This window comes from Sulfitobacter pontiacus, assembly GCF_040790665.1.
In the GTDB taxonomy this organism is placed as follows: domain Bacteria; phylum Pseudomonadota; class Alphaproteobacteria; order Rhodobacterales; family Rhodobacteraceae; genus Sulfitobacter; species Sulfitobacter pontiacus.
Window position 1 is genome coordinate 1441368 of record NZ_CP160849.1, and the last position, 224000, is coordinate 1665367.

The window sequence follows — 224000 nt, forward strand, 5'->3', positions numbered from 1 at the left end:
CATATGGCCCCGCCTGCTGAAAAGTTCATGTCGCGGATGCGCGCTATGGGTGTGGGCGACGGGCATCAGGTGGTGGTCTATGACGGGGCCGGCCTGCTGTCGGCTGCACGTGTGTGGTGGCTGTTCCGTCTGATGGGGCAGGAAAATGTCGCCGTGCTGGATGGGGGCCTGCCCAAATGGGTCGCCGAAGGTCGCCCCACCGAAGACATGCCCCCGATCCCCCGCGACCGCCACATGACCGTGCGGTTCCAGAACCAACTGGTGCGTGATGTGACGCAGGTCGCTCAGGCGTCCAAGCTCAAGGCACCGCAGATCGTGGATGCCCGCGCAGCAGCCCGCTTTCGCGGCGACGCGCCCGAACCCCGCGAAGGCCTGCGCGCTGGCCACATCCCCGGGTCGCGCAACCTGCCCTACACAGAGCTGTTGAACGACGACAAAACACTGAAATCCGTAGCCGAGACCAAAGCGGCTTTTGAAGCGGCGGGCATTGACTTGTCGCACCCTGTGATCACGACCTGCGGGTCCGGCATCACCGCGGCGATACTCGCGCTGGCACTGGAACGGATGGGCCATACCGATTGGTCCCTTTACGATGGATCTTGGGCAGAATGGGGGATGTTCCCCACCGTGCCCGTTGCGACCGGAGACGCATAATGTTCGAAACCCTACAGGCGCAGCCCGCCGATAAAATCCTTGCCTTGATGCAGATGTACAAGGATGATCCCCGCGAGACCAAGATCGACCTTGGCGTGGGCGTGTACAAGGATGCCACGGGGCTGACGCCCGTCATGCGCGCGGTCAAGGCGGCTGAACACCAACTGTGGGAAGCTCAGACCAGCAAAGCCTATACCGGTCTGGCGGGCGATCCTGCCTTTGGCGATGCGATGGTGCAGATGGTGCTTGGTGATGCGGTCCCCCGCGCACAGGTCGCCGCGGCGGCAACCCCGGGCGGGACCGGCGCGATTCGTCAAGCGTTCGAGCTGATCCAGATGGCCCGTCCTCAGGCGCGGGTGTTTGTGTCGAACCCGACATGGCCGAACCATCTGTCGATCCTGAAATATCTGGGGATGGAGATGGTCCCCTACCGCTATTTCGACGATGAAACCCGTGGCGTTGATTTTGACGGCATGATCGCCGACCTCAAGACCGCGCAAAAAGGCGATGTGGTCCTGCTGCACGGCTGCTGCCACAACCCGACAGGGGCCAACCTGAACGCCGCCGAATGGGACGCGGTGATCAAAGTGTTGCAAGACACCGGTGCCACCCCGATGATCGATATCGCCTACCAGGGCTTTGGCGACGGGCTTGACGCGGATGCGGCGGCCACGCGCAAGGTCGCGGCGGCGGTGCCTGAATGTCTGATCGCGGCAAGCTGCTCCAAGAACTTCGGGATTTACCGCGAACGCACCGGTATCCTGATGGCGCTATCGGCAGACACCTCGGCGCAAAAGCTGAACCAGGGCACGCTGGCCTTTCTCAACCGCCAGAACTTCAGCTTCCCGCCCGATCACGGGGCCCGCATCGTCACCACCATCCTGAACGATGACGCCTTGCGCAGCGACTGGATGGCCGAACTCGAAGACATCCGCAACACCATGCTGGGCCTGCGCAGCCAGCTCGCGGGCGAACTTCAGCGTCTCTCCGGCTCTGACCGCTTCGGTTTCCTTGCCGAACACCGCGGCATGTTCTCGCGCCTCGGAACCTCGTCTGACATGGTCGACAAGCTGCGCGAAGACCACGGCATCTATATGGTGGGTGACAGCCGCATGAACATCGCGGGGCTGAACGCCGAAACCGTGCCGATCCTCGCCAAGGCGATCATCGAGGTCGGCATCTAACCCGCCGCTTCACCCTTTCAAAAATACTCAAACCGCCGCGCTGGCATCTGGCGCGGCGGTTTTTGTTTGGGCGCATTGTCAGCCCTGCCCAGCATAACACGCGCGCAGCAAAAAGCCCGGGCGCGAACGCCCGGGCCTCTGCCTGCCTGCAGGAGTTTAGACCTTAGCTCTTGGAGAACTCAGGGTAGGCTTCCATGCCCAGTTCGGACACGTCCAGACCAGCGATCTCGGCTTCTTCGCTGACGCGGATGCCGGTGGTGGCTTTCAGGATCATCCACACGATTAGCGACACGATGAAGACAAAGGCACCAATAGAGGCAAAACCGATGATCTGTGTCACAAAGGATGTGCCGTCGGTGTAGACGGGAACAACCAGTGTGCCCCAGAAGCCTGCGATCAGGTGAACCGGGATCGCACCGACCACGTCATCGATCTTGAGCTTGTCGAGGAAGGGCACCGCGAAGACCACGATCGCACCGCCCACAGCACCGATCCAAAGCGCACCGAAGAGCGTCGGGTCAAGCGGGCCAGCTGTGATAGAGACCAGACCGGCCAGCGCGCCGTTCAGCACCATTGTCAGGTCGGGCTTTTTGTACAGCATCTGGGTCAGGACCAGCGCGGCGATGGCACCGGCAGCAGCAGCCATGTTGGTGTTGGCAAAGATCTGCGCAACAGCATCAGCGTCGATCATCGACCCCATGGCCAATTGCGAGCCGCCGTTGAAGCCGAACCAACCCAGCCACAGGATGAACGTGCCCAAAGTGGCGAGCGGCAGGTTCGAGCCCTGCATCGGGATCACACGACCGTCTTTGTATTTGCCGATACGGGGGCCAAGCACCAGCGCACCTGCCAGAGCCGCAAAGCCGCCCGCGGCGTGGACCAGAGTGGAGCCCGCGAAGTCGCTGAAGCCCGCGTCAGACAACCAGCCTGCGCCCCACTGCCAGCTTGCTTCGATCGGATAGATAAAGCCGGTCAGCACGATGGTGAAGATCAGGAAGGGCCACAGTTTGATACGCTCGGCCAATGTGCCCGAAACGATGGATGCGGTGGTCGCGCAGAACATCAGCTGGAAGAAGAAATCCGACGCGTTGGAATAGCCGCCCGCGTCAATCGCCGTCTTGATGTCCTTGGTTGCAAAAGTGCCGAACACGCCGGGGATGATCCACGCGTCGCCGGGGTACATGATGTTATAGCCGACCAGCCAGTAGAGGATGGCGGCCAGTGCGAAAAGCGCGATGTTCTTGGTCAGCTGGGTGGTCACGTTCTTGGACCGCACCAGGCCGGCTTCGAGCATGGCAAAACCCGCCGCCATCCAGAACACCAGAAAGCCGCCGATCAGGAACAGGATCGTGTTGAAAATGAAAGCAGTGTCAGCCGCGGTTGCATACTCGGCCTCCTGCGCGAAACCCAAGGACGGCAGCAGCGTCGCTGCGGCGGCAAGGGGAATAAGAAGTCGTGATGTCATGTCGTCAATTCCTCGGACGTGGGGGTCAGATGGCGTCTTCGCCGGTTTCGCCGGTGCGCACGCGCACGGCTTGTTCAACGTCGAGGACAAAGATTTTGCCGTCGCCGATCTTGCCGGTATGTGCGGTGCGGGTGATCGTCTCGACCATCTGGTCGGCCAGCGCATCTGCGACCACCAGTTCAAGCTTCACCTTGGGTACGAAGTTCACGACATATTCAGCGCCGCGGTAGATTTCGGTATGGCCGGATTGGGCACCGAAGCCCTTGATCTCGGTCACCATCAGGCCACGCACGCCCGCTTCGGTCAGTGCTTCGCGCACCTCCTCGAGCTTGAATGGCTTGATTGTTGCGATAATGAGTTTCACCTATAATCCCTCTTCCAGATGGCAGGTACTTCCTGCGTTATGCCTTGGATAAAAGAGCGGCCGGTGCCCCTTGAAGGAAGGGCGCATCGCGCTTAGTGCCTCTCTGGGCGAGCGTGTTTGCCTTATTATTGGGCGCTGTGGGGAATGTGCCTAATTATTGGGCGTTAATTAGACGGCGCAGCGGGGCGTCTGCGCTAAACAAACCGCGCTGTGCAGGATAGAGTGCGAAAAAAAAGAATGGTTCAGCGAGCAGCATATGAGTGATTCATCCAAACGGAAGCGGCCCTTGGTTGCCGATAAACGCACCGCGGGCAAAGGCGGCAAACCGCCCCGCAAGCCGGTCGCGAAAAAGGCTCCGGCCAAGCGCAAGCCTGCACGTCGTGCGCCTGCGCGCCCCAAGGGGCCTATTGGCTGGCTGGCCGCGCTGGTGCGGTGGGTCTTCCGTTTGATCTGGACGATCGTCTGGCGGGTGACTGCCGTGGCGGTGCTGATGGTTGCCTTGGCCGTCGGCTATTTCTACACCACGCTGCCGCCGCTCGAGGCGCTGCTGGATGGGCGTGCGCGAGGGTCTGTCACGCTCAAGGATCGCTATGGTGATGTCTTTGCATGGCGCGGGGATCAGTTCGGCGGCGTCGTCACCGCAGACAGCGTATCCCCCGCCCTGAAGAACGCGGTGATCGCGACAGAGGATAAACGCTTTTATCGTCACTTTGGTGTCAGCCCGCGCGGCATCGCTTCGGCGGTCAAGATCAACCTGAGCGAGGGCCGCGGACCCTTGTCCGGTCACGGGGGGTCGACGATCACGCAGCAGGTGGCCAAGCTGCTGTGTCTGGGTGAACCCTATGATGCGTCGTCGGGGCAGACGGAAAAGGAATACGAAGCCGAATGTCGCCGGTCCTCGCTGTCGCGCAAGGGCAAGGAAGCGCTGTTCTCCATGGCGATGGAAGCCAAGTATTCCAAGGATGATATCCTGTCGATCTACCTCAACCGCGCCTATATGGGCGGCGGTGCCTTTGGGGCCGAAGCCGCGGCGCAGCGCTTTTTTGGCAAACCGGCCGCCGCGTTGAAGCCTGCGGAGGGCGCGATGCTGGCGGGTCTGTTGACCGCACCGACCACCCTGTCACCGACCAATAATCTTGATCGGTCGCAAAGCCGTGCGGCAACCGTGATCCGCCTGATGGAGGATCAGGGCTATCTGTCAAAGGCAGAAGCGGATAACGCCATTGCCAATCCCGCAGAGCTGTCAGAAGCCGCAGAGGCCGAGGCGGGTGGCTATTTCGCGGATTGGGTGATGTCGTCGGGGCCGGAGTTCTTTACCCGCAACACGACCGAGGATGTGGTGATCAAGACCACCCTTGACCAAAAGATCCAGCGCGCCGCCGAGGAAGGTCTGAGTTGGGTGTTCGAAAACAAGGTCCGCGAAGGTTCCAAAGCGCAGGCGGCTGTGGTGATCATGTCTGCTGACGGGGCCGTGCGTGGCATGGTCGGTGGGCGCAAGACCAAGGTCGCGGGGGCCTTTAACCGCGCGACACAAGCGATGCGCCAGACTGGCTCTGCCTTCAAACCGTTTATCTATGCAGCGGCGCTGGATCTGGGGTATTCGCCCAACGACCTGATCGAAGACGCGCCCTATTGTCTGAACGTGCCGGGGTCGGGCCAATGGTGCCCGAAGAACTATACCAACAGCTTCAAGGGCAACGTGACGCTTACGACCGCGCTCAAGGATTCGCTGAACATTCCGGCGGTCAAAGTCTCGGAGAGTGTCGGCCGCGATGTGGTCAGCCAAGTGGCCGAACAGTTCGGTATCAAAAGCGATCTGGCCGCTGGTCCGGCGCTGGCGCTTGGGGCGTCCGAAAGCACGTTGCTTGAAATGACAGGCGCCTATGCCGGCATCCTGAACGGCGGGTCATCCGTTAAACCCTATGGGCTGATTGATCTGACGTTGCAGGGCGACACTGATCCGGTGATGGGCACCGGCGGCGGTATCGGCGAGCGGGTCATTCAGGAAGATGCCGCGCTGCAACTGGTCTATATGATGGAAAAGGTCGTGTCCGAAGGCACGGGGCAGCGGGCGCAATTTGGTGGTCGTGAACTGGCCGGTAAAACGGGCACGACACAGGCCAACCGCGACGCGTGGTTCATCGGTTTCTCTGCCGACTACGTGGCCGGTGTCTGGATGGGCTATGACGACAACACGCCGTTGACCGGTGTATCGGGGGGCGGGTTGCCCACCGAGATCTGGCAGCAGGTCATGATGCGCGTTCACGAAGGGCTGCCGAATACGCCGCTGCCGATGATCGTGCCGGAACCGCCAGTGGTGCAAGCCCCGCCGCAGCCTCAGCAACCGGCGCAGCCGCAGCGGGTGCCGCGTCAGGACAACCCGCTGGGCGTCATCGACAGGGTGCTGCGCGATATCTTTGGCGGGTAAAGACCCTGTCTCTGCCGCAGCACATTGCTTTGGAAACGAAAGAAGGGAGGCCGGGATATTCCGGCCTCCCTTCCTTTTGTCGCGTCCCCGAAGGCGGTACGAGGAGACCCGCCCCCGGGGGTTTGACGGTCTGGCTTAGAAGCCCAGAACCAGCGACACACCCAGGGTGTTGTCAGTGGATTTCAGGCCCGCAACCGGATCGGTGTTGTAGTCGGTACGGTAGCTTACGCGTGTCGACAGGTTGTCGGACATCTTGTAGTTGATGCCAGCGTCGTTCGACACGATGGTGTTCACGTCAGAGCCGACAATGTCGGTGTCCATGGTGAAGGATACGATGTCGTTGAACGCGTAGAAGTAGCGCGACGAGGCGATGAAGCCGACTTCGGTTTCGGAGGTGCCGGTTGCGTCTTTAAAGTAGCGTACACCGGGGCCCGCTTGAACGCGCCATGTGTTGTCTTCTTTATTGATCGCGCGGTAACCCGGACCAAAGCCCAAGAATGCGTCTGTTTCGGAACCGTCAACGGCTGCACCGGATGTATCGGTCAGGTAACCGTCATATTGGTAACGGGCCAGGCCGAACGCATAGAACTCGGGTGTGAAGTAGCGGCTACCTTCATAGGTACCAAAGAACTTCTCTTCGCTCTTGGTGCCGTTTGCTTCGCCGTATTCTACCGCAAAACCAACCAGGTGGTTCCAGTCGCCGACACCGTATGTCAGGCGGCCAGCGCCCGATACTTCGCCGTTGTCTGTGTTGCCGCTGGTGCCCGATGCGGACAGGGCGAAAGACCCGCGCCAGCCTTGGGCAACGCCATTGGCGCCATAACGTTCTGCGTCGGTGCCGCGGGCCAGGTCGGTGTTCACGTCATCGGTGATGTCTTCGATCTGGTCGTTCAGCGTTTCAATGCCAAGCGCACGTTGCTGCGCGAAAACTGGAGCAGCAGCCAAGAGTGCGATTACGGAAACCGCGGACGCTTTAAGTACTGTATTCATTGGGGAATCCTTTCCCTTAGAAGTGACCCGCCTCGTTGATTGAGGCGAGAGCATCTCTGCTGAGAATGGATTTAAGATAGGGGGTCAGATAAGTGAAATTCGAATAAATCGTGCATGAAGCAAGTATTACTTGTTTTAACTGCCCTTGAAGCGGAATTAAGGCGTCTTTTGCCCGTTGTCCAAGCTCTCGATCAGGATATTCTGTTGATTTTCAGCCGCTTGAGCGAGGTCCATCAAACTACGCCGTGCGATCGACAGCATCTCGGGGTCCAGATCTTCGCGCCAGACCACCCATGCGGGGTACGCAAAGCGTGGGGAATTTGCCACAACATGCAGTTTTCCAACGTCGAGATACCGTTGCACTGCCCGTGCGGGCAGGTAGGCAGCGGCGCGACGGTTGACGATATAGTCGGCCGCAAGCCCGCCAAGGGCCAATGATCGCCCCGAATTGGTCAGATGGGGCAGGGCGCTGGCGTGCATATGCGTAAACTCCGGCCCCCAGTCGACCGCGACATATTCTTTGCCAAGGTCTTTGACGTCCGTTTCAAAGGACGCGACGAGAATCAGTTCTTCTTCCAGCACGGGTTCGACGCGCAAACCGGGGCGCAGCTGCGGGGTGTAAAGCAAGGCGGCCTGAATAACCCCTTCGACCAGAAACCGCGTCAGCCGGTCGGACATGCCCATTTCGGCGTGAATACTAAGTTCGGGCATCATCGCTTGCATCGCGTCGATCCAGCGAAAGCCAAGCTTGTGCCAAAGGGCGTGCTGCGCGCCGAAGGAAAAGCTGCGGCTGTATCCTTCGGGGATCGCGATCTGCTGCCGGGCTTCTTCCCATATCTTAAGAAGGCTCAGCGCATATGAGGTGAATTGTTCGCCTTCCGAGGTCAGCACCGCCCCCGCTTTTGATCGTTTGAACAGCGGGTGGCCTAGGCTGTCCTCAAGCCGTTGCACGCGCAGGCTGACAGCGGATTGGGTGACAAACAGCCGTTCGGAAGCAGCGACAAAAGAGCCGGTGTTGGCGACTTCGATAAAGGTTTTGATCAGGGTGATATCCATGCCCTGATAATGATCCTCCGCAGGTCCGTTGCCAAGCTGCCCTGACCTGAATCGCGCGCCCCTATCCGAAAGAGACCGGAAGGGAGGCGCGAGTTATTTAATGCTTAGTCAACCATGCGCGGGCCGGTGGTGGCGGCGATGCTGGTGGGGCGCGCCAGATCGGCACGGCGCTTTTGCAGATAGTCCTGACGTGCCTGGGCATAGCTGTCGCCCGATGCGGACATCGGCACTTGCTTGCCATTCACAATGCGGCGGTTTTTCTCGAATGCGCTATCGGCATAACCGGTGACGGTGCCGACATAGCTTTCGGGGCTATCAAGCGTATAGGACAGCGGGTTGGTGAACAGGTCCACGACGCGGCCGGTGGTGTCGCGACGGGTGGACGGGCCGATCAGGGGAAGTTCGATATACGGGCCTTCGCCCACACCCCAGACATACAGCGTTTCGCCAAAGTCGGTATCATGCTCGGGCACTTTGAATTCGCTCGCGACGTCGAACAGGCCGCCCATCCCAAGCGTGCTGTTTACCAAGAAGCGGTAGGTCGACAGGCCAAAGCCCGCAAGATCCGCCTGCAAGGCGCTGTTAACGGCAGCTTGCGGCATCGACAGGTTCTCGGAGACGTTATGCACGACCGTCTGGAATTCGATCGGCACCGCCCCCAGCACGCGGTTGGGTTTGCCCGATCCGCCGATCTTCTGATTGAAGGCGTGGACCTTGCGGTTACCGGCCTCGTGCGGGTCATTGACCCCTGCGGGCTGGGGGCGCGATGCACCGCTACAGGCGGCAAGACCTGCAACCAAAGTGACACCCACAAGGGCGCGCAGCGATGTGGAGAGGGTCGTGGCCTTGAACATGGTATAAATCCCGAAAACGCGTGAAAAACATGGTTTGTTATGCGCAGCGTCCCCGAAATACGCAACATGAGTTTCCTTGGGCATCTCGCGTTGGTGGCAGGTGTTGCAGTTCCTCCCTCTTGGGTCTTTTCGTTTCGGCATCGCATCGCTATCGTCCCGCCAAAGCCATTCATTCCAAGGAAGTCCCCCATGAGCATCACCAGCCGTCTGAACGATCTTGGCGTCACCCTGCCTGACGCACCTGCCCCTGCGGCGAACTATGTGCCCTTCGTGAAAACCGGCAACACGATCTATGTTTCGGGCCAGATCTCGAACGGGCCGGACGGGTTCATCACCGGAAAACTGGGCGCGGATATGGATGTCGCCGCGGGTGCCGAAGCCGCCAAGACCTGCGCGATCAGCTTGCTGGCGCAGGTCAAAGCCGCATGTGACGGCGATATCGAACGGCTCAAGCGGGTGGTGAAGCTGACGGCCTTTGTGAACTCCACCGCCGACTTCACCGACCAGCCCAAAGTGGTTAACGGAGCCTCTGACTTCCTTGTCGAAGCTTTGGGGGATGCGGGGCGTCACGCGCGCTCGGCCGTTTCTGCCGCCTCCTTGCCGCTGGGTGTCGCGGTCGAGATCGAAGGCATCTTCGAAATCGAATGACCCTACCACAGGCGTTTTATACGACCCCTATTGCGCATCGCGGTTTTCATCACCGCGATGCCGGTCGGCCCGAAAACAGCTTTGCCGCCTTTCAGGCCGCGATTGATCGGGGCTATGGCATCGAGCTTGATGTGCAGCTGTCACGCGATTGTGTGGCGCTGGTGTTCCACGACTATGCGCTGGATCGGCTGACGGGGCAGACCGGTGCCATCCGGCAACGCGATGCGGATGACCTGTGCCAGATTACGCTCACCGGCGGCAGCGACACTATTCCAACCCTGCCGCAGGTGCTGGAACTGATCGCAGGACGCGTGCCGCTGCTGGTCGAGATCAAGGATCAGGACGGTGCAATGGGTACGGATATCGGACCGCTGGAAGATGCGGTGGCAGAAGCCCTGCGCGACTATGTGGGCGATGTGGCTATCATGTCGTTCAACCCCAACAGCGTCGCGCGGATGGCAGAGCTGTCGCCGGATGTGCCGCGTGGATTGGTGACCAGCGCCTATCGCTATGTCGAATGGCCGCTGCCCAAAGCCACCTGCGACCGCCTGCGCGAGATCCCCGATTACGACCGCACCGGCGCATGCTTCATCAGCCACGAGGTCGACGATCTGCCCCGCCCCCGCGTGGCAGAGCTGCGCGAGGCAGGCGCGATGATCTGCTGCTGGACCGTGCGCAGTCTTTCAGTTGAAAACGGCGCACGCGAATTTGCGCATAATATCACCTTCGAAGGCTATGACGCGCCGCTGCAAGGTTGAACCGTCCGGCTTCGGCCACAGATAAGGCCTATGACAACGGGACATCCAGTATGAACGCGCGCGACGTCGAAATCAGAATTGCCTCGCGCATCGCGCACATCGGTCAGGCGGAATGGGATGCCTGTGCCTGTCCCGAAGCCGCCGGGGGCGCGCGCCCCGCGGACCCTTTCACCACCTTTCGTTTCCTTTCAGCACTAGAGGAAAGCGGCAGCGTCGGCCCCGGTACGGGGTGGCAGCCGCAATACCTCAGCGCTGCCATTGACGGTCAGATCATCGCGGTTGCGCCGATGTACGCCAAGTCACACAGTCAGGGTGAATACATCTTTGACCACAGCTGGGCCCATGCGTTTGAACGGGCGGGCGGGCGCTATTACCCCAAGCTGCAGATCGCCGTGCCCCATACCCCTGCCACGGGCCGCCGTTTCCTGACCCGTCCGAGGTTTGAAGAGACAGGCACCGCGGCCCTCATCCAGGGGGCGGTACAGCTGACCGATTCAAACGGGCTGTCGTCCTTGCACATTACCTTTTGTACCCAGGACGAGGCCGCCGCCGCAGAGCAACTGGGCATGCTTTCCCGCAAAAGCCAGCAGTTCCACTGGCACAACGCGGGCTTTAAGGACTTCGACGGGTTTCTTGCCACGCTCAGCTCGCGCAAGCGCAAGAACATCCGCAAGGAACGCCAGCAGGCACAGGCCTTTGGCGGAGAGATAGAGGTGTTCACCGGCGACGATCTGCAGCCCGAACATTGGAATGCGTTCTGGCAATTCTATCAGGACACAGGTGCGCGCAAATGGGGCACGCCCTATCTGACACGCGCATTCTTCGACATCGCCCAGGACCAGCTACGCGACGACATGGCACTGGTGCTGGCCAAGCGGGATGGTGCATGGGTGGCGGGGGCGCTGAACTTTATCGGCGCAGATGCGCTTTATGGGCGCTATTGGGGCTGCACTGAACATCATCCGTTCTTGCACTTTGAATTGTGCTATTATCAGGCCATCGATATCGCGATCAAACTGGGCCTCTCTACCGTCGAGGCAGGTGCGCAGGGGGAACACAAGCTCGCGCGCGGTTACCTGCCACAGGCGACGTGGTCGCTGCATTGGATGCGGGACGAGGGTTTTATGCGCGCTGTTGAAGACTATCTTGTACAGGAACGGGCAGCCGTTGACGAAGAGATAGACATTTTGACAGATTACGGCCCATTCAAAAGGGTCGAGGTTGAGGAACAGGAATGAGCGAAAAATTAAGCGAAGAGACGCGCAAAACCGTATTGGCCCCCTTGTTCAGCACAGGCTGGGCTATGGTGGAGGACCGGGATGCGATCGTCAAAACCTTCAAGTTCAATGATTTCGCGGATGCTTTCGGCTGGATGACCCGCGCGGCGATCTGGGCCGAGAAATGGAACCACCATCCAGAGTGGGAGAACGTCTATAACAAGGTGATCGTCACCCTGACGACCCATGACGTGGATGGCCTAAGCTCGCTTGATGCCAAGCTGGCGCGCAAGATGGATGGATTGATGGGCGAGGTCAAAGCGGGCTAAGGCACCATTAACCGTTGCATTATCCAAGAAAAACGCAGCCCCGGTGCCACCGCGGCTGCGTTTTTCTTCTTCAGGGTCGTGCAGGATTACATGTTGTCCAGCAGTGCTTCACCGCCCGACATATCGCAGACGCCGGGTTGGACCTCGGCCTGGAATAGCGTGACCTTGCCGTCATCCACCAGCATCGCATAGCGTTTGGAGCGCGAGATCAGCCCCGCGGGCTCGGCCGAGAATTCCATGCCGATGGCTTTGGTAAAGGCGCTGTTGGCATCGGCGAGCATGGTGATGCCAGCCGCCGTCGCGCCTGTCGATTCACCCCAAGCGGCCATAACAAAGGGGTCATTGCAGGACACGCAGATGATCTCGTCCACGCCTTTGGCGTCGAACTGGTCCTTGGTGCGCACGAAGCTGGGCACATGGGCGGAATCGCAGGTGGGCGTATAGGCACCGGGCACGGCAAAGACGACGACCTTGCGGCCCTTTAGCTTGTCAGCCATCTGCACAGGCTGCGGGCCGTCCGGCCCCATTTGCACCAGCGTCGCATCGGGCAGCGTGTCGCCTTGGGAAATCGTCATATGCGTGACCTTTCGTGTCATTGCGTTTGTCTTCACGGAAGATATAGGCTTTGCACGCAGGCAGGAACACGGTTTTTTCGAAAGGGGCAAGGATGGGTCATGTGGTGGTGATCGGGGCAGGGCAGGCGGGGTCATCCTGTGTGGCCAAGCTGCGCAACTCCGGCTTTGAGGGTAAGATCACGTTGATCGGGGCCGAAACCGTGCCCCCCTACCAGCGCCCGCCCTTGTCCAAGGCCTATCTGCTGGGCGACATGGCGCTTGAGCGGCTCTATCTGCGGCCCGAGAGTTTTTACGCCGACCACGGGATTGACCTGATGCTGGGCACCGCGGTCGACAGCATCGATCCGGCGGCGCAGACCGTGCGGGTGAATGGCGGGGATATGGCCTATGACGATCTGGTGCTGACCACCGGATCTTTCCCGCGCCGTCTGCCCGCGCATATCGGTGGCGATCTGGCGGGCGTGCATGTGGTGCGCGACCTAAGGGACGTCGATACGATGGGCCCGCGCTTTACAGAAGGCGCGCGGGTGCTGATCGTGGGCGGTGGCTATATCGGGCTGGAGGCGGCCTCGGTCGCGGCCAAGCTGGGGTTGCAAGTGACGCTGGTAGAGATGGGCGACCGCATCCTGCAACGGGTCGCAGCGCCGCAAACATCAGATTTTTTCCGCGCGCTGCACGAGGCGCATGGCGTCACCATCCGCGAAGGCGTCGGGCTTGAGCGTTTGACAGGCGACACGCATGTCACCGGCGCTGAACTGTCGGACGGCACGACGCTGGACGTGGATTTCGTGATCGTCGGCGTTGGCATCGGGGCGGCGACGGCGCTGGCCGATGCGGCGGGGATCGTGAATGACAACGGCATTATGACCGACAGCCACGGGCGCACTTCTGCACCGCATGTCTGGGCTGCAGGCGATTGCGCGTCCTTCCCTTATCGCGGCGGGCGCATCCGGTTGGAATCTGTGCCAAACGCCATTGATCAGGCCGAGCTGGTCGCGGAAAACATCATGGGTGCAAATAAGGAATATGTCGCCAAGCCGTGGTTCTGGTCGGACCAGTATGACGTGAAACTGCAGATCGCGGGGCTGAACATGGGCTATGATCGCGTGATCACCCGACGCAGCGATGCCGATAGCGTGGCCTTCTGGTACTATCGCGGGGACGAACTGCTGGCGGTGGATGCGATGAACGATCCGCGCGGCTTCATGATCGGGCGCCGGTTGATCGAGGCGGGTAAATCCCCCGCGCCTGCGCTGATCGAAGACCCGAACACAGACCTGAAGGCACTGCTGAAGTCATGAGGATCATCGCTGGCAAACACCGTGGCACCCAACTGGCCGACGTGGGTAAGGGCGATGCGGATGCGCATTTGCGCCCCACCTCTGACCGCGTGCGCGAGAGTCTGTTTTCGATGCTGACCCATCATAATGTGATCAACGGCGCGCGGGTGCTTGACCTGTTCGCGGGCACCGGTGCCCTTGGGCTAGAGGCGCTGTCGCGCGGTGCGCGCGAGGTGGTGTTCATCGAGAACGGGCGCGTCGGGCAAAAGCTGATCACCGAGAACATCAAGAAGCTGCGGGCCGAGGGCGCGACCACGCTGATGCGCTCCGACGCGACGGCACTTGGGGGTTGGATCGCGGCACCGTTCGATCTGGTCTTTCTTGACCCGCCTTATGGCAAGGGGATGGGCCAGACCGCCTTGGTCAAGGCGCGGGCGGGCGGCTGGCTGACACCCGATGCCATGATCGTCTGCGAGGAAAACGCCCCGCTTGATCCGCCCCAAGGGTTCACGCGCGAGGACAAGCGCAAGTATGGCGACACCTGGATCACCCTGCTGCGCCAAGACTAGCCCAGTGGCCATCAACAGTTGCCGCTTTGCATTCGCTGCGCTGCGGCCTATGTGCTAACAAAGACGTAAAGGAAAGTAGACCGCCATGAGCCTGAGCATGACCAGCACCTTCATCAAGCCGATGCACCCCGAGGGGCGCAAGTTCGTGGCGATCTTTGCCGCGATCACGCTGGTGCTCTTTATCATCGCTGAACCACTGGGATGGCTGGGGGTGGGCGCAACCGTCTGGTGCTACTACTTTTTCCGTGACCCTGAACGGGTGACACCCAAGGGCGATAACCTTGTTATCAGCCCTGCCGATGGCATCGTATCACTGATCGAACCTGCCGTACCCCCCGCAGAGTTGGGGATGCCCGACACGCCGCTGACACGGGTCAGCGTGTTCATGAACGTATTTAACTGCCACGTGAATCGCGCCCCCGTCGCAGGCGAGATCACCGAAATCGCTTACCGCCCCGGCAAGTTTTTCAACGCCTCGCTGGACAAGGCGAGCGAGGATAACGAACGCAACAGCCTGCGCATCAAGATGGCCGACGGCCGCGAGGTCGCCGCCGTCCAGATCGCCGGTCTGGTTGCGCGTCGTATCGTGTGTTTCACCAAGAAGGGCGCGCATACGCAGGCGGGTCAACGCTTTGGTCTGATCCGCTTTGGATCGCGCGTCGATGTCTACCTGCCCGAGGGGGTCACCCCGCGCGTCAGCATCGGTCAGACGATGGTCGCAGGCGAAACCGTGCTGGCAGAGCTTTCCTGAGATGACCGATCAGCCCCCCGTCGCGCCGGATAAGACGAAAACCGAATTCTCGTTGCTACAGCTGTTGCCCAACATGCTGACCATTGCCGCGATCTGTGCCGGTATTTCCGCGATCCGTTTCGCCGCCGAGGGGAATATCGCGCTGGCTGTGGCGCTGATCACTCTGGCGAGTATCCTTGACGGGATGGACGGGCGCACCGCGCGCTATCTGGGCTTCAACAGCAAGATCGGGGCCGAGCTCGACAGTCTTGCGGATTTTGTGAACTTCGGCGTTGCCCCGCCTTTGGTGGTGTATTTCTGGGGGCTACAGGATTCCTACCGTGCGGGCTGGCTGGCGGTGCTGGTCTTTGCGATCTGTTGCGTCATGCGGCTGGCGCGGTTCAACGTTGATTCCCGGACCAAAGACCCGCTGGACGATGGCGGCTATTTCACCGGTGTGCCGTCGCCTGCAGGTGCGATGCTGGTGATGCTGCCGATCTATCTGCCCTATGCCTTCGGCCCCGGTGCGGCGCTGCCCGACGTGGTATCCAGCCTGTATATCGTGCTGGTCGGCTGGGTCATGGTCAGCCGCATCCCCACGTGGTCGTTCAAATCGGTCAGCTTTTCGCGCGCCAACGTGACCTATTTCCTGATCTTCTTTACCGGCTTTATCGCCTGCCTGGTCAGCTTCCCCTGGGCCACATTGGTGATCTGCTGCTTTGCCTATGCAGGCAGCGTGCTGTGGGCCGTGATCGAGCTGAAGCTGGCCAAGCGCCGGGGCTGAGGATCAGCCCTGGCTATAGGTCGGGTGGAACATACCGGCGGGGGATTCGGTAAAGATCTCGTATCCGGTTTCGGTCACGCCGATAGAGTGTTCAAACTGCGCTGACAGGGATTTGTCGCGGGTGACCGCTGTCCAGTCATCGGCCAGTACCTTGGTCTCTGCGCGGCCCAGATTGACCATCGGTTCAATAGTAAAGAACATGCCGGGTTCCAGCATGGCACCGGTGCCGGGGCGGCCATAATGCAGCACGTTTGGCGGTGCGTGGAACACGCGGCCCAACCCGTGACCGCAGAAATCTGTCACGACGCTCATCCGGTGGGATTCCGCGAAGGTCTGGATCGCGTGGCCGATGTCACCAAAGGTATTGCCGGGCTTCACGACCTCGATCCCGCGCATCAGCGCGTCATGGGTCACGTTGATCAACCGCTCTGCCTTGCGCGACAGCTTGCCCGCGACATACATGCGCGAGTTATCTCCGTACCAGCCATCGACAATCACGGTGACGTCGATGTTCAGGATATCGCCATCCTTCAGCTTTTTGTCACCGGGGATGCCGTGGCAGACGACATGGTTCAACGAGATACAGCTGGCGTGTTGATAGCCCTTATACCCGATGGTGGCAGACTTCGCGCCGGCGTCTTCGATCATCTGCGTGATCACACCGTCAATGGCACCGGTGGTCTGTCCGACAAACACATGTTCGGCGATGTCATCAAGGATTTGCGCCGCCAGCTTGCCCGCCGCGTGCATCCCCGCGAAATCCGAGGGGTCGTAAATGCGAATGCCATCTTTGGTCTGGCGTCCTCGGTGTTCGTTCATCACCGCTGTCTCCGTCATATGAATTTGGTGCTGTCTAACCCGCTTGGCCCCCAAGAGCCAGTGCAGGCGGGTCGATTAGGGGGATTGCGCCCGCAACGCTGACCCCAAGGGGGCTGATATGGGTGCCGATGACATGGGTTTCCAGCCCTGCGGCGCGGGCGTCGGCAAAAGCGGCGGCATAGGCAGGATCGATATCGGCCGCCACGCTAAAGGCGCTGCAATCGGTCCGCTGCACCAGATAAAGCAGCACGGCGCGGTGCCCGTCCCGTGCCATCTGCGCCAGCTCTCCCAGATGCTTAGCGCCGCGTTTGGTCACGCTGTCGGGGAATTCGACCAGCCCCTCGCGCCGCGACAGGGTGGCGGATTTCACCTCGACATAGGCGTCGGGCAGGCCGGGCTCGGCCAGCAGAAAGTCGATGCGCGAGTTTTCACCATATTTCACTTCGGGCCGCACGGTCGTGTAGCCCGCGAGCGGGGCGATCTGCCGGCCCATTAACGCGGCCTTGATCGCACGGTTCGGCAGCGCGGTGTCGACGCCGGTGAAATGCCCGTTCTCGTGGTCAACCAGTCGCCAGCCGTAATTCAGCTTGCGCTTGGGGTCATCATTGGGCTCGAGCCATATTTTCATGCCCGCTGTGGCCAGCCCCATCATAGACCCGGGGTTGGCGCAATGCGCCGTCACCTCGGTGCCGTCCTCAAGCTGGCAATCGGCCAGAAACCGTTTGTAGCGGCGGATCAGGCGGGCGGGGACAAGTTCGGTTTGAAAGCGCATGGGGGGTGACCTATACCTCAATTAACGGCCCCTCAAGGAGACAGCCATGCCCAACCCCACTGCTGCGATGATCGTCATCGGCGATGAGATCCTGTCGGGGCGCACCCGCGATTCAAACATGCACCATTTGGCGGGGCAGTTGACCAGCGTCGGGATCGACCTAAAAGAAGTCCGTGTGGTGGGGGATGAAAACGGCACGATCATTGCCGCGGTGCAGGAACTGTCGCGCGTCTATGACAGCGTGTTCACCAGTGGCGGTATCGGGCCGACCCATGATGACATCACCGCCGATTGCATCGCCGCTGCGTTCAACAAGCATATCGACGTGCGCGAGGATGCCCGCGGCATTCTAGCCGACCACTACGCCAAAAGCGCGACAGAGCTGAACACCGCCCGTCTGCGCATGGCGCGTATCCCCGATGATGCCACGCTGATCGACAATCCCGTGTCGGCGGCACCGGGGTTCAAGCTGGAAAACGTCTATGTCATGGCCGGTGTCCCCGCCGTGTTCGAGGCAATGGTCGCCAGCGTTCTGCCAACCCTGACCGGTGGGGCCCCCCTGATCAGCGCCACCCATCGCATCGAACGCGGAGAGGGCGACATCGCCGGACCGTTGGGAGAGTTGGCGCATAGCTATCCCAACCTCTCTATCGGGTCCTACCCCTTCCAGAAAGACGGCAAATACGGCGCGCATATCGTGATCCGGGGCAATGATCAGGCCGAGGTCGACGCGGCGATGGCAAAGCTCGCGCAGGTGTTCCCGTGACCGATCTGGCGCAGCTTTATCAGGTCATCGACCACACATGGCCCGCCGCGAAAATCTGGACCGAAACCGGCTGGACTCTGCGGGACGGGCAGGGCGGGGGCAAACGCGTCTCTGCCGCGACGATGGCCGAACCCAATGCGGATATCGGTCAGGCCGAGGCCGCGATGCACGCCATGGACCAGCGCCCAATCTTCATGATCCGCGACGGCGACGACACGCTGGATACAGAACTGGCCGCGCGCGGGTATGACATCGTCGATCCGGTGAATGTCTATATCGCACCGGTCGGCAAGCTGACCGATGTGCCGATGCCGCGGGTGACCGCTTTCCAGATATGGGAGCCGCTGGCCATCATGACAGAGATTTGGGCCAAGGGCGGCGTGGGCCCTGAACGGATCAACGTGATGCACCGCGCCGCGACCAAAACCGCGATCCTGACCCGCTCGCTGGAACGAGATGCCCGGTGGCGTCGCCTTTGCCGCGCTGCATGATGGCGTATGCATGGTCCATGCGGTCGAGGTGCTGGAACACCAGCGCGGGCAGGGTGTGGCGAAATGGCTGATGCGAAGCGCCGGTTTCTGGGCGCAGGCGCAGGGGGCGACGCAGGTGGCGGTTCTTTGCACAAAGGCGAACGCGGCCGCGAACCGCCTGTATCAGGGTCTGGGCTTTGATCTGGTAGGGCACTATCATTACCGTCAATCCCCTGACTAAAGGAGCCGCCCCATGGCGCATGATGCCCCCACTGCCCTGAACCTGCCGATGGTCGATCCGCTGCCCGAGGACACGCAGAAATACTTTGATGTCTGTCAGGAGAAGCTGGGGATGGTGCCGAATGTGCTACAGGCCTATGCCTTTGACATCGACAAGCTGAACGCCTTTACCGCGATGTACAACGACCTGATGCTGGACGCGTCGAACCTTTCAAAGCTGGAACGCGAGATGATCGCGGTCGTCGTGTCCTCCGTGAACAAATGCTACTATTGTCTGACGGCCCATGGCGCGGCTGTGCGGCAACTGTCGGGCAATCCGATCCTTGGGGAACAGATGGTGATGAACTGGCGCGTCGCCGATCTGGACGCGCGGCAAACCGCGATGCTGGCCTTTGCCGAACACCTGACCGTCGCCAGCGCCAAAACCACCGAGGCGGACCGTCAGGCGCTGCGCGATGTGGGCTTTTCCGACCGCGATATCTTTGACATCGCATCGGTCACAGGGTTCTTCAACATGACCAACCGCGTCGCCAGTGCGACCGAAATGAAACCGAACGACGCTTACCACGCGCAGTTCAGATGATCATCTGGCGTGCCGGGCTGATCTGGCTTTTACTGGCGGGCACGGCCCATGCGCTGGATCTGTCGTTGCCCGCTGCGGCGCGGCAGACCGTGACGCGCGATACCGACCCTGACAGCTATCTTGCCCCGACCTCTGCCTTTGAGGACGGCGGCTTTGCCAGCGTCAAGATCGAAGGGTCCATCGCGCGCTCTGCGTGGCGGCTTGATGCGCCGGGACTGTCTCCTTTGCAGATCATGCGGCCCCTGCGCACGCAGCTAGAGGACGCGGGCTACAGGATCGTGCTGGATTGCAGCGCCGAGGTCTGCGGCGGTTTCGATTTCCGCTTTGCGATCGAAACATTGCCCGCGCCGAACATGTATGTCGATCTGCGTCAGTACCAGTTTGTCACCGCCGTCAAAGGGTCGCTGCAATCGCCGAATGCAGTTGTGACCCTTCTGGTTAGCACAACCGATACCTCTGCCTATCTGCAGATCGTCGAGGCGGATGCGCAGGGCCAAGCGTCCAGCCCATCGGTGCCGGAGGTGGCGGAAGACACCCAGACCTTGGCCCCCGATGCCCCCGCACAAAGCCAGTCCGAGATGGCTGCGGCGTTGCAGAATACCGGCCATGTGGTGCTGGCTGCGCTTGATTTCGGCTCCGGCACCGCGGCCTTGGGGCAGGGGGAGTTTGATGCGCTGGTCAATCTGGCGGCGGTGCTGAAAGACCAGCCTGATCTGCGGATTGTTCTGGTGGGCCACACCGATAGCGTCGGCGGGCTGCAAAACAATATTGCCCTGTCGCGAAGCCGCGCGGCGGCGGTGCGGCGGCGGCTGATTACGGCGCATGGCATCGCAGGCGACAGGATCGAGGCGCAGGGCATGGGCTATCTGTCGCCAATCGCGTCCAACCAGACCAAAGCGGGGCGCGACGCCAATCGACGGGTCGAGGCCGTGCTTTTACCCGCGCCCTGACCCCGAACAGAAAAATCCCCGCATCCCTGAAAAGGGAGCGGGGGCAGCCACATGTGGGCTCAGTTCACCGAGGGCAGTTGGTGATCTCGTGTTACCAGTCCGTTGGACCTTTTTCGGCAAAGGTATGGGCTAGAAAATCAATGAAGGCGCGCACCTTGGGCTGGGTGAACCGGCCCGGAGGATAGACGGCGTAGATGCCTTGGGTCTCAAGCGGGAGATCGGGGATTGCGTCTTCGACCAGCCCTTTCTCCATCGCGTCGGCATACAGAAAGCTCGGCAGGTAGGCGATGCCAAGGCCAGAAATGGCGGCGTTCAGCAGCGATTGCCCGTCATTCACCGACAGCCAACCAGCGGTGCGCACCTGACGCTTTTCGCCCGACGGCGAGGTCAGCTTCCACATATTGCCGCTGGACTGGTTGGAATAATGCAGCAGCTTGTGATCGTTCAGATCGTCGATCTTTTCGGGGCGGCCGTATTTCTCGAAATAGGCGGGGGAGGCGATCATGCGTTTGGTCGTCTCGGTCAGCTTGCGGGCCCGCAGTGTGCTGTCTTCCAGCTCTCCGATACGGACGGCCATGTCGAAACCTTCGCTGATCAGTTCGACGTAGCGGTTGTTCAGCACCATATTGACGGTGATGTCGGGGAAATCGGCGAGGAATTCGGATAGTGCGGGTGACAGATGGTTCACCCCAAAGTCCGTCGCGACCGAGATCCGCAAAAGGCCAGAGGGCGCGGATTGCATAGAGGTCACAAGCGCATCGGCTTCGCCCGCGTCATTCAGCACGCGGCGGGCACGGTCGTAATAGGCAAGCCCGATCTCTGTCGGGCTGACACGGCGGGTCGTGCGGTTCAGCAACCGCGCCCCAAGCCGCGCTTCAAGCGAGGATACGTGTTTGGATACGGCGGATTTGGAGATACCCATCTTCTTGGCCGCATCGGTAAAGCCACCCTGGTCCACGACCGTGGCGAATGCTTCCATCTCTGTCAGGCGGTCCATACCCGTCCCCTTTCATCATCTGCGTCTGGAAAGGGTATGGGGGCCAAATCAGGCAGGATCACGGCAGCGGTGAGACAGTGGAGAGGTATTTATAGGGATCGTTCGCGGCGGGGAAACAGGGCGCGCCGTGCTGTGGCTAAATCCAGCGGACCAGTTTCAGGACCAGAAACATAAGCAGCGCCAGCCCCGCCATGCCGAGACAGAGGATGGTAAACGCCCAAGGATGGTCCACCCCCGGCATCCCGGCGACGTTGACGCCGAACAGACCGGTCAGAAACCCCAGCGGCAGAAAGATCGCCGCGGCGACCGACAGCACATAGCCGTGGCGCGCTTGGCGCTGCGCGATATTGGCGTCGTGCTCTTCCTGAACCGACACCAGCCGGTCGCGCAGCTCGTCCAGTTCTTCTACCGCGATCAGCGCGCTGTTGGCCTGCTCGCGCAGCTCAAGCTGGCTTTCGTCGGGGATCAGTGGAATATCAAAGGCGGCCAGCTTGGCCAGTGCCTCGCGTTGGGGGTCAAGATAGCGCCGCAGCCGGATCACGCTGCGCCGGATTTCGGGCAGCTCATGGGGCATCGGGGTGTTCTTGTCCTCTAGATCATCCTCGAAGAACTCCGCCTGTTCATCCAGCGTTGCAACGTGTTCCTGCACCCGCAGGGTCAGGCGACCCACGAGCGCTTCGAGGAACTCGGCAGGGCTGGGAGGGGCCTTTTGCGCTTCGGCCTCGCGGCGGATGGCGTCTATGGCAAAGACCTTCTTGCGGCGCACGGTGATCAGCAGGTCGGAATCCACATACATCCGTACCGATACCATTTCATCGGCATCCTGCCCCTCGTTCATATTGATGCCGCGCAGGTTCAGGATCAGCCCGCCTTCAAAGCGGTCACAGCGCGGGCGGGTCTGTTTCTGGATCAGCGATCCGGCGGGGATTTCATGCAGGTGTTCGCGGACCCAGGGTTCAAGCATCGGGTCGGCCAGATCAAAGTGCCACCAGCGGTAGATGCCCGGCCCCGTAAGATGCGTGTCGGTGGGCACTTGGGTCGTGCCATCGGCAAAGATATCGAAAACGCAAATCGGCATGGCCACACCCTGAAACATCTATTGATCCGGGTATTTTGACAGACCGGCGCGGAGGCGCAAGATGTGCTGCCCTTGTGGCGCGGGCGAAAGACGGGGCAGGCCACGACAGCCTGCCCCGTTTTGGTCGACATACCTTACAGCGCAGCGGCCAGACGGGTGCCTTGGTCAATCGCGCGTTTCGCATCCAGTTCAGCCGCGACATCCGCGCCGCCGATAACATGGCACGGGATGCCCTTGACCTCTAGCGCGTCGGCTAGCGACCGGTCCGACAGTTGACCGGCACAAAGCACGATCGTATCCGCCGCGATCACCTGCGGCTTTTCACGCGCTTCGCCAAAGCTGATGTGCAGGCCCTCTGCGTCGATCTTCTCGTAGTTGACGCTCGCGATCATCTGCACGTTCTTCATGGTCAGGGACGCGCGGTGGATCCAGCCGGTCGTCTTGCCCAAGCCCTTGCCGACCTTGGTGGTCTTGCGCTGCAGCATGGTCACTTCGCGCGCGGGGGCGTGCGGCTGCGGACCTTCGGGCGCGAGGCCAGAGCGGTGATCGGCGGGGTCGGTGACGCCCCATTCCTTCATCCATTCGGGCAGGTTGGTGGTGGTGCTGTCCCCGTCATGCACCAGATGTTCAGACACATCGAAACCGATGCCGCCCGCGCCGATGACAGCGACGCGCTGACCAGCGGTGACGGTGCCGTTCAGGATGTCGATATAGCTGACCACATTGCCCGCGTCCTGACCGGGGATTTGCGGGTCGCGGGGAATAACGCCGGTGGCGATAATCACCTTGTCATACGCGCCCAGGTCATTGGCCGAGACTTCGGTGTTCAGCTTCACGGTGACGTCGTATTTCTTGACCATCGCCCGATACCAATCGACGAGGCCCCAGAACTCCTCTTTGCCGGCGACCTGCTTGGCAAGGTTCAACTGGCCGCCGATCTCGGCTGCGCGGTCAAAGACGGTGACCTTATGGCCGCGCTCTGCCGCGGTGATGGCGGCAGAGAGCCCCGCAGGGCCCGCGCCCACCACGGCGATTGTCTTGGCCGCGTCAACAGGATCGACGCGCAGTTCAGTCTCGTAGCAGGCGCGCGGGTTGACCAGACAGCTCGAGATTTTGCCACCAAAAGTATGGTCCAGACAGGCTTGGTTGCAGGCGATACAGGGCGCGATCTCGGCCGATTTTCCGGCGGCGGCCTTGGCGACAAAATCGGCATCGGCCAGCATGGGACGCGCCATCGACACCATGTCGGCGCAGCCGTCCACCAGCACCTCTTCGGCGACCTCGGGCGTGTTGATCCGGTTGGAGGTGATCAGCGGGATGTTCACCTGACCCATCAGCTTTTTCGTGACCCATGCAAAGGCCGCGCGCGGCACCGAGGTCTGGATCGTCGGGATGCGCGCCTCGTGCCAGCCGATGCCGGTATTGATGATCGTGGCCCCTGCGGCCTCTACCGCCTTGGCAAGCTGCACGACCTCTTCAAAGGTAGAGCCGTTGGGGATCAGGTCGATCATCGACAAACGGTAGATGAGGATGAAATCGGGGCCGACGGCCTCGCGCACGCGGCGCACGACCTCGACTGGCAGCCTCATGCGGTTCTCGTACGACCCGCCCCATTCGTCGGTCCGTTTGTTGGTGTGGGTGACGAGGAACTGGTTCAAGAAGTACCCTTCGGAGCCCATCACCTCTACCCCGTCATAGCCTGCTTGTTTGGCACGCAGGGCGCAGGCGGCGATATCGCTGATCTGCTTTTCGATGCCTTCCGCGTCCAGTTCTTTCGGGGCGAACATCGAGATGGGGGATTTGATCGCCGAGGGGGCGACGCAATCGGGGCTGAAGGCATAGCGCCCCGCGTGCAGGATCTGCATCGCGATCTTGCCGCCTGCCTCGTGCACGCGGTCGGTGACGATGCTGTGGTTGTCCACGTCCTTTTGCGATAGCATCATCGCGGCACCATGGGCGACCGACCCTTCGGGGTTCGGCCCGATGCCACCTGTCACCATCAGACCCACGTCGCCACGCGCGCGGGTGGCGTAGAATTCGGCGACGCGGTTCCAGTCCTGTGTTTCCTCGAGCCCGGTGTGCATAGACCCCATCAACACGCGGTTCTTCAACGTCGTGAACCCCAGATCAAGCGGGGCAAGCAGGTGCGGATAGTCGGACATTTGGCAAACCTTTCGAGGGCTGAATGTAGGGTACTGGACCGTTCTGTGCGGCAGTTCACCCCAAGCCTGCGGTTCTGTCACGCACAACGCTGCGTAAGCCAATATACATGGACGCGGGATTCGTGCTAACGCCGGTATGACTTCTCTTGCCGCGAAAGGCCCCCGATATGACGCCAGAAGAAATCGCCCGACTGCCCTATCGCCCCTGTGTCGGGGTCATGCTGGTCAACGCCGACGGGCATGTGTTTGTCGGGCAACGTCGGGACCGGGATCAGGACGCATGGCAGATGCCGCAAGGCGGCGTCGAAAAGGGCGAACACGCCGAAGTCGCCGCCCTGCGCGAGCTGGAGGAAGAGACAGGCATCCCCCCAAGCTCTGTCACCGTGGTGGCACAGACCGAGGGCTGGTTGCCCTATGATCTACCGATCGAACTGGTGCCCAACATCTGGAAAGGCCGGTTCCGCGGGCAAGAGCAGAAGTGGTTCCTGCTGCGCTTTCACGGGTCGGATGACGAGATCAACCTGGACACCGAACACCCCGAATTCTCGGACTGGCGCTGGTTGCCGGTGCGCGAACTGGTCGACAACATCGTCCCGTTCAAGCGCGAGGTCTATACCGCTGTGGTCAACGCCTTTGTCGAGCATTTCGCCGACGCCTGACAAAGGGGCGGCCCGCGTTCACCGTCTGCCCGATTGCGTAGCGGATATGGGCCAATGTGCATGATCGGAAACCGATAGTGCTGATTTGACCGGCCGCGCGGGCGTCGTGTGTCTTTTTCGGCCGTCGCGAACTTGACGGGGCGGGGGCGGATAGGAAACAGGTGGCTATCGGCGCGCGACGTCGGACCGCTTTGCCACAGGAAAAATCCCGATGAAGACATATGCCCTGACCGTGACCTGCCCCTCTGCGCGCGGGGTTGTTGCGGCAATTGCGAATTACCTGGCCGATCAAGGCTGCAACATCTCGGACAGTGCCCAGTTCGACGATAAGGAAACCGGCGGTTTCTTCATGCGCGTCAGCTTTGAAAGTGAAGCCGAGGTTGATCTGGCGACCCTGTCAGACGGTTTTGCCGATGCGGCGCGGCCCTTTGACATGGCCTATGAGTTCCACGACGAAGCGGTGAAGATGAAGGTCGTCATCATGGTTTCGCGCTTCGGGCATTGTCTGAACGATTTGCTGTACCGCTGGCGTATCGGCGCGTTGCCGATCGATATTGTCGCGGTGGTGTCCAACCATATGGACTATCAAAAGGTCGTCGTGAACAACGACATTCCGTTCCACTGCATCAAGGTCACGCCGGAAAACAAAGCCGACGCCGAGGCGCGGATCATGGCTGTGGTCGAAGACGCGGGGGCCGAGTTGATTGTGCTGGCGCGCTACATGCAGATCCTGTCGGACGAGATGTGCCAGACGATGTCGGGACGGATCATCAATATCCACCATTCGTTCCTGCCCAGCTTCAAGGGGGCGAACCCGTATAAGCAAGCGTTCCAGCGCGGGGTCAAGCTGATCGGGGCGACATCGCATTATGTGACCGCCGATCTGGATGAAGGGCCAATCATCGAACAGGACATCGTGCGCGTCACCCATGCGCAATCCGCCGAAGACTATGTCTCGCTCGGGCGGGATGTCGAAAGTCAGGTATTGGCGCGGGCCATTCACGCGCATATCCACCGGCGCGTGTTTGTGAATGGCAACAAGACGGTGGTCTTCCCCGCCTCGCCGGGGTCTTACGCCTCTGAACGGATGGGGTGAGCCACGGGGGCGCTAGCCGATGGTCGGCACATGCGCCCCTGCGTCCTTGTCCAACAGATCGATCAGCCGCGGATCATCCGCGACCTCGACCTGCCGCTTGAACGGGGTAAACCCGCTGCGGATGTAAAAGGACAGCGCCTGCGGACTGTCGAGCGTGCAGGTATGTAGATGAAACCGCGAGATCGGCCGCGCCCAAGCCGTGCGGATCGCGTGGTTCATCAGGTAGCGCCCGGCACCCGACCCGATCAGCGCGGGCGTCAGTCCGAAATAGGCCAGCTCGCACGTGCCATCAGCCGTGAACTTAAGCTCGAGCAGCGCCTCGTCGCGACCGTCTTTGGTCAGCGTGAAAAACTGCGTGTCCGCATCCGACAACAGCGCCTGCAATTCGGCGTCGGTTTTTGTGAGCCGTCCGAACCACAGCCAATCCTGTCCGACCCGCCGAAAGATATCACGGTACCAGTCCAGTGTTGGGGTCAACGCGCGCAGGGTCACGCCCTCGGGGGCGGGGACATCCCGCAGGGGGGCGGCCTCGCGCATCTCAAGATGTGTGACAACCATCGCCAGTTTGCCAAGCGGTACGTCGTGATATCCGTCGGTCAGCATCAGACCAGCCCTTTTTCCTTGAACAGCTCCATCATCGAGGTCTGCGGGCGCGGGCCAATGTGGCTGATCACCTCGGCCGCACAGATGTTGCCCATCTTGCCGCATGTCTCGAGGTCGCGACCCGTGGCCATGCCATAGAGGAACCCCGCCGCGAATTGATCGCCGGCACCTGTGGCATCCACGGGGGTCACCTTGGTCACGGGCACGTCGACGCGTTCGCCCTTGCGGATCAGCGTCACGCCGTCGCCGGAACGGGTGCAGACGACCGTGTCACAGATCGCCGCGGTGCGGGTCAGCGCGTCTTCCAGATCGTCGGTTTCCCACAGGGCGCGGATCTCGGCTTCGTTGCCGATGACATAGCCCAGATCGTTTTCGATCAGCGCGAGGAAGTCATCCCGGTGGCGTTCCACGCAGAAGGGGTCGGAAATCGCGATCCCCGCCATGCCGCCGCCCGCCGTCGCCGCGCGCGCCGCTTCGCGGAAGGCGGTTTTGCCGGCGTCGTGGTCAAAAAGGTAGCCTTCGAGGAACATCAGCTTGGCCCCGGAGGCCACCGCCTGCGGAACGTCGTCCGAGGTAAGCCCAGTAGAGATCCCAAGATAGGTGTTCAAAGAGCGTTCCCCATCCGGGGTCACAAAGATCATGCAGCGCGAGGTCGGGTTCTCGCCCCCGGTCACAGGCGCGTTGACAAAATCTATGCCGATGTCGGTCATTGCTTTGGCATAGAATTGACCCAGATCATCGTCATTCACCCGCCCGATAAAGGCCGTGGGCAAGCCAAGCGCGCCGATGCCCGCAATGGTATTGGCGACCGACCCGCCGGGGGTCTGCAGACGGTCTTGCATTGTCGCATACAGGTTTTCCGCGCGGTCCCGCTCGATCAGCTGCATAATGCCTTTTTCGATGCCGTTATCTTGCAGAAACGCGTCATCCGCATGCGAGATCACATCGACAACAGCGTTGCCGATGCCAACCACTTCGTATTGGGTCATTCGGTTTTTTCCTCATAGGGGCAAAGGTCACGGATGATGCAGGTTCTGCATAGGGGTTTGCGTGCTTTGCAATGGTATCGCCCGTGCAGGATCATCCAGTGGTGGGCATGGTGTTGGAAATCAACTGGGATATTATCCTCGATCGCGCGTTCTACTGCATCGACGGTTTTGCCGGGGGCGATGCGTGTGCGATTGCCGACGCGAAAGATATGCGTGTCCACCGCCTGCGCCGGATAATGCCACCACATGTTCAGCACAACATTCGCCGTCTTGCGGCCCACGCCGGGCAACGATTGCAGCGCCGCGCGGCTGTTGGGCACGACCCCGTCATAGTCATCCACCAGAATCTGGCTCAGCTTCATCACGTTCTTGGCCTTCTGGCGGAACAGGCCGATCGTCTTGATATGTTCGGTCAGCCCTTCCAGCCCGAGGTCCAGCATCTGCTGCGGGTGCTCGACGATCTCGAACAGGGATTTGGTGGCCTTGTTTACCCCCGCATCCGTGGCCTGCGCGCTCAGCGCGACAGCGACCAGCAACGTATAGACGTTGGTGTGATCCAGCTCGCCTTTCGGTTCCGCCTCGGCGTCCTGAAAGCGGGTGAAAATCTCGCGGATCGTGTGATAATCAAGGGTTTTGGCCATGCGCCAAGGGTATGCGTGGTTTCGCCTCTCAGGGCAAGCCGCGCGCGGCGGATTTTACGGGCGTCGCTGCGGCAGGGGGCTGCGTCATTTGGCGCATGTTTCGGGTCGCGCGGGGGCGGGGCCTGCCGTAGTCTGGCCCTATGACACATGTACCACAGCACACGCCCCAAACCACCGCCCCCGAAGATGCCGCCACCGCAGACGGCAGCGCCTATCACTACGGTGTGATGCGGCGGGCGATTGATCTGATCGATGCCGCCGCCGACCCGCTGGCGCTGGATCAGATCGCGGGCGAAATGGGGATGAGCCCGGCGCATTTCCAGCGGCTCTTCTCGCAGTGGGTGGGGGTGTCGCCGAAACGCTATCAGCAATATCTGATGCTGGATCACGCCAAATCACTGCTGCGCGACCGCTTTACCACGCTCGACACGGCGCACGAGCTGGGGTTGTCCGGCTCTGGCCGGCTGCACGACATGTTCCTGCGGTGGGAAGCCATGAGCCCCGGCGATTTCGCCCGCAAGGGGGACGGGCTTGTGATCTCGTGGGGGTGGTTCGACAGCCCCTTTGGCCCGGCACTGGTTATGGGCACGCCACGGGGGATCTGCGGATTGGCGTTCTCGGCCGAGATGGGCACCGATGCGGCGATGGAGGATCTGTGCCGCCGCTGGCCGGGGGCGACATTCCGCGAGGATCCGGCGGTACTGCGCGACTGGGTGCAGATTGCCTTTGGCCTACAGGGAGACGGGACGGACAAGGCCCCGATGTATCTGATCGGCGCGCCCTTCCAGATCAAGGTGTGGCAGGCTTTGCTGGCGATCCCGTCGGGCCATGTGACCACCTATTCCGAAATCGCCCAGACCATCGGCACGCCCAAAGCGGTCCGCGCCGTGGGCACGGCGGTGGGGCGTAACCCGATCAGCTGGCTGATCCCCTGCCATCGCGCCCTGCGCAAATCCGGGGGGTTAGGAGGCTATCACTGGGGGCTGCCGGTCAAACGCGCCATGCTGGCGTTTGAATCCGCCCGCGTCGACGCGTGAGCGTATCGGCGGGTTGCTGCCTATGGGTTTGAAGCTGCCGGTTCAACGGGAACAAAGGCTGGTGTAAAGCGTTATGTGACGATTGCCTCGCCCGAACGGGGCCACAACTTAAAGGCAGAATAAGATATGACACTTTCGAAAACCTCCATTGCTGTAGCTCTGACAAGCGTTCTGGCGCTGGCTGCTTGTGAACCCGGTCCGATTGGTGGCAACCCCAACGACCCGAACGCCAACACTCGTAACGGTGCGCTGATCGGTGCAGGCACCGGTGCCGTGATCGGTGCGCTGTCCAAAGGTGACGGCAACCGTGCACAAGGTGCCTTGGCGGGTGCGGTCGCTGGCGGTGCATTGGGTGCTGGCTATGGCTATTCGCTGGACAAGCAAGAGGCCGATCTGCGCCGTCAGCTGGATTCCGACGTGATCATCACCAACACAGGTGACCGTCTGATCGTGACCCTGCCGCAAGACATTCTGTTCGCGACAGACAGCACGCAGGTTCAGTCCGGTATGCAAAACGATCTGGCCGCACTGGCGCGGAACGTGAACGTCTACAGCAACTCCACGCTGCAAATCGTCGGTCACACCGACAGCGATGGCGAAGCGTCCTATAACCAGCAGCTATCCGAAGGCCGTGCGCGCGCCGTTGCGAATGTGCTGGTGTCGAACGGCGTTCCCGGCAGCCGCATCCAATCCGTGGGTCGTGGCGAAAGCCAGCCGGTTGCAAGCAACCTGAACGCAGCGGGCAAAGCGCAAAACCGCCGCGTTGAAATCGTGATCCTGCCAAACGCTGCCTAAGCCTTGGCGACATGAACGTGAAAGGGCCTCGGCATCTGCCGGGGCCCTTTTGTGTTTGAGGGGTGCCTTACGGGGGCTGACCGGCCGCCGCGGCGCTAGAGGTTGTCTTCGACGCGGAACCCCTCGGGGATGGTATCGCGCCCGTCCAGCATCAGATCGGCCATGACCTCGGCCACTTTGGGGGCCATGCCGAACCCGATCTTGAACCCGCCATTGGCCACGAACTGCCCCGGAGCGTCGGGCAAGGGCCCCAGCATCGGGGCACGGCTGCGGCTGCGCGGGCGCACGCCGGCCCAGCGGGTGATCACCGGCGCATCACGCAACACGGGCACCGCGGCACGTGCGGCGGCGATCACATCATCAAGCTGCGCGTCCGTCTCGGTGGGCGAGGTATACGCGCGCTCTGTCGTTGATCCGATGGCGGTGGTGCCGTCGCTATGCGGGATGATATGCACACCGCCCGCGAAAAGCTGTGGCAAGCCGCGCGCGTCATAGTCCAGCAGCGCGGCCTGACCCTTGACGCCTGCGCCGACCAGACGGCTGTGATTGGCAGTCATATGCGCCAGCCCCGCGACGCCCGTCGCCCACAGCACCTGTCCTCGATCTTCGCCCTCCGCCTGCACCGTCACGCCTTTGGCCGCCAGTGCCCGCACCAGCGCGTCGCAGGCGTGGCGAGGGTGGATCAGACCGCTTAGCGTGTCGTGGATCAGCCAGCCGGTGGGGCTGTCGGGCTGCCACGGGGTGTCACTCGCGCGGATCACGGACCATGTGGCCTGACCCTGCCACAGCGCCTTGGCGGTTTCGGCCCGCTGCTGTGCCAGTGCCAATGCCGCGTCATCGGCCACGGGTTGCAGGCGCCCCTTGCGGGCATAGCCCGCGTTGCCACCGCCTGCCTGTTCAACCGCTTGCCAGAACCCTTCGGCCATCAGCAGGCTGTCGCGTTGAAAGGCTTTCTTGGCGTTCCAGTTTTCAGGCACATGTGGGGCCAGCGCGCCGACGATACCGCCGCTGCTGCCTGCGGCGGGCCCATTCGGATCGATCACCTGCACAACCGCGCCGCGTTGCACGCAAGCCCATGCCACCGATAGCCCGAATATCCCCGCGCCGCGTATCGTGATTTCGGCCATTGCCAATCCTTGCCCTTTTTGCGCAGTGTTCGGCAACGCCCATAGCACAAGGCCATCCCATGGAGAACCAGACAGCTGATATCGAATGGAAAGACAGCGGTGTGCCTGTGTCCTCCAAGTTCGACGACCCGTACTTCAGCCTCGATAACGGGGTAGAGGAAACGCAGCATGTCTTTATTGACGGGAATGACCTGACCAACCGCTTCCGCGACGGGTTCCGCATCGGAGAGTTGGGGTTCGGCACGGGGCTGAATTTTCTCGTGGCCTGGGACGCGTGGGAGCGGCACGGCGCGAAAGGCACGCTGCATTTCACCTCGTTCGAAGCCTTCCCGATGTCGTCCGAGGATATGGCCCAAGCGCATCGGTCCTTTCCTGACTTCGATGGCAAGCGCGACGCGCTGCTGGACGCCTGGTCGCCAGAGGGTGGAGAGATGCGCTTTGGCGATGTGGTGCTGACCGTGGTGATCGGCGATGCGCGACGTGCGGTGCCCGCGTGGGACGGGCTGGCGGATGCGTGGTTTCTTGACGGGTTTTCCCCCGCCAAAAACCCAGAGCTGTGGGAGCCGGAGCTGCTGCACGATGTAGCACGGCACACGGCACCGTTTGGCACGGCCGCGACCTATACCGCCGCTGGCGCGGTCCGTCGCGCGCTGGAAAGCGCGGGCTTCGCGGTTGAGCGCACGACCGGTTATGGACGCAAGCGGCACATGACGCGGGCTGTGCGCGTATGAGCATGGCCACCAACCGCGCGGCGGCTGCGGCGCAGTCGAACAACATCCCGCTTGGCATCACCTTGATGGTGATCACGACTTTTGTGTTTGCGGTGCAGGATGGGCTGTCGCGGCATCTGGCCTCAGAATACAACGTGATGATGGTGGTGATGATCCGCTACTGGTTCTTTGCGGCCTTTGTGATCGCGCTGGCCAAGCGCCATGCGGGCGGGTTGCGGGCGGCGGCGCGGACGAGCCAGCCGGTGCTCCAGATGTTCCGCGGGCTGCTGCTGGCGGCCGAGATCTGCGTGATGATCGTCGCCTTTACGATCCTTGGCCTTGTGGAAAGCCACGCGGTCTTTACCTGTTATCCGCTGCTGGTTGCCGCCCTGTCCGGCCCCGTCCTGGGGGAAAGTGTCGGCTGGCGCAGATGGGCGGCGATCGGGGTCGGCTTTATCGGTGTGTTGATCATTCTGCAGCCGGGGATGAGCGTCTTTGACCCCGCCGCCGTGATCCCGCTGGTGGCGGCCGCGATGTTCGCGGTCTACGGGCTGCTGACCCGCTATGTCGGGCGCAAGGACAAGACCGCCACCAGCTTTTTCTGGACCGGCGTCACCGGGTCAGTGGCGATGACAGCCACGGGGCTGTGGTATTGGGAGCCGATGATCGCCAGCGACTGGCTGATCATGGGGTGCCTGTGCATCACCGGTGTCACGGGCCACTGGCTGTTGATCCGCTGCTACGAAGTGGCCGAGGCGAGCGCGGTGCAGCCCTTTGCCTATTTGCAACTGGTCTTTGCCGCGATCATCGGCATCAGCGCCTTTGGCGAAACCGTGCGCCCCAATGTCGCCATCGGGGCGGCGCTGATCGTCGCGGCGGGGCTATTCACCTTTTGGCGCGAACGGCAAAAGGGTCGTGCCCGTTAGTTCCTCTGTAAAGGGTTGGGGCAGGGGGTCTTTGCCCATGCGCGCGCGGTAAACGGGCAGGCTTTCGGTCACCCGCATCACATAGTTCTGCGTCTCGCGGAACGGGATCATCTCTATCCAGTCGACGATATCGATGTCGCCCTCGCGCGGGTCGCCGTAGGTGTCCATCCAGCGCGTCGGACGCGAGGGGCCCGCGTTATAGGCGGCCGAGACCATGACCACATTCCCGTTAAACCGGCCCGCCATCTGCGACAGGTATTCGGACCCCAGCAAAGCATTGTATTCGGGGTCGGCGGTCAGTCGGTCGGTGGTGTGCAGGGCGCTGATCTCCAGATCGCGCGCGACATCCTTGGCCGTGGCGGGCATCAGCTGCATCAGACCGCGTGCGCCCACATGGCTCTGGACCACGGGATCGAATTCGCTTTCGCGGCGGGCGATGGCCAAAACCATCTCGGGGGCCATGTTCAGGTCCAGCTTAATCGCATCATGCAGCGCGTAATAGGGGCCGGCGATGGTGATGCCCCGTTGTGCCACACGTTTGCCGATCATCACGGCCAGATGCGGCTGGCCCACATCAATCGCGGCCTGTCCAAGAAGGGCAGCGTCTTCGGTGATCAGCTGCTCTGCCAGATGGGTCCAGAACCGTTCGGCGGTCGACAGCTCGCCCGAGGCTTGCAGCAACAGCCCCGCCTGAAATAGCGGTGCCTGTGCCAGCGCCGATGTGCGCCAGTCCTGTTCAGGGGGCGCGCCTGCAAGGCTTGTATCGAACGGCAGATTGCCCCGCTCTGCCGCAAGCAGACCGTAGAAAGAGGATTGGAACTTCGCGCCTTGGGCATAGGCTTTGGCCGCGCCCTCGGCGTCGCCCATGGCCTGATACGCGCGGCCCTGCCAATAGCCCGCGCGCCCTTGGCTGATGGGGGATTCTACCGCGCCGTCATGGGCCTGAAAGTGACCAAGCGCCAGCTTGGGGTCTTTGAGGAACCGCAGGGCGATATAGCCCGACAGCCATTCAAGGTCCGCGAAATGTGACCCTTCGGACAGGAAGTGTTTCGACGCCATCTGATAGGCCCGCGCCGGATCGCCATTGCGCATTTCATCCCGCGCCAGCGCGCGGCGGCGGTTGGCCCATGCGGCGGGCTGACCAAGGGCCGCAGCGCTGACCGATTGCGACAGCATCAGATCCTTGGCGCTGTCGCCGTAGCCTTTGCGGATGCGCCATTCAAAGCGGTCAGCCTGTAGCCCCGGATCACCGGCCTTGCTGGCGGGCAGCGCGTCGATCAGGGCGTTTACGTCGCCGTCCAGATTTTGCAAGGCGATGCGGGTTTCGGCCAGCGCCTTGTCGGCATCACTGACCAGATCGAACATCTGGCGGGCTTCGGCGTGTTCCCGTTGCCATAGCATCTCGTCCAGACGGGCGGCGTGGTGCGGTTTCAGCAAGGGCCCATGCGCGTCAATGAACTTTGCCTGATCGTTTCCGCTCATAGGCAGGGTACGCCACGCCAGCACCAGCCGCGCCTGTGCCTCGCCCAGACGATCCGCACGCAGCAGCGCTGCGGCATGGGCCAGCACACCCTCGGGCGTCTGCGGGCCCTGACCGGTAAAGAAATCCAGTATCGCCTTGTCACCCTCGCGGATCACGGCCTCTTCGGACTGTCTGCGCAGATAGGCCTCGCCCGGCCAATCAGGGCGGCGGCGAAGGAAATCTGTCACCTCGGCATAGGTGCCCCATCCGGCGCGCAGGCGGTGCCATTCAATCACATCTACCGCAACGGCCCCGTCACGGCGCGCGATCAGGGCGGCATTATCCCAGCTGCCCGCGCGCATGGCGTCCATCGCCCATCCCAGCGGACGCGGCCTTTCGGCATGGGCCGGAAGGGCGAGGGCAAAAACCATCGTCAGCGTCGCCAAGGCGCGTCTCATCACTTGCATTTCCTACTGGTCAAAGGCTACAGCCTTGCAACATACGGCGCGGCGCGGGGGTTTCAACTCAACTTGCCGCTATCAGCAATTGGGCGCTTGCCCAGCAACGCAAGAATAGGAGCGTGCATATGCTACAAGGTTCACTACCTGCACTCGTCACGCCGTTCACGGACGGCGCGCTGGATTTGGCCACGCTCAAGAAGCTGGTGGAATGGCACATCGCGGAAGGATCGAACGGGCTGGTGCCCGTCGGGACCACCGGTGAATCGCCCACCCTGACCCATGCCGAGCATGAAACCGTTGTCGCCGAAGTCGTCAAAGCCGCCGCGGGTCGTATCCCCGTCGTTGCAGGTGCCGGTTCGAACAACACGACCGAAAGCATCCGTCTGGCCAAACACGCCGAAAGCGTCGGTGCCGATGCGGTTCTCGTGGTCACGCCCTATTACAACAAGCCGACCCAAGCCGGTCTGATCGCGCATTTCACCGCGATCCACGAGGCCTGCGGCCTGCCGATCATCATCTACAATATCCCCGGCCGTTCGGTCGTTGATATGCTGCCCGAAACCATGGCGGAGCTGGCCAAGCTGCCGCGCATCATCGGTGTCAAGGATGCCACCGGCGATCTGGCGCGGGTCTGTGACCAGCGGATGCTGTGCGGGCCGGATTTTGTCCAGCTCTCGGGCGAGGACGCCACAGCGCACGGGTTCAACGCCCAAGGCGGCGTGGGCTGTATCTCTGTCACCGCGAATGTCGCGCCCAAGCTGCTAAGCCAGATGCAGGCGTTCTGCCTTGCGGGGGACTATGCCGCGGCGCTGGAAATCCAGGACAAGCTGATGCCGCTGCACAACGCAATCTTCACCGAGCCGGGCCTGGTGGGTGTGAAATACGCGATGGCGCGTCTGGGGTTGTGTTCAGACGAGGTGCGCCTGCCGCTGGTGCCGCTGACCGATGCCACCAAAGCGCTGGTGGATCACGGATTGAAGCACGCGGGTTTGCTCGACTGATGTCGCGGTAAAATCACGGTTAAGACGGGGCGGCATCTAGCCGCCCTTTTTTATGGGCAGACCCAGCCAATCGGTCAGCGCATAAAAAAGGCCCCGGCGAAACGCCGAGGCCTAATGTGAATATCTGCCTTCGGGAGCAGAAAACGCTTATGGGCAAGCAGCCGTGTAACGCTGACCTGCGGAGTTCTGGTAGACGCACTGGCCGTTTTTGCCGCGGCCCAGGTATGCACCTGCAGCAGCGCCAGCCAAGCCACCCAGAACGGCGCCTTTGGTTTTGTCATCGTCGCCCGACACGACAGCACCCAGAGCCGCACCAGCAGCAGCGCCGGTTACAGAAGATTGAGTCTGCGTTTCGCAAGCGGCGAGTGCGCCAACCATAGGCAGGACCAAAAGTAGCTTTTTCATGATATACTCCATACTAGCTTCAGTACTTAACGCTATGTGACGGGTTTGGTTCCAGTAAGATTATTTTGATCGGCAACAAAGTGCCGGAGCGGCAGCCTATTTGCTGCCGAACACCCGACCCATTGCCCCATCCACAGCCGCGATGATCTGATCAATATCGTCCTTCTTCGCGATCAATGCAGGGCTGAAGCAGAGCGTGTTGTTCTTGCCCGGCACCGACCGGTTGGTCGCCCCGATGATCACCCCCTGTGCCATGCAGTCTGCGACGACCGCCTGAATCTGCGCTTCGACGACGGGAACGCGGGTGCTGCGGTCTTGGACCAGCTCTGCGCCAAGGAACAGACCCTTGCCGCGCACCTGACCGATCACGTCATATTTGTCCGACAGCTCTTCAAGCTCTTCGAGCATGTATTGCCCCATGTCGCGGGTGTTTTGCAGCAGGTTTTCGCGTTCGATAATCGCCATGTTTTCAATCGCGGCGGTGGGGCCCGCGGTGCAGCCCCCGAAGGTAGAGATATCGCGGAAGTAGTTCAGCGGGTCGCTGGCGTCGTCCTTGAACAGGTTAAAGACCTCTTCCGTCGTCACCAGACAGGCAATCGCCGCATAGCCCGAGGCCACACCCTTGGCCATCGTAACCATATCGGGCTGGACGCCGAAATGCTGGTAGCCGAACCATTCGCCGGTACGCCCGATGCCGCAGACGACTTCGTCAATGTGCAGCAGCACGTCATACTTGCGGCAAATCTCTTGCACCCGTTCCCAGTAGCCGTCCGGAGGCGTGATAACACCACCGCCGGCCGTGACGGGTTCAAGACACAGCCCGCCCACGGTGTCGGGCCCTTCGGCGAGGATGATCTTCTCGATCTGATCCGCGGCCCAAACGCCGTAGTTATCCTCCGGCGCGCCGTCTTGCTCGAACTTGCGATACTCCAGACAGTGGGGCACGCGGACGAACCCGTCGGTGAAGGGGCCGTATTGCGCATTGCGTTCTTCCTGACCGCCCGCAGACAGACAAGCGATGGTCGTGCCGTGGTAGTCGCGGTCGCGATACAGGATTTTGTGCTTCTTGCCGCCATAGCGTTTGTGGGCGATCTGGCGGATCATCTTGAAGGCTTTCTCGTTCGCCTCGGAGCCGGAGTTGCAATAGTATAGGCGGCTCATGCCCGGCATCTTGTCGATCAGCTTTTCCGCAAAATGCGACCCCGGAATAGACCCGGCAGACCCCGCAAAATAGTTCAGCTTGATCAGCTGGTCGCGCACGGCGTTGGCAATGCTTTCACGGCCATAGCCGACGTTGACGGTCCAGACACCACCGGACACCGCGTCCAGATGCTCTTTGCCCTTCTGGTCCCAGACACGCATGCCTTTGCCTTCGACAATGATCCGTGGGTCCGTGGTTTCATAGGCTTTGTGCTGGCTGAGGTGGTGCCAGATGTGCGCGCGATCTGCCTCGACCACACGGGAGATATCGTTTTCGCTAAATGTACCATCCATGTGCGTGACCTTTCCGAGGTTGGGATTGGGGGCGGGTGGCAAAGCACCCTGTTTTCAAGGCCCCATCGCAAACGCGCCACGCGTCTGTTTCGGCCCATGTGCAGTGATTGTTAGGAGCAACTTCCCCCTCTGAAAAGGAAAAACCTGCCACATAGGGGGGCGGGACGGGGAAGATAGACGCAAAAAGGGCCGGAATTGATTAAAATTCCGGCCCCTAAGCGATTGATTGATCTGTATTTCCCCGTTTTCAGACCGGGGGTAGGTCTTGCGGCTTATTTCGGGCGAAAGCTCGACTTGCCGCGTTTGGGGGCGGCATCGCCGCCACCGGCTTTGCCCGAGGGTTTGCCGCCCTTGGGTTTCGCGCCCAGTTTGCCCGGTGGGACAAAGCGTTTCGACGGGTCAGCGGCGCGGGCCTTGAACGGTTTATCCGCTGGTTTGCCGTCGCCACGGGGGCGGTCCGCCCCACGATCCGCTGGCTTTTCCTTTTTCCAGACGGCTTTGGCTTTGGGCTTGCCGCCGGGTTTGTCAAAGCTGTCGGGCTTGCCCGCAGATTTGGGTTTAGGCGTGGCACCGGGCTTCATCGGAGACCGTTCGGTCTTGTGCGACTTGGGCGGGCGTTCGCCTTTGGGGGCTTTGGGCTTGTCAAACTTCGGCTTGTCGCCGCGCGGTTTGTCGAACCCTTTGTCGGGGCGCGGGCCGCGTGGCTTGTCGTAGGAAACCGATGCTTCTTCGGTGCTGGCCGCACGTGGTTTGCGCGGTGCACGTGGTGCGTCGGGGTCATAGGGTGCGCGGTCGGGGCGTGGGCCACGATCGGGGCGCGGGCCGTTGTCAGAACGGGGGCCGCCACGGTTCGGTTTAGGGCCACGGCCGCCGGGCTTGGGCCCGCGCGACAGATCGGGGGCCTTGTCCAGCTTGGTCACAACCGCGCCGTCTTCGACCTTCATGTCGGGGCCAAGCGCGTTGGTGAACTTATCTGCCGAGGTCGCGAGAATCTCGACAAAGGTATGGCTGGGCTGCACGCGGATCGCGCCCACGTCATCCTTGGTCAGATCGCCCATGCGACAGATCATCGGCAGGATGGTGCGGGGTTCGGCGTCATCATTGCGCCCGATCGAGATCGAGAACCAGACCGACGGGCCAAAGTCGCCACGGGGGCGTTCGTCGGCAGGGGTGCCGGGCTCTGCCAGCTGCTCGGGCGCGGACTGGCGTGCACGGTACAGGTTCACAAAGGCCGTCGCCAGTTGCTCGGCGCTGAACTGTTCGACCAGATTGGCAACAAAGCCCGCTGCATCATCGGGGATCGGGTCAGACCATGCGGAATCGGCCAGCAAGCGCTTTTCGTCTTCGGCGTTCACTTCTTCAGCAGAGGGCGGGTTGGCCCATTCGACCTTCAGCTTGGCGCCGCCCAGCAGACGGTTTGCCTTGCTCCGCATCTTGGCGGGGACGATCAGCGCGGACACACCCTTGCGACCGGCACGACCGGTACGGCCCGAGCGGTGCAGCAATGTGTCAGAGTTCGACGGCAGATCGGCATGCACCACCAGTTCGAGGTTGGGCAGGTCGATCCCGCGTGCGGCAACATCTGTTGCGATACAGACGCGCGCGCGCCCGTCGCGCAGCGCTTGCAGCGCGTTGGTGCGTTCGGATTGCGTCAGCTCGCCCGACAGCGCCACGACCGAAAAGCCGCGGTTGGTAAAGCGGGTGGTCAGGCGTGCGACGGCGGCGCGGGTGTTGCAGAAGACGATGGCGTTTTTCGCCTCGTAAAAGCGCAGCACGTTGATGATCGCGTTTTCAGTGTCGCGCGGGTGCACGTTCAGCGCACGGTATTCGATGTCGGCGTGTTGTTTCTTTTCGCCCACGGTTTCGACGCGCTGCGCATCACGCTGGTAGGATTTGGCCAGCTTGGCGATCGCGGCAGGCACGGTGGCCGAGAACAACAGTGTGCGGCGCTCTTCCGGCGCTTCGGAGAGGATGAATTCCAGCTCTTCGCGGAAACCCAGATCAAGCATCTCGTCCGCTTCATCCAGCACCACGGCACGAATGTCGGACAGGTTGATGTTGTTGCGTTTGATGTGGTCGCACAGGCGGCCTGGTGTCGCGACGACGATATGCGCGCCACGGTCCAGCGCACGACGTTCGGTGCGTGTGTCCATGCCGCCAACGCAGGTGGTCACGACCGCACCGGCCTTGCCATAAAGCCACGTCAGCTCGCGGCTGACCTGCATGGCCAATTCGCGGGTCGGTGCGATGATCAGCGCCAGGGGCGCACCGGCGTGTCCGAATTTTTCATCATCGCCCAAAAGGGTCGGTGCGATGGCCAGACCAAAGGCCACTGTCTTGCCGGACCCCGTTTGGGCTGACACCAGAAGGTCGGCTTCGACCAGATCTGGGTTGGTAACCGCCTCTTGGACGGGGGTAAGCGAATCATAGCCTTGGGTGGCAAGCGCGTCTGCGATGGTTTGGATCAAGGGATTGTCCTGTCTGAGAAAATGTCGCGCTACAAATACGCGCGTCGCGGCAAAAGCGGATACGCCAGCCACGTGTTGCGCCCGTCCCTAGTCGGTTGTGACGCAAATGTACATCTCTTTGTCAGATGCGCAGGGCAAGGCAGCTATGCTTGCCCGTGGCTCTTTCAGGCGCTGACGGCATCCCCCCAAGCGGACATCACCTCTGTCACGCCGGTATTTTCGTCGCCTGCGCGCCCGACAGCAGAGGGGCAAGCGAAGTGATAGGGGAAGATCGTGCGCGGCGCGGTCACCACATTGTCCAGCGTGTCCTGCAGCGTCGCGATCACCTGCGGCGGCAGCGCCTGATCCACGATGGTCACATCGGCAAGGCTCATATCCGTGCGCGGCGCATGAAAGGCGGCTTCCAGATCCATTCCGTAGTCCAGCAGCAGTGAGGTCAGTTCGACCACAGCGGGCATGATCTTGCGCCCGCCAGACGCCCCAAGCGCGAATTGCGCTCCGTCGGCACGCTCCAGCAGCGTGGGGCACATATTCGCAAGGCAGCGTTTATCCGGCCCAAGCGAGTTCGGCTTGCCCTGTTCAGGGTCGAACCACATGATGCCATTGTTCATCAGGATGCCCGATTGCGGCAGCATCATCCGCGAACCAAAGATCGACAGCAGCGTTTGGGTGACGGCGACCATATTGCCCGCCGCGTCAACGACGCTGAAATGTGTGGTGCAGGACGGGTCGGGTTCATGTTCGATATCGCCCATCGTGTCATAGCGTTCCTGGTTGGCCTGCCGGATGGCACGGTCATAAGCGATGAACGCTTCGGCGTCGGGGGCGTCTGTGCCAGGCTGCCACGCGGTCATCAGATCAAGGGCGCGGCGCATGGTCGGGCCAGCGGTCAGGGTCGGTGTGGCGATGACCTCGTGCCCGCGGTAGGCATAGTGCATCGCGTCGACCAATGTCGCCTGATACTGGGCCAGATCCTCGGCCGTATGGTGCCCGCCCGCGGCTTGCAGATCGGCGACGATGGATTGCGCCAAAGGCCCCTCGTAAAACGCGCGCGGTCCGTCCTTGGCCACGGTGCGCAGCGACGCGGCAAGACGGCCAAGGTCGCATTTTGTCTCGCCCAAGGCGGTCCAGCCAGAGGATTTGGGAAAGCCGTCTGCGTCCAGAAACGTCTCGGCCGAGGCGGGGAAGGGGGCGAGGTCTTTGGCCGAACCACCAAGGATCAGCTGCGTGTACCAGTCCACAGGCAGACCATCATCGGCAAGCTTGATCGCAGGGGCCAGCAGATCGGCCCACGGTTTCGTGGCAAAGCTTTCATGCGCCAGACCCATGCCCGCGACCTGACCGGGAATGGCAATCGCCTTGGCCCCAAAGACATTGCGGTCTTCCAGCACCGAAGGCCAGGGGAACAGATCGCCCGCCTTGCCGCCCACGATGGGATAGTCCGCGATATCCAGCCCCTTGGGGGATTTCATCCCGAATTCGATGACCTTGGCCGTCTTTTCGCCCGCCATGCGCATGACCATAAAGCCGCCGCCGCCCATACCGCTCATCCAGGGTTCAGCCGCGCCAAGCGCAAAGGAGGTGGCAATCGCCGCATCCACCGCATTGCCGCCCTGCGCCATGACATCCGCCCCGACCTGCGCCGCGACACGGCTTTGCGAGGCGACGATCCCCTTGCGGCTGCGGGTCGCGGGTTTGGTGATTTGCCAAGAGGCATTCTGCTGCTGGGTCATTGGGGGCATCCTGATGTTTAGATGTGCCTACCCAACGCCAGTGTCAGCAGATTTGCAACCTTGAGGGGCACCGCGGCCCCATTGGTCAGTTGCTTTGTGTCGGTGCCGCTGAAAATGCGAACACGGGGGGCTGTGTCATCTCGTTCGACGGCGCGGATTTCGCATCGGGATAGATGAAGCCGTTGATCGGATAGACGCTGCCGTAAGACCCGGCCTGGCTTTCAAGGCGCACATCGGACCAGTCGTTCAGCGGAGATACGTCTTGCACGCTCATTCCAAGCGAGATCTTGTTGCGCTTCCAATTGGCGTGATCGACCTTGATCTCGCGCGGGGAAACGACTTCGGAGACGACGGCAACATGGCCCATAGGGTTCCGGCTGGTGCCTTTGAACGCCATGACCGACCCGACGACGGGTTCTTTGCCGCGCTCGTACAGGCCGTTGGCTTGCGCCCACCACGTATTGGCATTGCCGCGGATTTGAACGCCGCTGGCATTGCGTGCGAAGGGCACGCACCAGACGCGCTGACCTTTGGATTGCAAAACGCGCACCTCGCGGATTGCCATGGCGTGCAGGTCAGGGTTGATACCCGCCTGACCAATGGTCTGAATTTCAGACGGGCCGCGGGCGCAGGCTGCTGTCATCAGCAGGGCCACACACAAAAAAGGAATTCCGACTTTCGATGACCACTGGCGTTTCACGCTCATTTATCTGTCCTGCTGCCCGTTTCACTCACCTTACTGTCCCAGTAAAGTCCGGCAGACATTCCGCGATTCTCGGCCAAAAACAAAGCGTCAGGATTTTCGTGGGCAAAATTCCGCCGCTATTATTGCAAATTGTTAATTTTCGGGAACCGGGCGGAGGCCGCCGATTTTGACAATCAGGTCCAGCAGCTCTGCCACACCCTTATCGTGTTTCATCTCAGCAAAGAGATAGGGCAGATCGCCGCGCATCCGTTTGGCGTCACGGTCCATCACCTCTAGCGACGCACCCACATGCGGGGCGAGGTCGGTTTTGTTGATGATCAGGATATCCGACTTGGTGATCGCCGGCCCGCCCTTGCGCGGGATCTCTTCGCCCGCAGCCACGTCGATCACATAAAGCGTCACATCCGCCAGTTCGGGGCTGAAGGTCGCCGACAGGTTATCGCCACCGGATTCGATCAGCACGCAGTCCAGATCGGGGTGGCGGTCGCGCATCCGGGCGACGGCGGCAAGGTTGATCGAGGCATCCTCGCGGATGGCGGTATGGGGGCAGCCGCCGGTTTCGACCCCGATGATCCGGTCCTGCGGCAAGACCTGAAGCCGCATGAGCGCTTCGGCGTCCTCTTGGGTGTAGATATCATTGGTGATCACGCCGATCGACCAGCGGTCGCGCATGGCACGGCACAGGGCGGCGGTCGTTGTCGTCTTGCCCGCGCCAACGGGGCCACCAATGCCAATACGAAGCGGTCCATGGGGGGAGGTCATGTCTGGAACATCCTTGAGTAAAGCGTTTCATGTCGCATCGACGCGATATCGGCCAGAAAGCAGACGCTGCCGATGTCGTCGATGGTTTGGGTCAGGGCCAGCGTCACCGTGTCGTGGCACAGCGGGGCAAGGGCGGTGATCACCCGCTGCCCGTCCGTTTGCCCCAAGGGCACCGCGCGGATCGCGGCAGACACCAGTGCGCTGACGAAGGCGTGCAGGAACAGCTGCGCGCCTTGTTCCACGGGCAGCCCCTGCGCTGCGCAGGCCGCGCCAAAGGCGACGGGCAGCGTCAGGTCGGGGAGGTCATGCCCCCAGACGTCATTGACCACCCGCACAAAGGCCGCGCCCTGTTGGGTCATCTCGGTCAGCCGCTCTGACGAGGGGGCCAGCGCGCGCGCCAGCGCATCCACCGCGTCCATCCCCTTACCCGCAAAGCCAGCGTTCAGCAGGATCGCATCGGTCCGGCCTGCACCGTGGGTGATGATATCCGAAAGCCACGCCTGAAGGCTGGCCGCATCGTGAATGGTGCCGTCCTGCACGGCCATTTCCAGCCCGTGGCTATAGCTGAACGCGCCGATGGGAAAGCTGGGCGACAGCCATTGCGCGAGCGTGATCAGGGCTTGGGTTTGCATCGTCCGGCGGGCCTAATGTGCGTGGCTGTGGGTGCGCCCGTGGCCATAGGCACCGCCTTCGGGAATGAACGGTTCGGACACATCCCGCAACGTCGCGCCGAGCTTTGTGAGCATGTCGCGGATCACGTGGTCGTTCTGGATCAGCAGGCGGGCGGGTTCAAGCTGGCAGGGGCAGTGCCGGTTGCCGATATGCCATGCCAGCCGCACCAGATCGTCGCCGGTGATTTCCAGCAAGGCTTCCTTGGCTGCGATGACCTCGATGATCTGCCCGCCTTCAAGCTCGAACGCATCGCCGTGGTTCAGCGATTCCGTATGGGCGAGGTCCACGAGGAACCCGCGGTTATGGCTGGTCAGCAGGCGTTTGCGGCGCAGGAAGCGGTCGTCATAGGTCAGCACGCAGCTGTCGTCCGCATGGTCCCACTGGCCGTGGCGCTTGATCGTATGGGCGGGGGGAAGGTCGGTCATCTAGGGCCTCAGAACATGAAATAGCGTTGCGCCATGGGCACGGTTTCAGCGGGCGCGCAGGTCAGCAGCTCGCCGTCCGCGCGGACTTCGTAGGTTTCGGGGTTCACCTCTACCTTGGGGGTGGCCGCGTTGTGGATCAGATCGGATTTGCCGATATTGCGGGTGTTTTGCACGGCGATGGTCTGTTTGCGCAGGCCAAGGCTGTCGCGCAGCCCGCTCGACTGCGCGGCTTCCGAAATAAAGGTCACCGCGCAATGTTGAAGCGCGCTGCCATAGGCCCCGAACATCGGGCGGGTATAGACCGGCTGCGGCGTGGGGATCGACGCATTCGGATCGCCCATCTGCGCCACGACGATCATGCCGGACATCAATACCATTTCGGGCTTCACGCCAAAGAAGGCAGGGTTCCACAGCACCAGATCGGCTTTTTTGCCCACTTCGATCGACCCGACCTCGCGGCTGACGCCATGGGCGATGGCGGGGTTGATCGTGTATTTCGCGATATAGCGTTTGACGCGGAAGTTGTCGTTGTCGCCGGTTTCTTCCGGCAAACGCCCGCGCTGCTTGCGCATCTTGTCAGCGGTTTGCCATGTGCGGATCAGCACCTCGCCCACGCGCCCCATGGCCTGACTGTCAGAGGCGATGATAGAGAAAGCACCGATGTCATGCAGGATATCCTCGGCGGCAATCGTTTCGCGTCTGATCCGGCTTTCGGCAAAGGCAACGTCTTCGGGGATGGATTTATCAAGGTGGTGACAGACCATGAGCATGTCCAGATGCTCTTCGAGCGTGTTCACCGTGAAGGGGCGCGTCGGGTTGGTCGAGGACGGCAGCACGTGCTCCTCGCCGCAAATCTTGATGATGTCGGGGGCGTGGCCGCCGCCTGCGCCCTCGGTGTGGAAGGCGTGGATGGTCCGACCTTTCATTGCGCCAAGCGTATGTTCGACAAAGCCGGATTCGTTCAGCGTGTCGGTGTGGATCATCACCTGCACGTCCATGTCGTCGGCGACCGACAGGCAGCAGTCGATGGCGGCAGGGGTGGTGCCCCAATCCTCGTGCAGCTTCAGCGCACAGGCCCCGCCGTTTACCATTTCAACCAGCGCGCCGGGTTGGCTGGCGTTGCCCTTGCCCGAGAGACCGATGTTCATCACCACACCATCCATCGCCTGCAACATGCGCCCTATATGCCAAGGGCCGGGGGTGCAGGTGGTGGCAAGCGTGCCATGCGCAGGGCCGGTGCCGCCGCCAAAGCAGGTGGTCACGCCGGAATGCAGCGCGTCCTCCATCTGCTGGGGGGCGATAAAGTGGATGTGGCTGTCGAAACCGCCCGCGGTGAGGATGCGTCCCTCGCCTGCGATCACCTCTGTCCCCGGTCCGATGATGATATCGACATTGGGTTGGGTGTCGGGGTTGCCCGCCTTGCCAATCGCCGCGATGCGCCCGTCCTTCAGCGCGACATCCGCCTTGTAGATGCCCGAATGATCCACGATCAGCGCGTTGGTGATCACGGTATCCACCGCACCGTTTGCCCGCGTGACCTGCGACTGGCCCATCCCGTCGCGGATCACCTTACCGCCGCCGAACTTCACCTCTTCGCCATACGTGGTCAGATCGCGTTCCACCTCGATGATCAGATCGGTGTCAGCCAGTCGCAGCCGGTCACCCGTGGTGGGGCCATACATCGCTGCATATTCAGAGCGGGGGAGTGTGGTGGTCATAGGTCTCTCTTTCCTCGAAGCGCCTTAGAGCGCGCCCATCACTTCAGCGTTGAACCCGTACACCTTGCGGTCGCCTGCGAGCGGGATCAGTTGCACCTCGCGGCGTTGACCGGGTTCAAAGCGCACGGCGGTGCCGGCGGCGATGTCCAGCCGGTGACCACGCGCGGCGGCGCGGTCAAAGTCGAGCGCGGGGTTGGTTTCGGCAAAGTGGTAGTGGCTGCCGACCTGCACGGGCCGGTCACCGGTATTGGCAACCATCAGGGTGATGGCTGTGCGATCGGCGTTCAGGGTGATGTCCCCCGCGGCGCACAGCACCTCTCCGGGGATCATTTGCGCGCCTTGCGGGGGGCCTTGACCCGCCCGCGCAGGGCGATGGCCGCGGCGGTTGCGATGACGGCAAGCCCCATGAAGACAGGCATCCATTCGGCCCCGTGGGGGGCGATATGCACACCGGGGTGGGCAAGGGCAGGGCCAGCCATCAGGGCGGCGGGCAGGATCATCAGATGTTTCATAGCAGAGGCCTTTCTTGCGAATGGGGGCTAGCGGATAGGGTTGTGCACGGTGACCAGCTTGGTCCCGTCGGGGAAGGTGGCTTCGACCTGCACGTCGTGGATCATCTCGGCGATGCCCTCCATACAGTCGTCGCGGGTGATGACCTGGGCACCAGCCTGCATCATCTCGGCCACGCTGCGGCCATCGCGCGCGCCTTCGACGACGGTGTCGGTGATCAGGGCAATCGCCTCGGGGTGGTTCAGCTTGACGCCACGGGCCAGACGCTTGCGCGCGACTTCGGCCGCCATGGCGATCAGCAGTTTGTCTTTTTCACGGGGGGTCAGCTGCATGTCAAAGCATCCATGTTTTAGGAGGGGCCGCGCCGTGCAGGCGGGCGATGATCGGCACCAGAGACTGGCGCAGGATGTAACTGTCGGGCGCGAGCAGCCGCGCATAAAGCACGCCGTCGCGGATCAGGCTGGCACCGGCGCTGGCAGGCAGCAGCGCGCGCAGGGGGGCAAGCAGCGCTTCGGCATCGGGGGCGGCGTAGATCACGCTGGCCATGGCGCAGTTGCCGCGCGCCGTGGCGGTGCCTGCAAGCTGTGCGTGGATATCGCCGGACAGACGCACGGCATCGGCAAAGATAGGGTGCCCGTCGCGGCGGATCGTGATGTTATCGGCAAAGCGCGCGTCGCGCAGCGTTTCGCCCATGGAGACGCGGCCAAAGACCAGCGGCTCTACGCCGAAGAAACAGGCGTCGCCCGTCAGGTCCACCTCCAGCTTGCGGCGCAGGGCGGAGCCGTTGAACAGGATCGTTTCCTGCGGCAGCCAATCGACCCGTGCCCCCGCTTTTGCATCCAGCCGCGTGGTCATCTGCGCCATCGGGCCGGGTTGCGCCAGATAGACGCGCTCGGCCGCTTGACTGGTCAGGGTCAGCCGGCTGCCCGCACCCGCCGTGGCGGTGATCGACAGTTCATCGCCGCCCGTCATCCCGCCCGAGGTATTGAGGAAAACCCCCGTCAGCCCGCCCGCCGCCGCGCGCGGAAACAGCGCTTTGAAGCAGCCTTGCTGGTAGAGATCGCCAATCACCGACGCGCCGCCATAGGTCTTGCTACTGATGCGCAACGCCCCGCGGGCGCGGGGTTGCATCGGCACGGCAAGAGCCTGATCGGTATGGGCGGCGATGTTGATGGGGGGCCTCGTCCAGCTGAAAATAACTCCCATCTGGATAGCGTGATTCCCGTCGGGTGCGATCCGAAACGGGCATTTTTGGCGCAATTTCAGGCTGTATCTCGACGGCTGCCTAATATTTGAGCATATCCCGTCAGGGGCTTTGACCCGCAGCTGTGCCGCGGGTCAAGGCAGGTGTTTACAGGTCTACCCGTAGAAATACTTGGGCAGATAGGTCGCGATCTCGGGGATTAGAATGATCAGCAAGACCCCGATCAGCGTCACGATCACGTAAGGCGTCACAGAGGCATAGATATCGCCCATCGTGACGTCCGGCGGGGCCACCCCTTTGAGGTAAAAGAGGTTAAAGCCGAAGGGCGGGGTCATATACCCGACCTCCATCATGATGATGAAAAGGATGCCGAACCAGATCGGATCAAAGCCATAACTCTGCACAACGGGCAGGAATACAGGCAGGGTGATCAGCATGATCCCCACCGGATCCAGCACCATCCCAAGGATGAAGAGCACCGCCAGCATAAACACCAGCGACCCCCAACGCCCACCGGGCACAAGGTTCATCATGTCCTGGATCAGGCTTTGGGCCCCAAGCGCGGTATAGGCCGTGCTGAAGGCGTGGGCCGCGAAAAGGATCCACATGATCAGCGCGGTCAGTTTCAGCGTCGCGACAGAGGCTTCGCGGATCACGGCCCATGACAGCTGCCGGTTCACGCCCGTGGCGACCATTGCGCCAAAGACGCCGATGGCGGCGGCTTCGGTCGGCGTCGCGTAGCCGCCGAAGATGGCCCCCAGCACGATCACCACGATCAGGATCGGCAGGATCACCGCCTTGAGAGACCGCAGCTTCTGCCCCCAGTTCGCGCGTTCCTCTTTCGGGAGGGCGGGGCCCAGTTCCGGCTGCATCCAGCACCGCCCGCCGATATAGACGGAGACGAGGAAGAACAGCAGCAGCCCCGGTCCGATACCGGCCGCGAACAGACGCCCGACCGACACTTCGGTCAGCAGCGAATACAGCACCATCAGGATTGACGGCGGGATCAGGATGCCCCAGCCTCCGCCCGCGTTGATCGCCCCAAGCGCGAGCTTCTTGTCATAGCCGCGTTCCAGCATCTTGGGCAGCGCGATGGTCCCCATCGTAACAACCGCCGCACCCGAGATGCCCGACATGGCAGCAAAGATCACGCAGATCAGCACCGTGCCGATGGCCAGACCGCCGCGCAGCCCGCCCCACCATTCGTGCATCATATCGTAAAGGTCATTCGCGACCCCCGATTTTTCAAGCAGGATCGCCATGAAGACAAACAGCGGAATTGCCATCAGCGTGGGGGATTGCATCGTCTCCCACATTTTGGAGGCAAGCAGATAGAACCCCAGATCGCCCATTTCCGCATAGAGGAAGATCACCGATATCCCTCCAAGGGCAAAGGCCAGCGGGGTGCCGAGCATCACAAACAACAGCAGCGCGCCAAAGAAAAGCATGGTCAGGATTTCAACGCTCATGACTGGCCTCCTGCGGCTTGGGCGGCTTGGGTGTCGCCGGTGGCCGGTTGTCCAAAGATCGCGGGGTCATTGGGCAGCCCCATCAGGGTGCGCACATCGGCCCAAAGGCGTACGAAGCCCTGCAACAGCAGCAGCAAGGCGGCGACGGGGATCAGCGATTTTGTCGGCCACAGCGGGGCCTTCCAGACAGAGTTCGACCGCTCCATATCCGCGATGGCCTCGGACGCGATGTCGTAGCCTTGCCACAGCAGCACGCCGACAAAGATCAGGAACAGCGGCCATGTCACGATGTCCACCAAGGCTTTGCGTTTGGGGGAAAACTGGCCGTAGATGATATCGACGTTCACGTGACCGCGTTCGGTCAGCAGATAGCCGCCCCCGATGATCGCATAGACACCAAAGATCAGCGTCGCCAGCTCGGCAGTCCAGATCGCGGGCTGCCCGATCAGATAGCGCATGACCACATCGGCCAGCAGCAGGGCAAAGATGATCAGCACGCAAAAGCTGATCCAATAGCCGATAATGCGGTTCAATTGCGTGATGAAGCGCGCAAGCTTAAACAAAACGTTTCTCCCTCAAGACATAAAAGAAGCCGCCCGAAATGCAGGGACATGTCAGGCGGCTACATTGATTTTCACTGTGGCATCACCGGGGTCGAGCCCCCGGATCAGGCCCCTAGAGGTAGCCGAGGTCGGTCATCAAGGTTTTGTAGATATCCGCCGCCTTTGCCGCGCGTTCGCCTTTCTGCGCCTCTGTGTCGAGGATCTTGGCCGAGGCATCGGCAAGGATCGCCAGAACGTCGTCGGGCAGTTCGGACACCTCGATATCGTTCTCGGCGATGCCCGAAGAAATCGCGATGGCTTCGGCGTGCTGGTATTCGGCCGACCGCTGGAAGAAGCGCGTTTCCATCGTGTCGAGCAGGGCAGTGCGCAGATCGTCCTCCAGCCCGTCGACGGCCTCCATATTCAGGATAAAGGCGTCGGTGGTCTGACCAAGCGCGGGTTTGTAGTGGTATTTGCAGACCTCCCAGAGGGACATGGATTTCGCCCCCACGGCAGCGCCCCAATGCGCGCCATCCACAACGCCCGAGCTGAGCGATTGATAGAGTTCGGACCCGGGGATGTATTGCGGGGCGGCACCAGCGGATTGCAGGTAATCCAGCATCGTACCCGACGACCGCAGCTTGAGCCCTTTGAAGTCTTCGGCGGATTCGATCTTTTTCGACACGACGATTTCGACGGGCAAAACCTTTTCTGTCTTCATCATCACGCCATCGGCGTTCAGGTCTTCGTTCACCAGCGCCTCAAGGCCAAGGTTCTTGACGGCGTGTTCCATTTCCCAAGCCTGACGGAAGGTGCCGGGGATGCCGAACAGGAAGGACGCGGCCTGCGCCTGATCTTGCACATAGGACGGGCTGACCGTCCCCATGGGCACCACGCCCTTGCGCACGATATTGTAGATGTCGGGGCCTTTGGCGAACTCACCAGCACCCAGCAGATCCATTTTGAACGCGCCTTCGGTGCGCGTTTCTAGCACTTCGGCCAGTTTGCCAAGGCTGTCGGTGAAAGAGCTGGACGCTTTGGGCCAATGCGCTTGCACGCGCCAGTTGACCTTGCCCTGCGCGATCCCTTTGCCGACCAGCGCCGGTGTCGCCAGCGCGCCAAGAGCAGCGCCGCGCAGCATGGTGCGACGGTTCATATTGCCTTTTGTCATTCTATTTCCTCCCAGAAACTTCGGTTTCTCTTATCTGCGCGGCACGGGTTGCGCAGGCTCCCTAACGTCACCTTCACGTATCATTTGGGGCAGGTCAAACGGCTGTTAGCGATAACGGGTAATAATTCTGACATTTGTCAGTTTTGTGAGCACGGATTTGCCGAGACTTCAACCTGTGGTCCTTTGGCCTCGATCTCAGGTTACGAATTGCTGGCGGTATTGCGATGGGGTCACCCCCTGCACGGTGCGGAAACGGCGCGAGAAATAGGACGGATCGGCGAAGCCCAGACGGTAGCCAACCTCGGCCACCGACAGGCGGGTGAAGGCCAGCATGCGGCAGGCTTCCTCGACATGGCGGGCTTCGATGTAGGCGGTGGCGGACAGCCCCTTTGCCGCGCGACACAGGCGCGACAGATGTCCGGTGCTGATCCCGAGGGTGCTGGCAAAGTCCTTGGCCGTCCAGCCGGCGCTGTCCGGATCGGCGATAAGCTGGTCGAGCCGCGACAGGCGATCATCCCGCGGTGCGTCGTTGCTGCGGTTTCGCGTGGCCCCCCATGCCGCGATGCTGGCCAGAACCGCATGCCCCAGCCCCACGGCAATCTGCGCCCGAAACGGCGCCCCCGTCTGGGCCGCCACGGTTTCCAGCTGGGTCATCAGCGCGATCAGCGGGCCCGCGGCGCGACCAACCGTCGGCTTGGTCAGCGCCTGTGCGACCTCGGCATTGACGGGCCCGATGCTGTGCAGGATCGCAATGGGAAAGGATTGCACCATGCCTTGGGTATTCGGGGCAAAGTCGAAACTATGCACCATGCGGGGCGGGATAAAGACGACCGATCCCTGCGTTAGGGCAAATCGGTCGCCATCTATATTCGCCGTGCCGCCCCCCGAAAGGATGTAAAGCACCTGCGCCAGCTGCGCGTGCCGATGTGGCGCGATGTGCCACGCGTGATCCGGTGCGCGGTCCTTGATCCGTTCGCAATGGAGGACATCGGGAAAGCCTGTGGTTTCGCCAAAAAGCGCATAGCTGGGGATGGGGGAAAGCTCTGTCATGCACGGATTGTACCAGCAATTGCGCTAACGATCCATTCATCATGCACGTTCCGTACAATAGGTTAACCCGAAAATCGGGCAGGGAGCAGCTCTATGAAAACGGAAGTCGTCATTATTGGCGGCGGGCCATCGGGCTTGCTGCTGTCGCAATTGCTGAACGACGCAGGCGTCAGCACTGTCGTGCTTGAAAGGACCACCCGTGAACACGTGCTGTCCCGCATCCGCGCGGGCGTGCTTGAGGACGGCACAATGAACCTGCTGCGTCACGCCGGTGTCGGTGCACGGATGGACCAGCAGGGCTTGCCGCACAAAGGCTGCTACCTGACCGACAACGATCTGATGGTGCATATCGATTTCCACAAGCTGATCGGCAAGAAGGTCATGGTCTATGGCCAGACAGAGGTCACCCGCGATCTGTACGATGCACAGGACCAGATGGGCACCACAATCATTCACGAGGTCGAGGATGTGGTGATCGACGGTGCGGACAGCAATGCGCCCACGGTATCCTTCACCAAAGACGGCCAGCGGCAAGAGATCAGCTGCACTTACGTCGCGGGCTGTGATGGGTTCCATGGCGTCAGCCGCGCGACGATCCCCGCCGCCAAACGTCGGGAGTTTGAACGGGTCTACCCTTTTGGCTGGCTGGGGATTCTGTCGCGCACGAAACCGGTGAACGATGAATTGATCTATGCCAGTTCGGCGCAGGGCTTCGCTCTGGCCTCCATGCGTAGCGCAAGCCTGAGCCGCTATTACATTCAGGTGTCGTCGACCGAAAAGGTCGAGGATTGGAGCGATGACCGCTTCTGGGAGGCGCTGAAGCAACGTTTGCCGCGACCTGTGTCAGAGGCGCTCGTGACCGGCCCGTCGATCGAGAAATCCATCGCGCCGCTGCGCTCCTTCGTGAGCGAGCCTTTGCGGTGGGGAAACCTGTTTCTGGTGGGGGATGCCGCGCATATCGTACCGCCCACCGGTGCCAAGGGGCTGAACCTCGCGGTGTCCGATGTCTTCTATCTGCATGACGCGCTGATTGCCGCGCTGAAGCGAGGGGATCACAGCGGGGTTGACGGTTATTCCGCCCATGCGCTGTCGCGGATCTGGAAGGCGATGCGGTTCAGCTGGCAGATGACAACAATGCTGCATCAGTTCGAGGGCGAGGACAGTTTCGCCCCGCAGATGCGGCGGGCGTCGCTGGCGCATCTGGCGCAAAGCGAAACAGCGCGGCGCGATCTGGCAGAGAATTATACGGGGCTGCCGTTCTAAAGGCCGCGGCCGCCCAAACTAGGGTGCCGAAATGAAAGCAGGGCGGCCCTTGATCCCGGATCAAGGGCCGCCCTGTTTGGTGCTGTGGTATTCGGCTGCGTTTAGCCGCGGATCATCACCTTGCCGGGGCGGCCCGGTGTCAGCGAGGCTTTGAGCGCACCGGAGAGATCATCCAGCCCGAACTGCCCACCGTCTTCCAACACCAATTCGCCTTTGGCGACCAGCGTGACCAGTTCAGTGATCAGGCGCTTGCGCTCTTCGGGGTCCATGTCGCCGCTCACGCGGGAGCCCCAGAAGCCTTTGACGGTGATGTGCTTCATGATCAGCGCGCCAGAGTTCAGCGGCATCGGCGCACCGGTCGCGGTCCCGAACACGACAAGCTCTCCGTCCAGTCCCAGCAGATCGACCAGATCAGCCGAGATATCGCCCCCCACGGAATCGATCGCGGATGCGGCCCCTTTTTCGCCAATGATTTCGCGCGCTTTATCCTGCCAGCCCGCTTCCGAGGTCGATAGCACGTTGTCGATGCCCAGATCCGTCAGCTCTTTCACAGCATCTTCGCGCCGCACGAGGTTCAGCAGGTTGATGCCACGGCTTTTGGCGAGCGTGGTCATGATCTTGCCGACGGCCCCGTTTGCAGCGGTCTGGACGATCCAGTCGCCTTTCTGCGCCTTGAGCGTTTCCAGCAGAGAGATGGCGCTGAAGGGCATCGCGATCAACTGTGCGCCAGCAACATCCGAGATCACGTCGGGCAGGGGCAGAACACCAGTGGCGGGGGCGACGAAGTATTCGGCCCATGTGCCATGCACGCCCGCAATCGACACACGCTGGCCGATCATCGCTTCGTCCACGCCTTCACCGACAGCCTCGACGGTGCCAAGCGCTTCGCTGCCGGCAATCGCGCCGGGAAGCTCGGGCTTGTAGCCGTAGTTCCCGCGGATGGTCCAAAGGTCGTGGTTGTGGATTGGCGACAGGGTCATCTTGACCAGAACCTCGCCCGCCCCTGCGGTGGGGGTGTCGACATCGGTCGCTTCGATGACGTCGATCGGTTCGCCAAAGCTGTTGTGCACTGCTGCTTTCATGGGGGTCTCGCTTTCTTGTGGTTATCGTATGGTTAGGAAATTGGTGGTTTCTGACAAAGCCTGCTGCAACGGGAGCTGATCCTGCGACAGTTTCGACAGGATCGCGGCCCCCAGAAACTTGGCATAGAGCATCTGCGCTGCTGCCCGCGGATCATCGACCGGCGGGACAGAGCCTTCTTCGGCCCCGACAACCAGCAGCTGCGCAATGCGGCTGACCAACTGTGCCACGCCATCATCCAAGATGCGCCGCATGTCGTCGGACAGATCGGCAACCTCGGCCCCAAGCTTCACAACGAGGCACTGGTTGGCGATGCCTTCGGAATGAGCATGGGCCAGCCACGCCGACCAGAAGGACAGCAGCTTGTCACGGGCAGAACCCGACCCGCTGCACAGCGCATCCATGCGCGCCAGATAATCGTCGACATAGTCGTGCAGCAAAGCCTGACCAAAGGCATCCTTGGACGGAAAGTAATAATAGAACGACCCCTTGGGGACATCGCTTTCCCTCAGGATGCGCGCCAGCCCGACAGCGCCAAACCCGTGCTTGCTGATCAGCGCACGTCCGGCGGTCAGTATCTTTTGCCGCGTTTGATCTGATTTCTTTTGCTCTGTCATACGGGGGAGGTAAGAAGTAATAGACCGGTCGTCTAGTAGCGCGGCCAATTTAATTTTGTGCGCGGCTGTTCCTTGCCGTACAGCTTGGGATGGGGCGGTGTTCAAAGGGGCGAGGTACGCAATGGGAAAGGTGTCGGACCGAGCGATCATATGGGTGTTTTGCGTCTCAGGCGTGCTTTGCCTTGGAATCGTCGCATTCCTTGAAGTGCAGTACTGGGTCGAAAGCATCCCCTTCGCAGACACATGGGCCTATTTCCGCAACTACCACCCGATCCGGCACAAGCTGCTCGTGGCGTTCGGATGGGTCTTCGCCGCCGTCAGCGTGACCGCGGGCTTTGTATACGTAGGTAGGTTTGCGCTGCGTCGAAAACGCTGACGCGCGTCAGTCAGCCCCGGGTGGTGGGTGGCGTGTGTGCTGGAATGTAGGGGGAAGTTTGGTGGAGCCTAGCGGGATCGAACCGCTGACTCAGAGTGCCCGCCTCGCGGGCGCGCGTCAGTCAGCCTCGCGTGGTGCGTGACGTGTATGCTGGAATGTAGGGGGAAGTTTGGTGGAGCCTAGCGGGATCGAACCGCTGACTCAGAGTGTCCGCCTCGCGGGCGCGCGTCAGTCAGCCTCGCGTGGTGCGTGACGTGTATGCTGGAATGTAGGGGGAAGTTTGGTGGAGCCTAGCGGGATCGAACCGCTGACTCAGAGTGTCCGCCTCGCGGGCGCGCGTCAGTCAGCCTCGCGTGGTGCGTGACGTGTATGCTGGAATGTAGGGGGGGATTTGGTGGAGCCTAGCGGGATCGAACCGCTGACTCAGAGTGTCCGCCTCGCGGACGCGCGTCAGTCAGCCTCGCGTGGTGCGTGACGTGTATGCTGGAATGTAGGGGGGAAGTTTGGTGGAGCCTAGCGGGATCGAACCGCTGACTCAGAGTGTCCGCCTCGCGGACGCGCGTCAGTCAGCCTCGCGTGGTGCGTGACGTGTATGCTGGAATGTAGGGGGGAAGTTTGGTGGAGCCTAGCGGGATCGAACCGCTGACCTCCTGCATGCCATGCAGGCGCTCTCCCAGCTGAGCTAAGGCCCCATCGTGGATCAGAGATCCGGGAAGTGTATCAACCGTTCAAGGCCGATGCGCCGCTGAATAGGCGGTCGCGAAGGCGGGATCAAGAGGAAAATCTATCCCGCCCTCGCAAAATTCAATCAATCTTCGTCGTCGGATGCAACGTCGGCGATTTCTTCGAGTGGAACGGTATCATCATCGTCGTCGTCATCGTCCAGGATGTCGTCGTCCAGATCCACATCTACATCGTCGTCATCTACCAATGTCTCGTCATCATCCACATCGCCCTTCTTGGCTTTGGCGGTGACGGCATCTTCGGCGTCTGCTGCGATCATGCGTGATTTGGAGTTATCCACCTCGACCACTTCACCGGAGTAAGGGCTGATGATCGGATCTTTGTTCAGGTCGTAGAACCGCTTGCCCGTTGTGGGGCACAGGCGCTTGGTTCCCCATTCTTCATTGGGCATCGAAGTCCCCTTTTTGAAAGTGTTGTTGCGTATAGATGATTCAGGCCAAGTGCCATATGAGATAGGCACTGTCAAAGGCAATCGCCACCCCATCGCGACCCGGAACCCTGAAATGCCTGATCCTGTCCTGCCCGGAAACCCGCCTATCCCGCTGATCCTGCGCCGCTCTGCGCGGGCGCGGCGGATATCATTGCGGATATCGCAGCTGGATGGGCGGGTGACGCTTACCATGCCGAAACGCTTGAAAGAGGCAGAGGGAATCGCCTTTGCCCGCGAGAAAGAGGCGTGGATTCGGCAACATCTGGACGCGCGTGGCGCTGATGTTCTGGTGGGCATCGGGGCAGAGTTTCCCTTGGGCGGTCGGATGCTGCGGGTGGAGGCCGGGCAGGGCAAGCGGGTGGTGCTGGGGACCGATACGATTTCCGTGCCCGGTCCGGCGGCGCGTGTGCCGACCCGGCTCGCCGCGCATTTGAAAGAGCTCGCGCGGGACCGGCTGACTGGGGCCTGCGACGATTATAGTGCGCTGCTGGGGCGGCCGTACAACAAGCTAACCTTGCGGGATACGCGGTCGCGGTGGGGGTCTTGCACCTCGGACGGGGGGCTGATGTTTTCGTGGCGCTTGATCCTGACGCCGCCCGACGTGCTTGATTACGTCGCCGCCCACGAGGTCGCGCATCTGGCGCAAATGAACCATTCGCCCGCCTTCTGGGCCGAGGTCGAACGGATTTACGGACCCTATCAAGAGGCGCGTGGCTGGCTGCGCACCCACGGCAGCGACCTGCACCGGTTCAAGTTTACCGCGCAGGCCTAGGGCGCGCCCGCGTTTGCGACATTGACGCAGCGGCGATTCGTGATCACAACGGCGATATGAACCTGAACCCTCGCCCCCTTGATGCGCATCCTTTGGCCCATGACCGTGTCTATCGGCAGTTGCGGACCCGCATCATGCACGGCGATCTGGCCCCGGGACAGGCGCTGACCCTGCGGGGAATCGGCAAGGAATACGAGGTGTCGATGACTCCCGCCCGCGAGGCCGTGCGACGGCTGGCGGCGGAAGGGGCGCTGACCATGTCGGCCTCTGGCCGGATATCGACGCCGGAGCTGAGCAACGAACGGATCGAGGAACTGGCCGCCCTGCGTGCCCTGATCGAGGTGGAGCTTGCGAGCCGCGCCCTGCCGCGGGCCCACCTTGCGCTGATCGACCGGATGCAGGCGATCAACAATGCCATCTCGGATGCGGTGATCCACCGTGACGCGGTGAGCTATATTCGCACCAATCTGGAATTTCATCGCACGCTATACCTGCGGGCGCAGGCCCCTGCGATGCTGGCGATGGCGGAAACGGTCTGGCTGCAGATGGGTCCGACGATGCGGGCGCTTTACGGGCGGCTCAGACGGACAGAGCCGCCGCATTTTCACAAGCTGATTATCGCGGCGCTGCGCGCGGGCGACGAACCCGGTCTGCGGCTGGCAGTGCGCACCGACGTGACCCAAGGTCTGCGGATGCTGGCGACGTGATGCGCCAGCGGGCGGCGTAGATTACGCCGCCAGCCCCTTGGCCCCGAGGTCGAGGAATTTCTTGCGACGATCTGCCACCAGCGCCTTTGGGTCTTTGCCCGACAGGTCATCCAGCATCGCGGCAATCGCCTTGCGCACCGATGCAATCGCCTCTTTCCGATCCCGATGCGCGCCGCCACGGGGTTCGGGGATGATGCGGTCGTTGACGCCCAGTTGTTTCAGATCTTGCGCGGTCAGGCGAAGCGCTTCGGCGGCCTCGCGCATTTTCTCGGCATCTTTCCACAGGATCGATGCGCAGCCCTCGGGCGAGATCACGGAATAGACGGAATGTTCCAGCATGGCGACGCGGTTCGCCGTGGCAAAGGCAACCGCCCCGCCTGACCCACCTTCACCGATGATGACAGACACCAGCGGCACGCCGATCTGCAAGCATTTCTCGGTCGCGCGGGCGATGGCTTCGGATTGGCCACGCTCTTCCGCGCCTTTTCCGGGGTAGGCACCGGGGGTGTCCACCAGCGTGATCACGGGTAGCCCGAACTTGTCGGCCAGTTCCATCAGGCGCACGGCTTTGCGGTAGCCTTCGGGGCGGGCCATGCCGAAATTGCGTTCGATACGGGATTTGGTGTCGTTGCCTTTTTCGTGGCCGATCACGACGACAGGCGTGTCGTTGAACCGTGCCAGACCGCCCATGACCGCAAGATCATCGGCAAAGTTCCGATCCCCCGCCAGCGGGGTGTATTCGGTAAACAGGGCCTCGATATAGTCTTTGCAATGGGGCCGGTCGGGGTGACGTGCCACCTGACATTTGCGCCACGGCGTCAACGACTTGTACAGATCGTCAAGCATTTGGTGGGCTTTTTCGTCCAGCGTTTTGGCTTCGGCGCTCACGTCCATCCCTTCGGAGGACCGCGCCAGAGCGCGCAGCTCTTCCGCTTTGCCTTCCACTTCGGCCAGTGGTTTTTCGAAATCCAGATACTGTGTCATCACCTGCTCCGCGCTTTGTTCAGGGCTATATGGCGTTGATTTGCGGTCTTTGCAACGGAACCTGTCAGCTGGCCGGCCAAAGGGCAGGCAGCAACGACGCCGCGAGCAGCGCGGCCATGGTCACGTTAAACACCCGCAAACGCCGGGGATTGGTTAGAAAACGGGCCATCTGCCCGCCAAGAAGGGTCCAGAGGGTGATCGACGGCAGCGCCATCACCGCCACGACAAGCGCCGTGATCACCAGCGGCAATATGCCGGCAGAGGGCACGTAGATCGTGATGATGCTGAGCCCGAAGGCCCAGGCCTTGGGGTTGACCCATTGAAACCCCGCCGCTTGCAGAAAGCTCAGCGGTTTGGCGTTCGGGTCTGCGCTTTGCACCGGGGCGGCGGTGGCGATCTTATAGGCAAGGTAGATCAGATAAATCAGGCTCAGGATCTTGAGCACCGAATAGATGACGGGAAAGGCGTCAAACACCCGGATCAGGCCAAAGCCCACCAGCAGCAACATGACCATAAAACCAAGGGTGATGCCCATCATATGCGGGACCGTGCGCGCAAAGCCGAAGTTCGCGCCCGATGCCATCAGCATCAGGTTGTTCGGCCCCGGCGTGATAGAGGTGATCAGCGCGAAAAGCGCGAGCGCAGAGAGGACATCGATGGTCATGCTGCCTTGATGCCCCAAGCCGCGGGGCATGCCAAGCCCGCTTTGCTGCGGGGGAGGTGGCGCGGCGCGAGGGTCGCCTCGCGCCGCTGTTCAGTATCGCGGGGCTAGCGCGAGGCGATCATCTCGGACTGGCGCACGATGACTTCGGCCTGTTTGATGCTGGCGATATCGACCAAACGGCCCTTGTAGACGGTCGCGCCTTCGCCGTTGGCCTTGGCTGTTTCCATCGCGGCCAGAATCTCGCGCGCTTCGGCGACGGCTTCGTCGGAGGGGGTGAACACCTCGTTCGCGACGGCGATCTGCTTGGGGTGGATGGCCCATTTGCCGACCATGCCCAGGGTCGCCGACCGGCGCGCCTGCGCGCGGTAGCCTTCGTCGTCCGAGAAATCACCGAACGGACCGTCGACCGGCAGCACGCCGTGGGTCCGGCAGGCGGCGACAATGGCGGTCTGCGCCCAATGCCACGGATCGGACCAATGCTTTGCCCCGTCGCGCAGCATGTAATAGTTTTCTTGCGTGCCACCGATGCCGGTCGTCTGCATCCCCATCGAGGCGGCAAAGTCGGCGGCACCAAGGCTCATCGCTTGCAGGCGCGGGCTGGCGGCGGCGATCTCTTCGACGTGGGCGATGCCTGCGGCCGATTCGATAATCACCTCGAACGAGATTTTCTTGGTGCGGCCCTTGGCGGTTTCGATCGCCGTAACCAGCGCGTCGACAGTATATACGTCAGCGGCGCAGCCGACCTTGGGGATCATGATCTGGTCCAGACGCTCGCCCGCTTGCTCCAGCAGGTCGACGACATCGCGGTACCAGTAAGGAGTATCCAGCCCGTTGATCCGCACGGACAACGTCTTGTCGCCCCAGTCGACATCGCTGATCGCCTTGATGATATTGGCGCGGGCGCTGTCCTTATCCGTGGGGGCCACGCTGTCTTCCAGATCAAGGTTGATCACATCGGCGTCGGAACTTGCCATTTTTTCGAAGATTGCCGGGCGCGAACCGGGGCCAAACAATTGGCAGCGGTTGGGACGTGCAGGTGCTGTAGGCTGGATGCGAAAGCTCATATGCGGAATCCTTGAGTAATAAAGTTACGAGTTGCCTGCCTTGGGTGGTATTAAATTGCGCTGCGCCCTGCAAGGGTGATCTCGCACCTGCAGCATCGGCGGCTGAATTTCTGTGCACAGTTCTTGCTTGGATCGTCGAATACCCGCAAAATTCCCGCGCCATCTCTTGCGCCTACCATTCATTTGCAACCTTATCGCGCCGAAAGGCTGCGAAACTGAGCCAAAGCCAAATTGCAGGAGCATGTGATCATGATCAAAACACCTTATCTTCTTTTTCTGGGCGACGCGCCGGATCACCTTGCGGTTAAAGTGGCGCAGGGCATCAAGGACTGGCGTCCTGAAAATGCCGTCGGTCAGCTGCGGCTGGACGGGTGCAAGGCGGATCTGGGTCTGACCGATATGACGCTTGCGCAAGCGAAAGAGGCAGGCGCGCAGACCTTGGTGATTGGCGTCGCCAACCGCGGGGGCACCATCAGCGCCACATGGCGCGCCGTGCTGGTCGACGCGCTGGAGGCCGGTTTCGATCTGGCATCCGGCTTGCATAACCTGCTGCGCAACGAGCCAGAGCTCGTGGCCGCCGCCGAGAAACACGGGCGCAGCTTGCATGATGTGCGTATCCCGTCGGTGCAGTACCCGATTGCGAATGGCGTCAAACGCAGCGGCAAGCGCGTGCTGGCGGTCGGCACCGATTGTTCGGTCGGCAAGATGTATACCGCGCTGGCGCTGGACGCGGCGATGAAAGAGAAGGGGCTGAAAAGCAGCTTCCGCGCGACGGGCCAGACCGGTATTCTGATCACCGGCGAAGGTGTGCCTTTGGATGCCGTGATCGCGGATTTCATGGCCGGCTCGATCGAGTATCTGACCCCCGACAATGACGATGATCACTGGGATATCATCGAAGGGCAGGGCAGCCTGTTCCACGTGTCCTATTCCGGTGTCACCATGGCGCTGATCCACGGCGGCCAACCCGATGCGTTGATCCTGTGTCACGAGCCGACCCGCAAGACCATGCGCGGTCTGCCCGACTACACGCTGCCGACGTTGGAAGAAGTGCGCGACGTGGCGCTGACGCTGGCAAAGGTTGCCAACGCAGGCTGTCAGGTGGTCGGTATCTCGATCAACACCCAGCATCTGTCGGAGGCAGAGGCAGACGCCTATCTGGTCGAGGTTGAACAACGCTTGGGCTTGCCAGCCGTGGACCCGTTCCGCCAAGGTGCCGCGAGATTGGCGGAGGCTTTGGCAGCCCTCTGATCGGCCCTTCGGGGAGAGTTTAAGTGGCAAAATGAAGGAGCGGATATGCGTATTGAGGTAAGCCGGGATGTCTTTCGGCTGGCGCAGGTCTTTACCATTTCGCGTGGATCGCGGACCGAGGCGCAGGTGCTCACGGTGCGGATCACCGATGGCGGCGTGACAGGGTGGGGCGAATGTGTGCCCTATGCCCGGTATGGCGAGACGCTGGAGACGGTGACGGCAGAGATTGAAGCGCTGCGCGGGCCGTTGACGCGTGATGCGCTGTATGACCTGCTGCCGGCTGGTGCCGCGCGCAATGCAGTGGATTGTGCCCTGTGGGATCTGCACGCCAAGCAGGCGGGCAAACCTGTGTGGGAACTGGCGGGGCTGGCGCGACCGGGGCCCGAGATCACGGCCTATACCCTGTCGTTGGATAGCCCCGAAAAGATGCGCGAACAGGCGGCCTTGCACGCGCATCGCCCGCTGTTAAAGATCAAGCTGGGCACGCCGGATGATATGCCCCGGCTTGAGGCTGTGCGCGCCGGTGCGCCTGATGCGCAGATCATCATCGATGCGAATGAGGGCTGGTCGGCCGCGGTATACGCCGATCTTGCGCCGCATCTGGTGCGGCTGGGTGTGTCATTGGTTGAACAGCCTTTGCCCGCAGGGGATGACGATGCGCTCGTCGGGATGGAGCGGCCCGTGCCGATCTGTGCCGATGAAAGCTGTCATGACCGTGCGAGCCTTGCTGGGCTGAAGGGCAAATACGATGTGGTCAACGTCAAGCTGGACAAGACCGGTGGTCTGACCGAGGCGCTGGCGCTGCGCGATGCGGCTGTCGCGCAGGGCTATGAGGTCATGGTGGGGTGCATGGTCGGGTCATCGCTTGCGATGGCGCCGGCGGTGCTGGTGGCGCAGGGGGCAAAGGTCGTGGACCTTGACGGCCCGCTGCTTCTGGCCGAAGACCGCGACAACGCTTTGACATTTGACGCCGCCGGGGTGCATCCGCCTGCGGCCAAGCTTTGGGGATAAGACATGCGGACTGTATATGTGAACGGCGAATACCTGCCCGAGACCGAAGCCAAGGTTTCGATCTTTGATCGCGGGTTTCTGATGGCGGACGGGGTCTATGAGGTCACCAGCGTGCTGGACGGCAAGCTGATCGACTTTGACGGCCATGCGATCCGGCTCAGCCGGTCGTTGAACGAGCTACAGATGCGCAACCCGATCTCGAAGGAGGACCTGCTGGAGGTCCACCGCGAACTGGTGCGCGTGAACGAGATCGACGAGGGGCTGATCTATTTGCAGATCACCCGCGGGTCGGACGGGGACCGCGACTTTGCCTTCCCCGATCCCGAGACGACAGAGCCGACGATTGTCTTGTTCACTCAGTCCAAGCCCGGTCTGGCCGACAGCCCCGCCGCCAAGAAAGGTGCCAAGATCATCAGCATCGAAGACATCCGCTGGGGCCGTCGCGACATCAAGACGGTGCAGCTGCTGTATCCGTCGATGGGCAAGATGATGGCCAAGAAAGCGGGCTGCGATGATGCCTGGATGGTCGAGGACGGCTTTGTCACCGAAGGCACCAGCAACAACGCCTATATCGTGATGGGCAACAAGATCATCACCCGCGCCCTGAGCAACGAGATTTTGCACGGCATCACCCGCGCTGCGGTTCTGCGTTTTGCCAAAGAGGCGCAGATGGTCGTGGAAGAGCGTAACTTTACCATCCACGAAGCGCAGCAGGCGGATGAGGCGTTTACCACCTCCGCCAGCGCCTTTGTCATGCCCGTGGTCGAGATCGACGGCGTGGCCCTGGGCGATGGAACACCGGGCAAGGTCGCGCCGCGGCTGCGCGAGATCTATCTGGACGAGATGCGCAAGGCGGCGGTCTAACCCGCCTTGCCAAGGGGCTGGCTGCGCGCGGTCAGCCCTTTTCGCCGACGTTCTGTTCGAAGGCGATCTTGAACGCCTCTTTCTGCGCGTCCTTCGCGTCGGTCTGATAGTTGGCTTTCCATGCGTCCATGGTCATGCCATAGAACAGCTCGCGCGCTTCTTCCTTGCCCATGTCGATCCCGCGTTCGTTTGCGGCTTCTTGATACCAGCGCGACAGGCAGTTGCGGCAAAATCCGGCCAGGTTCATCATGTCGATGTTCTGCACGTCCGTGCGGTCTTGCATCAGGTGCTGTTGCAGCCGGCGAAACGCCGCAGCCTGAAGTTCGATTTCCTGTTGTGTGGGCATTATGCTCTCCTGCAAGTGGGGTGGGGCCAAGCTATGGGCTGGCCGGTGCGGGTTCAAGGCGGCGGGCCATGAATGAGGCAGGGCCTTCCGCCGCCCGCTGTCATCGTGCTGTCATACTGTGGTGGGCATAGACGGGGCAGGCGATCTTCGCTAAGTGTTAACGCTAACACATGTTAACGCTAACTTATTTACTATCCACTCTGACCGCCGCGCGTGTTAGACCCGTGGTAATGAGCGCAGGGGCTGCCAAAGCCCGCAGATGAAAAGGGACGTCACCAGTATGAAACGCACGCGGAATGTCAAAGTAGTTGCCACCTTGGGTCCGGCCTCGGACACGCACGAGACGATATCGGCACTGTTTCACGCGGGCGCGGATGTGTTCCGGTTGAACATGAGCCACGGCAGCCATGACGAAATCCGGATCAAGCACCAGATCATCCGCCAGATCGAAGAGGAAACGGGATCCACGATCGGTATTCTCGCGGATCTTCAGGGGCCAAAGCTGCGTGTGGGTGTCTTTTCGGGGGACAGCGAATTGCTGGTCGAGGGCGCGTCCTTCCGGCTGGACCTGGACGAGGCAGAGGGCAATGCCCGCCGCGTGTGCCTGCCGCACCCCGAGATTTTCCAGGCGCTTGAACCGGGCGCATCGCTGTTGGTCAATGACGGCAAAATCCGTCTGAAGGTCAAGGAATGCGGCCCCGATTTCGCGGAGTGCGAAGTGATGATCGGCGGCGTGATCTCTAACCGCAAGGGCGTGAACGTGCCGGATGTGGTGCTGCCGCTGGCCGCCCTGTCGGAAAAAGACCGCGCCGATCTGGAATTCGTGTGCGAGCTGGGGGTCGACTGGCTGGCACTGAGCTTTGTGCAGCGCCCCGAAGATGTGACCGAGGCGCGCGAACTGGCCAAGGGCCGTGCCGCATTGCTGAGCAAGATCGAAAAGCCGTCGGCCGTGGACCGGTTCGAGGACATCCTGGCGGTGAGCGACGGTATCATGGTCGCGCGCGGTGATCTGGGGGTTGAACTGCCGGTGCAGAACGTGCCGCCGATCCAGAAACGACTGGTGCGCAAATGCCGTGCGGCGGCAAAGCCGGTGATCGTGGCGACGCAGATGCTGGAATCGATGATCGAAAGCCCGATCCCCACCCGGGCCGAGGTATCAGATGTCGCGACCGCCATTTATGAAGGGGCCGATGCGGTGATGTTGTCGGCGGAATCCGCGGCCGGTGCCTATCCGGTCGAGGCGGTGCGCACGATGGATAACGTGGCCACCGAGGTAGAGCAGGACCCGACCTACACCCAGATTATCGAATCGTCGCGCAAGGTGGACCGCATGACCGTTGCGGACGGTATTGTCGCCGCTGCACGCGAGATTGCGGAAACCGCGAACATCAAGGCAATCTGTTGCTTCACCCAAAGCGGGACCACGGCGCTGTTGACCGCACGTGAACGCCCGCGGGTACCGATCATCGCGCTGACGCCCCTAGTCAAGACCGCGCGCCGTCTGGCGCTCACCTGGGGCGTCAATTGCGTTCAGACCGGTACGCTGGAACGCTTCAAGATGGCCGTGGTCAGCGCCGCACGCGTTGCCCGTGACGAAGGCTATGCCGGGCCGGAGGATATGATCGTTGTCACCGCAGGCGTGCCTTTCAACGTCGAGGGCAGCACAAATATCCTGCGCGTCGCACCCTGCGACGAACGATTGATTTTTAATACTGATCCGGAATAACCTCTGGTCAGGTAACAAGAATATATCGAGCAAGGGCAGGAATAATGGATACTGATCTGATTTTGGTGATTGGTCTTGCCCTTGCTGTGCTTTCTATCCCCTCTGTCGTGTCGGCCTTCTCTGATGGCCGTGCGCCGCGCGCGTCGGCGTTGACGGTGCTGATCGCGGGCGGGATGATTGTCTATGCCATCAACACCCATCCGGGCGGCTATGCGTTGGAAGACGTGCCAGACGCCGTTTTGCATGTGATTGCGCGCTACAAGTTCTGGTAAGCGCAGGCGTTTCGCGCTTTTGCCCTTGCTTTGGGCCCCTGTCCCTCCTATACGCCAGCTTCGTTCCGCGCGTCCGGCCTTCGTGGCATGCCGAGTCGCGCACCTACCGAACTCAAGTTAAGGAGACGGAAATGCCCAAGATGAAGACGAAATCGAGCGCCAAGAAGCGCTTTAAGATCTCGGCGACCGGCAAGGTCATCGGCGGTCAGGCTGGCAAACAGCATGGTATGATCAAACGGACGAAAAAATTCATCCGTGACGCGCGTGGGACAACAGCTTTGTCTGCACCCGACGCCAAGATCATCAAGGGCTTCATGCCCTACGACCGCTAAGATAGGAGAGCCGATATGTCCCGTACAAAAGGTGGTGTCGTTACCCACGCCCGTCACAAAAAGGTAATCAAAGCAGCCAAAGGTTACTATGGCCGCCGCAAGAACACCTTTAAGGTCGCCCGTCAGGCGGTCGACAAAGCCAACCAATACGCCACGCGCGACCGTAAGAACCGCAAGCGGAACTTCCGCGCATTGTGGATCCAGCGGATCAACGCCGCTGTGCGCAGCCACGACGAAGCACTGACATACAGCCGCTTCATCAATGGTCTGTCCCTGGCTGGTATCGAAGTGGACCGGAAGGTTCTGTCCGACCTGGCCATCAACGAGCCCGAAGCATTCGGTGCCATCGTGAAGCAAGCACAAGACGCACTGGCCGCGTAAGCGCCCTTTGCCGATCAGAAGTTTTAGAACGCCGCCCTGACATCGGGGCGGCGTTTTGCGTTTGAGCGGTGATCAGCTGGGGTCTTGTTGCGGCAGCGGTTTTTGAAACACCACCACAGCGGCCCCTGTCAGCAGGATCGCAGCGGCAGCCAGCAAGCTGGACCCGATGTTGCCCGTCAGGTCGCCCAAGGCACCGGCGGCAAAGGGGCCTGCGGTCTGCGCGATGGCAAAGACCACGGTGAACAGGCTCATCGCGGCGGCCCAGCTTTCGGCAGGCAGGTTCTGGCGGATAAAGCTGGTGATCGCGCCGGGGGCCATGAAGACGCAAAGCCCGAACACCACGGCTGAAATCACCACGGCTCCACCCGCAGGCAGGACGAGCGGCAGCGCCGATCCGATTGCGATGCCGGTCAGGATCATCGCCAAGGGCTTGCCCGAAGCATGCCGTGCCAGTACCCCGCGCCAGACGAAGGGCGAGGCGATCAGCGCCACCCCCATGATGATCCACACCGCCGAGATCAGCAGCGCCGGCGCCTGTTGATCCGTCATCCACGCAGACAGGAACGTCAGATAGACGATATAGCCCATGGCAAAACCGACGTAGCCTGCAAGCTCTCTCCAGATCAGGTGCAGCTTGATGCCGCCGGCTGCTGTGTTGCGCTGTGCAGGCACCGACAAACGCGCCGCGGCCCATAGGGACAGGGGCAGGCAGGCCACGCTGATCGCGCCGATGATATACCAGCCATAGCGCCATGATCCGGTGCCCCAGACCTCTATCATCAGGGGCAGGGATGCGCCTGCCAGCATGATCCCGATACCGCCGCCCGCGCCGAACAGGATCGCGATCGCCAGCGCATTGCGGCGCGCGTCGCCCGGAAACAGCCGCGCGGTCAGCACCCCTGCGGTGGAAAAGGACATCGCCCCGAACACCCCCGCCGCGATCCGCCAGAAGGTCTGCCAGCCCATCGTCGCCTCGTACCCCGTCGCCAGCAGCGTCAGCGTCGTGGTCACCATGCCGAACCCGAACAACCGCGCAGGCGCGATGCGCCCGATCAGCAGCAGCGTCAGCACTGCGCCGATGATATAGCCAATGGCATTCGCCGTGTTCAGCCAGCCCGCCTGCGCATAGGTCCAGTCCAACTCGGTCTTCATCGCGGGCAGGATCAGCCCGTAGGCAAAGCGCGCGAACCCGTTGGTGACCGTCACCCCCAGCGTCAGGCCAAGCAGCGCCAGCCAGGGCCGTGTGACAGGTCGGGGCAGGGACGGGTTGCTGTCGGGTTGTAAAATCTCGGCCACGCGCGGCACCCCCTTGATGGTTTGCGCCACTATGTGCCCGCGGTTTCAGCATCACAAGACCCGCTTCAAATGGCCCTGCCGCTTGTATTCGGGGCCAATTCTGCTAGCACCAGCCCGAGCAAAAGACATGAGGCCGATATGGACGACCTGAAAGCGAAATATCTGGGCCAGATCGCTGGTGCCGCCGACGAAGCCGCGTTGGAGGACATCCGTCTGGCCGCCGTGGGTAAAAAGGGCGAAGTCGCCCTGAAGATGCGCGAGCTGGGCCGTATGACGCCCGAAGAACGCCAGACAGTCGGCCCCGCGCTGAACGCGCTCAAGGACGAGATCAACTCCGCCATTGCCGCGAAGAAAGCAGCACTTGGGGATGCGGCCCTTGATGAGCGTCTGCGCAGCGAATGGCTGGACGTGACACTGCCCACGCGCGCGACGCGACAGGGCACGATCCACCCCGTCAGCCAGGTGACCGAGGAAGTGACCGCGATCTTCGCCGAGCTGGGGTTTTCGGTCGCCGAAGGCCCGCGCATCGACACCGATTGGTATAACTTCGACGCGCTGAACATCCCCGGCCACCACCCCGCACGCGCCGAGATGGACACGTTCTATATGGCCCGTGCCGAGGGTGACGACCGTCCGCCCCACGTGCTGCGCACCCACACCAGCCCCGTGCAGATCCGCACGATGGAGGCCGAAGGCGCGCCCCTGCGCATCATCTGCCCCGGTGGCGTCTACCGTGCCGACTATGACCAGACCCACACGCCCATGTTCCATCAGGTCGAAGGGTTGGCGATCGACAAAGACATCTCTATGGCGAACCTGAAATGGACGCTGGAGGAATTCTTTAGCGCGTTCTTCGAGGTCGAGGGCATCAAGACCCGCTTCCGCGCCTCGCATTTCCCCTTCACCGAGCCGTCGGCAGAGGTCGATATCCAGTGTTCCTGGGTCGACGGGCAGCTGCGCATCGGCGAAGGCGACGGCTGGATGGAGGTGCTGGGCTCCGGCATGGTCCACCCGAAGGTGCTGCAAGCGGGCGGGATCGACCCGAACGAATGGCAGGGCTTTGCCTTTGGCATGGGCATCGACCGTATCGCGATGCTGAAATACGGCATCCCCGATTTGCGGGCGTTCTTTGACAGCGACCTGCGCTGGCTGCGCCACTACGGGTTTGCGAGCTTGGATCAGCCGACGCTGCATGGTGGTTTGAGTAGGTGACGCTAGGCCAGTTTTTCCTTGGGTTGGTTACTCTCCTAGTTGCTACGGTAGTGTACCGCTGGCAGAAATCGGTGGATCAAAAGACGGTAGTATTGGCAGACCTAAGGGAGGCACTCTCAAGGTATGCAGCGCTCAGTCATTCTCTTTTTTTGAGGCAACCTTACATCGGGGATGAAAACAACGAGCAAAAATTAGCGGATTTTTTTTCGATTTCTGACGCTGAGATAGATCTTTACGCTTTGAGAGACCAAATTTACATCACAGCTCCAAGTGAAATTGTTGACGCGGTTCTTGACTGTGATCGTGCCTTTCGAGACTGGAAAATATCGTTCCCTAAATCAACCGAGGTTTCGGACGAAAAGAAGTTGGAAGTGGAAAAAACGTCCGCAGAATTTAGACTGAAGCATCGGCAAATGCTGATCATTTTTAGGTCAGAGTTTGAAAGCCATGTAAAATTTTTTGGACAAGGCTATATAGAGTATACGGTGTCACGATTAGTTCGTTCGCATAAGTAGCTCGATAACGGTCTTCGCTGTCATGGCCAATTTTCAAGCCTTATCGTGAGCTGCGCTAGTGAAATATCTTATACTTCTCCTCTGCTTTAGCGTTCTCCTCGCCGCCACCGCCACCGCCCAACCCCTCCCGCCCTGCGGCGGGGATACCGTCTGTAAAATTGGTGACCGCAGCTACAACATCCTGATGCCCGACGATTGGGATGGCGTGACGCCTCTGCCTGTCATGATGCACTTTCACGCTTTCCTGCGGCGCGGGCGCACGGTGATCCACCATCCGCGTATCGGGTCCGAGACAAAGCCCCGTGGTGTGATGCTGGTGGCCCCGTCGGCGCAGCATCGGGCGTGGCGGTTCTGGCAGGATGACCCTGCGGATATCGCCTTTGCTGACGCGGTGCTGGCGGATGTGGCGAAACGCTATCCGGTGGATCAAAGCCAGATCTATATCTCGGGGTTCAGCTTTGGCGCAGCGATGGCGTGGCGCTATGCCTGCGCGCGCGGCGACCGGATCGCGGGGCTGATGACCATGTCGGGCACGATCAAACAGGCCAGCACCTGCGCCAACCCGCCGCGTCAGGTCCGCCATGTGCATGGGCTCAACGACCTGTGGATGAGCCTGCCGCGCGGGCCCGAACATGACACCACCAATGTCGTAGCACTCTGGCGCAAGGCGTTCCGCTGCGGCAAGGGCCGGCTGGATGGCGCGCTGACCCTCGCCCCGGGGGTAGAGTTCGCGCATTTCACCTGGGACAATTGCGCCGGCGACCGCAGCGTGACGCTGGACATCCATACCGGCGGACATTTCATCCCGACCGGATGGCTTGGCTACCAGCTGGACGGGTTGATGCCCAAAACACCGGGCTAGGCGCAAAACGCAGCCGCACCGCATTGAAACCGCGCCGATTAAACGCTACGCCCTAGCGCAAGCATTGCATGAGGATCACCGCCATGAAATTCACACTGTCCTGGCTGAAGGAACATCTCGACACCACCGCGTCGATCGATGAAATCACCTATGCGCTGACCGATCTGGGGCTCGAGGTCGAAGGCGTCGAAGACCGTGGCGCGAAGCTGGCGGATTTTACGCTGGGCTATGTGCAATCGGCAGAAAAGCACCCCGACGCGGATCGTTTGCAGATCTGTCAGGTGGATACCGACGAAGGCGTGCAGCAGATCATCTGCGGTGCCCCGAACGCGCGTCAGGGCATCACCGTGGTTGTGGCAAAGCCGGGCGTCTATGTGCCGGGCATTGATACCACCATCGGCGTCGGCAAGATCCGTGGCGTCGAAAGCTTTGGCATGATGGCGTCAGAGCGCGAGCTTGAACTATCCGAGGAACATGACGGTATCATCGAGCTGCCCTCGGGCAATGTCGGCGACCGTTTCATCGACTGGCTGGCGGAAAACGACCCCGCCAAGGTCGACCCCGTGATCGAGATCGCGATCACCCCCAACCGACCCGATGCCTTGGGTGTGCGCGGGATCGCGCGTGATCTGGCGGCCCGTGGTCTGGGCACGCTGAAACAGCGCGATGTGCCCGCGGTCGAGGGGCAGTTCCCGTGCCCGATCTCTGTTTCGATCGACGAAGACACGCTGGACCAATGTCCGGTTTTCTACGGTCGTGTGATCCGCGGCGTCAAAAACGGCCCGTCGCCGGCGTGGTTGCAGGACAAGCTGCGCGCTATTGGCCTGCGCCCGATCTCGTTCCTCGTCGATGTGACGAACTTCTTCACCTATGACCGCAACCGTCCTTTGCACGTGTTCGACGCGGACAAGGTCGCGGGCAACAGCCTGCGCATCCACCGCGCCAAGGGCGGCGAGACCCTGATGGGGCTGGACGACAAGGAATATACCTTCAGCGAAGGCATGACCCTGATTTCGGACGCCGAAAAGGTTGAAAGCATCGCGGGTGTGATGGGCGGCGCGGAAAGCGGCTGTTCCATGGACACGGTGAATGTCTTTGTCGAAGCGGCCTATTTCGATCCGGTGCGCACCGCCTACACGGGCCGCGCGCTCAAGATCAACTCGGACGCGCGCTATCGTTTTGAACGGGGGATTGACCCCGAATGGACGCCATATGCCATCGAACATGCGACCCAGATGATCCTGGACATCGCAGGCGGTGAGGCGTCCGAGGTTGTCGTCGCGGGCAAGGTGCCGGACTATTCTCGCGCCTACAAGCTGGACGCGGCGCGCGTGCAGTCGTTGGTGGGGATGACCATCTCGGAAAGCGAGCAGCGCAAGACGCTGACGGCGCTTGGCTTCCGTCTGGAAGGCGACATGGCGCATGTCCCAAGCTGGCGCCCCGATGTGCAGGGCGAAGCCGATCTGGTCGAGGAAGTCGCGCGGATTGCGTCACTCACCAAGCTTGAAGGGCGCCCCTTGCCGCGCCTGACGACCGGCGTGCCCAAGCCCGTCCTGTCGCCGATGCAGCGCCGCGAGGCCATCGCGCGCCGCGCCTGCGCGGCCTTGGGCTACAACGAATGTGTGTCCTACAGCTTTATCGATCAGGCGTCTGCCGCGCTGTTTGGTGGCGGCACCGATGACACCCGTCTGGAAAATCCGATCAGCAATGACATGAGCCATATGCGCCCCTCGCTGCTGCCCGCCTTGCTGCAGGCCGCGGCCCGCAATCAGGCGCGGGGCTTCCCTGACATGGCGCTGTTCGAGGTCGGCCCCGTCTTCACCGGCGGCGAGCCCGGCGATCAGCATCTGCAGATCAGCGGCCTGCTGACCGGCAGCACCGGCCCCAAAGATGTGCATGGCGCATCGCGTCCGGTCGATGTGTTCGACGTCAAGGCGGATATCGAGGCGGTCTTGTCTGCCATCGGTGCCCCCGCCAAGGTGCAGATCAACCGCAATGGCGCTGACTGGTTCCACCCCGGGCGTCACGGGCAGATCTGCCTTGGCCCGAAAAAAGTGCTTGGCGTCTTTGGCGAAATTCACCCGCGGGTTCTGGCGGCACTGGATGTCAAAGGGCCCGCGATGGGCTTTACCATCTGGCCAGCCGAGGTGCCCTTGCCGCGCAAGTCCGGTGCCACACGTCCCGCGCTGAACACCAGCGCGCTGCAAGCGGTGGAACGTGACTTTGCCTTTGTGGTGGATGCCGATGTTGACGCGCTGACGCTGGTCGATGCGGCGATGGGGGCGGACAAGGCCCTGATTGACGATGTGCGCGTCTTTGATGAATTCATCGGCGGTGCCTTGGGCGAGGGGAAAAAATCGCTCGCCCTCACGGTACGGATGCAGCCAAGCGACAAGACACTGAAAGACGCGGATATCGAGGCGGTTGGCGCCAAGGTGATCGACAAGGTGACCAAAGCCAGCGGCGGCGTGCTGCGCGGCTAAAGCGAACGGAGGCGGTATGACACTGCATGTATATCTCTCGGGTGAAATCCACACCGACTGGCGCGATCAGATCATCGATGGCGCGGCAGGGTTGGATGTTGTGTTCACCGGCCCTGTCACCGACCACGCGGCCAGCGACGACTGCGGTGTGGCGATTCTGGGGGCCGAGGAAAACAAGTTCTGGCACGACCGCAAGGGCGCACAGCTGAACGCGATCCGCACGCGCAAGGGCATCGAAGAGGCGGATGTCGTCGTCGTGCGTTTTGGCGATCAGTACAAACAGTGGAACGCGGCTTTTGATGCGGGCTATGCGGCGGCTCTGGGTAAATCGCTGGTGATCCTGCATGTGACCGACCACGCGCACGCGCTGAAAGAGGTCGACGCCGCAGCTTTGGCTGTCGCCCAAGAGCCCGCGCAGGTCGTGCAGATCCTGCGCTATGTGCTGACAGGCACCCTGCCAGCGTAAGCACGCTTTGCACCGGATTGCGCGGTTTTCGCCTCTGTAAGGGGGAAAACCGTGCTTATCCGACAAAAACCCATCGTTATCTGGAAAACTTGTGCTAACGCATGCGCAGTATGTCGTGCGACGTAGCGGACACGGCTTTCAATCTTACGAGGGACAGACATGATTCAAGAATTCAAGGATTTCATTGCCAAGGGCAATGTTATGGACCTGGCAGTCGGTATCATTATCGGCGCGGCCTTTACGGCTATTGTGACCTCGCTGGTCAGCGATCTGATCAACCCTGTGATCGGTCTGGTCCTTGGCGGCGTTGATTTCACCAGCATGTATGTGGTGCTGTCTGGCGATGTGCCTGCGGGTACCGGTCTGGACGCGGCGCGCGAAACCGGCGCGGCGATCTTTGCCTATGGCGCGTTCATCACGGCCTGCATCAACTTCCTGATCATCGCTTTTGTGGTGTTTATGCTGGTCAAATCCGTTAACCGGCTGAAATCGCTGGCCGAACGCCCTGATGATGTCGCTCCCGAAGTGGCGACTGGCCCCAGCCAGTTGGATGTGCTGCTGCAAATTCGCGATGAGCTTGCCAAGAAGTAAACGTTTCAACCGCGTGACACGAAAAGGCCCGCAGGTGCACTGCGGGCCCTTTTCGTGGTGCGTAGGGGGTGGTTAACCGGCGATGGCCTGATCGGCGGTGATCGCCTCCATCCCGAGCGCGTCGGCCACGGCGGCGTAGGTCAGCTGACCTGCGTGCACGTTCAGACCTGCCTTGAGGTGGGGATCGTCGGTGCAGGCTTGCTTCCAGCCTTTATCCGCCAGTGCCAGCATGAATGGCATCGTGGCGTTGCCAAGCGCAATGGTCGATGTCCGCGCCACGGCACCGGGCATGTTGGCAACGCAGTAGTGCATGATGCCGTCCACGTCGTATACGGGGTCTTGGTGGGTGGTCGCTTTCGAGGTTTCAAAGCAGCCGCCTTGGTCAATTGCCACGTCCACCAGCGCCGCGCCGGGCTTGAGCTCGGACAGTTGCGCGCGGCTGATCAGCTTGGGGGCGGCGGCACCGGGGATCAGGACGGCACCGATGATCATATCAGCCTCGCGCGCCAGTTCGATCGTATTGCCCGCCGAGGCGTAAGAGGTGTTGAACACGCCGCCATAGATGTCATCCAGATAGCGTAGACGGGGTAGGGAACGGTCAAGCACGGTGACATCCGCGCCCATACCAGCGGCAATGCGTGCGGCGTGGGTGCCGACAACACCGCCGCCGATCACGACCACGCGCGCCGGACCAACGCCGGGGACGCCGCCCATCAGCACGCCGCGCCCGCCGTTGGCTTTTTGCAGTGTCCATGCGCCCACCTGCGGGGCCAGACGACCCGCGACTTCGGACATTGGCGCAAGCAGCGGCAAGCCACCATTGCGGTCGGTGACGGTTTCATAGGCGATACAAGTCGCACCGGAGGCGAGAAGATCCTTGGTCTGTTCGGGGTCGGGGGCGAGGTGCAGATAGGTGAACAGGATCTGCCCTTCGCGGAGCATCTTGCGCTCGACCGCTTGGGGTTCCTTGACCTTGACGATCATGTCGGCGCTGTTGAAGACCTCTTGCGCGGTGGCAAGGATCGTCGCGCCTGCGTCGGTATAGGCGGCGTCATCAAAACCAGCGCCGATGCCGGCCCCTGCTTCGATAACAACCTCATGTCCCTTGTTCACCGCCTCGTAAGCGGCATTCGGGGTCATGCCGACGCGGAATTCCTGTGGCTTGATTTCTTTGGGGCAACCGATTTTCATGAGTTCATCCTATTGAGGGTGCATTTGAATTACGGTACGCCCCTCGATACGCAATTGGGCACGGATTATGGGCCGTTATCCCCCTTGCTCTTCGAATACTCTGCTGCATATTGGTCATTTCACGCGAAAGCATTGCGCCACATGAGTCTAGACGACATCGATCGCCGCATCCTTACTGCCCTGCAACGCAACGGGCGGATGTCGAACTCTGACCTGTCGGAAAAGGTACATCTGTCGCCGTCGGCCTGTCACCGGCGCGTGCAGCGGCTGGAAGCCGAAGGGTATATCCGCGATTACGTCGCCCTGCTGAACCCGCGCAAGATGGGCGTTCCCACGACGGTGTTTGTCGAGATCACCCTACAAGGCCAAGCGGACGAGGTGCTGGACGCCTTTGAAAAGGCGGTTGCGCGTATTCCCGATGTGCTGGAATGTCACCTGATGGCGGGGGCCGCGGATTACCTGCTTAAGGTCGTGGCCGAAAATACCGAGGATTTCGCCCGCATCCATCGCCAGCATTTGGCGCGGTTGCCCGGTGTGGGGCAGATGCAATCCAGCTTTGCGCTGCGCACGGTGTGCAACACCACAGCGCTGCCAGTCGGTTAAATCGCGGACGGAAACAGCGCCATCCAGATGCCCGCGAACATCGCGATGCCGCCGATATTGACCCAAGCGTGCCATGTCGCATAGCGAAAGCGCATGGCGCGGCGCACATAAAAGCCGACGCCGATCACATAGGCAAATGCCCCGCCGATGATGCACCAGAGTGTTGCCAGCGGCACCCCTGTCAGGTCCGGCAGTGCGCAAAGGCCAATGGCGCCCAGCCCCAGATAGGACGCGGTGGACCATTTGCCCTGAACCTGCGGGTCGGTGATCTTTTTGTACATCGCCACCAGCGCCAGCCCCCATGACACACAAAGCAGCGTGATCGTCCATGTGGTGCCGGCCTGCACGAAGAACGGCGTAAATGTGCCCGCGATGCTGGGGTAGATCGCCGCATGATCAATCCGCCGCATCAATTTGCGCGCGTCATGCCACGGCGCGAAGTGGTAGGCGCAGGATGCAAGGTTTGATGCCAGCGCGCAAAGCACATAGACCACCACCGCGACCGTCACCGCCGTTTGCAGCGATGTGGCCGATTTCATCACCAACGCGCCGCCAGCCCCAAGAATCAGCGCAAGCCCCACAAGGTGGACGATCAGATCAGCCCGCCGGTGGATCGGGGCAACGCTGGGGTAGGTGGGCTGGGTCATGGTCTGTCCTGTCTCTGGCCGCTTTGCGATACGCTCTGCGGTCGGGTCCTGTCTACTGTACCCATGCGTCACCACGCGCGCAGCGGCAGACAAAAGAAAACCCCCGGCACCGAAAGGTAACGGGGGTTCGTATTCTTATGCGTCGCTTGGATGATTTACATCATGCCTTCGCGCTGCAATTTCTTCCGTGCCAGTTTGCGGCTACGGCGGATCGCTTCTGCTTTCTCGCGTGCTTTTTTCTCGGAAGGTTTCTCGAAATGCTGCTTAAGCTTCATTTCACGAAACACACCCTCGCGCTGAAGTTTTTTCTTCAGGGCGCGCAGCGCTTGATCGACGTTGTTATCGCGAACACTAACCTGCATGTGGTTTTCACCACCTTTCTAGTTTGAAGTTGCAAGGATTTGCAGGAACTGGCCATATAGCAACCGAAACCTATATTGTCTAGAGCAAAGCCAATCACCCCTTCAGGAGGCCGCTATGACGAACACGTCCCAGACACCGAAAGAACAGCTGCTGGATGCCGCGCTGATGCATGTCGCGTTTGACGGCTGGTCAGAGGCGACGTTCAAGGCTGCGGTCAGCGATACCGGCATGGACCCGACCGTCGCGCGTGCTGTCTGTCCGCGCGGTGCCGTCGACCTGGCCGTCGCCTATCACAAGCGGGGCGATCAGCAGATGATTGACCGGATGAAGGCCGAAAACATGACCGAGATGAAATTCTCGGCCAAGGTTGCCGCTATGGTCCGCTTCCGTCTCGAAGCCGCCACGGACAAAGAGGCGGTACGTCGTGGGACAACCCTGTTTGCCCTGCCGCAATATGCGCCCGAGGGGGCCAAACTGGTCTGGGGGACGGCGGATGCCATATGGGCTGCCTTGGGGGATACGTCCGAAAACGTGAACTGGTACACCAAACGGGCCACGCTAAGCGCGGTCTATTCCTCGACCGTGCTGTTCTGGTTGGGCGATACCAGCGAGGGCCACGCAGAGACATGGGCCTTCCTTGATCGGCGGATCGAGAATGTGATGCAGATCGAAAAGGTCAAGGCGCAGGTGAACAGCAGCCCGACGCTCAGCATGTTGATGGCCGGGCCCAACTGGTTGCTTTCCCATGTGAAAGCCCCCTCGCGGCTGCACCGTAGCGATCTTCCCGGTAGCTGGGGCAGCCCGCGTCCCTAGGCTGGCTTTCCTCGCCAGACCAGACCTGCTAGGTGCTGCGGCGTCCGCATCCGGCGCGGGCGCGGCTTATTGGTACTCACGCATATGCACCCGTTTCTGATCGATCTGGACAAGGTTTCCTACACCCCTGAAGGAACCCCGGTGCTATGTGATGTGACACTGCAGGCATCCGAGCGGCGGATTGGTATTGTCGGGCGGAACGGGTCCGGTAAGACATCTCTGGCACGGGTGCTGGCGGGGCTGGTGGCCCCGTCGTCGGGCAAGCTGCGGATCAACGGGGTGGATGTGGTCAAGGACCGCAAGGCGGCGCTGCGGCAGGTCGGCATCCTGTTCCAGAACCCCGATCATCAGATTATCTTCCCCACGGTGGAAGAAGAGATCAGCTTTGGTCTGACCCAGCTGAAACACGCCCCAAAAGAGGCCGCAGAGAGAACGGCGGATATCCTCGCCCGCTTTAACCGCAGCCATTGGGCAAAGGCGGCGATCCATCAGCTATCTCAGGGGCAGCGGCAGCTGGTCTGTCTGATGTCGATCCTTGCCATGCAGCCGCGCCTGATCATCCTCGATGAACCTTTTGCGGGGCTTGATATCCCGACGATGATGCATCTCACGCGCGTGCTGCACGCGGTAGAGGCGCATCTGGTGCACATCACCCATGACCCCGCGCATCTGGCGACCTATGACCGGATGATCTGGATCGATCAGGGTCAGATCGTGCAGGACGGCGCGGTGCCTCAGGTGACCCAAGCCTTTGTGGCACAGATGCAAGAGATCGGGGAAAGCGATGATTTCACTCACCTCCCCGGTTGAGACCCGCGCCCACGGTTGGCCTGCGGGGGCAAAGCTGGCAGCGCTTTGCGTAGCGACGATGGGGCTATTCAGCCTGACCCAACCCGCGCTGCAGGCGGCGGCCTTGGCGGTGGCCCTGCTGCTATATGCGCTGCCGGGATGGCGGTTTTTCAAGGTGGGGCTGGCGCGCTTGCGGGTGCTGCTGCCCTTCGTTGTGCTGATCATGGTCTGGCATATCGTGACCCGTGACATCATGGCGGGTGCGACCGTGACGTTGCGGATGATGACAGCGGTGGCGCTGGCGAATCTGGTGACCATGACGACCAAGCTGGCGCAGATGGTGGCTGTGGTGACATGGCTGACAACGCCGCTGCGCCGTCTTGGCATCCAGACCCGCGCGATCGAACTGGGCATCGCCCTTGTCATCCGCTTTACCCCCGTTCTGGCGCAAAAGGGCCGGTTGCTGGCGCAGTCATGGCGCGCGCGTTCCACCAAGCGGGTCGGCTGGCGGATGATCATCCCGTTTACCGTGCTGGCGATTGACGACGCCGAACATGTGGCCGAGGCCCTGCGTGCCCGTGGCGGGCTTTGACGTGAGCCTCTCCGCGACCTGACGCCTGTCAGTTCGCATTGTGTGTGCCGAAAACCGTGCCTATGGTGCGGCAAAACAGATTTACGGAGGAGACGTAGTCGATGACAGAAACCATGCGTGCGATAGAGATCACCAAGGCCGGCGGACCCGAAGTGCTGCAACCCACCGACCGCCCCATGCCACAGCCGGCCCACGGGCAAGTGGTGATCAAAGTGGCCTATGCCGGTGTGAACCGCCCCGATGCGCTGCAACGTGCGGGCATGTATGCGCCGCCCCCCACTGCCAGCGATCTGCCCGGGCTTGAAGCCTCGGGTGTGGTGTCCGCCTTGGGCGAGGGCGTCAGCGGTCTGGCTGTCGGCGACAAGGTCTGCGCGCTGTTGCCCGGTGGCGGCTATGCGGAATATGTCGCGACGCCTGCGGCCCATTGTCTGCCGGTGCCCAAGGGCATGGACATGAAGGAAGCCGCCTGCCTGCCCGAGACATTCTTCACCGTCTGGTCCAACGTGTTCATGCGCGGTGGCCTGAAAGCGGGCGAACGGTTCTTGGTGCATGGCGGGTCGTCGGGCATCGGGACGACAGCGATCCAGCTGGCGCGCGAATTCGGCGCACGGGTTTTTGCCACGGCAGGGACCGACAGCAAATGCGACGCCTGCGCCAAACTCGGGGCCGAGGCCGCGATCAACTACCGTGACACGGATTTCGTTGATGTGCTGAAAGCCGAGGGCGGGGCAGACCTGATCCTTGATATGGTCGGCGGCGACTACATCCCGCGCAACCTGCAAGCGCTGGCCGAAGACGGCCGTCTTGTGCAGATCGCCTTCCTCAGCGGGCCGAAGGTAGAGGTGAACTTTGCCACGCTGATGACACGCCGTCTGACGATGACCGGCAGCACCCTGCGTCCACAAAGCGATCTGGCCAAGGCCAAGATCGCGGAAGAGCTGCGCGAGAAGGTCTGGCCACTGCTGGACGCGGGCAAGATCGCACCGGTGATGGACAGCGAATACGCGTTCGAGGACGCGAGCGAGGCGCACGCCCGCATGGAGACAAGCGGCCATATCGGCAAGATCGTGTTGAAGGTCGACGCCAACGCCTAAGCGGCGGGCAGTGAGATCTGGCAAGGGGCGCTCTGATAACAGGGCGCCCTTTGTCGTTCAGGGGGCGTTACGCCGACAGGCGCGCCTCCCATGCATCAAGGGTTTCGGCCCACGCCGCGGGCACTTTGGCGACCTGATCACGGGCTTTATCTACGTCGCCCTGTTTGCAGTCCTGTTCGATGGTGGCGAGCAGCGCGTGCATGCGCTCTGCGCCGAACATGCCGCACAACCCGGCAAGGTCGTGGGTCTTGCGTTGCAGATCGTCGCGGTCCTCGGCAGAGGCTAGGGGCGGCAATTGCCCCTCTACACGTTGGCGCAGATTGCCAATGCGATCGGCAAGCTTTTCAGGGCCAAGCAGTTCGAACAATTCGTTTACCTGATTGGCGTTCAGCACCGGATGCTGCGGCTCGGCGTGCGTCGCTTCAGTCGCATCAGAGGCACCCTCAGCGGCAGGCATCACAAGCTCGCTTAGCGCGGTTTTCAGACGGCGCGTGTTGATGGGTTTTTGCAGAAAGCCTGTCATCCCGCCCGCGGTAAAGGCCGCGCGTTCGTTGGGCAGGGCGTGGGCGGTCACGGCCATGATCGGGGTATTGGCATTGGGCCCGCCCCCTTGAAGGATCACCTGCGTGGCCTGTAGCCCGCTCATCCCCGGCATCGAAATATCCATCAGGATCGCGTCAAACCTCTGTTCGGCCGCACGATCGATGCCTTCGGGGCCGCTGCTGGCAAGGGTGACCTCGTGACCCAGACGGCCCAGCATCGCCTTAAGCAGATCGCGGTTGATCTCGTTATCGTCGACAACCAGCAGGTTCATCGCGGGGGTGTCTTCGGTATCAAGCTGCGGTTGGGCGACGGGCTGCGGGGCTTCTGTCTGCACGAAGTCTGCTGGCAGTCGCACGATAAACCGTGCGCCTTTGCCAACCTCCGAGACGCAGGTGATCGTGCCGCCCAGACGGTGCACCAGCCGCCGCACGATGCCCAGCCCCAGACCGGTGCCCCCTGTGCGCCGTTCGTAGCGGCTGTCGAGCGATACGTAATCCTCGAAAATCCGCTTGAGGTCATCGGGCGGGATACCGGGGCCATTGTCTGCCACTTCGATATGCAGCATCGGCGCATTGGCCGGTTCCATGTCATAGGTCGCGCTAAGCACAATATCGTCGTCGGGGCTGAATTTTATCGCGTTGCTGATGAGGTTGACCAGAATCTGCTGCACCGCGCGCGGGTCTGTCAGGATGGGTGTGTCGGTCAGCCCGTCCTGATCCAGATGCAGGCGCGTGTCCGATGTCTTGGCCAGCGGAGTCATGGTGTTGACCATGCCGGCGGTCAGCGCGACCATATCACTGGCTTGCAACTCGTTGTCGTTGGTTTCGGCCTCGCTGCGTTCGATGGCTAGCACGTCGTCGATATGGCCCAGCAGGATGTCACCGGATTTCAGCGCCGCTTCGACGTATTTGCGCTGTTCGGCGTCCAGCTTGTCGTCGTGCAGCAAGTGGATGGCGGAGAGGATGCCGTTCAGCGGCGTGCGCATCTCGTGGCTCATCATCGCGAAGAAACGCGATTTTTCCTGATAGGCATCCAGTGCCTCGTCGCGGGCGCGGATGATCTCTTGCTCTTTTTGCAGTTTGTCGGTGATGTCGCGGATATAGGTGACGAAAACCGGCGCGTCGTTTGACCGCGCCAGCGACACGGAAAGTTCGACAGGGAAGATGCGCCCGGTGCCGTCGATCATCTCTGTCTCGTGACGACCGGTTTCGGCCAGCCGCGTTTTTCCCGTTGCGTTGAAATGGGCGAGGTTATCCCGTTGGCGATGGCGCAGTTTAGGGGGGACCAGCAGTTCGATGTAGCTGCGCCCAAGCGCATGATCGCGCGAGATGCTAAAGACCTCTTCGGCAGAGCCGTTGAAATCGATAATCTCGCCATCTACCGACAGCACCATTACCGCATCAAGCGAGGCGCGTAGCATGGTCGCCAGTTGCGAGTGGTTGCGTTCGACCTCGCGTGAGGCTCGGTTGAGCGTGATCGTCTGGCGCGACAGCCGCAGGATCGCGCCCAGTAGCGCAATGGTCACGGTCACCACGATCACCAGCAAGATCTCGATCAGCTGCGCGATCTCTTTGCGCTCGGCCTCTGCCGCTTTGGCGGCAAAGGAGATAGAGGCAAGCCCGATGTTGCGCGGCATATCCTCGACCGTGGCCAGCGCCTCTGAGAGGGCGGGCACACCTGCGGCGAGCGCCTCATCGCTGCCGTCGATCAGGGGGATCTGTGTGTCCAGAACCGCTTGTATCTTCTGGATTTCGCGGGTCAGGTCGCCGCTTTGCTGTACGCGTTCGGCGACTTCGGTGCGGCTGTAGAAGATGTCGAACCGTTTGCGCAGGTTCGCCAGATCATTTTCGGCACCCGACCGCGCCTGTTCAACGGCACCATCCAGTTTGAGAAAGTCGATTTCAAGCTGCGAGAACACCCATTCGGCATGATCCTGCTGCGCGCTGCCAAGGGCGCGCACGCGGTCCCAGACGTTGAACGCCAGGTAACCGGCAAGCAGGATGCCGACCATCAGCGCCAGGGCAAGAATATATCTTACCCTGTTGCGCTGTGGGCCGTCCTGCATCAAATCGGCCATGGTAAACATGCCTTGCGGTTACTTGATCGCCAGCCGGTTCAACTGCCAGATAGAACGGCTATAGATCGTTTCTGTCTGGTACTTTACGTCGCTGTCATAGGGATAGACAATCCATAGCGGACCTTTCCCGCGGCGCGACATCTCTTTGTCGTTGTTGGCATAGGCGATGATCGGCCCGTCGGACACCGCATCCTCCATCGGGATTTCGACCGCATAGTCGTTGATCGCGGTTGCTTCGATCATACCTTCGGACACGTCCAGCGTGTCCATCAGATCCTTGAGCGATACGCCCTGAAAGGTCTGCGCGCCTTCGGTCCAGATGGTTTCGGTCTCGAAGCTGGACGACGGCAGTTCTTTCAGCTGCTCCATCGTATAGGTGTGTTCCATGTCGCCTGTCGTGACGGTCAGAACGGCGTCTTCTTGTGCACTTACAGCAGTGGCCAATGCGGCACCGCACAGTGCGGCGGTGATTGTCTTGGTGAAAGCTTGAAACGTCATAACTCGGTATCCTTCCCCTGTGTTTGTACATCAACCTTAGGTTAACGCCGTTTGGAGAGCGACTGAGATTAAGGGTATTCTTACTATACGAAGGTATAGCCGTCAAAAATTCGACACAGTTATCCTATCCTCATGTGTGCTATTATTCGCCCATAAGTTGGTCTACGACTACTTAAGCAGCATTGAGGTGGTGGCGAGGGAAGGAAAGAACTTATGGCATTACGGATACTGATTGCGGACGACCACGATATGGTCCGCGAAACGATTGCAATGTTTCTGGACGCCGATGGCGGGACAGAGACGGTTGCAGCAAGCGACCTGCCCGAAGCGATGGCCAAGATAGAGGCAGAGGGGCCGTTTGATCTGGTACTGCTCGACTATACGATGCCCGGCATGAAGGGGCTTGAGGCGCTGCCTAAGGTCATGAAAGCCAACGAAGAAAAGCCTGTCGGTCTGATTTCGGGCACGGCAACGCGGTTGATCGCGGAACAGGCGCTGGCCATGGGCGCGATCGGTTTCCTGCCCAAGACGCTGCCTGCGAAATCACTGGTCAACGCGGTCCGCTTTATGGCCGCGGGCGAGATTTACGCGCCCGTCAACTTTATGTCTGGCAAGGACGATCCCGAAGAAACCGACTTTGAAAAGGCCCTGTCAGAGAGGGAGCGTCAGGTTCTGCGCGGCTTGATGGAGGCGAAATCGAACAAGGAAATCGCCCGCGACCTAGAGTTGCAAGAGGTCACGATCAAGCTGCACGTCAAAACGCTGTGCCGCAAGCTGGACGCCCGCAACCGCACCGACGCCGCAATGATCGCACGCAGTGCGGGGTTTATCTGATCGGGGTAAACAGCGCGTCGTCCAGCGTGCAATCCTTGATCACGTCGCGCCCGCAAGGCACCGGCTCCAGCGTTTTTGACAGGCATAGACGCACTTCTTGAATGTAGCCGCTTTTGCAGGTGACGGTAACGCCATCGGCCTCCATCGTCGGGTTTGCTTTCAGAAACGCTTCCTCCACCACCGAGGCGGGCAGGCGGATGTCGCCTGTGACCTTGCGAAACACCGCGGGGCGGGTCACGGCATCATAGGCCTGACGCGACAGATCAAAATATCCGGTGGCAGACAGGCCGGTACAGCTGCCGTGTTTCTTCCATTGATGCCACGCCAGACCGGGCGTTCCCATAATGTCAGCCATGGCGGCGGTCATGCCACGGGTGGGGGGCCGTTCGGCGGTGCGGCAGTAAGATGGAAACCCCCGATGCAGCTGCGGCCAAAGCCCGTGCATGATCCAGCCGTGATCGTGGCGCGCGTCGCATTGCGCGGAATCGCGCGCATCGCCCTCCAGCGCGTACCAGTTGGGCGACCAGCTGAGCGCCAGCACGTAATAGTCGAATTCCCCTGCAATTTCGCCCTTGGCCGCCACGGGGCGGGGCATCGGGGCCAGCAACAGACACAGGCACAGGATCAGCAATCGCATTGGGGTCTTTCCTTATTTTGCCGGTCCGAGTATAAGGCGTTCAAGTTCCCCCACAATGGAAACCGTTCTGCCCCGCAGGACAGCCTATTTCAGGCGACGGGGAAAGTGCGTTTTAAGGAGAGACCGACATGGCAAAACCGATTATGGCCCGCGCCACTGCCGTATGGCTGGTGGACAACACAACTTTGAGCTTCAAACAGATCGCGGATTTCGTGGAAATGCACGAGCTTGAAGTGCAGGGCATCGCGGATGGTGACGTGGCGCAAGGCGTGAAGGGCTTTGACCCGATTGCCAACAACCAGCTGACCGAAGAAGAGATCGAAAAAGGGCAGGCGAACCCGCTGCACAAGCTCAAGCTCAAGTTCAACGCGTCTGCCCAAGGCGAAGAGAAACGTCGCGGCCCGCGCTATACGCCGCTGTCCAAACGTCAGGACCGCCCCGCGTCGATCTACTGGCTGGTCAAGTTCCACCCCGAACTCTCCGACGGTCAGGTCAGCAAGCTGGTCGGCACCACCAAGCCAACCATTCAGGCGATCCGCGAGCGGACGCACTGGAACATTGCGAACATCCAACCGATCGATCCCGTGGCTTTGGGCCTGTGCAAACAGTCCGAACTGGACGCCGCCGTCCAGAAAGCCGCTGCCAAGAAAGCCGCCGAAGGTGGCTTGATGACCGATGACGAACGCCGCCGTTTGGTCAGCACCGAACAATCGCTTGGCATGGATACGGAGCCGAAGATGCCGACCTCTATCGAAGGTCTGGAAACGTTCACCCTGTCCGGCAACCCTGCGGATGACGAAGAAAAAGACCACGGCGACTATTCTGACGCCGACAGTTTCTTCAAGCTGCCCGAGGGCGGTTCCGACACGGATGAAGACGACGACAAGTAATTCGGTTCCGCCCTTCTGGCGGCTTCGGAACAAATCCGCTTAACCTTGTGTTGAGCTAGGGGTGCAGGGCAACCGCTCTGCGCCCCTTTTTTGACGTAGGGGGCATGCATGCTGGCGACGATACTACTCGGTCTGTTTTGGGGCGTTGTCGCACTCGTTGCTGCGATCAGCGTGCTTCCCTTTAGCAAGATACCGCATGGCGCGATCCGGGGGATGGCGTTCCCCCGTGAACAGCTGTTTGTGTTGACCGTGGCGCTGGCTGCCGTGGCGCTGGTGTTTCTTGAACCTGACCATCGCAACCCGGCGCTGGCGATCCTCGCTGTGATTGCGGCGATCCACACGGGCTACATCCTGAAGTTCACGCCGCTCTGGCCGCGCCAATCCGTGGATGCGACCAAGGCACAGGCCGCTGACGTGGAAAACCGTGTCACCATCCTTGCGTCAAACGTGAAACAATCCAATCGCCAGTATCAGCGTCTGATCGACCTGATCCGCACCGAAGACCCCGATATCGCCGCCGCGCTTGAGGTGGACCCGGACTGGGTCGACGCGCTTCATGACGCGCTGAAAGACCAGTACCCGCATTGGGTGAAAGTGCCCAAGGATAACTCCTATGGCGTGGTCATGATGTCCAAGATGGAGCCGTCAGAGACGCAGGTGCGGGACCTGCTGGTTGATGATGTGCCGTCGATCCGGACCAAGGTCGCGATGCCGTCAGGGCGGATGTGGCGTTTGTATATTGTGCACCCCGAACCGCCCGTGCCCTATCACGACACCAAGGGCCGCGACGGAGAGATCGCGTTGGTCGGCATCGAAGCCAGCAAGGACGATCTGCCCGCGATCGTGACAGGCGATCTGAACGACGTTGCCTGGTCCACCACCACCCGTCGGTTTCAGCGGCTGTCGGGGCTGCTTGATCCACGGGTCGGACGTGGCTTCTATAACACATTCCATGCGGGTATTGCCGTCATGCGCTGGCCCCTTGACCACCTGTTCCATGATGCAGAGTTCCGCCTGATCCGTATGTCGCGCTTGCCCAATATAGGGTCCGACCACTTCCCGATCCTGTTCTCGCTTGCCCTGACAGGGGAGCCTCAGTCGAATTCCACGCCCGAACAAAGCGACGCCGAAGAGCGCGCGGAAGTGCGGGAAATGGCAGCTGAGGAACGCGAAAAGGACCGCGAAGCCATCGGCACGGATTGGGAAAAATAGCCCCGATCCGTCACCGCTTACCGGTACGCAGCGCTTTGCGTGCCTCCTTGAAAAACGAATTGTCGTATCGAGTATTTTGCCACTTGCGCGAATCTGAAAACAGCGTAAATGCGCGCTTACAGACGCCAACGCACGCGCCTCTGGCCGGTCCGTCTGTCCGCGGATTGACCCCGCGCCTATGCAGCGACGGTAACGTCTCTTGAAACGACATGTTAGGGTACTCCCGCCCTTCCTTGCTCTTTGGAGATGACCATGAACGCCACAGCTACCGCCACCGTGAACACATCCGCAGCATCGAACTATGACGAAGCGGCTGATTACATCTGGAACAACAGCTTCGACAAACCGACTCTCGTCGTCAGCCGCGCCCGTGTGGGTGTACAATACGACGCGCTGCAAGCCGGTCTGGGCGATGCGCGAATCCACTATGCGGTAAAGGCGAACCCCGCCCCCGAGATCATTCGTATGCTGGTCGAACGCGGCTCGGGCTTTGATGCGGCGTCGCGTCAAGAGATCGAGCTGTGTCTGTCCCAAGGGGCGGATCCTGCGAAAATCTCTTTCGGCAACACCATCAAACGCGGCGTTGATATCGCCTTTGCCCATTCCATCGGGGTGACCATGTTCGCCGCCGACTGCGAGGCGGAGCTCGACAAAATCGCAGAGCACGCCCCCGGCGCGCGCGTCTATATCCGTCTGATCGTCGAGAATTCCATGGCGGACTGGCCGCTGACCCGCAAGTTCGGCTGCGCGGGCTCGCTGCTGCCAAGCCTGCTGGAGTACACCAAGTCCGTGGGTCTCGTGCCTTATGGTCTGTCGTTTCACGTCGGTTCGCAAACCCGTCGCGCCGAATACTGGCATCCCGTTCTGGATCAGGTCGCTCCGCTGTGGCACGCCGCGAAAGAAGCAGGGCACGACCTGCAACTGCTGAACATCGGCGGCGGTTTTCCTGCCTATCACGGTGATCCGGTGGATGCGCCGCGCGGCTATGCCGCCGCAGTCGTTGCCGCTGTCAAAGAACGCTTTGGCGAGATTCCGGTCCTGATGGCAGAGCCGGGCCGCGGCATGGTCGCAGAGGCAGGGCATATCGCGGCCGAAGTGTTGCTGGTGTCGCGCAAATCGGCAGAGGCGGCGCGCCGTTGGGTGTATCTGGATATCGGGCGTTTTTCCGGTCTGGCCGAAACCGAGGGCGAGGCGATCCGCTATGAATTCGTGACCCCGCATGACGGCAAGCCTGTCGGCCCCTGCGTGCTGGCGGGGCCATCTTGTGACAGTGCTGATGTGCTTTATGAAAAGAATCCGGTTGACCTTCCACTTGACCTAAGGGACGGTGACAAAATCTTGATCAAGAACTGCGGCGCTTACACCAGCTCGTACAGTTCGGTCGGCTTTAACGGGTTTCCGCCGCTTGATGTATTGGTCCTGTAACAGGATCATTGACGTCGCGCGGGAAGGGCCGTCTGCTTTGGGAGGAGCAGGCGGCCCATCTATTTTCAGCCCTACGGTTTGACGCGGGGGTTTTACCCGCGGTTTGTGCCGTTTTTACGGGAAACTCTTGACTTCCGCGGCCCCAAACGGTGTACCTGCCCCGAACAATTCTAGCCCTCGAAAGGGACCCGTCATGCACGCATATCGCAGCCATACATGCGCCGATCTGAGCAAGGAAAACGTTGGCGACAAGGTTCGCCTGTCCGGGTGGGTGCACCGTGTGCGCGACCACGGTGGTATCCTGTTTATCGACCTGCGCGACCATTACGGCATGACCCAAGTGCTATGCGACCCTGATTCCCCCGTCTTTGCCGAGGTGGAAAAGGTGCGGTCCGAATGGTGTATCCGCATCGATGGCGAGGTAAAGGCCCGCGACGCCGATCTGGTCAACACCAAGATCCCCACCGGCGAGATCGAAGTTTTCGTGCGCGACATCGAAGTGCTGGGGCCCGCGAAAGAACTGCCTTTGCAGGTCTTTGGCGATCAGGAATACCCCGAGGAAACCCGCCTGCGCTATCGCTACCTCGATCTGCGTCGCGAAAAAATGCAGGACAACATGGTGCTGCGGTCCGACGTTGTGTCGTCGATCCGCAAGCGCATGTGGGACCAGAACTTCAAAGAATTCCAGACGCCGATCATCACCGCGTCTTCCCCCGAAGGCGCGCGCGACTTCCTTGTGCCGTCGCGTCTGCACCCGGGCAAGTTCTACGCTTTGCCGCAGGCCCCGCAGCAGTTCAAACAGCTGCTGATGGTGTCCGGCTTTGACAAGTATTTCCAGATCGCGCCCTGTTTCCGCGACGAAGACCCGCGCGCTGACCGGTCGCCCACCGATTTCTACCAGCTCGACCTCGAGATGTCCTTTGTCGAACAGCAAGACGTGTTCGACACCATCCAGCCCGTGCTGACTGGCATTTTCGAAGAATTCGGCGGCGGCAAGGCTGTGGATCAGGAATGGCCGCAAATCTCTTATAAAGATGCGGCGCTGTGGTATGGCTCTGACAAGCCCGACCTGCGCAACCCGATCAAGATGCAGGTCGTGTCCGACCATTTCCGCGGCTCCGGCTTTGCGATCTTCGCGAAACTGCTGGAACAGGAAGGCACCGAAATCCGCGCCATCCCCGCGCCCACAGGCGGCAGCCGCAAGTTCTGCGACCGCATGAACGCCTTTGCGCAAAAAGAAGGGCTGCCCGGCATGGGTTATATCTTCTGGCGCGAGAAAACCGCCGACAGCGTGGCACAGGAACTGGGCATCACGGTGAAAGAAGCCCAAGCCAAGCTGAAAGCCGGTGAGGTCGAAGGCGGCATGGAAGCAGCGGGCCCACTGGCCAAGAACATCGGGCCAGAGCGTACCGAGGCGATCCGCCAGCAATTGGGTCTGGACGTGGGCGATGCGGCGTTCTTCCTAGGCGGCAAGCCCAAGTCCTTCGAAGGTGTCGCGGGCCGTGCCCGTAACGTTATCGGTGCCGAATTGGGGCTGACGGACGAAAACCGTTTCGCCTTTGCCTGGATCGTTGATTTCCCGATCTACGAGAAAGACGAAGAAACCGGCAAAATCGACTTTGAACACAACCCGTTCTCTATGCCGCAGGGCGGGATGGACGCGCTGATGGGCGACCCGCTTGAGGTGCTTGGCTATCAGTATGACCTTGCGTGCAACGGCTACGAACTGGTGTCCGGTGCCATCCGGAACCACAAGCCAGAGATCATGTTCAAGGCGTTCGAGATCGCAGGCTACGGCAAGGACGAAGTCGAAAAGCGGTTCGGCGGCATGGTGAACGCGTTCCAATACGGTGCCCCGCCCCACGGTGGTTGTGCGGCCGGTATCGACCGGATCGTCATGTTGCTGGCGGAAGAGGCGAACATCCGCGAGGTGATCCTCTTCCCGATGAACCAGCGCGCCGAAGATCTGATGATGAACGCGCCAAGCGAACCACAGTCGGACCAGTTGATGGAGCTGGGTCTGCGGGTCATCCCGCAGGACTAAGCCCTGCAACATTCCATAGAAAAGCCCGCCTTGGATATGCCAAAGGCGGGCTTTTTCGTTTGAACGCGATGGAATCGCGTTGGTGTCGGGGTGGTAGTCTATCTCAGGCCGGCCTGCGCCCAAAGGTCAGAAACCGGCGTGCGCAACCTCTACGACGGTCTGCGCGCCAAAGTCGCGCGCATGGGCAAAAGCCAGTGCCACGATCGCCACACCCACCACATTTGCCGCAAAGACGGTCCAGTCGAAACTGGTTTCCTTGGCGTAGACGCGACGCAGTTTGGTGAACATGATGTGCCCCTTGGGATGGGTGACGTGGGTGGGTTGGTGGTTGCGGATGCCATCAGCCTCGCAGGCGTTTGTGGCAAAAACAGGACCTTTCTGCGCTCCAGATTGGGTGATGTCATATGACATTCGGGTCTTGGCGCTGACAGCGCTTGGCCTTAACGTAAGCGCATGAAACAAGATGACCAGCCCCCCGGCCCACTTGGTGCCCCTGTTGCAGATTTTTCCGTCCCGCCGCGCCCGCCGCGGACGGTGATGGCAGGCCGCTACGCCCAGCTTGAACCGCTGAACGCCGAGGCCCATGCCGCCCTGCTGTTCCGCGCTTTTGAAGGTCAGGATCAACTGTGGCACTATATGTATGACGGGCCGTTCTCATCCTCTGCTCAGTTTCACCGCTGGGTGCGCGAGGTCGAAACCAAAGACGACCCGCTCTTCTATGCGATCAAGAACCTAGAGACAGGGCATATCGAAGGGGTGGCAAGCTATCTGCGCATCGCGCCAGAGGCCGGATCGATAGAGGTCGGGTCAATCACCTTTGGGCCCGCGTTGCAGCGCACGCGGGCGGCGACGGATGCCATGTATCTGATGATGAAATGGGCATTCGAGGCGGGATACCGTCGGTATGAATGGAAGTGTAACGCGCTGAACATGCCGTCACGCCGTGCAGCGCAACGCTTGGGCTTCAGCTACGAAGGCATCTTCCGGCAGGCGGCTGTCGTTAAAGGGCGCAACCGCGATACGGCATGGTTTGCGGCGATTGACGCCGAATGGCCGGGCCTGCGCGAAGCCTTCGAGGCGTGGCTTTCCCCTGCAAACTTTGACGCAGAGGGCAAGCAGCGCGAACGGTTGGGCGATCTGACCAGCCTCGTGCGGGTGTCCAGTGACCCATTGACGTGACCCGCGACTAGATCGCGATCTGCCGCATCAGGCGTTGGCGCAAGACCGACCGGATCACCCGTTGTTCTTCCATAGCAGGCAGGCCCAAGCTGCTGCGTGCTGCCAGCGCTGTCGCCGCCTGCTCCAGTGCTGCGTCCCGCGCGCTGCGCGCCACGCCTGTCAGAAACTGCGCGACATATTCCAGCGTCTGAGGCGTACAGGGGCCGGACAGAACGTCATCCATATGCGCCATGTCATCCTGCAACGCGATAGTGTCGGGCGTGATCGTTTCATCGGCAAGCACGGACAGTCCCAGCGGACGGTGATGCTGGGGCAGGGCGGCCAGCACGACCTGTTGAAACTGTGACAAAGATTGCAACGGTTTGCTCATGAAACGGTCTGCCCCTGCGGCCAACGCATCCGCCGCCAGATGGGTCTCCCCCGAAATCGCCAGTAACGCATCCACGCGGGGCTGCGATTGTGCCAGTTCCGCAATCAGATCAATGCCGTTTCCGTCTGGTAGCCCCAGATCGGCAATCACGATCGACGGGCGGTAGACCTGCAAATGCCGCCGCGCCGCGCGCAGGCTGTCGGCCCGTCTGATCCGCGCGCCAGAGCGGAGACAGAGCAGGCGCATCGCCTCGCAGGCAAAGCGGCTGTCTTCGATCACCAGAACGGTAAGGCCCAAAAGCGGGCGGTCGGCCGTGGGGGCGGGCAGGCTTTGGGCCTGATGTTCAAGCGTATCCATGATTCCTCCGTTATGCTTTGTGGGTGACCTATGGTTAGGCGCGCTTCGCTAATACGGTGTTAACGTGACGCATTGCTCTTGCGGCAGCGGCAGCCCATAAACCGGGTCAAATGTTGATTTGAGGGAGAAGAATGATGATCGGTCGCCTAAACCACGTAGCCATCGCCGTGCCGGACCTTGAGGCCGCTGCGGATCAATACCGCAACGCTTTGGGTGCGAATGTCGGTCCTGCGCAGGATGAACCCGACCACGGCGTCACCGTGATCTTTATCGAACTGCCCAATACCAAGATCGAACTGCTTTACCCGCTGGGGGACGATAGCCCGATCAACGGTTTTCTGGAAAAGAACCCTGCCGGTGGCATCCATCACATCTGCTATGAGGTCGAAGACATCATCGCGGCGCGGGATCGCCTGAAGGAAAGCGGCGCGCGTGTTCTGGGCAACGGTGAGCCCAAGATCGGTGCCCATGGCAAGCCGGTGATTTTCTTGCACCCCAAAGACTTTAACGGCGCGCTGGTCGAGCTGGAGCAGGTGTAACCATGGCCGTCATGTCAGGTATCGTTCTGTTCACCGTGATCTGGTCGATGGTCTTTATGATCCTGCTGCCAGTACGGGTGCAGACCCAGGGGGATCTGGGCCAGATCGTCGAGGGCACCCACGCGGGGGCCCCCGAACATCACCACCTTAAAAAGAAAGCGCTGTGGACGACCGCTGTGTCGATCGTGCTTTGGGCGATCATCGCGGGGATCATCCTGTCGGGCTGGTTTACCGTGGCGGATGTGGAGCAGTGGCTCCACGGGGCGCCGACACCAATTGGTGGAACAAATGGGTAAAGGTCGCCGCCCCTAGGATCGGAATCACCAGATTCAGCAGCGGTACCGACAGGGGAATCGCCATCAACACGCCGGCGGCCCAGATTGTAAGGCCATGTTTCCCGCGCAGACGCTTTGCCTCGGTCCGGCCCACCCGCCGGATCGCGGCAAGGGTGAAATACTCGCGCCCCAACAAGAAACCGTTCACGCTCCAGAAGATCAGGGGCGCGAAGGGGGCAAACATCAGGTACAGCACCAGCGCCACGACGTTCACACCGATCAACACCCCCATGAAGTTCACCGTGTCGCGCAGCGCATCGCCAAAGGGCACGGGCGTGGCGGGGGGCAGATGGGGGTAGTGTTCGGCCTCTACCGCGTCGGCCACATCATCCAGAAACATCGACGTGATGGCCGAGGCGACGGGCACCATCAGGAACACCGACAGCACCATCAACAGCAGCGCCGCCCCCCAGCTGAACAGATCGTCAAGCCACGAAACCTCGCCCAGAACGGGCAGCCAGTTGTCCTCTCCGGTCAGCCAGTCGATCAGCCAGACAAAGCCCGCAGACGCACCGACCAGCAGCAGCAACGCCAATCCGACACCCAGCAGCAGCACGCGGCGAAAGCTTGGATCGCCGACCTGTCCAACAGCCAGACCGAAGGCGCGAAAAATCTGTGCTATTGCCATGTGGTGATCGCCGTGATGTCGGGGCGCCCGCGCTCTGGCGGGGCGGAGGTTTCGGTGCCGATATGGATGATGCCTGCGATGCGTTCATGCTCCGCGAGGTCGAAAGCCTCGGTCATGAAGGCGCGGTCGTGGCTGACCCAACCGCTCAGCCAGTTCGCGCCCCAGCCAGAGGCGAGCGCGGCATTGACCAGCGACAGGCAGACCCCGCCCACGGCATAGGTCTGTTCCAACGGCGGGATCTTGGGCGAGGGTTTCTGCACCTCGACCACAACAACCGCCAGATCGCCCTGATCAAATTGCCCGCGGCCCTTCTGGATCTGCTCGGGGTCGAGCGCCAGGGCGGTGCCGCGTGCCTCGGCGATGTCGGCCAGACGCGCCATCGCGGGCTTTTCGATCACAATAAAACGCCAGGGCTCCAGCATCCCGTGATCCGGTGCGCGCGAGGCCACGGTCAACAGCTCGGTCAGCGTGTCGCGGTCGGGGACCGGTGTGGTCAGGGTCTTGGCAGGGCGCGAACGGCGGGTTTGCAGGAAGTGCAGCGCGTCGGGATTGGGTGTCGGCATCGGGGTCTCTCTTATAGGTTCAGCTCTTGCGCCATGTCGTCAATGGACGCGCGCAGGAAAGCGTCGAATGCGGGGCTTGGCTGGCGTATGCGAAAGTTCTTCGCATGGGGATCTGGCGCTGTGATGTCACTGTCTGCGAGGGCTGCGATGGTGGCGTGGCCACAGAAGGGAACATAGGCCTCTGAATAGCCGCCTTCATGGACGAGCACCAGCTTGCCGCCGCAAAGTTTTTGCGCCGCGGCTTTGATACGCTGTGTCATCTCGGCAAAGGTTTCCGCTGTGGCCTGCATGCGCGCCAGCGGATCCACGATAGAGGCATCGAAACCGCAGGCGACGATGATCATATCGGGTTGATACGCGTCGAGCGCGGGGAGCACGACGCGGTCGAGCGCGTGCAGATAGGCCGTATGCCCCGACCCCGCATGCATCGGCAGGTTGATATTGTAACCGGCTCCCGCGCCGTCGCCCCGATCCGCCAGCGCGCCGGTATCAAGCGGGTAATTCCCTTCTTGATGGAGCGAGATCGTCAGCACGTCGTCGCGGTCATAAAAGATCGCCTCGGTGCCATTGCCGTGGTGCACATCCCAGTCCAGCACGGCAACGCGGCGCACCAGCCCCTTGGCCTTTGCCGCCTCGATCGCGATGGCGATATTGGCGAGCAGGCAGAAGCCGTTGGGAAAATCAGGCAGCGCATGGTGCCCCGGTGGACGGCTGAGCGCATAGGCATTGTCGAGGTCACCTTTGGCGACGGCCTCTACCGCGGCGATGGAGAGGCCCGCGGACAGCGCTGCAATCTCGAACCCGCCGGCGGCGAAGGGGGTGCGCAACCCCAGCTCTCCACCGCCCGCGTCTGAAAGGCGTTTGAAGTCGTCGAGATAGGCAGCCGGATGGACGCGCAGCAGATCGTCGCGGGTGGCAGGTGCTGCGCTGCGCAGGTCGAGTTCAGCCATCAGGCCGGTGACCTCCATCAGATTGCGCAGGCGGCGTTTCGTCTCGGGGTTTTCCGGCAGGCCGCCCGCGGCCAGCGGCTGCACCAAGCCGCCCACGGGCATGGTAAAGGCATAGTTGCCACCTGCGTGCCAAAAGCAGCGTTCATCCATGAAAAAACCGGTGGTCATCGTCTATCCCCTTCGTGGTTCGGGCGAAGGCTGGCAAAACGCTAAAGGATTGTCCATGGGGGCAAGGCCCGCAGCCGGGGTGCTGCGGGGGGACCTGTGGAGTGAGTATTTGGGAAAGGGTGAAGGGGCGGGCTGGTTTAGCCCACCATGCCCACAATCTCGTAGGTTTTCTTGAGGATCGGCGCGGTGATCTCGCGCGCTTGGGTCGCACCGTGGGCCAGAATGCGGTCGATCTCTGCCTCGTCGGCCATCAGCTCTGCCATGCGGGTGCTGATCGGGGCCATCTTGGCGACGGCGAGTTCAGCCAGTTTGGGTTTGAAGGTGCCGAACTGCTGGCCGCCCACATCGGCCAGAACCTGTTCAACGGTCTGGTCGTTCAGCGCGGCAAAGATATTTACCAGATTGCGTGCCTCTGGCCGGTCCTTGAGGCCGTCCACTTCGGAGGGGAGCGCATCGGCGTCGGTCTTGGCCTTGCGGATTTTCTTGGCGATGGTGTCGGCATCGTCGGTCAGGTTGATACGGCTGGCATCGGAAGGGTCGGATTTCGACATCTTCTTGGACCCGTCGCGCAGGGACATGACGCGGGTCGCGGCCCCTTCGATCACCGGTTCGGTCAACGGGAAGAAATCGACGCCGTAGTCATGGTTGAACTTGGCCGCGATGTCGCGCGTCAGTTCAAGGTGCTGTTTCTGGTCCTCGCCCACGGGCACATGGGTCGCGTGATAGATCAGGATGTCGGCGGCCATCAGCGCGGGATAGGCAAAGAGCCCCAGCGAGGCAGCTTCGGCGTTCTTGCCGGCCTTGTCCTTCCACTGGGTCATGCGGCCCATCCAGCCCATGCGCGCCACGCAGTTAAAGACCCAGGCCAGTTGCGCGTGTTCGGGCACCTGGCTTTGGTTGATCAGGATGGATTTATCGGGGTCGATGCCCGACGCGATAAAACCGGCACAAAGCTCGCGCGTGCTGCGCTTGAGGTCCGCAGGGTCCTGCCAGACGGTGATGGCGTGCAGATCTACCATGCAGTAGATCGACTGTACCCCCTTGTCCTGCGCATCGGCGAAACGTTTGAGCGCGCCCAGGTAGTTTCCAAGGTGCAAATCGCCCGACGGCTGGATGCCGGAAAACACACGCGGGGTGAAAGAGGTGTCGGTCATTGGATGCTCCGATAAGGCTGGAAACTACGGCCAGATGGGCTTACCCATGCGCACCATGCCCGTCAAGGAGGCCCTATGGAAGACCCAGATTTTCACCCCCCCGTGAACCCGATGCCCGCAACCGTCACGCTGCTTTTTCTGGCGCTGGCGGGGATAGAGGTCGTGCTGTCGCTGGCCGAGGCCGGGATCATCGGCGGTCCTGCTGCTGTGGGCTGGCGTCTGGCCTTGATCCGCGACTACGGGTTCTCGGGCGATGTCTTTGACTGGATGGTCGCCAACATGCAGTTTCCCCTGCGCGAGCTGTCGCGGGGGGTGAGCTATAGTTTCATCCATCTGGGGTTCACCCACGCGATCTTTGCCTGCGTGCTGTTGCTGGCGCTTGGCAAGATGGTTGCGGAGGCGATGGGTCAGGTGGCGTTTCTGGCGATCTTCTTTGTGTCGGGTATTTTCGGCGCGGTGGTCTATGCGCTGGTGCTGGATGATCCGGTCTGGCTGGTCGGTGCCTACCCGTCAGTTTATGGGCTGATCGGCGGCTATTCCTTTGTCATGTGGCGCAAGCTGGCGGGGCAAGGGGAACAGCAGTACCGCGCTTTTTCCCTGATTGCCGTGCTGATGGGGTTGCAGCTGATCTGGGGCGTGTTCTTTGACGCGGGCACCCAGTGGGTGGCGGAGCTTTTGGGTTTTGCCTGTGGTTTCGCGCTGAGCTTTGTTTTTGCGCCGGGCGAATGGAGCAGGCTGCGGGAGCGTATTCGGCATCGGTGAGGCTGGCAGGCGGGACGGGCAGGGGGCCAGCCCCCTGACCCCCGGGATTTAATGCCATTTGGACGCGGGTCGGGTTAGCCGCGTTTTAGGGCGCGTTTGAATTCGGCCAGTTTGAACGCACCGATGAGCTGGCCGGTGCCGAAGTAGCTGACGGCCGCCAGGGCAATGAGGATCACCAGAGCGACCCCGCGCCACCAGGGTTCGGCGAGCAGGGGTTGCAGGGCCAGGTTGCCGATCCAGAGCGCGCCGCCCATGACCGCCGCCGCTGCCATGATGCGCCAGATGCGTTTGTGAAAACGCGCATCGAATTTCGCGGCCAACCCGAAGCCACGTGCGCCATAGGCCAGCAAGGCAAACATCGCCCATCCCGCCAGTGTCGTCGCGATGGCAGGGGCAATCCAGCCGATCACGGGGCTGAGGCCGACGGCCAGTACCACGTTCACCACCATTGCCACCACGGCAAAGTAGAACGGGCGGCGGGTGTCTTCACGCGCGTAGTAAAGCGGTTGCAGGATCTTTTGCAGCACGAAGGCCGGCAGGCCGAGCCCGTAGATCGCCACGGCAATGGCGATGGCCGCGGCGTCATCTGTGGTTGTGGCCCCGCGTTGGAACAGCACCGTGGCCAGCGTGAAGGGGATCACCATCAACGCAACCGCCGAGGGGATGGTCAGCGCCAGCGACACCTCGGCGGCGCGGCTGATCTGGGTGTGCGATCCCTGTTCGTCTCCGGCCTTGAGCCGTCGTGACAGGTCGGGCAGCAGCACCACGCCAATCGCGATCCCCACCACGCCCAAGGGCAGTTGGTAGAGGCGGTCTGCGTAGTTGAGCCAGGCCACGGCCCCTTCGTAGAAGCTGGCGACCTGACGGCCTACCAGCAGGTTGATCTGCATAACCCCGCCCGCCAGGGCCGCAGGGGCGGCGATGATGGCGAGGCGTTTCAGCTCGGGCGTCAGGCGGGGGCGACGGCCGAAGGTCAGTGTGAAGCCTGCGCGCTTCGCGGCCCACCAGACCAGTGCCAGTTGCGCGATCCCCGCCAGTGGGACAGACAGCGCCAGCGTGTCGCCGATCTGCAGGCCAAGCGCCTTGTCGATGCCCATGCCGATTGCCTCTGATCCGTCGCGGCCAAGGGCGGCCCCGATCAGGACGGCGAGGATGAAGATGACGTTCAGCACCACAGGGGCTGCCGCCGCCGCCATGAAGCGGCCCGTGGCGTTCAGCACGCCCGATACAAGAGCGGCGAGGGAGATGAACAGAATATAGGGGAAGGCCAGCCGCCCGTATTCGACCGCCAGATCGAAGCGTTCGTCGCCCGCAAAGCCCGAGGCCATCAGCAGTACCAGCCCCGGCATCGCGACGATCCCGATGATGGTGAACAGCGTCAGGATGAACGCCATGCCGACGAAAGCATCCTGCGCGAATTTTTCCGGATCATCGCCGCTTTCGAGTTTTTTCGAGAACATCGGCACAAAGGCCATGTTGAACGCACCCTCGGCAAAGAAGCGGCGGAACATGTTGGGCAGGGAAAAGGCGACCAGAAACGCTTCGGCTGCGGGGCCGGAGCCAAGGTAGCCCGCGATCATCACATCGCGCACGAACCCCATGACCCTGCTGAGGAGGGTCCATATCCCGACGGTGAAGAAGCCGGACATAAGGCGGATAGGTTTCATGGTGGTGCTGCCCCGTAACTGCGGTGCAAATGGCCTAGCCGTTGGCGCCGCACTGCGCAATCAGGGAAATGCGAACACAGCCGTCATGCCCGCGCGAAAGCGCCGATGTCAGTCCTGTGCCCGCGCAACACCGTCGATGATCGCCGCGCGCAACCGTTTCTCGAGCGTCTTCTGCTTGCTTTCGGTATAGTATTTCAGCCCGAACATATCCTTGACGTAGAAGGTATCGACCACCTGTTCGCCATAGGTCGCGATCACCGCATTGGCGATATAGACGTTGGATTCAGACAGCGACCGCGTGAGGTCATAGAGCAGGCCGGGGCGGTCGCGGGTATCCACCTCGATAATCGTGTAGATTTCGGAGCCTTCGTTATCAAAGGTGATATGCGTGGGCACCTTGAACACTTTCTCGCGCTTTTTCACCTTGTCGCGGGATTTCAGCGCATCGCGGGCCAGAATTTCACCCTTGAGCGTCTTGGAGATCATCTGCCGCAGCCGTGGCAGGCGCGAGACGTCGTAGGGGTTGCCCTCGGCGTCCTGAATCCAGAACGCATCAGTCACCCAGCCATCCTTGGTGGTATAGCTGCGGGCATCGACGACATTGGCCCCGACCAGCGCCAACGCACCGGCAAGCCGTGCAAAGATGCCCGGGTGGTCAGCCATGACAAAGCAGGCGCGGGTGGCGTCGCGGTCATCGTCAGGGTGCAGGTCAATGCGGATTTCACCGTCCTGGATATCGCGGAGCTGTTCGGCGAATACCACCTGCGATGCCGTATGAAGCCCCTGCCAATAGGGCGGGTAGTGGCGTGCGGTCTCGGCCTGAAGATCCTTGCGCGGCCAATGGGCAAGGGCCGCACGCAGGGCCTTTTTGGCCCCCGCGCCGCGGTTCTCGCGGTTGAGGTCTTCGAGCCCGGTTTCAAGCGCGCGTTTGGTTTGCCGGTAGAGCCCGCGGATCAGCACGGCTTTCCAGTTGTTCCATGTGTTCGGGCCGACGCCGCGGATATCGCAGACGGTCAGCACACACAGCAGATCAAGCCGTTTGACGGTCTGCACAGCCTTGGCAAAGTCCCGCACGGTGCGCGGATCGGAAATATCGCGTTTTTGCGCCATATCCGACATCAGCAGGTGGTAGCGGACCAGCCATTCGACCGTGTCGACCTCGGCCTTGTTCAGGCCCAGACGGGGCGCGATCTTGCGGGCCATTTGGGCTCCGAGGATCGAATGGTCTTCGGGGCGGCCCTTGGCGATATCATGCAGCAAGAGAGCGACATATAGCACCTTGCGGTTCACCCCACGTTGCAGGATCGACGAGGCGACGGGCAGGTCTTCTTCCAGCTCGCCCTTCTCGATCAGGGCAAGGTTTGTGATACACTGGATCGTGTGCTCGTCCACCGTATAGCTGTGATACATGTTGAATTGCATCATCGCCACGATGGGCTCAAACTCGGGGATGAAGGCCGACAGCACGCCCAGTTCGTTCATCCGGCGCAGGCCGCGTTCGGGGTTGCCGTGTTTCAGCATCAGATCAAGGAAGATCCGCCGCGCCTCGGGCGTGTTGCGCATGTCGTCGTCGATCAGGGCGAGGTTCGCTTTGACCAGACGCATCGCATCGGGGTGGATCAACATACCGGTGCGCAATGCCTCTTCGAAGATGCGCAGCAGGTTCAGCTTGTCGCTGATAAACGCTTTGCCATCGGTGACGGCCAGCCGCCCGCCCACGACCTCATAGCCGTCCCGCAGCTTGGGGCGACGGCGAAAGATGCGTTCAAGCAGGGGTTCCGCCTTGACGTGCAAGGCTTCGAGCTTGGTGAGGAAGATGCGCGTCAGCTCGCCCACTTCGGTGGCATGGCGGAAATAGGCCTGCATGAACACCTCGACCCCGCGGCGGCCCCGCGTGTCGCGGTATCCCATCGCCTCGGCCACGGCGACCTGCATGTCAAAGGTCAACTGTTCGGTCGCGCGTCCTGAAATGAGGTGCAGGTGCCCGCGTACCGCCCAAAGAAAATTCTCGGCCGCGACGAAAGTCTTGAACTCTTCCTCCAGAAACACGCCGCGGTCGACAAGATCGGCGGCATGTTCGACGCTGTAGATATGTTTGGCGATCCAGAACAACGATTGCAGATCGCGCAAGCCGCCCTTGGCCTCTTTGACGTTGGGCTCTACCACATAACGCAGACCCTGCTTGCGGTGCCGCGCGTCGCGTTCCTCCAGCTTGGCTTCGATAAAGCTGCGACCGGTGCCTGCAAAAAGATCGGTCTTGAGCGTTTCATCCAGATCCTGCGCCAAAGCCACATCCGCGGCGATAAAGCGGTGCTCCAGCAGGGCTGTCTGGATCGTAAAATCCTCGCGGCCAAGGGTCACGCAGTCGCGGATGGTGCGGGTGGAATGGCCGACCTTCAACTTGAGATCCCATAGCATGTACAGCATGGATTCGATCAGGTTTTCAGTGCGCTGGCTGGGCGTTTGGGGGATGAGGAACAGTAGGTCCACATCGGAATAGGGGGCCATCTCTCCGCGGCCATACCCGCCGACGCCGATCACGGCGAGCCGGTCGTTCGGGCCAAGCGTTTCAACCGGGTGGAGCCGTTGTCCGGCGATCTGCAGGGTCGTGCGGACAAGCTGATCGGTGAGGTAGCAATAGGCCGACGTCATGGGGCGCGCGTTGAACGGTGACGCCGCAAAGGCGCGGGCGATTTCGGCACGCCCGTTCTTTTGCGCGTCTTGCAAAACGGCGACGGCGGCGGCCTGAATCTCTGCCGGATCGGTCAAACCGTCCAGCACGTCCTTGAGCGCGGCAGAAACAGCCGCTTCGTCAAAGATGCGTTTGGGAGTGCTGATCAGGTGACGCGCGGTGGCCTCACCTGATTCTGCTGGTGCAACAAGGGGTTTCACAAAAGGCGGTCCCTTAGAAACCGGCCCCGCCAAAGGCTTGGGGGGCAGGGCTGATGATGACGACCTGCTGGTTGCGGATCGTGGCAACGGCAAGGCCGCGTTCGGCGGTGCCGTCTGCCTTGAGGCGGAACACGCCGCTTGCCCCGCGGAAGCCCGCGCCTTGGGTTAGGCGTGCCGCCGACAACGCGTCGGGTTTACCGGATTTCGCCAAGGCACCCACGGCTGCGATCCCATCAAAGGCCAGACCAGCGATCGGGCCGGGTGTGTCGCCATAGGCTGCAGCATAGCGCTGCGAAAATGCGGTTGTTGCACCGGGGTCGGGCAGGGCGAACCAGCCGCCTTGCACGCCGGGCAGCGCCAGCGTCTGCGGCGGGATATCCCAGCGGGTCAGACCGATGTACTGCGTGGTGGCACCGCTGATCCCAGCTTCTGGCAGCAACTGTGCGAAGAGCGGCAGCGCACTGGCCGAGGATGTCGTCAGGAAGATCGCATTCGCCCCGTTGCTTTCTACGGCAGCTTTCACGCGCGGCACGGCAGACATTACGGCTTCTTGGCTCAGCGCGTAATCAACCGTACCGGCAGAGGTCGCCCCGTTTGCGGCAATCGCCTTGAGAATAGCATCGCGGCCCAGCTGGCCGGCCAGATCCTGACCGTGCAGCACGAGAATCTTGTCTTTTCCGTTGCTCTTGGCGTAGCGGACCAGTCGGTTGGAGGTGTCGTTAAAGTTCTGACCCAGCACAAAGACGTTGCCGCCTGCGATGCTGGGGTTGTTCGAGAAGGACAGGACATTCACGCCCTGTGCTGCAACCGCGTTGCCCGCCGCATTTGCGGCCTCGCCATAAAGCGGCCCCAAAATGATCTGAGCCCCATCAGTGACGGCCTGCGCCGCCGCAGTGCCCGCAGTGCCAGCATTGCCGCCCGTGCCATAGACCCGCAGGTCAATTTGCACGCCGCCCAGATCGCGGATCGCAAGACGCGCAGCGTTCTCAAGCTCTTGCGCCAGCAGGTTATCCGCCGCCGTACCGCCGCGCGGGATCAGCAAGGCCACCGGAATAGGTTTGCTTGGGTCGACTTTGGGGCCCTTGGACCCGTTCATGTTGGTCATCGCCACAGGTTCACAGGCGGCAAGCGCCAATGCGATCAGTGGCAGGATCAAAAGCCGCAGTGGCTTGCGAAGGATGTTGAAAACAGCGATCATAACGGTGTCACTCCATTGGTGGCAGGTCGGCGGCAATGGCCCGAGGGACATATGCACTGATCATAGAGGGTGCGAAAGGCGGGTCCAGCTTGAATTATCAAAAGATTCCCCTTGCGGCGGGGCTTTACTTTGTCGGGGTGCCGATCGGCTCTGCCCGCGACATAACCTTGCGGGCGCTCGACGTGCTGGCCTCGGCTGATGTGCTGGCGGCGGAAGACACGCGGAGCCTGCGTAAGTTGATGGATATCCATGGGGTGCCTCTCAACGGGCGGCAGATTGTGGCGCTGCACGACCATTCGGGCAGTGGTGTGCAGGACAAGCTTGTCACCGCGATCCGCGATGGGCAATCCGTCGCCTATGCCTCTGAGGCTGGCATGCCGCTGATCGCGGATCCGGGGTTCGAACTGTCCCGCGGTGTGGGCGAGGCAGGGCTCATGCTGACCTGCGCCCCGGGCCCCTCGGCGGTGCTGACCGCGCTGGCTTTGGCAGGGCTGCCGACGGATGCCTTCTTTTTCGCAGGGTTCCTGCCCAATGCGAAAGGCGCACGGCTCACGGCGCTGCAAAAGTTGAAAGAGGTGCAAGGCACGCTGGTTTTCTACGAATCACCCAAGCGGGTGGGGGCGATGCTGCGCGATGCCGCACAGGCGCTGGGCGGGGAACGTCCGGCGGCTGTCTGTCGCGAATTGACCAAGAAGTTCGAGGAAATTCAGCGCGGTACCCTGGATGAGTTAACCGAACACTACAGCGGTAAAGCCCCGAAGGGCGAGATTGTTGTGCTGATTGATCGCGGGCGTTTACCGGCTGTTAGCGAAAGTGATCTAACCTCTGACCTTGCGAACGCATTGGAAACGAATTCGATGCGCGATGCCGTCGACATGGTGGCGCAGGCATATGATGTGCCGCGCCGACAGGTGTATCAGGCGGCATTGGAACTGGGGAAAGAAACCTAAGATGACCGACACACTGATGACATTGGCGAAATCCGTTCAAGGCGCTGTTTCCTATCACGCAGGTCGTGCGGCTGAACTGCAGGTTTCGGATGACTACCGCCGCCGCGGCTTTGATCTGGCACATGAACGGTGGCGCGGTAAGGCGGGCGAAATTGATCTGATCATGCGCGACGGCGACGGGATCGTCTTTGTCGAAGTGAAGAAAAGCAAAAGCCATGACAGCGCCCTGCAGCGTCTGAACCGGAAACAGATGCGCCGTATCTATCGATCCGCCGAAGAATTCATTGGCGGCGAACCCAAAGGCGCGCTGACGGACGTGCGGTTTGACGTGGCGTTGGTCGATCAAACCGGTGACCTGCGTATCCTTGAAAACGCCTTCGGGCACGACTGACCCATTGCACCCCATGCCCTGCTGCGCCATCTAGAAAGGAACAACAGGGAGACCCCTTATGAAAATCGCCTTTCAGATGGACCCGATCGGGGACGTGAACATCAACGCGGACAGCAGCTTTCGCCTGGCCGAGGAAGCACAGGCGCGCGGGCACGCGCTTTTCTACTACACCCCCGATCACCTCGCCTATCAAGAGGGGCGCATAACCGCACGGGGTCATGATCTGACCGTGCAGCGGGTACAGGGTGATCACGCCACCTTGGGGCCTGAACGCGAGGTTGATCTGGCGGATTTCGACGTGGTCTGGCTGCGGCAGGATCCGCCGTTCGACATGCATTATATCACCTCGACCCATTTGCTGGACCGTCTGAAAGAGACAACGCTGGTGGTGAATGACCCGTTCTGGGTGCGGAACTACCCCGAAAAACTGCTGGTGCTCGATTTCCCGCAGCTGACCCCGCCCACCACAATCGCCCGTGATCTGGACACGATCAAAGCGTTCAAGGCGAAACATAAGGATGTCATCCTCAAGCCGCTATACGGGAACGGGGGCGCGGGTGTCTTCCGTCTGGACACGAATGATCGCAACCTCAGCTCTTTGCACGAACTGTTCACCGGTTTCTCACGCGAGCCGTTGATCGTACAGAAATTCCTGCCGGCTGTGTCCAAGGGCGATAAACGGGTGATTCTGGTGGATGGCGAACCCGTCGGGGCCATCAACCGCGTCCCGGCAGAGGGGGAAACCCGGTCGAACATGCATGTGGGCGGCCGCCCCGAGAAGGTCGGCCTGACAGAGCGTGACCTTGAAATTTGCGCCGCCATCGGCCCGTTGCTACGCGAGAAGGGGCAGATTTTCGTCGGCATCGATGTCATTGGCGACTATCTGACAGAGATCAACGTGACCTCCCCCACCGGCATACAAGAACTGGAACGTTTCGACGGCACCAATATCGCGGCCAAGATATGGGAAGCGATCGAACGTAAGCGCGCATGAGCTTGCTGCGCCCTCTGCTGAACGGCTATTTACGTTTGGTAGAGAAGCGCAAGCTGGCGCGCACGCGTGATGTGCATAAGATACGTCGTGATTTCGCGAAAACCGCGCGGCTGCTGTTTCGGGCACCGCGCGGCACCCAGATCACCCGCAGCCGCTTGGTTGGTGCGGGCGAGGTTCTGCGGGTGACCCCTGCGCAGACACGCTCTGATCTGGTGATCTTTTACATTCATGGGGGTGGTTTTGTGTTCGGCAGCCCCGATACCCACGGGGCGATGCTGGGGGCCTTGGCGCAGCGTCTGGGGGCTGTGGCGGTATTGCCCTACTACCGTCTTGCCCCCGAAGCGCCGTTTCCCGCCGCAATCGAAGATGTCGCCACGGCCTATCAGGCGTTGCTCGACAGCGGTGTGTCGGCGCAGAATATCATTGTCGGCGGTGATAGCGCTGGCGGCGCGCTGGCTTTCAATCTGCTTAGCCGGCTTTGTGCAGGCAGTGGCCCCATGCCGCGCGCGCTTTTTGCCTTTTCACCGCTGACCGATTTTCTGCACGAGGGGGCCAGCTTCCGCGAGAATGCGGCACGAGAGGCCGTGTTGCCCGCCGCGCAGGCCGGTCTTATGGCAGAGATGTATCTGGCCGGTGCCGACCCCCGAGATCCCGATATAAGCCCCTTGCTTGCGAGCTATCCGGGGGCACCGCCAGTCTGGATCACCGTCGGGTCCACAGAGATTCTACGCGATGACGCGCGCCGGATGGCAGCGCATTTGCGGGATCAAGGTGTTAGCGCGTCGTTGGAAGAGAAGCATGACCTGCCCCACGTCTGGCCGATCTTCCACAATACCCTGCCCGAAGCGCGGGCCACGCTGGACGCATTGGCGCGCTGGATCACGCAACTGCCACCGACGGCAACCGAAAGCTGAGCGCTTCGGCCAGATGCGGTTTGCGCACGTCGCCGGCCCCGTCCAGATCCGCGATGGTGCGCGCCACACGCAATACCCTGTGATACCCACGGGCTGATAGGTGAAACCGCTCTGCCGCGCGGGACAGCAGCTGCCGCGCCTCCGTATCCGGGGCGGCGATCTGTTCCAGCAGGTCCCCTTCGGCATCTGCGTTCAGGGCCGCTGTGGGATGGTCGGCAAAGCGGTCGTGCTGGCGGCGGCGTGCGGCTTGCACCCTTTGGGCGACCTCCGCCGAGCCTTCCGCACTGGGGGGCAGGTCGAGGTCGGTATATCCCACGGGCGGCACATCTATGCGCAGGTCGAAGCGGTCACGCAGCGGGCCCGAGACGCGATTCATATAATCCTCTCCGCAAGCGGGGGCTTTGCTGCAGGCGCGGGACGGATCGCTAAGGTAGCCGCATTTGCAGGGGTTGGCTGCGGCGACAAGCATGAATTTGCACGGGTATTTCACATGTGCATTGGCGCGGGCGATCATCACCTCGCCCGTCTCGACGGGTTGGCGCAGGGTTTCCAGCACGGTGCGGGGGAATTCGGGGAATTCATCCATGAACAGCACGCCGTTATGGGCAAGGCTGACCTCTCCCGGTTTGGCCAGCCGTCCGCCGCCAATGATCGCCGCCATAGACGCCGTGTGGTGCGGTTCGCGGAACGGGCGCAGACGAGAGATGCCGCCGTCATCCAGAAGCCCGGCAAGCGAATGGATCATAGAGGTGCTGAGCGCTTCTTGTGCGGTCAGCGGGGGGAGGATGGAGGGTAAACGCGCCGCTAGCATGGATTTACCCGAGCCGGGCGTGCCGACAAACATCAGGTGATGACGTCCCGCGGCCGCGATTTCCAAGGCGCGTTTGGCGCGTTCCTGACCTTTGACATCACGCAGGTCATGCTGGCTGGGGCTTTGCGAGACTTCGCCCGGTGTGGCAGGGGGCAGCGGGGTTTGGCCGGTATAATGCCGCACCACCGCACCGAGGCTGGGGGCCGCGATCACCTGCGCATTGCCGACCCAAGCCGCTTCGGCACCAGAGGCAGCGGGACAAAGCAGGCTACGCCCGTTTTCCGCCGCAGCCATCGCCGCAGGCAGCGCGCCGATCACGGGGATCAGGCTCCCGTCCAGCGACAGTTCGCCCAAGGCGACGGTGCTTTGGATGACATCATTCGGCAGGATATCGATCGCCCCCAGCAGGGCCAGCGCGATCGGCAGGTCGAAATGGCTGCCCTCTTTAGGCAGGTCGGCAGGGCTGAGGTTGATCGTGATCCGTTTGCTGGGCAGGGCGATGGCCATCGCACCAAGCGCGGCACGGACCCTTTCGCGCGCTTCTGACACCGCTTTGTCGGGCAGGCCCACGATTGAAAAGGCGGGCATACCGGCAGAGAGCGCGCATTGCACCTCGACGATGCGCGCGTCGATGCCCTGGAATGCGACCGTATATGCCCGTGCGACCATTCTACCCCTGATGCCTTGCGATACCTCAGGGGTAGGGCGGGGGTGTTTAATAAGCGTTAACGGGCGTGGAAAGCGCTGGATTTGAGTTTAATTGGCAAAATGAAGGTAGGGTCGGGGCCGTCAGACCTGATGGTTGATGGTGCCGATGTCCCACCCCTGCGGGGTGATGTGGATATCCGTGACCGACAGGTTGTCGATCTTATGGGCCATCGCGGCATGGGCATCCACGCCAAGCGCGCGTTGGACCTGTGTCAGGATCACGCCGAAATGCGCCACGGCGATGATATCTGTGTTCGGATGGGCCTGTGTGATCCGGTCAACGGCGGCGTTGATCCGGCGGGCCGCGTCGTTCCAGCTTTCGCCTTCGGGAGCGGCGATGTCACCCGGGGTGGTCCAATAGGCGCGGCTGAGCTCGGGGTGGCTTTGCGATACATCGCGGGCGTGCATGCCGTCCCACAGCCCGAAATCAAGCTCGCGCAGGTCGCGGTCATGGGGCAGGCGCAGGCGGCTGACAGAGGCCAGTGTATCGGCGGTGGCAGAAGCGCGGATAAGGTCCGAGGATACCATCACGGCAGTCTGCGGCAGATGCGCGTTGAGCCGCCCGAGCTGTGCGACATCGGACAGATCGGCAGGGACATCGCGCCAGCCAACAAAGTTTTTCTCGTGGGTCGGGCCGTGGCGCACCCAATGCCAGATAGTCATGATCAGCGCGCCTTATTCGCCCAGTGGTTTGCGATTTATTTAGCGTCATTGTCACAAAGTCAAAGCAAGCTGCGCGGAAAAAAGCCGATTCTTTTTCGATTCCGCGTGAACCAACTGGCGGTTTTCCGCGTTTAGATGAAAAGGCGCAGACAGATGTGCCTCAATAGTAGGGATGGACATCATGACGCTGGCGCAATCACGTGAATTTTCTTTGACCCGCACCGCAATGAAGGCAGAGCTTTTAGATGCGGAGACAGAACTGAAGCTTGCCTATGCCTGGCGGGACGAACGCGACGAGGAAGCGCTGCACCGGCTGATCACAGCCTACATGCGTCTAGCTATCTCGATGGCGGGTAAATTCAAGCGCTATGGCGCGTCGATGAATGATCTGATCCAAGAGGCCGGATTGGGCCTGATGAAAGCTGCCGACAAGTTCGACCCCGACCGCGGGGTGCGCTTTTCTACCTATGCCGTCTGGTGGATCAAGGCGAGCATTCAGGATCACGTCATGCGCAACTGGTCGATGGTGCGCACCGGCTCTACATCCTCGCAGAAATCGCTGTTCTTCAACATGCGCCGCGTACAGGCACGCCTCGAGCGCGAGGCCCAGGCCGCGGGCGAGACCTTGGATAAGCATCAGCTGCGTCAGATGATCTCTACCGAGATTGGCGTGCCGATGCATGACGTCGAGATGATGGAGGGGCGTTTGTCCGGCTCTGATTTCTCGTTGAACGCGACGCAATCGGCCGAGGACGAGGGCCGCGAGTGGATCGACGCGCTGGTCGATGACAGCGCGCAGGCCGCCGAACGTGTCGAGGAAAGCCACGACACGCTGACGCTGCGCAGCTGGCTCTTGTCGGCGATGCAGGCCCTGAACGAACGCGAACAATTCATTGTGCGCGAACGCAAGCTGCGCGACCAGCCACGCACGCTTGAAAGTCTGGGTGCCGAGCTGAGCCTGTCGAAAGAACGTGTGCGCCAGCTAGAGGCCGCGGCCTTTGGCAAGATGCGCAAAACGCTTGAGACACAATCCTCCGAAGTGCGCCACTTCCTGATGTGAGCCCCCAGATATGATCCCGCGGTCTGCGCGCACTGCCGCAGGAACGGGCTGGCGGAAAATGAACCGCCCCCCTATGGTCGGAACGAATACCGACGAGGGGGCGATCATGCTGGCTGGCAAACATATTCTGCTGATAATCGGGGGCGGCATTGCCGCTTTCAAATCCCTTGATCTGATCCGTCGCCTGCGCGAACGCGGGGCCACTGTGACGCCCGTGCTGACCCGCGCGGGCGAAGAATTTGTGACGCCTTTGTCCGTTTCAGCGTTGGCGGGGCAGAAGCTGTATCGCGACTTGTTCGATCTGGGCGACGAGGCCGAGATGGGGCATATCCAGCTCAGCCGTGTCGCGGATTTGGTTGTGGTGGCCCCTGCCACGGCGGATCTGATGGCCAAGATGGCGAGCGGTGTGGCGAATGATCTGGCCTCTACCCTATTGTTGGCGACAGATACGCGGGTGCTGATTGCGCCGGCGATGAACGTGCGCATGTGGGACCACCCCGCGACGCAGCGCAACCTTGCGACCTTGCGCGGTGATGGCATCCATGTGGTCGGCCCGAATGATGGTGATATGGCCTGCGGGGAATTCGGCCCCGGACGCATGTCTGAACCGCTTGAGATCGTCGCCGCGGTCGAGGCGCAGCTGGCCGATGGTCCGCTAAAGGGGCGACGTATTCTGGTGACCTCCGGCCCGACGCATGAGCCGATTGACCCTGTCCGCTATATCGCGAACCGGTCCTCGGGCGCGCAGGGCACCGCTATTGCGCGCGCGTTGGCGGCGTTGGGGGCTCAGGTGATCTTTGTCACTGGCCCTGCCGACGTGCCCCCGCCCGACGGGGTAGAGGTGATCCGCGTGCAAACCGCGCAGCAGATGCAGGAGGCGGTAGAGGCCGCCTTGCCCGCCGACGCAGGCGTATTTGCCGCGGCGGTGGCGGATTGGCGCATGGCCAGTGCCAGTGATCGCAAGCTCAAGAAATCGAAAGACGGGCTGCCGGTGCTGAGCTTTGCTGAAAACCCCGATATTCTGAAAACCGTCAGCGCGGCGGGGGCGCGGCGGCCCAAGCTGGTCGTGGGCTTTGCTGCCGAGACGAATGACGTCGTTGAAAACGCCGCGGCGAAACGGCTGCGCAAAGGCTGCGACTGGATCGTTGCGAATGATGTCTCACCGGCGACAGGCATTATGGGCGGGGCGGAAAATGCTGTGACCCTGATCACGGATGCGGGTGCCGAAAGCTGGCCGCGTATGGGCAAGGATCAGGTGGCACAGCAGTTGGCCGCGCGCATTGCAGAGGCGTTGAGCTAGAGTTTTCTTGCCTTCGGCGAGGATTTAGAACCATTTGGAAAGCGCGCGTGCGGTGGAGCGGATGATGAGCGAGATCAAATTCAAACGGGTCAGCGGCAATGATGATCTGCCGCTGCCGTCCTACGCCACTGCCGGGGCGGCGGGTATGGATTTGCGGGCCTTTCTGCCCGACGGGCCGATGGAATTTGTAAAAGGGCAGATCAGTCTGATCTCTATCGGGTTCTCGGTCGAGCTGCCGCGCGGGACGGAGATGCAGATCCGGCCACGGTCGGGCCTGGCGTTGAAGCACGGGTTTCTGATTCCCAATGCGCCCGGCACGGTGGATGAGGATTACCGCGGCGTGGTGATGGTCGGGCTGTACTATGTAGGGGATGCGCCTTTCGTTATCCGGCACGGGGATAGGATCGCGCAGGCTGTTATTGCGCAGGTTCAGCAATACGCCTGTGTCGAGGTCGATGCCTTGTCCGATACCACGCGCGGGGACGGTGGATTTGGCTCTACCGGCCTGAAATAGACTAGGATCGTGAAAGGTTCCGCTGTCGTGAAACTTTCATAAAGCTGAAACGAATGTGAATTAATGCCGCCCTAGGTTCCCCGAAAAAAGGGGAACCGAATGCTTCAGCTTCAAGCCGTCACAAAAACATTTGGCGCGAATACAGCCGTTCACGCAGCGAGCTTTTCCGTCGACCGCCCGATGATGATTGGCATCATTGGCAGTTCCGGTGCCGGTAAGTCGACGCTGCTGCGGATGATGAACTGCCTGACCCCTGCCAGTTCCGGCGAGATTCTGGTCAACGGGCGCGACATCACCAAGCTGCGCGGGGCCGAGAAGCGCGACTGGCAATCCCATTGCGCGATGATCTTTCAGCAGTTCAATCTGGTGCCGCGTCTGGATGTGGTATCGAACGTGCTGCACGGCACGTTGAACCGCCGGTCGACATTGGCGACGATGTTCAACCTCTACCCCGAAGGCGACATCATCCGCGCCATCGATATTCTGGACCGTCTGGGCATTGCCGAGCACGCTCCCAAACGCGCCGAGGCCCTGTCGGGCGGGCAGCAGCAACGTGTCGCCATCGCGCGCGCACTGATGCAAGACCCCACGATTATTCTGGCCGATGAACCCATCGCCTCGCTTGATCCGATGAACGCGCAGCTGGTGATGCAAGCGCTGCGGGACATCCACGAACAGGACGGGCGCATGGTGATCGCGAACCTGCACACGCTGGACACCGCGCGACGCTATTGCGACCGCGTGATCGGCATGCGGCAGGGGCGCATCGTGTTTGACGGCACGCCCGCGCAGCTGACCACCGGCGTGGCGCGCGACATTTACGGGGCGGATGCCAGCTTTTCCGAAGCGACGACATCGACCCAGATCGAAACGCTGTCCCCCCGTCCCGAAACGGTGGCGGCGCAATAACCCCAATTATCATTTCATCCCCAGCCTCCGATCCTCGGGGGCCTATCTGCAAAAAGAGAGACGACCGATGAACAAACTACTTGCTGCTGCTTTCGCGACGACCGCCCTTGCGACGGGTGCTGTGGCCCAAACCGAAGCCATTTCCGAATTCCGCATCGGTATTCTGGGCGGCGAGAACGCGCAGGACCGGATGAATTCGAACGAATGTATGCGCGCCATGACCGAGGATGCCTTGGGCGTCCCGACCAAGCTGTTCGCCCCTGCCGATTATAACGGCGTTATCCAGGGTCTGCTGGGTGGCACGCTGGACATGGCATGGTTGGGTGCTTCGGCCTATGCCGCGGTATATCTGCAAGACGCTGAAGCGGTCGAGCCTGTGCTGGTGAAAATCAACGTGGACGGGTCCTATGGCTACCACTCCATCGGGTTTGCCCGCGCCGACAGCGGCATCACCAAGCTTGAAGACGTCAAGGGCAAGGTCTTTGGTTTCGGTGACCCGAACTCCACCTCGGGCTATCTGATCCCGTCGATCGAGATCCCCCAGATGGGCGAAGAGATCACCATGGACTCCGGCGCGTATTTTGGTGAGGTCAAGTTCACTGGTGGTCACGAGCAGACCATCGTTGCGGTCAACAATGGCGACATCGACGCAGGCGTGACCTGGGCTGATGGTCAGGGCAACTGGGAAGACGGCTACAACTCCGGCGCGCTGCGCAAGGCCGTGGACGCAGGCCTGGTCGATATGAATGATCTGGTGGAAATCTGGCGCTCCAAGCCGATCCCTGAAGGCCCCGTCGTGCTGCGCACCAGCCTGCCTCAGGACGTCAAAGACAAGATGACCGCGCTGGTCGACAACCTGTACGAGAACGACCCCGACTGCGCCTATGGCGTGGCGGCGGGCGAAAGCCTTGGGTTCGATCCGATTACCCATGACGCCTATGTCTCGATCATCGAAGCCCGCAAGGCAAAATCGAATTGATCCAAGTGATTTAAGCACTGTCGCTGGCTCCGATCCGCATCGGGGCCAGCATTTTTACGTAAGGGCTTCCCATGACCGCGACATCGCAAACCGACCCCGACCTGGCAGGGATTCAGGAAAACTATCTGGCACTGGCCCGATCAAAACGCTGGATGAATCTGGTGCTGCTGATCCTTTTCGTAGCGCTGCTGGTGGGTGGATTTAACACCGCAGGCAACCGCAATGCGGGCGGGTTCTGGGACGGCTTGCCGAATATTCTGGATTTTCCCGCCGATGTGATCGGCGAAGCGATAGAACGCGGGCACCTGCTGCCCGGCTATATGGCGAAATACCTGCCCTCGCTAATAGAAACGGTGAATATCGCCGCTGCCTCGACCCTGCTGGGGGCGATGGTCGGGCTGTTCTTGTCGCTGATGGTCACGCGCGGGTTGGCTCCGGTGCCGTGGCTCGTGGGCCCCTTGCGCCGCGTCTTGGATCTGCTGCGCGCCATACCCGAGATTGTCATCGCGCTGGTGCTGATCTTTCTGCTGGGGGGCGGGCCGGTGCCTGCGATGATCGCCATCGCGCTGCATACCATCGGTGCCTTGGGCAAGTTGTTCTCGGAAGTGAATGAAAACGCATCGCTCAAACCGGTAGAGGGGCTTGCCTCTGTGGGGGCGGGGTGGAGCCAGCGCATGTGGCTTGGCGTGATCCCGCAGGTGGCCCCGAACTACATCAGCTATGCGCTCCTGCGGTTCGAGATCAATATCCGCGCCTCTGCGATCCTTGGCTTCGTCGGGGCAGGGGGCATCGGCTATGACCTGCGCAACACCATGAGCTGGGGGCAGGGCAAATTCGACGAGGCCGCTGCCATCTTCCTGCTGCTGTTCCTGACGATTGTGATCGTCGACCAGCTTTCTTCCGTTTTCCGTAACCGTCTGACCCACGGCCTGCCGAGCGCAAAGGTGACCCTATGACCGCGACCGCCCTTCACACCCAGACGATGGTCCATTTCTCGCGCAAGCGGATGGCTGCGCTGGCGCTGCCCGTGATCGTTCTGGCCTATTTCGTCTATATCTTCTTTGCCTTCGATATTCCGGGGCTGGGGGATCGGATCAACGTGGGCAATGCCCGCACGCTGGTGGCCGATGCATATAGCTACAAGACCCATGTCACGCAGGACAACCGCGACGGCGCGTTTTCCGTCGCGATCGAAGGCGAGCGTAAGGGCGCATATGAAGCCGGCACGGCCCCCGATTGGGTCACGTTGGGGGATCGCCCTGTCGCGGATCTGGGGGGCGGGCATATCGTGACCTTTGGCCCGCAGGTCAGCTATGACATCCCGGGCTATGGCACGGTCGTGGCCGAGCCGGGGCAGCGCGGTGTTCAGGCGACATTCCCGCCCGGCGATGTGCCCGACTATATCAGCGCGTCCAAGAACCGCGTGATGATCAACACCGAGGCAGGGCGGCTGACGATCACCCGCAACCGGACCGAGGTGTTCAAATACGACTACGGGTGGGAGCTGTTCTTTTTCACGCTCGACAGCCCCTATCACGGGCTGGGCCCGGTCGCGCTGATGGGCCGCGCGTTCAGCGGTGAAGCGGGCGCGATCTTCCATGACTTCTGGACCAACCGCATGTGGCGGCACAGTGATGTGGCCTGGGCGCTTTACGAGACTTTGCTGATGGCCTTTCTGGGCACATTCGGCGCGGCGATCATCGCCCTCCCGCTGGGGTTCCTTGCGGCCAAGAACTTTACCCCGCTGCGGTCCTTGCGCTTTGCTGCGCGGCGGATGTTCGATTTCCTGCGCGGTGTCGACGGGCTGATCTGGACCATCGTCCTGTCGCGCGCCTTCGGGCCGGGGCCGCTGACTGGAGCCTTGGCGATCCTGCTGACCGACACAGGGTCTTTCGGCAAGATGTTCTCGGAAGCGCTGGAGAATGTGGACGGCAAACAGATCGAAGGCATCGCCTCTACCGGGGCCAAGCCGCTGCAACGCTACCGTTTTGGGGTGCTGCCGCAGATCGTGCCCGTGCTGCTCAGCCAGGTCCTCTATTTCCTCGAATCCAACACCCGCTCTGCGACGATCATCGGGGCGATCACCGGCGGCGGCATCGGTCTGCTGCTGACGCAAGCGATTGCCACACAGAAGGACTGGGAAGAGGTGACCTATTATATCGTGCTGATCGTGCTCATGGTCATGGCGATGGACAGTTTCTCGGGCTGGCTGCGCCGCAAGCTGATCAACGGTGACGAGGGCGGTCACTGATGCCGCGCCTGACTGCCGACAGCCCCTTCATCCACCCCGACTGCGAGATCAAAGATGCTACATTCGGAGCCTATACAGAGATCGGGCGCGGGTCGCGGATCGCCCATAGCCAGCTTGGCGATTACAGCTATTGCGACCGCTACGCCGACATTGCCAACACCAACGTGGGCAAATTCTCGAACATCGCGGCCTATGTGCGGATCGGGGCCACAGACCACCCGATGGAAAAAGCCAGCCTGCATCACTTTCACTACCGCGCGGGCGACTACTTTGACGGTGCGGCTGACGATGACGCTTGGTTCGCTCACCGTCGCAGCCGGCGCGTTACCCTTGGCCATGACACATGGCTTGGCAATGGCGCACAGGTGCGGCCAGAGGTAACGATCGGCCACGGCGCGGTTGTCGCGGGTGGGGCCATCGTGACCAAGGATGTCGCCCCCTATATGATCGTCGCGGGTATTCCCGCGGTGCCGCTGCGGGCGCGGTTCAGCGCGGGCATCGCTGACCGGATGATGGCGCTGGCATGGTGGGACTGGCCCCATGACGCCTTGCACCGCGCGCTGGATGATTTCCGCGCGCTGTCAGCCGAGGCGTTTCTGGAGCGCTACGAATAACGCCACGCGATTTCAGGTATCTGCCAGTGTCAGGGTCACTTTGTCCCCCGCGAACCACGTGCGCCCGTATTCCAGCGGTTGCCCCTGATCATCCACATTCAGGTTGATCGTGCGCAAGATCGGCGCGCCCTCGGCCACCCGTAGGTGCAGCGCCTGGGTGGCGCTGGCGAGCTTGGCGTTGATGCGGGTTGATGCGCGGGTATAATCCGTCACGCCCCCGAGCCGCAGCGCCGCCGTCACCGATTGCGCCTGTTCAAGATGCGCCAGCATGTCGGGGAAGCGCGCGGCAGAGAAGACGCTGCGAAACAGCGCGATCACCTGACCGTCGGCAAAGGACAGCCCCTCGCAGACCTGCACCTGTGCGTTCTGCGCCAGTGCAAGTGCGTCGCTTTCTTCGGGGCGCGCGGTGCGGGTTTCCAGAGTCAGGAACTCCTTGCTTGGCATCCGCCCCTGCGCCGACAGGTTCTGGTGAAACCGCACGCGGCGGCCGATGGGGTAATCGGTGGGGGTCGAGGTCACGAACACCCCCGCACCGCGCCGCGGCAACACCAGCCCTTCGCCCGCCAGCGCCTTGATCGCGTGCCGCACCGTATGCCGGTTCACCCCGAACCGCGCCGCCAGCGCGCTTTCGGTCGGCAGCTTGTCGTCGGGGCCATAGACACCCGCTGCGATGTCGCTGCGCAGGCTATGGGCGATGGCGGTCCAGATCGGGGTGCGTTGAGGCATGTCACAAATATTTCGCAAAAGGAGGGCTTGGCGCTGATCGGCCTCACAGGTAGTATTTGTCTAGTTGTATAGACAACTCGAAAAGGTGTCTAGATGAATATGATGAACTCAGAAATCGACCCTCATGCGCCGCGTAAGGCATGGTTGGGTCTGCTTGCCAAATCCCCCGCCGCTGAGGTCGCGCGCCTTTGGGCCGCCTATGGCATCCCCCCTGATCACAGCATTCTGCGCGCGCCGGAAATTGGCGGCGTAATGGTGCGCGGTCGGGCAGGGGCCGTCGGCGCCGCGTTCAACCTTGGCGAAATGTCCGTCACCCGTGCGTCAGTCAAACTGGACTGCGGTACAGTGGGTCACGGCTATGTGCAGGGCCGCAGCAAGGACCACGCGCTGCAGACGGCGCTGATTGACGCGCTGATGCAAACCGACGCGGCGGCGCAGGTAGAGGCCGCGATCCTCGCGCCCCTGCGCAAGGGGCGTGACACGGCCAAGGCCACCCGCGCGGCCAAGGCGGCGGCGACAAAGGTGGATTTCTTTACGATGGTACGAGGGGAAGACTGATGCAGACCCATGCTTTGGAGGGCGGCTTTACCGACGCCCCGATCGACGCCGCCCGCGCGTTTCGCGGGCTGATGACCGCGATGGCACGCCCGGGGACGATCTGTGACGTCTCTGGGGCCACACCGCCCGCCCCGCTTGGCGCGGCCGCGGGCACCGCGATCCTGACGCTGTGTGATCCCGATACGCCAATCTATCTCGGCACCGCTTGTGACACCCAGGATGTGCGCGATTGGATCACCTTTCAGACCGGCGCGCCCTTTGTGCCGCCCGCGCGGGCGATGTTTGCCGTCGGGGCTTGGGATGATCTCCCGCTTTGCGAATTTGCCATCGGCACCGCCGAATATCCCGACCGGTCAGCGACGGTGGTTGTCGAGATGCCAGACCTCACGTCTCTGGGTGCGACCCTAAGCGGACCAGGTATCAAGGATACCGCCAACCTGTCGCTGCCGGATACTGCCGCGTTCCAACGCAACGCCGCGCTGTTCCCGCTGGGGTTGGATTTCATTTTCACCTGCGCAAACCGGCTTGCCGCGCTGCCGCGCACGACGAGGGTCCGCTGATGTATGTTGCTGTCAAAGGGGGCGAACGCGCCATCGACAACGCCCATGCTTGGCTGGCCGAGGAACGGCGCGGGGACCGTGATGTGGCGGAACTGGGGGTAGACCAGATCCGCGAGCAGATGACGCTCGCCGTTAATCGCGTGATGGCGGAAGGGTCGCTGTATGATCCCGACCTTGCCGCGCTGGCGATCAAACAATCGCGCGGTGATCTGATAGAGGCGATCTTTCTGATCCGCGCCTACCGTACCACGCTGCCGCGTTTTGGCGGCTCTAACCCCGTGGATACCGCCACCATGGCCTGCGACCGCCGCGTGTCGGCCACGTTCAAGGATGCACCCGGTGGGCAAGTGCTGGGGCCGACCTTTGACTACACCCACCGTCTGCTGGACTTCAAACTCGCCGCCGATGGCGAGCTTGGCGAGATGCCGCAAACAGAGCCTAATACAGGCGAGACGCCGCACATCATGGGGTTCCTTGACCGCGAGGATCTGATCCAGTCGGAACCCGCAGGGGCGGACACACCGGACGATCTGACCCGCAGCCCGCTGGAGCTTCCGGCGAGCCGTGCCCTGCGATTGCAGGCTCTAACACGGGGGGATGAGGGGTTTATCCTTGGCATGGCCTATTCCACCCAACGGGGCTATGCGCGCAACCACGCCTTTGTGGCAGAGCTGCGCATCGGCGCGGTCGCGGTCGAGATGGAGATCCCCGAGCTCGGCTTTGCCATCGACATCGGCGAGATCACCCTGACCGAATGCGAAACCGTCAACCAGTTCAAAGGCTCGAAAACCGAACCGCCGCAATTCACGCGCGGCTACGGGCTGGTCTTTGGGATGACGGAGCGCAAGGCGATCTCTATGGCGCTGGTCGACCGCGCGTTGCGCTGGAAAGAACTGGGCGAGGATAACCTAGGTGCCCCCGCGCAGGACGAGGAATTCGTGCTGTATCACGCCGACAACATCCAGGCGACGGGGTTTCTGGAGCATATCAAACTGCCTCACTACGTCGACTTCCAATCCGAACTGGAGCTGATCCGCAAACTGCGCCGCGAGGCACAGGCATCAGAGCAAGCGGCGGGACAGGCCGAGGGGGAGGGCCCCTCCGGGGGGAGTTTAAAGGGCAAAATGAAGGAAGGGGTGGCGTCATGAGCGACTATAACTTCGCCTATCTGGACGAGCAGACCAAACGCATGATCCGCCGCGCGATCCTAAAAGGATTGGCGATACCGGGGTATCAGGTGCCTTTTGCCAGCCGCGAGATGCCGATGCCTTATGGCTGGGGCACGGGCGGTGTGCAGGTTTCGGCAGCGGTACTGACGCCCGAGGACCGGTTCAAGGTGATCGATCAGGGGGCCGACGATACGACCAATGCAGTCTCTATCAGGCGGTTTTTCGAGAAAACGGCGGGCGTCGCCGTGACCGAGGCCACCACAGAGGCCAGCGTCATCCAGACCCGTCACCGCATCCCCGAAACACCCCTGCGCGAAGACCAGATCCTTGTCTATCAGGTGCCGATCCCCGAACCCCTGCGGTTTCTTGAACCGTCAGAGGTCGAGACACGCAAGATGCACAGCCTTGAGGAATACGGATTGATGCACGTGAAACTTTACGAAGACATAAGCCAGCACGGCGCGATTGCCATGGCCTATGCCTATCCGGTGAAGGTCGAGGGGCGCTATGTCATGGACCCGTCCCCGATCCCCAAGTTCGATAACCCCAAGCTCGAGATGGCGGGTATCCAACTGTTCGGCGCAGGCCGCGAACAGCGCATCTATGCGGTGCCGCCCTATACGCAGGTGGTCAGTCTGGACTTCGACGATTACCCGTTCGAGCCGACGAAGGCGGATCATGCCTGTGACCTCTGCGGCGCGACGGACAGCTATCTGGACGAGCTGATCATGGATGACTCCGGCGGTCGGATGTTCATGTGTTCGGATACGGATTACTGCGGCGCGCGGCGTGCGGCGGGGCATCTGGGTGCGCAGGGTGCCCCCTTGGCGGAGGACGCGGCATGACCCCTTTGTTGCAAGTGGAAGGCATCGCCAAGATGTACGGCGCACGGATCGGCTGCACCGACGTGTCGTTTGATCTTTATCCGGGCGAGGTGATGGGCATCGTCGGGGAAAGCGGGTCGGGCAAGTCGACGCTTCTGAACTGTTTGGCAGGGCATTTGCAGCCCGACGCCGGGGCCGTCCGTTTCGACACCCGCGCCGAGGGCCTGCGCGATACGGTCACGATGAGCGAGCCTGAACGCCGCATGTTGTCGCGCACCGACTGGGCCTTTGTGCATCAGCACGCCCGCGACGGGCTGCGCATGAATGTCAGCGCAGGCGGCAATGTGGGCGAGCGGCTGATGGCCGTGAACGCGCGCCATTATGGCGAGATCCGCGACAAGGCGATTGACTGGCTGGGCCGCGTCGAGATCAGCGCTGACCGCATTGATGACCGGCCCACGGCGTTCTCTGGCGGTATGCAACAGCGTTTGCAGATCGCGCGCAATCTGGTGACAGGCCCGCGGTTGGTGTTCATGGATGAACCCACCGGCGGTCTGGATGTCAGCGTGCAGGCGCGGTTGCTGGACCTGCTGCGGGGGCTCGTGCGCGAGATGGGGTTGAGCGCCATCATCGTCACCCATGATCTGGCTGTGGTGCGTTTGCTGGCCGACCGGCTGATGGTCATGAAAGACGGCCATGTGATCGAAAGCGGGCTGACCGATCAGGTGCTCGACGATCCGCAGCATGCCTATACGCAGCTTCTTGTTTCCTCTGTCCTACAGGTATGAACCCGATGATTACTGTTGAAAACGTGTCGAAATCCTTTGTGTTGCACAATCAGGGGGCTGCCGAAATCTCTGTTATGGCGGGGGCGTCGCTGTCGGTGGCACAGGGGGAGTGTATTGCTTTGGTCGGAGCCTCAGGCGCAGGTAAATCGACCCTGATGCGGATGATTTACGGCAATTACCTGACCCAGTCGGGGCGCATTATGGTGGGCGATCTGGATGTCGTGACCGCGGCACCAAGGCAGGTGATCCAGCTGCGCCGCACCACATTGGGCTATGTCAGCCAGTTCCTGCGGGTTGTGCCACGGGTATCGACGCTGGACGTGGTGGCAGAGCCGCTTATGGCCACCGGATCTGACCGCGCCAGTGCCGTAGCGCAGGCGAAAGCCCTGTTGCAGAGACTGAATATACCCGAACGTCTGTGGCCGTTGAGCCCCACGACCTTCTCGGGCGGAGAGCAGCAGCGCGTCAATATCGCACGCGGTTTTGCCTATCCCTATCCCGCGCTATTGCTGGATGAACCGACCGCCAGCCTTGATCCCGTGAACCGCGCCACCGTGCTAAAGATGATCGCAGAGGCGAAGGTGCGTGGCGCTGCCATCATCGGGATTTTTCACGACCACGCCGCGCGCGACGAAATTTGTGACCGGCAGTTTGACGTGACCCAGTTCACCCCGGGGCTGGCCGCATGACGGGGCGCTTCATTGCAGTCGTCGGGCCTTCTGGTGTGGGGAAAGACAGCGTGATGGAGGGGCTGGCCGCGGCGGACCCGTCGCTTTGTCTTGCGCGGCGCGTGATCTCGCGGCCCGCAACCCTTGGCGGAGAAGCGTTCGACGGCGTGTCGGAGCGTGCCTTCAGGAAGGCAGAGGATGACGGTGCGTTTATCCTCAGCTGGCATGCGCATGGCTGGCACTACGGCATCCCGCAGTCCGTCGCGCTAGAGGTGGCGCAGGGGCGTGATGTGCTGGTGAACCTGTCGCGGGCCGTCCTGCCACAGGCACAGGCCCTCTTTGCGCGGTTTTGCGTGATTTTGCTGCGGGCGGATCATGACATCCTCGCCGCCCGTCTGACGGCGCGCAACCGCGAGGACGCCGCCGAGATAGAGCGCCGTCTGGCCCGTGCGGATTTCGCCATGCCCCTCGGTATGCCCCATCAGGTGATCGACAACAGCGGCCCCTTGGCGCAGACCATTGCCACGATACGCCAGCACCTTTCCCAGACAGCCTGCGACGCTGGCCAGTCCAATCAGAAGATAATGCCATGACCCAAGAGACAATTTTCGCCAACGCCCGCCTGATCCTGCGGGATCGCGTCGAGACCGGAACGCTCCGCATCGCAGACGGGGTAATCACCGACATCGATTTCGGCAGCGCCGTGCCCAAAGGCGCGCAGGACATGCAGGGCGACTACATCGCGCCCGGTCTGGTCGAATTGCACACCGATAATCTGGAACGGCATATGTCGCCGCGCCCCAAGGTCGACTGGCCGCACCGCGCGGCCATCCTCGCCCATGACCGTGAACTGGCGGGCACCGGCATCACCACCGTGTTCGATGCGATCCGCGTCGGGTCGATGATCTCGGCCGAGCACCAGTACCAGAGATATGCGCGCGGCATGGTCGATACCATTCTGGCGATGCGCGCCGCCGGAGCCCTGCGGATCAGCCACCACATCCACCTGCGGGCCGAGATCTGTTCGGAAACGCTGGCCGAAGAGCTGGCCGAATTCGGCCCAGAGGATCGCGTTGGCATCGTCTCGATGATGGACCACACGCCGGGTCAGCGTCAGTTCCGCGATCTGTCGAAATTCGAGGCCTATGTGCGCGGCAAACACAGCTTTGATGCCGCCGCCTTCCAGCGTCATGTGGACACACTGTACGATGTGCAAAAGCAATATGGCAAAACCCACGAGGCCGCGACCGTTGCGGCAGCCACACGATATGGCGCAGCGCTTGCCAGCCACGACGATACCACCGCCGAGCAGGTCGAGACGAGCCACCGCTACGGCGTCCGGCTTGCCGAGTTTCCCACTACGATCGAGGCGGCGCATAGCTGTCACGCCAATGGGATCGCGACCATCATGGGCGCGCCCAACGTCATTCGCGGGGGGTCGCATTCGGGCAATGTCGCCGCCCTTGATCTGGCGAAGGCGGACCGGCTGGATATCTTGTCGTCCGACTACGTGCCCGCGGGCCTGTTGATCGCGGCATTGCAACTGGGGGATCTGTGGGGGGATCTGGCGCGCGGGCTCGCGACGGTCACCCACGCGCCCGCACAAAGCGTCGGGCTAACGGACCGCGGCACGATCAAGGTCGGCGCACGCGGCGATGTGATCCGGTTTGCGCGGCTCGATGCCTTGCCGATCCTGCGCGAGACATGGGTCGAAGGGCAGCGCGTCTTTTGACCTGATGCAGCGGCGCGACGCTTGCGGCGCTCTGGGGGGCAGGGCGTAGCTTTGGGGTTGGTGTCGGCGGAAAAATGCTTAGGTTGCCGCTTTAGGGTCTGAACACCCGGAAACAAAGCGGGGGCCTTATGCGCCAATCATTCATGCAACCACATCACTATGTCACCGGCGGAGGCGTCTGATGCTGTTGGTGCTGGGACTGGCCGCGTTGATCTGGGGCGCGGGGGCTGCGTTCGGCCAGCCGCGCGAACGGCGCGTCGTGGTGTTGGGCATGCTGTTTGGTCTGGTGATCGGGTTGAACCTCTTGCTGCCCGAAGCGCACCCCTTGCGCGTAGCGACGGGTGGCTCGGCAGCCCCGTGGCTGCTGCTGACGGGATTTCTGCTGCTGATCTTTGGCTATAGCTGGGTGTTGAACCGCCTGCGCGCCCGCGCCGAACCGGTGGCCGCACCGACGCCCCCCGCGCAAACTGGCACTTTCTCGGAAACAGAGCTGAACCGCTATGCCCGCCACATCGTGCTGCGCGAGGTCGGCGGACCGGGGCAGAAGGCGTTGAAGCAGGCGCGGGTGCTGGTCATTGGTGCGGGTGGGCTTGGCGCGCCGGTGCTGCAATACCTGACGGCGGCCGGTGTCGGCACGATTGGTGTGATCGATGACGATGTGGTCGAGAATGCCAATCTGCAACGGCAAGTGATCCACAAGGACAGCGCCATCGGCACGCCCAAGGTGTTTTCAGCGCAGGCCGAGATGGAGGCGCAGAACCCCTTTGTCACCGTGCGCCCCTATCACCGCCGCCTGACGGAAGACATCGCGGCAGAGCTTTTCGCCGACTACGATCTGGTGCTGGACGGCACGGATAATTTCGACACGCGCTATCTGGTGAACCGCACCTGTGTCGCGGCCGGTTTGCCGCTGATCTCGGGGGCGCTGTCGCAATGGGAAGGACAGCTGAGCATCTTTGACCCCTCCAAGGGCGCGCCGTGCTACCAGTGCATTTTCCCGCAAGCCCCGGCTGCCCATCTTGCCCCCAGCTGTGCGCAAGCCGGGGTGATCGGCCCCTTGCCCGGCGTGATCGGCGCGATGATGGCATCCGAGGCGATCAAGCTGATCACCGGTGCCGGTGCCCCGCTGCGTGGGCAAATGCTGATGTATGATGCGCTCTACGGCGAGAACCGCGTGATCGGCGTCTCCAAACGGGACGACTGTCCGATCTGCGGGAACGCGGGCGAATAGACGACTCGATATGGCGGCTTGGTGCGCGGGTATTGCGATTGTATTGCCCCGCCGCAGTGCATAGCTTGATCCGTAAAGGAGACCGCCATGACAAACCCTTTGCTACAGGATTGGGACACCCCGTTTCAGATCGCCCCTTTCGACAAGATTTCCGACGATGATTTCGCCCCCGCGCTGGACGAGGCCCTGCAGACCCACCGGATGGAGATCGACGCCATCGCCGACTGCGAATATGATCCGACGTTTTCCAACACGATCGAGGCGCTCGAGGAAGCAGGCAGCCAGCTGGATCGCGTGTTGGGCGTGTTCTTCACCGTCGCAGGGGCCGACAGCAACCCCACGCGCGAAGACCTGCAGCGCAAATTCTCGCCGCTGCTCTCTGCGCATTTCTCTGACATCTCAAGCAACAAGGCGCTGTTTGCGCGCGTGGCCTCCGTCTGGGAAAATCGCGACAGTTTTGATCTGACGCCCGAACAGGCACGGGTGTTGATGCTGACCCACCGCGGCTTTGTGCGCGCAGGCGCGGCGCTGGAGGGGGCGGATGATGCGCGGATGAAAGAGATCAAGAACCGGCTGGCGGTGCTGGGGACACAGTTCACCCAGAACCTGCTGGCGGATGAACGCAGCTGGTTCATGCCGTTGGAGGAATCCGATCTGGAAGGGCTGCCCGACTTTGTCATCGATGCCGCCCGTGCGGCGGGCGAGGAGAAAGAGGCAGGCGGGCCGGTCATTACCCTTTCGCGGTCATTGATCACACCGTTCCTGCAATTCTCGCCGCGCCGCGATCTGCGCGAAAAGGCGTTTCTCGCCTGGCAGTCCCGTGGGGCCAATGGCGGCGATACCGATAACCGCGCCATCGCTGCCGAGATCCTCGCCCTGCGCGAGGAACGGGCCAAGCTTCTGGGCTATCAAAATTTCGCGGCTTACAAGCTGGAAACAGAGATGGCGAAAACACCCAAAGCGGTGCGTCAGCTGCTGATGGATGTCTGGACCCCGGCAAAACGCCAAGCGCAGGCGGACGCCGAGGTGCTGACCCGTATGATGCATGACGATGGCGTGAACGCCGATCTGGCCCCGTGGGACTGGCGCTACTATGCGCAGAAACGGCGCGTGGCAGAGCATGATCTGGATGAAGCCGCGTTGAAACCGTATTTCCAGCTGGACCGGATGATCGACGCGGCCTTCGACTGCGCCACGCGATTGTTCGCTCTCGAATTCAAGCCCCTCGACGTGCCGCTCTATCACCCCGATTGTCGCGCGTGGGAAGTGACCCGCAACGGCGAACATGTGGCCGTGTTCATCGGTGACTACTTTGCACGCGGATCGAAACGGTCGGGCGCGTGGTGCAGCGCCATGCGGTCTCAGGCGAAATTCCCCGACGTGCAGTCGCCCATCGTGATCAACGTGTGCAACTTTGCCAAAGCCGCGCCTGCGCTGCTGTCCTATGACGATGCACGCACGCTGTTTCATGAATTTGGCCATGCGCTGCACCAGATGCTGTCGGATGTGACCTACGAATCCGTGAGCGGCACATCGGTCGCGCGTGATTTTGTCGAACTGCCCAGCCAGTTGTTCGAACATTGGCTCGAAGTGCCCGACGTGCTCAGCCAATTCGCCACCCATGCCAAAACAAGCGACCCCATGCCGCCCGAGATGCTGGAAAAGGTGCTGGGGGCCGCGAATTTCGACATGGGGTTCGCCACGGTCGAATATGTCGCCTCTGCGCTGGTCGACCTCGAATTCCACGACGGTGCGGCACCCGCCGATCCGATGGAGAAACAGGCGCAGGTGCTGGCCGATCTGGGCATGCCACCCGCAATCACCATGCGCCACGCCACGCCGCAGTTTGCCCATGTCTTTTCCGGCGACGGCTATTCCAGCGGCTACTACAGCTACATGTGGTCCGAGGTGATGGACGCAGACGCCTTCGCCGCCTTTGAAGAGGCCGGTAGCGCCTTTGATCCCGATCGCGCCGCCGCGCTAGAGCAGCACATCCTGTCCACCGGCGGGAGTCAGGACGCGGCGGAACTGTACAAGGCGTTCCGTGGCCGCTTGCCGGGGGTAGAGGCTTTGCTGAAGGGGCGCGGCCTGACAGCGGGCTGAGCGCCCGCGGCCGGCCTGCCTTCGGCGAGAGTTTAAGAGGCAAAATGAAGGGGCGCGCGGCTGCAGCTTCATTTTGCCAAATAAACTCAAATTCCGCCCTTGATACGGGGCGGGTCAGTAGCCTTTGGCGCGATCCACCAGATGCAGGAAATCCTCACCCGCTTCGCCGCGGCGGATGTTTTCGACGATGGCCTGTGCAGCGGTTGTCGCGCGGGTCTCGGCGGCGATGTGGGGTGTGACGGTGACCTTGGGATGCGCCCAATAGGGGTGGTCTGCGGGCAGGGGCTCGACACGGAACACATCCAGCGTGGCATGGGCGATCTGGCCGCTGTCGAGCGCTGCCAGCAGCGCGTCGTCATCGACCAGCGCGCCGCGGCCGGGGTTGATGATACAGGCACCAGCGGGCATTTGCGCCAGCGTCTCGGCATTCAGCGTGTTTTCGGTATCAGGCGTGTTGGGCAGCAGCAGCACAGCGATCTCGGCACGGCGCAGCGCATCTGCGCGCCCGGCGTCCCCATGTAGGCAGGTGACGCCCGCGATGTCCTTGGGGCTGCGCGACCAGCCGGTGACGTTGAACCCCAGATAGACCAGCGTTTCCGCCACCGCCGCGCCCAAGGCCCCCAGCCCCAGAATGGTGACCTGTCGTTCCTGTGCCAGCGGCGGGGTGCGCGGGGTCCAATCGGTGTCCGTTTTGCGAATGTCCGCGTCCAACCCCAGATGATAGCGCATCACATGGCCCGTGACCCATTCCACCATCCCCTTGGTCAGCCCCGGGTCCACCATCCGCGCCAGAGGAATTTTCAGCGTCTCGTTATTGGTGATGTTTTCCACCCCCGCCCAGAGGTTCAGCACCGCCTTGGCCCGCGTGTAGGGCGTGAAATCCTGCAAGGGGCTGTTGGGGGCATAGACGATGTAATCCACGTCCTGCGGGGCGATATCCGTTGATAGGTGAGCCGCGATCCCCGCGGCATCAAGCGCTTGGCGCAGCGGCGTTTCATACGTCACCCAGCGTTCGGGGCGCGCGGCGAAAAGGATATTGAGGGGCATGGGCTTCCTATCTGGGGCGGTGGACATGGGCCGATTGTACAAGGCCAAAAGCCAGCAGCAACACCAGCATCGCCGACCCGCCGTAGCTGACCAGCGGCAAGGGAACCCCGACAACGGGCGCCAGCCCCATCACCATCGACATGTTCACCGCGAAGAACAAAAAGAAGTTCAGCGCGATGCCAAGGGTCAGCAGCGACGAGAAACGGTCCTTGTTGATCAGCGCCGCCGCGACGCAGAAGACGATGATCAGCGCATAGAGACCCAGCAGGGAGAACCCGCCGACAAAGCCGAACTCCTCGGCCAGGGTGGTAAAGATGAAGTCGGTGTGTTTCTCGGGCAGGAAGTTCAGGCGCGACTGGGTGCCTTGCATGAACCCGCGCCCCGTCCAGCCGCCGGAGCCGAGCGCGATCTTGGATTGCGTGATGTGATACCCTGCGCCCAACGGGTCGGTGCTGGGATCGATAAACGTGTCAATGCGCCGGAACTGGTAATCCTTGATCAGCTGCCACGGCGTGCCGCGGGACTGGAACACCGCCGTCACCAGTCCGACGGCTCCGGTGATGACCACGGCGAAATAGCCCCAGTGCACACCGGCCAGAAACATCAGCCCGCCACCCGCTGCCATCAGCAGGATCGCAGTGCCCAGGTCGGGCTGTTTCAGTACCAGTGCCGTGGGGATCAGGATCAGCAGCACCGGCAGCAGCACCCAAAGCGGGCGCGAGGTTTTTTTGGGCGGGAGCCAGTCGTAATAGGCCGCCAGCATCATCACCAGCGTGATCTTCATCAGCTCGGAGGGTTGCAGGCGGAACGATCCGAGCTCGATCCAGCGCTGCGCGCCCATACCGACAGCGCCGAAAAGCTCTACCGCGATCAGCAGGATCACGGTCCCGAAATAGGCCACGCCTGCAAGGTTTCGCCAAAGCCAGATCGGCACCATCCCCGCGGCGATCATCAGTGCGATGCCAAGGGCAAAGCGTTTCATCTGCGGTTCGGCCCAGGGGGTAAAGCTGCCACCGGCCACGGAGTAGAGCATCAGGAACCCCACCCCCGAAACAGCGGCCAGCAGGATGGTCAGCGGCCAGTTCAGGTGCAGGATCTTGGCAAAGCCCGTGGGGACATGTTTGACCGTATATTCAAGGTAGCTCATGCTTGGTCTTTCCCGCTGAAGTCCGCTTGGGGCTGGATCGCGCGCAGGGCTTTTTGCTGCTCGGCGATGCGGCCGCGGTCGGCGGTGGGGTAGGCCTCTAGCGGCGGTTCGCCGCCATAGATCGCTTGCAGTATGACATCGCGGGCGATGGGGGCCGCCGCGGTCGATCCGCCGCCGCCGTGTTCCACCAGCACCGATACCGCATAGCGTGGCTTGTCATAGGGGGCGAAGGCGACAAACAGCGCGTGGTCGCGGCGTTCCCAGGGCAGGTCCTCGTTGCGGCTGACCCCGCGCGCGCGTTCGGCCGCGGTGATGTTGCGCACCTGGCTGGTGCCGCTTTTGCCGGCCATGCGCACACCCTCGGCGATGACGCGCGACCGGTAGCCGGTGCCGCGTCGGTCGTTTACCACCGAATACATGCCTTTGCGCACCTGCCGCATGTTGTTCTCGTTCATGCCCAAAGGCTCGCCCGCGCCGCTGGGTTGTTCGACACCGTCGATGGATTTGATCAGCCGCGGGACCACGGCGCGGTTGGTGGCGATCCGCGCGGTCATCACCGCCAGTTGCAGCGGTGAACTGAGGGTGAAGCCTTGCCCGATCGAGGCATTAACCGTGTCGCCGATCACCCATGAATCGCCCTTGGTCGCTTGCTTCCACTCTTTCGTGGGGGCCAGGCCGGCAGCGACCGAGGACAGCGGCAGGTCGTGTTTCCAGCCCAGACCAAAGCGGTTCGCCATGGCCGAGATCTTCTCGATCCCGACTTTCATCGCCAGATCATAGTAATAGACGTCGCAGGATTGCTTGAGCGAGTTCTCCAGGTCGATCCAGCCGTGGCCTGCGCGTTTCCAGCAGTGGAAACGGCGACCGCCGACCTCTAGGTGGCCGGGGCAATAGACGGTTTCTTCGGGGCCGACGATGCCCTCTTCAAGGGCGGCCATGGCCACGACCATCTTGTAGGTCGATCCGGGCGGGTAGGTGCCCTGCACGGTCTTGTTGACCAGCGGGCGGTATTCCGATTGCAGCAGCGGGTTATAATCGGCCGAGGATATCCCCCCGATGAACAGGTTCGGGTCGTAGCTGGGCGAAGAGGCATTGGCGACCAGATCGCCGTTCTCGCAATCCATGATCACGACGGCGGCGCTTTCGCTACCCAGACGGGCCTGCACAAAGTTCTGCAGCTTGGAATCGATGGTAAGTTGCAGATCCGCCCCCGATTGCCCTTCGCGGCGGGCCAGTTCGCGCATCACACGGCCGGTGGCGTTGACCTCGACCTGTTTGGTGCCGGCAGAGCCGCGCAACAGGGATTCCTGTCGGGCCTCGACGTTGATCTTGCCGATCTGGAAACGGGGGATGCGCAGCACCGCATCGGGGTTTTCCAGCGCGTCCAGATCGGCTTGGCTCACGCGGCCCACACGGCCGACAATATGCGCAAAGTCCGACCCGCGGGGATAGACACGGGTCAGGCCGACCTCGGGGCTGACACCGGGCAGGGCGGGGGCGTTGACCGACACGCGGCTGACCTCGTCCCATGTGACATCATCGGCGACGGTCACCGGCAGGAACGGGGCGGAGCGTTTGATTTCGGCCATCGCGCGGTCGCGCATTTCGGGATCAAGGTCGATGACCTTGCCCAGCCGGTCCATCACCGCATCCACATCATCGGCATCCTCGCGCACGATCACGATCCGGTACGACGGCACGTTTTGCGCCAACCGCACGCCGTTGCGGTCAAAGATTTCGCCTCGTGCAGGCGGGATCAACCGGATGTTGATCCGGTTCTCTTCGGCCAGCAGGCGGAACTGGTCAGCCTGATCGACCTGCAAGTAATTCATCCGCGCGGCCAGACCGCCCATGAACAGCAGCTGCGCGCTGCCCAACAAAACAGCGCGGCGGCTGAGCTTGGAGTGGCTGGCTTCGCTATCGGCCCTGCTGCGTCTCATCTTGGTCTCCTCATGAGCGGTTGCCCATACTGTCCAGATCGCCGGGGGCGGATTTGCGCACACCCATCAGCGCATGGGTCACAAACACCACAGCCGGATAGGTCAGGATCGTGACGGCCAGCTCAAACAGGCTCAGCGACCATTGTGGCGGTGGGACCAGCAGCAACGATAGCACGATCCGGTTCAGCATCAAAATAGCGATCAGCCATACGGAGACCGCCAGCCATTCCGCGCCAAAGGTGCTGTCGCGCAGGGTGCGGCCACGGGTTTTCATATTCTCGCATGCCAGCAACGCCAGCAGCGCCCAGAGGCCGGGCGGGCGTTGCAGCAACAGGTCCGTCAGCAGGAAGGCGACGGCAAGCAGCAGGGCGGGGACATAGTCGGGCCGCCGCACAGACCACGCCAGCGCAAAGGCGATCAGCAGGTCGGGGGCGATCCAGATGCGGTCACTGCCCTGGTCCAGCAGGGCACGCAGACGCGCCTCTGCGGGGTCGATGGTGGCCAGTGGGGGCGACAGCTCGGGCGCGAACAGCGCGATCGGCTGGGTATCAAGCGGCAGCAGATGGAAAAACAACAGAACCACCGTCAGCGCCAGAAACGCCGCGCGCATCAGCCACAATCGCAGGGGCGACAGTTCGTCCATCATTCGGTCGCAGGATCAAAGGGCAGGGGCGCGATCATGCCCGTGGCGTCATCCCGCACCACGGCCGCATCCTCGTTCACTTTTTCGGAGCCATGGTGGCGCAGCACGCGCAGGAATTCGAGCCGCTCGAAATCCGCCGCAAGACGCACGCGCAGCCGCCCGCCGGGGTCGGCGGCGACCTGACCGATCAGGATACCCGCAGGAAACACGCCGCCATCGCCAGAGCTGCTGACCCGATCACCGGGACGCACGAGGTCGGGGTTCTCGAGAAAATCAATCGGTGGCGCGGCGGAGTTGTCGCCCGCAATAATCGCCCGCTGTCCCGACGGCTGGATCACCGCAGGTATGCGGCTAGAGGTATCGGTCACCAGAATGACGCGCGCGGTGTTTTCGCCCACGCCGGAAATACGCCCGACCAGCCCGATGCCGTCCACCGTGGCCCAGCCATCGACAATGCCGTCACGGGCCCCGACGTTCAGCAGCACAGATTGGCGGAAGGGCGACCCGGAGTCTGCCTGCACCACACCGGTGATATGGGTCAAACGCGGATCAAGCCGCACCTTGTTCAGGTCCAGCAAACGGGCGTTTTCCTGTTCAAGCTGTAGCGCGGCCTCTTTCCAGGTCTGCATCTTGCGCAGCTCGGACCGCAGTTCCTGGTTCTGCACGGTCAGACGTTGATAGCTTTGGAAATCGCGGAACAGGTTCACCGTACCGGTAACAGGGGTCATCGCCCAATCCAGATTGGGGACGATCCGGTCGGTGATCTGCGCGCGAAACCGTTCGACACGGGGGCTGTCGATCCGCCACAGCAGAAAGATGCCCGCCAGCACCAGCACGATGACGGCCAGCAGCAAGCGGCGCAGCGGGCGCCCAAAATCGTTCGAAGAGGATCGGTCGATGGCCATGCGTTATACGTTTCCCACCGCGAGGGCAGCGCCGTCCTGCCGCATCACGGGCTGTTATAGCTGCGCTGATTAGCTGTCGTAGTCGATGGCGTGGCGCAGCTGCTTTTCATACTCCAGCGCTTTGCCGGTGCCCAAGGCCACGCAGTTCAACGGTTCATCCGCCACGGAAATGGCCAGCCCGGTCTGTTCGCGCAGCGCCAGATCGAGATCGCCCAGCAAGGCACCGCCACCGGTCAGCATGACGCCACGGTCCACGATGTCAGCCGCCAGATCGGGCGGGGTGGTTTCCAGCGCGGTCATCACCGCCTCGCAGATCTGCTGCACAGGCTCGGCCAGCGCTTCGGCGATCTGCGCCTGGGTCACTTCGATCTCTTTGGGGACACCGTTCAGCAGGTCGCGCCCACGGATCTGCATCGATGTGCCGCGCCCGTCGTCGGGCATCCGTGCGGTCCCGATAGAGGTTTTCACCCGCTCGGCCGTTGTTTCACCGATCAGCAGGTTTTGCTGGCGACGCAGGTAGCTGATGATCGCCTCGTCCATACGGTCGCCGCCCACACGGACAGAGCGCGCATAGACGATATCGCCCAAGGACAGCACCGCAACCTCGGTTGTGCCACCCCCTATATCGACAACCATGTTCCCGGTCGGATCGGTGATCGGCATGCCCGCCCCGATGGCCGCCGCAATCGGTTCGGCAATCAGGCCGGCGCGGCGTGCGCCCGCAGACAGCACCGACTGACGGATCGCGCGTTTTTCAACAGGCGTCGCCCCATGCGGCACGCAGACGATGATCTTGGGCTTCGAGAAGGTCGACCGTTTGTGCACCTTGCGGATGAAATGCTTGATCATCTCTTCGGCGGTGTCAAAGTCGGCAATCACGCCCTCGCGCATGGGGCGGATCGCTTCGATGCTGCCGGGGGTCCGGCCCAGCATCAACTTTGCGTCTTCGCCCACGGCCAACACCTTTTTGACGCCATCCTTGACGTGATAGGCGACAACCGAAGGTTCGGACAGGACGATGCCCTTGCCTTTGACATAAACCAAGGTGTTCGCGGTCCCGAGGTCGATGGCCATATCGGACGAGAACAAACCACGGAATTGATCAAAAACGGACATGGGCAGCAGGACCTTGCAAAAATTCATTTTGGCCCGTCGACTCTGACAAGTCACGGGCTAAACGGCTTATAGGCCGATGAGGTCAAAGACGAAAGGGGGGTTGACCTTTGTGGTGGCATGATGCCGCCACCGCGCTATGGTTTGCGGCAAGCCGGACAATAGGGGGAGAGAGAAATGCAGAAGATTCAAGTTATTGGTGTGCATCACATTACGCTGATGGGCGCGGACCGTCAGACCAGTATCGACTTCTGGGAGGGTCTGCTGGGCATGCCGTTCATCTTCGATCAGCCAAATCTGGACGATCCCGACGAAGGGCACCTGTATTTCGATCCCGGCGACGGCCGGTTGATCACCATCTTTACCAATGAAAACCGCAAACCCGTCTACAGTCGCACGCCGATGGACGCGGGCTGCGTGCATCACCTCGCGTTCGAGGTCGACCGCGCCATGTTTGATCAAGTGCTCGACCGGCTCAAGGAGCGGGGGATCGGAAATTCGGGCGTGAAGGATCGCGGGTTCATGCATTCGATCTACTTCAAGGACCCGCTGGGGTTCCTGATCGAACTGGCCTGCTACACCTTCATCCCGCCGCGCGGATCGTCCCACGCGGAAGTGATGCTAGAGGCGCATAAGCTGCGCGTCGCGCGCGGAGATCATCACATCGAACGCCAGCATCTGGCCGATGCCACAGTGATGATCGTCGAACGCTCGCAACGGTCGCTGTCAGAGGATCGCAGCCCCAAGGACCCCTATCGCTAAGGGGCGTCGGGCACCGGTTCAGGCGGGTCAAAAATACCACAAGTAAACGGATCGTAGCGGCGGTTTCGCTTGGGTGTTGCGGGCGGATTCCGCTGCGCCTAAGAGCCATGGTACGAGCAACCGTAAATTGTGCGAAGGAACCAGCATGATCCGTAATATTTTTGTCGCCTCGCTTCTGAGCGTGACCGCAACCGCCGCTGCCGCCGAACTGACCTATGGCACGGCTTTCGCGAAATTCCACGACTTCGACGTTGACGGCGCAGGCACGATCGACGTGAAATCCTTTGGCGGCGGCATCGAATACCGCTACGACAACTTCATCTTCTCGGGTGAGCTGTCGAACATTTCTATCGAGGGCGTCGATATCGATCTGGGCACAGTGGGCGTTGAATACGCTCTGGCCAACGGCTTTAACATCGGCCTCGACTATTCGCGTTTTGACATCGAAGGCTTCGACGCGGATGTCACCAGCCTGTTCGGGTCGTATCAGTCCGGCGCGCATACCTTTGGTGCCGCAATCGGTGATTCCTCCGATCTGGACGACATGACCTTCAGCATCTTCGCCGCTTGGGATGTTACCCCAACTGGCACCGTCGGTCTGGACCTCGTTCACATCGAAGACGAGACGCTTTACGCCGCCTATGCCGATTATGACGTCGCGCAATACAACGTGCAGGCCGACCTGCTAAAACTGGATGATCTGAGCGTTGTCGCTGTCGCAGGCGGCTATGAATTCGCCAACGGCTTCTCTGCTATCGGTTCTGTCGGGTTCCTGGATCTGGGGCCCGAAGACGTGCGGTCGATCACCATCGGCGGTCAGTATGAATTCACTCCCGGTGCGAACGTAGAGCTGGCCTTGGGCCGTCTGGACTTTGACAGTGGCGAGGACGTGGACCAGCTGACTTTCGGCGTGAACTATGAATTGGGTCGCCGTACCTCCAAGCGTCGTTCGCTGGGTAACATCTTTTCAAGCGCGACCGGTACTTTTGCGGGTCTGACAGATTTCTAATCTGCGCTGACAGACCACCAGATACAGAAAAGGCCCCCGACTTCGGGGGCCTTTTTGCGTTCGCGGGGGAAGAGCGGGCGGGTTAACCCACCACGTCTTTATAGCTGATCTCGCGCTTGTCGGTGCCGCCCTTCTCGCGGCGCACCAACAGACGGTTGAGCGCGTGGATATAGGCGCGGACCGATGCCACCACGGTGTCTGTATCGGCCGACTGACCGGTCACGATGCGGCCGTCTTCCTCGAGCCGGACAGAAACGGTGGCCTGCGCGTCGGTGCCTTCGGTCACGGCGTGCACCTGATACAATTGCAAGCGCGCGCTGTGATCGACCAGTGCCTTGATGCAGTTGAACGCGGCATCCACAGGCCCGTCACCGGTTTGCGAGGTAGAGGTTTCGGCACCATCCACCGTCAGCGACATCTCTGCCTTCTGCGGGCCTTCGGTGCCGCAGACCACGGTCATGCTACCCAGCACAATACGGTCGCTTTCAGGGTCGGTCGCGGTGCGCATCAAGGCGATAAGATCGTCGTCGTAGATCTCTTTCTTGCGGTCGGCCAGTTCCTTGAAGCGGACAAAGACATCCTTGAGCTGGTTATCCCCCAGTTCATAGCCGAGGTTTTCCAGCTTCGAGCGCAACGCCGCACGGCCAGAGTGTTTGCCCATCACGATGTTGGTCTCGGTCAGGCCCACGTCTTCGGGGCGCATGATCTCGAATGTTTCGGCGTTCTTCAGCATGCCGTCCTGATGGATGCCGCTTTCATGCGCAAAGGCGTTCTTGCCGACGATGGCCTTGTTGAACTGCACGGCGAAGCCCGAAACAGCGGCAACACGGCGCGAGATATTCATGATCTTGGTGCTGTCGATCTTGGTCTGGAACGGCATGATGTCATTGCGCACTTTCAACGCCATCACGACCTCTTCCAACGCGGTGTTGCCCGCGCGTTCGCCCAAGCCGTTGATCGTACATTCGATCTGGCGCGCGCCCGCTTCGACGGCGGCAAGGCTGTTGGCGGTCGCCATGCCAAGGTCGTTGTGACAATGCGTGGCAAAGACGATCTCGTCCGCGCCGGGCACGTTTTCCAAGAGCTTGCGGATCAGATCGGCGCTTTCGCGCGGCGCGGTATAGCCAACGGTATCGGGGATGTTGATCGTGGTCGCCCCTGCCTTGATTGCGATTTCCACGGTGCGGTAAAGGTAATCAAGCTCTGTCCGCGTGGCGTCCATCGGCGACCATTGCACATTGTCGCAAAGGTTGCGCGCGTGGGTCACCGTTTCGTGGATGCGCTCGGCCATTTCGTCCATCGTGAGGTTCGGAATGGCGCGGTGCAGCGGCGAGGTGCCGATAAATGTGTGAATGCGGGGCTGGGCCGCGTGTTTGATCGCCTCGTAGCAACGATCAATGTCGCCGAACTGGGCGCGGGCCAAACCGCAGATGACCGAGTTCTTCGACAGCTTCGCGATTTCGCTGACGGCGGCGAAATCCCCTTCGGAGGCGATAGGGAAACCGGCCTCGATAATGTCGACGCCCATCTCGTCCAGCAGGCCCGCGATCTCGATCTTTTCGGCGTGGGTCATGGTGGCACCGGGGGATTGTTCGCCATCGCGCAATGTCGTGTCGAAAATCAAGACGCGGTCTTGTTGTGTGGTATCTGTCATCGTTTGGGTTCTTTCATTCTGCTATCTAAATCCGTGGCGCGCGGCACTTCCCTCTGAGCGGGCGCGCCGGATGGCACGCTCAGAGGCGGATTAGCAGCAGTAGGTTGGCACGCAGGAAAGTCGCGCAGCGGCGCGGCAGGATCGCAATATGATCGGCGTGTGTCATGGCGACAAGTTATACCCGTGCATTCGCAAATGGGAAGGGTTTTTCTGCGCCCTTTTTTCCGCGCTTGAAGGGGGGCTGTTTTCCGCTACCTCCCCTTGCATGAAACAGGTTTTGATCATCGGGGCGTCGGGCGGTGTGGGTGCCGCCTTGGCCGCCGCTTACGAGGGGCGTGGCGATACGGTCACGCGGCTGTCACGGTCGGTCGATGGGTTCGACATCACGGACGAACGCAGTGTGGACCATCACTTGACCGCGCTGAACGGGCGGTTTGATGTGGTGCTGGTGGCCACAGGCGCGCTCGAGATTGCCGGTGCCGCACCGGAAAAGACGATCAAATCCATCAGCCAGAAGGCGATGTTGGACCAATTCGCGTTGAACGCCGTGGGCCCTGCACTGGTGCTGCGCCACGCGGGCGACCTGCTGCGGCGGGACGCGCCTTGTGTCTTTGCCGTATTCTCGGCGCGGGTCGGGTCGATCGGCGACAACCGGATCGGCGGCTGGATCAGCTATCGCAGCGCCAAGGCGGCGGTGAACCAGATCGTGCACACCGCCGCGATCGAACTGACGCGCAGTCACAAGAGCAGTATCTGCGTCGCTCTGCACCCCGGCACGGTCAAGACCGCCTTTACCGCGAAATACCTTGCCCGCCATCCCGCTGTCGCACCGGCGGAGGCGGCGGAAAATCTGCTGGCTGTGATCGACGGGCTGACGCCTGCGGACACAGGCCAGTTCTTTGACTGGGCCGGAAAGCCGGTGCCATGGTAGGGCGCTTGGTGCTGGTTCTGGGCGACCAGCTGACAGAAACGCTCAGCGCCTTGGCGCAGGCGGATAAGGCACGCGATACGGTCGTGATGGCCGAGGTCGCGGACGAGGCGGCTTATGTCCGGCATCACCCCAAGAAGATCGCCCTGATCTTTGCCGCGATGCGCAAGTTTGCCCATGCGTTGGAACAGGGCGGCTGGACGGTCGCCTATACGCAGTTGGACGATACGGATAACGCGGGTTCTATCGTGGGGGAATTGCTGCGTCGCGCCGCGCAGACGGGGGCAAGCGAGGTGCTGGCGACAGAGCCGGGGGAGTGGCGCTTGATCGACAAGCTGAAATACGCCCCGCTGAAGGTGCACCTGCTGCCCGACGACCGCTTTCTTGCCACTCATGCCGAATTCGAGGCATGGGCCGAAGGCCGCAAGGCGCTGCGGATGGAGTATTTCTACCGCGAGATGCGCCGCAAGACCGGCCTGCTGATGGAAGGGGACCAACCCGCTGGCGGCAAGTGGAACTTCGACCATGACAACCGCAAAGCCGCGCCCGAGGATGTCACCGTAGATGGCCCTCTGCGGTTCGACCCCGATGCCACGACGCGCGAAGTGCTGGAGCTGGTTCAAGCGCGTTTCGGCGATAACTTCGGCGCGCTAGAGCCTTTTTGGTTCGCCACCACCCGCGCCGAGGCGCTGCAAGCGCTCGACCATTTCATCGCGAATGCCCTGCCACGTTTTGGGGACTATCAAGACGCGATGCTGAACGAGAATGAATTCCTGTATCACGCGATCCTGTCGCCCTACCTCAACATCGGGTTGCTGAACGTGACCGAGATTTGCAAGGCCGCTGCCGACGCCTATGCCGCAGGTCATGCGCCGATCAACGCCGCCGAAGGGTTCATCCGGCAGATCATCGGCTGGCGCGAGTATGTGCGCGGCATCTATTTCCTTGAAGGGCCGGACTATACCGCCCGCAATATTCTGGGGCACGACCGCGACCTGCCGTGGTTCTACTGGGGTGGCGAAACGCGGATGAACTGTGTGGCCAAGGCCGTGGGGCAGACCAGGACCCAAGCCTATGCGCATCATATCCAGCGGTTGATGGTGACAGGCAACTTTGCCCTATTGGCGGGGATTGATCCGGCGCAGGTGCATGAATGGTATCTGGCGGTCTATGCCGATGCCTTTGAATGGGTAGAGGCCCCCAATACCATCGGCATGAGCCAATTCGCCGACGGCGGCGTTATCGCGTCCAAGCCCTATGTCTCGTCCGGGGCCTATATCAACCGCATGTCGGATCACTGCAAAAGCTGCCACTATTCAGTCAGCGCAAAGACGGGTGACACCGCTTGCCCGTTCAACCTGCTTTACTGGCACTTTCTGGACCGCCATCGCGACCGGTTCTCGAACAATCCGCGCATGGGCAATATGTACCGCACGTGGGACCGGATGGACGCCGACAAACGCAAGACAGTTCTGGCCGAAGGCGATGCCTTGCTCGCCCGTCTGGACGCGGGCGAGGTGATCTAGCCGTCGTTGCTTTCAGCCTCGTCCGTACTGTCGGCGGGTGCCTCTGACGGAGTGTCGGCGTCTGCCGGTGCCTCATCCGTGGCGTCTGGAGTGGCTGCCGCACCAGCATCTTCGGCAGGGGCTGTGCCCGCTTCTTGCAGCGCGCCGTTTACCCACTGGCCCGAGACTTCCTCGCCCGATTTATAGCGCATGGTGCCCTGACCCTGACGTTTGCCGCCCTCGAACGCGCCTTCGTAGATGTCGCCATTGGGGTAGGTGGCGGTGCCGGTGCCTTCGATCTCTCCGCCGGACCACTGGCCGTCATAGGTGAAACCATCGGGCATGGTGATCTTGCCCGTGCCGTCGCGTAGCCCGTCGACAAAGCCGCCGGTGTAGACGGTGCCATCGGGGTAGGTCGCGGTGCCCATGCCGTTGCGTTGGCCGTCTTTCCAGCTGCCGTCATACTTATAGCCGTCGGCATAAGTCATCACGCCCTGACCGTCATTGCGCGCGTTCTTGAACCCGCCCTCGTAAACGATGCCGTTGGGGTAGGTCGCGCGGCCTTCGCCTTCGATCACGCCCGCGACCCATGACCCTTCGTAGGTTGATCCGTCGGGATAGGTGATCTTGCCCTCCCCATCGGCTAGATCATCGCGGAAACTGCCTTCGTAGACAGAGCCGTCGGGGTAGGTCACCTTGCCCGTACCTTCGATCTGCCCGGCAACCCATGATCCGGTGTAGACATAGCCATCTGTGCCGGTGAACGTGCCCTGACCCTCGCGGCGGTCGTCCTCGAAGCCGCCCTCGTAGGTGTCGCCATTGGCATAGGTCACCTTGCCCGTGCCCTGGCGCTGACCGGCGACCAGATCGCCTTCGTAGACATCGCCATTGGGTTGGGTCAGCGTGCCGGTGCCGTCGATCTGCCCGTCTTTCCACTGGCCGGTATAGGTCAGCCCGTCGGGCATGGTCAGCGTGCCCGTGCCATTGCGTTCGCCATCGGCGATGTCACCGTCATAGAGCGCGCCATCGGGATAGGTGATCTTGCCCACGCCCTGCTTGACGCCATCGACCCAGTCGCCCTGATATTCATACCCGCCGGGGGATTGCATGACGCCCTTGCCGTGGTGGTTGGCATTGCGGAACGACCCTTCGTAGCGCACCCCGTTGGCATAAAGAGCGATGCCCTGACCGGTGATCGCACCGGCCTCCCATTCGCCCTCATAGGTGCCGCCATCGGCAAAGGTGATCTTGCCGAAACCGTCCGGTTTGCCCTTTTCAAAGTTGCCCTCGTAGACAGACCCGTTGGGGAAACGCGCGACGCCTTTGCCCTTGATCTCTCCGTCTACCCAGGCACCTTCGTATTCATAGCCGTTGGGCAGCGTATAGGTGCCGGTCCCGTGCTGTACGCCGTCCTTGAACGTCCCCTCATAGACGCCGCCATCGTCGTATTGCTTGCTTTGAACCTCGCCGTCTTGCGCAAGCGCGGGGAAGGGCAGCAGCCCAAGGCAAAGGATCAGCGGGGTCAGGGTCAATTTCGTCATACAGCAACTTTCAAAAGAGAGTGCGGCCAAGAGCGGCGGGCGAGTTTGTTAACGCTTAGCCTATTCAATGGCCTGCAAGGGGGCAATCGTCTTTTGCCCGGCGGTGCGCCTTGGCCTTTCACTTGGCGCGTGATCTGCTACATCACTTGCGTAGATTATCGAAGGACCGCCCTATGACATCGCGTTTTCGCATCACGCTTGGCCAGTTGAACCCCACCGTCGGGGATCTGGCCGGAAACGCAGACCTCGCGCGGGAGGCCTGGGCGCAGGGCAAAGAGGCAGGCGCCGATCTGGTTGCTTTGCCCGAGATGTTCCTGGCCGGGTATAACGCGCAAGATCTGGTGATGAAGCAGGCGTTCCAGCTGGATGTGATGACCCACCTCGAAGCGCTGGCGGCTGATTGTGCTGATGGGCCCGCGCTGGCCATCGGTGCGCCCTGGGTCGAAGGGGCCAAGCTCTATAACGCCTATCTGATCCTCAGAAACGGCAAGATCGCCAGCCGTGTCTTCAAGCACAACCTGCCGAACGAGACCGTGTTCGACGAGGTGCGCATTTTCGACAGCGCGCCTTTGGGTGGGCCCTATGCCGTTGGCGATACCCGCATCGGCAGCCCGATCTGCGAAGACGCATGGCACCCCGATGTGGCCGAAACGCTGGCCGAAACCGGGGCGGAGTTCCTGCTGGTGCCCAACGGATCGCCCTATTATCGCGGCAAATTCGAGACGCGGTTGAACCATATGGTCGCCCGCGTGGTCGAGACTGAACTGCCGCTGATCTATCTCAATATGGTGGGCGGTCAGGATGATCAGGTCTTTGACGGGGCGAGCTTTGCGCTGAACCCCGGCGGCAAGCTGGCGTTCCAGATGCCCGCCTTTGACGCGCAGATCGCGCATGTCGATCTTGAACAGACCCCCGAAGGCTGGCGCGTTGTCGAGGGCGAGAAGGCGCATATGCCGTCGGACCTTGAGCAGGATTACCGCGTCATGGTGCAGGGCTTGCGCGACTACATGGGCAAGACCGGGTTCAAGAAAGTGCTGCTGGGTCTGTCGGGCGGGATCGATTCGGCGATTGTGGCGACGATCGCTGTGGATGCGCTTGGCGCCGATAATGTGCGCTGTGTGATGCTGCCCTCCGAATATACCTCCCAAGCCTCGCTGGACGATGCTGAAACCGTCGCCAAGGCGCTAGGCTGCCGCTACGACTATGTGCCGATTGCGCAGGGCCGTGCCGCGATCACCGACACGCTGGCCCCGCTGTTTGACGGCACCACCCCAGACCTGACCGAGGAAAACATCCAGTCGCGCCTGCGCGGTTTGCTGTTGATGGCGGTCAGCAACAAGTTCGGCGAGATGCTTTTGACCACAGGCAACAAGTCAGAGGTGGCGGTGGGCTACGCCACGATCTATGGTGACATGGCGGGGGGCTATAACCCCATCAAGGATATGTATAAAACCCGCGTCTTCGACAGCTGCCGCTGGCGCAACGAGAACCACCGCGACTGGATGAAGGGCCCGGAGGGAGAAGTGATCGCACCGCGCATCATCGACAAGCCGCCCTCGGCCGAGCTGCGCGAGGATCAGAAAGACAGCGACAGCCTGCCCGACTATCCCGATCTGGACGCGATGCTGACGATCCTTGTGGATGATGACGGGTCCATCGCCGATTGCGTGGCAGCGGGCTTTGACCGCGAGGTTGCCAAAAAGGTCGAACACCTGCTCTATATCAGTGAATACAAACGGTTCCAGTCCGCCCCCGGTCCGCGTTTGACCAAGGGCGCGTTCTGGTTGGACCGCCGCTATCCCATCGTGAACCGCTGGCGCGACCCCAGTTGACCGCGCGGGCGACGCTGCACGTTATCTAGACAATGGTGCCGCGCTGTGACAAGCCAGCGGCCAATCAGGAGAACCCAATGACCATCACCCGCTTCGCCCCGTCCCCGACCGGCTATATCCACGTAGGCAACCTGCGCACGGCGCTGATGAACTATCTGATCGCCCGCAAGAACGGCGGAGAGTTCATCCTGCGGATCGACGACACCGATCCGGTGCGCAGCAAGGAAGAATACGTCGACGTTCTGAAAGAAGACCTGACATGGCTCGGCCTGCATTGGGACCGCGTTGAGCGTCAGTCCGAGCGGTTGGACAAATACCACGCCGCCGCGGACGAGCTGCGCAAGATCGGGCGTTTCTATGAAGCCTGGGAAACCCCGACCGAGCTGGACCTCAAGCGCAAAAAACAGCTCAACATGGGCAAGCCGCCGGTCTATGACCGCGCCGCGCTGAACCTGTCGGATGCGGAAAAAGCCAAGCTGCGCGACGAACGCGGCCCCGGTGTGTGGCGTTTCAAGCTGGATCAGGAACGGATCGAGTGGAAGGACGGTATCCTGGGCGATATCTCGATCGATGCGGCATCGGTCTCCGACCCCGTGTTGATCCGCGGCGACGGGCAGATTTTGTATACTCTGGCGTCGGTCGTGGACGATACCGAAATGGGTGTGACCAATGTCGTGCGCGGGTCCGACCATGTGACCAACACGGCGACACAAATCCAGATCATGCAAGCGCTTGGCGGCATCGTGCCGACCTTTGCGCACCATTCGCTGTTGACTGGCCCGCAGGGCGAAGCGCTGTCGAAACGTCTGGGCGTTCTGGCGCTGCGCGACTTGCGCGAGCGCGGTGTGCATCCTTTTGCGCTGCTGTCGACAATGGCGCGCCTGGGCTCTTCGGACCCGATTGAACTGCGCACCGATATGGAGAGCCTGATCGACGGTTTCGACATCGAACGCTTCGGCTCAGCGCCGACCAAATTCGACGTCGAGGACCTGTTCCCCATGACCGGCCGCTATCTGCAGACCCTCCCACTTGAGGCCGTCGCAGGCGACATCGCAGCCCTTGGTGTGCCCGAGGATAAAGCCGCGCTGTTCTGGCAGGTCACCCGCGAAAACATCACCACGTTGCACGATCTGAAAGGTTGGTGGCAGATGTTCAGCGAAGGCGCAGAGCCTGTGATCGCAGACGAGGATAAAGAATTCGTCGCCGAAGCCCTGGCGCTTCTGCCCGAGGGCGAGTTTGACGAAAGCACCTGGGGCACATGGACGGCCGCCGTGAAAGAGCAGACCGGCCGCAAGGGCAAGGGGCTGTTCATGCCGCTGCGTCTGGCGCTGACTGGTAAACCCCACGGCCCCGACATGGGGGCGGTGCTGCCGTTGCTGCAAGTCGTGAAGGCACGCGGGTGAAACGGGCCGGGTTCACGGGCGCAAGTTCGGGAGCCTTCGGCGAGAGTTTATCTGGCAAAATGAAGCCGCTGTCGGCTGACATAGGGCGCGTCTATCATGGTTGATGGGCGCGCCAAATTTTTGTCGGGCAATCTGTTCGGGCATGTCGCCAATATGTCTTTGCTGGCCTCTGTCGGGCTGGTGGCGGTGTTCCTTGTCGATTTTGTCGACATGATTTTCATCTCTATGTTGGGCAAGGCAGAGCTGGCGGCGGCCATCGGCTATGCCGGTGCGATCCTGTTTTTCACCACCTCCTTCGGGATCGGATTGGGCATCGCGGCGGGGGCCTTGGTCGCGCGGGCCTTGGGGCAGGACAACGCGCAGCTCGCGACAGAGAGGACGACCCATGCGCTGTGCTATGGCGCGGTCTTTGGCGTGATCTTTGCGCTTTGTGTGTTCCTGTCGCTGGATGTGCTGGTCGGATGGGTCGGCGCTGGCGGTGAGACGGCGGCGCTGGCGGTGGATTTCCTGCAGATCGTCGTGCCGTCGGTGCCATTTCTGATGGTTGGTATGATGGGCAGCGCGATCCTGCGGGCCCATGGGGATGCGCGGCGGGCGATGATGGCGACCATTGCGGGGGGCATCGTGAATGCCATTCTCGATCCGATCCTGATCTTTACCTTCGATCTGGGGCTGACCGGTGCGGCTTGGGCGTCTTTTGTGGCGCGGGTGGTGATTGCCTATACCGCCCTGATGCCAATTGTGCGCCACTATGGCGGGATCGCGATGCCGCGCCCCGCGGGGCTATGGCGCGATCTGATGCCCGTGTTGTCCATCGCGGTGCCCGCCATTCTGACGCAGGTCGCCACGCCGGTAGGGCAGGCCTATGTGACCCGTGCAATGGCGGCCTATGGCGAGGATGCTGTCGCAGGCATGGCGATTGTCAGCCGCATGATGCCGGTTGCCTTTGCCGTGATCTTTGCCCTGTCAGGGGCAGTAGGGCCGATCATCGGGCAGAACTTTGGCGCGGGCGATCTGGGGCGGGTCAAGCGGACCTATGCCGCGGGGGTCAGCTTTGCCGCTTTGGTGATCGTCGTGATCTCGGCCGCGCTGTTTGCCTTCCGCGCGCCGCTGGCGGCGATGTTTGATGCGCAGGGGATCACCTTGACGTTGATCTATCTGTTCTGCGGGCCGCTGTCCTTGGCGTTCTTTTTCAACGGTGTGTTGTTCGTGTCGAATGCGGCGTTCAACAATATGGGCCACCCCTATTATTCGACCGTGACCAACTGGGGTCGCAACACGCTGGGGATGATCCCGCTGGTCTGGGGTGGCAGCCTGCTGTTCGGGGCCCCCGGTGTACTGATCGGGCAGGCGGCGGCGGGGGTGCTGTTCGGGGCGCTGGCCTGGGTGCTCGCGCGGCGGATGATCGCGCAAGGCGGACAGCGCAAACGCGCCAAGCCAGAGGTTTTCGCCCGCGACGGGCGGTTGATGTCGCTACTGCACCTGCGCCGATAGGCGGGTCAGATGCTGGTCGACCAGCGCGGTTTCCTGCGTGGTAAGCTCTTGCGCGCGCGGGTATTTTGGCGCGGCGCGGTCATTCAGGATCGGCGTATCCCAGCCCCGCGTCGTGTCAAAGAAGCGCTGCACCCCGTCGATGCCATATTCGCGCAGGAACCCCTGCACCACCACATCAAGATAGCTGAGCAGGATGGTATGGTCGCCCGATGTCACATGGGTGTCTGTGGGCACGGAATAATGTGCCATATCGGGGGCCGGGATGATGTCATGCACCACCGCCCCGTTCGATCCGATGCGATCATAGTTGGTTTCGCGTGTATCCAGCGCCACCCAGTCCGCACCGGGGACCGCCGCGATCAACCCGTCGATCACGGTGCCTTCTTCGGGCAGGACGCTCAGGAACACATGCGACGCCCCTTCGATGCGCACCCAAAGCCGGTGCCAGCCGCGAAGCTGCGCCGGACGGGCGTCGGGGTAGGCGTGGGTATTGCGATTTACGAGGCTGCCATAGCCGAAAAAATATGGTGTCATGCGGGTGTTTTGGCGCCGCTGCGCGATGATGTCCACATCTTGCACGCGCAGCACCCGACGCACTGCCCAATATCGCGGCACCGGATGAAAGTTTTCGCGCCGCCCTATCAACTTTGCTTGACGCAGCGCTGCGTTCCGGCATAGCACTTGCCCACACCGTTACGGGAGAACCGGCGCAAGCCGGTGCCGAAGGAGCAACCGCCCCGGAAACTCTCAGGCCAAAGGACCGCAACGGGACCTAACAACTCTGGAGAGTGACGCGACAGCGTCCGCCGAAGGGATAACGATCTCAGGCGAAAGGACAGAGGGGGCATTTGACAGGCTGCATTCCCGCGGTCTGCTGGGTGCCAGTATGGTCGATGGCCTTCTGGATAGGGAAAGGCCGCGTGACCATGAGCGATTTGCAACAGACACCGCTATACGATCTTCATCTGGAACTGGGGGGCAAGATGGTGCCCTTTGCGGGCTATTCCATGCCTGTGCAATATCCGATGGGCGTGATGAAAGAGCACCTGCACACCCGCGCCGCAGCGGGCGTCTTTGACGTCAGCCACATGGGGCAGGTGATGGTGACCGGCCCGTCGTGGGACGCCGTGGCGCTGGCGTTCGAGACATTGGTGCCGATGAATGTGCTGGGGCTGGAAGACGGGCGGCAGCGCTATGGGTTCTTCACCAATGACGCCGGCGGGATCGAGGATGACCTGATGTTCGCGCGCCGTGGGGATGACCTGTTTGTTGTGGTCAACGCCGCCTGCAAGGATGCCGATATCGCACGCATGAAGGCGGCGTTGGAGCCAGAGATCACCGTGACCCCGATCACCGACCGCGCGCTGGTGGCTGTGCAGGGCCCTGCGGCGGGGGCGGCTGTGGCGTCGCTTGATGCCGCTGCGGACGGAATGCGGTTCATGGATTTCGGCACATTGACGCTGGACGGGGTAGAGGTCTGGGCCTCGCGGTCGGGCTATACCGGCGAGGATGGCTTCGAGATTTCGGTGCCGGAGGCCCACGCCGAAGCGCTGGTCCGCCGGCTACTGGAGGTCGAGGGTGTGGAACCCATTGGTCTGGGCGCGCGGGATTCGCTGCGGCTTGAGGCGGGATTGTGTCTTTATGGCAATGACATCGACGCAGGCACCAATCCGGTCGAGGCCAGCCTGACCTGGGCGATCCAGAAAGCGCGCCGCGCCGGTGGTGAACGCGCGGGCGGCTACCCCGGTGCCGATGCCGTTCAGACGGCGTTCGACGATGGTGTCGGCCGCAAGCGTGTCGGTCTGGCCCCCGAAGGCCGTGCGCCGATGCGCGACGGGACACCGCTGTTTGACGCGGCGACAGGGGGCACGCAGGTGGGCGAGGTCACCTCGGGCAGTTTCGGGCCGACGGTAGGCGGGCCTGTCGCAATGGGCTATGTCAGTGAGGCGCAGGCGGGTATTGATACGATGCTGTGGGGCGAAGTCCGTGGCAAGCGTCTGCCGGTGACTGTGGCCAAGCTGCCCTTTGTTGCGGCGAATTTTAAAAGATAATCTAGCGAAGGATGAAAGAATGAAGTTTACCGAAGAGCACGAATGGCTGCGGGTTGAAGGCGACGAGATCGTCGTTGGCATCACCATCCACGCCGCCGAACAACTGGGCGACGTGGTGTTTGTCGAACTGCCCGACGAAGGCACGACCGTCAGCAAGGACGACGAGGTCGTCGTGATCGAATCCGTCAAGGCTGCGTCCGACATTCTGGCACCGATCGATGGAGAGATCATCGAGGTCAACAGCACGCTGTCCGACAACCCCGCGATGGTGAATGACGATCCGCAGGGCGATGCGTGGTTCTTCAAGATGAAGGCGTCCGATCCGAGCCAGATGGACGAGTTCATGGACGAAGCCGCCTATCAGAAGTTCATCGGGTAAATCCCGCTGCCCCCGTCGGAGCCTCCGGCGGGGATTTTTATACCATTTGGAAGAGGGGCCCCGCGCCATGGTTTTCAAACCGACCGAATATTTGCCGTATGATTTTGCCAACCGCAGACATATCGGGCCGTCCCCGGCAGAGATGTCGGACATGTTGAAAACCGTCGGCGCGCAGAGCCTTGGCGCGTTGATTGATGACACGATGCCCGCGCAGATCCGGCAGAAAGAGCCGCTGGATTTCGGCAAGCCCATGTCAGAGCGCGAAGTGCTGGAATACATGCGCGTGGTGGCGGGCAAGAACAAGGTGCTCACCTCGTTGATCGGGCAGGGCTATCACGGCACGGTGACGCCGCCTGCGATCCAGCGCAATATTTTTGAAAACCCCGCATGGTACACGGCCTACACCCCCTACCAGCCCGAGATCAGCCAAGGGCGTCTTGAGGCATTGCTGAACTTCCAGACCATGGTCAGCGATCTGACCGGGCTTGAGGTCGCCAATGCGTCCTTGCTGGACGAGGCGACGGCTTGTGCCGAGGCGATGACCATGGCGCTGCGCCTGTCGAAATCAAGGGCCAAGGCGTTCTTTGTCGACCGCGATTGCCACCCCCAGAACATCGCCGTGATCCAGACCCGCGCAGCCCCGCTGGATATCGAGGTGATCATCGGCGACCCTGACAAGATGGACGCGAGCGCTGTCTTCGGGGCGCTGTTCCAGTACCCTGGCACCTACGGCCATGTGCGCGACTTTACCGACCATATGGCCGCGCTCCATGAGGCAGGTGCCTTGGGCGTCGTATCCGCTGATCCGATGGCGCTGACGTTGCTGAAAGAACCCGGTGCCATGGGGGCCGATATCGCCGTTGGCTCCACTCAGCGGTTCGGCGTCCCTGAAGGATATGGCGGTCCGCATGCGGCCTATATGGCGTGCAAGGATGCCTATAAGCGTGCAATGCCGGGGCGGATTGTGGGTGTGTCGATTGATGCCCACGGCAACCGCGCTTACCGACTGTCCCTTCAGACCCGCGAGCAGCATATCCGGCGTGAAAAGGCGACCTCTAACGTTTGCACGGCGCAGGCTTTGCTGGCGGTGATGGCGTCGATGTATGCGGTGTTCCACGGGCCCGAGGGGCTGAAGGCCATCGCGCAACGCATCCATCGCAAGGCGGTGCGCTTGGCGAACGGGCTGGAGGAGGCCGGCTTTAAAGTCGATCCCAAATCCTTCTTTGACACGGTGACGGTTGATGTCGGCCCCTTGCAGGCTGCAGTCATGAAATCCGCGGTGGACGAAGGCATCAACCTGCGCCGCGTCGGTGAAACACGTGTCGGCATCACGCTGGACGAACGGACGGTGCCCGAGACGATCGAAGCTGTCTGGCGCGCCTTCGGCATCCGCCGCAGCGACGAGAAATTCGAGGCGCAGTATCGGTTCCCCGATGATATGCTACGTGAAAGCGCCTATCTCACCCATCCGATCTTCCACATGAACCGCGCCGAGACCGAGATGATGCGCTACATGCGCCGTCTGGCCGACCGTGATCTGGCGCTGGACCGCGCGATGATCCCGCTGGGGTCCTGCACGATGAAGCTGAATTCGGCTGCGGAGATGATGCCCGTCAGCTGGCGCGAGTTTTCGATGATCCACCCGTTTGTGCCGCAGGATCAGGCGCTTGGTTACAAGCATATGATCGACGACCTGTCGGCCAAGCTTTGTGACATCACGGGGTATGATGCGATTTCCATGCAGCCGAATTCTGGCGCGCAGGGGGAATATGCCGGCCTTCTGGCGATTGCGTCCTATCACCGTGCCAACGGGCAGGGGCATCGCAACATCTGCCTGATCCCCATGTCGGCCCATGGCACCAACCCCGCCAGCGCCAATATGGTCGGCTGGAAGGTAGTCGTGATCAAGACGGCGGCCAATGGTGACATCGACTTGGATGACTTCCGCGCGAAGGCGGAAAAGCACAGCGAGAACCTTGCCGGTTGCATGATCACCTATCCCTCGACCCACGGCGTATTCGAGGAAACCGTGACCGAGGTGACCAAGATCACCCATGATCACGGTGGGCAGGTCTATATCGACGGGGCGAATATGAACGCGATGGTCGGTCTGGCGCGTCCGGGCGATGTCGGCGGGGATGTCAGCCACCTGAACCTGCACAAGACCTTCTGCATCCCGCATGGGGGCGGTGGCCCCGGCATGGGGCCGATTGGCGTGAAATCACATCTTATCCCCCATGTGCCCGGCCATCCGAACGGCGGTGAGGGCGCCGTTTCGGCGGCACCCTACGGGTCGCCATCGTTGCTGCCGATCTCGTGGTCGTATTGCTTGATGATGGGCGGTGACGGGCTGACGCAGGCGACGCGGGTGGCGATCCTGAATGCCAACTACATTGCCAAGCGGCTCGAAGGGGCGTTCGAGGTGCTGTACAAGGGGCCGACGGGACGCGTTGCCCATGAATGTATCTTTGACGTGCGCCCGTTCGAGGATAGCGCAGGCGTGACGGTCGATGACATCGCGAAACGTCTGATCGACGCCGGCTTCCATGCGCCGACGATGAGCTTCCCTGTCGCGGGCACGCTGATGGTGGAACCGACCGAGTCGGAAACCAAGGCCGAGCTGGACCGTTTCTGCGACGCGATGCTTGCGATCCGTGACGAAATCCGCGCAATCGAGAACGGCGATATGCCGCGCGAGAACAACGCGCTGAAGAACGCGCCGCACACGGTCGAGGATCTGGTTGGCGAGTGGGATCGTCCCTACACGCGCGAACAGGGCTGCTTCCCCCCCGGTGCGTTCCGCGTCGACAAATACTGGCCTCCGGTCAACCGTGTCGACAACGTGCATGGTGACCGTAACCTGATCTGCACCTGCCCCCCGATGGAGGAATACGCAGAGGCGGCTGAGTAAGCTGTTCCCTATATATGTGATCGAACGGGCGCGGGGGAAACCTCGCGCCCGTTTTGCATTGGGGGCTCAGTTGTCGGCGAGGAAGGCAAAGACCTTGCGCAGGCGGTTCCATGTCGTTTTGTCCGGTGCCGCCAGAATATGCCCTGTGCGCAGCGTCGCGTCATAGGGGCCACCCGACAGCATCTCGACATGGGCACCGGCTTGGGCGCAGATCAACGCGCCGGCTGCGTGGTCCCAAGGGTGCAGCGTCCCGCTGAGCACGAAATCGGCGTGCCCTTGGGCGACAGTGCGGTATTCATGCGCCGAGCAACGAAGGGAGTTCACCTTGGCAAAGCTGGGCATGGTGGCCGCGACTTTGACCCGCAGCTCTTTGCTGAAGTTCCCCAGCGGGACGAAACCGCTGAGGTCCTCGATCTGTTTGCCCATGCTGACCCGCAGCGGGCGCGACTGCCCAAGGGCGCGTTCAAAGCGCGGGGTGCTGGTGTCATCGCTGATCACCCAGTCGTCATTGACCGGGTCATAGATGACGCCGAAGGCCGGTTTGCCAAAGCGCGTGACCGCAAGGATCATGCCGAAGGTGGACAGCCCGTGGGCGAAATTCGATGTGCCGTCGATGGGATCAAGGATAAAGGCCAGCGGGGCGTCGGCGATCTTGTCCTGCAGGGCGGGGTCGGCCGATACCGCCTCTTCTCCGATGATCAGCGCATCCGGATAGGCCGTGGCGAGGGCGCGGGTGATCATTGCCTCGGCCGCCAGATCGGCAGCGGTGACCAGATCATGGGGGCCGGATTTGGTGTCGATGTCAGCCGGGGCAAGGTTGCGGAAACGCGGCAGCACCTCGGCGCGTGCGGCACGGCGCAGGACATTCACCACATGCGTTTGCTGGGCTGCCGTCAGAACGGGTGGCAGGGGGGCGGGCAGTGTCTGGGTGGTCTGCGTCATTGTTGTATCCCTCTTTCGGTCTATCGGTTCCATCTATTCGCGGGCGCGCAGCACCTGTGCGGGTCTGGCGTTCAAGGCTTTGATCGCAAAGCCAAGCGAGGCAAGGATCGACGCCAGCGCGCCCCCAGTGACGATCAACAGCGCCGAAGGCCATACCACGGCAAAGCTGGTGTCCATCACAAAGCGGCTCACGGCCCATCCGCCCAAGATACCTGCCAGCAGGGCAACCGCGCCGGCGAAGAGCCCCAGCAGAGCGGCACGCATCAGAAAGCTGGCGGCGATGCTGCGGCGCGAGGCCCCCAGCGTTTTCAGCAAGGCGGCTTCATAGCGGCGGGCATCCGCCCCGGCGGCGGCTGCCCCGATCAATACCAGAAAGCCGGTCAGAAGAGTAGCCGCCGCGCCGTAGGATGTCGCCGCTGCCAACCCGCTAAGCACCGCCGCCACGCGGTCGATCGCATCGCGCACGCGGATCGCGGTGATGTTGGGATAGGCGGTGGCCAGATCGCGCAGGATCGGTGCCTCGGCCTCTGCATCGGCATAAACGGTCGAGATATAGGTATGCGGCGCGCCGTTCAGGGCGGCGGGGTTCATGGTCAGGATAAACCCGATCCCCGCGGTCGAGAAGTCGACCTCTTGGAAGCTGGCGATGGTGCCGGTGATGTCGCGCCCCAGCACGTTGATGGTCAACGTATCGCCAAGCTCTAACCCGATCTCCTCGGCCTCTTCGGCGGCAAAGCTAATGAGCGGCGGGCCGTCATAGTCAGGTGCCCACCATTCGCCCGCGGTGATCACCGTGTCGTCATCGGGGGCCTCGGCATAGGTCAGCCCGCGGTCGCCGCGCACCACCCAATGATCGCCCGCGACCTCTTTGGCGGGCTTGCCGTTGATCTGTGTCACGACGCCGCGCAGCATCGGCGCGCTGTCGATGCGGCGCACGGCGGGGTCATCGGTCAGCCGTTTGGTATAGCCGTCGATCTGGTCTTTCTGGATGTCGACAAAGAAATACGACGGGGCCACATCGGGCAGGTTGCCCGAGATCGCCTGCCGCAGGTTGCCGTCGATCTGCCCCACGGCGGCCAGCACCGACAGGCCGAGCCCCAGCGAGAGCACCACGGCCCCGGCACCTTCGCCACTGCCGCCAATCGCGGCGAGGGCCCAACGCAGCCGCGGTCGCCCGCGTGCCAGAACCGCAGCGCGCTGTGCGAGGAACCGCACCAGCAGCGCTGCCAGCGTGAGGATCCCGAGCGCGCCTGCGATGCCGCCCAAAGTCCAGAGCGTCAGCCACCAACTGCCATTGAACCACCCCGCCAGCGCGACCAGCAGCGCCACGGTCATCACGATAATCGCCACATAGCGCGGGGCCGGAAAACGCGCGGCCCCGTCCCATGCGTCGCGAAACAGGGTCGCTGCGCGGATGTTCTCGCTGCGGGCCAGCGGCCACAGCGTGAAGGCAAAGGCGGTCAGCAACCCGTAAATCGCTGCCTCGGCCAATGGTGCGGGATAGATGGCAAAGGCCGCAGGGATCGGCAGCCGCGCAGAGATCAGCGGCGCAAAGACCAGCGGGGCCACCGCCCCAAGCACCACGCCGATGGCGACCCCCAGAAGCGATAGGGCACCGATCTGCATGAAGTATGTCTGGAAGATCGTCGCACGGTCTGCCCCTAGCGCTCGGAGCACTGCGATGACTTCGGTCTTGCCGGTGAGGTAAGATCGCACCGCAGCCGATACGCCCACACCGCCCACAGCCAGACCGGACAGGCCCACAAGGATCAGAAACGCCGTCAACCGTTCGACAAAGCGCGACACCCCCGGTGCCCCGTTGCGCGCATCGGTCCAGCGCATCCCGCTGTTTTCGAACCGCGCACGGGCGGCAGAGCGCAGTTGATCAAGGTCGGTATCGGCAGGCAGCAGCATCCGGTATTTGGAGTTGAACAGCGTCCCTTCCGCCAGCAGGCCGGCCCCGTCCAGCGCCTCGGTCCGAAGCAGCGTGCGCGGGCCAAGCGCAAAGCCGCTGGCGGCGCTGTCGGGTTCGCGCACGATCAGGGCGGAGAGGCGGAATTCCTTGACGCCAAGCTTGAAGGTGTCGCCGGGGGACAGGCCCAGACGGTCGGACAAGGCGCGCTCCATCACCGCGCCGGACAGGCCGTTTTCCAGCCCAAGCGCCTGCTCCAGCGGCATCGCCGGTTCCAGCACCATCTCTCCCACCAGCGGATAAAGATCATCGACCGCCTTCACCTGCGTCAGCGCACGGTCAGCGGCGGCCCCGTCACCCGCGACAGCCATGGACCGAAACTCGACAACCTCAGACACAGCGCTGGCTTGGCTCTCGATCCAGTCGCGTTCGTCATCGGTGGCGAAACGATAGGTGAAATCAATCTCTGCCGCGCCACCAAGCAGGGCCGCACCTTCGCGCTGCAAGCCACCCTCGATCGCAGAGCGGACAGAGCCGACGGCAGCGATTGCCGCGACGCCAAGGGCGAGGCAGGCCAGAAACAGACGGAACCCCCGCAGCCCCCCGCGCATCTCGCGGCGGGCAAAGCGGCCGGCCAGACGCAGGCTCATGCGCCTGTCCCGCTGACGATCCGCCCGTCGGTCAGGGTGACGACCCGGTCACAGCGCGCGGCCAATTCATCGGCGTGGGTCACCAACACCAAAGTCGCGCCATGTTTTTCGCGCAGATCGAACAACAACTCCATGATCGCGGCACCATTGGTACTGTCGAGGTTCCCTGTCGGCTCATCCGCCAAAAGGATCGCCGGACGCGGGGCAGAGGCGCGGGCCAGTGCAACCCGCTGCTGTTCGCCGCCCGACATCTGCGCGGGATAGTGGTTGAGCCGGTGCCCCAGACCCACCGCGTGTAATTCTGCCTCGGCCCGGTCAAAGGCGTCCGCGACGCCGTTCAGTTCCAGCGGGGTGGCGACGTTTTCCAGCGCGGTCATGGTGGGGATGAGGTGGAAGGACTGGAACACGATGCCCATCCGCCCGCGGCGGAATTTGGCCAGCCCATCTTCGGACAGGGTGCTCAGGTCTTCGCCCAAGGCGCGCACCGATCCGCCGGTCGCACGCTCCAGCCCGCCCATGACCATCAGCAACGAAGACTTGCCCGACCCCGATGGACCGGTAAAGGCGACCGTCTCTCCTTGTGCGACGTCCAGCGTGATCCCATGTAGGATGTCGACCTTTCCGGCGTTGCCATTCAGTTTCAGGGATGCATCTTGAAGCTGGAACACCGGGTCGGTCATAGGGCTGCCTTTTGAAATACGGTCCCTGTTGGATATGGAGGTTCGACCATGATGCGCAAGGTTACGACGGCACTTGTTCTGGTATTATCAGGTCCCGCACTGGCGGAACCGCTTGTTATTGCAGCATTGGGCGACAGTCTGACGCAGGGCTACGGTCTGCCCGCCGAGGACGGGTTCGTGCCACAGTTGCAAAACTGGCTGGATCAGAACGGTGCGGATGTGACGGTGATCAACGCAGGCGTGTCGGGGGATACGACCGCTGGCGGGTTGGCGCGGGTCGCCTGGACCATGACGCCCGAGGTCGATGGCATGATCGTAACCCTTGGCGGGAATGACCTGTTGCGCGGGATCGACCCCGCGGTCAGCCGCGCCAATCTGGATGGAATCATGAAGGCCGCCCAAGACGCCAAGGTAGAAGTGCTGCTGGTCGGCATGACCGCGCCGGGCAACTTTGGCCCCGACTATAAAACCGCCTTTGACAGCATCTATCCCGATCTGGCCGCGCAATATGACGCGAGCCTGATGGGCAGCTTCTTTGGCGGCCTGTCCGACAATGGCGAGACGCCAGATCTGGCGCAGGCGCGCGGGTTTTTCCAGGCCGACGGGGTGCATCCGAACGCGCAAGGCGTCACGAGAATCGTTGATGCTTTGGGCCCGAAAGTGCTGACGCTGATCGATCAGATCAACGAAAACGAGTAGTTTTGCACAAAAAACGGGCACCGAAGCGCCCGTCGTCAAAAATATTATGAACCGGTTTTGGGCCGGTTAGGCCAATGCGATATTCGCGGCGCTTTCGCGGCCATCACGGCCCGCTTCTACGTCGAATGTCACCTTCTGGTTGTCGGCAAGCCCGGTCAGGCCAGCGCGTTCAACCGCCGAGATGTGAACAAAGATATCTTTGCCGCCACCATCAGGCGCGATAAAGCCGTATCCCTTTGTGGTATTGAACCATTTTACGGTGCCAGTCGCCATGCCCCGTTTCTCCTCGTGTTTGTCCTGCCCACATTATGCGGCAGCGTGGCTCGGTCAGAACTTGATCGCACCAGCGCCGGAGGGCTGAGGGGTCGAAAGTCTTTCGCGTCGCACCTCTGACTTTGGCGCCAAATAGGACAAAATCAAGAGTTTTTGCCCCGAAACGCGTAACCGGCGGGCATTTGCGCAAGAAATTTCACAGTTATGAAATAATTTTACCAGTTGATAAAAAAATCATTCCGTGGGAGCGTTTCAGCATAAATAGTGACAGCAGGGATAAAAAAATGTCGCAGAAAATCTTTGAACCGGGGGTGGCTGCCGGACGGCTGGACGCCGACGCCTATGCCGCGCAGTTTTCCGATTTGCACCCGCCACTGGATGTGCACGAAGCGCTTGTCGCGGCGGACCGTTGCTACTTCTGTCACGACGCGCCGTGCATCACGGCCTGCCCGACGGATATCGATATTCCGCTCTTCATTCGGCAGATCGCCACGGGCACACCGGATGCCGCCGCCAAAACGATCCTGAGCCAGAATATCATGGGCGGTATGTGCGCCCGCGTTTGTCCGACCGAACAGCTTTGTGAACAGGCCTGCGTGCGCGAAGTGGCCGAGGGCAAGCCGGTCAAGATCGGCGAGCTTCAGCGCTATGCCACCGACCATCTGCAAGCACAGGGCGCGCATCCGTTTGAACGCGCGGCCTCGACGGGCAAGCGCGTGGCCGTGGTCGGTGCAGGTCCGGCGGGGCTGTCTTGTGCGCACCGTTTGGCGATGATGGGGCATGATGTCACCGTCTTTGACGCGCGGCCCAAGCCCGGCGGTCTGAATGAATACGGGATCGCCACCTACAAGACACCCGACGGCTTCGCGCAGGCCGAAGTGGACTGGCTGCTCAAGATCGGCGGCATCACCGTGCAGAACAATGCAGCCCTTGGGGTGGCGATGACGCTGGACAGTTTGCGGGCCGACTATGACGCCGTGTTCCTTGGTATGGGCCTTGGCGGTGTGAACGCCTTGGGGGCCGAGGGCGAGGATAAGACCGGCGTGCTGGATGCGGTCGACTTCATCTCTCACCTGCGTCAGGCGAGCGATGTGGCTGCGGTCCCGATCGGTCGTGACGTGGTGGTGATCGGCGGCGGGATGACCGCGATCGATGCCGCCATTCAGGCGAAACTGCTGGGCGCGCTCAATGTGACGCTGGTCTATCGTCGCGGGCGCGACCGGATGAACGCCAGCGTGTTCGAGCAGGATCTCGCGGCCTCCAAGGGCGTGCGGATCGTGACCCATGCCACGCCGGTCGCCGTGATCGGCAACGGTGCGGTGCGCGAGATCGAATTCGAATATGTCGACGACCAGATGAATGGCACGGGTCAGACCCTGCGCCTGCCCGCGGATCAGGTGTTCAAGGCCATCGGCCAGACCCTTCAGGGCGACGCGCTGCCCACGGTGGAGGCGCGCAAGATCAAGGTGGATGGCACCGGACGCACCAGTGTCGACGGGGTCTGGGCCGGTGGCGATTGTGCCAGTGGCGGCGACGACCTGACCGTGACCGCTGTCGCCGAAGGGCGCGACGCGGCGATGGACATTCACATGGTATTGACGGGCTAAGCCCCTACAGGAGAACGCAAATGGCTGATCTAAGAAGCGACTTCGTGGGCATCAAAAGCCCCAACCCGTTCTGGCTGGCATCCGCGCCACCCACGGACAAGGAATACAACGTCCGCCGCGCCTACGAGGCAGGCTGGGGCGGTGTCGTGTGGAAGACCCTCGGCATGGAGGGCCCGCCCGTCGTCAACGTCAACGGCCCGCGCTACGGCGCGATCTGGGGCGCGGACCGGCGGCTGTTGGGGCTCAATAACATCGAGCTGATCACCGACCGTCCGCTGGAGGTGAACCTGCGCGAGATGAAAGCGGTGAAACGTGATTACCCTGACCGCGCTCTGATCGCGTCGATCATGGTCCCGTGCGAGGAGGAAGCGTGGAAAGCGATCCTGCCGCATGTGGAGGAAACCGGTGCCGACGGGATCGAGCTGAACTTCGGCTGCCCGCATGGCATGGCGGAACGCGGCATGGGATCGGCTGTGGGGCAGGTGCCGGAATATATCGAAATGGTCACCCGCTGGTGCAAGCAATACACGCGCATGCCGGTGATCGTGAAGCTGACGCCGAACATCACGAATGTGCTCTACCCCGCCGAGGCCGCCAAACGCGGCGGCGCGGATGCAGTGAGCCTGATCAACACGATCAACTCCATCACCTCGGTTGATCTGGACCTGTTCGCGCCTGAACCGATGATCGACGGGAAAGGCACCCACGGCGGCTATTGCGGGCCGGCGGTAAAGCCGATTGCCTTGAACATGGTGGCGGAAATCGCGCGCAACCCCGAGACGGCGGATATGCCGATCAGCGGCATCGGCGGCGTGACCACATGGCGCGACGCGGCAGAGTTTCTGGCCCTTGGCGCGGGCAACGTGCAGGTGTGCACGGCGGCGATGACCTATGGTTTCAAGGTTGTGCAAGAGATGATCTCGGGCCTGTCGGAATATATGGACGACAAGGGGATGACTTCGGTCGATCAACTGGTGCGCCGTGCGGTGCCGAATGTGACCGACTGGAACCAGCTGAACCTGAACTATGTCGCCAAGGCCAAGATCGATCAGGATCTGTGTATCTCCTGCGGGCGCTGCTTTGCCGCCTGCGAAGACACCTCGCATCAGGCAATTGCCATGTCCGAAGATCGCACCTTCAGCGTGATCGACGACGAATGTGTGGCGTGCAACCTCTGCGTCAACGTTTGCCCGGTCGAGGATTGTATCTCGATGGTGGAGCTGGCCCCCGGCACCACGGACCCGCGCACGGGCAAGCCCGTCGATCCGAATTACGCCAACTGGACGACGCACCCCAACAACCCCTCCGCCACTGCGGCCGAGTGACCCTTGCCCCCGCCGCTACTGTTGCGGCGCGGCGGGGGTCAACAGCGTCGAGAACATCAGTCGCAGATGGTCCGACGCCTGCTGGTGCTGATCGGCATCGCCGTCCAGCAGCAGCGCGACTTGCGGCGCGAAATCAGCATAGTGTTGCGTGGTCGACCAGATCGAGAAAATCAGATGGCGCGGGTCCATCCGCGCGATCTTTCCCGCCGCCATCCAATCGGAAATAACCGCGCATTTCTCGTCGAACAGCGGTTTCAGATCGCTTTGCAAACGCGGCTCCATATGGGGCGCACCGCGTAAAATTTCACCGGCAAACAAGCGGCTTTCACGGGGCAGATCCCGTGCCATATCCAGTTTGCGCTGCACATAATCCAACAGCTCTGTGCGCGGGTCACCATCGGCGTCCAGCTCGACCAGCGGGTCGAGCCATGTCTCCATCAGCTGGCTCAGCAGGGTCGTGTGGATTTCTTCCTTCCCACTGAAATAATACAATATATTCGGTTTGCTCAGCCCCGCCTCGCTGGCGATCTGATCCAGCGTGGCCCCGCGAAACCCGTAGGTCGAAAACACATCAAGCGCCGCATCCAGGATCACACGGCGGTTGCGCCTTTGGATTCGGCTGGGCTTTTTCTTGGCGGTTGTCTCGGGCATGGCGCGTCCCCTTTCGGTGTAAGTGCCTGAAAATGCGGCACCCCACTTCGGACGGGTGGCCCCAAGGGAAAGCATTTCTTGACAGACTTAACCCTAGCCGCAATCGTGGATTTACCAAATGGTAAAAATTTACGCCTTGCACAAGGTAGAAAACGCAAAGGAAACCGCTATGGCCGCGCCCGGTGAAAACCTGAAGATCAACCCGGATCGTTTGTGGGACAGTCTGATGGAGATGGCCAAGATCGGCCCCGGTGTGGCGGGTGGCAACAACCGCCAGACGCTGACCGACGAAGACGCCGAAGGTCGCGCCCTGTTCCAGAAATGGTGCGAGGAGGCGGGCTGCACCATGGGCCTTGATACGATGGGCAACATGTTCGCGCAGCGCGATGGCACCGACTCCGATGCGCTGCCGGTCTACGTCGGGTCGCATCTGGATACGCAGCCCACGGGCGGCAAGTATGACGGCGTGCTGGGTGTGCTGGGCGGGCTGGAACTGCTGCGCACGATGAACGATCTGGGGATCAAGACGAAACACCCCGTGGTCGTGACCAACTGGACCAACGAAGAGGGCACCCGCTATGCCCCCGCGATGCTGTCGTCTGGCGTTTTTGCTGGCATCCACACGCAGGAATGGGCCTATGCCAAGACCGACGCCGAGGGCTTGCGCTTTGGTGACGAGCTCAAGCGGATCGGCTGGCAGGGCGACGAAGAGGTCGGCGCGCGCAAGATGCATGCGTTTTTCGAGCTGCACATCGAACAGGGCCCGATCCTGGAGGCCGAAGGCAAGGACATCGGCGTCGTGACCCACGGGCAGGGGCTGTCGTGGACCCAAGTCACCGTGACCGGTAAGGATGCGCATACCGGATCAACACCGATGCCCATGCGCAAGAATGCGGGGCTTGGCATGGCGCGTATGCTTGAAGCGGTGGACCAGATCGCATGGTCCCACGCGCCGCATGCGGTTGGTGCCGCCGGGCATATCGAGGTCTACCCGAACTCGCGCAATGTGATCCCGGGGCAGGTGATCTTTACCGTCGATTTCCGGTCGCCCGATCTGAGCGTGATCGAGGATATGGAAAAACGCCTGCGCGTCGAGGGTCAGAAGATCGCCGATGACATGGGGCTTGAGGTCGCTTTTGAAAAGGTCGGTGGCTTTGATCCCGTCGCCTTTGACGAAGGCTGCGTCTCGGCCATCCGTTCCGCGGCAGAGCGGTTGGGATATAGCCATATGGACGTCATCTCGGGGGCGGGTCACGATGCCTGCTGGATCAACGGGGTGGCCCCGACCGCAATGGTCATGTGCCCCTGCGTGGATGGGCTGAGCCATAACGAGGCCGAAGAGATCACCAAGGATTGGGCCAAGGCCGGTGCCGATGTTTTGCTGCATGCGGTGCTGGAAACGGCAGAGATTGTGGGCTGAACCCGTCGGGGGCCTGAGCGGGCGTGGCCTGGGGGCCAGCCCCCAGACCCCCGGGATTTGGACCATTTGGAAGACAGATAGGGGAGAGGACAGATGAGCAAAGTAATCAAGGGCGGCATGGTCTGCACGGCGGATCGCACCTGGAAAGCGGATGTGTTGATCGAGGGCGAGATCATCAAGCAGATCGGCGAGGATCTGGTAGGTGACGAATATATCGACGCCGAAGGGGCCTATGTCATCCCCGGCGGGATCGATCCCCATACCCATCTGGAGATGCCCTTTATGGGCACCACAGCGGCCGAGACATTCGAGACAGGCACCTGGGCCGCCGCCGTGGGCGGGACCACGATGATCGTCGATTTCTGTCTGCCCGGGGCGGACGGGTCGATCAAGAACGCGATCAATGAATGGCACCGCAAATCCGCGCCGCAGATCTGTTCGGATGTCGGCTATCACATGGCGATCACCGGCTGGAACGAGAATGTCTTTGACGAGATGAAAGACGCCGTCGACATGGGGGTGAATTCGTTCAAACACTTTATGGCCTATAAAGGGGCCTTGATGGTCGAGGATGACGAGATGTTCGCATCCTTCCAGCGCTGTGCCGAACTGGGGGCGCTGCCGATGGTCCATGCCGAGAACGGCGATCTGGTCGCGGCCTTGCAGGAGAAGTATTTCAATCAGGGGATCACGGGGCCGGAGGGGCATGCCTATTCGCGCCCGCCCGAGCTGGAGGGCGAGGCCGCCAACCGCGCGATCACCATTGCCGATGCCGCCGGCGTGCCGCTTTATATCGTGCATGTCTCGTGCGAGCAGACCCACGAAGCGATCCGCCGTGCCCGGCAAAAGGGGATGCGGGTCTATGGCGAGCCGCTGATCCAGTTCCTGACCCTAGACGAGAGCGAGTATTTCAACAAAGATTGGGACCACGCCGCACGCCGTGTCATGTCGCCGCCCTTCCGGTCCAAGGATCATCAGGACAGCCTTTGGGCGGGCTTGCAGTCGGGGTCGTTGCAGGTGGTTGCCACGGATCACGCTGCGTTTTCGACCGAGCAGAAACGCGCGGGCCGCGATGATTTCCGCATCATCCCCAACGGGTCCAACGGGTTGGAGGAACGTCTGGCGGTGCTCTGGACCGAAGGGGTGGAGACGGGCCGTCTGACGCCCAATGAATTCGTCGCTGCCACCTCGACCAATGTGGCGAAGATCCTGAATATCTATCCGCGCAAGGGCGCGATTGTCGAAGGCGCCGACGCGGATATCGTGGTATGGGATCCCAAGATCAGCAAGACGATTTCGACGGCGAACCACCACTCCATTCTGGATTACAACGTCTTTGAAGGCTTCGAGGTGAAGGCACAGGCGCGCTATACCTTAAGCCGGGGCGAGGTCATCTGGGCCTGGGGGCAGAATTCGCAGCCCAACCCCGGACGCGGGCGCTTTGTGCCGCGGCCTGCGTTCCCGTCGGCCAACCTTGCGCTGAGCAAGTGGAAAGAGTTGACTGCGCCGAAACTGATCAAACGCGATCCGCTGAACATCCCTGCGGGGATCTGAACGCGGGACTATCAACGCAGCGCGGCGGTTGCGCCGCGCTGCCCTGAAGAAGAAAGAGGCCAGCATAGATGCGAGCACGTTGTACGGCAGAAGAGGGACGCAGCTTATGAGCACCGCGCCCGTGATCTCGGCCCAGAATCTATCCCTGACATTTGAAACCAACGACGGCCCTGTGCATGCGCTGAAAGACGTGTCGCTTGATATCGAGAAAGGCGATTTTGTCAGCTTTATCGGGCCATCGGGCTGCGGCAAGACGACGTTTCTGCGCTGTATGGCGGACCTTGAGCAGCCAACGGGTGGTGAGATCACTGTCAATGGCGTGAGCGCTGCCGAGGCGCGGCGGGCGCGGGCCTATGGTTATGTATTTCAGGCGGCGGGGCTTTATCCCTGGCGGACGATTGGCGGCAATATCCGGCTGCCGCTTGAAATTATGGGGTATTCCAAGGTCGATCAGGCGGCGCGGGTTCGCCAAGTGTTGGAGCTGGTGGAGCTGGCAGGGTTCGAGCGCAAGTTCCCTTGGCAGCTGTCGGGTGGGATGCAGCAACGGGCCTCGATCGCGCGGGCGCTGGCGTTTGATGCGGATATCTTGCTGATGGATGAACCCTTTGGCGCGCTGGACGAGATCGTGCGCGACCATTTGAATGAACAGCTGCTACGCCTGTGGGCGCGCACACAAAAGACCATCGCTTTTGTCACCCACTCCATCCCGGAGGCGGTGTATCTGAGCACCAAGATCGTGGTGATGAGCCCGCGCCCCGGACGGATCGCCGATGTCATTGAAAGCCCTTTGCCGAAAGAGCGCCCCTTGGATATTCGCGAAACGCCCGAGTTTCTGGAGATCGCGCATCGGGTGCGTGATGGGCTGCGGGCAGGGCATGCGGATGATTGATCGCGTGCCCGCTGCAGCCCGGCCCTTCGGGGAGGATTTTCAGACCATCTGGAAGCAGGGGGGCGCGCGATGAGGTCGAGCTTCTTGCCTGTCCTGACGGTGGTCGGAGTCTTGTTTGCGCTGTGGTATGCGGCGGCGGTCTGGTTGAATTCGGACTGGACCTATGACAAGGCCACACGGTCGGGCGAGACGGTGACCGCCACGTCTTTGGTCGCGGATACCTGGGCGCAGAAAAAGCCCAAACTGCCCGCGCCGCATCAGGTCGCGTCAGAGATCTGGGACACGACGGTGATGAAAAAGATCACGTCGAAGCGGTCCTTGGTCTATCATTCCTGGATCACGCTCAGCGCGACCCTGCTGGGCTTTGGCATGGGGACTTTGCTGGGGGTGTTGTTGGCGGTGGGGATCGTGTTCAACCGCGTGATGGATATGTCGGTGATGCCTTGGGTGATCGCCAGCCAGACCATTCCCATTCTGGCAATCGCGCCGATGATCATTGTGGTGCTGAACGCCGTGGGCGTGTCGGGGCTGCTGCCGAAAGCGATGATCAGCATGTATCTGTCGTTCTTCCCCGTCGTTGTCGGCATGGTGAAAGGGTTGCGCAGCCCTGACCAGATGCAGCTGGATCAGATGCGCACCTGGCATGCCAATGCGGGCCAGACCTTCTGGAAGCTGCGGTTGCCTGCGTCGATGCCGTATTTCTTTACCTCGCTCAAGATCGCGATGGCTGCGTCGCTGGTGGGGGCCATCATTGGTGAGCTGCCAACGGGTGCCGTGGCGGGTCTGGGGGCGCGGTTGTTGGCTGGCAGCTACTATGGCCAGACGATCCAGATCTGGAGCGCGTTGATCATGGCGGCGGCCTTGGCGGCGTTGCTGGTGGGGATCATCGGCTTGATCCAGCGTGTGACATTGAAACGGATGGGGGTGGCGCGATGATCTGGCTGGTTTTTGCCGCAGTGGCCTGGGCCTTTGGCATGTGGGTCAACATCCGGTTGGCGCGATTGCGGCCGGCCCGCTGGGTGTCCCTTGCAGCGCCCTTGGTTTTTGGCGCGACGCTGATCGCTGTCTGGGAGGGCATTGTGCGCGGGCTCGAGATTTCGCAGGTCTTGCTGCCTGCGCCGTCGCTGATTGCCCTGCGCCTGGTGTCATCGCTTGATATCCTTTGGGTGGATTTCGTGCAGACCGTGCTGAAGGGCGCGTTGTCGGGCTATGTGCTGGGCTGTGGTGCGGCCTTTTTGATCGCCGTTGCGATTGACCGTTTCCCCTTCTTGCAACGGGGGCTTTTGCCGGTAGGGAACTTTGTGGCCGCGCTGCCGGTGATCGGGATGGCCCCGATTCTGGTGATGTGGTTCGGCTTTGACTGGCAGTCCAAGGCCGCCGTGGTCGTGGTCATGGTGTTCTTTCCGATGCTGGTGAACACGGTGCAGGGCTTGCAAGCCACCGACGCCATGCAGCGCGATCTGATGCGGACCTATGCGGCCAGCTATTGGGCGACGCTGTTCAAGCTGCGCTTGCCTGCCGCGATGCCTTTCGTGTTCAATGGGCTGAAGATCGGCACGACCCTTGCCTTGATCGGGGCGATTGTTGCTGAATTTTTCGGCTCTCCTGTGCGGGGGATGGGGTTTCGGATCTCTACCTCGGTGGGCCAGCTTGCGCTTGATCTGGTCTGGGCCGAGATTGTTGTCGCGGCGATTGCCGGGTCCGCATTCTACGGCGCGATGTCATTGTTTGAACGGCGGGTGACCTTTTGGCACCCGAGCCAGCGGAACTAACGCGGAACTAACCAAGACGACCAACCAACCAAGAGGGAGATATAAAAATGAAAAAACTATCAACATATGTCGCCGGGGCCGCTGTGGGCCTGATGGGGACCATGGCCCAAGCGGCGGATGATGTGACGCTTCAGCTGAAGTGGGTCACGCAGGCGCAGTTCGCGGGCTATTATGTGGCGCAGGACAAAGGGTTCTATGACGAAGAAGATCTAAACGTCACGATCAAGCCGGGCGGTCCGGATATTGCGCCGACACAGGTGCTGGCCGGTGGTGGTGCCGATGTCGCCGTTGAATGGATGCCCGCCGCTTTGGCCGCGCGCGAGAAGGGCCTGCCGATGGTGAACATCGCGCAGCCGTTCAAATCCTCGGGCATGATGCTGACCTGCCGCAAGGATGCCGGGATCGAGACCACGGATGACTTCAAGGGCAAGACGTTGGGCGTCTGGTTCTTTGGCAACGAATTCCCCTTTCTCAGCTGGATGAGCAAGCTTGAGCTGCCCACCGAAGGAGGTGAGGATGGTGTGACCGTGCTGAAACAAGGCTTTAACGTGGATCCGCTGCTGCAAAATCAGGCCGCCTGCGTGTCGACCATGACCTATAATGAATACTGGCAGGTGATCGACGCAGGTCTGACGCCGGATGATCTGAACGTGTTCAAATACGAAGAGCAGGGCGTTGCCACATTGGAAGACGGGCTTTACGCGCTGGAAGAGAACCTTGCCGATCCGGCCTTCGAGGACAAGATGGTGCGCTTTGTGCGGGCCTCTATGAAGGGCTGGAAATACGCCGAGGAAAACCCCGATGAAGCGGCGGAAATCGTGTTGGACAACGATGCCTCCGGTGCGCAAACCGAAGAGCATCAGAAACGCATGATGGGCGAAGTGGCCAAGCTGACCGCAGGCAGCAACGGCGCGCTGGACGAGACGGATTACGAGCGGACCGTGCAATCGCTGCTGTCCGGTGGGTCGGACCCCGTCATCACGGTAGAGCCGTCGGGCGCATGGACCCATGCGATCACCGACAAAGCCTTGAACTAAGGCGCGCTGAACTACGGGGACACGTCCCCGACACAGTGCAGAAATGCGAAGGGGCTGGCAGCGATGCCAGCCCCTTTTGCGTGGTGGGTAACGTCAGCGGTGTTAAAGCACCGTGACCTTGGTGCCGATGGGCACACGTTGGTACAGGTCTTTGACGTGTTCGTTCAGCATGCGGATACACCCGTTCGAGACAGAGCGCCCGATGCTGCTGGGTTGGGTGGTGCCGTGGATGCGGAAATATGTATCGCGGCCGTTCTGGAACAGATAGAGCGCGCGCGCCCCCAGCGGATTGGACGGGCCACCGGGTTGCGCATCGGTATTGCCGATGAACCGCGCATAGGTCTTGGGCTCTCGTTCGATCATCTCGTCCGTGGGGCGCCAGGTGGGCCATTCCTTTTTGACATCGATCGTCGCGGTGCCGGTAAACTCCAGCCCCGCCTTGCCGACGCCCACACCGTATCGCATGGCCTGACCGGGGGCGGTCACCAGATACAGGTAGTGGCTGCGGGGCAGGATCAGCAGCTCGCCCACGGCATATTGTGGTTTGATCGACACCATTTGCGGCGTGGGGTCATAGGCGGCACCCGCGGCAAACAGCGCGTGGGGAAAGGCGAGGGCGGCCAAAGAACCTGCGATAAACTGACGGCGGCGCATGGGGGGCTCCTTTAGGATGTGATGACGGTATTTTGCCCCTTGGGTTGTGTTTGGCAACCCTGAGGACATAAAAAAACCGGCTGTCCCGTGAGGGTCAGCCGGCAAATTCATCCTGCGGGCCTAAGGCCCTGCATGGCTTATGCCAGTGCGATGTTCGACGCGGATTCGCGGCCGTCACGGCCAGCTTCGATGTCGAATGTCACTTTCTGGTTGTCGGCCAGACCGGTCAGGCCTGCGCGCTCAACAGCGGAGATGTGTACGAATACATCTTTGCTGCCGCCATCGGGTGCGATAAAGCCGAAGCCTTTTGTTGTGTTGAACCATTTTACGGTGCCAGTGGCCATATCCGTAGTCTCCTCTAGTATGCCATCCGCGTCGTGCGATGGCTTGGCGTTGTCGGTCTGGATCGAAGTCTGAACGCCGTATGAGGGAGACAGTTGGTCGAAAAAGAATAACGTTAGCCATTCGGATATGGCAGGTCGTGGGGATTCGCGCAAGGGGCTGTCAATGGGCCTTGAAAAACAGGCCGTTCCTTGCTGATTCCGGCACATTTGCGCCTTATTCTTCGGAGAGGCAAGGTGAAACCCTAACCCGCATTGGCAGAGGCAGCGGGACAAAGGGTTAACGGATTGGCCGAAATTGCCTAACTGCTGACAGATTCATCTGCGATTTTGCTCCGAGCCATAAGAGAATTTAACCAGTCCCCCTTCTGCCGACACGACAACGAGTGAGCCACCGTATGAAAATCCTAGCCGTAGATGACGATCCCACCATTCTTGACCTGTTGCGCGACTGTCTGACGCCGTCGCTGGGGTTCGATCTGGTCTGTGCAGACTCGGCCGAGGATGGGTTGGCCAAGATCGACGAACATGGGGCGAGCTTTGACTGCTTCTTGCTGGATATCATGCTGCCCGGCGTTGACGGGATCACCCTATGTGACGACATCCGCAATATGCAGGCCTATAAAAGTGCGCCGATCATCATGATCACCGGCAGCCGGAAACATGACCTGATGGACACCGCCTTCCGCGCCGGGGCGACGGATTTCATCTTCAAGCCCTTGAACGGGATCGAACTGGGCGCGCGTATCAACATGGCGGGCATGCTCAGCGACAGTCTGCGCCGTGAACGCGAGGCCGCGCATACGCTGGCGGAGCTGTCGGGCCTGATGAAGGTACGGGTCGAGGAAAGTTTTGATCTGAATGTTGTCGGCGTCGACGATCTGCACGGTTTCGAAAACCACATGCTGCGTCTGCCCGAAGGCTGCTATGCCATGAGCCTTTTTGCGGTCAAGCTCCCGCAGATCCGCAATATCTTCGAGGCCGCAAGCCCGGCTGAGTTCTGTCGCCAGATGGGCTTGGTCGCGCAGGCCACGGTTGCGGCGCTGGCCCATGAGAAATGCTTTATGGGCTATGCGGGCGAGGGGATCATCGTGGGCACCGTGATGGGCCGCCACCGGATCAAGCCCGAAGAGATACAGAAAGACATCGAAGACATCCTGTCCCATGATGGCACCGCCGCACGTATCGGTGGGGATTTCAGCGCCGATGTCACGGTCAAGCTGGTGTCGAACCAGCGGCTGTGGTCGGGGCTGTCTGCCTGCAACACGTTGCGCGATTTTCTGGGCCGTGAAACCGTGCCCGACAGTACCAGCACCGACCGCACCGATGGCTATACGGAACTGGCCGACGGGGTGTAACGGGAAAACCGTGCCGCGTCGCTGCGGCGCGTTGACCGACACATAAAAAGGCCCCCGCAGTTTCCTGCGGGGGCCTTTTTTCTTAGAACTTTCGCCTAGATCAGCGCGAGAATTTCTTGTGCTTCATGCGCTTGGGTTCCATGGCGTCTTCGCCCAGACGACGCTTCTTGTCCTCTTCGTAGTCAGAGAAGCCGCCTTCGAACCATTCAACATGCGCGTCGCCTTCAAAGGCGAGGATGTGCGTACAAATCCGGTCAAGGAAGAAACGGTCGTGCGAGATGACCACGGCGCAGCCCGCGAAATCGACCAGCGCGTCTTCGAGCGCGCGCAGGGTTTCAACGTCCAGATCGTTGGTAGGTTCATCGAGCAGCAGCACGTTGCCGCCTTCTTTCAGCAGACGCGCCATATGCACACGGTTGCGTTCACCACCCGACAGCAGGCCGACTTTCTTCTGTTGGTCGCCGCCCTTGAAGTTGAAGGCACCGCAATAGGCGCGGGAGTTCACTTCGGCATCACCAAGCTTGATGATCTCGGCCCCGCCCGAAATGGCCTGCCAAACGTTGTCATCAGGGTTCAGGTCATCGCGCGACTGGTCAACATAGGACAGATCAACGGTATTCCCCAACTCGATCGTGCCGGTATCGGGTTGTTCGTGGCCAGTGATCATCTTGAACAGGGTTGATTTACCCGCGCCGTTGGGGCCGATCACGCCGACGATCCCGCCCGGCGGCAGAGAGAAGTCCAGCTTTTCGATCAACAGCTTGTCGCCCATGGCTTTGGACAGGCCCTCGACCTCAAGCACCTTGTTGCCCAGACGGGGACCGTTGGGGATAACGATCTGGGCGCGCGTCAGGCGTTCGCGCTCTGAGCTGTCGGCCATTTCGTTATAGGACTTGATCCGCGCTTTGGATTTCGCCTGACGGGCCTTGGCCCCCTGACGCATCCATTCCAATTCGCGCGACAGTGTCTTTTGCTTGGACTTGTCCTCGCGGGCTTCCTGTTCAAGCCGTTTGGCTTTCTGATCGATCCAGCTGGAATAGTTCCCCTCGTAGGGGATGCCATTGCCGCGGTCGAGCTCAAGGATCCAGCTGGTGATGTTATCCAGGAAGTACCGGTCGTGGGTGACGATCAGGATCGTGCCCTTATAGTCGATCAGGTGCTGTTGCAGCCAGGCGATGGTTTCCGCGTCCAGGTGGTTGGTCGGTTCGTCAAGCAGCAGCATTTCGGGCGCTTCAAGCAGCAGCTTGCACAGCGCCACGCGGCGGGCTTCACCACCGGACAGTTTGGTCACATCGGCATCGTCGGGCGGGCAGCGCAGGGCTTCCATCGAGACGTCGATCTGGCTGTCGAGATCCCAGAGGTTCTCCGCGTCGATCTGATCCTGCAAGGCGGCCATTTCGTCGGCTGTCTCGTCGGAATAGTTCATCGCCAGTTCGTTGTAGCGGTCCAGAATGTCTTTCTTGGCTTTCACGCCCAGCATGACATTTTCGCGCACGGTCAGGGCGGGGTCCAGATAGGGTTCCTGTTCCAGGTAGCCGACCTTGGCCCCTTCAGCGACCCATGCTTCGCCCGAATAATCCTTGTCCTTGCCGGCCATGATCTTCATCAGCGTGGATTTACCCGCGCCGTTGACACCGACCACACCGATTTTCACACCGGGCAGGAAGTTCAGGTTAATGTTGTCGAAACACTTTTTGCCGCCCGGGTAGGTCTTTGAGACACCGGACATGTGATAGACATATTGATAGGCGGCCATTGAGAATCCTCGGATAAGCTGAATACGGTTTGGAACGTGCAATATCGCCACAGGCGGGCAAGAGCAAACATTCAATATATAAGGCCTGTGCCGCGGTTTTGAAGCCCGTGTGTTCCCGGGCGATTCACAGGGCGCAGGGGCAAGACGCACAAAGCGCTGATCGCGCGGGCGGCAAAGGCTGTTTTTCCGATAACTATCCCTTTTTACCGTTTTCGAGCGGTGAACTGGGGACGAATGACCGAATTTTACGCGAAATTCAGTCGAAAAAAATTTTGGAGCTCGTTTATATTCGCCTAATCCGGGTGCGTTCAGCGCCCCGATACAACGCGGCCGCAAAAAGACCGCGTCATACACAAAGGGACAAATACATGACAGCATCCACTATTGTTGTTGGACTGGACGGGGGGGAAGCCGGGGCGCGCGCTTTGGATTTCGCAACGAAACAGGCCAAATTGATTGGCGATTGCGAGCTCAAGCTCGTTTACGTGATTGAATGGTCTCCATTCAGCTTCCAGACCTCGGAAGAGAATGACCAGCGCCACAAGCGGCGCGAAGAGGAACTGGCACTGGCCCGCGAACGTATCGTCGATCCGGCGGTCAAGAAGGTCAGCGAAGACGGCGTCACCGTTCAGGGCATCGTGAAGCATGGCGATGTGGCCGATATTCTGGACGATCTGGCCAAGAAACACGGCGCACAGCAGATCGTGGTAGGCCGTGTCGGTCTGCGCGGCCTGAAAGAGCGTATGTTCGGCGGCGTAACCGGCCGCTTGGCTGTGGCGTCCCGCGTGCCTCTGACGATCATTCCTTGAAAGGTCATATCATGAAAAAATTTCTGACAACGGGTGCGGGGGCTGCTGCTGTCTCTGCCTTGCCCATGGTTGCCGCGGCACAAGAAACCGTCGGCATGGATCAACGCATCAATGATATTTTCGCGGGTTCGACAGGCTGGTTCGTCAATCTGATCTTCATGTCGCTACCCGGCACCAACTTCCCGTGGATCGTGCTGTGGCTGGTGGTCGCGGCGTCGGTGTTTACGCTGTATTTCGGCTTCATTCAGGTCAAAGCGTTCTGGCATGCGATCTCGCTGGTCAAAGGCGATTATTCCGATCCCGATGACGCGGGCGAGGTGAGCCACTTTCAGGCGCTTGCAACGGCGCTGTCGGGGACTGTCGGTCTGGGCAACATCGCGGGCGTCGCGGTGGCCGTGGGCATCGGCGGTCCGGGGGCGACCTTCTGGATGATCCTGGCCGGTTTGCTGGGCATGGCCTCCAAGTTCACCGAATGTACGCTGGGTGTGAAATACCGCAATGAATACGCCGATGGCACCGTCTCCGGTGGTCCGATGTACTATATGACAAAGGGCTTCAAGGAGCGCGGCCTGCCTTTGGGCGGGGTGCTGGCGGTGATCTTTTCGATCTTTACCATCGGCGGTGCCTTGGGCGGCGGGAATATGTTCCAGGCCAATCAGGCCCATGCGCAGCTGTCCGGTATCATCGGAGACTACCCTGGCTGGATCACGGGCATCGTCTTTGCCGCAGTGGTCTTTGCGGTCATCGTCGGCGGGATCAAATCCATCGCCAATGTCACCGAGAAAATCGTGCCGCTGATGGGCGTGATCTATGTTGGTGCGGCGCTGATCATCCTGATCGTTGAATACGACAAGATCGGCTGGGCCTTTGGCCAGATCTTTGAAGGCGCGTTCAGCGGCTTGGGCGTTGCAGGCGGTCTGGTTGGCGCGCTGATCCAGGGCTTTAAACGGGCGGCGTTCTCGAACGAGGCGGGTGTCGGCTCGGCGGCGATCGCACACTCTGCCGTGCGCACCAAAGAGCCGGTGACCGAAGGCGTCGTATCCCTGTTGGAGCCCTTCATCGATACCGTTGTCATCTGTACGATGACCGCGCTGGTGATCACCATCTCTGGCGTGCTGGTGATGGACCCCGAAACGGGCCGCTTTATCCTGAATGACGCAGGCACCGCGATCCAGACCATCGACGGGTCAAGCGGCGTTCAGCTGACATCGGCTGCCTTTGCGACCGGATTCAGCTGGTTCCCCTATGTGCTGGCGCTGGCGGTGATCCTGTTCGCCTTCTCCACCATGATCAGCTGGTCCTACTACGGGCTGAAGGCGTGGACCTATCTGTTCGGTGAAGGCAAAACCAAAGAGATCGTGTTCAAGGTGATCTTCTGCCTGTTCATCATCGTGGGGGCGGCGGCCAATCTGGGCGCGGTTATCGACTTCTCTGATGCGATGATCTTTGCGATGGCGGTTGTGAACATCACAGCGCTGTACTTCCTGATGCCGATCGTGAAACGCGAGATGAAGAGCTATTTCGCGCGGTTGAAATCCGGCGAGATCAAGAAGTTCGTCGATTAACGCACGGATAACGCGATTGACAAAGGGGCGTTGCTGCCCTTCTTTCGGCCCCTGATGTATATCGGGGGCCGTTTTCGTTGGGTTATCCATTTCCATATGCGCCCCCGGGGCAGGTGATCGGGCTGCTTGGCGGGTCGTTCGATCCGGCGCACGAGGGGCACGCCCATATCACCCGCGAGGCGATCAAGCGTTTCGGGCTGGATCGGGTGTGGTGGATGGTCAGCCCGGGCAATCCGCTTAAGGCGCATGGGCCGGCCCCGATGGCGTCCCGTTTGACCCGCGCGCGCGAGGTGATGCAGCACCCGCGGGTCGAGGTCACCGATATCGAGGCCCATCTTGGCACCCGCTACACCGCGCAAACCCTTGCCGCGCTGCGGGGCCGCTATCCCGGTGTGCGCTTCGTCTGGCTGATGGGGGCGGATAATCTGGCGCAGTTCCACCTGTGGCAGGATTGGCGGCAGATCATGGAGACAGTGCCCCTAGGGGTGCTTGCACGGCCCGGCCAGCGCATATCGGCACGGATGAGCCACGCCGCAACGCTTTATGCACCCTACCGGATTTCGGGGCGGCAAAGCCAGCTCTTGGGGCAGGCACCGGCCCCCGCGTGGTGTTTTGTGAACGTCCCGATGGTCGATGTCAGCTCAAGCGCGATCCGGGCCGCGGGCAAATGGTCAGCGCAATCTGGCAGAGGCGATACCCGCCCCTAGGATCATCGCCATGCCGGCCCATGTCAGCGCGTCGGGCCATGCGCCGAACACCAGCCACCCCAGCCCCACGGCGGACAGCAGTTGCAGATACACCAGCGGTGCGACCTTGGTCGCAGGGGCCATGCGATAGGCGTATAACATCAGCAGGTTGCCCAGCATCGAACAAAGCGCGCTTGCGAGGCTTAGCCCCAGGACAGGGCCGGACAGCGGCGGGAAATAGACCAGCCCCAGCGGCAAAAGCAGCAGCCCGCCGATCACCAACTGGCTGAAGGTCAGCGCAAGGGGCGGGGCCAGATGCGACAGCCAGCGCGACATCGTGAGGAACACGCCATAAAGCGTCCCCGCGATCAGCGCCCAAAGCAGCCCTGCACTGGGTTCAAGCCCCGGTCGGACCACGACCAGCACCCCCAGAAACCCCGCCACGATCAACGCGCTGCGTTGAAGCGATATCGCCTCGCGCAGAAAGAGCGCGGCCAGCACATAGCTGAGCAGCGGACCGATAAAGAAGGCGGCAAAGACATTGGCCACGTCCTCGGTCACCAGTGCTGTCTGGATGCAGGTGATGCTGCCGCACAGGATGGCGGCACGGACCCAGATGCGCCAGTTGCCGAACAGGGCGCGCGTTTGCGGCGGGGCGAAGGGCACCAGCAGCAGCGCCCCTATGGCAAACCGCGACCACGCCACAAAAACGGGGGCCACGCCAAGCTGTGAGGTCAGGATCTTGCCCGCGCTGTCGCCTGCGGGAATCAGTGACATGGCGACAAACATGATCAAAATAACGCGTTGCATGTCTTGTCAGTTAGCATGGGCCCCCGCCCATGAAAATGTGATTTGCAAGCGCTTGTGTCGCTCTGTCCTGTCAGGTTTAAGTCGCCCCATGAAAACTGTTTTATCCCGTCGTTTGTTTCTGAGTACCGCTGCGGCGGCTGTTGTGGCTCCAGCGGCCTTTGCGGCACCGCCAACTGAATCGCTGCGCCCCGTCTTGCGCGGGGACGATCTGTTCCGGCAGGCGATCCCCTCGGCGCAAGAGCTGATCGACAAGGCGCGGTTGAACGGGGCTGTGACCTTTAGTCTGGCGGATGCGGAAACCGGTGCGGTGCTGGAACAGAACGGCCCGCTTGACGGGATGCCCCCGGCGAGCGTGACCAAGGCGATTACCGCGCTTTACGCGCTGGATACCTTGGGCGCGGCGCATCAGTTTCAGACGCGCATCATGGCGACCGGTGGCATTGTGGACGGCGAAGTGCAGGGCGATCTGATCCTTGTGGGCGGGGGCGATCCGACGCTGGATACGGACGGGCTGGCCAAAATGGCCGATGACCTCAAGGCGGCGGGCATTATCGGCGTCAAAGGCGGGTTGAAGATTTACGAACGCAGCCTGCCGGTCTTCCCGTTGATTGATGCGGATCAGCCGGATCATGTGGGCTATAACCCCGCCGTGTCGGGGCTGGCGCTGAACTTTAACCGCGTCCACTTTGAATGGAAGCGCGAGAACGGCAGCTATTCGGTGCTGATGGACGGGCGGTCGGGGTCTTATCGCCCTGACGTGGCGATGGCCGCGATGGAGATCAGCGACCGCAGTGCGCCGGTCTTTGCCTATCGTGACGCAGGCACCCGCGATGACTGGAGCGTCGCGAAAAGTGCCTTGGGCAATGGGGGGTCGCGCTGGCTGCCGGTGCGCAAGCCGGGGCTGTATGCGGGCGATATCTTTAAGACGTTGGCTGGGGCACAGGGCATCCGTCTGCGCGACATGGCGTTGATCACCAGCTTGCCCGAGGGCGAGGTGCTGGTGACCCGTTCCAGCGCGCCGCTGCGCGATATCCTGCGCGATATGTTGAAGTATTCCAATAACTTGATCGCAGAGATGGCGGGGCTATCCGCCACGGTTTACCGCACGGGCACGCCCGCGTCACTGCGCGCGTCTGCGGCAGAGATGAACGTGTGGGCCAAGGCCAATCTGGGCATGGATGCACCCGCGCTGGTGGACCATTCGGGGTTGGGCGAAGACAGCCGCGTGACCGCGCAGGATATGGTGACGGCGCTGGTGCGGGTCTATGGATCGGGTACGTTGAAACCGTTGCTCAAGTCGATTTCCCTGCGCGATTCCAAGGGGCGGCCCGTGCAGGATCACCCGATCAAAGTCGAGGCGAAGACCGGCACGTTGAACTTTGTCTCGGCCTTGGCAGGGTATCTGACGGCACCGGACGGGCGGGTGATGGCCTTTGCCGTGTTCACCGCCGATATGCCCCGTCGCGCCACCCTGACCCGCGCACAACGCGAACGCCCCGAGGGGGGGCGGGCGTGGAACGGGCGCTCCAAACGGTTGCAGCAAGGGCTGATCGAACGCTGGGGGGCGTTCCATGTGGCTGCGGATTCGGCCTCTCTTTGATCGCGGTGACGCGGCCTATTTGACGTGACGGGCGCGGGCACCGCGTTCGATGGCGGCGGCGTGCAGGCGGTCGAGGTCAAGCTCGTAGCGGATTTCTTCCAGCAGACGTAATTCGGCCTCGTCTAACGTGCCGTCGGCCGCGGCCACATCGCAGGCCAGCGCATAGGCCGTTTCGTTCAACCGGTCGGGCAGCGCGCCCTTGATCAGGCCGAACAGGGCATCCAGCCCGTCTTCCTGTTCGAACAGGTCGAACACCATCGAGCTGACAGAGCTGATGCGGTCCACATCATAGCCGGAAAAGACGGGGAGCATGTTTACAGCCGTCTGGATCTTGAGCAATTCGGTGGTGCGGATGTCCTCGTCTGATGCGGAAACCGCGATCATCACGGCGACAAGGCAATCCTGCGCGCTGAGGGTGAGGGAGGTGTCGTCATTCATGCGCATTTCCGTTCGGTCATTCCGTTGATCTGCAGATTATTGACGGGCCTACGGGGACGCAATAGGTACGGGCTGCCTGCGCGCATTGGGTGCGGGGTGAAAATGATGGAATTGATGACATGTCGCAGATGCGTGAAGCAGCCCTAACCAGTAAAGCGTGGCCGTTCGAGGAAGCACGTCGGGTGTTGAAACGCTATGCAAACAAGGCCCCCGAGAAGGGGTACGTCTTGTTCGAGACCGGCTATGGCCCGTCGGGTCTGCCGCATATCGGGACCTTCGGCGAAGTTGCGCGCACGACGATGATCCGCCGCGCATTTGAGCAGATCAGCGACATTCCGACGCGGCTGGTGTGCTTTTCGGACGATCTGGACGGGATGCGCAAAGTGCCGGGTAACGTGCCCGACCCCGCCGCATTGGAAGAACATCTGCAGCGCCCGCTGACATCGGTGCCCGATCCTTTCGGCAAATACGACAGCTTTGGCGCGCATAACAACGCCATGCTGCGGCGTTTTCTGGATACCTTCGGGTTCGAGTACGAGTTTATCTCGGCCACGGAATTCTACGGCTCCGGCAAGTTCGACGAGGTGCTTTTGCGCGCTGCTGAAAAATATGACGAGATTATGGAAGTGATGCTCAAGTCGCTGCGCGAGGAGCGTCGGCAGACCTATTCGATCTTCCTGCCGATCCACCCTGAAACAGGGCGGGTGATGTATGTGCCGATGAAAGCGGTCAACGCCAAGGAAGGCACGATCACCTTCGACGATGAAGACGGCACCGAAATGACTCTGCCGCTGACCGGCGGCAATGTGAAGTTGCAGTGGAAGCCCGACTTTGGTGCCCGTTGGGCCGCCCTTGATGTCGACTTTGAGATGTACGGCAAGGATCACAGCACCAACACGCCGATCTATGACAAGATCTGCCGTATTCTGGGCAACCGCCCACCCGAGCATTTTACCTACGAGCTGTTCTTGGATCAGGACGGGCACAAGATCTCCAAGTCTTCGGGCAATGGTCTGACCATCGACGAATGGCTGACCTATGCCAGCGCGGAATCGCTGTCGTATTTCATGTACCTCAAGCCCAAGACGGCCAAGCGCATGTATTTCGACGTGATCCCCAAGGCGGTCGACGAATACCACCAGCAGCTGCGCGCCTATGAAACGCAGGACGACAAGGGCAAGCTGAATAACCCCGTTTGGCATATCCACGGGGGCGATGTGCCCAAGTCGGATATGGTTGTGCCCTTCTCGATGTTGCTGAACCTCGCGTCGGTCTCCTCGGCCGAGGACAAGTCGCAACTGTGGGGCTTTATCCAGCGGTATGCGCCGGATGCGACGCCCGAAGGCAACCCCGGTATGGATGCGGCGGCCGAGCATGCGGTGCGCTATTACAATGATTTCGTGAAACCCGCCAAAGTGTTCCGCGCCCCCTCCGAGCTGGAGCGGGAAGCCCTGGAAGACCTGCGGGACCAGCTGAAGACATGGGACGGCGGGCTGGATGCCGAGGCGTTGCAGACGATGGTTTTCGCCGTCGGGAAAGAGCGTTTCGACCCGCTGCGCGACTGGTTCACCGCGCTTTACGAAGTGTTGCTGGGCGCCAGCCAAGGTCCGCGTTTCGGCGGGTTCATCGCGCTGTATGGCGTGGATGAAACGGTCGCGCTGATCGACGATGCGTTGGCAGGCAAGCTGACCACGGCGTGAAACTATTGCCCTATGATGTGCGTGGCTTAGGTTAAGTTCAACACATCATAGGGAGCATTCTCATGCGTGGCGCGGTTCTTTCGGCCTTTTTCGGGATGGTTTTGACCTTTGCGACGGCGCTTGGTGCCACGGCGCAGCAGGCGGATATCGAAAGCACGATCAGCGGCCAGTTCGAGGCTTTCAAAGCAGATGATTTCGAGGGTGCCTTCGCTTATGCGAGCCCCAATCTGCAGATGATGTTTCAGTCTTCGGAAAATTTTAAACGTATGGTGACCACGGGCTATCCGATGGTCTGGAAACACGCCGAGGTGCGGTTTCTGGACCTGCGCGAGATCGCTGGTGCGCAGTGGCAGAAGGTGCAGGTCACGGACCTGAAAGGATTTACCTATTTGCTGGATTATCAGATGGTTGAGACGCCCGAGGGCTGGCGTATTGCCGCCGTTCAACTGCTGGATGCGCCAAGCGTTTCTGCCTGACAGGCGCGACATCTTTGGCACGCTCATGTGACCGTTTGCGGCGTACGCTGCGGTTAGGCGTGGTTAACCCTTTGTGCATAAATCTTTCCCCCTGCCGGCCAAGCGCCGGAGTTTTGCAATTCATGGGGGGCGACATCGCAACCCGACGAAGGGGATGACGATGAACAAGGCAATCACAGACGGTCTGCTGCTGACACCTGCGGCATTTGCACAGGGCTTGGATGTGTATTCAAGCGGGGATGGCACGGCGGGGTCTGATACCTATGCCAATGCCATAAATGCGGCGTTTATCCCTGCGGATCAGGACTTTGGCGGGGCGCTTGAGCTGATAAAGACGCAATCCACGCAAAAGCTGCGATATATGGGGCAAACGCCACTTTTGCCGGGGTGTTACTTGCGGATTACGGCGCGGGTGAAGGCGATCAGTGGGAATCTGCCGTCGGTGCGGATCGCGGGGTATCCGGCGCTTGGCAATGGCAGCCGCGCGGGCGGGCTGGTGGAGGCCGGTCCGGAGGTGACGCTGACCAGCTATGGCGAGGTGGTCGAGATCAGCGCGATTGTCGGGTCGGGGCTGCGCGGCGGGGTCGATATGGTCTGGGGTAACGCGCCGGTCTATGGGCATTTCGGGCTGGACCTGACGGGGCAGAATGGCGGGGTCGTTCGCATTGACGATTTGCAGATCGAGGATGTGACGGGCGTCTTTCTGCGCGACATGCTGGCACAGGTGGATGTGCGGGACTATGGCGCGGTGGGGGATGGCAGCACCGATGATACGGCGGCCTTTGTGGCGGCGAATGCGGATGCGCAGGGGCGCAGCGTGTTGATCCCGCGCGGGACGTATCTGCTGAACGGGGACGTGACCTTTGACGCGCCGACGCGGTTTGAAGGGAGGGTGATCATGCCCGCCAGCGCGATCCTGCTTTTGCGCCGCAACTTTGATCTGCCGAACTATATCGAGGCTTTCGGGAATGAAGAGATCGCCTTTCGCAAGGCGTTTCAGGCGTTGCTGAACAATGCGGATCATGAATCGCTGGATCTGGGCGGGCGCAAGGTCAACGTGACTGGTCCGATCGATATGCAGGCCGCGACGCCCGAACGCAGCAGCTATGCCACGCGGCGGGTGATCCGCAACGGCCAGTTTGAAGCGGCCACGAATGGCGATTGGGATACGGTCACGATGACCTCGCAAGCTAGCTATTCGCCCTCGGATGCGCGCAAGCTGACAAATGTGGTGAATGTGGCGAATGTGCCTGTGGGGGCGTTGATCACGGGCAATGGGGTCGGGCGCGAGATCTATGTGCGCGCCAAGAACGTCGCCACGCAAGAGATTACCCTGAACGCGCCTTTGTATGATGCGGCGGGGACGCAGAATTTTACCTTTACGCGGTTCCAGTATCTGCTGGATTTCAGCAACTACAGCCAGCTGAGCAAATTCGTTCTGGATGACATCGAATTCCAGTGCAACAACGTGGCCAGTGCCATCAACCTTGCGCCATCAGGGACGATTTTCCATGTGCGGGACTGCTTTATCTCGCGCCCGAAGGATCGCGGGATCACGTCGATCGGCGGTGGCTGTCAGGGGATGTTCGTGGACCGTTGCCAGTTCCTGTCCGCCGAGGATGCGCTGGACGTGCCGGACCGGACCACGATCGCGATCAACTGCAACGCCAATGACGTCAAGATTCGCGACAACCGTGCCACGCGCTTTCGCCATTTTGCGCTGCTGGCGGGGCAGAATAATATCGTCACGGGGAACCACTTCTTTCAGGGGGATACGGTCAAGAACGGCGTCCGCTCTGCCGGGTTGATCCTTGCGGCGCAGCACACGGCGAGCGTGGTCAGCGGGAACTATATCGACAATTGCTTTGTCGAATGGACCAACGAACAAGACCCGGCGCCGGACTACAGCAGCGAGTATTCTTTCAGCTCCCTGTCGATCAGCGGTAATATCTTTCTGTCGGGCGAGGTGGCCCCGTGGTTCAGCTATATCGTGATCAAGCCTCATGGGGCGGGTCATGTGATCAATGGGCTGACGATCAACGACAACCGCTTCCGCAGCATCAACGGGTTCATTGATCGGGTCGAACGGATCGATACAAGCTTTGCCGATATGGATTTCTCGCGCATGCGCAATATCGAGATGACGGGAAACTCGTTCCACGGCATCCATAATCCGGTATCGAACCCGGTGCAGGTTGAACATACCGAAGCCAGTCTGGCCAAGACCTGGGTGGTGGATATTGCCGACCGCTTTCCGTTCGGCGGGTGGGCGATTGCGGTGGATAGCATCACGATGGACGGGCCGGTGCGCAACGGATCGAATGTGGCGCAATACAGCGTGCCCTATGTGCTGACGGATCAGGGGGCGGATCGTGATCTGCTGCATCTGGTCTGGAGCACCAGCGTCAAAGGATCGATCTTTATGCAGGCGCGCATGGATAAACGCTAGAACTCGCGCCAGAGCGAGAGTTTTAGCGCGGGGTTGGAGGTGTCGTTGATCAACGTCTCTGCCCCGATCTGGAAGCGGATATCGGGGCGGCTTTTCAGCGGGCGCATGACGATAGAGGGCGCGACAGAGGTGGCGCTGGCGACAGAGGTCGAGGCATAGTAGATTTGCAGCATCCCAGAAAACCGGTCGCCGAAGTTGATGCCTATGGTGCTGTCGACTTTGGCGAGATGCTCTTGCAGGTAGATGTCCCACGCGAGGGAGCTGTCGATGGTCACCCAGCCGTGTTTCTGCCCCAGCGTATAGCCGCGGCCCCAAGACAGCCCCGCTTTGACATTGGGATAGACCGCATCCCCCACCCATGCCGCGCCGAACCCCAGCTCCGCCGACCAGACGTTAGGGCGGTCGCGACGGCCTAAGGGGCGGCGCAGGAAAACCGACGCAAATCCCGATTGCAGGCCGATGGAACTGGCGAGAAAGCCGACCTCTGCCCCCAGGGTCAGGTCGTCGCGCACGCCATATTCCATGAAGGTGCTTTCCGAAATGTCGTAGCTGCGCGTGACGTTTACCGTGGTGGAGGTAAATCCCGTGCCCTTTTCGCGCAGCCACGCGCCGCCCTGTGCAGGGGTGGGAAGCTGCAGTAAGCTAAGCAGAAGGAACGGCCAGTAGCGCATGGGGTACCCTTTCGGCGGGTAGCTTGGCGCGTCATGCTTAACAAATTACTTACAGACCTTTGGGGCAGCATGCGAAAAGGCCCGCAGCAATGCTACGGGCCTTTGTCAAATGGTGTGTGCGTCGCTTAGACGTTGACGCTGCCGCCGCGTGGGCCAGCGATCAGCCATACGATAAAGCCGACGACCGGGAAGATCAGGACGCCGAGAATCCAGAGGATTTTCGCAAGCCCCGAAGCGCCGGAGGTGAAGATTTGATAGATCGCGTAGATGTCTGCGATCAGGATAATGAGTCCGAGAAGGCCGAATTCCATTGTAAAGCTCCTGGGTTGTAATCTGCATTACTGTCTGGGGTCACAACTTCCCGCGTGGCCCAGATGTTCCCGAAATTGTTACTGGAACCATTTCCCGCTTCGCCGAGTTGCCCTTGCATCGCCTAGAACGGCAAGTGAATTTGGAAGGAAATACTATGAAGACCTCTACCGCAGTAATCGCAGGCCTTGCCGCAATTCTGGTCATCGCATTTGCGATCTTTTTCATCGATATCGATCAGACTGAAGAAGGGTCGCTGCCGGATGTTGATGTGTCCGTTGAAGGCGGCAATCTGCCCGAGTTTGACGCGCAGACCGGTTCGGTTTCCGTGACTGAAGAAGAGGTCGACGTTGAAGTTCCGGACGTTGAAGTGACCACCGAAGAGAAAACGATCACCGTCCCCGGTATTGAGGTTACTCCGCCCGCAGGTGACTGATATCGTTTGATGGTTTGAACGCAGAAAGCGCCCTCTGATTTGGTCAGGGGGCGCTTTTGTTATGGGACAGGGCTTAGTTGCGGGTCAGTTTGGTCGCGGGTTTCGCACCGTTGTCGCCGTCGGAGGCGAAGGTCAGCGTGACCTTATCGCCGGCCATCAGATCGGACGGGACAAGGGTTTTGGCATCCAGCGTCCAGGATGATTTGTCTTGTAGGACGATGATATTGGCAAGGCGGTCATAGGCAAGGATCGTGCCGGTTGTCTCATCGGCAAAGGCGGGGGCAGAGAGGGCGGTCAGGCCCAGTGTAGCAAGGGCGATCAGGCGCATTTGGGATCCTCCGGATAAAGCGCAGACTCCGAATGTGGGGTGGGTGCGGGTGCAAAGCAATCACCTTGCAACGGGCGCATGAAAATAATTTTGCGCCAAGCCGTAGCAGGGGAACTGCGGGCGGTTGGACGGGTTGTGCCGCTACATCCAACTGACAGGAGACAGCGATGAAAGCCCAATCGAAAGCCCAACAACGCGCCGCCGGTGCAGCCCTGTCTGCCAAGCGGGGCGAGACGAAGGTCAAGGAACTGCAAGGCGCGTCGAAAGATATGTACGACAGCATGTCAGAGGACGAGCTGGAGGAGATGGCCTCGACCGACCATGACGGGTTGCCGGACGAGGTGGATGACTAGGCGCGCCGCCTAGCGTTTTTTGCCGCTGTAGCGGGATTTGCCGCCGCGCATCCCGCCGCGACCGCCGGTTGATCGGCCCGACGCCTTTTGCGCGTCGTCGACGGCTTTTTCGACAGCGTACTGTCGCGCCATCGGATCGTCGGCGATGGCCAGATCGACGGACTCGAGCCGCTTGACCTCGTCGCGCAGGCGTGCGGCTTCTTCGAATTCGAGGTTCTCGGCCGCTTTGCGCATATCGGTGCGCAGCGCGTCGAGCACGGTTTGCAGGTTGCCGCCCGCGAGCGGGTTGTCGATCTTGGCCGTGACGCGGCTCATGTCCACATCGCCTTTGTAGAGACCGGCGAGGATATCATCGACATTCTTCTTGACCGTTGTCGGCGTGATCCCGTGTTCTTCGTTATAGGCCAGCTGCTTGGCGCGACGGCGGTCGGTTTCGCCAATCGCACGCTCCATCGAGCCGGTGATCCGGTCGGCGTACATGATCACGCGACCTTCGGCGTTCCGCGCGGCCCGACCGATGGTCTGGATCAACGAGGTCTCCGAGCGCAGGAACCCTTCCTTATCCGCATCGAGAATCGCCACCAGCCCACATTCGGGAATGTCCAAGCCTTCGCGCAGAAGGTTGATCCCGATCAGCACGTCAAAAGCGCCAAGCCGCAGGTCGCGCAGGATTTCGATGCGTTCGATCGTGTCGATATCGCTGTGCATGTAGCGCACGCGGATGCCCTGTTCGTGCATGTATTCGGTCAGGTCTTCGGCCATGCGTTTGGTCAGAACGGTGCAAAGCGTGCGATAGCCGTCGGCGGCGACCTTGCGCACTTCGTCCAGCAGATCGTCGACCTGCATCTCGACAGGGCGAATCTCGATCTTGGGGTCGATCAGGCCGGTGGGGCGAATGATCTGTTCGGTAAAGACACCGCCGGATTGTTCGATTTCCCACGCGGCGGGGGTGGCCGAGACAAAGACCGACTGCGGGCGCATAGCATCCCATTCCTCGAACTTAAGCGGGCGGTTGTCCATACAGGAGGGCAGGCGGAACCCGTGTTCGGCCAGCGTGAATTTGCGTCGGTAGTCGCCTTTATACATGCCGCCGATCTGCGGCACGGAGACGTGGCTTTCGTCCGCAAAGACAATTGCGTTGTCGGGGATGAATTCAAACAGCGTGGGGGGCGGTTCGCCCGGCGCGCGGCCCGTGAGATAGCGCGAATAGTTTTCGATCCCGTTGCAGACGCCGGTGGCTTCAAGCATCTCGATGTCGAAGTTGCAGCGTTGCTCAAGCCGTTGCGCTTCCAGCAGTTTTCCTTCGGCGACAAGCTGGTCCAGCCGCATCCGCAGCTCTTTCTTGATGCCGATCACCGCTTGGTTCATCGTTGGTTTCGGCGTCACATAGTGGCTGTTGGCGTAGACGCGGATTTGGTCGAAGCTACCAGTTTTCTCGCCCGTAAGAGGGTCGAATTCAGTGATGCTTTCCAGCTCTTCGCCAAAGAAAGACAGACGCCATGCGCGGTCCTCAAGGTGGGCGGGAAAGATTTCAAGGCTGTCGCCGCGTACGCGGAAAGTGCCACGCTGAAAGGCGGCGTCATTGCGTTTATACGCCTGTGCGATCAGGTCCGCGATCACTTGGCGTTGGTCGTAGTTGTTACCGGTCTTTAAGTCCTGCGTCATCGCGCCATAGGTCTCGACCGAGCCGATACCGTAGATGCACGATACCGACGCGATGATGATCACGTCATCGCGTTCCAGCAGCGCCCGCGTGGCAGAGTGGCGCATCCGGTCGATCTGTTCGTTGATCTGGCTTTCCTTCTCGATGAAGGTATCGGACCGCGCGACATAGGCTTCGGGCTGGTAGTAGTCGTAGTATGAGACGAAATATTCCACGGCGTTGTCGGGGAAGAACCCTTTGAATTCGCCGTAAAGCTGCGCCGCTAGCGTCTTGTTCGGCGCGAGGATGATCGCGGGGCGCTGCGTTTCCTCGATCACCTTGGCCATCGTGAACGTCTTGCCCGTCCCCGTGGCCCCCAAAAGCACCTGATCGCGTTCGCCTGACCGCACCCCTTCGGACAGTTCCTTGATCGCCGTGGGCTGGTCGCCTGCGGGTTCGAATTCGGTCGCCAGCTTGAACTTCTTGCCGCCCTCGAGCTTGGGGCGTTCGCGCACGTTGGGCGCGGGATTGGCAAGATAGGCGTCTTTGCGCTCGGGCAGGCTGTCAGAGTGGGCGTAGGCCATAACATCGTCCTTTGGGGGTGTTCCCTAAGGTGTCATGTTTTCGCGCGGGTTCAAGGGGCGGAGCTTTGCGCGACGCGCATATGTCGCTTTCGTCGCAGGCTTATTTACTCAGTCGTTTACGATTGGCGCGGACCTTTTTGCTGACCGGGACCATCGCGGCCGAGAAAATCTGGTCGGGCGTGCCCCCGGCAAAGGCGGCTTTGGTGGCCGCCTGATAGGCTTTGGCCATGGCGGGGCCTTTTTCATTGACCATGCGGGCGTTCTCTCCGCGGGTCTGGGGAAGGGCACCGGCCATCCCCAAAAGCCTAAGTGTCATAACGGCTTGGGTGTCGATCATCAGCTTGGCGAGGTTGGCATTGAGCGTCATCAGGGTCAGGGGGTTCATGAGAGGTGCTCCGATTGCATGAAGTCAGTCTATGCTGCGCCGCAGCATATGTAACGCGAATTCGGCACAAATCACTGTGATGCCTTGATCCTTGGCCGTATTTGGCTGATAAACCGCCTGATCACAGCGGAGATTCAGCTATGCGCGCGCGTATTTATCAGCCTTCCCGAACTGCCATGTCCTCTGGCACGGCCAAAACCCGTGTCTGGTTGCTGGAATTCGACCCAGAGCACGCGCGCGAGATTGACCCGTTGATGGGCTGGACCTCGTCGAAGGACACGCAAACGCAGGTGCGTTTGCAGTTCGCCACCAAGGAAGAAGCGGTGGAATACGCCCGCGATCACAACATCGACGCGCTGGTGCAAGACCCCAACAAACGCCGCGCAAATGTCCGCGCCGGCGGCTATGGCGAGAATTTCGCCACAGGGCGCCGCGGGGCCTGGACGCATTAACTCTTTCTACGTTTTCTTATGCTAGGCCCGTGACGGGCGGTGTGAGCGATACATATTCACAGGGCGGCCCCTCGCACGGTCGCCCGTTTTCATTTCGACCTGCTGAACAAATGCGCAAAGGTACAGAAACATGACGATCACCCAACTCGTGACCCACTCAGGCGGTTTTCATGCGGATGAACTCCTATCCTCTGTCATCCTGACGCGGCTGTTTCCCGACGCCACGGTGCTGCGCAGCCGCGACAAGGCGCTGATCACACCGGCCGAGGGGCGCATCATCTACGACGTGGGCGGTGACTTTGATGCCGAAGCAGGGATTTTCGATCACCATCAACGTCCCAATCCGCTGCGTGAAGACGGGCAGCCCTATAGCTCTTTCGGGCTGATCTGGGCGCATTACGGGCATGATTATCTGCGCGCGCTCGACGTGCCCGAGGCGGATGTGAATGCCATCCACGACAGTTTCGATCGCGGGTTTGTTCTGCCGATCGACCTGCTGGACAATGGTGCCGTCAACGCGTCAGAGGCGGGGCCGCTGTTTGCCGGTCTGACCTTGCCCGCGCTGTTGGAAAGCCTGAAACCCGTCTTCGATGACCGCGAGGAAGGCGTGGACGACCGCGCCTTTGCCGCCGCCTTGCCCATTGCGCGCGCCTTTGTCGAAGCGTCGATCCGTCGCAAAGCCGCCAAGTTCCGCGCCGAAGCGATGGTCATGACCGCCATTGATGCCGCGGGCGAGGGGCATGTGCTGGACCTGCCCATGGGCATGCCGTTTCGCGGGGCCGTGGTGAAGGCGGGGGCGGATCATCTGCTGTTCGTCATCCACCCGCGCGGCGAGGAATGGACGCTGACAACGATCCGGTCGGGGGATGATACGTTCGAGAACCGCGCTGATCTTCCGGTCGCTTGGGCGGGTCAAAAAGACGCCGCGCTTGAGGAAGCATCAGGCGTCAAAGGGGCAAAGTTCTGCCACAACGGCCGCTTTATCGCCGTCGCCGATAGCCGCGAGGCGATTTTGCAGATGGCCGACATCGCGGTGAAGGAAGCGCTGGCAGCGTAACCCGCGCTGCGGGCCTTTTGGTCGCCTGCCTTTGGCCTGCGTTCCGGCTTGCCCCCGTGGCCCGCGCGATTACACTGCGCGTTCAGCCATCGGGGGGCGTGACGCGTGAACAGCCAGCTTAGACATTTGCCACAGATCGATACGCTGTTGCAGCAACCGCATGTGGCGTCTTTGGTTGCGACCTACAGCCACGACGAGGTGCGCCGCGCCCTGCGCGAAACGCTCGACCAGATGCGCCGCGATATTCGGGGCGGCGGGGTGGTCGATTTGCCCGATTACGCCGGTGAACCCTTTGCCCAAAGCCTTGTCGACCGGATAAAGGCAGCCCGCCAGCCGAACCTTCGCCCTGTCATCAATGCCACGGGTATCATCATCCACACCAATCTGGGCCGCGCCCGTCTTGCCCCCGAGGCGCTGCAGGCGATGGACCAGATCGGTGCGCGGCCTTCGAACCTTGAGCTGAACCTGAAAACCGGAAAGCGCGGGTCGCGCTATGACCATGCCGAGGCGCTGATCTGTCAGTTGACGGGCGCAGAGGCGGCGCTGATCGTGAACAACTGCGCCGCGGCGGTGGTCTTGGCCCTGATGGGCACCGCCGCGGGGCGCAAGGTGATCGCCTCGCGCGGGGAGCTGATCGAGATTGGCGGGTCTTTCCGTCTGCCCGATGTGATCGCGCAAAGCGGTGCAGAGCTGAAAGAGGTGGGTGCCACGAATAAAACGCGGCTTAGCGATTATGCCGATGCGGTGGACGAGGATACGGCGGTTCTGTTGAAAAGCCACACCAGCAACTTTCGCATTGTGGGCTTCACCTCTGCCCCGTCCCGCAATGATTTGGCGCAACTGGCGGCGGAGCGGGATCTGATCCTGATGGAGGATCTGGGCAGCGGCGTGCTGATTGACCTTGCCCCCTTTGGGCTGCGCGACGAACCCGTGGTGGCGGATATCCTCAAGGCGGGTGTCGATCTGGTCATGTTCTCGGGCGACAAGCTGCTTGGTGGGCCGCAGGCGGGGATCATCGCGGGACGGGCGGATATTATCGCGGGGCTGCGCAAGCACCCGTTGCTGCGGGCTTTGCGCATCGACAAGCTGTCGCTTGCCGCGCTCGAGGCGACCTTGCGTCTTTACCTGCCGCCCCATGATCCGCTGGCGCGGGTGCCGGTCTTGCGCGCGCTCTCGCAGCCTTTGGCAGAGGTAGAGGCGCGAGCGCAAAGGCTCGCGGGTTCCCTCGTTGCGGTGAAGGGGGTGGATGTTGAGGTGATGGCGTCAGCCGCCTATGTCGGCGGCGGGTCGCTGCCGCAGCAGGACTTGGACAGTTTCAGTGTTGTCGTGGCCTCTGCCGCGCTGTCTGCTGAAACCCTTGCGGATCGTTTACGGGGCGGGGTGGTACCCATTGTCGGGCGTATCCATCAGGGCAAGCTGTGGCTGGACATGCGCACGGTAATGGATGACGAACTACCCGATATCGTCGCGGCGCTGGGCGCGATCGCCGCCACATGACATCCGCCTGCGTGATCGTGATCGGCCATGTGGATCATGGCAAGACGGCGCTGGTGCGCGCGCTCACGGGGATGGAGACGGACCGGCTGGCCGAGGAAAAAGCGCGTGGCCTGTCGATCGCGCTGGGGTTTGCCCATTGCGAGATGGCGGGTGGGACGCTCGACCTGATTGACGCGCCCGGGCACGAGGATTTCATCCGCACCATGGTGTCGGGTGCCAGCGGCGCGCAGGGCGCGATGCTGGTCGTCTCGGCGGTGGAGGGCGTCGCGGCGCAAACGCGCGAGCATTTGCAGATCGCAAGACTGTTGCAGGTGCCCGTGGCGGTGGTCGCGGTGACCAAGGTGGATTTGATCCCCGAGGCAGCATTGCCCGCCCGTCTGGCGGAAATTGCGGATACCCTTGCCGCGCAAGGCGTTACCGGGGCCGAATTGGTGCCCTGTTCGGCCCCGGCCGCTGGCGGGACGGACCATCTGCGGCAGGTCTTGGCGCGGCGGTTCAACGCTTTGCCCGCGCGGGCCGCGCCGATGGGGGCGTTCCTGCCGGTGGACCGCGCGTTCACACTGGCGGGACGCGGAACGGTGGTGACGGGCACGCTGCTTGGCGGCGCGTTGGCGGTTGGCGAAGCGTTGACCGTGCAGCCAAGCGGTGCGGCCACGGTGGTACGTGGCCTGCAAGCACGCGGCGCGGCGCGGGAGAGGGTCACGGCGGGCGAGCGGGTCGCGGTGAACCTGCGCGGTATCGCGCTCGAGGATATTACTCGCGGTGATGTGATCTGTACGGGCGGGCAGGGGGCGACGCTTTGTATGGATGTGTGGTTGACCGTCTCTGATACGGCACCGCGACCGGTCAAACATATGCAGGATTTGCGCGTGCTGTGGGGCACGGCGCATGAGGTCGCGACCCTGCGGCTGATGGGCGGTGGCCAGATCGCGCCGGGGGGCGCGGGGCTGGGGCAGCTGCGCTTCAAACGCCCCGTGGTGGCGTTCGCGGGGCAGGCGGCGGTGTTGCGTCAGCTTTCCCCTGCGGCGACGCTGGCGGGCGCGGTGATCCTTGACCCGCAGGCCACGGCAGTCGGGGCGGGCGACAGACGTCGGTTGGCGGTGATGCAGGCGGCACAGCAGCAGGATGGAACCGCGCTTGCCGCAGCGCTTTGTGCGCAGGGGCGCGGGGTGGCGCTGTGGTCTGATCTTGTCCGGTTGGCGCGCTGCGATGCGACGGCTGCGCTGCCCACGGGCGTTGTGCGGTTATCACCGGAACATATCGCGCTGGCCGACGACCTCGCCACGGTGCAAACGGCGGTGGTGGCGACTTTGCAGCGCTTTCATACCGACCACCCGATCAAGCAAGGGGCGGCGCTTTCGATGCTGCAACGGGTGACGCCGCTGCGGGGTTTGGTGCCTTTCGCCCAAGCCGAATTGGTTAGGGGCGGAGAGGTTGTTTTGCGCGACGGTTTGGTCAGTCTCGCACGGCATGACCCCTTTGCAGCGCTTGCTCCGCAACAGCTTGCCCGCCTGACGGAGATCGAAGAGAGTATGCGCGCAGGCGGCACCTCCCCCCCTGATGTGCGGCAGTTCGATGCGCCTGAGGACGCGGATCTGATCGCGCTGATGGTGGCGCAGGGGCGGTTGGTGTCCTTGGCGAATATCGCGCTGAAACAGCAGGTCGTGTTTCACGCGGCGACCATCGGCCAAGCGCAGCGGAGCCTTGCGGCAATCTTCCCCCTGCCCACGGCCTTTACCACCAGCGAGGCGCGCACCGCTTTGGGCACCAGCCGCAAGTTCATCGTGCCGCTGCTTGAGCATCTGGATGCGCTTGGTATGACGCTGCGCGATGGTGACACGCGGCAGATCGCGCCGCAGGCGCATTAGGCTTTCGCTTGCCCTGCGGCAGGGCTACGGTATGGCAATGCGGAGACGACCGGAGTCTGGTGGCTTCCCTGGTCTTCAAAACCATGGACGCGTCGATACGGCGTGTGGTGGGTTCGATTCCCATCCGTCTCCGCCAAGCTGTCTGGACATGCCTGACGATCCCCCACAGTATGCAGCGGCATACTTGGGAGGGGGCGACATGAGTGATCGGAAACCGGAATTTACCCTGACGGATCTGCAAGGGGCGGCCCATCATTTTGACGGCACGGGCCCTGCGCTGGTCTGTTTCGTGAAAGAGGATTGCGAGACCTGCAATATCGCGGGGCCGGTCCTGCAGGCGCTGTCGCAGGCCTATGGCGATGCGGTGCGGTTTCTGGTGCCGGGGCAATCCGGCGAGAAGAACGGCGAATTCGCGCAGCGCCACGGGCTGACCATGCCGGTGCTTGAGGATGCGGGCTGCAAGACCTCGTTCGACTGGGATTTCGAGATCGTACCCGCGCTCTACTGGATTGATGAAAGCGGCGCTGTCGTGACCCACTTTGAAGGCTTCGTGCGCGATGACTGGCAGGCATTGTCCGACCAGATGGCCCGTGCGACGGGCAAAGCTGCGGCGCAGATCGATTGGGACAGCCTGCCCGCCTGGCGTCCGGGATGCGGGTCGAAACACTTTGACCCCGAGGTCTACGACGCGCTGCGGGCAGAGGCCGAAGGCAGCCGTCTGCGCGCCCGCAAGGTAGAGGTCGCCAGCGGCGATGACATGGCGGAATTCATGTTCGATCAGGGGTTCTCGGACGGGTTGCCCTTGGTGCCGCCGACGCCCGAACGGGTGATCCGCATGCTAGAGGGGACGCATCGTGATCCGCAGGATGTGATTGCCACGGTGCCGCCAAACATGGGCATCGCCACGGTCGAAAAGATCGCGATCAACGCGGTGATGGCGGGGTGTAAGCCTGAATATCTGCCCGTGGTGATCGCAGCCGTCGAAGCTGTCTGCACGGATGAATTCAACGTCCACGGGGTCACTGCCACGACGATGGGCGCGGCGACGGTCATGGTCGTGAACGGGCCGATCGTGGACAAGATCGGGCTGAACGGCGGCTTGGGCGCTTTGGGCGCGGGGAACCGTGCCAATGCCACCATCGGGCGCGCGCTTCGGCTGATCATCCGCAATGTCGGCGGGGCGACCACGGGCGGGGTCGAACGGTCGGTCCTGGGTAATCCGATGAAATACACCATGTGCTTTGCGGAGAACGAGGCGGCCTCGCCGTGGGAGCCGCTGCATGTGGAGCGCGGGTTCGAGGCGGAAGATTCGGTCGTGACCGTCTTTGCCATGACGGGCGGGCCGGTGCATCTGGTGGACCAGACCTCGCGCAGGCCGGACCAGATCGCGGGGTCGTTGGGGCAGGGGCTTGAAGGGGTGTTCCTGCCGAAGATGCACAACCTGCCGATTGACGCGCTGCTGGTGGTCTGCCCCGAGCATATCCAGACGCTGACCGTCGATGGCCCCTATTCCAAGGACAGGCTGCGTGACCGTATCCAAGAGGTCACGGCGCGCCCCTTGTCGGAGATGGTGCAGGATGACCATTCGGGCGCGGGTATCCCCGTGGCGGACGCCGAACGCATGGGGTCGGAAAAACTGGCGCAGTTGGCCCCTAAATTTGCGAGCAAGGAATATATCCATATCGTCGTGGCCGGTGGCGATGCGGGCAAATTCTCGTCCGCGTTCCACGGGTGGGCCACGGGCGAAGTGGGGTCGATTTCCGTTTCCAGAAAGATCGATCTAGGCTAGCTTTCACAGCAGAGGAGGACGTGAATGACAATAATTCTTGACCCGACGGACGAACGTGTCCCCGTCGCGCGTCAGATCAGCGAACGGTCCGGTTCGGTGCAGGGGGTTGTCGGGCTGCTGAACATCAGCAAGCCGCGCGGCAATATCCTGCTGGATGAACTGGACAGGTTGTTGACCGAAAACGCACCCGGCGTTGAGATCCGGCATTATACCAAGCCGACTTTCGCCAAACCGTGCCCCGACACGCTGCGCCACCAGATCCGCGATGAATGCGACTTTCTGGTCGAAGGGCTGGCGGACTGAGGATCATGTACCACGTGCAGTATGCACGATACAGTCTGGTTTGAAATCCAGGGGATCCCGTCCGTTTCCATCGCTTCAAGCGTGTTTGGCCAAGCCGCTGAAACGCAGCGCAAGGCCTTAGGCATGGAGGGCGCGCGCTATGTGCTGGTGCCGCATCCTATTCAGGATGCCACGGACGACGAAATGCGCGCCAAGGCGCGTGAGGCGTTCGACCAGATCATCGGGGCGTTGCGCGACGCGTGACTGACGCAAAAGACATAGACGTAAAAGACATAGGGCGGCGCGGGAAACCTGCGCCGCCTTTTTCGTGGGCGCGGGGTGGGCGGGCGTTACAGCTCGGTCAGCCAGTGCAGTTCTGACAGGTCGTCGTTGATCCAGATCATCGCATCGACGCTATTGGTTTCGGGTGGGTGCGCCAGCAGTTGCGCAGGGATTACTGTGGCACGGGCCAGCGCCCGCTCTAACGGCTCGCCCACGGTGTTGTGCATATAGCGCACGGCTTGCAGCAGGGTCAGGTCGGCCCCGGCCAGCGTTCCGTCGGCCAGCGTCAACCGTCCGTCGCGGCGCAGGATCTCGCGGTCGTTCAGGGTGAAGCTTGTGATATCAGAGCCGCCAGTCGCCATGGCGTCGGTCACCAGAAACACCTCTGCCGCGCCGCGATTGGCGGCAAGTGCGGCGCGGATCATGGCCGGATGGACATGCACCCCGTCGGCAATCAGGCCGGATGCCACGCGCGGATGATCAAGCGCCGCCCCCACCAGCCCCGGACTGCGCGCGTTGGCCTGGCTCATGGCGTTGAACAGATGCGTCGCCATGCGGGCACCAGCGTCAAAGGCGCGCATGGCGGTGTCATAGTCGCAATCGCTATGGCCCAGCGACACCAGCACGCCCGCCTGCGTCAGCGCCGCGATCTGATCGGGTGTGGCGTTTTCGGGGGCGAGGGTCATCATCAGGTTCGGGACCCGGGCCACGGCATCGGTCAGCATCGCCATATCATCGTCAGACAGGGGGCGGATCAGGCTGCCGTCATGGGCACCTTTGCGGGCAACGCTCAGATGCGGCCCTTCAAGGTGGAGCCCCGCAATACCGGGCATACCGAGGTGCAACGCCTCTGCCACGGCGGCGATGGCGGCGCGACTATGGGCGGGCGTGTCGGTGATTAACGTGGGAAGAAATGCACGGGTGCCAAGCCGTCGGTGCGCGGCGGCCATCGTGCGCAGCGTGTCCAGATCGGGCGCGCTATTGAGCATCGCGCCGCCCCCGCCGTTCACTTGCAGATCCACAAACCCGGGGGAGAAGATGCCCCCGTTGAGCCTCCGGGTTTTGGCCCCCGTCGGCAGCGCGGTCAGGGGCGTGATCCGCGGGATGCCGTCGGGGTGCACCACAAGCGCGTGACCGGTCAGCAGATCGTGCCCGTCAAAAATGCGCGCGCCGGTATAGGCGGTGAGCGGTGCGGTCATGCCCGCGCGGCGCGCAGGGCCAGTGCGACGGCCCCATCCAGTGCACGGCCCTTGGTTTCGACCAGATGGGCGGTCTGCGTGTCGGGCAGATAGGCGGCGTAATGGGGGCCGACGCCGCCGGTCAGGCACAGCGGGCCGCCGGGTTGATGGTCGAGCGCGATCAGGGCGCGGGTCAGGTAATCGGCCCCGCTTGCCATCAGCGCCCGTCCGATGCTGTCGCCCGCCGCGGCGGCCTGTACCACATCGGGGGCAAGGGTAGCGAAATCGCCGGGCCGCGCCTTGAGGCTGAACTGCACGATGCCCGCGCCACCGCCGAATTTATCCAGCATTTGCTGCGACAGCGGGCTGGCGGGGGTGATCCCGTCGACGACGAGCAAGGTCTGCTCCAGCACGCCATGCCCCAGCCACGCGCCCGACGCCTGATCCGAGACCTGATAACACCAGCCGCCGATACAGGTCTGCACGCCGGCCTTTTGGCGGCCCACGATGGTGCCGGTGCCAAGGGCGATCAGGTGGCAGTCCTGCTCTCCGACGGCGCCGACGATGGTGGTGGTGGTGTCTTCGGTCACGACGGATTTGGCAAAGGGCAGACCCGCCTGCACGCGTGGGCCCATTTCCGGCCCCGTGTATCCCGCAAGCCCCAGGTGCGCCACGGCACGGGGCATGTCGGCGACATCCAGACCGGCGCTCTCTATCGCGTTGCGCGTCGCGGTCAGCACGCTGTCGATCGCGGTGGCGCAATCGGTGCTGACATTCGCCCGCCCGCCTTTGCCTTCGGCAAGGATACGGCCATCGGGGGTGGCAACAGCGGCGCGGCAACCGGTGCCGCCTCCGTCAACGCCGATCAGGAAAGGAGGGTCTATTTGTGTCATCCGAATTGTTTAGGGCACCTGTTTTGGCGGGGAAAGACAATTTTCGCCATTCGTTTTACCCATGGTCGCAACGGGTTTGCAAATGGCACATGCGCGTGATAAGTTAGCGCTAACATACTCACGTCTTTGTAGGAAGGCCCTTAGGCCCGCCCACGTCACGAAGGAAAGCATGATGTTGAACGATACCGTAGCCCGTGTCACCGACCGGATCATCGAACGCAGCGCGCCAAGCCGGGGGGCCTATCTGGCGCGGATGCGCCGCGCCGCCGAGGAAGGGCCGGCGCGGGCGCATCTTTCGTGCAGCGGGCAGGCGCATGCCTATGCCGGTGCGGGGCAGGACCAAGCCGCGCTGGCGACGCAATCGGCGGGCAATATCGGGATTATCACGACTTATAATGACATGCTCTCGGCGCACCAGCCGTTCGAACGCTTTCCGACCCTGATCCGCGACACCGCGCGCGCGGCGGGCGGGACGGCACAGGTTGCAGGCGGCGTACCTGCCATGTGTGACGGCGTGACCCAAGGCACCCCGGGGATGGAGCTGAGCCTGTTCTCGCGTGACATCATCGCCATGGCGGCGGGCGTCGGGCTGAGCCACAACACATTTGATTCCGCGATCTATCTGGGGGTCTGTGACAAGATCGTACCCGGTCTGGTGATCGCGGCGCAGGCTTTCGGGCATCTGCCGGCGGTGTTCCTGCCTGCGGGGCCGATGACCTCGGGTATCTCCAACGACGAGAAAGCGATCGTGCGCCAGAAATTCGCCGCAGGCGAGGCCACGCGCGAAGAGCTGATGGCCTCGGAGATGGCGGCCTACCACGGGCCGGGCACCTGCACTTTCTATGGCACCGCCAACACCAACCAGATGTTGATGGAGTTTATGGGCCTGCACCTGCCCGGCGCGTCCTTTGTGAACCCCAATACTCCCCTGCGTGATGCGCTGACCGTTGCGGGGACGCAGCGGGCGCTGGCGATCAGCCATCTGGGCAATGAATACACACCCGTTTGCGATGTGCTGGACGAAAAAGCCTATGTGAACGGCATCGTCGGCCTGCATGCGACGGGCGGGTCGACCAACCTGCTGATCCACCTTGTCGCGATGGCGCGGGCCGGTGGGATCGTGCTGGACTGGCAGGATTTCTCGGATCTTGCCGATGTCACGCCGCTGCTGGCGCGGGTCTATCCGAACGGCTTGGCCGATGTGAACCACTTCCACGCGGCGGGAGGCTTGGGATTTATGATCGGGCAGCTCATGGCGGGCGGCTTGCTGCATGACGAGGTCAAGACCATCGCGGGCGACGGGCTGTCGCGCTATACCCAAGACCCCAAGCTCAAGGATGGCGCCGTCGAATGGGTCGCAGGCCCGACCGAGACGCTGAACGAAAAGATCGTGCGCCCCATTGGCGATCCGTTCCAGCCCACCGGCGGGTTGAAACGTCTGGCGGGGAACCTTGGCAATGCGGTCACCAAAGTCTCTGCCGTGAAGCCGGAGCATCACATCGTCGAAGCCCCGATCCGCGTGTTCCATGACCAAGAAAGCGTGAAAGACGCCTATCGCAATGGTGAGTTCAACGAGGATGTCATCGTCGTCGTGCGTTTTCAGGGGCCCAAGGCCAACGGCATGCCCGAATTGCACAGCCTGACGCCGGTGCTGGCGAACCTGCAGGCGCGCGGGCTGAAGGTGGCGCTGGTCACCGACGGGCGTATGTCCGGTGCCTCGGGCAAGGTATTGAGCGCGATCCACGTGTGTCCCGAAGCGGTGGACGGCGGGCCGATTGCACGTTTGCAAGACGGTGATATCGTGCGCGTCGACGCCCGCGACGGGCAGCTGACGGTCCTGACCCCCGGCGCGATGGAGCGCCCGGTTGCCACGGCTGATCTGTCGGGCAATGAATACGGGCAGGGGCGCGAGCTGTTTGCCACTTTCCGCAACACGGTTGGCGCGGCTGATACCGGCGCCAGCAGCATTTGAACCTGACCAGAGGAAGATCCGATGACCCCGCAAGACGCCAGCGCCGCTGCCTATGCCATCTGTAAACGTGCCCCCATCGTGCCGGTCCTGGTCGTGCATGACGCGCTGCACGCCCGCCCCCTGGCCGAAGCTTTGGTCGCAGGCGGATTGCCCGCGCTAGAGGTGACGCTGCGCACCGATGCCGCGCTTGAGGTGATTGCCGAGATGGCCAAAGTCGAAGGCGGCGTTGTCGGGGCGGGCACGTTGCTGACCCCCGATGATGTCAAACGTGCGGTGGATGCGGGCGCGACCTTTGGTGTGTCGCCCGGTGCCACGGATAAACTGCTGCAAGCGGCCGAAGATCTGGGCCTGCCGATGTTGCCCGGTGCCGCCACCGCGTCAGAGGCGATGCGTCTTTATGAACGCGGCTATGATATGCTCAAGTTCTTCCCCGCTGAAGCTGCGGGTGGGGCGCCCTTCCTGAAATCGCTGTCCTCGCCGCTGCCTCAGGTGCGGTTCTGCCCCACGGGCGGCGTGATCCCTGCCAATGCGGAAAGCTACCTGTCGCTGCCCAATGTGGTTTGCGCGGGCGGCAGCTGGGTCGCGCCGGACAATCTGATGCGCAAGGGCGATTGGGCAGCGATCACCGAACTGGCCCGCGCCGCCAGTACCCTAGGCAGCCGCGGCTAAAGCGACGCCGCCGCGCGACTGGCCTGATCATACTGACCCGAGATCGCGCGTAGCTGCGCCGCGATCTCGCGCAGGTCGTCGCCTTTGATATCGGTGCGCCCCATGCTGTCGATCAGGCAGGTGTTGCGCACCGCGCGGTAGGTCTCTATCAGCTCGGCCCCGCTGGCGGAGGTGCGATAGAACACCTCCTTTCCGCGTTTCTCGGCCTCTAGCAGGCCGGATTTCAGCAGTTTGCGCAGCGCGTAGTTCACCGTATGCGTATCTTCGATGTTCAGCAGAAAGCAGATGTCCGTCAGCCGTTTTTCACGGTCGCGGTGGTTGGTGTTGTGCAGCACCAGAATTTCCAGCGGGGTCAGGTCGGCATTGCCCGCCGCCGCCATGCAGCGCGACATCCAGCGCGAGAAGGCGTTGTAGGCGATGATCATCCCGTATTCGAGCTCGGACGCCTCCCATCCTTCGCCCTCGGCAAGGTGACGGGACGAGACGATACGGCGGGACGGGTGCGATTTTGGGTCTGACATCAGTGCCTCAAGGCTGGTTTTCACTGTCGTTATGTTAGCGAATTGTCGGTATCGCGCAATCCGTCTGTGCGCCAAGGACACGCCCGCCTAAGAAAAATGTACCAAGGATAGCGCGACGCGGCAGGGCGCGGTAGCAAAGGGGCAACGGGTGCCGACCCTTACAGCCATTGCGATAGGAGTGACGATGCTGCGATTTCTTGTGCCGGTATTGGCCGCGCTTTTGCTTTTGCCCGTGGGTGCGCAGGCGACAGAGCGGGAGCGCCTTGGCTATGGCCGTCTGATTTCCAATGATTCCATCGGAGAGTTTCGCGACCGCGAGCGGACGGGTGCCTATGTATCGTCCCGCGTCTGGGGGCCTGAGTGGACGGGGCGCTTGCCCGACCGCTTTGGGCAGTTGATCGAGCTGCGTTTGGGGGTAGAGGTATTCTCCCCCGCGAACCTGCGTCGCCCGCAAGCCGGATCGCGCCCCTGGGCCGGTGCCCTGTCCGTCGGGATGCACACCCATTTCGAACGCGATGCTGTGGAATATTCGGTCGGGGCGGCGATCTACGCCACCGGCCCGCAGACCCATCTGGATGATCTGCAACGGGGCATTCACGACATCATCGACGCGACCTCGCCCTCTGATCGGGTGTTGGATAACCAGATCGAAGACGGCTTTCACCCCACGGTTCTGGTCGAGATCGGGCGCAGCTTTCCGATTGGCGCGCGGACAAGCCTGCGCCCCTTTGTCGAAGGGCAGGGGGGGATAGAGACATTCGTTCGCGCGGGCTTTGACCTGACCTTTGGCGACATCACACGCGGGGAAATGTTGGTACGCGACAGCACCACCGGCCAGCGTTACCGCGTGGTGCAGAACCGCGAAGCGACGGGCTTTGGCTTTGTCGTTGGGGCCGATATCGCGCGCGTCAGCGACAGCGTGTTCCTGCCGTCGGATCGTGGCTATGACCTGACCCCGCGCCGTGATCGTGTGCGTGCCGGGGTGCATTGGCAGGGCAGGCGGGCCTCGGCGTTCTATGGTCTGACGTGGCTAGGCAAGGAATACGAGACGCAGCCCGATCACCAGCTTGTCGGCTCTGTACGCATCAAGATCGACTTCTGACGCGCAGGCACCGTGCATAGGGTGATTCGTTCTTTCCAGCGGGGAACGGTTTTGATAGCCTTGGGGCAATAATAATACGACGAGGCACGAACAGTGGTCAAAACGGGCTTTCGAGGCACGTTTGTCATAAGCTGGTCGCAGACAGAAATAGACGGGCTGGACGCCGCACCGGTGCAATCCCTCAAGGTGGGGGCAGCCTGGGCATGGCGGGGCGATTCAATTCGCGTTGACGGGCCGAATGACGTGTTGCGGCTGGATCAGGCGGACGAGGCAGGGGATCTGCGCAGACGGGCTGCGCGGATGGTGCATCGTTTGGTCGGGGCCGCCCTGGACGGCACCACGCCGCCGCACCGGTCTTTCGCCAGTGACCGCGACACCCCGTTGATGGACAACAGCTTTACCGTGACCGACGGCGCGCAGACCTATCTGGTGACAGTGATCGAGGTCGGTCAGGGCAGCCAGCCGCTGCTGATGTTCCTTGACGCGCTGCCGCCGCGCAATACCGATCTGTGGGTCGTCGCGCATACGTTGAACACCGCCGCGGCGGATCGGGCGGCGCAATACAGCAGCGGCGTCATCTGCTTTACCCCCGGCACGATGATCCGCACCGCCGACGGCGCGCGCCGGATCGAACAACTGCGCGAGGGCGATCACGTCCAGACGAAAGACAACGGCCTGCAACCTGTGCGCTGGATCGGTAGCCGCCGGATGAGCGGGGCGCGATTGTTCGCGATGCCGCAGCTGCGCCCCATCCGATTTCGCGCCGGTGCTTTGGGGGATGCTCAGCCTGACGCGGATCTGCTGGTGTCGCCCAGCCACCGGATGCTGGTGAAGGGGCGCGTCGCGCATGACTTGTTCAACACGGACGAGGTGCTTGTCACCGCGCGGGATCTGGTGAACGGGCGCAGTGTCACCATCGATGCCCATGCGCGCGAGGTGACTTATATCCATCTCCTGCTCGATTTCCACGAGGTGCTTTGGGCCAATGGCGTAGAGACGGAAAGCTTTCACCCTGCCTCTGCCGCGCTAGAGACATTGGACGCGACCGACCGCGCGCGGCTGCTGGACCAGTTTCCGCAGATCGCCTTTGATCCGCATACCTATGGCGGCTATGCGCGGCGCAATCTGTCGATGTCCGAAGCGGCGATCCTCGCGCACGCCGCCTGACGCTGCCGGATCGCCTGCTTTCTTGGGGCGGGCCTAGCTGTCTGCCTTGCCCGCGATCAATGCCTGAACGATGGCTTTTGCGCTGTCGCTCGACCAATCCGCATCACCGCGCAGACGCGCGATTTCGCGTCCCTCGGGGTCCATGATCACGGTGATCGGCAGGCCGAAAATGCCCATCTGGCTGGCCAGCGCCTGTTTCGGGTCTTGGTGGCGTGGCAGGCTATCGACGCCCGCATCCGCAAAGAACCGTTTGATCCCGTCGGGCGTGTTGCGGCCCGTGGCGATGGTCAGCACCTCGAAATCATCGCCGCCGAATTCCTTTTGCAGCGCGTTCAGCTGCGGCATTTCCTTGCGGCAGGGGGCGCACCATGTGGCCCAGAAGTTGATCAGCACATATTTGCCCTGCCATGCCTCAAGCGTCGTCTCGCCGCCGTCATCCTCAAGCTGGAACGCGACAGAGGAGGTGGCAACGGGGGAATCGTGCACGACCAGTTTCTTCATATCACCGTCGCGCAGGGGCTTGATGTCGGCGCTTTGCCCAAAGCTGGGGTTTGCACCAAGGGCAAGGGCCGTATAAACGAGCGCGAGCATAATCTTTTTCATTTTCCCTCCGAGGGGTTGCCTGATGACCGATACGACTTCGAACAAAATGTGGGGTGGCCGTTTTGCCGCCGGACCAGACGCGATCATGGAGGCGATCAACGCCTCGATCTCGTTTGACCAGCGTATGGCCGCCCAGGACATTGCCGGGTCGCGTGCCCATGCTGCCATGTTGGCTGCACAAGACATCATTAGTGATAGCGATGCCGACGCCATTCGGAAAGGGTTGCTCACGGTGTTGTCAGAGATCGAGGGCGGGACATTTGCCTATTCGACCGCGCTGGAAGACATCCACATGAACGTCGAGGCGCGCCTGAAAGAGGTGATTGGCGAACCCGCAGGCCGTCTGCACACGGGCCGGTCGCGCAACGATCAGGTCGCGACCGATTTCAAACTGTGGACCCGCGACCAGTTCGACGCCGCCGAAAGCGGATTGTTGGCGTTGATCAAGGCCTTGCTGGGTCAGGCAGAGGCCGGAGCCGATTGGGTCATGCCCGGTTTCACCCATTTGCAGACCGCGCAGCCGGTCACCTGGGGCCACCACATGATGGCCTATGTCGAGATGTTTGGCCGCGATCTGAGCCGGATGCGCGACGCACGGGCGCGGATGAATGAATCGCCTTTGGGCGCGGCTGCGCTTGCGGGCACGTCCTTTCCGATCGACCGCGACATGACGGCGCAGGCGCTTGGCTTTGATCGCCCGTCGGCCAACTCGCTCGATGCGGTTAGTGATCGTGACTTCGCGCTCGAATTCCTGAGCGCTGCGTCGATCTGCGCCATGCACCTGAGCCGTTTCGCCGAAGAGCTGGTGATCTGGTCCTCGGCGCAGTTCCGTTTCGTGACCCTGTCGGACCGCTTCTCGACCGGGTCCAGCATCATGCCGCAGAAAAAGAACCCCGATGCGGCAGAGCTGATCCGCGCCAAGATCGGCCGGATCATGGGGGCCAATGTGGCCCTGATGATGGTGATGAAGGGGCTGCCGCTGGCCTATTCCAAGGACATGCAGGAAGACAAAGAACAGGTCTTCGACGCCGCGGACAACCTGATGCTGGCGTTGGCCGCGATGGAAGGCATGGTCAAGGATATGTCCGCCAACCGCGAAAGCCTTGCTGCGGCGGCGGGATCGGGCTTTTCCACCGCGACCGATCTGGCCGATTGGCTGGTCCGCGTGCTGGGGCTACCGTTCCGCGATGCGCATCACATCACCGGATCGCTGGTGGCGCTGGCCGAACAGAATGGCTGCGACCTGCCGGACCTGACGCTGGAGCAGATGCAATCGGCCCATGGCGACATCACGGCAGATGTCTTTGACGTTTTGGGCGTGGAAAATTCTGTCAATTCGCGTATGTCTTACGGGGGCACCGCGCCCGCACAGGTGCGCGCGCAGGTGGCCCGCTGGAAAGGGATCATCGGATGAAACCCGTCGCTGCTATTGCCTTGTTGCTGACTCTCGCCGCCTGTGGTGTGGACGGGGAACCCGTGCCGCCGCAGGTCAATAGCACGGTGACGCTGTCGTCGTCAGGCATGTCGGTGGGCACTGGCGTCACCCTTGGCCGCGGCCCGTTCCGGCTGGGTCTGGGGGCGGCGCTGTGATCCGCGCGGCGGTGCTGGCCGTGGTTGCACTGGCGGTACTGGCGGGCTGCGACAGCGCGCAACGCCATGCGCCAAGCGCCCATGACAGCCGCGCCTATCCCCCCGCGACGGATACCGCCACCCGCAAGCATCGCAGCAACTATGAGCCCGGTGTGCATATCTCGGGGCATGTGGATGTGGGCGTTTCCAAGACATTCTGATCGGCGGGGCGGGTGGCGCTGATTGCCATTCCCGCCGCCTTTGGTATTGGGGTAAGCTGTGGTCTGCCGCGATGCCTTTCCCTGCGGTCCGCCGCCCGTAAACGATCGCCGGCAGCTTTCGGCGGGAAAAGCTTAGGAGCCTGAAACTATGGATCATTTCCTGTACCGTGATGGCGCGCTGTTCGCCGAGGATGTCGCCATCTCCGAGATCGCAGCCGCGGTCGGCACACCCTTTTACGTCTATTCAACCGCCACGCTGTTGCGCCACTTCAAGGCATTTGACGATGCGCTGGACGGGATGGACCATCTGGTCTGCTACGCGATGAAAGCGAACTCGAACCAAGCGGTGCTGAAAACGCTCGCGCAGGCGGGGGCGGGCATGGATGTGGTGTCGGCGGGGGAATACCTGCGTGCCAAGGCGGCAGGCGTGCCCGGCGACAAGATCGTGTTCTCGGGCGTGGGCAAGACCGTGTCGGAAATCCGGCTCGCGCTTGAGGGCGGCATCCGCCAGTTCAACGTTGAATCCGAACCCGAGATGGAGATGCTGGACGCCATCGCGCGGTCGATGGACAAGGTCGCGCCGATCACCATCCGCGTGAACCCCGATGTCGACGCCAAAACCCATGCCAAGATCGCGACGGGCAAGTCCGAGAATAAATTCGGTATCCCCATCGCCCGCGCCCGCGAGGTCTATCGCATGGCCGCCGCGATGCCGGGGCTGGAGGTCGTGGGCATCGACGTGCACATCGGCAGCCAGCTGACCGATCTGACGCCGTTCGAACTGGCGTACCAGAAGGTTGCGGAGCTGACCGAGCAGCTGCGCGCCGACGGGCATACCATCCGTCGTCTGGATTTGGGCGGCGGGCTGGGAATCCCCTACGAGCGTAGCAATGCCGCCCCGCCACTGCCCACGGATTACGGCGCGATGGTGCAAAAGACGCTTGGCCACCTGGGCTGCGAGATCGAGATCGAGCCGGGCCGCCTGATCGCGGGCAACGCCGGCCTCATGGTGAGCGAGGTGATCTATGTCAAATCCGGCGAGGGCCGCGATTTCCTGATCATCGACGGTGCGATGAACGACCTGATCCGCCCTGCCATGTACGAAGCCCATCACGATATCATCCCCGTCGTCGAAGCCGAAGCAGGGGCAGAGCAGCAGCCCTATGACATCGTCGGGCCGGTCTGCGAAACCGGTGATACCTTTGCCAAGCAGCGCATGATGCCAAAGCTGGCGGCGGGCGATCTGGTGGCCTTCCGCAGTGCCGGTGCCTATGGCGCGGTGATGGCCAGCGAATACAACTCTCGTGCGCTGATCCCCGAGGTGCTGGTCCATGGCGATCAATTTGCAGTTATCCGCCGACGCCCGACCTTTGACGAAATGATAAATCGCGATACCATTCCTGAATGGCTGTGACCGCGCCTTGCGTGTCCGGCTTTTGAAAGCAGGGCCCGCATGACGCTTTTCACCGCCAAGGATGACGACCACTCGCCCGATCAGGGTCTCAAGTCGATCCGTTGGCCCCTGCGTCTGACCTGGGCCGGTATCTGGGCCGAGGTGTTGGTGCAGGCGTTCTGGCCGCTGATCGCCTTGGTGCTGGCTGTTCTCGCGGTGCTGATGCTGGGGCTGCACGATACCGTGTCGATGTCCGTCGTGACGGGCGCTGTCGTGGCAGTGACGCTGGCCGCTGTCGGGGCGCTGGTCTATGCGCTGCGCCATTTACGCATCCCCCGCCGGATAGAGGCGCTGACCCGCCTTGACGCCAGCCTACCCGGACGCCCCATTCAGGCGCTGATGGATGTGCAGGCGATCGGCACGGGGGATGATGCCTCTGCTGCGGTGTGGCAGGCGCATCAGCGCCGCATGGCCACCCGTGCCGCCGCTGCGCAGGCGGTGCCCGCGGACTTGCGCATTGCGCGTCGTGATCCCTTTGCCCTGCGCTATGTCGCGCTGCTGGCTTTCGTTACGGCGCTGGTCTTTGGGTCGGTGCTGCGCATCGGGTCGGTTGCGGGTCTGACGGCGGGCGGGGGGGCGTTGGCCTCCGGTCCGGTCTGGGAAGGCTGGGCGGAGCCGCCGCGCTATACCGGCAAGCCGACGCTGTATTTGTCCGACCTTGCGGAGGGGCCGCTGAACCTGCCTGCCGGCACGCTGATCACCCTGCGCATGTATGGCGAAGTGGGGGCGCTGTCGGTTTCCGAGACCGTCTCGGGCCAGCCCCAGCCAGAGGGGGACACCCCCGCCATCGTGCAGGATTTCAAGGTCAGCCAAAGCGGGCAGATCGCCATCGACGGCCCGAACGGGCGGGCGTGGGACGTGACGATGCTGCCTGATGCCAAGCCGCAGGTCGAGATTGCAGGCCCGCCCGAGGTGACCGCCCTTGGCGAGATGCAACTGCCCTTTGTGGCGCGGGACGACTATGGCGTCGAAGCGGGCGAGGCGCGGATTGATCTGGATCTGGCCGCTGTGGACCGCCGCTATGGGCTGGCGATCGACCCTGATCCGCGGACCGAGATGATCGTGCCGCTGTCGCTGCCCATTGCCGGGGACCGCCGCGATTTCGAAGAGAACCTGATCGACGATTTTTCCAAACATCCGTGGGCCAACCTGCCGGTCACCGTCACGCTGAGCGTGCTGGATGCGTCGGAACAACAGGCGACCACCCCGCCGACGCAGATGATCCTGCCGGGGCGACGCTTTTTCGATCCGCTGGCGGCGGCCGTCATTGAACAGCGGCGCGATCTGCTGTGGGCCAAGGGCAACGCCGACACCCTCGCGCAGGTCTTGCGGGCGGTGTCCTATCGTCCGGAGGATGTGTTCCGCTCTGACACGGCGGCGCTGCGCTTGCGGCGGCTGATTGAACGGATCGAAATTCGCGCCCGCTATGGTTTGTCCGACGAGGTGCAAACCGAGATCGCGGATGATCTATGGGATCTGGCGATTGAACTGGAGGAAGGCGTGCTGGCCGATGCGCTGGACCGGATGCGCCGCGCACAGGAGCGTTTGCAAGAGGCGATGAAGAACGGCGCCTCGGACGCCGAGATCGCAGAGCTGATGGAAGAGCTGCGCCGCGCCACCGACGACTATATGCGCCAGCTGCAACGCCAGCAGGCGCAAGAAGGTGAGAACGGCGACCAGCAGCAAGGCCAGCAGGGCGAGACCATGCAGATGACGCAGGACGACCTGCAACGCATGATGGACCGGATTCAGGAGCTGATGGAGCAGGGTCGCATGGCAGAGGCCGAACAGGCGTTGCGCGAGCTGCAAGAGATGATGGAGAACATGCGCGTTACTCAAGGCCAGCCGGGCGAAGGGGGGCAATCCGAGGGTGAACAGGCGATGGAGGGGCTGGCCGATAGCCTGCGTGAGCAGCAAGAGCTAAGCGATCAGGCGTTCCGCGATTTGCAGGACAGGTTCAACCCCAATGCCGATGACGGCCAGCAACAGGGTCAGGACCAGGGCCAGCAACCCGGCCCGCAACAGGAGGGCAACCAGCCCGGCCAACCGGGGCAGCAGCCGGGCCAGAACAACGGCCAGGGCGAACCCGGGCAGGGACAGGGATCGATCGCTGACCGTCAGCAAGCGCTGCGCGATGAGCTGCGCCGTCAGGAAGGGCGTCTGCCCGGTGGCGGCACCCCCGAAGGTGACGCCGCGCGCGATGCGCTGGACCGTGCCGGCCGCGCGATGGACGGCGCCGAAGAGGCTTTGCGCCGCGACGATCTGGCCGAAGCGATCGATAACCAATCGCAGGCGATGGAAGCGCTGCGCGAGGGCATGCGCGCCTTGGGCGAGGCGATGGAACAGGACCAGCAAGCGTCCGAGCCAGGGCAAGGCACCGCGCAGGGCAACCGCCGTGCCGAGAACACGGACCCTTTAGGGCGCGAGCAGGGGGCGAATGGCGCGCAGGGGTCAGAGGGTGATCTGGCGCTGGATAATGACGCCTATGGCCGCGCGCGTGAACTGCTGGACGAGATCCGCCGCCGCTCGGGCGAGGCGACGCGGCCGGAGGTCGAACGCGACTACCTGCGCCGTCTGCTGGACCGCTTCTGATAGGATTGATGACCCAAGGACAGGGCCGCCAAAAGGACGGGCCCGATCCGTTTTAGCTGCCCGACTGCGACGCCCGTGCATCCAGCCATTGCAGTGTTGATTGCAACATCCCGTCCAGCCATTGGCGCGCGCTGTCCACCTGCGCGACGTAAAGCGCAAGATAGGGGCGCAGCGCGGGCACCGCTTCCGAGATTTGCGGCGAAAAGACGTATAGCAGCACCAGCACAGAGGCGAGCGCGACAATCAGCACGAACCCGCGGCTGAACCCGCTACGCTGTTTCGTGTCCGCATGGGTATCGCGCCCGGCGTCTGCGCCCGTGTTCGGGATCACGCGCCGTTCTGATCCGGTGCGCAGGGTGGAATTGATCTCTTCGATATCGGGCAGCAATTCGCGGCGCGATGCAACGGCCGCCGCGGCGGCTGTGGTCTCGGCAACGCTGTGCTGCTCTTCGCCGCGCAGACGCGACATGCGGGCCTTGGCCTGCTGCGCGCGGTCGCTTTCGCTGGGTTGGTCTGCTTCTTCAAGCCCCAGATCGGGCTGGCTTTCAAGGGTCTGAGCCTGACGGCGACGGCGGGCTTCTTGTTCCGCCTCGGCCTCTTGCCGGAGAATATCGGCGACCGAAGGGTCAAGCTGCTTGCGCGGTGGCGGGGCGGGATGCGCGGGTTCGCCCGCGTCGGGGTCTTCCGCTGCGTCTTCGTCGGGCTCGGGTGGGCTTGCTGGGGCGGGCGCATCTGCATCGCCTTCGGGCGCGACGCCGTCATCCGCATCATCGCGCGCCGACAGAGCGGCGGAAACCGTGCTGATCCTGCTGTCGTCCTCTTCATCGAGAGGGGGGAAATCGGGGTGATGCTGGAACCAGGTCTGGCCACAGTTCGAACATTGCACATCGCGACCGGAAGAGGGCATCACCTCGTCCGGGACCTCGTACTGCGCATCGCAATTGGGACAGATCAGTCTCATGTTGCGCCCCGAACCATTGGAAACCTCTTCGTTTTCACGTCAGATCAACCTTATGTCCTAGAAAACCGTAGGAAAAGTGCAATCTTCATGCAATGGCTGCGCCGGGGTGCATTGAAACCCAAGCGGTGCTGGGGCACAACAGTTCAAACCAAGCGGGATATGCGTGTGATCGAGTTTGAAAACGTGGCCTACAGCTATGGCGGGGGCGAGCTTTTGTCCGATATCTCGGTCAAGCTGGCGCCGGGGTCGTTCCATTTTCTGACGGGTCCGTCCGGCTCTGGCAAGACCACTTTGATGAAGCTCTGCTATGGCGCGCTTCTGCCCACGGCGGGGCATGTGTCGCTGTTTGGCAAGGACGTGCGTGCGATGGACCGCGATGATATCGCGATGATCCGGCGACGTGTCGGTGTGGTGCACCAAGATTGCCAATTCCTGAACCATTTGCCGGTTGCGGAAAACATCGGTTTGCCGCTGACCGTGTCGGGCCGCCATGCGGAAACCGGCGGCGACGATCTGCAAGAGCTGCTGTCGTGGGTCGGGCTGAGCAGCCGCGCCGAGGCCCTGCCGCCAGAGCTGTCGGGCGGTGAACGCCAGCGCGCGGCGCTGGCCCGTGCGGTGATCATGTCGCCCGATGTGGTGCTTGCGGATGAACCCACCGGCAACGTCGATTGGGAAATGTCGCAGCGCCTGCTTCGCCTGCTGGTAGAGCTGAACCGCATGGGCAAGACCGTGTTGATCGCGACCCACGATCTGGGGCTGATCCGTGCCACCAAGGCGCAGGTGCAGGCGCGTGTCTTGCGCATCGCTAACCGGCGCATCCAGTTGGCGGGGGCGGATCTATGAAAATGCTGCGCATTGCGCTGACCGCGCTGTGGAACGGCGACCGTCAGGCGGACCGTGTGGTGCCGCCGTCGGGGTTTACGGCGCAGTTGACCCTGTTTGCCGCCGGAACGATGGCGTTTCTGGCGGTCTTTGCGCTGGCTCTGTCGCTGGCGTCGGGGCGGTTGGCGAATATCTGGGGGCAAGAGTTGGCACGCACCGCGACGATCCGGGTTGTGGCCCCCATCGACCAGCGCAGTGCCCAGACCGAGGCCGCCTTGCGCATCCTCGAGACGACCAAAGGCGTCGCCACGGCCCGCGCTCTCACGGATGAAGAGCAGCAATCCCTGCTGGCCCCCTGGTTCGGGCCGGAACTGGCCATTGATGCCCTGCCGGTGCCCCGCCTGATCGAGATCATCGAAGAGGACGACGGCATGGACGCCGATGGCCTGCGCCTGCGCCTCGCGGCAGAGGTGCCGGGGGCGGTTCTGGACAATCACAGCCGCTGGCGCGCGCCGCTGGTCAAGGCCGCGTCGCGTCTGAAGCTTCTGGGCTGGGTCTCCATGATCCTGATCATCGCGACGCTGGCCGCGATGGTGACACTTGCCGCCAATGCGGCGCTGTCGGCCAACGCTCAGGTCATTGCCGTTTTGCGTCTGGTGGGCGCGACCGACAGCTATATCGCGCAGGCCTTTATCCGGCGTTTCACCCTGCGCGCGCTGACCGGCGCTGCGGCAGGCACGGGGGTCGGGCTGCTGGCGATACTGCTGTTGCCAAGCACCGCTGACGCGGGGGGCTTTCTGACGGGTTTGGGCTTTCAGGGCTGGCACTGGGTTGTGCCGCTGGTGATCCCGTTTCTGTCCGGTGGCGTCGCCTTTGCGGCCACAGGGGCGGCCGCGCGCCGTACATTAAAGGAACTCGCATAATGTTGCAGTGGATACGATCCTTGTCCTTCATCGTGCTGGCCACGGTCTATATGCCGCTTCTGGGGCTGTTTTACGCGCCTTGGGCCATGTTTTCGCGGCGGGGGGCCTATGCGGCGTGCAAGGCCTATGCGGCGGGGACCATGTGGATGGCGAAGGTCATCGTCGGGTTGCGGTGCGAGGTGCGGGGCGACGTGCCGGACGGGGCCGTGTTGGTGGCCGCCAAACACCAGTCTTTCCTTGATATCCTGATGATCTTTCACATTCTGCCACGCGCGAAATTTATCATGAAACGCGAGATCCTGATGACGCCGGTGATCGGGCAATATGCCAAGCGTATGCAGATGGTCGCGGTGAACCGTGGTAAACGTGGTGCGGCGATTTCCAAGATGCTGGCCGATGTCAAAGCGGGCGAGGCCGAACCGGGCCAGCTTGTCATCTATTCGCAAGGCACACGCGTCGCGCCCGGTCTATCGGTACCCTATAAGGCAGGCACTGCCGCACTTTACGAGCAGATGAACCAGCCCTGTGTCCCCGTCGCCACCAATGCCGGTTACTTCTGGCCACGGCGCGGGCTGTACCGGCGTCCGGGTGTGGCAGTGGTCGAGTTCCTGACCCCCATCGCGCCGGGGTTGGAGCGGGCCGCCTTCATGAAGCGGCTTGAAGAAACGGTCGAGACACGGTCGGACGCGCTCTTGGCCGAAGCGGGGTTCAAAGCCCCTCAACCGAGATAGGCGCTGCCCCTACCGATCGGCGCGCACGACGGATAGAGCACGACGGTTAGAACACAAAAAAGGGTGGGCCAAACGGTCCACCCTTTGTCGTTTCAATACAGGCGGCTGCCTTACATGTGGATCGGGCCATCGCCACAGGCCAGCGCCGCTTCGCGGACCGCTTCGGAGTAGGTCGGGTGCGCATGGCAGGTCATTGCCAGATCCTCGGCAGAGGCACCGAATTCCATTGCAACGCAGACCTCGTGAATCAGATCACCGGCACCGGGGCCGATGATATGCGCGCCGAGGATGCGGTCGGTTTCCTTGTCGGCGATCAGCTTGACGAAGCCTTCGCCCGCGAAGACGGCCTTGGCACGGGCGTTGCCCATAAAGCTGAACTTGCCGACCTTATAGGCGCGGCCTGCTTCTTTCAGCTGCTCTTCGGTGGCACCGACATTGGCAACCTCGGGGTGGGTGTAGATCACGCCGGGGATCACGCCATAGTTCACGTGGCCATGTTTGCCCGCCACGACCTCTGCTGCGGCCATGCCTTCGTCTTCGGCCTTATGCGCCAGCATCGGACCTTCAATGACGTCGCCAATAGCGTAGATGCCTTTGACCGAGGTTTCCCAGGTGTCGCTTACCGCGATCTGGCCGCGTTTGGTCAGCTCGACCCCCAGACCTTCAAGGCCCAGCCCGTCGTGGAACGGCTTGCGGCCTGTGGAGACGAGAACAACATCGGCGTCCAGCGTATGTTCGCTGTCATCCTTGCGCAGCTTGTAGGTCACCTTGGCTTTGGTCTTGGAAGCTTCGGTGCCTTGTACGGCGGCACCCATGACGAAGTTGACGCCCTGCTTTTTCAGGATGCGCATAAAGTTCTTCTGCACTTCGCCGTCCATGCCGGGGGTGATCGCATCGAGATATTCGACAACCGTCACCTCGGCCCCCAGACGCGCGTAGACAGAGCCGAGTTCGAGCCCGATGACGCCCGCGCCGATCACGACCAGCTTTTTCGGGATCTTGTTCAGCGACAGGGCGCCGGTGGAGGTGACGACGACCTTTTCGTCAACCTCGACACCGGGAAGGGCAGAGGGTTCGGAGCCCGTGGCGATGATGATGTTCTTGGCCTCGTGGACCTCGTCGCCGACCTTGACCTTGCCGGCTTCGGGGATGGTGGCCCAGCCCTTGATCCAGTCGATCTTGTTCTTCTTGAACAGGAACTCGATCCCCTTGGTGTTGGTGTCGATCGTGTTCTGTTTGTAGGTTTGCATCTGCGCCCAATCGACCGAAGGGCTTTTACCCTTGAGGCCCATATCGGCAAAGTTGTGTTCGGCTTCGTGCAGCATATGCGTGGCATGCAGCAGCGCCTTGGACGGGATACAGCCGACGTTCAGGCAGGTGCCGCCCAACGTCTCGCGGCCCTCGACACAGGCGGTTTTGAGGCCCAGTTGGGCGCAGCGGATGGCGGATACATAGCCGCCGGGGCCGGATCCGATGATGATGACATCGTAGCTGGACATGGAAGGTCTCCTTGGTGGTCGGGAATTGGGGTAGAGTAGAAGAGGTGGCGTTCAGGCATGAAGGGGCGGGGCGTGTTGCGGTCAAGGCTAGGGGGCGCTGCCCCCGTGCGCAAGCGCACGCCCCCGGGATCTATGCCATTTGGAAGATCAAAACAGCGCGGCCAGCAGCATCAGCACGGTTGCACCCAGGCCCACGGCCCAGATCAGCGAGCGTCCGGGACGCAGGCCAAGCGCATAGGCTGGCACATAGGCGACGCGGGCCGCGAGGAAGATCCATGCGAGAATGGCGGTGTAGGTCGTATTCTGGCCGGACATTTGCAGCACCACGACGGCGACGGCGAAAAGCGCCAGCGCTTCGAACATATTGTTGAACGCGCGGCCCAGACGGGCGGTCCTGTCAGAGAGCGATTTCGACGGCTCTCGGTCGCGCGCGGACATGGTGTAGCCGGGGCCGACCTCGCGGTTGGCAGGGATCGCATAGGCCACAAAGGTCACGACCTGAAGCAGCGCTGCGAGGGTCAGAACGGTGAGTTCGGGTGTCATCTTGGCGGTCCGCTATAGCGCGAGGAAATAGAGAATGGCGGTGGCGGCAAAGCCCGCCAGCCATGCGAGGGTCCGGATCGCGGGCACGCCAAGCGCATAGACCGGCAGATAGATGATCCGTGCGATGAGGAAGACCTGTGCGGCCAGCAGGGACGTGGCATTGGTGCGGTCCAGCATTTCGAGGATCAGCACCGCCGGGGCAAAGAGCGCCATTGCCACGATGGAGTTGTCCAATGCGCGTTTCAGCCGGGCCGTCATGCCGGTCATCGACCGGTCCTCGTCGCGCGACGAGAGCAGATAGCCCAGGCTGAGTTGTTGCGCACCGCCCAGAACCTGAAGCAAGATTGTCAGCATAACGAGCAGGCCATAGGCGGCGAGTATCGTGGTCTCTGTCATCATTTGTCCTTTCTGGGCGGTGGGTGTGGTGGGTTACAGGTCCATCAGCAGGCGGCGTGGGTCTTCGAGCGCTTCTTTCACGCGGACGAGGAAGGTCACGGCACCTTTGCCGTCCACGATGCGGTGGTCATAGCTGAGCGCCAGATACATCATCGGACGGATCACGACCTGACCATTGATCGCCATGGGGCGGTCTTGGATCTTGTGCATCCCGAGGATACCCGATTGTGGCGGGTTCAGGATCGGCGAGGACATCAGCGAGCCATAGACACCACCGTTAGAGATAGTGAAAGTGCCGCCCTGCATTTCCGCCATGGACAGTTTGCCGTCGCGGGCCTTGGCCCCCAGTTCACCGATTTCCTTTTCGATGTCGGCAAAGGACATCGCTTGCGCGTCCTTGACCACGGGCACGACCAGACCGGTGGGTGTGCCGGCTGCGATGCCCATGTTGACGTAGTTCTTGTAGACCAAATCGGTGCCGTCGATTTCGGCATTCACTTCGGGCACTTCGTTCAGGGCGTGGATACAGGCCTTGGTGAAGAAGGACATGAAGCCGAGTTTGACGCCGTGCTTTTTCAGGAACAGGTCTTTGTATTCGTTCCGCAGGGCCATGATCTCTGTCATGTCGACCTCGTTATAGGTCGTCAGCATGGCGGCGGTGTTCTGGCTGTCTTTCAGACGTTTCGCGATGGTCTGGCGCAGACGGGTCATCTTGACGCGTTCCTCGCGGGCGGCGTCTTGGGGGGGCGATGGGGCGCGTGGCGCGGCGGCGGCAGGTTTTGCCGCGTTCTTGCCAGCGGCAACGGCCTTGGCCACGTCTTCCTTCATCACACGTCCGTCACGGCCTGTGCCGGTGACCTGATCGCGGCTGATGCCGGCTTCGGCCATGGCTTTCTTGGCGGAAGGCGCGTCTTCGACATCGCCCGAGGGCGCGTTGCCGGGGGCAGGGACCTGACCGCCCGCTTTGGGTTCAGCGGTATCATCGGCGGGTTTGCTTGCGCTGCCGCCTTCGCCCTGGCTGATCACGGCGAGCTTGCCGTTGGCCTCGACCGTGCTGCCTTCTTCGGCGATGATCTGGGTCAGCGTGCCCGATTTCGGCGCGGGCACTTCGACGCTGACCTTGTCGGTTTCCAACTCGCACAGCATTTCATCGGCTTCGACGTGGTCACCGACGGTCTTGAACCACGTGCTGACGGTCGCCTCGGACACGGATTCGCCCAAGGTGGGGACCATGACATCGACATCATCCGCAGCGTCGCGGGGTTTCACGTCTTCGGCACCGGCATCGACCGCTTTCGGGGCTTCGGATTTCGCCGGGGCCGCATCCCCTTCGGAGATATTGGCCAGCAGTGCGTCAACGCCGACGGTTTCGCCTTCGGCGGCGACGATGTCGGCCAGAGTGCCCGCCACGGGGGAGGGCACTTCGACGGTGACCTTATCGGTTTCCAGCTCGCAGAGCATTTCGTCAACTGCGACGCTATCGCCGGGCTTTTTGAACCATGTTGCCACGGTCGCTTCGGTTACGGATTCACCCAAGGTAGGGACGCGTACTTCGCTTGTCATGGTTATTTTCCTTCGATGGTCAGCGCTTCGTCAACGAGGGCTGCTTGTTGTGCTTTGTGTTGGGAGGCAAGGCCGGTCGCAGGCGAGGCCGAGGTGGCGCGACCGACATAGGTCGGACGGGTGTGGGTGGCGTCGATACGGCCCAGAACCCATTCGATATTGGGTTCGATGAAGGACCATGCCCCTTGGTTCTTGGGCTCTTCCTGACACCATACCATTTCCGCATTCTTGAAGCGTTCCAGCTCTTTCACAGCGGATTGCGCGGGGAACGGATAGAATTGTTCGAAACGCAGCAGGTAGATGTCGTCGATGCCACGGGCGTCGCGTTCTTCCAGCAGGTCGTAATAGACCTTGCCCGAACACATGACGACGCGCTTGATCTTGTCGTCCGCCGCCAATGTGGTGTCCGAGTTGCCCTGTTCCGCATCGTCCCAGAGGACGCGGTGGAAAGAGGAGCCGGTGGTGAATTCCTCGGCCTTGCTGACGGCCAGCTTGTGGCGCAGCAGGGATTTCGGCGTCATCAGCATCAGCGGCTTGCGGTAGCTGCGGTGCAGCTGGCGGCGCAGCAGGTGGAAGTAGTTCGCGGGCGTGGTGCAGTTCGCCACGATCCAGTTGTCACCGCCGCACATGGTCAGGAAGCGTTCCAGACGCGCGGAGGAGTGTTCGGGCCCTTGCCCTTCATAGCCATGGGGCATCAGGCAGACGAGGCCGGACATGCGCAGCCATTTGCTTTCGCCCGAGGAAATGAACTGGTCGAACATGATCTGCGCGCCGTTGGCAAAGTCGCCGAACTGCGCTTCCCACAGGGTCAGCGCGTTGGGTTCCGCCAGCGAGTAGCCGTATTCAAAGCCCAGAACCGCGTATTCCGACAGCATGGAGTCGATGACTTCGTATTCTGCCTGACCTTCGCGGATGTGGTTCAGCGGGTAGTAGCGGTCTTCGTTTTCCTGGTTGATCAGGGCCGAGTGACGCTGCGAGAAGGTGCCGCGGGCGGAGTCCTGACCGGACAGGCGGACCTTGTACCCTTCGGTCAGAAGGGAGCCAAAGGCCAGCGCCTCGGCTGTGGCCCAGTCGAAGCCTTCGCCGGATTTGAACATCTCGGCCTTGGCGTCCAACAGGCGCGCCACGGTTTTATGCAGCGGGAAGCCGTCGGGTGCGGCGGTCAGGGCCTTGCCCACGTCTTCCATGGTTTCGGGCGCGATGGCGGTCTTGCCACGCTGGTATTTCTTTTCCTTGGCCTTATCGAGGTGCGACCACTTGCCATCCAGCCAATCGGCCTTGTTGGGGCGGTATTCTTTGCCGGCCTCGAATTCGGTGTTCATCTTCTCTTGGAAGGCGGCTTTCATATCCTCGATTTCGCCCTCGGGGATCAGGCCGTCTTTCACCAGCCGCTCGGTATAGAGCGTCAGCGTGGTCTTTTGCTTTTTGATCTTCTTGTACATCACCGGGTTGGTGAACATCGGCTCGTCGCCTTCGTTGTGACCAAAGCGGCGGTAGCAGATCAGGTCGATGACCACGTCTTTCTTGAACTTCTGACGGAATTCAGTGGCCACGCGCGCGGCGTGCACGACCGCTTCGGGGTCGTCGCCGTTGACGTGGAAGATCGGAGCCTCGACGACCAACGCGTTATCGGTCGGATAGGGGCTGGAGCGGCTGAAGTGCGGCGCTGTGGTGAAACCGATCTGGTTGTTCACCACGATATGCATGGTCCCGCCGGTACGGTGCCCGCGCAGGCCCGAGAGGGCGAAACATTCGGCCACAACGCCCTGACCGGCAAAAGCGGCATCCCCGTGCAGCAGGATCGGCATCACGGATGCGCGTTCCTTGTCGTTCAGCTGGTCCTGCTTGGCGCGGACCTTGCCCAGAACAACGGGGTTTACGGCCTCAAGGTGCGAGGGGTTGGCGGTCAACGACAAGTGGACGGTGTTGCCGTCGAATTCACGGTCAGAGGACGCGCCAAGGTGATATTTCACATCGCCGGAGCCGTCGACATCATCGGGTTTAAAGCTGCCGCCCTGAAACTCGTTGAAGATCGCGCGGTAGGGTTTCTGCATGACGTTTGCCAGCACCGACAGGCGGCCACGGTGCGGCATGCCGATCACGATGTCCTGAATGCCCAGTTGACCGCCGCGCTTGATGATCTGTTCCATCGCGGGGATCAGGCTTTCGCCTCCATCAAGGCCGAACCGCTTGGTGCCCATGTATTTGACGTGCAGGAATTTCTCGAAGCCTTCTGCTTCTACCAACTTGTTCAGAATGGCTTTGCGGCCATTGCGGGTGAACTGGATTTCCTTGCCGTAGCCCTCGATCCGCTCTTTCAGCCACGCGGCCTGTTCGGGATCAGAGATGTGCATGTATTGCAGTGCGAAGGTGCCGCAGTAGGTGCTTTTGACGATATCGACGATCTGTTTCATCGTCGCGATCTCGAGGCCAAGCACGTTGTCGATAAAGATCGGGCGATCCATGTCCTTGGGCCCGAACCCATAGGCGGCCGGGTCCAGTTCAGGTTGGGTGTCGCTGTCGCGCATGCCAAGCGGGTCAAGATCGGCGGCAAGGTGGCCACGGATACGGTAGGCGCGGATCAGCATCAACGCGCGGATACTGTCGAGCACGGCGCGTTGTACCTGCGCGTCAGACAGTTCGATCCCCTTGGAGGAGGCTTTTTCGGTAATCTTCTGACCGGCGGCTTTCGCTTCGGTCGGGACGGGCCACTGGCCGGTCAATGCAGAGGTCAGATCGTCCTGCGGGACGGGGGGCCAATCACTGCGCGCCCAGGACGGGCCTGCGGCCTCTGCCTGAACATCAGCGTGGTCATCGTCCATCGCCTCGAAGAACGCCTGCCATGCGCCATCAACCGCATTGGGATCGCTGGCATAGCGGGCATACATTGCCTCTAGGTATTCGCCGTTCTGCCCCTCGAGAAAGGAGGTATCGTGGAACTGGTCGTTTTTCGGGTGGTCTGTCATGGCGATACCTCTGATGAGAGCGCGACGTTTAAGTAAGAGCGGCGGGGCCTGAAAAGTCAGGCCCCACCATCTGGCGTTAGCCTTTGTTGATAGCTTCCTGAACAGCTTCACCCAGCGTTGCGGGACTATCCGCAACAACGATGCCTGCTTCTTTCATAGCTGCGATCTTGGATTCCGCGTCACCTTTGCCGCCTGCGACGATCGCACCGGCGTGGCCCATACGACGGCCGGGAGGGGCTGTGCGGCCCGCGATGAAACCGGCTGTGGGCTTCCAACGGCCTTTTTTCTTCTCGTCGGCCAGGAATTGTGCGGCTTCTTCTTCGGCAGAACCGCCGATTTCACCAATCATGATGATCGACTGTGTTTCTGGATCGGCCAGGAACATCTCGAGGATATCGATATGCTCGGACCCTTTGATGGGGTCGCCGCCGATACCAACCGCAGAGGATTGGCCGAGGCCAAGATCGGATGTCTGTTTCACAGCTTCGTACGTAAGCGTACCCGAGCGCGAGACAACCCCGCAGGTGCCGCGCTTGTGGATGTGGCCGGGCATGATGCCGATTTTGCAGGCGTCAGGCGTGATCACGCCGGGGCAGTTTGGCCCGATCAGGCGGGATTTGGACCCTTCGAGCGCGCGCTTGACGCGCATCATGTCCAGAACAGGGATGCCTTCGGTGATGCAGATGATCAGCTCCATCTCGGCGTCGATCGCCTCGAGGATGGAATCTGCGGCGAAGGGGGGCGGCACGTAGATGACCGTGGCGTTGGCTTCGGTGACGTGACGGGCTTCGTGGACAGAGTTGAACACGGGCAGGTCAAGGTGCGTCTGGCCGCCTTTGCCGGGGGTCACACCGCCGACCATTTTGGTGCCATAGGCGATGGCCTGTTCGGTGTGGAACGTGCCCTGCGAGCCGGTGAGGCCCTGGCAGATCACTTTGGTGTTTTCGTTTACGAGTACGGCCATGTTATGTGCTTTCTTCTCAAGTTCAATTCAGGTGGCGCCGGTCTCAGGGCGCGGTGGAAGGTGCCGCCGCCGCAAGGCGCGGCAGTCGGTATGTCAGATAGATTGCAACAGCGAACATCAGCGGGATGCCCAGTTCGCCGACTTCCTCGATGACGTAGGCCAGATCGATCTGATCTTGGCCTAGCGTGATGCCAAAGGGTTCCAGCTTGCGCGCCAGCCCGTCGGTCATCTTGTAGACGACGATGAACAGCAGCCCGATCAACACAGCAAGCTGCGGTGCCGCGCCTTTGGCGACCCCACGGATGAAGCCCCATGTCGCGCGGGGGCAGCTTCATGGGGTCAGACCGGTTGCGATGATCGCCAGCAGGATGACGCCGGCAACGCCCTTTTCCATCAGGCTGACGCCATCGCTGGAAAATTGCCGCGCCTTCAGCAGTCCTTCGGTGAACGGCTTTTTATCAAGGTCCAGTTCGCGGGCTGCGAACAGGGCCATGAACACCGCAAAGTACCACCGACGCGCCACCGAACCCGCGGGCCACAGCACAAACATCAGCAAGATGCACAGGCCATAGCCAACGACCGACAGCGTCTCGAACGGGCCGCCTTCGGCCAGCAGAGAATCCTGCATCGGCATGGGCAGCTGTGCCACGACAGCCATCATTGCGAAGACCAGAACGGTCATCCCAAGGACGATGGCCTTGCCACCGGTGACGGTGTTTTGTGCGGTCGTGGTCATTGGCTTGCCTCGTTCAGCGGGATCAGGCGTTCGACGCGGGCAAAGGTTTCAACCCCCTGCGCCCCGTCGCGTACCCCCGATTGTACCACAGCCATGCGGTTGGGGTTCAGCATGACGGCGGCGCGATAGGTGGCCCCCGTTGTGGTGGGAAACCCTGCGGGGACATCTACGAGATCAGTCAGCTGTTCTTGAGCCAATCCGGTGGCGATCCCCTGTCGCGCAACCTGCGGTGCCGCCCCGTCAAAGGACACTTCGCAGCGGCGGTCTGTGCCCGCCGTTGCTGCCGCGCCCGTCACCGGAGACTGAGGTGCCGAGGTAAAGGGGCGCAGATCATAGAAATCGACCCGTGCCCCGTTGCTGCCAAGCTGTTCCTGCGCTGTCCGTGCGGTCAGACGCGGGCTGAAACAATGGTCTGCAAAGGCCTGAGCGATGTCGGCTGCGCGCGTTGTCTGTGCCATAGCGTTACTGGCCGCCCCGAAAGGGACAGCCAGCGCAGCAATGGAAAAACAAAAGGCGAGACGATGCATCATCCAAGCTTTCCAGCCAGTTTTAGCCTTTGACCGCTTTCACGATCTTTTGCGCGCCATCTTTCAGGTCGTCCGCAGCGATCACGTCCAGGCCGGAGTTGTTGATGATGGCTTTGCCTTCTTCAACGTTTGTGCCTTCCAGACGGACAACCAGCGGAACCTGCAGACCGACTTCTTTCACGGCTGCCACAACGCCTTCGGCGATGACGTCACAGCGCATGATGCCGCCGAAGATGTTGACCAGGATACCTTTGACCTGCGGGTCGGAGGTGATGATCTTGAACGCTTCGGTCACTTTCTCTTTGGTAGCACCGCCACCCACATCAAGGAAGTTCGCGGGCTCGGCGCCGTAAAGCTTGATGATGTCCATTGTGGCCATTGCCAGACCGGCACCGTTCACCATGCAGCCGATTTCACCGTCCAGAGCGATGTAGTTCAGGTCGTACTTGGACGCCTCGAGCTCTTTGGGGTCTTCTTCGGTGGTGTCGCGCAGATCGGCGATATCGCCGTGGCGGTACATCGCGTTGCCGTCAAAGCTGACTTTGGCGTCCAGCACTTTCAAGTCGCCGCCGTCGGTGACGATCAGCGGGTTGATTTCGAGCATTTCCATGTCTTTTTCGACGAATGCTTTGAACAGCTGACCCATCAGGGTGACGCACTGTTTGACCTGCTTGCCTTCAAGCCCCAGGGCGAAAGCAACGCGACGGCCGTGGTAGGGCTGGAAGCCCGCGGCGGGGTCAACAGAGAAGCTGATGATTTTTTCAGGTGTGGACTCGGCTACTTCTTCGATGTCCATGCCGCCCTCCGTGGAGCAGACGAACCCGATGCGCGAGGTCTGGCGATCCACCAGCAGCGCGAGGTACAATTCGGTTTCGATGCCCGAACCGTCTTCGATGTAGATGCGGTTGACCTGTTTGCCCGCGGGGCCGGTCTGGTGCGTGACCAGGGTGCGGCCCAGCATTTTCTTGGCTTCTTCGGCGGCTTCTTCAACCGATTTGGTCAGGCGTACACCGCCTTTGTCGCCAGCGTCGGCTTCTTTGAAAGAACCCTTGCCGCGGCCACCTGCGTGGATCTGTGCCTTGACGACCCAAAGAGGTCCGTCCATCTCGCCTGCGGCTGTTTTCGCTTCTTCAGCTTTCAGCACGACCCGGCCGTCGGATACTGGCGCGCCGTAGCTACGCAAAAGGGCTTTTGCCTGATATTCGTGGATGTTCATAAAAAACGGTCCCGTCTTTGTTCCAGTCTAATCGCGGTATACGATTGAGTCTTGATACTCGGTAAACAGTTTTTCGGAGAAATACAGGGTTTTCCAGATAAAAGCGACATTTGTGATCACACGAATTTCGCGTGTGATCACAAAATAGCGCTAACGGTGGAAAATCTGCGGAATGTTGCCGACGCAGCGGCTGTCGCGCTCGGAAACCCCACGTTTTAAGGGCCGAACGCGACATATAGTTGTTTGTTTTGCGACCGGTCAGCCGTCGTCAAGGGGGCGTCTTACTTGGGAATCAGTGCCCAGTAATCGAGGTCGAGCAGGACATCGGGCAGGTATTTACCGTCTTCACCCTTCAGCTTGAACGGCTCTCCGCCTTTGGTGGCGACCAAGCGCAAGCGCAATGCGCCGACGCCGGGTTTGTCGGTATCGGCTTTGTCCAGAACCTCGGTCCAGGCGCGGATTGTGTCGCCGGATAGGCAGGGGTTCGCATGGGCCCCGCCGTTTAGCCCCACGATCATCTGCGCATTGGCCAGCCCGTTGAAAGATAGCGCCCGCGCCATAGAGATCACATGCCCGCCATAGATCAGCCGCGACCCGTCGGGGCGGGCAGAGGTGTCAAAGTGCACTTTTGCCGTGTTCTGCCACAGGCGGGTGGCCATCATATGCTCCGCCTCTTCGACGGTGACGCCATCCACGTGGTCGATCATCTCGCCCACGGAATAATCGCCCCAACGATGCGCCTCGCCCGCGAGGGTAAAGTCATAATTGCTGAAATCGAGCGTTTCGGGGATCGTCAGATCGTCAACCGTCAGCGCCTTGGGTAGATCGGGCACGACCGTTTCGGGGGCGGGGGCATCGACATCACGTTTGCGCACCATCACCCAGCGGACATACTCCAGCACTTTGGTGTCGTTCTGGTTAAAGCCAGTGGTGCGCACATAGACGACGCCGGTTTTCCCGTTCGAGTTTTGCTTGAGCCCGATCACCTCGGATTCAGACCGCAGCGTATCGCCGGGCCAGACCGGTGCCAGCCAGCGTCCCTGCGCGTAGCCAAGGTTGGCCACGGCGTTCAGCGATACATCCGGCACGGTTTTGCCGAACACGATGTGAAAGGTAATCATATCGTCCAGCGGGCTGGCAGGCAGGCCGCAGCTTTGCGCGAACTGGTCAGAGGAATAAAGCGCATGACGCGCAGGATATAGTGCGTGGTATAATGCCCGCTCGCCATCCTTGACGGTGCGCGGGACCGCGTGGTGCAGTGTCTCGCCGACTTTATAGTCTTCGAAGAAGCGCCCTTTGTTGGTCTTTGCCTGTGCCATCAATGCGCCCCTAGTTTGGTATCCGGCGTGTAGGTGCCTTCGACTTCCTTGGTGACGGCCTGACCGCAACGCATAACATTCGCCGCCGCGTCCCAAGTCTGTGTGGGGGTGCCATATAGTTCCCAACCCTTATTCAGCGCGTCGGTGACTTTGTGACAAAAGGCGGAAGTGTCCTCTTCGGACAGGAAACGATAGAGTTTCATGGGGGTTCTTTCAGTAACTCAGGAAAAAGGAGAGACGCCAAGCAGGGTGTGGATCGCGGTCACAACAACCAGCATCACCAGCGTAATCACCGCAAGGCGGATATAGGTAGCTTTGCCCGCAGGGGCAGGGGGCGTCCAGCTGGGTTCGGCGCGGTTGATCAGGATCACGGAACCGACAGCCCAAGCCAGCATAGAGCCAAACAGCAGGATAGACGCGACGTCGCCGTTCACCAGCAAATGCGCGACGGCCCAGATTTTAACGGCCATCAGCTGCGGGTGGCGGGTTTTCGACGCGGGCCATGCCTTGGCCCCTTTGGCGGCGCTGGACCCGTAGACCCAGAATGCCAGCACCATCAACAGGTTGTTAAGATGTGTCAGGAAGGGCGGGGGCGTCCAGACGGGGATAAACGCGGCCCCGCGGTATCCGATAATGATCATGACTAGCGCCGCCACGATGGCGACGGCGATGATGCCTTTGCCCCGTCGGCCCATAGCTGCGCGCTGGTCCGGCATGAAGCGACGGAAATAATGGGCACCGACCCATAAGATCAGACCAAGGATCAAAAGTGCCATCATCAGGTTTACTCCGTTTGCAGGGCCGCGATCGCGTCCAGCTTTGCCAATGTTTCGCGTGCGGTGGCGACATGCAGGTTTTCAACGATGCGCCCGTCCACAACGGCCACACCCTGACCTGTCGCCTGCATTTCGTCAAACGCCTCGATCTGGCGGCGCGCCAGATCGGCTTCGGCCTCGGAGGGGGAGAATGCCTCGTTCGCGACGTCCAGCTGCGCGGGGTGGATCAAGGTTTTGCCGTCAAAGCCCATGTCGCGGCCTTGGTCACATTCAACGCGGTGGCCTTCGTCATCCTTGAACGCATTGTAAACGCCATCGACAATCGCGATGCCGTTGGCCTTGGCTGCAAGTACGCATAGGCCAAGCCCGGTCATCAGAGGCAGGCGGTCGGCGCGCACGCGGGTTTGCAGGTCTTTATTCAGGTCGTTGGTGCCCATCACCATACATTGCAGCTTGGGATGCGCGCCAATCGCGGCGGCATTCAGCATCGCACCCGGCGTTTCCATCATCGCCCAAAGCGGGATGTCGCCGGTGATTTCGGCCAGTGCATCCAGATCGGCGGGGCTGC

222 protein-coding genes, 2 tRNA genes, 1 pseudogene and 1 riboswitch (2 of these 226 cut by a window edge) are annotated in these 224000 nt (G+C 61.7%); of the genes and pseudogenes, 122 read left to right on the forward strand and 103 right to left on the reverse strand.

All coding sequences use genetic code 11. The features are described from left to right. Both sseA and AB1495_RS07025 read left to right on the forward strand, forming a co-directional pair. Positions 1-654: the 3' portion of a 3-mercaptopyruvate sulfurtransferase gene (sseA, locus tag AB1495_RS07020; protein WP_009825869.1), read on the forward strand. 201 nt of this gene lie to the left of the window's left edge; only the last 654 of its 855 coding nucleotides appear in the window; its start codon lies off the left edge, out of view; the stop codon is at positions 652-654. After that, on the forward strand, positions 654-1838 hold the full coding sequence (locus tag AB1495_RS07025) for an amino acid aminotransferase (RefSeq protein WP_064216295.1): 1185 nt from the start codon (positions 654-656) through the stop codon (positions 1836-1838). The genes sseA and AB1495_RS07025 overlap by 1 nt, the downstream gene beginning before the upstream one ends. Positions 1839-2001: 163 nt before the next feature. Here the strand turns inward: AB1495_RS07025 and AB1495_RS07030 are convergent, their stop codons facing one another. After that, the gene (locus tag AB1495_RS07030; RefSeq protein ID WP_005851078.1) at positions 2002-3303 is read right to left on the reverse strand and encodes an ammonium transporter; all 1302 of its coding nucleotides are present in this window, start codon (positions 3301-3303) and stop codon (positions 2002-2004) included. Between the two features lie 25 nt (positions 3304-3328). Next, positions 3329-3667, reverse strand: a complete 339-nt coding sequence (locus tag AB1495_RS07035; RefSeq protein WP_005851080.1) for a P-II family nitrogen regulator — start codon at positions 3665-3667, stop codon at positions 3329-3331. Between the two features lie 256 nt (positions 3668-3923). On the opposite strand from AB1495_RS07035, the gene AB1495_RS07040 reads away from it, so the two are divergent. Beyond that, positions 3924-6095: a transglycosylase domain-containing protein gene (locus AB1495_RS07040; RefSeq protein WP_197145881.1), complete on the forward strand. Its 2172-nt coding sequence runs from the start codon at positions 3924-3926 to the stop codon at positions 6093-6095. Positions 6096-6230: 135 nt separating this feature from the next. On the opposite strand, the gene AB1495_RS07045 is transcribed toward AB1495_RS07040, so the two are convergent. The 3 genes from AB1495_RS07045 to AB1495_RS07055 all read right to left on the reverse strand — a co-directional run bounded on the left by AB1495_RS07045 (position 6231) and on the right by AB1495_RS07055 (position 8995). After that, complete coding sequence (locus AB1495_RS07045; protein ID WP_074636159.1) at positions 6231-7085, reverse strand: YdiY family protein; 855 nt, start codon at positions 7083-7085, stop codon at positions 6231-6233. Between the two features lie 156 nt (positions 7086-7241). After that, positions 7242-8141, reverse strand: coding sequence for a LysR family transcriptional regulator (locus tag AB1495_RS07050; RefSeq protein ID WP_074636157.1), 900 nt, complete (start codon positions 8139-8141; stop codon positions 7242-7244). Positions 8142-8245: 104 nt separating this feature from the next. After that, on the reverse strand, positions 8246-8995 hold the full coding sequence (locus AB1495_RS07055) for a VacJ family lipoprotein (protein WP_074636285.1): 750 nt from the start codon (positions 8993-8995) through the stop codon (positions 8246-8248). A gap of 189 nt (positions 8996-9184) precedes the next feature. On the opposite strand from AB1495_RS07055, the gene AB1495_RS07060 reads away from it, so the two are divergent. From AB1495_RS07060 to AB1495_RS07075, 4 genes are read left to right on the forward strand one after another with little or no spacing between them, the layout of a single operon-like run. Beyond that, positions 9185-9643 carry a RidA family protein gene (locus AB1495_RS07060; RefSeq protein ID WP_074636155.1) on the forward strand — a complete coding sequence of 153 codons (459 nt, stop codon included), beginning with the start codon at positions 9185-9187 and terminating at the stop codon, positions 9641-9643. Beyond that, positions 9640-10401 (forward strand): glycerophosphodiester phosphodiesterase family protein, encoded by a 762-nt coding sequence (locus AB1495_RS07065; protein ID WP_074636153.1) that lies wholly within the window; start codon positions 9640-9642, stop codon positions 10399-10401. The genes AB1495_RS07060 and AB1495_RS07065 overlap by 4 nt, the downstream gene beginning before the upstream one ends. A gap of 50 nt (positions 10402-10451) precedes the next feature. After that, entirely contained in the window at positions 10452-11639 is a 1188-nt protein-coding gene (locus AB1495_RS07070) for a GNAT family N-acetyltransferase (protein ID WP_074636152.1), read from the forward strand. Next, a complete protein-coding gene (locus tag AB1495_RS07075; protein ID WP_074636150.1) occupies positions 11636-11947 on the forward strand; it encodes a 4a-hydroxytetrahydrobiopterin dehydratase in 312 nt (103 codons plus the stop codon). The genes AB1495_RS07070 and AB1495_RS07075 overlap by 4 nt, the downstream gene beginning before the upstream one ends. 86 nt (positions 11948-12033) lie before the next feature. Here the strand turns inward: AB1495_RS07075 and AB1495_RS07080 are convergent, their stop codons facing one another. Continuing rightward, positions 12034-12522, reverse strand: a complete 489-nt coding sequence (locus AB1495_RS07080) for a peroxiredoxin (protein WP_005851093.1) — start codon at positions 12520-12522, stop codon at positions 12034-12036. A 92-nt stretch (positions 12523-12614) separates the two neighbouring features. Between AB1495_RS07080 and AB1495_RS07085 the strand changes: the two genes are divergently transcribed. From AB1495_RS07085 to pssA, 4 genes are all read left to right on the forward strand, one after another. After that, positions 12615-13823: an NAD(P)/FAD-dependent oxidoreductase gene (locus AB1495_RS07085; RefSeq protein ID WP_074636148.1), complete on the forward strand. Its 1209-nt coding sequence runs from the start codon at positions 12615-12617 to the stop codon at positions 13821-13823. Further along, positions 13820-14371, forward strand: a complete 552-nt coding sequence (gene rsmD, locus AB1495_RS07090) for a 16S rRNA (guanine(966)-N(2))-methyltransferase RsmD (protein ID WP_005851097.1) — start codon at positions 13820-13822, stop codon at positions 14369-14371. Before AB1495_RS07085 ends, rsmD begins: the two co-directional genes overlap by 4 nt. A gap of 91 nt (positions 14372-14462) precedes the next feature. Beyond that, on the forward strand, positions 14463-15122 hold the full coding sequence (locus tag AB1495_RS07095) for a phosphatidylserine decarboxylase (protein WP_174226618.1): 660 nt from the start codon (positions 14463-14465) through the stop codon (positions 15120-15122). 1 nt (position 15123) lies between these two features. Beyond that, on the forward strand, positions 15124-15885 hold the full coding sequence (gene pssA, locus AB1495_RS07100; protein ID WP_005851102.1) for a CDP-diacylglycerol--serine O-phosphatidyltransferase: 762 nt from the start codon (positions 15124-15126) through the stop codon (positions 15883-15885). 3 nt (positions 15886-15888) lie between these two features. Here pssA and map read toward each other — a convergent pair whose 3' ends face one another. Together map and sfsA are read right to left on the reverse strand one after the other, a co-directional pair. Continuing rightward, positions 15889-16704: a type I methionyl aminopeptidase gene (gene map, locus AB1495_RS07105; protein WP_074636284.1), complete on the reverse strand. Its 816-nt coding sequence runs from the start codon at positions 16702-16704 to the stop codon at positions 15889-15891. Between the two features lie 34 nt (positions 16705-16738). Beyond that, positions 16739-17476, reverse strand: coding sequence for a DNA/RNA nuclease SfsA (gene sfsA / locus AB1495_RS07110; protein ID WP_074636146.1), 738 nt, complete (start codon positions 17474-17476; stop codon positions 16739-16741). 46 nt (positions 17477-17522) lie between these two features. Between sfsA and AB1495_RS07115 the strand changes: the two genes are divergently transcribed. The 4 genes and pseudogenes from AB1495_RS07115 (at position 17523) to AB1495_RS07130 (ending at position 20485) form a co-directional block, all read left to right on the forward strand. Then, positions 17523-18242: a molybdopterin-binding protein gene (locus AB1495_RS07115; protein WP_037954089.1), complete on the forward strand. Its 720-nt coding sequence runs from the start codon at positions 17523-17525 to the stop codon at positions 18240-18242. Then, a pseudogene (locus tag AB1495_RS07120) lies at positions 18239-18953 on the forward strand (GNAT family N-acetyltransferase). Before AB1495_RS07115 ends, AB1495_RS07120 begins: the two are co-directional and overlap by 4 nt. Before the next feature lie 12 nt (positions 18954-18965). Beyond that, a complete protein-coding gene (locus tag AB1495_RS07125) occupies positions 18966-19535 on the forward strand; it encodes a peroxidase-related enzyme (protein WP_074636144.1) in 570 nt (189 codons plus the stop codon). After that, complete coding sequence (locus tag AB1495_RS07130; protein WP_074636142.1) at positions 19532-20485, forward strand: OmpA family protein; 954 nt, start codon at positions 19532-19534, stop codon at positions 20483-20485. Before AB1495_RS07125 ends, AB1495_RS07130 begins: the two co-directional genes overlap by 4 nt. Before the next feature lie 91 nt (positions 20486-20576). Here AB1495_RS07130 and AB1495_RS07135 read toward each other — a convergent pair whose 3' ends face one another. From AB1495_RS07135 to AB1495_RS07145, 3 genes are all read right to left on the reverse strand, one after another. Continuing rightward, positions 20577-21482, reverse strand: a complete 906-nt coding sequence (locus AB1495_RS07135) for a LysR family transcriptional regulator (RefSeq protein ID WP_005851116.1) — start codon at positions 21480-21482, stop codon at positions 20577-20579. A 136-nt stretch (positions 21483-21618) separates the two neighbouring features. After that, positions 21619-22578: a zinc transporter ZntB gene (locus tag AB1495_RS07140; RefSeq protein WP_107277665.1), complete on the reverse strand. Its 960-nt coding sequence runs from the start codon at positions 22576-22578 to the stop codon at positions 21619-21621. A 116-nt stretch (positions 22579-22694) separates the two neighbouring features. Beyond that, a complete protein-coding gene (locus AB1495_RS07145; protein WP_074636139.1) occupies positions 22695-24722 on the reverse strand; it encodes an NADPH-dependent 2,4-dienoyl-CoA reductase in 2028 nt (675 codons plus the stop codon). A gap of 167 nt (positions 24723-24889) precedes the next feature. Between AB1495_RS07145 and AB1495_RS07150 the strand changes: the two genes are divergently transcribed. Next, on the forward strand, positions 24890-25381 hold the full coding sequence (locus tag AB1495_RS07150) for an RNA pyrophosphohydrolase (RefSeq protein ID WP_005851121.1): 492 nt from the start codon (positions 24890-24892) through the stop codon (positions 25379-25381). A gap of 211 nt (positions 25382-25592) precedes the next feature. Next, positions 25593-26477 (forward strand): formyltetrahydrofolate deformylase, encoded by an 885-nt coding sequence (purU, locus tag AB1495_RS07155; protein WP_074636137.1) that lies wholly within the window; start codon positions 25593-25595, stop codon positions 26475-26477. 12 nt (positions 26478-26489) lie between these two features. Here the strand turns inward: purU and AB1495_RS07160 are convergent, their stop codons facing one another. Genes AB1495_RS07160 through nth form a run of 3 tightly spaced genes read right to left on the reverse strand, consistent with a single transcriptional unit; the run spans position 26490 to position 28710 of the window. Then, a complete protein-coding gene (locus tag AB1495_RS07160; RefSeq protein WP_037964746.1) occupies positions 26490-27080 on the reverse strand; it encodes a GNAT family N-acetyltransferase in 591 nt (196 codons plus the stop codon). Beyond that, a complete protein-coding gene (locus tag AB1495_RS07165; RefSeq protein WP_074636135.1) occupies positions 27080-28069 on the reverse strand; it encodes an adenosine kinase in 990 nt (329 codons plus the stop codon). The genes AB1495_RS07160 and AB1495_RS07165 overlap by 1 nt, the downstream gene beginning before the upstream one ends. Beyond that, on the reverse strand, positions 28066-28710 hold the full coding sequence (nth, locus tag AB1495_RS07170; RefSeq protein ID WP_005851129.1) for an endonuclease III: 645 nt from the start codon (positions 28708-28710) through the stop codon (positions 28066-28068). Before nth ends, AB1495_RS07165 begins: the two co-directional genes overlap by 4 nt. 140 nt (positions 28711-28850) lie before the next feature. Here nth and AB1495_RS07175 point away from each other — a divergent pair, with 140 nt between their 5' ends. Together AB1495_RS07175 and AB1495_RS07180 are read left to right on the forward strand one after the other, a co-directional pair. Further along, positions 28851-29747 (forward strand): bifunctional helix-turn-helix domain-containing protein/methylated-DNA--[protein]-cysteine S-methyltransferase, encoded by an 897-nt coding sequence (locus tag AB1495_RS07175; RefSeq protein ID WP_074636133.1) that lies wholly within the window; start codon positions 28851-28853, stop codon positions 29745-29747. Between the two features lie 126 nt (positions 29748-29873). After that, positions 29874-30542: an OmpA family protein gene (locus AB1495_RS07180; protein WP_037964750.1), complete on the forward strand. Its 669-nt coding sequence runs from the start codon at positions 29874-29876 to the stop codon at positions 30540-30542. A gap of 95 nt (positions 30543-30637) precedes the next feature. Here AB1495_RS07180 and AB1495_RS07185 read toward each other — a convergent pair whose 3' ends face one another. Then, the gene (locus tag AB1495_RS07185; RefSeq protein ID WP_074636130.1) at positions 30638-31669 is read right to left on the reverse strand and encodes an FAD-binding oxidoreductase; all 1032 of its coding nucleotides are present in this window, start codon (positions 31667-31669) and stop codon (positions 30638-30640) included. A gap of 59 nt (positions 31670-31728) precedes the next feature. Between AB1495_RS07185 and mnmD the strand changes: the two genes are divergently transcribed. Next, the gene (gene mnmD / locus AB1495_RS07190) at positions 31729-32400 is read left to right on the forward strand and encodes a tRNA (5-methylaminomethyl-2-thiouridine)(34)-methyltransferase MnmD (RefSeq protein ID WP_074636128.1); all 672 of its coding nucleotides are present in this window, start codon (positions 31729-31731) and stop codon (positions 32398-32400) included. After that, positions 32397-33305, forward strand: coding sequence for a DMT family transporter (locus tag AB1495_RS07195; RefSeq protein WP_074636127.1), 909 nt, complete (start codon positions 32397-32399; stop codon positions 33303-33305). The genes mnmD and AB1495_RS07195 overlap by 4 nt, the downstream gene beginning before the upstream one ends. On the opposite strand, the gene AB1495_RS07200 is transcribed toward AB1495_RS07195, so the two are convergent. Next, positions 33261-35234, reverse strand: coding sequence for a transglycosylase SLT domain-containing protein (locus AB1495_RS07200; protein WP_074636125.1), 1974 nt, complete (start codon positions 35232-35234; stop codon positions 33261-33263). The two genes, AB1495_RS07195 and AB1495_RS07200, sit on opposite strands and share 45 nt — an antisense overlap. A gap of 119 nt (positions 35235-35353) precedes the next feature. Between AB1495_RS07200 and dapA the strand changes: the two genes are divergently transcribed. After that, positions 35354-36229 (forward strand): 4-hydroxy-tetrahydrodipicolinate synthase, encoded by an 876-nt coding sequence (gene dapA / locus AB1495_RS07205; protein ID WP_005851145.1) that lies wholly within the window; start codon positions 35354-35356, stop codon positions 36227-36229. A gap of 147 nt (positions 36230-36376) precedes the next feature. Here the strand turns inward: dapA and AB1495_RS07210 are convergent, their stop codons facing one another. The 17 genes from AB1495_RS07210 to AB1495_RS07290 all read right to left on the reverse strand — a co-directional run bounded on the left by AB1495_RS07210 (position 36377) and on the right by AB1495_RS07290 (position 52558). Continuing rightward, positions 36377-36634 (reverse strand): glycine zipper 2TM domain-containing protein, encoded by a 258-nt coding sequence (locus AB1495_RS07210; RefSeq protein WP_037944890.1) that lies wholly within the window; start codon positions 36632-36634, stop codon positions 36377-36379. A 96-nt stretch (positions 36635-36730) separates the two neighbouring features. Next, complete coding sequence (locus AB1495_RS07215) at positions 36731-38128, reverse strand: aspartate aminotransferase family protein (RefSeq protein WP_009825899.1); 1398 nt, start codon at positions 38126-38128, stop codon at positions 36731-36733. Positions 38129-38400: 272 nt separating this feature from the next. After that, positions 38401-40596 carry a DEAD/DEAH box helicase gene (locus AB1495_RS07220; RefSeq protein ID WP_074636123.1) on the reverse strand — a complete coding sequence of 732 codons (2196 nt, stop codon included), beginning with the start codon at positions 40594-40596 and terminating at the stop codon, positions 38401-38403. Between the two features lie 164 nt (positions 40597-40760). Next, positions 40761-42329, reverse strand: a complete 1569-nt coding sequence (locus tag AB1495_RS07225; protein WP_074636121.1) for a gamma-glutamyltransferase — start codon at positions 42327-42329, stop codon at positions 40761-40763. Between the two features lie 85 nt (positions 42330-42414). Next, positions 42415-42972: a CHAP domain-containing protein gene (locus AB1495_RS07230; protein ID WP_235183743.1), complete on the reverse strand. Its 558-nt coding sequence runs from the start codon at positions 42970-42972 to the stop codon at positions 42415-42417. A gap of 195 nt (positions 42973-43167) precedes the next feature. Further along, positions 43168-43797 (reverse strand): urease accessory protein UreG, encoded by a 630-nt coding sequence (gene ureG, locus AB1495_RS07235; protein ID WP_005851157.1) that lies wholly within the window; start codon positions 43795-43797, stop codon positions 43168-43170. After that, positions 43794-44429 carry an urease accessory protein UreF gene (locus tag AB1495_RS07240; RefSeq protein ID WP_074636119.1) on the reverse strand — a complete coding sequence of 212 codons (636 nt, stop codon included), beginning with the start codon at positions 44427-44429 and terminating at the stop codon, positions 43794-43796. The genes ureG and AB1495_RS07240 overlap by 4 nt, the downstream gene beginning before the upstream one ends. Before the next feature lie 12 nt (positions 44430-44441). Next, positions 44442-44894, reverse strand: coding sequence for an urease accessory protein UreE (locus AB1495_RS07245; protein WP_005851160.1), 453 nt, complete (start codon positions 44892-44894; stop codon positions 44442-44444). A gap of 8 nt (positions 44895-44902) precedes the next feature. Then, on the reverse strand, positions 44903-46612 hold the full coding sequence (ureC, locus tag AB1495_RS07250; RefSeq protein WP_074636116.1) for an urease subunit alpha: 1710 nt from the start codon (positions 46610-46612) through the stop codon (positions 44903-44905). Between the two features lie 24 nt (positions 46613-46636). Continuing rightward, a complete protein-coding gene (locus AB1495_RS07255) occupies positions 46637-46942 on the reverse strand; it encodes an urease subunit beta (protein WP_009825907.1) in 306 nt (101 codons plus the stop codon). Then, positions 46939-47124 carry a hypothetical protein gene (locus tag AB1495_RS07260; protein ID WP_005851166.1) on the reverse strand — a complete coding sequence of 62 codons (186 nt, stop codon included), beginning with the start codon at positions 47122-47124 and terminating at the stop codon, positions 46939-46941. The genes AB1495_RS07255 and AB1495_RS07260 overlap by 4 nt, the downstream gene beginning before the upstream one ends. A gap of 27 nt (positions 47125-47151) precedes the next feature. Next, on the reverse strand, positions 47152-47454 hold the full coding sequence (locus tag AB1495_RS07265) for an urease subunit gamma (RefSeq protein WP_005851167.1): 303 nt from the start codon (positions 47452-47454) through the stop codon (positions 47152-47154). Between the two features lies 1 nt (position 47455). Further along, complete coding sequence (locus AB1495_RS07270) at positions 47456-48328, reverse strand: urease accessory protein UreD (RefSeq protein ID WP_074636114.1); 873 nt, start codon at positions 48326-48328, stop codon at positions 47456-47458. Positions 48329-48481: 153 nt separating this feature from the next. Beyond that, complete coding sequence (locus AB1495_RS07275) at positions 48482-49795, reverse strand: TRAP transporter large permease subunit (RefSeq protein ID WP_074636113.1); 1314 nt, start codon at positions 49793-49795, stop codon at positions 48482-48484. Beyond that, a complete protein-coding gene (locus AB1495_RS07280) occupies positions 49792-50358 on the reverse strand; it encodes a TRAP transporter small permease subunit (RefSeq protein WP_064216317.1) in 567 nt (188 codons plus the stop codon). Before AB1495_RS07280 ends, AB1495_RS07275 begins: the two co-directional genes overlap by 4 nt. Before the next feature lie 112 nt (positions 50359-50470). Next, positions 50471-51508, reverse strand: a complete 1038-nt coding sequence (locus AB1495_RS07285; protein ID WP_005851174.1) for a TRAP transporter substrate-binding protein — start codon at positions 51506-51508, stop codon at positions 50471-50473. A gap of 195 nt (positions 51509-51703) precedes the next feature. Further along, positions 51704-52558, reverse strand: a complete 855-nt coding sequence (locus AB1495_RS07290) for a helix-turn-helix domain-containing protein (protein WP_074636112.1) — start codon at positions 52556-52558, stop codon at positions 51704-51706. 93 nt (positions 52559-52651) lie between these two features. Between AB1495_RS07290 and pobA the strand changes: the two genes are divergently transcribed. Next, positions 52652-53821 (forward strand): 4-hydroxybenzoate 3-monooxygenase, encoded by a 1170-nt coding sequence (gene pobA, locus AB1495_RS07295; protein WP_074636110.1) that lies wholly within the window; start codon positions 52652-52654, stop codon positions 53819-53821. A gap of 101 nt (positions 53822-53922) precedes the next feature. Here pobA and AB1495_RS07300 read toward each other — a convergent pair whose 3' ends face one another. After that, entirely contained in the window at positions 53923-54903 is a 981-nt protein-coding gene (locus AB1495_RS07300; RefSeq protein WP_064216320.1) for a zinc-binding dehydrogenase, read from the reverse strand. Positions 54904-54924: 21 nt separating this feature from the next. Further along, on the reverse strand, positions 54925-55518 hold the full coding sequence (locus AB1495_RS07305) for a TetR/AcrR family transcriptional regulator (protein ID WP_074636108.1): 594 nt from the start codon (positions 55516-55518) through the stop codon (positions 54925-54927). A gap of 121 nt (positions 55519-55639) precedes the next feature. On the opposite strand from AB1495_RS07305, the gene AB1495_RS07310 reads away from it, so the two are divergent. Further along, positions 55640-55894, forward strand: a complete 255-nt coding sequence (locus tag AB1495_RS07310) for a hypothetical protein (RefSeq protein WP_074636107.1) — start codon at positions 55640-55642, stop codon at positions 55892-55894. A 616-nt stretch (positions 55895-56510) separates the two neighbouring features. Here the strand turns inward: AB1495_RS07310 and AB1495_RS07315 are convergent. Together AB1495_RS07315 and AB1495_RS07320 are read right to left on the reverse strand one after the other, a co-directional pair. Next, a tRNA-Ala gene (locus AB1495_RS07315) sits at positions 56511-56586 on the reverse strand. A 116-nt stretch (positions 56587-56702) separates the two neighbouring features. Continuing rightward, positions 56703-57029, reverse strand: a complete 327-nt coding sequence (locus AB1495_RS07320; protein ID WP_005851186.1) for a TIGR02300 family protein — start codon at positions 57027-57029, stop codon at positions 56703-56705. Positions 57030-57141: 112 nt separating this feature from the next. Here AB1495_RS07320 and AB1495_RS07325 point away from each other — a divergent pair, with 112 nt between their 5' ends. After that, positions 57142-57840, forward strand: coding sequence for a M48 family metallopeptidase (locus AB1495_RS07325; RefSeq protein ID WP_074636105.1), 699 nt, complete (start codon positions 57142-57144; stop codon positions 57838-57840). A 56-nt stretch (positions 57841-57896) separates the two neighbouring features. Next, positions 57897-58547: a GntR family transcriptional regulator gene (locus tag AB1495_RS07330; RefSeq protein WP_005851189.1), complete on the forward strand. Its 651-nt coding sequence runs from the start codon at positions 57897-57899 to the stop codon at positions 58545-58547. Positions 58548-58568: 21 nt separating this feature from the next. Here AB1495_RS07330 and AB1495_RS07335 read toward each other — a convergent pair whose 3' ends face one another. The 3 genes from AB1495_RS07335 to AB1495_RS07345 all read right to left on the reverse strand — a co-directional run bounded on the left by AB1495_RS07335 (position 58569) and on the right by AB1495_RS07345 (position 61259). Beyond that, positions 58569-59531 carry an acetyl-CoA carboxylase carboxyltransferase subunit alpha gene (locus tag AB1495_RS07335; RefSeq protein ID WP_005851191.1) on the reverse strand — a complete coding sequence of 321 codons (963 nt, stop codon included), beginning with the start codon at positions 59529-59531 and terminating at the stop codon, positions 58569-58571. 64 nt (positions 59532-59595) lie between these two features. Further along, a complete protein-coding gene (locus tag AB1495_RS07340; protein ID WP_367581973.1) occupies positions 59596-60195 on the reverse strand; it encodes a LysE family translocator in 600 nt (199 codons plus the stop codon). 104 nt (positions 60196-60299) lie between these two features. Beyond that, entirely contained in the window at positions 60300-61259 is a 960-nt protein-coding gene (locus AB1495_RS07345; RefSeq protein WP_037943086.1) for an L-malyl-CoA/beta-methylmalyl-CoA lyase, read from the reverse strand. Positions 61260-61508: 249 nt separating this feature from the next. On the opposite strand from AB1495_RS07345, the gene dgcN reads away from it, so the two are divergent. Genes dgcN through AB1495_RS07360 form a run of 3 tightly spaced genes read left to right on the forward strand, consistent with a single transcriptional unit; the run spans position 61509 to position 64385 of the window. Beyond that, positions 61509-62510: an N-acetyltransferase DgcN gene (gene dgcN / locus AB1495_RS07350; protein ID WP_074636100.1), complete on the forward strand. Its 1002-nt coding sequence runs from the start codon at positions 61509-61511 to the stop codon at positions 62508-62510. Positions 62511-62555: 45 nt separating this feature from the next. Next, positions 62556-63521, forward strand: a complete 966-nt coding sequence (dgcA, locus tag AB1495_RS07355) for an N-acetyl-D-Glu racemase DgcA (protein ID WP_074636098.1) — start codon at positions 62556-62558, stop codon at positions 63519-63521. Positions 63522-63524: 3 nt separating this feature from the next. Beyond that, a complete protein-coding gene (locus AB1495_RS07360) occupies positions 63525-64385 on the forward strand; it encodes a D-amino-acid transaminase (RefSeq protein WP_005851201.1) in 861 nt (286 codons plus the stop codon). A 31-nt stretch (positions 64386-64416) separates the two neighbouring features. Here the strand turns inward: AB1495_RS07360 and AB1495_RS07365 are convergent, their stop codons facing one another. Then, positions 64417-64731, reverse strand: a complete 315-nt coding sequence (locus AB1495_RS07365; RefSeq protein WP_074636096.1) for a DUF1244 domain-containing protein — start codon at positions 64729-64731, stop codon at positions 64417-64419. A gap of 280 nt (positions 64732-65011) precedes the next feature. On the opposite strand from AB1495_RS07365, the gene pyk reads away from it, so the two are divergent. The 4 genes from pyk to rplT all read left to right on the forward strand — a co-directional run bounded on the left by pyk (position 65012) and on the right by rplT (position 67442). Then, entirely contained in the window at positions 65012-66457 is a 1446-nt protein-coding gene (gene pyk, locus AB1495_RS07370) for a pyruvate kinase (protein ID WP_064216326.1), read from the forward strand. A gap of 44 nt (positions 66458-66501) precedes the next feature. Continuing rightward, complete coding sequence (locus AB1495_RS07375) at positions 66502-66729, forward strand: hypothetical protein (RefSeq protein WP_005851207.1); 228 nt, start codon at positions 66502-66504, stop codon at positions 66727-66729. A 131-nt stretch (positions 66730-66860) separates the two neighbouring features. After that, positions 66861-67061 (forward strand): 50S ribosomal protein L35, encoded by a 201-nt coding sequence (gene rpmI, locus AB1495_RS07380; RefSeq protein ID WP_005851209.1) that lies wholly within the window; start codon positions 66861-66863, stop codon positions 67059-67061. A gap of 15 nt (positions 67062-67076) precedes the next feature. Further along, positions 67077-67442 carry a 50S ribosomal protein L20 gene (gene rplT / locus AB1495_RS07385; RefSeq protein WP_005851211.1) on the forward strand — a complete coding sequence of 122 codons (366 nt, stop codon included), beginning with the start codon at positions 67077-67079 and terminating at the stop codon, positions 67440-67442. 72 nt (positions 67443-67514) lie between these two features. Here rplT and AB1495_RS07390 read toward each other — a convergent pair whose 3' ends face one another. After that, positions 67515-68738: a YbfB/YjiJ family MFS transporter gene (locus tag AB1495_RS07390; protein WP_244268927.1), complete on the reverse strand. Its 1224-nt coding sequence runs from the start codon at positions 68736-68738 to the stop codon at positions 67515-67517. Positions 68739-68876: 138 nt separating this feature from the next. On the opposite strand from AB1495_RS07390, the gene pheS reads away from it, so the two are divergent. From pheS to mscL, 5 genes are all read left to right on the forward strand, one after another. Continuing rightward, positions 68877-69950, forward strand: coding sequence for a phenylalanine--tRNA ligase subunit alpha (gene pheS, locus AB1495_RS07395; RefSeq protein WP_037954562.1), 1074 nt, complete (start codon positions 68877-68879; stop codon positions 69948-69950). Between the two features lie 573 nt (positions 69951-70523). Next, complete coding sequence (locus tag AB1495_RS07400) at positions 70524-71327, forward strand: PHB depolymerase family esterase (RefSeq protein WP_074636092.1); 804 nt, start codon at positions 70524-70526, stop codon at positions 71325-71327. A gap of 83 nt (positions 71328-71410) precedes the next feature. Then, positions 71411-73810: a phenylalanine--tRNA ligase subunit beta gene (pheT, locus tag AB1495_RS07405; protein ID WP_074636090.1), complete on the forward strand. Its 2400-nt coding sequence runs from the start codon at positions 71411-71413 to the stop codon at positions 73808-73810. Between the two features lie 16 nt (positions 73811-73826). Then, entirely contained in the window at positions 73827-74276 is a 450-nt protein-coding gene (locus AB1495_RS07410) for a YtoQ family protein (protein WP_074636088.1), read from the forward strand. Between the two features lie 159 nt (positions 74277-74435). Next, positions 74436-74867 carry a large conductance mechanosensitive channel protein MscL gene (gene mscL, locus AB1495_RS07415; protein ID WP_005851224.1) on the forward strand — a complete coding sequence of 144 codons (432 nt, stop codon included), beginning with the start codon at positions 74436-74438 and terminating at the stop codon, positions 74865-74867. A 72-nt stretch (positions 74868-74939) separates the two neighbouring features. Here mscL and ald read toward each other — a convergent pair whose 3' ends face one another. After that, the gene (gene ald / locus AB1495_RS07420; RefSeq protein ID WP_074636086.1) at positions 74940-76058 is read right to left on the reverse strand and encodes an alanine dehydrogenase; all 1119 of its coding nucleotides are present in this window, start codon (positions 76056-76058) and stop codon (positions 74940-74942) included. 141 nt (positions 76059-76199) lie between these two features. Here ald and AB1495_RS07425 point away from each other — a divergent pair, with 141 nt between their 5' ends. After that, the gene (locus AB1495_RS07425) at positions 76200-76661 is read left to right on the forward strand and encodes an Lrp/AsnC family transcriptional regulator (RefSeq protein WP_005851227.1); all 462 of its coding nucleotides are present in this window, start codon (positions 76200-76202) and stop codon (positions 76659-76661) included. Here AB1495_RS07425 and AB1495_RS07430 read toward each other — a convergent pair. Continuing rightward, the gene (locus tag AB1495_RS07430; protein WP_009825931.1) at positions 76658-77308 is read right to left on the reverse strand and encodes a hemolysin III family protein; all 651 of its coding nucleotides are present in this window, start codon (positions 77306-77308) and stop codon (positions 76658-76660) included. The genes AB1495_RS07425 and AB1495_RS07430 overlap by 4 nt on opposite strands. 155 nt (positions 77309-77463) lie before the next feature. Continuing rightward, positions 77464-77670: a 30S ribosomal protein S21 gene (rpsU, locus tag AB1495_RS07435; protein ID WP_005851231.1), complete on the reverse strand. Its 207-nt coding sequence runs from the start codon at positions 77668-77670 to the stop codon at positions 77464-77466. A gap of 115 nt (positions 77671-77785) precedes the next feature. Here rpsU and AB1495_RS07440 point away from each other — a divergent pair, with 115 nt between their 5' ends. The 4 genes from AB1495_RS07440 to AB1495_RS07455 all read left to right on the forward strand — a co-directional run bounded on the left by AB1495_RS07440 (position 77786) and on the right by AB1495_RS07455 (position 80959). Further along, positions 77786-78484, forward strand: coding sequence for a COQ9 family protein (locus tag AB1495_RS07440; RefSeq protein ID WP_074636084.1), 699 nt, complete (start codon positions 77786-77788; stop codon positions 78482-78484). 84 nt (positions 78485-78568) lie between these two features. Then, complete coding sequence (locus tag AB1495_RS07445; protein ID WP_074636082.1) at positions 78569-79294, forward strand: energy-coupling factor ABC transporter ATP-binding protein; 726 nt, start codon at positions 78569-78571, stop codon at positions 79292-79294. Then, positions 79269-79865 (forward strand): energy-coupling factor transporter transmembrane component T, encoded by a 597-nt coding sequence (locus AB1495_RS07450; RefSeq protein ID WP_074636081.1) that lies wholly within the window; start codon positions 79269-79271, stop codon positions 79863-79865. The genes AB1495_RS07445 and AB1495_RS07450 overlap by 26 nt, the downstream gene beginning before the upstream one ends. Positions 79866-79966: 101 nt before the next feature. Next, a complete protein-coding gene (locus AB1495_RS07455) occupies positions 79967-80959 on the forward strand; it encodes an NAD(P)H-quinone oxidoreductase (protein ID WP_074636079.1) in 993 nt (330 codons plus the stop codon). A 67-nt stretch (positions 80960-81026) separates the two neighbouring features. Here the strand turns inward: AB1495_RS07455 and AB1495_RS07460 are convergent, their stop codons facing one another. Both AB1495_RS07460 and AB1495_RS07465 read right to left on the reverse strand, forming a co-directional pair. Further along, positions 81027-83579, reverse strand: a complete 2553-nt coding sequence (locus tag AB1495_RS07460) for an ATP-binding protein (RefSeq protein ID WP_074636077.1) — start codon at positions 83577-83579, stop codon at positions 81027-81029. 18 nt (positions 83580-83597) lie between these two features. Next, complete coding sequence (locus tag AB1495_RS07465) at positions 83598-84077, reverse strand: molybdopterin-dependent oxidoreductase (protein ID WP_074636074.1); 480 nt, start codon at positions 84075-84077, stop codon at positions 83598-83600. A gap of 213 nt (positions 84078-84290) precedes the next feature. Between AB1495_RS07465 and AB1495_RS07470 the strand changes: the two genes are divergently transcribed. Beyond that, positions 84291-84911: a response regulator gene (locus AB1495_RS07470; protein ID WP_005851242.1), complete on the forward strand. Its 621-nt coding sequence runs from the start codon at positions 84291-84293 to the stop codon at positions 84909-84911. Here AB1495_RS07470 and AB1495_RS07475 read toward each other — a convergent pair. Next, positions 84904-85548, reverse strand: coding sequence for a ribonuclease T2 (locus tag AB1495_RS07475; RefSeq protein ID WP_074636072.1), 645 nt, complete (start codon positions 85546-85548; stop codon positions 84904-84906). The two genes, AB1495_RS07470 and AB1495_RS07475, sit on opposite strands and share 8 nt — an antisense overlap. Before the next feature lie 128 nt (positions 85549-85676). Here AB1495_RS07475 and AB1495_RS07480 point away from each other — a divergent pair, with 128 nt between their 5' ends. From AB1495_RS07480 to aspS, 4 genes are all read left to right on the forward strand, one after another. Continuing rightward, positions 85677-86438: a DUF1013 domain-containing protein gene (locus AB1495_RS07480; protein ID WP_074636070.1), complete on the forward strand. Its 762-nt coding sequence runs from the start codon at positions 85677-85679 to the stop codon at positions 86436-86438. Between the two features lie 108 nt (positions 86439-86546). Next, complete coding sequence (locus AB1495_RS07485) at positions 86547-87650, forward strand: endonuclease/exonuclease/phosphatase family protein (protein ID WP_074636069.1); 1104 nt, start codon at positions 86547-86549, stop codon at positions 87648-87650. 246 nt (positions 87651-87896) lie between these two features. Further along, positions 87897-89075, forward strand: a complete 1179-nt coding sequence (locus AB1495_RS07490; RefSeq protein ID WP_074636067.1) for a type III PLP-dependent enzyme — start codon at positions 87897-87899, stop codon at positions 89073-89075. Between the two features lie 193 nt (positions 89076-89268). Continuing rightward, complete coding sequence (gene aspS / locus AB1495_RS07495) at positions 89269-91119, forward strand: aspartate--tRNA ligase (protein ID WP_074636065.1); 1851 nt, start codon at positions 89269-89271, stop codon at positions 91117-91119. Between the two features lie 126 nt (positions 91120-91245). Here aspS and AB1495_RS07500 read toward each other — a convergent pair whose 3' ends face one another. Beyond that, positions 91246-91407 (reverse strand): hypothetical protein, encoded by a 162-nt coding sequence (locus AB1495_RS07500; RefSeq protein ID WP_254794823.1) that lies wholly within the window; start codon positions 91405-91407, stop codon positions 91246-91248. Positions 91408-91572: 165 nt separating this feature from the next. Here AB1495_RS07500 and AB1495_RS07505 point away from each other — a divergent pair, with 165 nt between their 5' ends. Further along, positions 91573-92298 (forward strand): GNAT family N-acetyltransferase, encoded by a 726-nt coding sequence (locus tag AB1495_RS07505; RefSeq protein WP_074636062.1) that lies wholly within the window; start codon positions 91573-91575, stop codon positions 92296-92298. Between the two features lie 7 nt (positions 92299-92305). On the opposite strand, the gene AB1495_RS07510 is transcribed toward AB1495_RS07505, so the two are convergent. Further along, complete coding sequence (locus AB1495_RS07510) at positions 92306-93025, reverse strand: response regulator (protein ID WP_074636060.1); 720 nt, start codon at positions 93023-93025, stop codon at positions 92306-92308. A 134-nt stretch (positions 93026-93159) separates the two neighbouring features. On the opposite strand from AB1495_RS07510, the gene mce reads away from it, so the two are divergent. Beyond that, the gene (gene mce / locus AB1495_RS07515; RefSeq protein WP_005851258.1) at positions 93160-93564 is read left to right on the forward strand and encodes a methylmalonyl-CoA epimerase; all 405 of its coding nucleotides are present in this window, start codon (positions 93160-93162) and stop codon (positions 93562-93564) included. Positions 93565-93566: 2 nt separating this feature from the next. After that, positions 93567-93860: a DUF1467 family protein gene (locus AB1495_RS07520; protein ID WP_005851259.1), complete on the forward strand. Its 294-nt coding sequence runs from the start codon at positions 93567-93569 to the stop codon at positions 93858-93860. Here the strand turns inward: AB1495_RS07520 and AB1495_RS07525 are convergent. From AB1495_RS07525 to trpS, 4 genes are all read right to left on the reverse strand, one after another. Beyond that, positions 93793-94527: an EI24 domain-containing protein gene (locus tag AB1495_RS07525; RefSeq protein ID WP_037964839.1), complete on the reverse strand. Its 735-nt coding sequence runs from the start codon at positions 94525-94527 to the stop codon at positions 93793-93795. The two genes, AB1495_RS07520 and AB1495_RS07525, sit on opposite strands and share 68 nt — an antisense overlap. Then, positions 94518-95090, reverse strand: coding sequence for a nitroreductase (locus AB1495_RS07530; RefSeq protein ID WP_037964841.1), 573 nt, complete (start codon positions 95088-95090; stop codon positions 94518-94520). Before AB1495_RS07530 ends, AB1495_RS07525 begins: the two co-directional genes overlap by 10 nt. Positions 95091-95101: 11 nt before the next feature. Next, positions 95102-96208, reverse strand: coding sequence for a class II histone deacetylase (locus AB1495_RS07535; protein WP_074636058.1), 1107 nt, complete (start codon positions 96206-96208; stop codon positions 95102-95104). 137 nt (positions 96209-96345) lie between these two features. Next, positions 96346-97362: a tryptophan--tRNA ligase gene (gene trpS, locus AB1495_RS07540; RefSeq protein ID WP_005851266.1), complete on the reverse strand. Its 1017-nt coding sequence runs from the start codon at positions 97360-97362 to the stop codon at positions 96346-96348. A 75-nt stretch (positions 97363-97437) separates the two neighbouring features. Between trpS and AB1495_RS07545 the strand changes: the two genes are divergently transcribed. Continuing rightward, positions 97438-98124, forward strand: coding sequence for a rhomboid family intramembrane serine protease (locus AB1495_RS07545; protein ID WP_074636057.1), 687 nt, complete (start codon positions 97438-97440; stop codon positions 98122-98124). A 74-nt stretch (positions 98125-98198) separates the two neighbouring features. On the opposite strand, the gene murJ is transcribed toward AB1495_RS07545, so the two are convergent. The 3 genes from murJ to AB1495_RS07560 form a co-directional block, all read right to left on the reverse strand. Next, entirely contained in the window at positions 98199-99791 is a 1593-nt protein-coding gene (murJ, locus tag AB1495_RS07550) for a murein biosynthesis integral membrane protein MurJ (protein WP_074636055.1), read from the reverse strand. Between the two features lie 108 nt (positions 99792-99899). Beyond that, positions 99900-102683: a [protein-PII] uridylyltransferase gene (locus tag AB1495_RS07555; protein WP_037964853.1), complete on the reverse strand. Its 2784-nt coding sequence runs from the start codon at positions 102681-102683 to the stop codon at positions 99900-99902. 13 nt (positions 102684-102696) lie between these two features. Continuing rightward, complete coding sequence (locus AB1495_RS07560; RefSeq protein ID WP_074636053.1) at positions 102697-103881, reverse strand: penicillin-binding protein activator; 1185 nt, start codon at positions 103879-103881, stop codon at positions 102697-102699. An 89-nt stretch (positions 103882-103970) separates the two neighbouring features. Here AB1495_RS07560 and rsmI point away from each other — a divergent pair, with 89 nt between their 5' ends. From rsmI to AB1495_RS07580, 4 genes are read left to right on the forward strand one after another with little or no spacing between them, the layout of a single operon-like run. Then, the gene (gene rsmI / locus AB1495_RS07565) at positions 103971-104831 is read left to right on the forward strand and encodes a 16S rRNA (cytidine(1402)-2'-O)-methyltransferase (protein WP_064216389.1); all 861 of its coding nucleotides are present in this window, start codon (positions 103971-103973) and stop codon (positions 104829-104831) included. A gap of 1 nt (position 104832) precedes the next feature. Then, complete coding sequence (locus tag AB1495_RS07570; RefSeq protein WP_074636051.1) at positions 104833-105222, forward strand: YraN family protein; 390 nt, start codon at positions 104833-104835, stop codon at positions 105220-105222. Positions 105223-105280: 58 nt separating this feature from the next. Continuing rightward, a complete protein-coding gene (gene gshB, locus AB1495_RS07575) occupies positions 105281-106216 on the forward strand; it encodes a glutathione synthase (protein ID WP_074636049.1) in 936 nt (311 codons plus the stop codon). After that, positions 106213-107130 carry an alpha/beta hydrolase gene (locus AB1495_RS07580; protein WP_074636047.1) on the forward strand — a complete coding sequence of 306 codons (918 nt, stop codon included), beginning with the start codon at positions 106213-106215 and terminating at the stop codon, positions 107128-107130. Before gshB ends, AB1495_RS07580 begins: the two co-directional genes overlap by 4 nt. On the opposite strand, the gene AB1495_RS07585 is transcribed toward AB1495_RS07580, so the two are convergent. Together AB1495_RS07585 and AB1495_RS07590 are read right to left on the reverse strand one after the other, a co-directional pair. Continuing rightward, positions 107096-108610: a YifB family Mg chelatase-like AAA ATPase gene (locus AB1495_RS07585; RefSeq protein ID WP_074636045.1), complete on the reverse strand. Its 1515-nt coding sequence runs from the start codon at positions 108608-108610 to the stop codon at positions 107096-107098. The two genes, AB1495_RS07580 and AB1495_RS07585, sit on opposite strands and share 35 nt — an antisense overlap. 120 nt (positions 108611-108730) lie before the next feature. Beyond that, positions 108731-109312 (reverse strand): histidine phosphatase family protein, encoded by a 582-nt coding sequence (locus tag AB1495_RS07590; protein WP_074636044.1) that lies wholly within the window; start codon positions 109310-109312, stop codon positions 108731-108733. Between the two features lie 181 nt (positions 109313-109493). Between AB1495_RS07590 and AB1495_RS07595 the strand changes: the two genes are divergently transcribed. The 8 genes from AB1495_RS07595 (at position 109494) to AB1495_RS07630 (ending at position 116939) form a co-directional block, all read left to right on the forward strand. Continuing rightward, a complete protein-coding gene (locus tag AB1495_RS07595; protein WP_037944893.1) occupies positions 109494-110372 on the forward strand; it encodes an RNA polymerase factor sigma-32 in 879 nt (292 codons plus the stop codon). Between the two features lie 106 nt (positions 110373-110478). Continuing rightward, positions 110479-111672, forward strand: coding sequence for a bifunctional phosphopantothenoylcysteine decarboxylase/phosphopantothenate--cysteine ligase CoaBC (gene coaBC / locus AB1495_RS07600; protein WP_074636283.1), 1194 nt, complete (start codon positions 110479-110481; stop codon positions 111670-111672). A 64-nt stretch (positions 111673-111736) separates the two neighbouring features. Next, positions 111737-112186 (forward strand): dUTP diphosphatase, encoded by a 450-nt coding sequence (dut, locus tag AB1495_RS07605; RefSeq protein WP_039912208.1) that lies wholly within the window; start codon positions 111737-111739, stop codon positions 112184-112186. A gap of 99 nt (positions 112187-112285) precedes the next feature. Further along, complete coding sequence (gene phnC / locus AB1495_RS07610) at positions 112286-113095, forward strand: phosphonate ABC transporter ATP-binding protein (protein WP_074636042.1); 810 nt, start codon at positions 112286-112288, stop codon at positions 113093-113095. Positions 113096-113162: 67 nt separating this feature from the next. Beyond that, positions 113163-114074, forward strand: coding sequence for a phosphonate ABC transporter substrate-binding protein (gene phnD / locus AB1495_RS07615; RefSeq protein ID WP_074636040.1), 912 nt, complete (start codon positions 113163-113165; stop codon positions 114072-114074). A 71-nt stretch (positions 114075-114145) separates the two neighbouring features. Further along, positions 114146-115030 carry a phosphonate ABC transporter, permease protein PhnE gene (gene phnE, locus AB1495_RS07620; protein ID WP_005851294.1) on the forward strand — a complete coding sequence of 295 codons (885 nt, stop codon included), beginning with the start codon at positions 114146-114148 and terminating at the stop codon, positions 115028-115030. After that, positions 115027-116325 (forward strand): phosphonate ABC transporter, permease protein PhnE, encoded by a 1299-nt coding sequence (phnE, locus tag AB1495_RS07625; RefSeq protein ID WP_064216357.1) that lies wholly within the window; start codon positions 115027-115029, stop codon positions 116323-116325. Before phnE (AB1495_RS07620) ends, phnE (AB1495_RS07625) begins: the two co-directional genes overlap by 4 nt. Beyond that, positions 116325-116939 carry a chloramphenicol acetyltransferase gene (locus tag AB1495_RS07630; protein ID WP_074636038.1) on the forward strand — a complete coding sequence of 205 codons (615 nt, stop codon included), beginning with the start codon at positions 116325-116327 and terminating at the stop codon, positions 116937-116939. Before phnE (AB1495_RS07625) ends, AB1495_RS07630 begins: the two co-directional genes overlap by 1 nt. A 12-nt stretch (positions 116940-116951) precedes the next feature. On the opposite strand, the gene phnF is transcribed toward AB1495_RS07630, so the two are convergent. Continuing rightward, on the reverse strand, positions 116952-117665 hold the full coding sequence (gene phnF / locus AB1495_RS07635) for a phosphonate metabolism transcriptional regulator PhnF (protein WP_005851300.1): 714 nt from the start codon (positions 117663-117665) through the stop codon (positions 116952-116954). A 93-nt stretch (positions 117666-117758) separates the two neighbouring features. Between phnF and phnG the strand changes: the two genes are divergently transcribed. The 10 genes from phnG (at position 117759) to AB1495_RS07685 (ending at position 127298) form a co-directional block, all read left to right on the forward strand. Continuing rightward, positions 117759-118223 (forward strand): phosphonate C-P lyase system protein PhnG, encoded by a 465-nt coding sequence (gene phnG / locus AB1495_RS07640; protein ID WP_139283813.1) that lies wholly within the window; start codon positions 117759-117761, stop codon positions 118221-118223. Further along, positions 118223-118783 (forward strand): phosphonate C-P lyase system protein PhnH, encoded by a 561-nt coding sequence (gene phnH, locus AB1495_RS07645; protein ID WP_074636036.1) that lies wholly within the window; start codon positions 118223-118225, stop codon positions 118781-118783. Before phnG ends, phnH begins: the two co-directional genes overlap by 1 nt. Next, on the forward strand, positions 118783-119931 hold the full coding sequence (locus tag AB1495_RS07650; RefSeq protein ID WP_074636034.1) for a carbon-phosphorus lyase complex subunit PhnI: 1149 nt from the start codon (positions 118783-118785) through the stop codon (positions 119929-119931). The genes phnH and AB1495_RS07650 overlap by 1 nt, the downstream gene beginning before the upstream one ends. After that, positions 119928-120797: an alpha-D-ribose 1-methylphosphonate 5-phosphate C-P-lyase PhnJ gene (locus AB1495_RS07655; protein WP_074636032.1), complete on the forward strand. Its 870-nt coding sequence runs from the start codon at positions 119928-119930 to the stop codon at positions 120795-120797. Before AB1495_RS07650 ends, AB1495_RS07655 begins: the two co-directional genes overlap by 4 nt. After that, positions 120794-121564 (forward strand): phosphonate C-P lyase system protein PhnK, encoded by a 771-nt coding sequence (gene phnK / locus AB1495_RS07660; protein WP_074636030.1) that lies wholly within the window; start codon positions 120794-120796, stop codon positions 121562-121564. Before AB1495_RS07655 ends, phnK begins: the two co-directional genes overlap by 4 nt. Before the next feature lie 5 nt (positions 121565-121569). Beyond that, positions 121570-122253, forward strand: coding sequence for a phosphonate C-P lyase system protein PhnL (gene phnL / locus AB1495_RS07665; RefSeq protein ID WP_074636280.1), 684 nt, complete (start codon positions 121570-121572; stop codon positions 122251-122253). Beyond that, entirely contained in the window at positions 122250-122825 is a 576-nt protein-coding gene (phnN, locus tag AB1495_RS07670) for a phosphonate metabolism protein/1,5-bisphosphokinase (PRPP-forming) PhnN (protein WP_074636028.1), read from the forward strand. Before phnL ends, phnN begins: the two co-directional genes overlap by 4 nt. Then, positions 122822-123964 (forward strand): alpha-D-ribose 1-methylphosphonate 5-triphosphate diphosphatase, encoded by a 1143-nt coding sequence (locus tag AB1495_RS07675; RefSeq protein ID WP_074636026.1) that lies wholly within the window; start codon positions 122822-122824, stop codon positions 123962-123964. The genes phnN and AB1495_RS07675 overlap by 4 nt, the downstream gene beginning before the upstream one ends. Positions 123965-124145: 181 nt before the next feature. After that, complete coding sequence (locus AB1495_RS07680; RefSeq protein WP_074636024.1) at positions 124146-125195, forward strand: molybdopterin-synthase adenylyltransferase MoeB; 1050 nt, start codon at positions 124146-124148, stop codon at positions 125193-125195. 87 nt (positions 125196-125282) lie between these two features. Next, positions 125283-127298, forward strand: coding sequence for a M3 family metallopeptidase (locus AB1495_RS07685; RefSeq protein WP_074636022.1), 2016 nt, complete (start codon positions 125283-125285; stop codon positions 127296-127298). Between the two features lie 114 nt (positions 127299-127412). Here AB1495_RS07685 and AB1495_RS07690 read toward each other — a convergent pair whose 3' ends face one another. The 6 genes from AB1495_RS07690 to AB1495_RS07715 form a co-directional block, all read right to left on the reverse strand. Further along, positions 127413-128345, reverse strand: a complete 933-nt coding sequence (locus tag AB1495_RS07690; RefSeq protein ID WP_074636020.1) for a glyoxylate/hydroxypyruvate reductase A — start codon at positions 128343-128345, stop codon at positions 127413-127415. A 7-nt stretch (positions 128346-128352) separates the two neighbouring features. Next, a complete protein-coding gene (gene rodA, locus AB1495_RS07695; RefSeq protein WP_074636019.1) occupies positions 128353-129492 on the reverse strand; it encodes a rod shape-determining protein RodA in 1140 nt (379 codons plus the stop codon). After that, complete coding sequence (mrdA, locus tag AB1495_RS07700) at positions 129489-131432, reverse strand: penicillin-binding protein 2 (RefSeq protein WP_005851326.1); 1944 nt, start codon at positions 131430-131432, stop codon at positions 129489-129491. The genes rodA and mrdA overlap by 4 nt, the downstream gene beginning before the upstream one ends. Before the next feature lie 10 nt (positions 131433-131442). Next, positions 131443-132078 (reverse strand): hypothetical protein, encoded by a 636-nt coding sequence (locus AB1495_RS07705; protein ID WP_005851327.1) that lies wholly within the window; start codon positions 132076-132078, stop codon positions 131443-131445. Further along, positions 132075-132980, reverse strand: coding sequence for a rod shape-determining protein MreC (mreC, locus tag AB1495_RS07710; protein ID WP_009825979.1), 906 nt, complete (start codon positions 132978-132980; stop codon positions 132075-132077). The genes AB1495_RS07705 and mreC overlap by 4 nt, the downstream gene beginning before the upstream one ends. A gap of 69 nt (positions 132981-133049) precedes the next feature. Then, positions 133050-134096 (reverse strand): rod shape-determining protein, encoded by a 1047-nt coding sequence (locus AB1495_RS07715; protein ID WP_037944896.1) that lies wholly within the window; start codon positions 134094-134096, stop codon positions 133050-133052. A 174-nt stretch (positions 134097-134270) separates the two neighbouring features. On the opposite strand from AB1495_RS07715, the gene AB1495_RS07720 reads away from it, so the two are divergent. Both AB1495_RS07720 and AB1495_RS07725 read left to right on the forward strand, forming a co-directional pair. Beyond that, positions 134271-134855 carry a VOC family protein gene (locus AB1495_RS07720; protein ID WP_005851333.1) on the forward strand — a complete coding sequence of 195 codons (585 nt, stop codon included), beginning with the start codon at positions 134271-134273 and terminating at the stop codon, positions 134853-134855. A 145-nt stretch (positions 134856-135000) separates the two neighbouring features. After that, entirely contained in the window at positions 135001-135864 is an 864-nt protein-coding gene (locus AB1495_RS07725) for a porin (RefSeq protein ID WP_037943172.1), read from the forward strand. A gap of 82 nt (positions 135865-135946) precedes the next feature. Here the strand turns inward: AB1495_RS07725 and AB1495_RS07730 are convergent, their stop codons facing one another. After that, complete coding sequence (locus AB1495_RS07730; RefSeq protein WP_074636017.1) at positions 135947-137518, reverse strand: 2-isopropylmalate synthase; 1572 nt, start codon at positions 137516-137518, stop codon at positions 135947-135949. 265 nt (positions 137519-137783) lie between these two features. On the opposite strand from AB1495_RS07730, the gene AB1495_RS07735 reads away from it, so the two are divergent. Both AB1495_RS07735 and AB1495_RS07740 read left to right on the forward strand, forming a co-directional pair. Then, complete coding sequence (locus AB1495_RS07735) at positions 137784-138449, forward strand: SDR family NAD(P)-dependent oxidoreductase (protein ID WP_074636278.1); 666 nt, start codon at positions 137784-137786, stop codon at positions 138447-138449. Then, positions 138443-139972, forward strand: coding sequence for a cryptochrome/photolyase family protein (locus tag AB1495_RS07740; RefSeq protein ID WP_074636015.1), 1530 nt, complete (start codon positions 138443-138445; stop codon positions 139970-139972). The genes AB1495_RS07735 and AB1495_RS07740 overlap by 7 nt, the downstream gene beginning before the upstream one ends. Here AB1495_RS07740 and AB1495_RS07745 read toward each other — a convergent pair. Then, the gene (locus AB1495_RS07745) at positions 139969-141492 is read right to left on the reverse strand and encodes an MORN repeat-containing protein (RefSeq protein ID WP_074636013.1); all 1524 of its coding nucleotides are present in this window, start codon (positions 141490-141492) and stop codon (positions 139969-139971) included. The genes AB1495_RS07740 and AB1495_RS07745 overlap by 4 nt on opposite strands. A gap of 173 nt (positions 141493-141665) precedes the next feature. On the opposite strand from AB1495_RS07745, the gene AB1495_RS07750 reads away from it, so the two are divergent. The 3 genes from AB1495_RS07750 to AB1495_RS07760 all read left to right on the forward strand — a co-directional run bounded on the left by AB1495_RS07750 (position 141666) and on the right by AB1495_RS07760 (position 146221). Further along, a complete protein-coding gene (locus AB1495_RS07750; RefSeq protein ID WP_074636011.1) occupies positions 141666-143324 on the forward strand; it encodes an NAD+ synthase in 1659 nt (552 codons plus the stop codon). Positions 143325-143401: 77 nt separating this feature from the next. Beyond that, entirely contained in the window at positions 143402-144727 is a 1326-nt protein-coding gene (gltX, locus tag AB1495_RS07755) for a glutamate--tRNA ligase (RefSeq protein ID WP_074636009.1), read from the forward strand. A 96-nt stretch (positions 144728-144823) separates the two neighbouring features. Continuing rightward, positions 144824-146221 carry an MATE family efflux transporter gene (locus AB1495_RS07760; protein ID WP_074636007.1) on the forward strand — a complete coding sequence of 466 codons (1398 nt, stop codon included), beginning with the start codon at positions 144824-144826 and terminating at the stop codon, positions 146219-146221. Here the strand turns inward: AB1495_RS07760 and AB1495_RS07765 are convergent. Continuing rightward, positions 146201-146755 (reverse strand): gamma-glutamylcyclotransferase family protein, encoded by a 555-nt coding sequence (locus tag AB1495_RS07765; protein ID WP_074636276.1) that lies wholly within the window; start codon positions 146753-146755, stop codon positions 146201-146203. The two genes, AB1495_RS07760 and AB1495_RS07765, sit on opposite strands and share 21 nt — an antisense overlap. Before the next feature lie 152 nt (positions 146756-146907). Next, positions 146908-146994, forward strand: a riboswitch (glycine riboswitch). 153 nt (positions 146995-147147) lie between these two features. Between AB1495_RS07765 and gcvT the strand changes: the two genes are divergently transcribed. From gcvT to gcvP, 3 genes are all read left to right on the forward strand, one after another. Beyond that, positions 147148-148272: a glycine cleavage system aminomethyltransferase GcvT gene (gene gcvT, locus AB1495_RS07770; protein ID WP_074636005.1), complete on the forward strand. Its 1125-nt coding sequence runs from the start codon at positions 147148-147150 to the stop codon at positions 148270-148272. 19 nt (positions 148273-148291) lie between these two features. Further along, positions 148292-148651, forward strand: coding sequence for a glycine cleavage system protein GcvH (gene gcvH, locus AB1495_RS07775; protein WP_037943184.1), 360 nt, complete (start codon positions 148292-148294; stop codon positions 148649-148651). A 67-nt stretch (positions 148652-148718) separates the two neighbouring features. After that, a complete protein-coding gene (gene gcvP / locus AB1495_RS07780; RefSeq protein WP_074636003.1) occupies positions 148719-151562 on the forward strand; it encodes an aminomethyl-transferring glycine dehydrogenase in 2844 nt (947 codons plus the stop codon). 66 nt (positions 151563-151628) lie between these two features. On the opposite strand, the gene AB1495_RS07785 is transcribed toward gcvP, so the two are convergent. From AB1495_RS07785 to AB1495_RS07795, 3 genes are read right to left on the reverse strand one after another with little or no spacing between them, the layout of a single operon-like run. Then, positions 151629-152504: an inositol monophosphatase gene (locus tag AB1495_RS07785; RefSeq protein WP_074636001.1), complete on the reverse strand. Its 876-nt coding sequence runs from the start codon at positions 152502-152504 to the stop codon at positions 151629-151631. A 33-nt stretch (positions 152505-152537) separates the two neighbouring features. Further along, the gene (locus AB1495_RS07790; protein ID WP_074635999.1) at positions 152538-155066 is read right to left on the reverse strand and encodes an ABC transporter permease; all 2529 of its coding nucleotides are present in this window, start codon (positions 155064-155066) and stop codon (positions 152538-152540) included. After that, complete coding sequence (locus tag AB1495_RS07795; RefSeq protein WP_074635997.1) at positions 155063-155746, reverse strand: ABC transporter ATP-binding protein; 684 nt, start codon at positions 155744-155746, stop codon at positions 155063-155065. Before AB1495_RS07795 ends, AB1495_RS07790 begins: the two co-directional genes overlap by 4 nt. A gap of 48 nt (positions 155747-155794) precedes the next feature. Between AB1495_RS07795 and AB1495_RS07800 the strand changes: the two genes are divergently transcribed. Continuing rightward, positions 155795-156445: an arylesterase gene (locus AB1495_RS07800; protein ID WP_074635995.1), complete on the forward strand. Its 651-nt coding sequence runs from the start codon at positions 155795-155797 to the stop codon at positions 156443-156445. Positions 156446-156511: 66 nt separating this feature from the next. On the opposite strand, the gene AB1495_RS07805 is transcribed toward AB1495_RS07800, so the two are convergent. Beyond that, entirely contained in the window at positions 156512-156718 is a 207-nt protein-coding gene (locus AB1495_RS07805) for a cold-shock protein (protein WP_005851368.1), read from the reverse strand. Between the two features lie 284 nt (positions 156719-157002). Between AB1495_RS07805 and AB1495_RS07810 the strand changes: the two genes are divergently transcribed. Then, the gene (locus AB1495_RS07810) at positions 157003-158325 is read left to right on the forward strand and encodes an NAD(P)-dependent oxidoreductase (protein ID WP_074635993.1); all 1323 of its coding nucleotides are present in this window, start codon (positions 157003-157005) and stop codon (positions 158323-158325) included. A gap of 20 nt (positions 158326-158345) precedes the next feature. Further along, the gene (gene preA / locus AB1495_RS07815; RefSeq protein WP_005851372.1) at positions 158346-159650 is read left to right on the forward strand and encodes an NAD-dependent dihydropyrimidine dehydrogenase subunit PreA; all 1305 of its coding nucleotides are present in this window, start codon (positions 158346-158348) and stop codon (positions 159648-159650) included. A gap of 15 nt (positions 159651-159665) precedes the next feature. Here the strand turns inward: preA and AB1495_RS07820 are convergent, their stop codons facing one another. After that, positions 159666-160301 (reverse strand): TetR family transcriptional regulator C-terminal domain-containing protein, encoded by a 636-nt coding sequence (locus AB1495_RS07820; RefSeq protein ID WP_009825997.1) that lies wholly within the window; start codon positions 160299-160301, stop codon positions 159666-159668. A gap of 169 nt (positions 160302-160470) precedes the next feature. Here AB1495_RS07820 and AB1495_RS07825 point away from each other — a divergent pair, with 169 nt between their 5' ends. The 6 genes from AB1495_RS07825 (at position 160471) to AB1495_RS07850 (ending at position 166973) form a co-directional block, all read left to right on the forward strand. Continuing rightward, the gene (locus AB1495_RS07825; protein WP_074635991.1) at positions 160471-161721 is read left to right on the forward strand and encodes a Zn-dependent hydrolase; all 1251 of its coding nucleotides are present in this window, start codon (positions 160471-160473) and stop codon (positions 161719-161721) included. 93 nt (positions 161722-161814) lie between these two features. Further along, positions 161815-163275, forward strand: coding sequence for a dihydropyrimidinase (hydA, locus tag AB1495_RS07830; protein ID WP_037943194.1), 1461 nt, complete (start codon positions 161815-161817; stop codon positions 163273-163275). Positions 163276-163381: 106 nt separating this feature from the next. Further along, positions 163382-164164 (forward strand): ABC transporter ATP-binding protein, encoded by a 783-nt coding sequence (locus AB1495_RS07835; protein WP_074635989.1) that lies wholly within the window; start codon positions 163382-163384, stop codon positions 164162-164164. Between the two features lie 69 nt (positions 164165-164233). Then, on the forward strand, positions 164234-165100 hold the full coding sequence (locus AB1495_RS07840) for an ABC transporter permease (protein ID WP_074635987.1): 867 nt from the start codon (positions 164234-164236) through the stop codon (positions 165098-165100). Next, positions 165097-165936 carry an ABC transporter permease gene (locus AB1495_RS07845; protein WP_037943197.1) on the forward strand — a complete coding sequence of 280 codons (840 nt, stop codon included), beginning with the start codon at positions 165097-165099 and terminating at the stop codon, positions 165934-165936. Before AB1495_RS07840 ends, AB1495_RS07845 begins: the two co-directional genes overlap by 4 nt. A 47-nt stretch (positions 165937-165983) precedes the next feature. Continuing rightward, positions 165984-166973: an ABC transporter substrate-binding protein gene (locus tag AB1495_RS07850; RefSeq protein ID WP_074635985.1), complete on the forward strand. Its 990-nt coding sequence runs from the start codon at positions 165984-165986 to the stop codon at positions 166971-166973. 102 nt (positions 166974-167075) lie between these two features. Here the strand turns inward: AB1495_RS07850 and AB1495_RS07855 are convergent, their stop codons facing one another. Further along, the gene (locus AB1495_RS07855; RefSeq protein ID WP_005851389.1) at positions 167076-167627 is read right to left on the reverse strand and encodes a L,D-transpeptidase; all 552 of its coding nucleotides are present in this window, start codon (positions 167625-167627) and stop codon (positions 167076-167078) included. 137 nt (positions 167628-167764) lie between these two features. Then, positions 167765-167971 (reverse strand): cold-shock protein, encoded by a 207-nt coding sequence (locus AB1495_RS07860; protein ID WP_005851393.1) that lies wholly within the window; start codon positions 167969-167971, stop codon positions 167765-167767. Between the two features lie 395 nt (positions 167972-168366). On the opposite strand from AB1495_RS07860, the gene AB1495_RS07865 reads away from it, so the two are divergent. Continuing rightward, positions 168367-169326, forward strand: coding sequence for a two-component system response regulator (locus tag AB1495_RS07865; RefSeq protein ID WP_074635983.1), 960 nt, complete (start codon positions 168367-168369; stop codon positions 169324-169326). Positions 169327-169426: 100 nt separating this feature from the next. Here AB1495_RS07865 and ettA read toward each other — a convergent pair whose 3' ends face one another. Further along, complete coding sequence (gene ettA / locus AB1495_RS07870) at positions 169427-171082, reverse strand: energy-dependent translational throttle protein EttA (RefSeq protein ID WP_005851397.1); 1656 nt, start codon at positions 171080-171082, stop codon at positions 169427-169429. Positions 171083-171450: 368 nt separating this feature from the next. On the opposite strand from ettA, the gene AB1495_RS07875 reads away from it, so the two are divergent. The 3 genes from AB1495_RS07875 (at position 171451) to AB1495_RS07885 (ending at position 174163) form a co-directional block, all read left to right on the forward strand. Next, complete coding sequence (locus tag AB1495_RS07875; protein WP_005851399.1) at positions 171451-171891, forward strand: universal stress protein; 441 nt, start codon at positions 171451-171453, stop codon at positions 171889-171891. A gap of 11 nt (positions 171892-171902) precedes the next feature. Continuing rightward, the gene (locus tag AB1495_RS07880) at positions 171903-173456 is read left to right on the forward strand and encodes a sodium:alanine symporter family protein (RefSeq protein WP_005851401.1); all 1554 of its coding nucleotides are present in this window, start codon (positions 171903-171905) and stop codon (positions 173454-173456) included. A gap of 77 nt (positions 173457-173533) precedes the next feature. After that, the gene (locus AB1495_RS07885; protein WP_074635982.1) at positions 173534-174163 is read left to right on the forward strand and encodes a nicotinate-nucleotide adenylyltransferase; all 630 of its coding nucleotides are present in this window, start codon (positions 173534-173536) and stop codon (positions 174161-174163) included. On the opposite strand, the gene AB1495_RS07890 is transcribed toward AB1495_RS07885, so the two are convergent. Further along, the gene (locus AB1495_RS07890) at positions 174128-174952 is read right to left on the reverse strand and encodes a DMT family transporter (protein WP_074635980.1); all 825 of its coding nucleotides are present in this window, start codon (positions 174950-174952) and stop codon (positions 174128-174130) included. The two genes, AB1495_RS07885 and AB1495_RS07890, sit on opposite strands and share 36 nt — an antisense overlap. An 88-nt stretch (positions 174953-175040) precedes the next feature. Here AB1495_RS07890 and AB1495_RS07895 point away from each other — a divergent pair, with 88 nt between their 5' ends. Beyond that, complete coding sequence (locus tag AB1495_RS07895) at positions 175041-176552, forward strand: D-alanyl-D-alanine carboxypeptidase/D-alanyl-D-alanine-endopeptidase (RefSeq protein WP_005851407.1); 1512 nt, start codon at positions 175041-175043, stop codon at positions 176550-176552. Between the two features lie 15 nt (positions 176553-176567). Here AB1495_RS07895 and AB1495_RS07900 read toward each other — a convergent pair whose 3' ends face one another. Beyond that, positions 176568-176990, reverse strand: a complete 423-nt coding sequence (locus AB1495_RS07900; protein WP_037944901.1) for a tellurite resistance TerB family protein — start codon at positions 176988-176990, stop codon at positions 176568-176570. 119 nt (positions 176991-177109) lie between these two features. Between AB1495_RS07900 and AB1495_RS07905 the strand changes: the two genes are divergently transcribed. The 3 genes from AB1495_RS07905 (at position 177110) to AB1495_RS07915 (ending at position 181615) form a co-directional block, all read left to right on the forward strand. Beyond that, positions 177110-178690, forward strand: coding sequence for a lysine--tRNA ligase (locus tag AB1495_RS07905; RefSeq protein ID WP_009826010.1), 1581 nt, complete (start codon positions 177110-177112; stop codon positions 178688-178690). A gap of 62 nt (positions 178691-178752) precedes the next feature. Next, positions 178753-179166 (forward strand): DUF4864 domain-containing protein, encoded by a 414-nt coding sequence (locus AB1495_RS07910; RefSeq protein WP_037943207.1) that lies wholly within the window; start codon positions 178753-178755, stop codon positions 179164-179166. Between the two features lie 160 nt (positions 179167-179326). Continuing rightward, positions 179327-181615: a glycosyl hydrolase family 28-related protein gene (locus AB1495_RS07915; RefSeq protein WP_074635978.1), complete on the forward strand. Its 2289-nt coding sequence runs from the start codon at positions 179327-179329 to the stop codon at positions 181613-181615. Here the strand turns inward: AB1495_RS07915 and AB1495_RS07920 are convergent. Further along, positions 181612-182286: a hypothetical protein gene (locus AB1495_RS07920; RefSeq protein WP_074635976.1), complete on the reverse strand. Its 675-nt coding sequence runs from the start codon at positions 182284-182286 to the stop codon at positions 181612-181614. The genes AB1495_RS07915 and AB1495_RS07920 overlap by 4 nt on opposite strands. Before the next feature lie 125 nt (positions 182287-182411). Next, positions 182412-182597, reverse strand: coding sequence for a PLDc N-terminal domain-containing protein (locus AB1495_RS07925; protein WP_005851419.1), 186 nt, complete (start codon positions 182595-182597; stop codon positions 182412-182414). A 155-nt stretch (positions 182598-182752) separates the two neighbouring features. Here AB1495_RS07925 and AB1495_RS07930 point away from each other — a divergent pair, with 155 nt between their 5' ends. Then, positions 182753-183031, forward strand: a complete 279-nt coding sequence (locus tag AB1495_RS07930) for a hypothetical protein (RefSeq protein WP_074635974.1) — start codon at positions 182753-182755, stop codon at positions 183029-183031. A 73-nt stretch (positions 183032-183104) separates the two neighbouring features. On the opposite strand, the gene AB1495_RS07935 is transcribed toward AB1495_RS07930, so the two are convergent. After that, entirely contained in the window at positions 183105-183359 is a 255-nt protein-coding gene (locus tag AB1495_RS07935) for a hypothetical protein (protein ID WP_005851424.1), read from the reverse strand. Positions 183360-183526: 167 nt separating this feature from the next. On the opposite strand from AB1495_RS07935, the gene AB1495_RS07940 reads away from it, so the two are divergent. Further along, the gene (locus tag AB1495_RS07940) at positions 183527-183712 is read left to right on the forward strand and encodes a DUF3008 family protein (protein WP_074635972.1); all 186 of its coding nucleotides are present in this window, start codon (positions 183527-183529) and stop codon (positions 183710-183712) included. A 9-nt stretch (positions 183713-183721) separates the two neighbouring features. Here AB1495_RS07940 and uvrB read toward each other — a convergent pair whose 3' ends face one another. After that, positions 183722-185938, reverse strand: a complete 2217-nt coding sequence (gene uvrB, locus AB1495_RS07945) for an excinuclease ABC subunit UvrB (protein WP_074635969.1) — start codon at positions 185936-185938, stop codon at positions 183722-183724. Between the two features lie 100 nt (positions 185939-186038). Beyond that, positions 186039-186323, reverse strand: coding sequence for an antifreeze protein (locus AB1495_RS07950; protein ID WP_074635967.1), 285 nt, complete (start codon positions 186321-186323; stop codon positions 186039-186041). Between the two features lie 140 nt (positions 186324-186463). On the opposite strand from AB1495_RS07950, the gene AB1495_RS07955 reads away from it, so the two are divergent. From AB1495_RS07955 to AB1495_RS07985, 7 genes are all read left to right on the forward strand, one after another. Then, positions 186464-186775, forward strand: coding sequence for an ETC complex I subunit (locus AB1495_RS07955; protein ID WP_005851432.1), 312 nt, complete (start codon positions 186464-186466; stop codon positions 186773-186775). 130 nt (positions 186776-186905) lie between these two features. Next, positions 186906-187832 carry an MYG1 family protein gene (locus tag AB1495_RS07960; protein WP_005851434.1) on the forward strand — a complete coding sequence of 309 codons (927 nt, stop codon included), beginning with the start codon at positions 186906-186908 and terminating at the stop codon, positions 187830-187832. A gap of 105 nt (positions 187833-187937) precedes the next feature. Next, on the forward strand, positions 187938-189329 hold the full coding sequence (gene selA, locus AB1495_RS07965) for an L-seryl-tRNA(Sec) selenium transferase (RefSeq protein WP_074635965.1): 1392 nt from the start codon (positions 187938-187940) through the stop codon (positions 189327-189329). Continuing rightward, the gene (gene selB / locus AB1495_RS07970; protein ID WP_074635963.1) at positions 189326-191197 is read left to right on the forward strand and encodes a selenocysteine-specific translation elongation factor; all 1872 of its coding nucleotides are present in this window, start codon (positions 189326-189328) and stop codon (positions 191195-191197) included. Before selA ends, selB begins: the two co-directional genes overlap by 4 nt. 41 nt (positions 191198-191238) lie before the next feature. Beyond that, positions 191239-191333, forward strand: a tRNA-Sec gene (locus AB1495_RS07975). Positions 191334-191396: 63 nt separating this feature from the next. Further along, positions 191397-192986, forward strand: a complete 1590-nt coding sequence (locus AB1495_RS07980) for a TlpA disulfide reductase family protein (RefSeq protein ID WP_074635962.1) — start codon at positions 191397-191399, stop codon at positions 192984-192986. Positions 192987-193010: 24 nt separating this feature from the next. After that, entirely contained in the window at positions 193011-193532 is a 522-nt protein-coding gene (locus AB1495_RS07985; RefSeq protein ID WP_258182285.1) for a UGSC family (seleno)protein, read from the forward strand. Positions 193533-193618: 86 nt separating this feature from the next. Here AB1495_RS07985 and nagA read toward each other — a convergent pair whose 3' ends face one another. Both nagA and AB1495_RS07995 read right to left on the reverse strand, forming a co-directional pair. After that, the gene (gene nagA, locus AB1495_RS07990) at positions 193619-194749 is read right to left on the reverse strand and encodes an N-acetylglucosamine-6-phosphate deacetylase (protein ID WP_074635960.1); all 1131 of its coding nucleotides are present in this window, start codon (positions 194747-194749) and stop codon (positions 193619-193621) included. Next, positions 194746-195621, reverse strand: a complete 876-nt coding sequence (locus AB1495_RS07995; RefSeq protein ID WP_005851462.1) for a BadF/BadG/BcrA/BcrD ATPase family protein — start codon at positions 195619-195621, stop codon at positions 194746-194748. Before AB1495_RS07995 ends, nagA begins: the two co-directional genes overlap by 4 nt. 169 nt (positions 195622-195790) lie before the next feature. Between AB1495_RS07995 and edd the strand changes: the two genes are divergently transcribed. Together edd and eda are read left to right on the forward strand one after the other, a co-directional pair. After that, the gene (gene edd / locus AB1495_RS08000; RefSeq protein WP_039911764.1) at positions 195791-197593 is read left to right on the forward strand and encodes a phosphogluconate dehydratase; all 1803 of its coding nucleotides are present in this window, start codon (positions 195791-195793) and stop codon (positions 197591-197593) included. A 21-nt stretch (positions 197594-197614) separates the two neighbouring features. Then, complete coding sequence (eda, locus tag AB1495_RS08005; RefSeq protein WP_074635956.1) at positions 197615-198262, forward strand: bifunctional 4-hydroxy-2-oxoglutarate aldolase/2-dehydro-3-deoxy-phosphogluconate aldolase; 648 nt, start codon at positions 197615-197617, stop codon at positions 198260-198262. Here eda and AB1495_RS08010 read toward each other — a convergent pair. Continuing rightward, positions 198259-198783 (reverse strand): winged helix DNA-binding protein, encoded by a 525-nt coding sequence (locus tag AB1495_RS08010; RefSeq protein WP_174226595.1) that lies wholly within the window; start codon positions 198781-198783, stop codon positions 198259-198261. The genes eda and AB1495_RS08010 overlap by 4 nt on opposite strands. A gap of 184 nt (positions 198784-198967) precedes the next feature. On the opposite strand from AB1495_RS08010, the gene AB1495_RS08015 reads away from it, so the two are divergent. Next, complete coding sequence (locus AB1495_RS08015; RefSeq protein ID WP_074635954.1) at positions 198968-199885, forward strand: lipid A-modifier LpxR family protein; 918 nt, start codon at positions 198968-198970, stop codon at positions 199883-199885. A gap of 93 nt (positions 199886-199978) precedes the next feature. After that, positions 199979-201052 carry a Hint domain-containing protein gene (locus tag AB1495_RS08020; protein WP_037943231.1) on the forward strand — a complete coding sequence of 358 codons (1074 nt, stop codon included), beginning with the start codon at positions 199979-199981 and terminating at the stop codon, positions 201050-201052. A 33-nt stretch (positions 201053-201085) separates the two neighbouring features. Here the strand turns inward: AB1495_RS08020 and AB1495_RS08025 are convergent, their stop codons facing one another. Further along, on the reverse strand, positions 201086-201655 hold the full coding sequence (locus AB1495_RS08025; RefSeq protein WP_009826027.1) for a TlpA disulfide reductase family protein: 570 nt from the start codon (positions 201653-201655) through the stop codon (positions 201086-201088). Between the two features lie 22 nt (positions 201656-201677). On the opposite strand from AB1495_RS08025, the gene argH reads away from it, so the two are divergent. The 5 genes from argH to AB1495_RS08050 all read left to right on the forward strand — a co-directional run bounded on the left by argH (position 201678) and on the right by AB1495_RS08050 (position 207490). Beyond that, on the forward strand, positions 201678-203069 hold the full coding sequence (gene argH, locus AB1495_RS08030; protein ID WP_074635952.1) for an argininosuccinate lyase: 1392 nt from the start codon (positions 201678-201680) through the stop codon (positions 203067-203069). Further along, positions 203066-203245 (forward strand): hypothetical protein, encoded by a 180-nt coding sequence (locus tag AB1495_RS08035; RefSeq protein WP_005851482.1) that lies wholly within the window; start codon positions 203066-203068, stop codon positions 203243-203245. The genes argH and AB1495_RS08035 overlap by 4 nt, the downstream gene beginning before the upstream one ends. Continuing rightward, positions 203242-203445: a hypothetical protein gene (locus AB1495_RS08040; protein WP_005851483.1), complete on the forward strand. Its 204-nt coding sequence runs from the start codon at positions 203242-203244 to the stop codon at positions 203443-203445. The genes AB1495_RS08035 and AB1495_RS08040 overlap by 4 nt, the downstream gene beginning before the upstream one ends. Before the next feature lie 148 nt (positions 203446-203593). Continuing rightward, positions 203594-204859 carry a diaminopimelate decarboxylase gene (lysA, locus tag AB1495_RS08045; RefSeq protein WP_074635950.1) on the forward strand — a complete coding sequence of 422 codons (1266 nt, stop codon included), beginning with the start codon at positions 203594-203596 and terminating at the stop codon, positions 204857-204859. 39 nt (positions 204860-204898) lie between these two features. Further along, on the forward strand, positions 204899-207490 hold the full coding sequence (locus tag AB1495_RS08050) for a TIGR02302 family protein (RefSeq protein WP_074635949.1): 2592 nt from the start codon (positions 204899-204901) through the stop codon (positions 207488-207490). A 52-nt stretch (positions 207491-207542) separates the two neighbouring features. Here the strand turns inward: AB1495_RS08050 and AB1495_RS08055 are convergent, their stop codons facing one another. Continuing rightward, positions 207543-208451, reverse strand: a complete 909-nt coding sequence (locus AB1495_RS08055; protein WP_074635947.1) for a zinc-ribbon domain-containing protein — start codon at positions 208449-208451, stop codon at positions 207543-207545. A 165-nt stretch (positions 208452-208616) separates the two neighbouring features. Here AB1495_RS08055 and AB1495_RS08060 point away from each other — a divergent pair, with 165 nt between their 5' ends. The 3 genes from AB1495_RS08060 to AB1495_RS08070 are packed head-to-tail and all read left to right on the forward strand — an operon-like array spanning position 208617 to position 210927. Continuing rightward, positions 208617-209294, forward strand: a complete 678-nt coding sequence (locus tag AB1495_RS08060; protein WP_074636275.1) for a cell division ATP-binding protein FtsE — start codon at positions 208617-208619, stop codon at positions 209292-209294. Further along, complete coding sequence (locus AB1495_RS08065) at positions 209291-210196, forward strand: ABC transporter permease (RefSeq protein WP_005851493.1); 906 nt, start codon at positions 209291-209293, stop codon at positions 210194-210196. Before AB1495_RS08060 ends, AB1495_RS08065 begins: the two co-directional genes overlap by 4 nt. Then, the gene (locus tag AB1495_RS08070) at positions 210196-210927 is read left to right on the forward strand and encodes a 1-acyl-sn-glycerol-3-phosphate acyltransferase (protein ID WP_074635945.1); all 732 of its coding nucleotides are present in this window, start codon (positions 210196-210198) and stop codon (positions 210925-210927) included. The genes AB1495_RS08065 and AB1495_RS08070 overlap by 1 nt, the downstream gene beginning before the upstream one ends. 110 nt (positions 210928-211037) lie before the next feature. Here AB1495_RS08070 and lpdA read toward each other — a convergent pair whose 3' ends face one another. The 14 genes from lpdA to AB1495_RS08140 all read right to left on the reverse strand — a co-directional run. Further along, the gene (gene lpdA, locus AB1495_RS08075; protein WP_005851497.1) at positions 211038-212426 is read right to left on the reverse strand and encodes a dihydrolipoyl dehydrogenase; all 1389 of its coding nucleotides are present in this window, start codon (positions 212424-212426) and stop codon (positions 211038-211040) included. Positions 212427-212573: 147 nt separating this feature from the next. Beyond that, positions 212574-212969, reverse strand: coding sequence for an MAPEG family protein (locus tag AB1495_RS08080; protein WP_005851499.1), 396 nt, complete (start codon positions 212967-212969; stop codon positions 212574-212576). Between the two features lie 12 nt (positions 212970-212981). After that, a complete protein-coding gene (locus AB1495_RS08085; protein WP_005851501.1) occupies positions 212982-213368 on the reverse strand; it encodes an MAPEG family protein in 387 nt (128 codons plus the stop codon). Between the two features lie 30 nt (positions 213369-213398). After that, positions 213399-214928: a 2-oxoglutarate dehydrogenase complex dihydrolipoyllysine-residue succinyltransferase gene (odhB, locus tag AB1495_RS08090; protein ID WP_074635944.1), complete on the reverse strand. Its 1530-nt coding sequence runs from the start codon at positions 214926-214928 to the stop codon at positions 213399-213401. A 2-nt stretch (positions 214929-214930) separates the two neighbouring features. Then, positions 214931-217894, reverse strand: coding sequence for a 2-oxoglutarate dehydrogenase E1 component (locus AB1495_RS08095; protein WP_074635942.1), 2964 nt, complete (start codon positions 217892-217894; stop codon positions 214931-214933). Between the two features lie 76 nt (positions 217895-217970). Next, positions 217971-218858, reverse strand: coding sequence for a succinate--CoA ligase subunit alpha (gene sucD, locus AB1495_RS08100; RefSeq protein ID WP_009826038.1), 888 nt, complete (start codon positions 218856-218858; stop codon positions 217971-217973). Between the two features lie 43 nt (positions 218859-218901). Next, positions 218902-219123, reverse strand: a complete 222-nt coding sequence (locus tag AB1495_RS08105) for a hypothetical protein (RefSeq protein WP_074635941.1) — start codon at positions 219121-219123, stop codon at positions 218902-218904. A gap of 66 nt (positions 219124-219189) precedes the next feature. Beyond that, on the reverse strand, positions 219190-219594 hold the full coding sequence (locus tag AB1495_RS08110) for a hypothetical protein (protein ID WP_074635939.1): 405 nt from the start codon (positions 219592-219594) through the stop codon (positions 219190-219192). Beyond that, on the reverse strand, positions 219591-220052 hold the full coding sequence (locus AB1495_RS08115; RefSeq protein ID WP_074636273.1) for a succinyl-CoA synthetase subunit beta: 462 nt from the start codon (positions 220050-220052) through the stop codon (positions 219591-219593). Before AB1495_RS08115 ends, AB1495_RS08110 begins: the two co-directional genes overlap by 4 nt. A 91-nt stretch (positions 220053-220143) precedes the next feature. Beyond that, on the reverse strand, positions 220144-221337 hold the full coding sequence (sucC, locus tag AB1495_RS08120; protein WP_009826041.1) for an ADP-forming succinate--CoA ligase subunit beta: 1194 nt from the start codon (positions 221335-221337) through the stop codon (positions 220144-220146). A 281-nt stretch (positions 221338-221618) separates the two neighbouring features. Next, entirely contained in the window at positions 221619-222656 is a 1038-nt protein-coding gene (locus AB1495_RS08125) for a MaoC family dehydratase (protein WP_074635937.1), read from the reverse strand. Then, entirely contained in the window at positions 222656-222859 is a 204-nt protein-coding gene (locus AB1495_RS08130; protein ID WP_005851513.1) for a DUF1737 domain-containing protein, read from the reverse strand. Before AB1495_RS08130 ends, AB1495_RS08125 begins: the two co-directional genes overlap by 1 nt. 18 nt (positions 222860-222877) lie before the next feature. Then, positions 222878-223435 (reverse strand): NnrU family protein, encoded by a 558-nt coding sequence (locus tag AB1495_RS08135; protein ID WP_074635935.1) that lies wholly within the window; start codon positions 223433-223435, stop codon positions 222878-222880. A gap of 5 nt (positions 223436-223440) precedes the next feature. After that, positions 223441-224000, reverse strand: partial view of a CoA ester lyase gene (locus AB1495_RS08140; RefSeq protein WP_074635934.1) — the 3' portion only. It continues 298 nt past the right edge of the window; only the last 560 of its 858 coding nucleotides appear in the window; the start codon falls outside the window, past its right edge; it ends in the stop codon at positions 223441-223443.

Excerpts from the sequence above, each read along its gene's own strand:
- rodA (WP_074636019.1), bottom strand. The coding sequence starts at position 129,492 with ATGAGCTACCTTGAATATACGGTCAAACATGTCCCCACGGGCTTTGCC.
- AB1495_RS07275 (WP_074636113.1), bottom strand. The coding sequence starts at position 49,795 with ATGAGCGTTGAAATCCTGACCATGCTTTTCTTTGGCGCGCTGCTGTTG.
- AB1495_RS08015 (WP_074635954.1), top strand. The coding sequence starts at position 198,968 with ATGCTGCGATTTCTTGTGCCGGTATTGGCCGCGCTTTTGCTTTTGCCC.
- AB1495_RS07765 (WP_074636276.1), bottom strand. The coding sequence starts at position 146,755 with ATGACACCATATTTTTTCGGCTATGGCAGCCTCGTAAATCGCAATACC.
- AB1495_RS07860 (WP_005851393.1), bottom strand. The coding sequence starts at position 167,971 with ATGGCCACTGGCACCGTAAAATGGTTCAACACAACAAAAGGCTTCGGC.
- sucC (WP_009826041.1), bottom strand. The coding sequence starts at position 221,337 with ATGAACATCCACGAATATCAGGCAAAAGCCCTTTTGCGTAGCTACGGC.
- trpS (WP_005851266.1), bottom strand. The coding sequence starts at position 97,362 with ATGACCGACACCTCTTTCACCCCGCGTGTGTTTTCCGGCATCCAGCCG.
- AB1495_RS07980 (WP_074635962.1), top strand. The coding sequence starts at position 191,397 with ATGAGTGATCGGAAACCGGAATTTACCCTGACGGATCTGCAAGGGGCG.
- AB1495_RS07145 (WP_074636139.1), bottom strand. The coding sequence starts at position 24,722 with ATGTCCGACTATCCGCACCTGCTTGCCCCGCTTGATCTGGGGTTCACG.
- mscL (WP_005851224.1), top strand. The coding sequence starts at position 74,436 with ATGATTCAAGAATTCAAGGATTTCATTGCCAAGGGCAATGTTATGGAC.
- AB1495_RS08055 (WP_074635947.1), bottom strand. The coding sequence starts at position 208,451 with ATGAGACTGATCTGTCCCAATTGCGATGCGCAGTACGAGGTCCCGGAC.
- AB1495_RS07055 (WP_074636285.1), bottom strand. The coding sequence starts at position 8,995 with ATGTTCAAGGCCACGACCCTCTCCACATCGCTGCGCGCCCTTGTGGGT.
- AB1495_RS07285 (WP_005851174.1), bottom strand. The coding sequence starts at position 51,508 with ATGACAAAAGGCAATATGAACCGTCGCACCATGCTGCGCGGCGCTGCT.
- AB1495_RS07850 (WP_074635985.1), top strand. The coding sequence starts at position 165,984 with ATGAAAAAACTATCAACATATGTCGCCGGGGCCGCTGTGGGCCTGATG.
- AB1495_RS07935 (WP_005851424.1), bottom strand. The coding sequence starts at position 183,359 with ATGCGCCTGATCGCCCTTGCTACACTGGGCCTGACCGCCCTCTCTGCC.
- dapA (WP_005851145.1), top strand. The coding sequence starts at position 35,354 with ATGCTACAAGGTTCACTACCTGCACTCGTCACGCCGTTCACGGACGGC.
- AB1495_RS07365 (WP_074636096.1), bottom strand. The coding sequence starts at position 64,731 with ATGCCCACACAACAGGAAATCGAACTTCAGGCTGCGGCGTTTCGCCGG.
- AB1495_RS07590 (WP_074636044.1), bottom strand. The coding sequence starts at position 109,312 with ATGACTATCTGGCATTGGGTGCGCCACGGCCCGACCCACGAGAAAAAC.
- AB1495_RS07025 (WP_064216295.1), top strand. The coding sequence starts at position 654 with ATGTTCGAAACCCTACAGGCGCAGCCCGCCGATAAAATCCTTGCCTTG.
- AB1495_RS07875 (WP_005851399.1), top strand. The coding sequence starts at position 171,451 with ATGACAGCATCCACTATTGTTGTTGGACTGGACGGGGGGGAAGCCGGG.
- pobA (WP_074636110.1), top strand. The coding sequence starts at position 52,652 with ATGAAAACGGAAGTCGTCATTATTGGCGGCGGGCCATCGGGCTTGCTG.
- AB1495_RS07440 (WP_074636084.1), top strand. The coding sequence starts at position 77,786 with ATGACGAACACGTCCCAGACACCGAAAGAACAGCTGCTGGATGCCGCG.
- AB1495_RS07900 (WP_037944901.1), bottom strand. The coding sequence starts at position 176,990 with ATGAATGACGACACCTCCCTCACCCTCAGCGCGCAGGATTGCCTTGTC.
- edd (WP_039911764.1), top strand. The coding sequence starts at position 195,791 with ATGATGTTGAACGATACCGTAGCCCGTGTCACCGACCGGATCATCGAA.
- phnG (WP_139283813.1), top strand. The coding sequence starts at position 117,759 with ATGAATATGATGAACTCAGAAATCGACCCTCATGCGCCGCGTAAGGCA.
- sfsA (WP_074636146.1), bottom strand. The coding sequence starts at position 17,476 with ATGCGCTTTCAAACCGAACTTGTCCCCGCCCGCCTGATCCGCCGCTAC.
- ureC (WP_074636116.1), bottom strand. The coding sequence starts at position 46,612 with ATGACCACCACACTCCCCCGCTCTGAATATGCAGCGATGTATGGCCCC.
- uvrB (WP_074635969.1), bottom strand. The coding sequence starts at position 185,938 with ATGGCCTACGCCCACTCTGACAGCCTGCCCGAGCGCAAAGACGCCTAT.
- AB1495_RS07500 (WP_254794823.1), bottom strand. The coding sequence starts at position 91,407 with ATGTTCACCAAACTGCGTCGCGTCTACGCCAAGGAAACCAGTTTCGAC.
- AB1495_RS07745 (WP_074636013.1), bottom strand. The coding sequence starts at position 141,492 with ATGACGAAATTGACCCTGACCCCGCTGATCCTTTGCCTTGGGCTGCTG.
- ureG (WP_005851157.1), bottom strand. The coding sequence starts at position 43,797 with ATGACCTCCCCCCATGGACCGCTTCGTATTGGCATTGGTGGCCCCGTT.
- AB1495_RS07740 (WP_074636015.1), top strand. The coding sequence starts at position 138,443 with ATGGTAGGGCGCTTGGTGCTGGTTCTGGGCGACCAGCTGACAGAAACG.
- AB1495_RS07215 (WP_009825899.1), bottom strand. The coding sequence starts at position 38,128 with ATGGATGGTACATTTAGCGAAAACGATATCTCCCGTGTGGTCGAGGCA.
- AB1495_RS07995 (WP_005851462.1), bottom strand. The coding sequence starts at position 195,621 with ATGACACAAATAGACCCTCCTTTCCTGATCGGCGTTGACGGAGGCGGC.
- AB1495_RS07840 (WP_074635987.1), top strand. The coding sequence starts at position 164,234 with ATGAGGTCGAGCTTCTTGCCTGTCCTGACGGTGGTCGGAGTCTTGTTT.
- AB1495_RS07530 (WP_037964841.1), bottom strand. The coding sequence starts at position 95,090 with ATGCCGACACCCAATCCCGACGCGCTGCACTTCCTGCAAACCCGCCGT.
- AB1495_RS08070 (WP_074635945.1), top strand. The coding sequence starts at position 210,196 with ATGTTGCAGTGGATACGATCCTTGTCCTTCATCGTGCTGGCCACGGTC.
- AB1495_RS07345 (WP_037943086.1), bottom strand. The coding sequence starts at position 61,259 with ATGAGCTTTCGCATCCAGCCTACAGCACCTGCACGTCCCAACCGCTGC.
- AB1495_RS07890 (WP_074635980.1), bottom strand. The coding sequence starts at position 174,952 with ATGCAACGCGTTATTTTGATCATGTTTGTCGCCATGTCACTGATTCCC.
- AB1495_RS08125 (WP_074635937.1), bottom strand. The coding sequence starts at position 222,656 with ATGGCACAGGCAAAGACCAACAAAGGGCGCTTCTTCGAAGACTATAAA.
- dut (WP_039912208.1), top strand. The coding sequence starts at position 111,737 with ATGAGCGAGATCAAATTCAAACGGGTCAGCGGCAATGATGATCTGCCG.
- AB1495_RS07140 (WP_107277665.1), bottom strand. The coding sequence starts at position 22,578 with ATGTTTCAGGGTGTGGCCATGCCGATTTGCGTTTTCGATATCTTTGCC.
- AB1495_RS07195 (WP_074636127.1), top strand. The coding sequence starts at position 32,397 with ATGAGCATGGCCACCAACCGCGCGGCGGCTGCGGCGCAGTCGAACAAC.
- AB1495_RS08085 (WP_005851501.1), bottom strand. The coding sequence starts at position 213,368 with ATGATGACAGAGACCACGATACTCGCCGCCTATGGCCTGCTCGTTATG.
- AB1495_RS08010 (WP_174226595.1), bottom strand. The coding sequence starts at position 198,783 with ATGTCAGACCCAAAATCGCACCCGTCCCGCCGTATCGTCTCGTCCCGT.
- phnE (WP_005851294.1), top strand. The coding sequence starts at position 114,146 with ATGACCGCGACATCGCAAACCGACCCCGACCTGGCAGGGATTCAGGAA.
- AB1495_RS07270 (WP_074636114.1), bottom strand. The coding sequence starts at position 48,328 with ATGGGAGTTATTTTCAGCTGGACGAGGCCCCCCATCAACATCGCCGCC.
- AB1495_RS07265 (WP_005851167.1), bottom strand. The coding sequence starts at position 47,454 with ATGCAGCTGACCCCCCGTGAAAAAGACAAACTGCTGATCGCCATGGCG.
- AB1495_RS07960 (WP_005851434.1), top strand. The coding sequence starts at position 186,906 with ATGACGATCACCCAACTCGTGACCCACTCAGGCGGTTTTCATGCGGAT.
- AB1495_RS07335 (WP_005851191.1), bottom strand. The coding sequence starts at position 59,531 with ATGACACAGTATCTGGATTTCGAAAAACCACTGGCCGAAGTGGAAGGC.
- phnE (WP_064216357.1), top strand. The coding sequence starts at position 115,027 with ATGACCGCGACCGCCCTTCACACCCAGACGATGGTCCATTTCTCGCGC.
- AB1495_RS07455 (WP_074636079.1), top strand. The coding sequence starts at position 79,967 with ATGACAGAAACCATGCGTGCGATAGAGATCACCAAGGCCGGCGGACCC.
- AB1495_RS07655 (WP_074636032.1), top strand. The coding sequence starts at position 119,928 with ATGAGCGACTATAACTTCGCCTATCTGGACGAGCAGACCAAACGCATG.
- AB1495_RS07585 (WP_074636045.1), bottom strand. The coding sequence starts at position 108,610 with ATGGTCGCACGGGCATATACGGTCGCATTCCAGGGCATCGACGCGCGC.
- AB1495_RS07680 (WP_074636024.1), top strand. The coding sequence starts at position 124,146 with ATGCTGTTGGTGCTGGGACTGGCCGCGTTGATCTGGGGCGCGGGGGCT.
- AB1495_RS07835 (WP_074635989.1), top strand. The coding sequence starts at position 163,382 with ATGAGCACCGCGCCCGTGATCTCGGCCCAGAATCTATCCCTGACATTT.
- preA (WP_005851372.1), top strand. The coding sequence starts at position 158,346 with ATGGCTGATCTAAGAAGCGACTTCGTGGGCATCAAAAGCCCCAACCCG.
- AB1495_RS07855 (WP_005851389.1), bottom strand. The coding sequence starts at position 167,627 with ATGCGCCGCCGTCAGTTTATCGCAGGTTCTTTGGCCGCCCTCGCCTTT.
- gltX (WP_074636009.1), top strand. The coding sequence starts at position 143,402 with ATGACCATCACCCGCTTCGCCCCGTCCCCGACCGGCTATATCCACGTA.
- AB1495_RS07060 (WP_074636155.1), top strand. The coding sequence starts at position 9,185 with ATGAGCATCACCAGCCGTCTGAACGATCTTGGCGTCACCCTGCCTGAC.
- dgcA (WP_074636098.1), top strand. The coding sequence starts at position 62,556 with ATGCGTATTGAGGTAAGCCGGGATGTCTTTCGGCTGGCGCAGGTCTTT.
- AB1495_RS07310 (WP_074636107.1), top strand. The coding sequence starts at position 55,640 with ATGGGAAAGGTGTCGGACCGAGCGATCATATGGGTGTTTTGCGTCTCA.
- pyk (WP_064216326.1), top strand. The coding sequence starts at position 65,012 with ATGAAACGCACGCGGAATGTCAAAGTAGTTGCCACCTTGGGTCCGGCC.
- AB1495_RS07165 (WP_074636135.1), bottom strand. The coding sequence starts at position 28,069 with ATGACCCAATACGAAGTGGTTGGCATCGGCAACGCTGTTGTCGATGTG.
- AB1495_RS07240 (WP_074636119.1), bottom strand. The coding sequence starts at position 44,429 with ATGCAAACCCAAGCCCTGATCACGCTCGCGCAATGGCTGTCGCCCAGC.
- AB1495_RS07790 (WP_074635999.1), bottom strand. The coding sequence starts at position 155,066 with ATGAGCCTGCGTCTGGCCGGCCGCTTTGCCCGCCGCGAGATGCGCGGG.
- hydA (WP_037943194.1), top strand. The coding sequence starts at position 161,815 with ATGAGCAAAGTAATCAAGGGCGGCATGGTCTGCACGGCGGATCGCACC.
- gcvH (WP_037943184.1), top strand. The coding sequence starts at position 148,292 with ATGAAGTTTACCGAAGAGCACGAATGGCTGCGGGTTGAAGGCGACGAG.
- AB1495_RS07915 (WP_074635978.1), top strand. The coding sequence starts at position 179,327 with ATGAACAAGGCAATCACAGACGGTCTGCTGCTGACACCTGCGGCATTT.
- AB1495_RS07805 (WP_005851368.1), bottom strand. The coding sequence starts at position 156,718 with ATGGCGACTGGCACCGTAAAATGGTTCAATACCACAAAGGGATACGGC.
- AB1495_RS07730 (WP_074636017.1), bottom strand. The coding sequence starts at position 137,518 with ATGACAGATACCACACAACAAGACCGCGTCTTGATTTTCGACACGACA.
- selB (WP_074635963.1), top strand. The coding sequence starts at position 189,326 with ATGACATCCGCCTGCGTGATCGTGATCGGCCATGTGGATCATGGCAAG.
- AB1495_RS08050 (WP_074635949.1), top strand. The coding sequence starts at position 204,899 with ATGACGCTTTTCACCGCCAAGGATGACGACCACTCGCCCGATCAGGGT.
- AB1495_RS07485 (WP_074636069.1), top strand. The coding sequence starts at position 86,547 with ATGCTGGCGACGATACTACTCGGTCTGTTTTGGGGCGTTGTCGCACTC.
- AB1495_RS07800 (WP_074635995.1), top strand. The coding sequence starts at position 155,795 with ATGATGCGCAAGGTTACGACGGCACTTGTTCTGGTATTATCAGGTCCC.
- AB1495_RS07290 (WP_074636112.1), bottom strand. The coding sequence starts at position 52,558 with ATGACAGAGCTTTCCCCCATCCCCAGCTATGCGCTTTTTGGCGAAACC.
- eda (WP_074635956.1), top strand. The coding sequence starts at position 197,615 with ATGACCCCGCAAGACGCCAGCGCCGCTGCCTATGCCATCTGTAAACGT.
- AB1495_RS07725 (WP_037943172.1), top strand. The coding sequence starts at position 135,001 with ATGATCCGTAATATTTTTGTCGCCTCGCTTCTGAGCGTGACCGCAACC.
- nagA (WP_074635960.1), bottom strand. The coding sequence starts at position 194,749 with ATGACCGCACCGCTCACCGCCTATACCGGCGCGCGCATTTTTGACGGG.
- AB1495_RS07820 (WP_009825997.1), bottom strand. The coding sequence starts at position 160,301 with ATGCCCGAGACAACCGCCAAGAAAAAGCCCAGCCGAATCCAAAGGCGC.
- AB1495_RS07450 (WP_074636081.1), top strand. The coding sequence starts at position 79,269 with ATGATTTCACTCACCTCCCCGGTTGAGACCCGCGCCCACGGTTGGCCT.
- AB1495_RS07510 (WP_074636060.1), bottom strand. The coding sequence starts at position 93,025 with ATGGATACGCTTGAACATCAGGCCCAAAGCCTGCCCGCCCCCACGGCC.
- AB1495_RS07225 (WP_074636121.1), bottom strand. The coding sequence starts at position 42,329 with ATGACCCAGCAGCAGAATGCCTCTTGGCAAATCACCAAACCCGCGACC.
- rpmI (WP_005851209.1), top strand. The coding sequence starts at position 66,861 with ATGCCCAAGATGAAGACGAAATCGAGCGCCAAGAAGCGCTTTAAGATC.
- AB1495_RS07595 (WP_037944893.1), top strand. The coding sequence starts at position 109,494 with ATGACGCTGGCGCAATCACGTGAATTTTCTTTGACCCGCACCGCAATG.
- AB1495_RS07070 (WP_074636152.1), top strand. The coding sequence starts at position 10,452 with ATGAACGCGCGCGACGTCGAAATCAGAATTGCCTCGCGCATCGCGCAC.
- mnmD (WP_074636128.1), top strand. The coding sequence starts at position 31,729 with ATGGAGAACCAGACAGCTGATATCGAATGGAAAGACAGCGGTGTGCCT.
- AB1495_RS08110 (WP_074635939.1), bottom strand. The coding sequence starts at position 219,594 with ATGACCACGACCGCACAAAACACCGTCACCGGTGGCAAGGCCATCGTC.
- AB1495_RS07255 (WP_009825907.1), bottom strand. The coding sequence starts at position 46,942 with ATGATCCCCGGAGAGGTGCTGTGCGCCGCGGGGGACATCACCCTGAAC.
- aspS (WP_074636065.1), top strand. The coding sequence starts at position 89,269 with ATGCACGCATATCGCAGCCATACATGCGCCGATCTGAGCAAGGAAAAC.
- AB1495_RS07920 (WP_074635976.1), bottom strand. The coding sequence starts at position 182,286 with ATGCGCTACTGGCCGTTCCTTCTGCTTAGCTTACTGCAGCTTCCCACC.
- AB1495_RS07525 (WP_037964839.1), bottom strand. The coding sequence starts at position 94,527 with ATGGCAATAGCACAGATTTTTCGCGCCTTCGGTCTGGCTGTTGGACAG.
- AB1495_RS07505 (WP_074636062.1), top strand. The coding sequence starts at position 91,573 with ATGAAACAAGATGACCAGCCCCCCGGCCCACTTGGTGCCCCTGTTGCA.
- phnN (WP_074636028.1), top strand. The coding sequence starts at position 122,250 with ATGACGGGGCGCTTCATTGCAGTCGTCGGGCCTTCTGGTGTGGGGAAA.
- AB1495_RS07045 (WP_074636159.1), bottom strand. The coding sequence starts at position 7,085 with ATGAATACAGTACTTAAAGCGTCCGCGGTTTCCGTAATCGCACTCTTG.
- AB1495_RS07320 (WP_005851186.1), bottom strand. The coding sequence starts at position 57,029 with ATGCCCAATGAAGAATGGGGAACCAAGCGCCTGTGCCCCACAACGGGC.
- AB1495_RS08080 (WP_005851499.1), bottom strand. The coding sequence starts at position 212,969 with ATGACACCCGAACTCACCGTTCTGACCCTCGCAGCGCTGCTTCAGGTC.
- AB1495_RS07535 (WP_074636058.1), bottom strand. The coding sequence starts at position 96,208 with ATGACCACCGGTTTTTTCATGGATGAACGCTGCTTTTGGCACGCAGGT.
- nth (WP_005851129.1), bottom strand. The coding sequence starts at position 28,710 with ATGGCCAAAACCCTTGATTATCACACGATCCGCGAGATTTTCACCCGC.
- mreC (WP_009825979.1), bottom strand. The coding sequence starts at position 132,980 with ATGGCCATCGACCGATCCTCTTCGAACGATTTTGGGCGCCCGCTGCGC.
- AB1495_RS07340 (WP_367581973.1), bottom strand. The coding sequence starts at position 60,195 with ATGACCATCGATGTCCTCTCTGCGCTCGCGCTTTTCGCGCTGATCACC.
- AB1495_RS07735 (WP_074636278.1), top strand. The coding sequence starts at position 137,784 with ATGAAACAGGTTTTGATCATCGGGGCGTCGGGCGGTGTGGGTGCCGCC.
- AB1495_RS07925 (WP_005851419.1), bottom strand. The coding sequence starts at position 182,597 with ATGGAATTCGGCCTTCTCGGACTCATTATCCTGATCGCAGACATCTAC.
- AB1495_RS07955 (WP_005851432.1), top strand. The coding sequence starts at position 186,464 with ATGCGCGCGCGTATTTATCAGCCTTCCCGAACTGCCATGTCCTCTGGC.
- AB1495_RS07210 (WP_037944890.1), bottom strand. The coding sequence starts at position 36,634 with ATGAAAAAGCTACTTTTGGTCCTGCCTATGGTTGGCGCACTCGCCGCT.
- AB1495_RS07030 (WP_005851078.1), bottom strand. The coding sequence starts at position 3,303 with ATGACATCACGACTTCTTATTCCCCTTGCCGCCGCAGCGACGCTGCTG.
- rpsU (WP_005851231.1), bottom strand. The coding sequence starts at position 77,670 with ATGCAGGTTAGTGTTCGCGATAACAACGTCGATCAAGCGCTGCGCGCC.
- AB1495_RS07715 (WP_037944896.1), bottom strand. The coding sequence starts at position 134,096 with ATGTCCGTTTTTGATCAATTCCGTGGTTTGTTCTCGTCCGATATGGCC.
- AB1495_RS07910 (WP_037943207.1), top strand. The coding sequence starts at position 178,753 with ATGCGTGGCGCGGTTCTTTCGGCCTTTTTCGGGATGGTTTTGACCTTT.
- AB1495_RS07825 (WP_074635991.1), top strand. The coding sequence starts at position 160,471 with ATGGCCGCGCCCGGTGAAAACCTGAAGATCAACCCGGATCGTTTGTGG.
- murJ (WP_074636055.1), bottom strand. The coding sequence starts at position 99,791 with ATGAAACCTATCCGCCTTATGTCCGGCTTCTTCACCGTCGGGATATGG.
- AB1495_RS07180 (WP_037964750.1), top strand. The coding sequence starts at position 29,874 with ATGACACTTTCGAAAACCTCCATTGCTGTAGCTCTGACAAGCGTTCTG.
- AB1495_RS07760 (WP_074636007.1), top strand. The coding sequence starts at position 144,824 with ATGGTTGATGGGCGCGCCAAATTTTTGTCGGGCAATCTGTTCGGGCAT.
- AB1495_RS07685 (WP_074636022.1), top strand. The coding sequence starts at position 125,283 with ATGACAAACCCTTTGCTACAGGATTGGGACACCCCGTTTCAGATCGCC.
- AB1495_RS07305 (WP_074636108.1), bottom strand. The coding sequence starts at position 55,518 with ATGACAGAGCAAAAGAAATCAGATCAAACGCGGCAAAAGATACTGACC.
- AB1495_RS07260 (WP_005851166.1), bottom strand. The coding sequence starts at position 47,124 with ATGAAACATCTGATGATCCTGCCCGCCGCCCTGATGGCTGGCCCTGCC.
- AB1495_RS07230 (WP_235183743.1), bottom strand. The coding sequence starts at position 42,972 with ATGACAGCAGCCTGCGCCCGCGGCCCGTCTGAAATTCAGACCATTGGT.
- AB1495_RS07580 (WP_074636047.1), top strand. The coding sequence starts at position 106,213 with ATGAGCTTGCTGCGCCCTCTGCTGAACGGCTATTTACGTTTGGTAGAG.
- dgcN (WP_074636100.1), top strand. The coding sequence starts at position 61,509 with ATGATCAAAACACCTTATCTTCTTTTTCTGGGCGACGCGCCGGATCAC.
- sucD (WP_009826038.1), bottom strand. The coding sequence starts at position 218,858 with ATGGCCGTACTCGTAAACGAAAACACCAAAGTGATCTGCCAGGGCCTC.
- gshB (WP_074636049.1), top strand. The coding sequence starts at position 105,281 with ATGAAAATCGCCTTTCAGATGGACCCGATCGGGGACGTGAACATCAAC.
- AB1495_RS07880 (WP_005851401.1), top strand. The coding sequence starts at position 171,903 with ATGAAAAAATTTCTGACAACGGGTGCGGGGGCTGCTGCTGTCTCTGCC.
- AB1495_RS07845 (WP_037943197.1), top strand. The coding sequence starts at position 165,097 with ATGATCTGGCTGGTTTTTGCCGCAGTGGCCTGGGCCTTTGGCATGTGG.
- AB1495_RS07785 (WP_074636001.1), bottom strand. The coding sequence starts at position 152,504 with ATGACGCAGACCACCCAGACACTGCCCGCCCCCCTGCCACCCGTTCTG.
- AB1495_RS07720 (WP_005851333.1), top strand. The coding sequence starts at position 134,271 with ATGCAGAAGATTCAAGTTATTGGTGTGCATCACATTACGCTGATGGGC.
- AB1495_RS08025 (WP_009826027.1), bottom strand. The coding sequence starts at position 201,655 with ATGAAAAAGATTATGCTCGCGCTCGTTTATACGGCCCTTGCCCTTGGT.
- AB1495_RS07810 (WP_074635993.1), top strand. The coding sequence starts at position 157,003 with ATGTCGCAGAAAATCTTTGAACCGGGGGTGGCTGCCGGACGGCTGGAC.
- rsmD (WP_005851097.1), top strand. The coding sequence starts at position 13,820 with ATGAGGATCATCGCTGGCAAACACCGTGGCACCCAACTGGCCGACGTG.
- lysA (WP_074635950.1), top strand. The coding sequence starts at position 203,594 with ATGGATCATTTCCTGTACCGTGATGGCGCGCTGTTCGCCGAGGATGTC.
- AB1495_RS07675 (WP_074636026.1), top strand. The coding sequence starts at position 122,822 with ATGACCCAAGAGACAATTTTCGCCAACGCCCGCCTGATCCTGCGGGAT.
- AB1495_RS07085 (WP_074636148.1), top strand. The coding sequence starts at position 12,615 with ATGGGTCATGTGGTGGTGATCGGGGCAGGGCAGGCGGGGTCATCCTGT.
- AB1495_RS07705 (WP_005851327.1), bottom strand. The coding sequence starts at position 132,078 with ATGATGGACGAACTGTCGCCCCTGCGATTGTGGCTGATGCGCGCGGCG.
- AB1495_RS07160 (WP_037964746.1), bottom strand. The coding sequence starts at position 27,080 with ATGCTGACCGACGGATATCACGACGTACCGCTTGGCAAACTGGCGATG.
- AB1495_RS07075 (WP_074636150.1), top strand. The coding sequence starts at position 11,636 with ATGAGCGAAAAATTAAGCGAAGAGACGCGCAAAACCGTATTGGCCCCC.
- AB1495_RS07940 (WP_074635972.1), top strand. The coding sequence starts at position 183,527 with ATGAAAGCCCAATCGAAAGCCCAACAACGCGCCGCCGGTGCAGCCCTG.
- AB1495_RS07065 (WP_074636153.1), top strand. The coding sequence starts at position 9,640 with ATGACCCTACCACAGGCGTTTTATACGACCCCTATTGCGCATCGCGGT.
- AB1495_RS07080 (WP_005851093.1), bottom strand. The coding sequence starts at position 12,522 with ATGACGATTTCCCAAGGCGACACGCTGCCCGATGCGACGCTGGTGCAA.
- AB1495_RS07865 (WP_074635983.1), top strand. The coding sequence starts at position 168,367 with ATGAAAATCCTAGCCGTAGATGACGATCCCACCATTCTTGACCTGTTG.
- AB1495_RS07040 (WP_197145881.1), top strand. The coding sequence starts at position 3,924 with ATGAGTGATTCATCCAAACGGAAGCGGCCCTTGGTTGCCGATAAACGC.
- AB1495_RS08035 (WP_005851482.1), top strand. The coding sequence starts at position 203,066 with ATGAAACCCGTCGCTGCTATTGCCTTGTTGCTGACTCTCGCCGCCTGT.
- AB1495_RS07465 (WP_074636074.1), bottom strand. The coding sequence starts at position 84,077 with ATGACGTTTCAAGCTTTCACCAAGACAATCACCGCCGCACTGTGCGGT.
- AB1495_RS07185 (WP_074636130.1), bottom strand. The coding sequence starts at position 31,669 with ATGGCCGAAATCACGATACGCGGCGCGGGGATATTCGGGCTATCGGTG.
- AB1495_RS07490 (WP_074636067.1), top strand. The coding sequence starts at position 87,897 with ATGACCATGAACGCCACAGCTACCGCCACCGTGAACACATCCGCAGCA.
- AB1495_RS08065 (WP_005851493.1), top strand. The coding sequence starts at position 209,291 with ATGAAAATGCTGCGCATTGCGCTGACCGCGCTGTGGAACGGCGACCGT.
- phnF (WP_005851300.1), bottom strand. The coding sequence starts at position 117,665 with ATGCCTCAACGCACCCCGATCTGGACCGCCATCGCCCATAGCCTGCGC.
- AB1495_RS07325 (WP_074636105.1), top strand. The coding sequence starts at position 57,142 with ATGCCTGATCCTGTCCTGCCCGGAAACCCGCCTATCCCGCTGATCCTG.
- AB1495_RS08115 (WP_074636273.1), bottom strand. The coding sequence starts at position 220,052 with ATGGCACAGACAACGCGCGCAGCCGACATCGCTCAGGCCTTTGCAGAC.
- coaBC (WP_074636283.1), top strand. The coding sequence starts at position 110,479 with ATGCTGGCTGGCAAACATATTCTGCTGATAATCGGGGGCGGCATTGCC.
- AB1495_RS08135 (WP_074635935.1), bottom strand. The coding sequence starts at position 223,435 with ATGATGGCACTTTTGATCCTTGGTCTGATCTTATGGGTCGGTGCCCAT.
- AB1495_RS07690 (WP_074636020.1), bottom strand. The coding sequence starts at position 128,345 with ATGCCCCTCAATATCCTTTTCGCCGCGCGCCCCGAACGCTGGGTGACG.
- phnK (WP_074636030.1), top strand. The coding sequence starts at position 120,794 with ATGACCCCTTTGTTGCAAGTGGAAGGCATCGCCAAGATGTACGGCGCA.
- AB1495_RS07630 (WP_074636038.1), top strand. The coding sequence starts at position 116,325 with ATGCCGCGCCTGACTGCCGACAGCCCCTTCATCCACCCCGACTGCGAG.
- AB1495_RS08130 (WP_005851513.1), bottom strand. The coding sequence starts at position 222,859 with ATGAAACTCTATCGTTTCCTGTCCGAAGAGGACACTTCCGCCTTTTGT.
- AB1495_RS07750 (WP_074636011.1), top strand. The coding sequence starts at position 141,666 with ATGACATCGCGTTTTCGCATCACGCTTGGCCAGTTGAACCCCACCGTC.
- AB1495_RS07330 (WP_005851189.1), top strand. The coding sequence starts at position 57,897 with ATGAACCTGAACCCTCGCCCCCTTGATGCGCATCCTTTGGCCCATGAC.
- AB1495_RS07560 (WP_074636053.1), bottom strand. The coding sequence starts at position 103,881 with ATGATCGCTGTTTTCAACATCCTTCGCAAGCCACTGCGGCTTTTGATC.
- AB1495_RS07150 (WP_005851121.1), top strand. The coding sequence starts at position 24,890 with ATGACGCCAGAAGAAATCGCCCGACTGCCCTATCGCCCCTGTGTCGGG.
- AB1495_RS07125 (WP_074636144.1), top strand. The coding sequence starts at position 18,966 with ATGGCGCATGATGCCCCCACTGCCCTGAACCTGCCGATGGTCGATCCG.
- AB1495_RS07475 (WP_074636072.1), bottom strand. The coding sequence starts at position 85,548 with ATGCGATTGCTGATCCTGTGCCTGTGTCTGTTGCTGGCCCCGATGCCC.
- AB1495_RS07445 (WP_074636082.1), top strand. The coding sequence starts at position 78,569 with ATGCACCCGTTTCTGATCGATCTGGACAAGGTTTCCTACACCCCTGAA.
- odhB (WP_074635944.1), bottom strand. The coding sequence starts at position 214,928 with ATGACAAGCGAAGTACGCGTCCCTACCTTGGGTGAATCCGTAACCGAA.
- AB1495_RS07950 (WP_074635967.1), bottom strand. The coding sequence starts at position 186,323 with ATGAACCCCCTGACCCTGATGACGCTCAATGCCAACCTCGCCAAGCTG.
- gcvP (WP_074636003.1), top strand. The coding sequence starts at position 148,719 with ATGGTTTTCAAACCGACCGAATATTTGCCGTATGATTTTGCCAACCGC.
- AB1495_RS07375 (WP_005851207.1), top strand. The coding sequence starts at position 66,502 with ATGGATACTGATCTGATTTTGGTGATTGGTCTTGCCCTTGCTGTGCTT.
- AB1495_RS07795 (WP_074635997.1), bottom strand. The coding sequence starts at position 155,746 with ATGACCGACCCGGTGTTCCAGCTTCAAGATGCATCCCTGAAACTGAAT.
- AB1495_RS07570 (WP_074636051.1), top strand. The coding sequence starts at position 104,833 with ATGACCGACACACTGATGACATTGGCGAAATCCGTTCAAGGCGCTGTT.
- mce (WP_005851258.1), top strand. The coding sequence starts at position 93,160 with ATGATCGGTCGCCTAAACCACGTAGCCATCGCCGTGCCGGACCTTGAG.
- rplT (WP_005851211.1), top strand. The coding sequence starts at position 67,077 with ATGTCCCGTACAAAAGGTGGTGTCGTTACCCACGCCCGTCACAAAAAG.
- AB1495_RS07650 (WP_074636034.1), top strand. The coding sequence starts at position 118,783 with ATGTATGTTGCTGTCAAAGGGGGCGAACGCGCCATCGACAACGCCCAT.
- AB1495_RS07545 (WP_074636057.1), top strand. The coding sequence starts at position 97,438 with ATGGAAGACCCAGATTTTCACCCCCCCGTGAACCCGATGCCCGCAACC.
- argH (WP_074635952.1), top strand. The coding sequence starts at position 201,678 with ATGACCGATACGACTTCGAACAAAATGTGGGGTGGCCGTTTTGCCGCC.
- gcvT (WP_074636005.1), top strand. The coding sequence starts at position 147,148 with ATGAGCGATTTGCAACAGACACCGCTATACGATCTTCATCTGGAACTG.
- AB1495_RS08095 (WP_074635942.1), bottom strand. The coding sequence starts at position 217,894 with ATGACAGACCACCCGAAAAACGACCAGTTCCACGATACCTCCTTTCTC.
- AB1495_RS07130 (WP_074636142.1), top strand. The coding sequence starts at position 19,532 with ATGATCATCTGGCGTGCCGGGCTGATCTGGCTTTTACTGGCGGGCACG.
- purU (WP_074636137.1), top strand. The coding sequence starts at position 25,593 with ATGAAGACATATGCCCTGACCGTGACCTGCCCCTCTGCGCGCGGGGTT.
- AB1495_RS07245 (WP_005851160.1), bottom strand. The coding sequence starts at position 44,894 with ATGACCGACCTTCCCCCCGCCCATACGATCAAGCGCCACGGCCAGTGG.
- AB1495_RS07460 (WP_074636077.1), bottom strand. The coding sequence starts at position 83,579 with ATGGCCGATTTGATGCAGGACGGCCCACAGCGCAACAGGGTAAGATAT.
- pheT (WP_074636090.1), top strand. The coding sequence starts at position 71,411 with ATGAAATTCACACTGTCCTGGCTGAAGGAACATCTCGACACCACCGCG.
- phnL (WP_074636280.1), top strand. The coding sequence starts at position 121,570 with ATGATTACTGTTGAAAACGTGTCGAAATCCTTTGTGTTGCACAATCAG.
- ettA (WP_005851397.1), bottom strand. The coding sequence starts at position 171,082 with ATGGCCGCCTATCAATATGTCTATCACATGTCCGGTGTCTCAAAGACC.
- ald (WP_074636086.1), bottom strand. The coding sequence starts at position 76,058 with ATGAAAATCGGTTGCCCCAAAGAAATCAAGCCACAGGAATTCCGCGTC.
- AB1495_RS07135 (WP_005851116.1), bottom strand. The coding sequence starts at position 21,482 with ATGGACCGCCTGACAGAGATGGAAGCATTCGCCACGGTCGTGGACCAG.
- mrdA (WP_005851326.1), bottom strand. The coding sequence starts at position 131,432 with ATGAGACGCAGCAGGGCCGATAGCGAAGCCAGCCACTCCAAGCTCAGC.
- AB1495_RS07930 (WP_074635974.1), top strand. The coding sequence starts at position 182,753 with ATGAAGACCTCTACCGCAGTAATCGCAGGCCTTGCCGCAATTCTGGTC.
- AB1495_RS07200 (WP_074636125.1), bottom strand. The coding sequence starts at position 35,234 with ATGCAAGTGATGAGACGCGCCTTGGCGACGCTGACGATGGTTTTTGCC.
- AB1495_RS07410 (WP_074636088.1), top strand. The coding sequence starts at position 73,827 with ATGACACTGCATGTATATCTCTCGGGTGAAATCCACACCGACTGGCGC.
- AB1495_RS07425 (WP_005851227.1), top strand. The coding sequence starts at position 76,200 with ATGAGTCTAGACGACATCGATCGCCGCATCCTTACTGCCCTGCAACGC.
- AB1495_RS07360 (WP_005851201.1), top strand. The coding sequence starts at position 63,525 with ATGCGGACTGTATATGTGAACGGCGAATACCTGCCCGAGACCGAAGCC.
- pheS (WP_037954562.1), top strand. The coding sequence starts at position 68,877 with ATGGACGACCTGAAAGCGAAATATCTGGGCCAGATCGCTGGTGCCGCC.
- AB1495_RS07520 (WP_005851259.1), top strand. The coding sequence starts at position 93,567 with ATGGCCGTCATGTCAGGTATCGTTCTGTTCACCGTGATCTGGTCGATG.
- AB1495_RS07050 (WP_074636157.1), bottom strand. The coding sequence starts at position 8,141 with ATGGATATCACCCTGATCAAAACCTTTATCGAAGTCGCCAACACCGGC.
- AB1495_RS07895 (WP_005851407.1), top strand. The coding sequence starts at position 175,041 with ATGAAAACTGTTTTATCCCGTCGTTTGTTTCTGAGTACCGCTGCGGCG.
- phnD (WP_074636040.1), top strand. The coding sequence starts at position 113,163 with ATGAACAAACTACTTGCTGCTGCTTTCGCGACGACCGCCCTTGCGACG.
- AB1495_RS07905 (WP_009826010.1), top strand. The coding sequence starts at position 177,110 with ATGTCGCAGATGCGTGAAGCAGCCCTAACCAGTAAAGCGTGGCCGTTC.
- AB1495_RS07300 (WP_064216320.1), bottom strand. The coding sequence starts at position 54,903 with ATGAAAGCAGCAGTGCACAACAGCTTTGGCGAACCGATCGACGTCATC.
- phnC (WP_074636042.1), top strand. The coding sequence starts at position 112,286 with ATGCTTCAGCTTCAAGCCGTCACAAAAACATTTGGCGCGAATACAGCC.
- AB1495_RS07470 (WP_005851242.1), top strand. The coding sequence starts at position 84,291 with ATGGCATTACGGATACTGATTGCGGACGACCACGATATGGTCCGCGAA.
- AB1495_RS07430 (WP_009825931.1), bottom strand. The coding sequence starts at position 77,308 with ATGACCCAGCCCACCTACCCCAGCGTTGCCCCGATCCACCGGCGGGCT.
- lpdA (WP_005851497.1), bottom strand. The coding sequence starts at position 212,426 with ATGTCCAGCTACGATGTCATCATCATCGGATCCGGCCCCGGCGGCTAT.
- AB1495_RS07480 (WP_074636070.1), top strand. The coding sequence starts at position 85,677 with ATGGCAAAACCGATTATGGCCCGCGCCACTGCCGTATGGCTGGTGGAC.
- map (WP_074636284.1), bottom strand. The coding sequence starts at position 16,704 with ATGAACGAACACCGAGGACGCCAGACCAAAGATGGCATTCGCATTTAC.
- phnH (WP_074636036.1), top strand. The coding sequence starts at position 118,223 with ATGCAGACCCATGCTTTGGAGGGCGGCTTTACCGACGCCCCGATCGAC.
- pssA (WP_005851102.1), top strand. The coding sequence starts at position 15,124 with ATGACCGATCAGCCCCCCGTCGCGCCGGATAAGACGAAAACCGAATTC.
- AB1495_RS07115 (WP_037954089.1), top strand. The coding sequence starts at position 17,523 with ATGCCCAACCCCACTGCTGCGATGATCGTCATCGGCGATGAGATCCTG.
- AB1495_RS07175 (WP_074636133.1), top strand. The coding sequence starts at position 28,851 with ATGACACATGTACCACAGCACACGCCCCAAACCACCGCCCCCGAAGAT.